Origin of the sequence: Clostridium malenominatum (genome assembly GCF_039521365.1) — a bacterium.
GTDB classification, from domain to species: Bacteria; Bacillota; Clostridia; order Clostridiales; family Clostridiaceae; genus Clostridium_AW; species Clostridium_AW malenominatum.
In genome coordinates, this window is sequence record NZ_BAAACF010000003.1 from 346,028 (window position 1) to 510,266 (window position 164,239).

Here is a 164,239-nt window from a genome sequence, read left to right on the forward strand (position 1 = left end):
ACATAATCCTTAGGAAGATAAATATCTTCAAGGAAGGTTATTAAGTTTTCTAATTCTTTTTCAAATTCTTCTGCTATCCCTGATATATGAGAATCTACAACAGAATAAACCACATCTCTAATCATATCTTGTACTTGATCTTTTAAGTCTTCACCTGCAAGAACTTCTGATCTTTGTTTGTAAATTATTTCTCTTTGTTGATTTATTACATCATCGTATTGAATCAAAGTTTTTCTTATATCAAAGTTATTACCTTCAACCTTCTTTTGTGCATTTTCTATGGCACCGCTTACCATTTTACTTTCAATAGCTTCATCGTCTCCAAGTCCTAATTTTTCAACTACTCCCTTTAACTTATCTGAACCGAATATTCTCATTAAGTCATCTTCTAATGAAACGTAGAATCTTGATTCTCCAGGATCTCCTTGACGTCCTGAACGTCCTCTTAACTGGTTATCAATTCTCCTTGATTCATGTCTCTCGGTACCTATTATCTTAAGGCCTCCTACTTCTACAACACCTTCGCCTAGCTTAATATCCGTACCACGACCAGCCATATTAGTTGCTATAGTGACTGTTCCGTATTCACCAGCATGAGAAACTATCTCCGCTTCCTTTTCATGGTACTTAGCATTTAAAACCTGGTGCTTAACTCCCTTTTTCTTTAACATTTCAGATATAAGCTCTGATTTTTCTATACTTACTGTACCTACTAGCACTGGCTGACCCTTTTTATAAGTTTCTGCTATTTCTTCTACAATGGCTTTATATTTGCCTTTAGCTGTTTTATAAACTAAATCTGGTTGGTCTATTCTTACAACTGGTCTATGAGTTGGAATAACAATTACATCTAGACCATAGATTTCTCTAAATTCATTTTCTTCTGTTAGCGCAGTACCAGTCATACCTGATAATTTACTGAACATTCTAAAGTAATTTTGGTAGGTTATAGTTGCTAAAGTTTTAGATTCTCTTTCTACTTTAACTCCTTCTTTAGCTTCTATGGCTTGGTGAAGACCATCACTATATCTTCTACCTTCCATAACTCTACCTGTAAATTCGTCTACTATCATTATTTCGCCTTCTCTAACTATATAATCCTTATCAACCTTCATAGTATAGTTGGCTTTTAATGCTTGAACTACGTGATGCTGTATTTCCATGTTATCTGAATCTGCATAGTTTTCTACTTTAAAGAATTCCTCCGCTTTAACTATTCCATCATCTGTCAATATTACAGCATTAGCCTTTTCATCTACAGTAAAGTCTCTTTCTTTTAATAAAGATTTTGCAAAATAATCTGCCACTCTATAAAACTCTGTGGATTTTTCTCCTTGACCTGATATTATAAGAGGAGTTCTAGCTTCATCTATCAATATAGAGTCAACTTCGTCTACGATGGCAAAGTTTAGCCCTCTTTGTACTTTTTCTTCTTTGTATATAACCATATTGTCTCTTAAGTAGTCAAATCCAAACTCACTATTAGTTCCATAAGTAATATCACATCTATAAGCCTGCTGTCTTTCAGTTTGATCTAGCTCATGCAAAATAACGCCTACTCTAAGTCCTAGAAACTCATGAATTGGTCCCATAAGTTCTCTATCTCTCTTAGCCAAATAGTCGTTAACTGTAACAATATGAACTCCCTTTTCGGAAAGGCCATTCAAATATGCAGGTAAGGTTGCAACTAATGTTTTACCTTCACCAGTTTTCATTTCAGCTATTCTTCCTTGATGAAGAACAATTCCTCCCATTAACTGCTCTCTGTAGTGCTTTAACCCTATGACTCTCCAGGCAGCTTCTCTTACAACGGCAAAAGCTTCAACTAAAATATCGTCCAAGGTCTCACCACTAGCTAGTCTTTCTCTAAATTCATTAGTTTTTGCTCTTAATTCTTCATCTGTAAGTCCCTGCATTTTTGAATCTAGAGCATCAATTTTATCTACTAATGGAATTATTCTTTTTATTTCTCTATCACTATATGTGCCAAATATCTTCTCAAATAACCTCATTTTTTTCATCCTCACTAATTTTATTTTCTAAAAATACTTATTCTTATAGATTATATCATTTAATTTATTTGGGTTCAACTTAATACATGGTTAATGCACAATTTGTTAAATAATATTTTACAATGTTAATAGATAAGCCTTATAATTAAAGTATAACAGTTTAGGAGTGGTTTTATGATATCTAAGTATAATAATTACCTTTTTATATTTGAGGATATTCTATGTAGCTCGCCACAAAAACAAGAAGAGTGGGTTAAATTTATAAATAAAATTCCTGTCCACAGAAGGTATTTCTTCACATTAAATCCGGACTTTAGCAGAAAAACTCTCTCTAACATGATTAAGAACCTTAATATAAACTATGATTTTAACAATGTTTTAACACCATCTTATCTCATGCTAAGTTACTGCAAAACCCTCTACACTAACTTAACTATATACCCTATAAGTACTACTATGGATTTTCATGACTTTTATATAAGTAATATCAAAATAGATTTTGCAAATCCTAATTTAATTATTGTAAACACAAGTAATATGTCTAAGGAATATTTAAATGCCTTAAGTCATTTTAATAATATACCAATAATTTTTTCATCGATTCTTTGTACTAATAGATTCGATAAATGCGTAATGTGCAATGAAAATTGCAACTTAAGATATATAAAATCTTCATATAGAACTAGATTAATAATACCTGATTCCCCTCCAAGTTATGATGTTACATATTTATTTAAAAAGTTTAATATAGACCCTAAGGAAACAGTGCTTGTAACTTGCAAAATTAGAAATGACTATTTACAATGCGAGAAAGCCGGCTGCCAAATGGTTCTTGTTTTAAATGAAAAATACTCAAAGGAGGATTACATAGATTCCTCCTTTGATATAAATTTAGTAGTAGATAACCTTAATAATTTGTCGTATTTTTTAAATTTAAAAGAGGAGATTTAAATCTCCTCTTTCTGTATATGTTTCATTCTATGTTAATTATTCAAAATCTTGTTCAATAAGACCGTAGTTTCCGTCTTTTCTTTTATAGATTACATTAACTTCTCCACTTTCTGCATTTTCATATACAAAGAAGTTATGTCCTAAAAGTTCCATTTGAAGTACTGCTTCTTCATCTGACATAGGTTTCATTGGGAACTTCTTAGTTTTAACTATTTTAGGTTCATTTATATTTTTAATATCATCATCTGGAATTGATTGAAATCTCAATGAATCTCCATATAACCTTTTTTGTAATTTAGTTTTTTGCTTTCTTATTTGTCTCTCAAGCTTATCTAAAACTAAATCTAATGAAGCATACATGTCGTCTGTTGACTCTTCTCCTCTTAATATAACTCCATTAAAAGGAATTGTTACTTCTATTCTTTGAGTATTTTTTTGTACACTTAATGTAGCATGGGCTTCTACATTTGGATTAAAATATTTTTCGAGTTTCTCTAACTTCTTCTCTACTATATTTCTTAATGCGTTTGTAATCTCAATATTTTTACCAGTCACTGTAATTTTCATACTTCCAGCCCCTCTCTACTCTAAAATTTATAAAGTAATGTTTATTGTGTTACTATAATTTTAATATGATTTGAGTTAAATTACAAGTTAAATTATCAAAATCTTTAAAAAAATAGAGTTCTTATCTACATAAGAACTCTACATTTTAAGTTAGTTGACCTGATTTTTTCCCCCACACCCGCCTGCTGGAGCTTTTGCTACTCGGAATTAACCTCTCACTACTTACCCTCTCGTATATAATCTCAACGGCAGGACTTACCTCTAAGCCGCACCATGCTCATTAAACATTTTATTTAACTTACGTGGATCGTTTCGCCTGCGACTGGCATCGATTTTCAATCACAAACCTAACTTAACATAACTATTATACATTACTTTTGGCAACAGTCAATATATTTATTTCCTTTGCTCCATTTTTCATTAACTCTTTTCCACAATTATAGGCAGTAGCACCTGTTGTAATTACATCATCTATTATTATTATTTTCCTATTCTTAATTTTAATTCCTTCATTTAACTTAAAGGAATCATCAACATTACTCCATCTTTCACTTCCATTTAATCCAATCTGATCTAAAGTTTCCTTGCACTTGTATAGAGTGTTAACCACAGGGATATTTAATTCTCTTCCAACAACCTTTGCTAAATATTCACTTTGATTATATCCTCTTTTTTTATAGGATTTACTACTCATAGGCACAAAGGTTAATATAGGAGACTCTATATTAATGTGTAAAATTTTTTCTTTTAACAGTTCTCCTAAAGCTCTTCCACACTGAAAATCTCTACTATATTTAAATCTTTTAATCATTCCAACCATAGCATTTGAATAAACTCCTACACTATATCCTTTAAAACTATATTCCTCTCCACTTATTACAAAGACTTCATTAATGGAGTCGATTTTATTCCTACATGCAAGACAAAGAGAAGTTTTCTCTACAACTTTTTCACACAAAGGGCATTGTTCTTCTTCACTAAAAAGTACAGAGAGTACATTATCAAATATATCTTTTAAATATTTAATAATCCCATCTCCCAAGCTTCCTTATTGAAATTTCTTATAATATTTTTTGCCCTATCCATATGTTCTGTTTCTTCATTGGCTACAAATATAATTTCTTTGCTTTTCATATTATTTATGGCTTCTTCACCACAAAGATATGCAAGCTTTCTATAATCAAACAAACTATTATTTGCAAAAAATATCATCTCATTGACTTCTCTTCCCCTGTAAACTCCTCTTAATTTTTCCTTTAAATCATTTGTTACTAATATACCTTTATTGTATTTATTGAAGGTTAATAAAGGCTTTTCATCCCTTTCACTCTTATAGTAGGAAATTATATTATTCGCTAGACCTTTGCAATACTTGCTTATATAATTACAAACATTGGTTACACTTTCTTCATCAGGAACATATATTACCACTCTCTTTTCCAGCTTAAGCCACCATTTTAAATATTCATAAATAGTATAGGGTATATCTGTATTTAAATCTATTTTAGTAGTTATTACTCTAGGTTCTACCAATGGCAATGCACTTTCCATAACAGGAAGATTTATTTCTCTTTTCTTATTGAAAATTCCTTCTATGGAATAGGAAATTAATTTCCCATTATCCGAAGAACATTTAGCCATTATATCAATAATTTCATACTTGTTATATATAGGTAAGCTTCGTATATCATCATAAATTACCAAATCATACTTATTTCTTAATCTTAAAGCATTTTCACAATTACACACTATTAAATTTTTATTAATTTCTATAGCTGCATTTCTTAAATAACCATAGTTTCTTGGTATAGCTCTTCTTTTTAAATTTCTAAATAAATCAATACTCTCTTCTTTTTCATTGGTTATATATAAAACTTTTTTATTTAAGCTTAAAAAGTTCGCTATTGCCTTAGTTAGAACAAAAGAAGAATTGTTAGGAACAGTTACAATATTTAAAAACTGTTCTCCTGAAAATACCCAATTTGAAATTTGTTCAACTATTCCTTCTCTTTCTGAATAAGACTTAGGAATTTTATTTATAAACATACGTTATACACTCCAATATATTTAAGTTTTAATCTACGGCATTCATGATGTTTTCTATTCTCCATTTTAATAAGGAATATCTTTCAAAACTTTTATTATTATCAATCATGAACTTTATAGACTTTAAAGACCCTACTATTACAACTAAACTTTTTGCACGAGTTATACCTGTATATAGTAAATTTCTATTCATAAGCAATGGCGGCCCCATAAAAGCTGGAACTACCACCACCGGGAACTCACTACCCTGGCTTTTATGTATGGTTATAGCATAAGCTAATTCTAATTCATCTAAATACATGCTTTCATATATAACTTTTCTTTCTTCATCAAAAATTACTGTAATGACATCTTTTTCTTCGTCTATATCTTCTATATAGCCCATATCTCCGTTAAATATACCTATTCCTTCATTTTCCCCAAATCCAGCTATTCTTTTCCACTTTAATGAATAGTTATTTTTTATTTGCATAACTTTGTCGCCCACTCTAAATAACATTTCTCTAAATTCTTTTTCTTTCTTATTAGGCGACTTAGGATTTAATACCTGTTGAAGTTTTTCATTTAAATTGTCTACCCCTAAAACTCCTTTTCTCATAGGAGTTAATATTTGAATATGTTTTAGTTTATCCCAACTTTTATTAAAGGTTGGAAGTCTCTTATCTATAAGTCCTACTATGGTGTCTAGAATTACTGTTCCCTCTTCACCATTTATAAAATAGAAGTCCTTATCCTTTTCATTTAGTACTGGCATTTCACCATTATTAATTTTATGAGCATTAAGGGTTATCATACTTTTCGAGGATTGCCTGAATATATCTTTCAATTTTACTACCTTTACACAATTACTTTCAATTAAATCTCTTAAAACATTACCAGGACCTACAGAGGGAAGCTGGTCTACATCTCCCACTATTATGAGTCTTGTACCTAGTGATATGGCCTTTAATAAATTGTGCATTAGTAGTATATCTATCATAGAGGCTTCATCTACAATTATAACGTCACACTGCAAGGGAGACTCCTCTGTTTTTGTAAAAAGCTCCTCTTCTTCACTCATACCCATCTCCAATAATCTATGTATGGTTTTGGCTTCCTTTCCTGTAGCTTCACTCATTCTTTTTGCAGCTCTTCCTGTAGGTGCTGCCATAAAAACTGTCATACCATACTTTTCAAATATTTGGCTTATACAATTTATTATAGTAGTTTTTCCTGTACCTGGCCCCCCTGTAATTATCTCTATCCCACTTATTAAAGCTCCTTTTATAGCTTCCTTCTGAGAGGGTGCAAATTTAATTTGATTATCTTTTTCAAATTTATTAATTTCATCATCCACATCTATTTCTAGTTTATTAAAGTTACACAAAGAAAGTGTAAGAATTTTTTTTGTTACACCTAACTCACAATAAAAATAGGGTATGGTAAAAACATATTGTTCTCCATTACATTCTTCTATTTTAATCTTACCTTCATAAGCATTATATATTAAGCTTTCTTTTATGTGTTCCTCAGCAACTCCAAGAATTTCTATGGCTTCTTTTACAAGTCTATTATATGGCATACAGGTATTACCTAAACCACAAAACTGATTTATAATATATTTTATTCCAGAGCTAATTCTAAAAGGAGAGTTTAATTCTATCCCTAAATTACGAGCAATCTTATCAGAAGTTTTAAAGCCAAAGCCAGCTATATCTTCTGTTAAAATATATGGATTTTCCTTAACTATTCTTATAGAATCATTTTTGTATTTCTTATATATTTTTAAACATTGATTAGTGGTTACTCCGTAATTTTGGAAGAACATCATTACATTTTTTAGCTCTCTTTGTTTATTAAAGGATTCCTGGATAGTAGCTATTTTTTTATCTCCTATGCCTTCTATTTCTTTTAACCTTTCAATATTATTTTCTAAAACATTAAAGGTTTCCTCTCCAAAAATTTCTACCATTTTTTTCGCAGTTACAGGTCCTATGCCAGATATTACTCCTGAAGCTAGATATCTTTCTATACCCTTTGTTGTATTTGGCAAGCTTTCCTCACTAATGTCAACTTTAAATTGCTCCCCAAATTGAGGGTGAGTGACCCATTCCCCTATTAGATTTAATTCTTGGCCCTCAATTATATAGGGTATACATCCCGTAATGGTTATTAGTTTATTTTTTTCTTTTATCCTAGCTACCACATATCCATTTTCATCATTTTTAAAAACAATAGCTTCCACACTTCCCTGTATCTCTGCCATAAAACCTCTCCTAAATTGTTAATTTAATTTATATTATACCATATTATTTCCTTATACAAACAAAAGAGAGGTTATTTAAAACCCCTCCTTTTTTTCGTATATTTTATAAATATTTTTTTATTTCTTCAACTTTATCTAATCTTTCCCATGGAAGATCTAAATCTGTTCTTCCAAAGTGACCATATGCAGCAGTTTGCTTGTAAATAGGTTTTCTTAAATCTAAATAATTAATTATAGCCGCAGGTCTTAAATCAAATGTTTTGTTTATTATATCTACTATTTTATCATCTGATATTTTTCCTGTTTCAAAAGTATCTACAGCAATAGAAACTGGTCTTGCAACTCCTATAGCATAAGCTAATTGGATTTCTATTTTATCTGCCACTCCAGCGGCAACTAGATTTTTAGCTACCCATCTTGCTGCATAGGCTGCGGATCTATCAACCTTTGTAGGATCTTTTCCTGAGAAAGCTCCACCACCGTGTCTTCCATATCCTCCATAGGTATCAACTATTATTTTTCTTCCTGTTAAGCCAGCATCTCCTTGAGGTCCACCTACAACGAATCTTCCCGTTGGATTTATATAGTATTTTGTATTTTCGTCTAGGAGTTCTTGAGGAACCACTTCATTAACTACGTATTTTAGTATATCTTTTTCTATCTCTTCCCTAGTAACCTCTGGACTATGTTGGGTAGATACTACTATAGTGTCTATTCTAACTGGCTTTCCATCTTCATACTCTACCGTAACCTGAGTTTTTCCGTCTGGTCTTAAGTATGAAAGTGTACCATCTTTTCTAACTTCTGATAACTTTCTAGCAAGTTTGTGAGCAGTAGCTATTGGCATTGGCATATATTCCGGAGTTTCATTTGTAGCAAATCCAAACATCATACCTTGGTCTCCAGCACCTATAGCTTCTTCTACATCCTTTTCTCCTTTTTTAGATTCTAAGGATTCATTTACTCCCATGGCAATGTCTGGTGATTGTTCATTAATTGATGTTAATATAGCACAAGTATCACTATCGAAGCCATATTTAGCTCTTGTGTAACCTATGGATTCTATAGTTTCTCTAACAATTTTAGGAATGTCTACATAACAATTAGTTGTTATCTCTCCAACAACTAAAACCATCCCTGTAGTTACTGTAGTTTCACAAGCTACTCTTCCTTTAGGATCTTTTTCAAGTATAGCATCTAACACCGAGTCAGAAATCTGATCACATATCTTATCTGGATGCCCTTCTGTTACTGATTCTGAAGTAAACAATTTTCTCATCTTTTTACCCTCCAATTTAATTTTTATAAAAATAAAACCCCTTCGATAAGAAGAGGTAACAATGTTCCTTTTCTCTTATCTTGCAGATATTATCTGCTGGAATTGGCACCTTAGCATAATAGCTGGTTGCCGGGTTTCATAGGGCCCATTTCCCTCCACCTCTCTTGATAAGAGCTTTTTATTCTATTTTACTCTAAAAACTATAGCATAACCTCATTACCGTGTCAACGGGGAATTTTTTACTTAATCAAAATAAAAAAGACACTATCAACAGTGTCTTTTTTTGGTGGAAGTGGATGGATTCGAACCATCGAAGGTACTACCAACAGATTTACAGTCTGCCCCCTTTAGCCACTCGGGAACACTTCCATATATGGAGCTGGCAATAGGAATCGAACCTACAACCTGCTGATTACAAGTCAGCTGCTCTACCGTTGAGCCATGCCAGCATATTTAATAACTTAACAATCTAAAAATATTAATTAAAATTGGTGGAAGTGGATGGATTCGAACCATCGAAGGTACTACCAACAGATTTACAGTCTGCCCCCTTTAGCCACTCGGGAACACTTCCATTTGTGGAGCTGGCAATAGGAATCGAACCTACAACCTGCTGATTACAAGTCAGCTGCTCTACCGTTGAGCCATGCCAGCACATTTCATTATTAATATTCTTAATTTGTTAACAAGCAATAGTATACATTCTTATTTAATAAAATTCAACCTCGAAAACAGCCATTATGGGCAATGTAACGATTATTACTCTATATTACTCTTATTTCCTTCACATTTCTTCAAATTAATGCATTTAATATAATTATATTCTTTATTTGTTTATAACTTTATATTATAATGCTAGTAGAATATTCGAAAGCTGATAAGGAGATAACTATGCAAAAACTTCTAAGCAAATTAAGAAGAGCTGTAAATGATTTTAAATTAATAGAAAGTGGGGACAAAGTTGCAATAGGCTTATCTGGAGGTAAAGATAGTCTTACTTTACTACATTTGTTAAGTAGGTATAGAACTTTTTCTCCAGAACCCTTTGAATTAATTGTTATTACTATTGATCCTAAAACAGGTGCAGATTTCTCACCATTAGAAAAGTTATGCAATGAACTAAATGTTCCATTTTATTTGATAGAATCTAATATTAAAGAAATAGTTTTTGATATTAGAAAAGAAAAAAATCCTTGCTCTTTATGTGCTAATTTAAGAAGAGGAGTATTAAATGAAAAAGCAAAAGATCTAGGTTGCACTAAAATAGCCTTAGGTCATCATAAAAATGATGCTATAGAAACTCTATTGATGTCTATGTTCTATGAAGGCAGAATAAATAGTTTCTCACCTAAAACCTATTTAAGCAGAAAAGATATAACCGTCATAAGACCTATGGTGTATATAGATGAATTAGAAATTAAAAGCACTGCAGCAAAATATGAGTTTCCTATAATACACAATCCTTGTCCTGCAAATGGACTTACTAAAAGACAATACATGAAGGATTTAACCTATGCACTAGAGAAGGACATTCCCGGATTAAAAGACCATCTACTAGGAGCTTTGATGAACATAGAACAGCTAAATATTTGGGACAAAAGTAAGTTTTAGTTAATTATATTAATATTAAGCCACCCTCTCTCATATACATTATTAGGGAGGTGTGGCTATTTGAATATAATTCGAGCACATTATAAAGACCAGGCTTGTTTTTATAAGATAGGCAATTTTATATGCAATTATGTTGATGTTAATACAGTTATAGTATGTATAGGTACTGATAGATGTATAGGAGATAGCTTAGGTCCATTAGTAGGTACATTTTTAACCGAAAAGAATTTCCCTCTTCCTATATATGGAACAATCTCCGATCCTATACATGCTTTAAATATTGATAGGAAACTAACAGAAATTAAATATGCTCACCCTAATGCAAAGATTATTGCCATAGATGCCTGCCTAGGTCATGAGAATAATATAGGTGAAATACATGCAAGAGATTGTCCAATTCAACCTGGGAAAGGCGTTGGCAAAAAACTCCCTCCTGTAGGTGAATCCTCTATAATAGCAATCGTAGATTCTTCGGAAAATAATATATTTAGCAATACTAGAATAAGATTAGATTTTATATTCAAGCTAGCTAACGCAATAACACAAGCACTATTTCTTGGATATGAATCAAAAAAAGCAAAGAGTTAATCACTTTGCTTTTTGTTAATTCATTATTAATTCATTAAGTTTATATCATCGTTTGTCATACTTAAGTCTAGCTTATCCACAAAATCTAAAACCTTACCTGTACCTAAAGCCACACATGAAACTGCATCTTCTGCTACATAGACAGGAACCTTTGTAACTTCTTGTATGAGTTTATCAAGACCATTTAATAAAGCTCCCCCACCAGTCATTACAATACCTTTATCTGCTATATCAGCTGCTAGTTCAGGTGGAGTTTTTTCCAATACCGAATGTGTGCATTCTGCTATAGCATTTACTGGCTCACTTAAAGCCTCTCTCATCTCTTCAGAAGACACTGTTATATTTTTAGGAAGGCCCGTAACTAAATCTCTTCCTCTTATTTCCATACTTATTTCTTCATCTCTTTTATAAGCTGAGCCAATATTAATTTTTAAATCCTCTGCTGTTCTTTCTCCTATCATTAACTTATGTTTTTTCCTTATGTATCTTATTATAGCTTCATCAAACTTATCTCCAGCTATTTTTATAGAAGCTCTAACAACTATTCCTCCTAAGGATATAACAGCAATGTCTGTAGTTCCTCCTCCTATATCTATTACCATACTTCCACTAGCCTTTGTTATGTCAAGGCCTGACCCAATAGCCGCCGCTAAAGGCTCTTCAATTAGAAATACTTTTTTAGCTCCTGCATTTTTTGCAGCATCTATTACGGCTCTTTTTTCAACTCCTGTAGCTTCACAAGGAATACATACTACAACTCTTGGTGATACAATCTTTCTTTTTCCACACACTTTTCTTATAAAATACTTAAGCATTTTTTCTGTTAGATCATAGTCTGATATAACTCCATCTTTTAGTGGCCTTATTGCCACTATGTTACCTGGAGTTCTACCTATCATTTGCCTAGCTTCTTCCCCAACGGCTAAAACTTTATTTTTGCTTTTATCTATAGCCACCACTGAAGGATCCTTTAATACAACACCTTTTCCTTTTATGAACACTAACACTGTTGCAGTTCCTAAATCTATCCCCATATCTGTTCCAATATTGAAGAAAAACATCCCTATTATTCACTCCTACTCTTTCGTTATATTTTTATTGAATTATTCCTTATCAATACCATATAATTCAATTATAATAGGAATGTGTCTATCCTTCAATAGTCTTGTACTTCATTTTGGTAGCTTTTCCACCTCTTATATGTCTTTCAGATTTATTGTAATCCATTATAATTTTGGCTTCATTGGCAATTTCGGGATTTATTTTCGGTAATCTCTCAGTCATATCTTTATGAACTGTGCTTTTACTTACTCCAAATACCTTTGCTGTTTTTCTAATAGTAGCTTTTGAGCTTATTATATAATTTGCTACTTCCAATACTCTTTCCTCAATATAGTCCTTCAAAGTGCTGCCTCCTTAATCTTATCTATTTATAAATATGCTTTTACACAATCTTAAATTACATTTGGTAAGCCATTTCCTCATGTAAATGAGGAAAATGGCTAGTCTTTACCTTAATACTGTATGTATTTTGATGGATTTACGAATTCATTATTATTCATTACAGCAAAGTGCAAATGATCTCCGTAACTTTCATAGGATGCTCTTATAGTAGTTTTTCCTACACTTCCTATTTTAGTTCCTCTTTTTACATTTTGACCTTTGCTTATTGATACTTTTGAATCCAAGTTAGCATAAATGGTTTTTAGTCCATTTTGATGGTTTATAATAACTTGCACTCCATCTATGCTATCATTTTCAATACTTTCTACTTTACCTTCCATAACAGCCATTACTGGTTTGCCAACTTCGCATTTTATATCCATACCAAAGTTTGGTCTATAGCTATTAGTGGATTTCCAAAATACTGGCTCTTCAGAGTAAGCTCTTGCTAAAATTCCTTCTACCGGTTTTATAAACTTTGTGCTTACAGTTGTAGTAACTTCTGAAACTTTATCCTCTTCTGTTTTATTCTCAGTTACCTCAGCTCGATCTTTGTCATTTCTAACTTGAAGAGCATTATCAAAATCTTCATAAGGTTTTTCTGTAATTTCACCTATTTCTATTCCTGTATCATTTACAATATTAGGATCCTTAGATGATAAGTTCCCTTTTCCTGTATTCCTAGATACAAAAACTGCTACCGTAGCTAAAATGCATAGGCATAGGAATAATATTACATAAAACCCCTCCCTTTTAATAAAGTTTGAAAATCTTTTAGAGAATTTTTTATCCATATGAACACCTCCTTTTTGTAGTTTGTCCAGTACATAGTAAAAAATACATATTTTATATAAATTTATTTCTATTTATTTCTATATTTTTTTACTTATTTTGACTTAAAAGAAAAGAAGCTGTCGACTAATGTTTAGTTGACAGCTTATTTTCTATAATTCCGTGTATTTTCCTATTTGAACACCTTTATAATAGTGACTTATTATATATTTATAGTCCTTCCCATTTTTCCCCAAAGAATTTGCTCCCCATTGACTCATTCCTACCCCATGCCCATATCCCTTACATATTATCTCTACAGTGTTTCCATTAAAAACAAAACTAAAATTAGTAGAGTTCAGTCCCATAATACTTCTAAATTTTGTTCCAGTTATTGTGGTTTTGCCTATTTGTAATTCCTTTACTCCGCCTGCTGAAGTTCTATTTTTTATTTTAATATTATTTTTCAAATTACTAGAAGAGGTAATTGAGTTGGGGTAATAGCTATTAATCATCTTAACAAAGTTAGCATTAGTATATCTTAAACTTGATGTAAACTTTGGGGCAACTTCTTCTCCAGTGCTTTCTACGCTTTGCAAATAAGGAACCGATTGGGAAAACACCTCTTCTGAGCTTTCAGTTTTTCCACCACTTACAGCAAAGTAATATATATCCTTAGCTATACTGTTGTTATATACAATTACTTCTTCTTTTGTTTTTAAAACAGCCTCTTCAATTTTACTCCAATACTCATTTCCTTTACTTTCAGGCCATGCCTTAAATCTATCTTCCTTAGATATATAGGCTTGACAATGTACTGTATCACAGATATCACCTTCATTAATTTGTCCACATCCATTTCCTCCAACAGACTCCATATGGGCTAAGGCATAAGTTCTCGCTGCTACCGCTTGAGCCTTTAAAGCTTCAATGTTAAATTCTGCCGGCATTTCCGCTGCCACTACTCCTTTAATATATTCTTCTATGTCCATTTCTTCTATGGTTTTAGTTTTTGTTCTGTATACCCTTATTTTTAGCTTATCTCTTGTTTTTAAAGTTATTTCTTGCTCCTTTACTTCAAACTCTTTTATAGCTGAAGCTTTATTACCTTCCCTTAGCATAAAATATGAAAATATAGTAGTGAAGGTAATAAATAAAAAAACCGTTATTAATAACGTGCATAAATAAAAAAATGTATTATTTTTTTTCATAGAGGTTTTCTCCTTTTTAAGCTTAAGTTATTTCTTTATAAATATATGAGAAAACCTTTTTTATTATTACACTCTATATATTTCCGCCCCTAGAGCTTTTAGCTTTTCTTCTATGGCTACATAACCTCTATCCACATGATAAATTTCCATAACCTCTGTAACTCCTTCAGCTGCTAGACCACAAAGTATTAATGCAGCCCCAGCTCTTAAATCCGTAGCTTTTACCTGGCATCCTGTAAGTTTATCTGTACCTTCTATTACAGCACTTCTACCATCAATTTTGATGTTTGCTCCCATTCTCTTCATTTCTGGTGCATGCATAAATCTATTTTCAAATATGGTTTCTGTTATAACACTGGTACCATTAACAGAAGCAAGCAGTGCCATCATTTGAGATTGCATATCTGTTGGAAACCCTGGATAAGGCATAGTTTTTATATCCACTGGTTTTAACTCTCTTCTTCCATCTAATATTAAAACATCCTTTTCAACCTCAATTACTACTCCCATCTCCGTAAGCTTTGCAATTACGGGTTTTAAATGTTCCTCATTAACTCCTATAATTTTAATTCTACTTTTAGTTATTGCACCTGCTACCATAAAAGTACCTGCTTCTATTCTGTCATATATAGGTTTATGAGTTACACCATTTAATTCTTTTACCCCAGTTATCTTTATCTTCCCTGTACCAGCTCCAGTTATCTTAGCTCCCATTTTGTTTAGATAATTAGCTAAATCTTCAATTTCAGGCTCCTCTGCTGCATTTTCAATTATAGTTTCACCTTCTGCCATAGTAGCTGCCATAATTATATTTTCAGTAGCACCCACAGAAGGGAAATCCAGATATATATTGCTTCCTATAAGTTTCTCTGCTCTAGCTTCAACATATCCATATCCTAGTTTTATCTCTGCCCCTAGTGCAGTAAATCCTTTTAAATGCAAATCTATAGGCCTTGTTCCAATGTTACATCCTCCTGGAAGAGATATTCTAACTCTTCCAAACCGAGCAAGCATGGGTCCCATAATTAAAAAAGATGCTCTTAATTTTTTTACTAAATCGCAGGAAGGTTCAATGCTCGATATTCCAGAAGATTTTATAGCTATTCTATTGCTTTCTTTGTCTATATTAACCTCTGCGGAAATAGACCTTAACACATCACTTATTACAAAAACATCTTCTAACATGGGAGCATTTTCTATAATACATTCCCCATTCCCTAATATACTAGCTGCTATAATGGGTAAAACAGAATTTTTAGCTGAACATATTTTAACTTCTCCACTTAAGGTTTTTCCACCCTTTACTACAATCTTATCCATCATTATCCTCCATTACAAATTTCTAATAAGAAGTAAGTATTTCTGGCGTTCCAATAATAATATAATTACCAGAGTAGTAATTACATAACGCATAATTTAAATCTATAAGTTTTCCTCCTATTGTAATAGGATTAAATTTCTTACTGTACGCAATCGTACTATATCCATTGTCGATTTTTATAGAATTTATATTTTCTGCATCTTCTCTCTTCAACAGAGCCTTTATTTTACGATTTACATCCTTTAAATTATCCTCATAAATTTTAGCCTTTATATACTTAAAATAACTTGTACCTCTATTATCTATGGCCTCACTAATTTCTATTTCCATATCATCCAAATCATAATTACTTGTTTCTTTTATAAAATCTATGGTTATTACATTATATTTTTCATAGTTAGTACTTTGAATATATCCTTTTATATTTCCGCTATTGAATTCTACTCCATAAATTTTCTTATTCTCTCTAACATTTGTATAATTATATTTATCAATTTTTAATTTTTTTAATATATCATGAATTTGCTTTTTGTCATCTTCATAAGTTATAAAATTTGTTTTAACTCCACACTCCTGTATGTCTCCTTTAGCTTCCTGAACAATATCTTGTAAAAGAAGTCCCGAGCCTGTTGCCTTAGGCTTATCCACATTTAAAATTAAAAAAACTAAGCATATAACGCTTATTATTAACATAAATCTCTTACTTTTCATATATTACGCTAAGATATAGCTTCCCCCCTATAATTTAATCCATTTTTTCCCTTTAAATTAAATTATAGACACATCTGATTTTTTTATTCACTAAATATATTATCAATATATAATATTTTGGCAAAAATGTTACAAACTATAACACTATAATTTTCTTAAAATAAAAAAGGCAGATAGTTTTCTAGAAAGAAAACTATCTTCCTTTTTTATTATTTACTATATATTATCTTTCAACGATAAGAGCTGTTCCCATTCCTCCACCTATACAAAGAGTAGCTAATCCCTTCTTAGCGTCTCTTTTATTCATTTCATGAAGAAGTGTAACTAGTATTCTTGCACCTGATGCTCCTATTGGATGTCCAAGAGCTATAGCTCCACCATTTACGTTAACTTTTTCCATATCAAATTTCAAATCTTTTCCTACTGCTAAACTCTGAGAAGCAAAAGCTTCATTAGCTTCTATTAAGTCAATATCTTCAATAGTTAAGTTAGCTTTTTCTAAAGCTATCTTTGTTGAATGGAATGGTCCGTATCCCATTATTGAAGGTTCTAATCCTGCTGAACCATAAGAAGTAATTTTTGCTAATGGTGTTATTCCTAATTCTTTAGCCTTGTCAGCGCTCATTATAACTAGTGCCGCCGCACCATCATTGATACCTGATGCGTTACCCGCTGTAACTGTTCCATCCTTCTTGAATGCTGGCTTTAATTTAGTTAAACTTTCTATAGTTGTTCCGAACTTTGGATACTCATCTGTATCAAAAGCTACTGGTTCTCCCTTTCTTTGAGGGATCATTACTGGAACTATTTCGTCTTTAAATTTTCCTTCTTTTATAGCTTTTTCAGCCTTTTGTTGAGAAGCTGCTGCGAAAGCATCCTGCTCTTCTCTAGTCAATCCCCATTGTTCAGCAATATTTTCAGCTGTTATTCCCATGTGATAGTTATTGAAAGCATCCCATAAACCATCGTTTATCATGGTATCAACCATTTGTCCATTACCCATTCTTTGTCCCCATCTAGCTGTTTGTAATATGTATGGTGCCTTTGACATACTTTCCATTCCACCAGCAACTATTACGTCAGCATCTCCAGCTTTTATCATTTGGCAAGCTAAACTAACAGCTCTTAATCCTGAACCACAAACTTTATTTAAAGTAAATGCTGGAACTTCGTTTGGTAATCCTGCCTTTATAACAGCTTGTCTTGCAACGTTTTGTCCAAGTCCCGCCTGCAAAACGTTACCCATTATAACTTCTTGAACTTGTTCACCTTTGATTCCTGCTCTGTTTATAGCTTCTTTTATAACTGTAGCTCCTAAATCTGCTGCAGCAACATCCTTTAATCCTCCACCAAAGGCTCCTATTGCTGTTCTAACCGCACTTGCAATTACTACTTCTCTCATTAATAAACCCTCCTATTATTATAATTATAAATTTTTCATACTAAATAACTGATTATTTTGTCAACAATTTAATTATAAACCTATTCTGTTATTTTATCAATATAAAGTTGTTAAAAAAAACACAAAGTTTATACTATATTATAATCTTCTGGTCTATTCTTCTCGAAACCATAGTAATACAAGATACTTTCAGCTATTCTAATAGAAGCATTCCCATCTCCATAAGGGTTTATGGCCTTACTCATTTTTTCATATTTCAAAAAATCCCTAATTAAACCATTTGTTTCTGTTAATATATCTTCAATCTTTGTTCCGACAATTTTCACCGTTCCAGCATTTACTGCCTCTTGTCTTTCAGTCACATCTCTTAGAAGAATCACAGGTTTTCCTAAGTGAGGTGCTTCCTCTTGCAGTCCACCGGAATCCGTCATAACTAAGTAACATTTATTCATTAGATTATGGGTTTCTTTTGTATCTAAAGGAGGAAGAATGTGTATTCTATCTAAATTTCCTAAATGCTTTATAACCACATCTTTTACCAATGGATTTAAATGTGCTAAATAAACCACTTCTACATCTTCGTTGGTTGCTACAATTTCTTTTAATGCTATACATATATTTTCTATGCCCTTACCCCAATTTTCTCTTCTATGGGCTGTAACCATTATAATCTTTTTATTATTATAATCTATTTCATTTAATAATGAATTTTGAAACACATAATTTTTTTCTACAGTAAAATTCATAGCATCAATTACAGTATTACCAGTTACAAAAATATCTTTTTCCGCTACACCTTCTCTTAATAAATTTTCTTTAGAAGTAGTAGTTGGTGCAAAATGCAGATCTGCAATAGAACCTGTTAATTTTCTATTCATCTCTTCTGGAAATGGAAAATACTTATCAAAGGTTCTTAGTCCTGCTTCTACATGACCCACTTTAATTTTATTATAAAAAGCAGCTAATGCACCTGCAAAAGTCGTTGTAGTATCTCCATGAACCAATATTAAGTTAGGCTTTTCTTTATCGAATATATCCTTTAATCCTTCTAATACCCTGGTGGTAATACCAGTAAGACTTTGTTTGTCCTTCATTATATTTAAATCATAATCAGGAATTATATGAAATAAATCTAAAACTTGATCTAACATTTCCCTATGCTGCGCTGTAACACATACCTTATTTTCGATTTCACTTATATTTTCTAACTCCTTAACTAAAGGAGCCATCTTTATCGCTTCAGGTCTAGTACCAAATATAGTAATAACCTTAATTTTATTCATAACTCTACCTCCACAATTTATTGGCAGTTATTCTTTATGCTTGAAAAAACCATATTTCCAAGCAATTATAACAAGCATAGACATTACTATAGCTAATAAAAAATAAGAGCTTTGACTGCTTACTTGCATGGCTAAAATTGCAAAACTTCCTAGTATTGCGCTTATTAAGTACATTATTATAACAGCTTGCCTCTGAGTTAAACCCATGTCTAGCAATCTATGGTGTAAGTGGCCCTTATCCGCTTCCATTATAGGTTTTCCATTTATCTTTCTTCTAATCATAGCAAATAAAGTATCGTATATAGGTAGACCCAGTGCTAAGATTGGTACCGAAATAGCAAAGGCAGCTGCAGATTTAATTGCCCCTTCAATGGATATTGAGGCTAATAAAAATCCAAGTAGTTGAGCCCCTGTATCTCCCATAAATATAGATGCCGGATTAAAATTATACGGAAGAAAACCTAATATCGCTCCGCATAGAGCTATAGTTAAGTAAGCAGCTTCAAATCTAGTTTTAATAGTAAATAATGTTATTATAAATAAAGTAAAGCAAGATATTAAAGCTACCCCTGCTGCCAATCCATCCAATCCATCTATTAAGTTTATGGAATTTGTGACTCCAACCACCCATAGTATAGTTAATGGTATGGATAAGTAACCCAAGTCTAACCATTGAGCAACCCCTGGGAAGGGATTTGTAATTAATGAGATTTTAACTCCATATACAATCAATATTCCAGCTGATGATAACTGAAACAAAAGTTTTACCAAAGGTTTTATTTCATATTTATCGTCTAAAAATCCACCTATCAAAATAATTGTTGCTCCTATTATTATTCCCTTTTGCGCCCTAGTTAAAGGACCTACTTTTAGTAAAACCGAAATAATAAAGGACATGTATATAGCTAATCCCCCCAATAGAGGCGTAGGTTTTTTATGTATTCTCCTCTTATCTTTAGGTATATCTATAACATTCAATTTATATGCAAGTTTTTTAACTAATGGTGTAAATAAAAACGATAATATAGTAGAAAAAATAGCTACTGTAAATAAATTTTTCATATTTTACCTCTCTAATCAATAAGGGCTAAATATTTATTAGTATCCGAATGTATCAGATAGTGAATCATCATTGTCAATCCATTCCTGCACTTTAATAACTCTATAATCTTTTTCAGTATCTCTAATTATTACAAACTCTATTCCTGAATTTATAATTAATCTTTTACACATAATGCATGAGTTAGCGTCTTTGACCAATTCTCCTGTATTGGCATCTTTACCTACAAGATACAAGGTACCCCCTATCATATCTTTTCTAGATGCACTTATTATAGCATTCGCCTCGGAATGTACTGATCTGCATAGCTCATATTGAGTTCCTCTAGGTACCTTTAATTGTTCTCTTCTGCAAAATCCTAAATCATTACAATTTTTTCTACCTCTAGGTGCCCCAGTATACCCTGTAGAAATAATTTCGTCATTTTTCACTATAGCACATCCATAATTTCTTCTCAAACAAGTGCCTCTTTCAAGAACTGTTTCAGCTATATCAAGATAATAATTATGTTTATCTCTTCTTTCCATTTTACATCCCCTCGTACAATATATCATTTACTATTATAGGTCAAAAAAACAAAGCTGGCAATGTGCCAGCTTTATTTTTTACTTAGTTCCAAATAATCTATCTCCTGCGTCTCCAAGACCTGGAACTATATATCCTTTTTCATTTAATTTTTCATCTATTTCTGCTATATAAATATCTACATCTGGGTGAGCCTCTTGAACAGCCTTTATTCCTTCAGGAGCAGCAATTAAGCACATAAGTCTTATGTATTTAGCTCCTTTAGCTTTTAAAAGAGTTATAGCATCTACAGCCGAACCTCCTGTAGCTAGCATTGGATCAGTAACTATAACATCTCTTTCTCCAATGTCTTGTGGAAGCTTGCAGAAATATTCCACAGGTTTTAAAGTTTCTTCATCTCTATATAGTCCTATGTGTCCTACCTTTGCTGCTGGTATCATGCTTAACATTCCATCTACCATTCCAAGACCAGCTCTTAATATAGGAACTATTGCTACCTTCTTTCCTGCTAGCATTTTGCATTTTGCAGTGCAGATTGGAGTTTCTATTTCAACTTCTTCTAGCTCTAAATCCCTTGTTACCTCATAAGCCATAAGCATAGCTACTTCTTCAACTAATTCTCTAAATTCCTTTGACCCAGTGTTTTTATCTCTTATAAAACTTAATTTATGTAGTATTAAAGGATGTCCTATTTGTGTTACTTTGCTCATATTAATTCCTCCTAAAATTTATTTATTATATTTTTTCTCAATTTGTGATATTTTATCGACTCTTCTTGCATGTCTTCCGCCCTCATATTTTGCTCCCAAAAAAGCATCCACTATATCAAGGGCTAAACCTAAGCCTACAACTCTTTGACCTAGAGCTAATATATTTGCATCATTATGTTCTCTACATGAATGTGCACTAAAAGTATCTCCACAAAGAGCAGCTCTTACTCCCGGAACTTTATTTGCAGCAATGCTTATTCCTATACCTGTACCGCAAATTAATATACCAAAGTCAAATCTTTTACTAACTACTTCTTCTGCTACTAACAATCCGTAGTCAGAGTAGTCACAAGAATCCTCTGATAGAGTACCAAAATCTCTAACTTCAATACCCTTTTTCTCCAAATGTTTAATAATTTCCTTTTTTAAAGGTAAACCTGCATGGTCACTTCCTAATGCAATTTTCATTGCTACACCTCCATAATTTAATAATTAATTACGCAAAAAAGGAAGATTAAGCATTCTACCGAATACCCTTATCTTCCTCTAATTTATTTAATAGTAATAAAATACTATTTTTAAGCTCTTTGAATGTATTATTATAAACGTCAATGTTGCCGCCATACGGGTCAATTATATCCCCTTCTATGCCGACATAGCTGTTTAATGAAAATACTTTCTCCTTATACTCAGGAAATTTATGAATTATTAATTCTCTCATGTATGAAGTCATAGTTAATATTAAATCAGAGTCATTAATTAATTCTTCTGTTAATTTAACTGCATATCTATCTTTTATATCTATTCCAAACTCATCCTTAACTATTAAAGCAGAATTTAAAGAGGTTTTACTATAAGGTATTGCAGCTAAACCTGCTGAAAATGCTATATGAAAACTTTCATTTTTTAATGAATTAAAGATGACTTCAGCCATACAACTTCTACAAGTATTTCCTGTACATAAAAACAGTATTTTCATAAGCACCTCCATAAAATTTTTATAACTATCGTTAAAGATTTTAGCTTATTACATATGATATGTCAACCATTATTATAAGAATAATTATACATTAATTATATTGTATCCTGATGATTTTTTTAATCTATTCATAATTGCAATACCTATACCTTTTTCTTCAAAGCATTCTGAAAATATTTCATGTACCCCTTTGTCATCAAAAACTCTCAAAGTTTCAAATAGGTTTTTCCCCAAAGTTTTCATATCCTTTATACTTCCTAAGGATATAACTAAAGCATCTTTATATAGATCTTTAGTTTCTTCTGTAGCAATTACCCCTATCATCTTATTTTCTTTTTTATATTCCTCAACCATACTATTTATCTTTTCTACTACCTTATCTCTCTGTCCTTGAATAATGTATAAAGGAGCTTTCGGCGCATAATGCCTATATTTCATCCCTGGAGCTTTAGGCTTAAAGGTTTCATCAATCTTTTTTAGTATTGCAGGGTCTATATAAATATTTTCATCTATTTCTTGTAACATCTCTAAAGTAACTCCACCAGGTCTGAGTACACAAGGAGGATATTCTGTACAATCTACAACTGTGGACTCTAAGCCAAAGTCACATTTCTCTCCTCCTATTATATAATCTACCTTACCAAAAAGATCTTCAATGCATCTTTCCATATCCGTTGGACTTGGTCTTCCAGAAATATTAGCCGATGGTGCCGCAATAGGAACTTTAGATTCCTCTATAAGCTTAGCTGCAATAATATTTGAAGGCATCCTTATTCCAACGCTATCCAGTCCAGCACTGGTTTCTAATGGAATCAATTCTGATTTTTTTAGTATTATAGTTAATGGTCCTGGCCAAAATTTTTCCATTAAACTCTTTGCTATTTCAGGTATTTCCTTTACCAACGGCTTAATACTCCCTACATCTGCTATATGAACAATTAGAGGATTATCTTGAGGTCTTCCCTTTGCCTTAAATATTTTTTTTACTGCCTCTCCATCTAAAGCATTAGCCCCCAAGCCATATACAGTTTCCGTTGGAAAAACTACTAATCCGCCTTCTCTTACAATTCTTCCGCACTCTATTAAAGTTTCTTCATCTAAATTTTGTTCATATAAATAAACAACCTTTGTATCCAAAATTACATCTCCCTTTAGTGTAAATAAATATTTTCAAGAACTATGTTTATAATAAAGAAATTATCACTAATCCAAAAATTATACCTCCTATCACACCTAAAGTACTTTCAGACTCCGGTATCATTTCTCCACAAACCACATAAAGCATTATACCTGAAGCAAAAGACAGACTTAATCCTAGCGCATTTGTAGATAGTTTGCCTATGTACGTTCCTATAAAAGTCCCTATGATCGTAGGAGTAGCTGTAGCTATAGTATATATTAGTATTTTAAATCTCTTCATTTTTGATGCTCTTAAAGGTGCTGCTATAGCTATACCTTCTGGTATGTCATGTATAGCAATTATTATACTCATTTTTATACCTAAGCTACTTCCCGCTGCAAATCCACAACCCATAATTACCCCTTCTGGAAAGTTGTGAATCATTAAACCTACAGCTGTAATTAAAGCCATCTTAATGTTTCTATCTACTTTTTTATCTTGTAGCCTATTATCTATCAAACTTACAAGTATAATACCACATAAACAAGTAATTGCTGTATTAATAAAACTCCAATTTTGCAGAGCCTCTGGAATTAAATCAAAAACCACTACAGCCAGCATAAGCCCTCCAGCAAAACCAATTAATATGCTTAATAGTTGCTTTGACGGATTTTTAATCCCCACTCCAATAAAAGCTCCTATAGCAGTGCCTAGAAGCGATATTATACTTCCTAGTATAATCAACAATATTAACTTATTCAATTTACCACCTTCTCAATTTTACTCTCTTTAGATAATATTGAAGGTGGTTTATAAATATTCTTAATTCACTTCATTTCTATATTCTTTAATTTTTTCTATAGTCTCATCCGTAAAATAGGCATATACACAATTTTTATAAATTACATCTAAAAGTTTATATTTTAAATATTTTCCTCTTTTTATAATAACATAAAAATAATCCTTTTCTGGATTTAAAATCTTCATTTTATTATAATAATGGGCTATATATCCATGGTTTTTTAAGAACTTTTCACTTATTGGAAACACCTTTTTATTTCTAAATTTAGCTGTAGCTATTATTACTACTGAAAAATCCTTTTCTTCCACATGTACTAACGCTACTTTATTGCAAATTATAGTTAAACTCTCTTTCTTTATGCCTGAAACTACCTTAATTTTATAACCCTCATCAAAGATTTTAAGGTTTTCATTATTTATTTTCCTAATAATAGCAATTATTATTAATGTTTCTATCAATGCCAAGTATACTATATAAAAAACATTTGTTTCTTTTGTAATCACTAATGCTATTGGCAAAGCAAAAAAAATAAAGCCCATTATTAGCAGAAATCTTTTATAAGATTTTTTTTGCTTTATAATGGCTTTATTTATATTCATGGCTTACCTCTTTCTTAATATTAGTTATTTCCTAACTTTTTCATTTTCTCTGCCTGGTCCGTAGTTATAAGAGCATCTAACATTTCATTTATATCTCCATCAAGGAAAGAATCTAATCTATAAAGAGTTAATCCTATTCTATGGTCTGTAACTCTTCCTTGAGGATAGTTGTAAGTTCTTATTCTCTCACTTCTATCTCCCGTACCAACCTGACTTTTTCTATCTTCTGCTATACCTGCAGTTCTTTCTGCCTGAGCAATATCAAACAGTCTTGACTTCAATACCTTCATTGCCTTCTCTTTATTTTTAAGCTGAGATTTTTCATCTTGGCAAGACACTACAAGTCCAGTAGGTAAGTGAGTAAGTCTAACTGCTGAGTCTGTGGTATTAACTGACTGACCACCATGTCCTGAGGATCTAAATACATCTACTCTAATATCATTTAGATTTATTTCAACATCAACATCTTCTACCTCAGGTAAAACCGCTACTGTAGAAGTAGATGTATGAATTCTTCCGCTAGATTCTGTATCTGGAACCCTTTGAACTCTATGAACTCCACTTTCATACTTTAATCTGCTATAAGCTCCCTTTCCTTTAATCATAAATACTACTTCTTTTAGTCCGCCAATATCTGTTTCATTAGAGCTTACAGGTTCTATTTTCCAACCAGTTCTTTCTGCGTATCTTGTATACATTCTGAAGAGATTAGCTGCAAATAACGCAGCTTCATCTCCCCCTGCTCCTCCTCTTATTTCAACAAAAACGTTCTTGTCATCGTTAGGATCTTTAGGAAGCATAAGTATCTTTAGCTCATTTTCTAAAGTCTCTTGTAGAGTTGTTAACTCTTTTATTTCCTCTTGAACCATTTCTTTAAGTTCTTTATCTAAGTCTTCTCTTAGCATTTCTTTGTCAGCTTCTAGGCTGTCCTGTGCTTTTTTATATTCTCTATATTTTACAACTATTTCTTCTAAGTCTGAATGCTCTTTACAAAGTCTTTGCCACTCTTTTTGATCTGCCATAACTGAAGGATCACTTATTTTTATGGACAACTCTTCATATTTACTTTCTATAAAATTAAGTCTATCTAACATATTTTCTCACTCCGTAATAATATTTTAACAACTATTTATTATAACATAAATTTTTTATATAAATCAACGAGTTTCTACTAAAGTTTTTTGCCTACAACCACTCTATCTAGCCCCGCTAAATCCTTTATACACTCTATTTCCTCAAAACCATCTTCCTCAAGCAAGCTCATTACTTCTTTTCCTTGATTATATCCAATTTCAAAGGCTATCATACCTTTACTATTTAATATATCCCTACTTTGAAAAACAATTTTTCTATAAAAGTCTAATCCGTCTTCCCCACCATGTAACGCCCTATGTGGCTCATAGTTTTTAACATCTTCCATAAGTTCTTTCATGTCTTCTTCACTAATATATGGAGGATTAGAAACTACAACATCATATTTTTTATTTTCATTTATTGCATAAGTTAGTAAATCACTTCTATATACTTTAACTCTCTCATGTAAATTGTGAAGCAATATATTCTTATAGGTTACTTCCAAGGGTATATCTTCGATATCGTAGCAATCAACAAGAGTATTCTCCTTATACTTTGCTAATGATATGCCGATGATACCACTGCCACAGCAAAGATCACATAAAGTCTCGTATTTATTTTTAGTTACTTCTTCAATAACTTTTTCCACTAAAATTTCTGTATCCGGCCTTGGAATTAACACTCCTTCTTTTATTAAAAAGTCTAAATTCATAAATTCACACTGCCCTAGAATATATTTTACAGGCATTTTATTCTTTCTTAAATTTACTAATTTAAAATATTCTTCTACTTCCTTTAAACTTATCTCTAGGTCTCTATTTAACATAATAAATAACTTATCCTTATTTATTACCTTTCCTAAAAGGAGTTGACAATCTAACCTATAGCTTGGTATATTTTCTTCCCTTAATATATTAAAGCCCTTAATTAAAAGTTCTCCAATAGTATTTTTAACCTTAGTCATCAACATCTATTCCTTCCGCTACTTTTAAGGATTTTATAGCAACTTCTAATTGAGATAAATCTGGTTCATTAGTAGTAATCTTTTGAAGTGCTAACCCTGGCATTGCCATAACTTTAGATAAATAACTTTCCCCTCTACCCATCCATTTTATTATTTCATAAGTTATTCCTGAAACTACTGGGAGAAGTAGTATCCTGTATAAAATTCTTTGAGTTAAACTTTGCCAACCAACAAGAGAAAATAACATTATGCTTACTATCATGACTAAAAACATAAAATTTGTTCCACATCTTGGGTGAAGTCTAGTGTATTTTTGAGCATTTTCTGGAGTTAATTCATCTCCACTTTCATAACAAAATATAGTTTTATGTTCTGCACCATGATATTGAAAAACTCTTTTAATATCTTCCATTTTGCTTATAAGAGTTATATATATTATAAATAGAGTTACCCTTATTATCCCTTCTATTATATTTAACATTACCGTATTTTCTATTCCAAATTTTTTAAATAAGTTAGCTACTACATTAGGTAAAGCAACAAATAAGGATATAGATATAATCATGGAAATTACAAATGAAAACCCCATTAAAACATCATTACTTTTATCCTTAAAAACTCCTTGAAACCACTTATCAAATTTTGATTCTTCCTCCTCCTCTTCAAAAAAGGAGGCGGAATAGTTTAAACTTTTCATACCTACTATCAAAGACTCTATCAAAGACACAAATCCTCTTATTATAGGAAGTCCTAATATTTTATTCCTTTTTGAATAAGGAATGAATTCCTCTTTAGTTACTACTATTTCTCCATCACTTTTTCTCACCGCAGTAGCTATGCCGGTTTTACCCCTCATCATTACCCCTTCTATAAGAGCCTGTCCACCAACATTGCAGTTTTTTCTCATTATCTCACCCCATCTTTTAATACTTCATGACATTTTCTACATCTTGCCTCATAAGACTCCATTGCTCCAACTAAAACTATTGGGTCGTCATATTTAGGGGGCTGTCCATTTATTAGCCTTTGAGTTCTAGTGGCAGGCCTTCCACATTTCATGCACACTGCTTGTATTTTATCTACAAACTCAGCTACAGACATAAGCTCTGGCATACTTCCAAAAGGTTCTCCTCTAAAATCCATATCTAAACCCGCACATATTACCCTCTTATGTTTATCCGCAAGAGCACATACGACTTTCACAATATTTTCATCGAAAAACTGTGCTTCATCGATGGCCACCACATCCGCATCTTCATGTATTAATTCTAATATCTGAGTAGAATTTCTAACAGGAATCGCCTCTTCCTTTTCTCCACAATGAGATACTACATCCTCTTTACTATATCTATTATCAATTTCTGGTTTAAACACTTGAACCTTTTGTTTTGCTATTTTTACTCTTCTAACTCTTCTTATAAGTTCCTCAGATTTCCCACTATACATAGGTCCTGCTATTACTTCAATCCATCCATGATTATCTGGTCCGTACATAAAATTAGCCCTCCTCTTAATTTATAAAACAAATTTATAAAACAACTATATTTTATCAGACCTAAAGAATATATTAAAGAGGTATAATTAAAATTTATTGACTCGTAGACTATGGCTATGTTATAATTTAGTAGTTAAAATTTCAGATATAGTGTAAAATTCGAAAGAGGTGAATAACAATGAGAGAAGGCATACATCCAAATTACCAAGAAGCGGTAGTTAAGTGTGCATGTGGAAATACTTTTACTACAGGTTCTACTAAAAATGAACTTAAAGTTGAAATATGCTCTAAATGCCACCCATTCTTCACTGGCAAACAGAACATAGTTGACGCTGCCGGAAGAGTAGAAAGATTTATGAGAAAGTTCAACATTGCTAAAGAACAAGAATAATATATCTTTTTTTGAATAAAAAGATAACCCGAATATTGATTTTTCAGTATTCGGGTTTATTTTTTTATTTGCCTTTTTCTTTAAAATCTAATTTACTTATAAGAGAAACAAACTCTTGATTATCCTTTGTCTTACATAACATATTTATTAATTGTTCTGTAACATTTTGCGTATTATTGTCATTATATAATACTTTTCTTATGTTAAATGCAGCTTCGTTCTCTATAGGAGAAAGTAATAAATCTTCTTTTCTCGTTCCAGATTTATAAATATCTATGGCTGGGAATATTCTTCTTTCTTGAAGTTTTCTATCTAAATGTACTTCCATATTTCCTGTACCTTTAAATTCTTCAAATATCATATCATCCATTCTACTACCTGTTTCAACTAGAGCAGTAGCAAGTATAGTTAAGCTTCCGCCTTCCTCAATATTTCTAGCCGCTCCGAAAAACTTTTTAGGCATAATTAGCGCTCCTGGATCAAGCCCTCCAGATAGAGTTCTTCCTGTAGGAGTTATTGTTAAATTATACGCTCTAGAGAGTCTAGTAATACTATCTAGCAATATTACTACATGTTGGCCCTGTTCTACCATTCTTTTAGCTCTTTCAAGAACCATGTACGCAACTTTAGTATGGTGATCTGGCTCTTCATCAAAGGTAGAGTAGATTACCTCTCCATTTATTGACCTTTGCATATCTGTTACTTCTTCAGGTCTTTCATCTATTAATAAAACTATTAATTTAACTTCTGGGTGATTGGATGAAACGCTCTGCGCTATCTTTTTAAGCAAGGTTGTTTTTCCTGCCTTTGGAGGGGCTACAATTATTCCTCTTTGACCCTTTCCGATAGGACATACTATATCCATTAATCTGGTTGACAAATCAGTACTAACGGTTTCTAGTCTTATTCTATTCTCAGGGTAAATTGGAGTTAATTTTTCGAAAGGTTTTCTTCTAACTGCCCTTTCAGGCTCTTCTCCGTTTACTCTCTCAACATACAGTAAGGCTTTAAATTTTTCTCCTTCTTTTGGAGTTCTAACCTTTCCTTCAACTTCGTCACCTGTTCTTAAATTGAATCTTCTTATTTGAGAAGGGGATACATATATATCATCTGGACCTGTTAAATAATTTTTACCTCTTAAAAAACCATAATTGTTAGTTTCAATTATTTCTAATACACCTTTTGCTGAATTAGATTCATTTATCATTTCAGCTAATCTTTCTTTTTTATCTTCAACTTTTTCACTTTCAACGTTTTGAGATTGATCCATCTTTTTATCTTTTTCTTCCTCTACAACATCATTTATTTCAGAAGATTTATTGACCTTAGGGCTGATTTTTTCCCTTAATATCATACCGTCTTTTTCTATGTACATAGGTGATACTTTCTTTATTTCTTCCATTAATTCAATCTTTTTAAATTTTGATATGTTTTTTATACCTAGCTCTTTTGCTAGCTCTTTCAATTCATTTAATGTCATATTTTCTAATTCGTTATTTGACAAAAATTGCACCTCCAATATTAAATTATAAACTCTATGTAAACAAAATTGGGAAAATCACAAGAAAAACTAGAAAGGATACATCGCTTTAATATTATACCTTATTTAAAAGTATTAATCTACATTTTTATATAACTTCTACCTATTATAGCCCATATATTTCCTTATTTAAATTATTATATTTCCATGTTTTATTACGGATTTCTATTCCATTTCCTATGTATAAAATAGGCATCCCTAATTTATCACAGCCACCTACAGCCACTGTTCCATTGATTAATTTCTTCAGCGAGAATTTATATCTATGATTATCTCCACAAATTGGACAAATTATACTTGTACTTATAAGTCCACCGTTAATTTCTACATCAAAAATCTCCCCAAATGACTCACAGCTTTGTTTTAGCCTAAACAAAGAGGTATTAGCTATATTGTATTTACTACTTTTATCTTTAATTGCAATACTCAAGTCAAAATTTAACATCATAAATACCACCCCTTTAAAGCTTTATTTCTTATCTTTAATAATTTCTATATTCCCTTACAAAATCCTTTATTAATATTGTTAAAAATAAAAATACATACCCCCTATAAGGGCATGCATTTTTACCTTACTTAATTTTTTCTATAATATTTTCCGCTTCAAAATACATATCTCTTATTCTTTTATTAAACATAATTTTTTCCTCTGCTCTTTTCATATCTTCTTTTATTTTAATATCATTTTGCATTTTAAAATCTTCTTCAAGTCTTTGTATATCTGCACAATTATACTTTTTTAAGAGAAGAAATAATAAATGTTTACAGTCTTCATCCTTTAATATTTTTATCAATTCATCTTTTTTTATACCTTTATATTCACATAGAAGTTCTATAATTATGTCATAATGAAGTTTATTAGTGAAATATTTCATAATATCATCTCCAAAACTTTATTTGTAATATTAACCAATAATCCTAATTTTAAACATAAAAGCACAATAGTTTTTACTATTGTGCTTTTATATTTATCTTTAATATAGTTTTTTGCGGCTTTTGCCCTGTAAAAGTAAGATTATATTTTATAACTACATCTCCACCTTCATCATCTACATTTATATTCAACTCTTTAGTCTCTATTTTTAATTCTAAAGGACCATAGGGTGTGTTATAAAGTACTATGTCATCTTTAGCTTTTTGGAACTCCATTTTTGCATTTGTAGTTCCCATTCTTATTAAAGAAAATTTATTATCCTTACAATTGATTTTGAAGGTAGTTGTAGTACCCTCCATACCTGATAATTCAGTTTCATCGTAAACTACATAATAGGAATTTTCTTTTTTATAAAAGCTACCAGGGGTAACTACCTCCACTATATCTTCTTTTTTATTTGACTGCATACTTGATACTGAAATAAGAGCAGTTTTTTTCAGAAAAATCACCTCCAACTAAGAATTTACTGTACTATGAATTTATTTATTTCCTCTTCTGTGGCTGGCACTGACTCTATAAAATTATCCTTTTCTCTATTAAAATATCCATAGTTAACTTTTAATATATCTTTTTCTCTACCTTTGCTATATCTGCCCGCAACCTTAGCTGCAAACTCAATGTCTTCTGCTTTAGGGTTTCCTATTACTATAATTGTAGAGCCATTAAAATTTGACACAGAAAATACTAAATCTTTTTCATCTAAGTATTTTGTAATTTCTTCTCCTTCTTCTTTAGTTCTGGTTGATATTATTTTTGCATTAGGAGATATTCTAAAATGTCTTCCATATCTTAAAAGTTCTAAATCTCTGTAAGTAGGTTCTGTAACATGGTCTAACAACTCTTTTAATCTTTTAGAGTAATTTGGTTCAGTAAGCTTGCAGCCCCCTGCTGGAGATGGGTATTCTTTAATTCCCCATTTTTCAGCTAATTCCATTTGAACTTTTCTTCCCCTTCCAGCTATATCTAATAACTCCTCTCTATTAACTAAGCCGTTGAGTTCCATAGCTGTAGGTAATAAATTCTTAGCACAAAGAGGTCTTAGTATTTTATCGCTAAAGCCCGAATGTTTTTTTACAATATCCAGTGCAGACCTATTTTGAGACATGGGTCTTTGATTAAGCACTTCTCCAGTTATAATGAACTCTGCTTCTAATTCTTCTAAAAGTTTCCCACTATAGTTCATCATTAAACTATGGCAATCTATACATGGATTCATATTTTTTCCATAACCGAATTTTGGCTCTCTTACAATTTGAAAATGCTCTTTGGAAAAGTCTACAACCTTTAATGGTATATCTATTTGTTTAGCCATTTTTTTAGCACTTTCTTCATTAAAAAAGTAAGATTTAAAACATATTCCAATTACTTCTATTCCTTGTTCCTTAATTAATTTTGCTGCTAAAATACTATCTAGTCCGCCTGATATCATTGCCAAAGCTCTTGTCATTTTTTCTCTCCCTTTATTTTTTAGTATGTTTCTCTTTCTATTCCTAAAGATATTAATTCATCTATAAGTTCAGAATAACTCTTACCTGATGCATTCCATAGCTTTGGATACATGCTTATTTGAGTAAATCCCGGTATAGTGTTTACTTCATTAAAGTAAAACTCTCCTGTATCCTTATCCATTAAAAAGTCTACCCTGGATAGTCCTTCACAATCAAGAAGAGTATAAATTTTTAATGCTAAGTCCTTAACTTCCTCTAGTTGCTTATCATTTAGATCTGCTGGGATTAATAATCTAGAGTTTTCATTATTATATTTAGCTTCAAAGTCATAAAACTCTTTAGCTGGTACAATTTCCCCTGGAACTGCAGCCTTTGGTTCTCTATTTCCAAGTACCGCAACTTCAACTTCTCTTGCATTTATAGCCTTTTCCACCAAAATTCTTTTATCGTGCTTAAAGGCTTCCAATAATCCATCTTCCAACTCTTTTCTATTGTGAGCCTTTGTAATTCCCACAGAAGAACCACTATTAGCTGGTTTAATAAATACATCATAACCTAGCTTTTTTTCTATTTCATTAATGATACATTGCTTATTGTCGTCATATCCATATTTATTTACTACTACATAATCCGCTTGCTTAATCTGAAATCTTTCAAGAAGATATTTTGTATAAACCTTATCCATACATAATGCTGATGATAAAACTCCTGGTCCTACGAAGGGTAATTTTAATAACTTACACAATCCCTGCATTGTTCCATCTTCACCATACATTCCATGCATTACAGGAAAAACCGCTTGGACTTCTTTATTAAATAACAAGTTTTGTCCATTAGGAATTTTATTTTCCACGTCCTTTTCCCATTCACCTGTCTTTATATTATTAATGTTTCCTTTGTAGTGAAACCATTGTCCTTCTCTTGTAATCCCTATAGGGAAAACTTCATACTTATCATAGTCAATATTATTTAACACTGAAGTGGCTGAAACTATTGAAACCTCATGTTCAGTAGATTGTCCACCAAAGATAATTGCTACTTTTTTCTTCATTTTTACCGCTCCTTATTTAATAAATTTGTTATTAATATTGTATCTATTGATAGTGAACTTTACAACTACTTAAATAATATTAATAACATCAATGGCCAGAATTTTAATGAATTCCAGCCATTAAAATACCATAAATCATAATATTACATTGTTAATTGACCATTTGGAGTGTTTATTATTTGTATTATTCTTTGTTCATATCCAGTATTAGCATTTATGTACACTATAAAATCCTCTTCATTATAGGTTCCTGCAAATTCGTAACAGAGTACCTCTTTATTTGTTTCCGTAGGAACTAAAGCCAATCTGGCAGAATTAATATTTAATTTTTTTCCTACTCTTTTCTTTGCAGCTTCTTCTGATATTTTAGGTTCTCCTAGCTTTCTATTTTTTATATGGGATACTAAAAACTTTTCGGATTCTATCCCCGTTATACTTCCATCATCTAAAGCTACCTTTAATTTAATTTGATCTGGATACATTACTATATCATTTTCTTTATATATATAACTTATTATACTAGTACTACCATAGTTTAGCGCATACATAGGTATCATATTTTCATATCCTATATTCTTTAAGTATTTTTCTCCTATTTCTATAGCTTTTTCTCTAGATATTTTACCTTCTGACAGATTTTTATTGTCTAATAGGTAAATTACCTTTCCACCATGCTTACTAATTTCACAAATAACCTTACTATTGTCTCCTCTACCTTTTATAGTAGCTTCATAAGAGTAAGACGGTATTTTAGTATTCCCTTCTCTATTAATAAGTTTTATGTTCCCTACTCTATCTTCTCCTAGAATTTTTCTTGCTATCTTTTCTCCTTCTTCTGAGGATATTTCTTTTTCTTCATTTATTCTAGGTTTGATTTCCACTATATTATCCGAAAAAGGTCCATCGTATATTAATGCGGGATATTGAGCTACCTGCTTTTGAATACCCTTAAATTTTTCTGTTAATAATTCAGGATTATCCCTAGCTAATACACCACTTACTCTTTTCCTTATTTCTCCCCATTTAACTCTTCCTTGATTTATTTCATCTGCCACAGCACTCAGACTATCTTCTAATTGAAAAGAACGGTTTTTAAGCTCCTCTATATTTTTATAATCCTTTTCTTCTAAAGACTTTCCTTCTGAAGCAGCTCTTCCTAAACTATAACAAAAGTCTCCTACTTGAGATAAAAATTTACTAGAATTTTCTACAGTTTCGTGAGCAATAGGCAGCGAATTAAGTTTATCATCGGCTATACTAGCGTGTCTAAATATTTCTTCAAACACTATTATACTTTGTTCTCTAGATCCAACAATAGCAGCTTTGCTTAAATTTACCCTTATATTTTGAACCGAACTAATTAACTCATACATATTTTTACTGTATTCTGCTTGTAAATAGTTTCTATAATCCGTTCTTTCTAAAGTCATAAGGATAGCAAAGGTTGAGGAAAATACTACTATTAAACTTACAACAATAGTATATATAATTCTTTTTTTGCTCATCTTCATTTATAATCCCTCCAATACTATTCTTTGGTTATTATCTGTTATATTTTGACTATTTATTCATAATTAAATAAAATGCTGTTATTAGAAAAATATAATGTGGGCATAATATTTAATAAATTCTTAAGCTTATACAACTTATATTATTAAGAAAAATAGTGTAAAATGTTTATATAATGAGTTTTCCTAGAGAAATTATACAATTTTATTTTATGAAAGGGGAAACGATTTCCATGAAAGTTATAATTTTTTCAGTATCTGCCGGGGCCGGCCATGCCAAAGCTGCCGAAGCAGTTAAAAACCATATTGAATTTAATAATCCTAATTCAGAAGTGATAATAATTGATACTTTAAAATATATTAATCCTATTATTGATAAGGTAGTTATTGGTGGTTATTTAAAATCATTGAAAATAAGTCCTGCTATCTTCGGAAAACTATATGATTATACAGAAACAGACTATGGATTAGCTTTAATCAGTGCAAAGCTTAATGAAATTATGACCTTTAAGCTTATACCTTTAATCCATGATTTTGATCCCGATATTATGATAGCTACCCATCCATTTCCAACAGAAATGCTATCTATATTAAAGACTAAGCATAAAACAGAAGTACCTATTGTATCAATACTTACAGACTATGCTCCTCATAGCTTTTGGATTCATCCAAGTATAGATGCCTATGTAGTTTCTACCGCCGATATGATAGAAGATATCTGTGTGAAAGGTATTCCTAAAGACAGTATTTATGACTTAGGCATACCCACTAATAGGGATTTCCTCATTAAATATAATAAAAGAGACACTTTGGGTGAAATGGGATTATCGCCCCATGTGAAAACCTTATTAATTATGGGTGGAAGTCTAGGTCTTGGAAAAATAGAAGAGGTTTACGAAGACCTTCTTAAAGTAAATAATGAACTACAAATAATTGTGGTTACGGGAAATAATAAAAAACTTTATAACGATTTAATTAAGTATCATAATATTAAAATAGGAAATAAGAAAACACATATTATAGGTTTTACAAATAAAGTAAATAAATACATGCAAGCTTCTGACCTATTATTGACAAAGCCCGGTGGGCTTACTATTACAGAAGCTTTAATATGTAATTTACCTATGGCTCTTTTCTCTCCTATTCCTGGTCAAGAAGAGAAAAATGCTGAATTTTTACTAAAGAACAACTTAGCTGTTTATTTAAAAGAAAATCAAATAACTTCTATTATAGAAGATTTATTAAGAGAAGAAAAATATCTTGAGGAAATGAAAAAAAATACTATAAAATTCTCAAAACCATATGCTGGGCAAAATCTTTATATCCTTTTAGATGAACTGGTTAAAAAAAATGAATTCAAAGAATTGTCCATAATGTAGCAAGCCACCCTCATTCTAGAGAGTGGCTTTTCCTATTTCTTTATTATCTTTTTAATTATTTCTAAGCCTTTAAACTTTATTTCGATCTCATTATTTTCCTCATCATTTAAAAACTGATTCATTACATCATTAGTTTTTTCAATATCTACTTCCCCTTTTGTGATATCAATAAAGCATAATGGTGGAAACATAACACACCACCAATTTTGTCCCTTCCCCTCACCAATAATTATTTTGTAAGCTTCATATTTCCCTTGAGGTAACGTAACACTGCCATAGGTTTTAATTGGGAAATTATCTTGTACCAATTTGACTTCTACATTATAATTATATCCATTTTTTGTGATAACCTCTTGCGATAACCTCTTTATATTTTCGCTGTTCTCTCTTAGTATATTTCGTGATTCATATATATTTTTGCTTAATTTTAATTTAGGATATATGTATTCTAAAACCTCATCTCTCACCTTTAGCTTCAGATTTTGATCTTCTGAAAAATCACTGTTTGCAATTACATGAAATCTTATAACCTTGCTATATATATCCCCTTTAGCACTTGTCCACAAATCTTTACCAAAAAACAAACCTAAACTTAAAAAAAATATAGTAATAATAACAATAAGCTTTTTCATAAATATCCCCCTAACTTCTATGAACTTATTAGATATTATTACCATTTTTTTATATGTTATACATTTATTTTACTTTGAAACTCCTATTCTTCTTATATGACATTTTATATCAACTTTCACTACAGAATTTACAAAAGCCTCTTCCCAGTTATCTTTAATTTTATTCCAAACCTTCGGGTGATATCTTTGTACATAGTTACTAAGCCCAAATACATCTACTCCATATTTCCCTTGAATCATTTTTACCGTAGTTTCCATTTCTTCCTTTAAAGCCTTATTAAAATTATTTTCTATTTCTTCTAAAACATTTTCAGAATATATTTCTTCTTTAAGATAATAACCTTTTATCTCTCCTTCTAAATTTATATCTATATTGAAAATTAATTTATTATCCTCTCCTGTAACTTTAATTTTTCTTTCCATGCCATCTATTTCAAAATCTATAGGGTGACCGTCTTTATATATTACCTTTTTTCCTCCCTTTAATTTACCTCTTACCATCTTCACATTTGAAGTTTCTGTAGGAGATAATGTTCCTTTAAATTCATAATTTTTAATTATACCAGAGCCTAGTAATTGTAAACCCTTATTACCCTCTTCTTTACTTAATAAAGGCATTATTGCATTGCCAGTTTCACTAAGATTTTGAAGAAATTCATTCAGATCTAGAGGAATTATACTACTGTTTCTATCACTATTTTCTACTAAACCACTTATATAACCTTGAATGTTTTTTTCAGTTAAGGTTTTATTTTTTATATAGTCTTCAACTTTCCCTTCTGCTATTACAACTAATGTATTTCTATTTACTGCTGGCTGCCTTTGCAAATAATCTAGCACTTCTTTAGCCACATCTGGATAGGCAAAGAGACCTGTGCCAAACAATATTAATTTGGAGTGACCAAAGCTAATTTCCCTACTACTCCTAGAAGTGGCTTTACTAAAAGCATCTTCCATGGAATAGGCATCTACATTTATACTTTTATCCTCCGCAACCCCACCCTTTTCTGGACTCAACTGACTTATATCAGGAAAAGCATAAGTAATATTTAATACCTTCATGTTATTATCTGTAAACGGCTCATCAGGTTTTAGTTTTTTTAAATCCTTTACCTTACTTATCTCTTCTCCTGCGTCAATCCCGAGAGTTAATACAAAACTTCTTCTATCTATTTCTACCTTATCCCAACAACCTGATAATAAACAAATTACTAATAATATTGGAATTAGTTTTTTTATATTTTTTATATTCATACTTTGCCTCCTCCTTTAGCAGAAGATATTAAAAAGGCAATTATTATTATTACGACATTCGCAATAAAAAATATAGGGGTAACCGTTCTTGAAAGAGTATATATTTCTGAGACGTTGTTAGGATATAGAGCTATTAGATAAATAAAAGGAATTAAAATAGTTGAGGATAGTTTTACATCTCTAAAATCCATAACCTTTCTTATCATATCCGATGCAAAATAATAGTGATTTGTGAAGGTGGTAAAATAAAATAATATCCAAATACTCATCATTATACCTTCCCATCTCTCTACGAAAGATCCGGGTATATCTATAGACTTTACCATAGTTACAGTTGGCCATAATAAAATTTTTGTTTGCTCTACACCAAAAACTCCTATAGCTAATATAAAGGTTATTATGTAAAAACCTATTACAAAGATTATTCCTTTAATAGTTATCTTTAGAATGTTATCCTTTTTTCTTACAAAAGGTAATACTAGCAATAATATTTCGAATCCCACATACCTGTTCATACCTACAGTAATACCTTTAAAATAGTTTTCAATTGGCTCATTAAATATAGGCAGCAAGTTACCAAAGTCAACCTTATATATAGCAAATATAAATATGAAAAACACAGGAATAAACATAATCCAAAAACTTATTTCATTTAATTTGATTAAGTTTTCTATCTCCCCTCTTACAATATAAGTACCCACTAATATTGTTACAACAAATATAAATTCTGTTGGAGTTTTTTCTAGTAAATATGCCTTAACTTCTTCTGTAAAAATTCTTAGCCCTAGAGCTACAAAATAAATAGAATATAGGGCAAAAAATATAGATATTATTCTTCCAAATATTTTCCCAAAACTATTTACAAATATCTCATAGATATGCTTATAACCATTATTCTTTATCATACTACTTAAGGCATATACAAATAAAATAGCAATAATCCCACTAATAATTACAGCTACCCAGCCTTCTGTCCCTAAAACTCTGGCTAGCTCACTAGGGTACGAGAAGACATTTACTCCTAGTATAGTTACTACTAAGGTAGAAAATAAACCATAGCTAGATATAAAACTTTTGTCATTCATTTTACTCACCTCTCTTTTTATTCCTGTCTTACTCTATCTTTTGTATCCATATATTCTGGTCTTTCTTTCATAAATTTTAAGGGAAATCTTATTATCATATCTTTAAAATCACCTTTTTTAGGATTGGAAAATGGCGCTAAATAAGATACTCCAAAACTCTTAAGTCTAATAAGATGTGCCAGCACTATTAATAAACAAAGCATTATACCATAAAGCCCCATTATGGATGAACAAATTATCAGTATAAATCTTATTATCCTAAAAGCTGACGTTACTTGATAACTTGGAGTAGTAAAACTTGTTATTGTAGTAATGGATACTATTATTATCATTATTGGACTTACTATTCCTGCGCTTACTGCCGCCTGCCCTATAATTAATCCACCTACTATACCTATAGTTGATCCTATAGGCTTAGGTAATCTGACTACTGATTCAGTAAGGAGAGCCATGCTTATTTCCATAATTATAGCTTCTATAAAAGCCGGAAATGGGACTCCTTCTCTAGAAGCAGCAATAAAATATGCTAGTTTAGTTGGAATGATAGCTGGATGAAAGGAAGTAACAGCTACATACAAACTAGGTAGTACTATTGATAAGATTATGGAAATAAATCTTATTAATCTAAATACAGAACCATACATCCATCTTTGATAGTAATCATCTGGACTTTGAAATAGATTCGGTAACGTAGTAGGAACTATTATGACAAAAGGGGAGTTATCTACTAGAATAGCAACTCTACCTTCATAAAGAGCTGCAGCTACCACATCCGGTCTTTCAGTACTTTGCGTTTGAGGAAATAATGACCACTTATCGTCTTCTATTAACTGTTCTACATATCCACTATCTAAAATTGCATCTATGTTAATGTGATCTATTCTTTTTAATACTTCATTCACTATGCTATCTTGGGCTATATCTTCTATGTACATTAAAACCACATCACTTTTGGATCTTTTTCCTACAACCTTAGGTATCACCTTTAATCTAGTATCTCTTATTCTTCTTCTAACTAAAGCTGTATTAAATCTAACGGTTTCTGTAAATCCATCTCTACTTCCTCTCACCACCGTTTCACCAGAAGGTTCTGACACTCCTCTTGCTGGCCAGAAACGAGATGCAATAACGTAACAAATATCTAGTCCATTAATTAAAAAAAGCGTATCCCCGGATAGTACAGCGTCTATTGCCTCACTTAACTTTTCTACCTCTCTTAAGTCTGATACTGTTAGCAACTTATCTTTGATATCTTCAATATCTAACTCTCTCTTATGTAGCATTAAACTTTCTAGTACAAAGTTATTTAAAAGAGTTCTATCTCCCATACCGTCTACGTAAACAAGCAAACCCTTTGTTTTATCTATATAAAATTCTCTGAAAACAATGTCGGAAGTTCCTTTAAAAAGCTCTTTTAAATATTTTAAGTTTTCATCTACCTTATCTGATACCATATCTCTTACTATTTCCTTCATTTCTTCACCCCTATTCTTATGATTTTAATAGGAAAACTGAGCTACTATATATAAAATCAAAGTTATGGAAAATAACATAATTCCTATAGTTTTTATTTGCCTAGAAGTCTTGAACTTATTAGCTTTTTTAAAACTTTTGCTATCAATAAAAACAGCTACAAAAGCTTGAAAGGTCACAAGCATTAACAAATACTTATCAAAAAGCTCTATTATATCCATAAAATTATCCCCCTAACTTTTTATAATCTTATTTATTTTTTACATATAATTATTAATTATTCATTGTAGGTATGTGAAATAAAAATAAAAAAGAAGAGAGCGGAGCTTTTTACACTCTTTTCTCTTCTTTTAAGTATATGAGTTAAATAGTTTTAGTAATATACACTTGGCTATATTTGTTCTTCATATAATCATAGCAAGCTTTAGCAAGTTCATCTTCTTTAAAAAATCCAAATATAGTTGGTCCACTCCCACTCATTAGTACGCCTATGCTTCCAAGGTTTTTCATTTCTTCTTTTATATTAATCAAAACGGGATATTTCTCCAAAGTAACTCTTTCCAATACATTCACCATACTATTACACAATGACTCTAATTCATTATTATTTATATACTCTACTATTTGCTTTGTTTCAGGTCTTTCTTTTAAAACCTTCTTATCAACTTCTTCATAAACTTCTTTTGTAGAAACTCCAAAGTTTGGTTTCACTAAAACTAATCTATGATTAGAAAAATTATTTAAGGGAGTTATTATTTCTCCTATGCCTTCGCATAGGGCTGTTCCTCCGTATATAAAGAATGGAACATCCGCTCCAAGTTTTTCCCCTAGAACTGCTAAATCTTCATTAGAAACTTCAGGCTTGAATAAATCCCTCATCATTTTTAATACTGCAGCTCCATCGCTACTTCCTCCCCCTAAGCCAGCCTCAGAAGGAACATTTTTTTCTATGTGTATTTCTATTCCCTTATTTATTTTATACTTTTCCATAAAAATCTCTGCAGCCTTATAAGCTAAATTTCTTCTGTCTGTAGGAATCCTCTTATCGCTACAATAGACTTTTATACCACTTTCCTTTTCTTTTATTTCTATCTCATCATATAAATCTATGCACTGCATTATCATACTTAACAAATGATATCCATTTTCCTTTACCCCTAAAACGTCTAGTGATAAATTTACTTTAGCATATGCCTTACATTTCATGGTTAAAATCCTCCTCTAAAAAAGCTATACAATATTATTGTATAGCTTTTTTTATTAATAGCAAAGGAAAAGTTAACTATGCTAGCGCTTCTCCAGATTTATTAAGTTCTTTCATTTCCTCTTTAACTATCTTAAGTAAAGGTTCGTAGTTTTCAAAGAATATTATAATCAGATCTCCTTTTTTAGATTCTTTTATAGCTTTCTTTAAAGCTTCTATTTCATCTAATGTAATGTTTATATTTTTCTCTTCAAATCCACTATTTAATACTCCTTTAGTAAGTAAGGAAGCCACTTCCCCTTCTTTTCTATTTCTTTTGTCTATATCCTCTTTTATATAAATTTGATCAAAATTTTCTCCTGAAATATTACCTAGCCTAATTATATCTTCATTTTTTCTATCTCCAGGAACTCCTATAATACCTATTAATCTCTTATAATCAAGTTTCTTTACCCCTTCCATAACAGCCTTATAGCCTTCCACATTGTGTGCGTAATCTATTACAACAGTAATATCTTTTAATTTATACAAATTAAATCTTCCTGGATTATGAATTTCATCAAGATAAAAGTTTTGCATTCCTTTTCTTATTATTGCATAATCTATTCCAAGGCTTATTAAAGCCGCACAAGCTGCCATGGCATTTTCTATATTGTATGTAAGTCTTCCCTCTAGAGTAATTTTTATATCCTTAACTTTTATTATAGGAAATACATTTCCATCCTTTTCAACATATATAAAATCATTATGCAAATATATACCATATCCTCCCTGTTCCATATGTTTTGTTAAAGCCTTATTACTTTTATCCTTAGAATATAAAATAATATTACTCTTTATCCTATCTAATAAAGTTAAGCTCACATCATTATCTGCATTTATTATAGAGTATCCTTCATCCTTTACAGCTTCCACTATCAAAGATTTAACGAAGGCTAATTCTTCTATGGTTTCTATACCATCTATACCTAGATGGTCAGAGGTTATATTAGTTATTATTCCTACATCAGCTAAATCATAAGCAAGCCCCTTTTTAATAATTCCTCCCCTTGCAGTCTCTAATACTGCAACCTCTACTTCTTTATTGGTTAATACCGTCATTGCACTATTGTAACCCGTAGTGTCACCAGTCTCTATACAGTGATTTCCAATATATATACCACCTGTTGTAGTAAGTCCAGTTTTATATCCACCTAAAGATAATACATATGATATTAATCTTGCCGTAGTGGTCTTTCCATTAGTTCCTGTTACAGATATTATAGGTATTTGCTTTTGAGTATCTTTAAATAACATATCTACTATAGCACCACCAACATTTCTACTTTTTCCTTCATAAGGATGTTCATGCATTCTAATACCTGGGGCAGCATTTACTTCTATTATTGCCCCATCTATAGGTTTGGATATATCTGTACAGCAAATATCTATTCCACATACATCTAACCCTATTGTTCTTGCAACTCTTTTACAAATCTCAATGTTTTCTTTACATATTACATCTGTAAAATCAATTGCAATTCCTCCAGTAGATAAATTGGCATTTTCTCTTAAAACTACCTTTTCGCCTTTTTTCGGTATAGAATTTAATGAATAGCAATTCTTTGAAATATAATTAATTAATTCTTCATTTATTTTTAACTTGGTTAAAGGTTTTTCATGACCTTCTCCTCTTCTACTGTCTTTATTTAGTTCATTTATCAGCTGAAGAATACTACTACTTCCATCTCCTATAATGTATGGTGGAACTCTTTGAGATACAGCCACTACTTCATAATCTACTACACAAACTCTGAAATCTTTTCCTTTAATATACTCTTCCATTATTACATCTTTATAATTTTTTAGTATAGTATTATAGGCTTGGATTAATTCTTTCTCATTTCTTAAATTTACGCAAACTCCTTTACCTTGGTTGCCAAATCTAGGTTTTAGCACCAGGGGATAGCCTATTCTTTCAGCTTCTATCAATAATTGAACAGGATTCAAAATTTCTACCCCTTCTGCTACAGGTAAACACTGATTATATAGCAATTCTTTTGTAAGCAATTTATCACAAGCTATGTCAATACCTATTCCACTTGTATTTCCACTGATAGTGGCTTCAATCATTTTAGACGTACTTCCATATCCTAACTGAAGTATACTTCCATCACCCATCCTTAAAAAGGGTATATTCTTTTTTCTAGCTTCCCTTACTATTGCTAGTGTACTCGGTCCCATTTGCTCTCTCTTTAGTGTGTCTTTAAGCTTATTTATACACTCATCTATATTTATTTCTTTTCCGCTGATCAATGAATTTATTATCATTACAGCTGTTTTACCTGTTTCTATAGAGGTTCTTTTATATTCTCCTTCATATATTATGTAATACAAATCATCCTTAATTTCTCGAGCTTTTCCATAAGCACCTTTTAATCCTATCATATTTTGCAAACCGATACATATATGCTCACAAATGTGTGCTAAATAGGTCCCTTCAATTAATCTTTTAACAAAACCCATTTCTTCTTCGATTCCACATTCATGTTGCTTTAAGATAGGCAATAATTGGACCAACTTATCATTAAATCCTTTAATATCCTTACTAGGTATATCCTTAAAACCTTCTAAATCTACTTCCATCTTTACACAAGGCCTATGACAATATATATTTCTTCCACTGTAATACTTATATCTTAAAATCTTCATTTTTTAAGGTATCCTCCTACTTAAATCAAATTTATCATCCTTCTTTAATACATGCATCTTTATACCGTATATTGATAGAATTTCATCTTGATTTTGCTCAGAAACATTTGTATATGTAATATTGCTTCCATCTATAACATATACTGCACCAGAACCAATCACTCTAAACTGAGCCTCTCTATTAACTACTATTGCAGTATCTTCATCAATACCAATGCCAATACTTTGGGGATTCTCCGCAATTCCTACAAGAAGCCTTCCTATTCTTCCTCTTTGAGCAAAATGCTGATCAATTATTACTCCTCTAATAAGCCCAAGTCCTGGGGCCATTTTCAAAGTACACTTTTTAGGGGATTCATCATTAGGCCCTGAAACAATCATTGTATCGCTCATTACTGATGCTCCAGCCGAAGTTCCTACAAAAGTACAGCCTTCATCATATCTTCTAAGCATAGTCTTATAAAGTTCTGTCCCTCCCAGCAAGCTCGTTATTCTTAATTGATCTCCTCCTGTGAAAAATATAATAGATGCTTTATTAATAGCTTCTATATTTTTCTGTTCAAAGGCATCCTTCCTTTCTCTTACATTGAGTATAGATATATTCTTTACACCTAAGTCACTAAAAATATTATTATACTCAGAACCCTTTTTTTCTGGGCTTTCTGATGCAACTGTAGCTATTATCAACTCTTCTTCTTCTTTATTAATTTGACTACATACTTCTTTTAATATGCTTTTATCTCCATTTTTATCTTCTGCTCCACCGATTATTATTAAATTACCCTTTATTTTTTCCGCCACAAAAAGCACTCCTTTGTTCTAAGTATTCTATATTTTTTCCAACTTTATGAGGATTATACACTTAAAAAGAAAAGAGAATAAAATTAAAGCCTGTAGTTACTCATTAACTACAGGCTTTAATTTTATAAATATGCTCTTCCAGGTATTATTAACTTTTGACCTGGTTTTATATAATCAATATTTTCAATATTATTGATTTTAACTAAGGTTTCCACTGTTGTAAAATATCTCTTAGCTATTTTCCACAATGTATCTCCTGGCTGCACTATATATATAGTTACGCTGGCTTTCTTTTCTGGTAATTTCCCTTCTACTTGAGATATATCTACTAAAAATTCCTTAGGCATCATATAGCTGGTCATTGCATAAATCTTAACTAATGCCTTAAGAACTATACCTCCAGCCTCTACATCGGCTTCAATATTCTCCAAAAATGCCTTAGCAGTACTATGCATATGAATCTTACATCCTGGAATCTCTACTGGACACGAGAAAGGCATCTCCTCTGATACACTACATATATATTTTTCCTCGTCCTTTGTTTTATAAATTATATCTGCATTTAAAACTCCTTCAACTATAACTTTATCCTCAACTATTCTTTTATCAGTTATGCAAACTCTACCAGAACACATTACCACTTCTAATGGCTTAGGTCCTTCTATTTCAACATCACCCTTAACTACAGTTTCTGTTGTAGTTTGACCATGAATTACATTTAAGTTATAATTATTCTTTTTAATGTCCATAAATGCTGATGGAGAGTATATATCTTCTATCATATCCATATCTTCTTTATGAGTTACTTTCGAATCGGTTTTAACTAAAGCTTCTACTTCAACATTTCTGTTTTCCCCATCTTCATCTTCTCTAATATTCATCTGCATAGAATCCACTTTAAACTCAGTGTAGTTATCCATCATAGAGTTTAAGTTGTCAATTTCTAATTCTTTAGTCATGGGAACTTCTTCGGTAATCATTACTATATCTTTTGTATCTTTACCTCTATAAAGTAAGTTAATTAGTATAGAGGCTTCTATAGACATCCTATTTTCAAGAATTCTTACTTCTCTTTTACGTATTTTCAAATCACACTTTAACACATTTCCGATTTCTGGTTTGTCTGCTGGAATTTTAATATTACAATTTGCAATCATGTCGGAGCCGTAATTTCCTATAACTTTATCCACCTGCATTGGATTTTTAAGCATTTGAGCATCAGAAGAGTTCTCTACATCCTTTATTATTTCAAAATTATAGTTTTTATAAACGTCTGCTTTTAATTTTATTATACCTTCAATCCCTATCTTTCTTTCATGAATTATATTACAATCCATATGTTCAACATAGCACTCACATTGGCAGTTCATTTTATGTTCTGCTCCAGGCATATCAATGTAGTTTGAAAACTTACCTACATAAGTAATGCTATGGACTCCTACACCATTCTCCTCCTTAGCTAAGTAAATAATGTTATATTCTACTTGTCCATCTAGATAGACCTTGTCTTTCATAGCTTCTCTACCAACAATGAAAGGCTTGGATTCTATGCACAATATTTCTGTTATATCCGGATGTGTATCCGGTATTACGTACTCTGCCTTAACAACTGTGTCAGCGGAATTCTCTCCCAAAAGCTGTTCACATTCTATATTCTCTCTAATAAGCTCCATACTCATACTCCTTTCCCCTCCTATATAAACCTACTATTTATTTATATAACTTAAATTAAGAAAATATGATTAAACTTTAAATATTTATTTGTAAAATTTTTAAGCTATAAATACCCTGTTTGTATAGGTTTACAAAGGGAATATTTTGTTGACATATACATTTTTTTGTCGTATTATAAAAATGGTTGTTAACCATATAACCTCTCATAAATTCTCAATACCCTTTTATACCATAGTTGAAAGATGGCGGTTACCATCTTTCTTTTTAGTTGCTTTGCTTTTTAGATTTTAATTAAATAATTATAAAAATAAAAAAATCCCTTTAAGGGATTTTTTGCGTTAACTAAAACATTTAGAAACTATTTATTTAAAAAACTATCAACTGCAAACACAGAAAAGCAGTACAAATAAGGTACTGCCTTTATTACGCATAAACTAATTGAACTGTCTTTGTTAGTACATCAGAATAACTATATGTCACTGTCCTTTGGGTGTCGCTCTCTAGTCTGATGACAAATATACTGGGGTAAGTCTTTTCTATTACTCCCTTATTTACAAGGGTTTTTCTTCTTCCCCCATTTGCTTTAAGAGTTACAGGTTCTCCAACATGGCGTTCTATATCTCTTCTAATAGCAGCCAATACATTTCCTCTTTCCATACTAAACACCCTCTTTCCACATCTTATATTATATATCATGATATATATTAAGTCAAGTAAACCTAATATTTTATATCTAAATTTACAATTTGTCAACATTTATATTAAGGATTTTATAAATAAATTTAAAGCTTTACATCGATTAATTATCGATTTCCTCTCATAAGTTATTATTACCTATAATCTTCATAATTATTCAAGATTACTAATAAAACTGGAAATGCAAAAATTGCGATGCAATTTTAAAAGTTTATTAGTTTTTTAGTTATTTAGTTTAGGTGGAAATTCCTTTATGGAATTTATTCATTAACTAATTAACTATTTAACTAAAAAACTAGGTAAAATCGCCTCGCAACTTTCTACGTATATTGAGATTTTGGGAATCCTTCTCTATATTTTCCTCTTGTTTGAAGCCCTCCTATTCCCTTTGCGCCACTTATTGTATTTTGAAGAGCATCTTTTATGGATACTACTTTTTCAATATTAGTGTAAGCTATACTTTCACATATGAATACAGGATCTAAGCAATGAATAAGTACTCTACTTGGAGAACTGGCAAAGTTAGCACCAGCATCTAATATAGCTTCATAATGTGATTGGCAGGCCCCTGCAAATATAACTAAGTTATCATACCCTGGTTCATAATTTCTAAGCTCTGTAACTGCTTCTATAAAGTATTTTGAATTTCTATAGTTATTTAAATCCATAAAATCTTTAATATCTTTAACCACCCCATCATGTCCAGTTATAACCACAATATCTGGTTTAACAAGTTTCACCATTTCTACTATTTCTTTAGGTTGGTCACTTTCTTTAATTACTTTCCCTACCGCATCTAGATTTAATTGCTTATAAACCTTTAAACATACATCTAAATATTCTGCATCTCCATCCACGTGAAGTATTTTCCCTGGTCTTCCAAAGGATAGGTCTTTTTTTTCTTTTACAGCTACTGATCTATTTAAATTTCTTAAATCTATAGCTGTCCTATTTAATAATATTTTTTTTATTGATGTATTTACTTTTCTATTAAATATTTGTTCATAATCGCTACAAGTATCCTTATCTACTCTTTCCAAATCCTCTCCTAAGGAATCTGCAATAATTCTTAAGTTAATTCCCTTTAACACATAAATACTTCCACTATCACTTTCTTTAATATCTATTATCCTAAAAGTAATATCCTTGTCATAGGATTTTCTTACTACAATATCTCCTACCTGCATAAAATCCTCTCCAATAATCAAAACTTATGTTACATAATATGAGAGCATATTAATTTCCGTGCAAAAATTAAGGCATGCCTTACATTTTAGTAATGCATGCCTTAGGAACTATTCTTTTTGATCATACATATTTTTAAACTTCTCAATAAATTCCATATATTTATCCTGCTCAGCTACTAATTCCTCCATTTTATTACTAAAGGTTTTAGATGGCCAGTTTACTTCATTATAGTAATATCTATTGGATAATCTCCAAAACCTTTGAGGAAATAATAAAAATGCAAATAAAACCCTGTATTCGCAGCTTTGAAGTGGGTAAATCTTATTATAAGAATCTAGGATAAGATTTGCATATTCTATGTCCCAGTCCACCCTTTTTAGTACTTTAATCATAAAAGAGGATATGTCATAAGTTCTTATTTCTCTTTTACAATAATCAAAGTCTATAACATTCACATCATTTTCATTAGTTATAATTATGTTATGATAGGTATAATCATGGTGGCAAAAGCTTTTTTCTTCCTCAGCTATTCTGCATAGCTCATTGTATTTTGAATCTTTTAGCACACTAACGGCTCTTTTCCCTATATTTTTATAGAACTGTAAATGTTTAAGATAGTTCATATCAAAGCTTCCCTTATTACTCCTCTTTCTGCACATATCTCTCATTTTATCTAAAGCTTTTATCCTCTTTTCCATTAAGTTAGGCCATCTTCCTAAGTCTGATTTTAATTTACTATTCTCAGGGGGTTCATATCCTATCGATGCAATATGAAGCTTGGCTAGATTTTCTGCTGCAATTATTAAATCATCCTTATTTCTAAAATCCGCTTCTCTCCCATCAATCCATTCAGATAGAGTATAAATATCCTCATTTACTATAGCATAAGGATGTCCATCACTATTTAAGAAATATCTATCTATATGAGGAAAATCATTGGCTATTAAATGCTCCTTAGCTCCATAGACAAATAATAATTTTTGAATTCCATAATTTATTCTTTTTAAACATCTTGGACCCTTATTTGTTTTTAGTAAATAGACACCCTTATTAGGTTTTAAGCTTTCGATCTTAATATCAAATTGTCTTTCTATTTCAAATTCTCTCATCATAGTAATCACCTCCTTATAATTTATATGTAATTAATTATAATTTTAGAAGATATGTTATTATATTCTTATTTCATTAACACTTTTTCATATTAACTAATATAATAAATTATGATTAGTTTATGAAAGGGATAATCCTCATGAAGATAGGAATAGACGGAAGGGCCGCCAACTGGTATAGAGGTACTGGCATCGGTACCTATACTTATCAGTTAATTAATTATATTAATAAAATAGATTCCGTAAATGATTATACGGTTTTTTTGCCTCACCATTGCAGTAGCAATATTGACTTTAAATCTAATTTTTCTATTGAAGAAATCACTGAAAATTTAGAAGAAAACTTTTGGGATGAGGTTAATATCCCCAATATATTAAAGGGTAAAGACATTGAATTATACCACGTCCCTCAAAACGGAATAGGTTTGCCTTTAGATAAAAAATGCTCCTTTGTAATAACACTCCATGATGTAATACCTTATAAAATGCCTGAAACTTCTAGCGCAAGGTACTTAAAGCTTTTTAGCGAAGTCCTCCCAAAGATAGTCCAAATGTGCGATGGAATAATAACTGTATCTAATTATTCCAAAATGGATATTTTGGAGACCTTTAATTTTCCAAAGGAAAAGATCTATGTTACCCACTTAGCAAGCGAAGATATATATGTTCCTTTAGATAAAAAGCTTTCCAAAGCCTTTATGAAAAAACAATATTCTATAGAGGAGGATTATATACTTTATGTAGGAGGATTTAGTCCAAGAAAAAATATACTAGGACTTATTGAAGCCTTTAGTAATTTATTAGATATATATAAAAAGGATATAAAGCTAGTAATTGCAGGGAAACAAGGGTTATCTTATCCCTTATACCAAAAGCGGTGTGAAGACCTAGAAGTAGGGGATAAGGTAATATTTCCTGGATTCATACCTTTAGACCATATGCCAACTTTATACAATGCCTCAGAATTATTTGTTTATCCTTCTTTTTATGAAGGTTTTGGTTTACCTCCAGCAGAAGCTATGGCTTGTGGTGTACCTGTTATAGCATCAAATTCCACTTCAATTCCTGAAGTAACAGGCGATGCTGCACTTTTGATAAATCCTCAGGATGTAGATGAACTTTGCAACTCTATGTATGATGTACTTAAAAATAAGGAACTAGCTGAAGATTTATCTTTAAAAGGGCTAATTAGAACTTCAGAGCTAAATTGGCATAATACAGCTAAAAACACCTTAATAGCCTATAATAAAATAATTAATTCATAAAATAAAAGCTGCCCTACTCTAGGACAGCTTTTGTTTATAACAAGCCTTCAAATTCTTTTAAAAATTCTATTCTAAACTCTTCAATTTCTGTTTTCTTCTTTAATTTATTTATGAAAGACTCCTCAGTCCAATCCTTTCTTCTTGTATAATAATCTCTACTTATACTATAAAAATCTTGTGGAAAAGTTAATACCCCGTAAAGCACTGCCATTTCTCTGCTATCTATTTCATTGATTTGTCCATATTCCTTTAAAATTATTTTCCCCTGTTCTATGTCATATGCAGAGCTTTTTAATACCTTATTCATAAAATTACATATATCATGAACCTTTAAATCCACTATAGAGTAGTCAAAATCTATAAAATAGGCTTCATTATTTTTTAATATTATATTATGATAAGCCAAGTCATGATGGCATAGAGCTATTTTATTTTTATCTTCGCAAAGTTTATAATAAGGGGATGCTTCTAATAAATTAATGCTTTTTTTAACCTCTTCTATATAGTGTTCTACCCTACATAAGAAAATTTCATTAAATTCCCCTTCGCCCTCATTAATTTCAGCTATATTTTTAAAGACCTCAATCTCCTTTAAACACCTGTAAAATTTATTTATCATTTGCCCTAGTTTAAATCTACTTTTTAAATGTCTATCAAAACCTGTAGACGCAACATGTAGTTCTGCTAACCCCTTTGTCATAGCAATAAGATCTAAGGGATTAGAATAATCACTTTCTCTTCCTTCAATTATATCTATCATGCAATACATTTCGTCTTGCCATAAAGCATATATGTTTCCATCTACTGTTCTAACAAAATTCATAACTCTATTGAACTTATCTCTTATATAACTTAGTCCTTCATGAATGAATAATAAGTCTTCTTTCCCATAATCCACCTTCTTAAGTATTTTATCTCCTTTGCTTGTACTTACTATAAAAATACTTCTTAATGGATATATATCATAAACTTCTAAATCAAATCTATTAAAAAGTTCTATATCTAAATCATATTTAACTAAATCATTAACATTTCTATATACTTCTCTCATAGCCACCCCCACTATAACAGAGTCATGGAGTCTTGAACAATAGCCTTTTGTAACTTTAGCAAATACTCATCCTCTGTAAACTCTCCTTTTCTTAATCTATAATTATTACATTGCTTTGTCACTTCATAAGGAAACGATAGACAAGCTATTATAAATCGATAACTATTATCCTCCAAGTTTTCTAATTCACAAAAATATCTAGTAAGCTCTTTAAAATTTACGTCTAATCCCTTTTTCTTATATTTATATAATAGGTTATAACAATCTATTTCTACCATATTACAGCTAGCTTTTTTAGCTGATTTTATTTTTATATTCTCTCCGCTAACTAAATTACTGAAATCAACATTACCCAAACATATTTCTTTATTTTTCATGCTTCTTAATATTAAATCATAATAATTATTATCATATATAGTTTTTATTACCTCCTCACCCCTATTTACATATTCATCACCTTTATAAAGAACTATTTCTTCAAATATGTGAGAAGGCCCATTTTCTTTAAATCTAACAATGTCTCTTTTAAGCTTTTTTATATTTACTTTATAGTTTTCTACTATTCTACCTGCTCTACTATCTAATCTTTCCTTTACACCTATAGTGCTTCCCTTAACTTTTTCATGAAACTCACTAATCAATTTAAGTTGTTCCTTTAGCATTTCTTCCGTTATTTTCTTGCTTTTTAGATCAAAATTAATTTCTTGAACCACTTCTATACCTTTGGATATTAAATATTGTTCAAAGGTATTAACAATTTTCATAAATCTACCTCCAGCATAAATTAATACCTAATATTTTTAAATTCCTTAACAAAGTCTTCTCTTAAGTCCTTATCCTCACAAACTTTATTTAACTTGTTTAGAAAAACTTCTTCTTCCCATGGCTGCTTCTCAATGTAATATTGTATACCTAATTGCCAAAAGGCCTGAGGAAATCCTATGAAAGCAGCCATAATACTTATATCTTTCTGGGTTATAGAGTTTATTAAACTATAATTATTTAATATATAATTAGCATTACCTATATCCCATTTCCCGTTTTTCATAGTTCTAATAATCAAGCTTGATAAATCATGCAAGTGACTATCTAAAATACAATAATCAAAATCTATTATATTTATTTCATTCTCTTCATCTATTAAAACATTATGATGGGCATAATCATGATGACAAAATCCTTTACTCCCTATTTCTTTTTTCATCTTACAGAAATAATTACTATTATATAAATCCTCTATAGATTTATTAATTCTTCCTATTTCCTCTTCTATGTGTTTTTCATATAAAATATCAAAATAACTTTTCTTATCTTTCTTTTCTATAATATTTTTGAAATCTATTATATCTCTTTTTTTATTGGAAAAATTCTCGAACCATTTGAACCATCCTATTCTAGGCTTCATACTTTCACTTAATCTAAACCCCCTACTTTTTACATGAAGCTCCCCTAATTTTTTTGCGGCTAATTTAAGTTCAAATGGATTATCATAATTGCAGGCTCTTGACTCTATCCACGGAGTTAAATATGCGCAGCTATTGGGTAGCATAATATAATCCTTACCTTTAGTGGTTTCTATAATTTTAGGTATGCTTTTAAATCCGTTGTTTTGAAGATGTTTAATAGCAGACAATATAAAGAAAAAATGGTTGAATTCATACTTAATTATCTTTAAACAATACTTATCTTTATTCACCATTACCCTATAAACATTTTTCACCTTTTCTATGTCCCAAGGCTCTAATGAATACTCTTCTTCAATTTTTTTCTTGATTTGTTCTTCTACCAAGTTTTCTCCTCCCCGAAATTACTTATAATTGTATTATATGTAAAATTTCCTTTGTATGTGCTAAATGACACCTTTTTCAACTATATATAATATTAATAATATATAACCTTTTATAACTGCCCTGTTACCTTAAGGAGGGATTTAAATGAAAATTGCCATTGACGCTAGGGGAATTAATTTTTACAAGGGGACTGGAATTGGAACATATACAGAAAATTTATTACAAAATTTATTAAACATTGATGAGAAAAATTTTTATCATCTCTATTGGTGGGGTGAAAATTATACACAATTTAAAAAAGATAACTCAAAGATAACTCTCACATCCAAAAGAAGTAAGAGCTTCTTTGAAGATTATTATTTTCCACAGAATATATCTCAAGAAGAAATAGATTTATACCATGTGCCTCAAAATGGCATAGGTTTGAATCAAGACTTGTCATGTAAAAAGATTATTACTATACACGATTTAATTCCATATATAATGCCTGAAACTGTAGGGAAAGGATATTTAAATAAGTTTTTAAAAGAAATACCCCCATTAATTGATAACTGTCATAGTATATTAACGGTTTCTCAGTGGTCAAAAAACGATATAATCAAATTTTTCCCTAAATTTGATCCAGATAAGATTTTTGTAACTCCATTAGCTGCCGATATTAAATATAGACCAATGGATAAAGAGAAGTGTAATTTTATTCTTAAAAAATTTTATAACATCACCAAACCATTTATATTATACATTGGGGGCTTCAGTCCCAGAAAAAATGTTCACTCACTGATTGCTGCTTTTTCCAAGCTATACAATAAGCTTCCAATAGAATATGAACTTGTCATTGTTGGTGCAAATAAAGATAGTGGTCAATCACTACTTAATATGAGCAATAATACAAAAGCAAGGGATAATATTGTTTTTACAGGTTTTGTGCCCGAGGGTCATCTCCCGTTATTATATAATGGGTGTGATTTATTTGTATATCCATCACTGTATGAAGGTTTTGGACTTCCACCTTTAGAAGCTATGAGTTGTGGGACTCCAGTTATATCCTCAAACCTCTCTTCCATTCCTGAGGTAGTTGGAGATGGAGGTATTTTAATAAATCCCTATGACGAAAAAGGCTTAGAAGATATAATGGAAAAAATTCTTTCAGATATGGATTACCAAAATTCCATTAAGGAAAAAGCAATACTAAGATCCTCTTTATTTTCTTGGGAAAAAACTGCATTAAAGACCCTAGAAGCCTATAATAAAACTTTTGAAGATTCATAAAAAGCTTCTCATTTTCCCATGAGAAGCTTTTCTGCATTTGCTGCTAAAATCCACAATTTAGCATTATTATAGTATTCTACTTTTTTATTTAAGTCACTCCACTTGAGAGAGTTCACATTAGAAGAGAATATACCTTTCCCCAATAATAGCTGTTGTTGTATTTTTTCATTAGCTATTATATACTCTAAAAAAGTTAAAACAGCATCTTTATTTGAACTATCTCTAGATATAAAAATGCTATGGCCTTCTAAAAGAACTTCTCTATTGCCACCAATTTCAAAAGCAGGCACCTTTGTCAATGTCCATTTACCTTTCATTTCTGGTAGACTGTTCATTATTTCATGTAATAATTCCATGCTTACCATAGTAGCTATAACTCTCTCTTTTTTAATTCCCTCTATTAAATCTTCTCGAGATATCATATTTTCTTTTTTCAAAAGCTCTTTAGTGAGAGTAACTTTTTTAATTTTATCCGAGGATAAGCTACTGTTTTCTGAAAAATAGTTATTGCTCCCAGCCACTTGACTTAGCATTACATGATAAATATCATTGTCCTTTTCTTCCCACATAAATTTATAATCTTTATTCAAACTCTTATTTAATTCCTTACATTTACTTATAAACTCTTGCCAGGTTCTTATATTTTCACTTTTTATTTTACCTTTTTCAAATATATCTTTTCTATATATCATAAAATACGGCTTTTTATCTAAGGGTAATCCATAAATCCCCTGGTCAAGTGCAAATTTTTTTATATCTTCTTTATAATAACTATCCTTATAAGGCTCTAGAATGGATGAAATATCCCAAAGCTCATCTGAATATTCCTTTACTATATAGGGAGAATATTTAGTGTCCATTATTATAATATCATTTCTATTTTCCCCCCTAGCATTTAATATTTCTTCCGTATTATCATAAAAATCTTCTTCAACTTTAATATTAAAAGAAACGCTAGGGAAAACACCTGTAAACTCCTTAGCAAATGTCTTTATATAATATTCTTTTTCCTTCTCTACAATAATATTTACTTGCCCTCTTAGTCTTTTGTTAAATCCATTTTGTGGAGTTTTACTATTGCAAGAAAATAATACTAAACAAAATGCTAACATAATTAGGAAAAATCCTCTTGAACTTTTTCTTCTCATTCATCTCACCTTTAAATTATAAATTTAAAGTCTATTAATCATACTAGCACTATAGCCTGCTCCAAAACCGTTGTCTATGTTTACTACAGTAACTCCTGAGGCACAGCTATTTAGCATGGATAAAAGAGCTGCCAAGCCATTAAAATTAGCTCCATATCCTACACTGGTAGGTACAGCTATTACTGGTTTATCTACCAGTCCTCCAACTACACTAGCCAGCGCTCCTTCCATACCTGCTACTACAATTATAACCTTAGCTCCTCTTATTATATCCAATTTATCAAATAATCTATGTATGCCAGCCACTCCAACGTCATAAATTCTTTCTACTTTGTTTCCAAAAGTCTCTGCCGTTATGGCCGCTTCTTCACAAACAGAAATATCTGAAGTGCCTGCAGCAACTACAGCAATATAGCTATCACTATATTGAGGCCTTTTCTGCATTATCCTTATAATCTTAGCTTCCTTATGATACTCTGCATCCTTGCAAAATTCTTTTACTTCCTTATACATTTCTTCTGTAGCCCTAGTTGCCAATATATTGTTTTCTTTAGTAAGCATAAATTTAATTATTTCTCTTACTTGCTCTATGGTTTTTCCTCCACAATATATTATCTCAGGATATCCTACTCTAAGTTCTCTATGATTATCAATTTTAGCAAAGCCTAAATCTTTAAAGGGAAGGTCCTTTAATGCTTTTACTCCTTCTTCAAAGGAGATTTCTTCTTTTTTTACCTTAGTTAGTAATTCCCTTATTTCTTGTTCACTCATTCTTTTCTCCACCCTTTACCATTATATCCATGCTTCCACTTCTGTATCCCTCTAGATCTAGAGTCACATAATTATATCCTAAGGCTTTTAGTTCTAATACCACCTTATCTAGTAAATTGTTTTCAAGCAATCTTATCATTTGACTTTTATACATTTCTATTCTTGCAGTATATCCATAACTTCTTACCCTAGCCCCTATAAATCCTAGTTCATGTAAGTAATTTTCACTTTTTTCAACTCTATCTAGCTCTTTAAAAGATATTTCTTCACCATAAGGAATTCTAGATAAAAGACAAGCATATGAAGGTTTATCCCAAGTATTTAAGTTTAAATCCTTAGAATATTTTCTAATCTCTTCTTTTGTGAAACCTAACTCCTTAAGAGGGCTTTTAATTTCAAGTTCCTCTAACGCCTTAAGCCCAGGCCTATATTCTTTCGTATCATCAAAATTAGTTCCATCTAATACATGCTTGGCGCCTCTATCTTTAGCAAAATCTTTTATATGCTTAAATATTTCTTTTTTGCATATATAACATCTATCTTTAGGATTAAACCTAATTTCTTCTATTAAAGGCATTTCTAAAAAGTAATGTTCTATAGAAGTATCTTTTATCATTTCTTCAACTTCTTTTATTTCTCTTAGAGGAATATAAGGAGCCTTTACAGTTATAGCAATTACGTTATCCTCCAATGCTTCTTTGCATGCTTTTAGTAAAAAAGTACTATCTACTCCTCCTGAGAAAGCAATAGCAACTTTCCCTAAGTTCTTTAAATATTTAATTAGCTTTTCATATTTACTTTCCATTTTGCCCCTCCGAAATATTATTATATATTTCTCTAAATGGTAGACCTTCTCTTTCAGCAATTTCCTTAACATCTTCATATTCGGGTTTAGATTTTATTTTTTCACCCTTTAAATATGAATTTTTAATTCTTACTTGTCCATATTTTGTATTCACATATTCTATATTTCTTCTTAAATATTGCCTTTGAACTTTATATTTTCTAAAGCCTAATGTAGTAGTCTCCTTTAATATTAAATCTTTTATCTCTTCTTCCTTTGAAGTAGCGTAAAGAACAGACAAATTTACGCCAGGTCTTCCCTTTTTCATTATTATTGGGGTTAAAAACACTTCTATGGCCCCCACTTTAAAGAGTCCTTCCATTACGTATGGATAAATCTCCGGATTCATATCATCCATATTGCATTCCAACATATATAACTCTTCATAGCTTTCAACTTCTCCAAGAAAAACCCTTAAAACATTAGGTATATCTCCCTTGTCTTTATGACCTATTCCATAGGCAGTTTTATGAATATTAATATTTAAATCTTCTCTAAATTCAGAAGCAAAAGTAGCTAATATCGCAGCTCCTGTAGGAGTAGTAGCCTCAAAAGGAATGTTTCCTTTTTTAATTGGTATTCCCTTTAATATTTCTAAAGTTGCAGGTGCTGGTACTGGAAAAGTTCCATGGGCACAATTAACAAAACCCTTACCCACTTCTATTGGAGAGGAAATCACTTTGTCTACTTTTAAAAAGTCGTAGCATATAGCAGCTCCTACAATATCTACAATAGAATCTACGGCACCTACTTCATGAAAATGAACTTCTTCTATTGTTTTGCCATGAATTTTACTCTCTGCTTTAGCTATTTTATTAAACATATCCATGCTAAGCTTTTTAACCTTAGGACTTAATTCACTACTATATATAATCTCCTCTATATCCATTAAGTTTCTATGCTCATGATGGTGATGATGGTCATGGCCAGGAGCGTCATCATGGTCGTGGTGGTGATGCTCCTCTAAAATCACATTAACCTTAGTTCCCGTTATTCCCTTTCTTTCATCACGAGTGATTTCTATATGGTAGCCATGTAAGTGCATTTTATTTAATTCATCTAATAAATATTTTTCATCCACTCCTAAGTCTATCATAGCTCCTAAATTCATATCCCCACTAATTCCTGAAAAACAATCATAATACAACACGATCATTAATTTCACCAACCCTTTCTATTTTTTAGATACATATTTATTATCCTTTATGTAAAATCTCCATAAATAATCCTTTGCCTCTTCTGCGTAGTCTATTCCAATACGCTTTGCAGTAACAATATTAAAGCTTTCTTTTTCTCCTTCTTCTATATAAATTGTATCACCTAATAAATCTAGAGCATTAAATTCTCTCCCAATGCCCATAGCTGAACATAACTTTGATGGGCCATTAGTAATATTTATTTTCTCTTTATTAGTTAAATCATCGTAGCTTTTCTTAAATCTTCTGAAGCTCATCTCATTGAAGCCAGCTAAAGGTTCTACACCTCTAATTAATACTGCCTGAGGTATACCCTCTTCCCTAGTTACCACATTCATACAATAATAAAGTCCATAAATAAAGTATACATAAGAAAATCCTGGTTTTCCATACATAATCTCAGTTCTTTTAGTTCTTCTGTTATTATAGGAATGTGCTGCTTTATCCATAGGTCCCATATACGCCTCTACTTCTACTATTTTACCTTTACACACAGCGTTATCATACTTAACTACTAACACTTTGCCTAATAATTCCTCTGCCACCATAGTACTATTTCTATTATAAAATTCTCTATTTAGCTTCATTCTTTTTATCCTTTCACTTTTAGAATTATTATGCCTTTGTATCATATTAATTATTTAGCTATTATTGCAGGTTGCTTCTTACTAATATTATAGTTATCTTTTTCAATAATCCAAAATAAAAATAAAGTATGAATGATAACTTCTTACACTTATCATTCATACTTTACTTATATTATTTATTTCATTATGATGAATTTTTCTACTTCTTTGCCATACGGTAATGAAGTTTGGGCTCCTTTTTTAGTAGCAGTTAAAGCTCCTACTGCATTGGCATACCTTAAAGCATCCTTTATATCTTTATTTTGGCACAAAGCTACAGCTAAAGCCCCATTAAAAGAATCTCCCGCTGCAGTTGTATCTACGGCATTAATTTTGAAACTATCCACTACATGGGTACCTTCCTCCCCTAAGTAATAGCATCCCTTCTCTCCTAACGTAACTATTACATTTTTAGCTCCTCTGCCTAAAAGTTCCTTTACTCCTAACTCTATATTTTCAATACTTGTAAGTTCTTGTAATTCTGTTTCATTAGGAGTTATATAGTCTATATACTGATATATTTCTTGTGGCAATTCTTTTGCCGGTGCTGGGTTTAAAATAACTCTCTTATTATACTTTTTAGCTACCTTAGCAGAATAAACTACAGCATCCATAGGTATTTCTAACTGCAAAACTACTATATCACTTTTCTTTATCAATTCTTCGGAATCTTCTATCCACTTATTATCTATTTCAAAATTTGCACCTGAGTAAACTACTATAGTATTATCTCCATTTTTATCTACAGTTATTATAGCGTTACCTGTAGGTACATCTACAGTATTTATGCGGCTAACATCTATGCCTTCCCTTGCTAAGCTATCTTTCAGCCTACCACCTATTGCATCCTTGCCTACAGCCCCAATCATAGATACATTTGCACCTAATCGTCTAGCTCCTACTGCTTGATTAGCTCCCTTACCTCCAGCACTATCCTCAAAGGAATTTGCATGAAGAGTTTCTCCCTTTTTAGGAAGTTTCTCTACAGTAGAAACATAATCTATATTAATACTACCTATAACTAAAATTTCCAATAAACTCACCTCTTTTTGATACAGAATCCCTTATGATTAAATCAGTATCTAAAATTACTTCTTTCTCCTTAAGTTCTTCTTCATCAATTAATTTCATTAACAATTCTACAGCTTTAACTCCCATTTCATATGTTGGTTGGGATATAGTAGTCAGCTTTGGAAAAGTTACCTTTGTTAAAAATATATTGTCATATCCTGTCACTGAAATCTCTCTAGGAACTTCAATCTTTTTACTATTTAAAACTTCTAAAGCTCCTATTGCCATTAAATCATTTTCACATACTACTGCTGTAAACTTATTACTACATTCTAAAAGCTCACCCATACACTTTATGCCACCAGTAACCTTATAGTCTCCGTGTTTTATAAACTCTTCTTTTATTGGTATTCCGTAATTTTTTAAAGCTTCTATATACCCATTTAATCTGCCATAATTACAAGCTACTCCTTTTTTACCAGATATATAAGCTATTTCAGTATGGCCGTTTTGCAAAAGATATTCTACCATCTTAAGCATACCCTTTTTACCATCCGTTGCAACAAATGGAATATTATCTACCTTTATATTTCTATCCATTGATACAAATGGAATTTTATATTTATAAAATAAATTAATATTTTCACCTTTATTTTCCAAGGTACTGGTATAAATTACTCCATCTACGCACTTTTCTTTTAATATTTGTATATAGGTTTTTTCTTTTTCCTCATTATCATCTGTATTACAAAGAATAATATTATATCCATACTGATTGGCAGCGTCTTCAACTCCCCTAACTATACCAGGGAAGAAAGGGTTATTTATATCAGGCAATACAAGCCCTATTATATTAGTCTTTTTAGTAACTAATCCCCTAGCTATGCTACTGGGTATATAGTTATGCTTTCTCATTATATTTAAAATCTTTTCTCTGGTTTCTATGCCAACACCATCTTCTTTGTTGTTTATAACCCTAGACACTGTGGCAATGGATACATTAGCCTCCTTGGCTATATCCTTAATAGTTATACCCATTATTTTTCTCCCTTGCAGGCCTTTCTCGTAGCTTCTACTGTCCATTTTGATAGTTCACTTATTTTTAAATTCTTCATACTTCTAACATAAGTTATTAAATCATCACCAATAGGCTCATACCACTTTTTATCAATTCCTTTTAATCCATGAATTATTCCATATATGGTGGCAATCTGAGCTGCATTACAATCTACATCCTGTCCAGCCATAGATATTATATTCATTGTCTTATCAAAATCATTTTCTCCAAAATATAAAGCCACTACTTCTGCAGCTGCATTTGGATATGCATGAATCCAATTGTACATCTTAAATTTTTCTTCACAAGGCTTCCACGCCTCTCTCCAACTATTGCTATTCTTACATTGGTTATAAGCAAAATCTATTACTGAATAATATTCTGAATCCTTTGGTATCATATCTATAGTTTTATCTAATATAGTTCTTACATCCTTCTCTACAAAAGCAAGAGATACTAAAACTGCATTAAATATTTCTCCAATTACACCATTATTATGATGAGAAATTACACCATCAATCCACGCAAGTCTTGCTGCTTCTTCTGGATTTCCTGGAGCAACCATACCACATATTGCCCCTCTCATTTGAGCTCCTATCCATTCGCGATAGTAGTTATTAAATTCTCCACTTAAAGGAGGGTATATTCCGCCCTTAATATTTTTCAATGCAATATCTTCTGCTGACCATCCTAAAGGAATAAGCCCAACCCATTCTTCAGCTATATCTTTTGAAGTTACATTGTAGCCCTTTTCGTCAAAAGCCTTTAAGAAAGCTAATTCATAAGTTATATCATCATTATATGTATTAGGCTTTCTAACATAATATGTTACATCCCCAAAGGTTTTTTCAATGTTTTCCGTTGTATATCCTTCTATTGCAGTACCTAGTGCTCCAGCACAGATTTGAGCTATCCATCCTGCTAATATTTTTTCTTCAAAGTCTTCTCCCAAGATATCTCCCTTATCATATTTATAAAAATTCACTGAATTTTTATATTCATCCCAATTTGAGTATATCTTATATTGCCAATATGGTGATTTCAAGTCCTTTTCAGCGTTATTTAATTCATAATAAACTCTAGCAGTTATTTTGCTTAATTCTATTATGTTGTCTTCTTCTAAAGCCTTTAATCCAAGAGGGATCAATTCTTCAGCTTTTTCTACTCTAAGTCCCATATTTTCCATAGATTGAATTGCACCAATTATAACTCTTTCTGGGGCAAATGACCCTGGCACGTTACTTTTCCAAACCAATTTAGTCATTGTTTCTATGTATTTCTCAGCAAATTCTGCTCCTGTATCCCAAGTTTGCTCTTCAGCACTTAATACTACAGGCATAGCATTTTGCATTAATTCATGTTCCATTTCCCAAGCTTTTCTCATTATAATTCCTCCTTTAATATGAAACTTTATTTATACCTTTTCCTCTGTCCACAATCTTCTTTGAGACAGCTCCAATTTCACTCCAAATAAATTCATTTTTAAATAGAACTTCACCATTCTTTTTAATGAATTTACCTTCCACTATTGAGTGTATTATATTCTTGCTTTCAGCACTATAAATTATAGATGCCAGTGGATTATAGTTAGGATAAGTATTGGTCATATTTAAATCCCATATAAGTAAATCTGCATTAAATCCTTCTTTTAACTCTCCAGTATTAAAGTTCAATGCTTTATGACCTCTCATCAGTATTTCCCACATATGTTTTAATTTAAAGTCCTCTGCTCTATTCTCAAATTTCCCAATTAAAGCTAGAAACCTTAGTTGTTCTAAAGGATTCAAAGTGTTGGAGCTAGCAGCTCCATCTGTACCTATACATAGAGGAAGTTTATCATAATTATCCCAAACCTTGCCCTTACCCATACCTAATTTCATATAAGTTTTAGGACATATAGCAAAGTAGGACTTATCATTTATATATTTAAAATCCTCTTCTTCCACCCACAATCCATGAGCAATTATCAACGGTCTCTTAAATCCTCCTGCCTCGTACAGCATTTGAAAAGGCGTTTTACCATGCACATCTAAACTTTGAGATACCTGTTCCTCGGTTTCTGATACATGTATATGTATACCTACCTCCAATTCTTCTGCCCTTTTTATTATTTTTTCCAACCTATCTTGCGGGCATGTATACGGAGCATGGGGACCTATTCTTAACTTAAGCCTGCCACTTTCGTTTCTTCTTTTTTCTATAAGCTCTGATGCTTCATCTAATATATCTTCATAATTGTCTGCTAAACCAAATATGGTAGGTGCTATATCCCCCCTTATACCACTTTGTATAACTGCATCACATATTTTATCTGCAAATAAATAGTGATCAGCAAAGGCTGTAACACCGCTGTCTATCATTTCACTTATTCCTAGCAATGCTCCATAATATACGTCCATAGGGTTAAGCTTACTCTCATATGGAAATATTTCTGTATTAAACCAATCATTAATGTTTACATCTTCAGCCAATCCTTTTAGTATATTCATTGGTACATGGGTATGAAGATTTACAAAACCAGGAGTTACATAGTAATTTTTACAATCTACTACTTCTTTGGCACCCTCTTCATATTCCTCTGATATCTTATTTATTTTTCCATTTAATATATATATATTGCTTCCACTCTTCGTATTTCCCTTTTCATCGATAATATTACAATCTCTTAAAAGCATATCCCATTTATAAAAATCCTTAAACATAAACTTTCATCATCCCTTTAAACATTTCTATAAACTTTTCCCTATCTACTCCTAAGGCAACCTCAGCATTAGCTTTATTCTTAGTAACATTATAAATGTCTACCACTGTTTTTCCGTAAGTAAGTTCACCTTTTGTCTCTATAGTTACATAGTGATCTTCCTTGTAGATTATTGATGGGTCGATTACTGCTGCTACAGCTAAAGCATCATGCACAATAGCTCCATCCAAATTAAAATATTTGCAAACTCTCAAACAAGATTGAAATAGTTCTTTTACTACTTGTGAAACTCTATTATTTACATTTACTATTTCAGTTATTTCATTTTCATAAATACAAGACTTATGTGTGGCATCTAATCCTACCATGGTTATTGGAATTCCAGATTTAAATACTATGTCCGCGGCTTCTGCATCAACATATATATTAAATTCCGCTGCTGGCGTAGTATTACCTATATAGCAAGCTCCACCCATCATGGTTATCTTTTCTACTTTGTCCTTTAAATCAGGGTATTTAATCAAGGCCATTGCTACATTCGTAAGTGGTCCTAATGTTATAATATTTAGTTTTCCTTCCTGTTTAACAGCTTCGTCGTACATAACATCCCAAGCGCTTTTTTCTTGTAACTTTATATTACTCTCAGGTAAAACTACAGAAGCTAATCCTGATTCTCCATGGACCCATTCTGCTGTCTCTAACTTTCTAAGTATAGGGCCCTCTGCCCCCTTTGAAACTATTGTATTTTTACCTATATAATCTACTAAATCCAAAGCATTTTTAGTAGTTTTACATAAAGGAATATTCCCACCTACTGAGGTAATCGCCTTTATATCTAGCTTGTCTGATGAAAATGCCAAAAATAAGGCTATAGCATCATCCACTCCTGGATCTGTATCTATAATTACAGGTATTTTCAAATCAAATTACCTCCTTAGTTATAATATTGCATAGCTTCTACTAACATATCTACAAATCTTTTTCTGTCAATATCAAAAGCTACATCTACATTCTTCTCTTTCTTTAAAACATCATAATAGTCTACTACTGTAGCTCCTAATGTATGCTCACCCTTAGTTTCAATATCAACATGAAGCTTTGTCGTCGTAATTACTGATGGATCAATTACCCAAGCTACTGCACAAGGATCATGTAGTGGACTTCCATCAAAGCCCATTTGCACATGGAACTTTGCAAAGAAATCTAAAAGTTCTGCAACCATTACAGCTACCTTTCCACCTAAATCCCTTATTCTATCAATGTCTTCTTGATATATTAAAGCTTTATGAGTAACATCTAATCCACACATTGTTATTGGAATTCCTGACTTAAACACTATGTCCGCCGCTTCTGGATCCACTAATATGTTAAACTCTGCTGCTGGTGTCCAGTTGCCCCCAAAGCATGCTCCTCCCATTAATGAAATTCTTTCTATCTTTCCTTTTAGCTCTGGATAACATAAAAAGAACTTTGCAATGTTGGTAAGGGCTCCTGTAGGAATTAAAGTAACCTTTTCTTCACTTTCTCTCACTGTTTTTGCCATTAGTTCTAACGCCGATAAATTAGAAGCTTTTAGAGTAGGTTCTGGAAGCTCTGGCCCATCAAGTCCACTATCCCCATGAACCTCTGGTGCTATTATGAGGTCTCTCATAATAGGCTTATCATCTCCTTTAGCTACTGGTACATCTATTTCTGCAAAGCTTAGAACTTTCAACGCATTATTTAAGGTTTTTTCTTGGGTTTGATTTCCTGCTACTATAGTTACAGCTTTTACATCTAATCTAGGACTTGCAAAAGCTAGTAAAAGAGCTATGGCATCATCATGACCTGGATCGCAATCTATTATAACTGGTATACGCATAATTACTTCCTCCTAATTTTCTTAGTTTTGTTAGATTGTTGTATTGAGTATATAACTAAACCTAATATAGTAGTTAAATAAGGTACCATTTGAACAAATTCTGCTGGCACTCTTAAGGATTGCATTACATTGGAAAGGGCATCTGCAAATCCAAATATCAAAGCAGCTACGAAGGTTCCAAGTGGTGTTCCTCTACCCATGGCTTCTGCTGCAAGAGCTATAAATCCTCTTCCTGCAGTCATATCTCTTGAAAACCATGAAACATAACCCATGGACATATACGCTCCCCCTAGTGCTGCAAATATACCACTTAGTACCAATGCTAGATATTGAACTTTTTTTACACTTATACCTACAGAGTCTGCTGCATTAGCATTTTCCCCAACGGCTCTGATTTTAAGTCCCAGTGGAGTTCTATATAAAAAGAAATGTACTATCACCACTGATATCAATGATAAGTATGTTAGGATATTATGTCCTGATAAAATCTGTCCTAAAACAGGTATTTTATTTAATAATGGTATAGTTACTTCTGGTGCAACCATACTCTTTAGAGAAACTGAAATTCCTTTATCTTTAGCTGCTAAAAACAATAAGAAAATAGTTCCTCCACTAGCTAACAGGTTTAAGGCTATACCTGTTAAGATAATATCTGATTTCAAGTTAAGAGAGAAATATGCTAGTACTAACGAAAGTAAAATTCCAACTATTACTGCACATAATATTCCAACCAATGCACTTTGACTAAAAGCACTAGTCACTACCCCTGCTAATGCAGCTGAAAGCATTATACCTTCCAATCCTATATTTATAACTCCAGCTTTATCTGAAATTAATGCTGCTAAAGATGCAAAAAGTATAGGAGTGGTAACTCTTAATATTGCGTATCCGAAATTTGCTGTAAATATTATTGAAAAAAGTCCTTCCATTCTACTTTCCCTCCTTAACAGCTAACTTTTCCTGAGAATCCTTAACAATTCTTTGATGTTTCCACTTTGCTAAGAATCTATTTGCTGCTATAAGCATGATTATAATTGCTTGAATAACGGATATTACTTCACTTGGCACATCTGTCATTCTTGCCATAATATCTGCACCAACCCTTAAATAAGCCAAAAATATAGCTCCTATTGGCACAAATAAAGGATTGTTTCTTGCTAGTATTGCTACAATTATTCCATCAAAACCGTATCCAGGTAAACTTTGCCACTGAAATCTTTGATACATTCCTAATATTTCAGTAGCTCCACCTAATCCAGCTATGAATCCACCTAAAACTTGGGAATATATAATTACTCTTCCAGTATTAATTCCAGAATATCTTGCAAAGTTCTCGTTTAACCCAGTCATTCTTAATGCATATCCCCATTTTGACCTATACATAAATAAATAAGTCAAAATTATAGATAATATAGCTACAAAAACTCCAAGATGAATTCTTGTTCCTGGAACAATTTTTTTAAACATTGCTGTTTCTTCAAAAATAAATGAAGCCATCATTCCTGCATTTGGGTCTCTTAATATATTATTAATCACATAAATTCCTAGGTACAAAAACACATAATTTAGCATTAGAGACGAAACTAACTCATTTGCATTCCACTTTGTTTTTAATATACCTGGTATGAATCCTGCTATAGCTCCAATTAATCCTCCAAATAATATTGCTACAATTGGATGTATTCCCATAGGTAGCATTACTTTAACAGCAATATATGAAGCTGCTACTCCTCCTATGAAAAAAGCTCCTTCGCTTATCATATTAAATTGTTTTGCTTGAAACATTACACATACTGATAAACCTGCAAAAATAAAAGGGATTGACATTTCAATCATATTTCCAAAACGTCTAATAGACGAAAATGGTCCCGTTAAAAATGTTGTCAATGCATTTAAAGGCTGTTTGCTTATCCCTAAAATAATTAAAAAGGCTAATGACATTGCCAATAAAATAGCTACAAAAGTTCTTATTATTTCAAATTGTGTTTCTATCTTTTTACTACTCATTCATAGCCCTCCTTATCTCTTCAGGAGATTGTTTGTTTATTCCCAACATATAAGTTCCTAGCTCTTCTTCTGTAACGCTAGAGCTATCCTTAAAATATGCTACAATTTCTCCACCATACATTACCATAAGACTATCGCTTAATTCCATTACTTCATTTAAATCTGCCGATACTAATAATACACCTATTTCATTATCTCTTAATTCTACTAACTTTTTATGAATAAATTCAGTAGCGCCTACATCTATTCCTCTAGTTGGTTGATTAGCAATTATAAGCTTTGGAGAAGATGAAAATTCTCTTGCTACAACAACTTTTTGTATATTCCCGCCAGATAACATTTTTACTGGTTGACTAGGACTATCACATTTTACTTTGTAAGAACTTATAAGCTCTTTAACCATGGAATGTATTTTTCCCATATTCATTAGTCCACTTTTATTAAAATCTTTACTATTAAATCTATCTGAAATAATATTTTCTTCAATGCTTGCCTCTCCAGCTACTCCATAAGTCATTCTATCTTCTGATATATGAGAGGTTCCTAAATCTCTTATCTGTTTTATATTTAAATTTTTTATATCATTATTATCAATTAAAATCTCGCCATTATGATATTTTTGTAAGCCCGTAATTAATTCGATAAGTTCTCTTTGTCCATTACCTTCTACACCGGCTATACCAAGTATTTCTCCTTTTCTAACAGAGAAATTTATATCCTTTAATATGTCTTTTCCTGTATCATCTACATGATTTATATTTGTTACTTTTAAAACTGTCTCTTTAGGCTTACTAGGTCCTTTCTCTACTTTTAAAATTACATCGCGACCTACCATAAGTCTAGAAATATCCTCTTGAGATACCTTTTTTACATCATAAACTCCTACGCTTTTTCCACTTCTTAAAATTGTTATTCTGTCACATATTTCTTTTATTTCTTTTAATTTATGGGAAATAAATATAATAGTATGTCCTTTGTCTTTCAAAGTTACTAGTTCAGTAAATAATTCCTTTGTTTCCTGGGGAGTTAACACAGCTGTAGGCTCGTCCAGTATTAATATCTCTGCTCCTCTAAGTAGTGCTTTAAGTATTTCCACCTTTTGTTTTATTCCAACAGGCAAATCTGCCACCTTTGCTCTAGGGTCTACTATTAGATTGTACTTATGAGATATTTCCTCAGTAATTTTTATAGCTTTATCAAAATCAATAAAACCATTCTTCTTTGGCTCTATTCCTAAAACCATATTTTCTGCTACAGTAAGTGAAGGAACAAGCATAAAATGCTGATGCACCATACCAATCCCACTTTTAATTGCTATATTGGGTGAGTCAATTTTTATCTTTTGTCCCTTTAAGTAAATATCTCCTTCTTCAGGAGCCTCAAGTCCAAATAGTATTTTCATTAAAGTACTTTTACCTGCTCCATTTTCCCCCATAAGCGCATGTATTTCTCCTGCTTTAACAGAAAAATTTATATTCTTATTGGCTACCATTCCATTAGGATATACTTTGGTTATGTTATCCATCTTTAAAATTTCTCCTGACAAATCCTTCACCTCTACTCATATGATTTTACTAATTAAATTATATGCACTGGGTTTAGCCAGTGCATATTCATGTATTAAGGTTTTACTGCATTTCTTATTTCATTAAGAACTTTTGTATCCATTCCAATAGCTGAATCAACCTTTATTTCTCCAGCAACTATCTTCTTTGAAAGCTCTTCTACAAACTTTCTCATATCTTCTGGAACATTCTTATTGTAGTACTCATTTATAGCTAGTCCAACAGCATCTTCTTTTATTCCTAAAGCCTCAGCTGTTCCCCATGGTAATTTTCCTTGTGTGTGAAGTTCTATTGCTCTTACTAAAGAGTTATCAACTCTTTTTAAAACTGAGCTCATAATTAAATTTGCTTTTTCTTCATCATCTTTAAATAATAAAGCTTGGTCGGAGTCAACACCAATAGCATATTTCTTTTCTATTTTAGCTGCATCTAATGCACCTAAACCTGCTTGAGAAGCAACTGGGAATACTAAATCTACCTTCTGGTTAAATTGAGCTAAAGCCATTTCTTTACCCTTTGCGCTATTGAAGAAATCTCCAATATAAGATATAGCTACTTTCATTTGTGGGTCCACATGCTGAGCACCTTTTATATATCCTATAAGAAAATCGTTTATTACAGGTATATCTGCCCCACCAACAAAACCAATAACTTTTTCTTTGTTAGCTAACTTCATGTTTGAAGCAGTTATTTTTGTTGCTAAAGCTCCTGCTAAGAAAGATCCTTCATTTTGCTTATAATTTATTGAGTATACATTTTTGAAATCTCCTTTTGAATAATCTACAGAAGAGTCAAATAATATGTATTTTTTATCTGGGTGCTGAGGTGCAACTTTTTGTAAATATTCTTGCATCTGCCATGTTCCAACAATTATTATATCCCAATTCTCTTCAGATACGTCTGCCAATGTTGGTTCCCATTTTGTTTGATCTGGCCCAATTTCTATTACTTTTGTCTCAGCTTTAAATTTTTCCTTGATTTGATTTAAACCCTCATTTGCTGAGTCGAAAAAGGATTTATCACCTAAGTTACCATTAAGCAGTAATACAATTTTTAATGCTTTGTCCTTTCCATCATCCTTAGGAGTTTGTCCACCAGAGTCTTTACTTCCACATCCAGTTAGTGTTAATGTTATAAACATTAATACACTTAGCATTAAAGATAATACTTTTTTCATTTTTACCCCTCCATTTTAATAAAACGTTTTAGTAAAACGTTTACTTAGTGTTTATATTAATTATAAAAGCTTTCTCTAAACATTTCAACAACATTTTTTTACATAATACAAAATATTAAAAGGTATATGAATATATTCACATACCTTTTAATATTTTTATATATATTTATCTAATTCACCATCATCTTTTAACTCTGCTACTAAATGCTTAATTTCCTGATCCTTATTTTTGTCCATAACAAGCAATACATCTCCAGCATCTACTATGATTAAATCTTTCACCCCAAAACCAATTACTAATTTTTCTCCACCAAACACAATGCAATTGTCACATTCCTCCATAAAAGCATTTCCTGTTACATTATTTCCTCGGAAATTTTTTAAAAACCTAGATAACGACATAAAGTTTCCAATATCATCCCAAGCAAACTCACATTTTATCACATATGCCTTTCTTGTCTTTTGCATTATTCCAAAGTCTACGGAAATACCTTCTATTAGATTATACTCTTCCCTCGTTGTGTCATCTTCTTTCTCAGTTCCTAAGTTAGCATATATATTCATCATACTTCTATACATTTTAGGTAAATACTTTTCCATTTCTCTTAAATATACATCTGCTCTCCATACAAACATCCCACTGTTCCAAAGATAGGTTCCTTTCGCTATTAGATCCTTAGCCACTTCTAAATTAGGCTTTTCTACAAATCTTTCAACTCTATAGGCTGCAATTTCTCCCGTAATTCTCTCTCCAGTTTGTATATATCCATATCCTGTCTCTGGTCTTGAAGGAGGAACCCCTATGGTAATAAGCCCTCTTCTTCTTTCTACCGTTTCAACAGCTTGAGTAATTGTATCTAAAAATGCCTTTTCACCTTCTATATAGTGATCGGACGGAAGTACTACCATCACGGCATCCTTATCTTTCTTTAATAGCTTAATAGCTGATAGCCCTATACAGGTTGCAGTTTCTTTATTTGAAGGTTCAACAAAAATATTGTCCTTATTAATTTCTGGAAGTTCCTCTGATATCTTATCTAAATACTTCTCGTTAGTAACAACAAAAATGTTTTCCTTGCTGACTAAAGGCTTTATTCTATCAACAGTATTTCTTAAAAAACTCTTATTATTAATTATTTTAAGGAATTGTTTAGGATTCTTGTCCCTTGATAACGGATATAATCTTGTACCCTTACCGCCTGCAAGTATCAACGCATATAACAAAAACACCACTCCGTTTTATTGTTCATAAATATATATTATGAACAATAAAAGGAAGTGGTGAATCAAAACAACAATTTTCTCAAAAAAGTGAATATAATTGCTAAAATTCCAAAATCCGAATCTGCGTAACAAGTTCTCATTAATCCAATGTGAGGCCTTAATAGAGGTAGCAAGAATATAGGAATAACGGTTATAATTATTCCATGCACAAAGGCAGATAAAAGCGCCCCTTTTCTTTTTCCAACTACATACCCGAAAATACCTGCTAATCCTCCCGAAAATAAATGAGTCGTTACAGGTGGCACAACTACGGGACTTTTGATTTTTATCTGAACCATTAGTGTAACTATTCCTCCAACTAAGCTAGTAACAAACCCTAGCATAACGATTTCTGGATTATAGGTAAAAAATACTGCACTATCCATGGCTGGTTTTGCGTCCTTAATTATTTTCTCTCCTATACCTTTAAATGCAAATAATATCTCGTCTGTCATCATTCTTACACCTAATATGATTAAATAAAAAGCTACGGTAAAGTTAATGCTATACTTAAAGGCTATATATAACTTATTGGTTTCCCCAGTAAAATCATATAAAAAACCATTTTCTATATTTATAATGGCTAACAGATATATAAAGAACATACTTATTGCCATTAAAACACTACTATCTCTCATAAAAGAAGATTTTTTCTTCTCTTTCTTCTCTTCCTTAGAATTTTTAAATATTAAGGAGGTCATTCCTCCTATTAAGCAAGCAACGCTTCCAAAATGAGCTAGTCCAATATCCTCTCTACCCGTTATTTTCTTTATAAAAGGTGCGGTTATAAAGGGAAGAAAACTCATAAAAAAACCTAGATAAATTCCTGATAATATTATTAGTGAATAAGTTGGTTTATCATTTATAAGTAATGCCAACATACCAGACATATATAAAATATAATATCCATTAATAAAAATGTACTTTAAAGGCGTAAGTTTAGCTATTATAATATTTATTACCATAGCAATTATCATTATAAATAATGCATTTTTACCATAGCTATATCCAACAATACTAATCATAGTCTCATTGCTAGGAATTATATCAAATACATGAAGGGATCTCCTAATTGTTAAGCTCAGTACTCCTAAAGTGCTAATAGCTAAATTAGAACCAAAAACTATTATGTTATACCCCATAATCGCCTTAACAATAGACACTAGCAGATTGTTTATTTCTTTTTTCTGCATTAAGATGCCTATGGTAATTACAAATACTAAAACTACATCCGTTTTCATCAGTATATCTAACTTTTCCATAGCTAAAATCCTTTACTTTTAATATAATTAGTTAACTTGCTATTAAGCTCTTCTTCATCTAATAAGTCTTCTAACTCTATTTTCTCTATGCTTTTCCTATTAACATTAAAATTTATATCTTCAGAGCATATATATAAATCAGGCTCATAAAATTCTGCTGTGGTTATATCAGATCTAATAACATTATATTTGACATCCTTGTTCTTAAAGTACTTTCTAACGTTAGACTCAATTATAAAACTACTTCCTAATCCTAAACTACACAGAACCACTATGTTAAGCATTCTATTCCCTCCTTATATTCCAGTAGAAGTGAAATTAATTCTTCACTACTTTTACATTGGAGTAACCTTTTAAAATTGCTTCTATTAGTTACAAATCCCGTTATTTCTTCTAATGCTTTAAGATGTTCTTTATTGTTTCTTGTGGCAAAACATATTAATAAGCTTACAGGGTCATGTTTTTTATGGCCAAACTTTATTGGATTCTTAAGAGTTACTATAGAAAATCCCGTTTTATATACGCCCTCTTCTGACTTAGCATGAGGTAAGGCTATTCCTTGAGAAATAACAATATATGGCCCATTTTTCCCTTTCCTCTCATGACAATTTATTAAGCTATTTAGGTAATTACCGCTTATATATCCTGCATTTTGAAGAAGCTCTCCTGCAAATCTTATACCTTCCTCTGGCGTTTCAACACTTACATTAGCCTTTACTAAATCTTTGCTTAAAAAGTCCCACAGATGTAAGTCTTCCTCTTCATATTCTCCTTGAATATACTTTTCTAAATCCTTTTCTAATTCTTCTTTATTGTTTATAGTACAATAGCTCTCTATTATTTTCACAATGTCATGAATGTTTACTTTTTCCCCCCTTACCTTAGGAGTAAAAATTTTAGATAATTGTTCTCTATCTTCTTTATTGATAAGAGGATTAACCACTATAACTGGTGAAGTAGATTCCTTTACAGCAACCGTACTAATTACGTAATCGATATCAAAAATATTTCTCGAAATAAATTGATTATATGAAATTATATCTACAATTTCTATATCTTCATAATAATTCTTCAACCTACTTGCTAAAAGCTTTGAAGTCCCAACTCCTGTGGAACAAACTACAATAACTCTTTTTTTAGAAGCATATCCCTTATTCATTTTTTCAATAGCTGCTACAAAATGAAGACATATATAAGATATTTCATCACTACTTAAAACCACATTGAATTCCTTATTTATTATTTCGCTAGCTTTAGATGTAATGTTATAAAACCTTGGGTAAGAATTTTTTATATCATCTCTAAAGCAGTTTTTTATCTCTATATTATATTTTGCTCTGTTTATGGCAGGCATAAGATGAACAAAAAGTCCATTTGTTATTTCTTCTTTATTATTTAAGTTTACTCTTCCTTCTTTCTGGAATAAGTCTAACATATTATCTATACAATGTATAAGTCTATCCCTTTCCATTAAGTTGGAAAATATGTCATCTTCTAAAAATTTAGCAGGATTGGCCCCTAAAAAATGCATTGTAATCCAAATTACTTCTGTTTTAGGAATGGTTATATTGTATCTTTTAGACATTTCATCACAATACTTCTTTCCCTCATCATATTCAAAGGTTTCAGAAATATAATCCATCTTCTCATATTCAATATCAACAATAAAGTCTTGCTGTATTCTTTTAATCATTATACAGGTATTCATTATAATGTTATAGAAAGAAATATCTGATACTTCTATGTTTCTATCCTCCATAAATTCCATAAGCAGTTCCCAAATCTGCTTTATATCTATGCCATAAAAATAATTCCATATCATTAAGTCATAAATACTTTCAGGATGAAGTAATCCTTGAATTTTTGAATAGTCATAGCTCTCATATATAATGTCATATATAGTTCTTCTTTTCTCTAGTTCTTTCCCTACTATATATATTCCTTTATTTCTTTTTCTTATTAACTCAATATTTCTATCCCTAAGATACGACTCAGCCTCATCTAAGTATTTTGAAACAGTTATTCTGCTTACGCCTATAAAATTTGCAATTTCTTGAAGAGTTCTTGAATAATGACTTTTTAAAAGATACAATATGAGCCTATTCTTATTGCTAAAGCCTAGGTAGTTTTTATATATGGATTCCTTATTAGCTAAAAGGTCTATTTGACTTTTCGTTAAAGATACCTTTATACCTAAGCCATACTTTCTTTCTATTATAGGCATATTGTTTCTTTTTAAAATATAATCAATATTATCTATAGCATATCTTATAGTTCTTTCACTTATATTTATCATTTCTGAAATTTCTTTTATAGATATGAATTTTTCTGCCTCTACCAGACTTTGCAATATTTTATATTCTATATCTTTAATCATATTAATCACCTACTATAAACATTATATAAAATAGAGGATGGCAATACCATCCTCTATTTTATATTAAGTGTAAACTATTTTCATTTATATAAAGGAATACATCTTCTCCTTCACTGTATACCTTCTTGTTGGTTGGGTTATAATCTGTTAGTTTAATCTCTTCTTCACCATATTTTAGTACATAATCTTGATATGCTCCCATAAATACGGAAGTCTTAACTTTAACCTTAATACCTTCATCTTCTCTTAAAGATAATGCTTCTGGCCTTATAACTACCTTTACCTTGTCATTTACATTAAAATCTTTTCTCTTCTTAGCTTTAAAAATTTGATCAAATAATTCTATAGCCACATATCTATCACCAACTTCTTTAACTACAGAGGTAAACATATTAGCCACACCAATAAAATCAGCAACAAATTCTGTAGCTGGCTTATTATATATTTCCTGTGGACTACCTACTTGTTCAATTATTCCCTTGTTCATAATTATTACTCTGTCAGACATACTCATGGCTTCTGCTTGGTCATGCGTAACATATACACTTGTTATACCAATTTGCTTTTGTATTCTTCTAATTTCAGTCCTCATATAAACTCTAAGTTTAGCATCTAGATTGGATAATGGTTCATCAAATAACAACACAGAAGGTTCCATAACCAAAGCTCTCGCAAGAGCTACCCTTTGCTGCTGTCCCCCTGATAATTGATTTGGAGCCCTATTTTCTAGACCCTCTAAATTAACTAATGCTAAAATATTCTTTACTTTTTCTTCTATTGCCTTTGGGGGCAATTTTTTTATTTTTAATCCGTAAGCTACGTTTTCAAATATATTTAAATGAGGAAATAAAGCATAGCTTTGAAATACCATAGCTGTATCTCTTTTGTCTGGAGTTAAACTATTAACCATCTCTTCTCCAATATATATGTCCCCTTCTGATGGAACTTCAAAGCCTGCTATCATCCTTAAAGTTGTTGTTTTGCCACATCCTGAAGGTCCTAGTAACGTTACAAATTCTCCTGGATTTATATCTATAGAGATATTATCTACAGCTGTAAAAGTTTTTCCTCCTGGTGTTTTATAAATCTTAGTTATATCTTTTAATTTAACAAATTTTGATTTCATTATAACTACCTCCTAAACATCTCTAGTTGAAGTTCTTATTCCTATTTTGCTTAATAAGAAGTTCATAACCCCTACTACTATCATAACTATAATTATCAATAAAGTAGAATAAGCTGTGGCAACACCTATTCTTCCAACATCCACCTGAGACATAATTGCAACGGTGAGTAAATTGTATTTCGCTGACACTAAGAATATTACAGCACTTACAGCAGTCATACTTCTTACAAAGCTATAAACAAGTCCGCTAAAGAAAGCATCTTTTATAAGAGGAATAGTAACAGATGTAAATACCTTCATAGAATTTGCACCTAAATCTTGAGCCGCTTCTTCTATTCCTGGGTCAATTTGTTGAAGTGAAGCTACACCGGATCTTATCCCAACAGGCATGCTTCTAAATACAAATGCTATAATGATTATAATTGAGGTTCCAGTTAAAATTATAGGCTGCTTATTATAGGCTAAAATATATCCCATACCAATAACCGTACCAGGAACTGCCATGGATAGCATGGAAGTAAACTCCACGGCACCTCTTCCAAAAAATTTTCTTCTTACTACCAAGAAGGCAACTATCATTCCTAAAATTCCTGTAATAGGCATAGATATTAAAGAAAGAATTGTGGTATCTAATATAGGTTTTATGCCTAAGTTTTTAATGTATTCATAGTGCTTTAAGGTTGGTGTATAATCTATTCCCCATAACTTAACAAAAGAACCAAATGGTATTAATATATATAGAACCAGTATAAATGCACAAAGAAGATAGCAAATAGTTTCCACTGGAACTACTATGCTCTTTTCAGTTATATAATCCCTTTGTCTTGATGGTTTTCCAGTAACGGTTACATAAGATTTATTTCCAACCCAGTATTTTTGAAGTACAAACATAAAGATAGAAATACTTAATAATACCGTAGCCAACGCAGTACCGCCTTTAAGGTCATAATTACCCATAGCTTGCATATAGGTTTGAGCTGCTAATGTATTAAAATTACCCCCTATTACCATAGCATTTCCAAAGTCAGCAACGCTTTGAATAAATACCAATAAAAATGCATTTGCTATTCCTGGTTTTAATAGAGGTAGTATTATAGTTTTAAATATGTGAGACCTTGATGCTCCCATATTTCTTGCTGCTTCCTCATAGGATGGATCTATTTGCTTTAATAATCCTGCTAAAGTTAGGTAAGCTACGGGGAAAAAGGTTAATATTTGAACTACTGCCAGTCCCCAGAATCCATAAACATTAGCCTCCTTAATACCTAATAGAGTGTGAGTTACAAAACCTCTTTGTCCAAAAAGCATTATAAAGGACATAGCTAGCGCAAAGGGAGGAGATACTATTGGAAGTATGGCTAATAATCCAAAGACTTTTCTAAGTTTTAAGTTGATGTAAGCATCTGCATATGCAAATAAAAATCCAATAATAGTACATATAATTCCTACAAAGCCACCTAAAATCAAAGTATTTCCTAATACCTCTTTAGTGTCTGGTTGTTTGAGAACCTGTGTATAATATTGTAAAGTAAAAGCTCCATCATTATTTACAAAGCTTTCTTTTAAAACTTCATATAAAGGCAATACTATAAAAACCGCTAGGGATATCATAACGAATATAATAGTAGTTAATAATATAGGATCTCTAAAAATCTTTTTTGCATCGTCTATTTCAGTTTTAAATCTACCTTTCACGTAATCACCTCTAAATTTTTTATTAAAAGCCCATCTTTATAAGATGGGCTTTTTTAACTATTACTTTATTGCGTTATTCCATTTTTCAATTAATTCATTTTTGTGGCTTCCTGCCCAATCAAGATCATAATTTATTAATTTAGTATCATTTAATTCTTGAGCCTGTTGTGGTGGTTTAGCATTTGGATTAGTTAAGTATTGATATGAACCAACTGTTTGTCCTAACTCCTGAGCTTCCTTTGTTAAACACCAATCAACAAACATCTTAGCTGCTTCTTGATCTGGTCCACCCTTTACTATACCTACTGCTCCTATTTCATAGCCTGTACCTTCTTTTGGAGCAGAAATAACTATATCCTTCATTCCTTCTTCTCTATATTTTATAGCATCATGTAAGAAAGTTATTCCCACTGTAGCTTCACCTTGACCTACCATTCTTCCTGGTGCTGTTCCTGACTTCTGATAAGACTTTATTTGACCATGTAATTTTTTCATATAATCTAGGCCTTTTTCTTCTCCCATTACTTGAACAACTGTAGCTAAGAAAGTGTAAGCTGTTCCTGATGAACCTGGATTTGCTGTAACTATTTGTCCCTTAAGCTCTGGTTTTAATAAATCTTCATAACTTTGAGGTGTTTCTATCCCTTTTTCTTGTAATAATTTCTTATTTGCAACAATTCCTAAATATCCTTTATAAATGCCTGTCCAATATCCTTCTTTATCTTTAAATTGCTCTGGAATATCTTTAGCATTTGGTGAAACATACTGTTCAAGTAAGCCTTCCTTTGAAGCTTGAATAAATCCATCCGCTGGACCTCCAAACCAAATAGAAGCAATTGGCTTTTCTTTTTCAGCTTTTATTCTACCCATTATTTCCCCTGAACTCATTCTAACTGCATCAACCTTTATTCCTGTTTCTTTTTGGAATTGATTAACCGCAGCCACCATATGGTCTTCCATTAATCCAGAATATATTGTAAGTTTTTCAGGTTTTTTAGCTGCTTCTTTAGGTTCTGTCTTAGCGCCACAACCTGCAAGCATAGTTAATGATATTGTTGAAGCTAATGCTATTCCTAATAACTTTTTAATATTAAACATTTTGACCCCTCCTTTAATATACACCTATATCTTACCACAGTTTTATATAGCTATTATTTCATCTTTTGAAAAGTAATTTTGCAAAAATTATGCTTATTTAAACAACTTTTAGTTCTTTGGGGTCTTGTTCACAAATTAATGCCACAGGGTTTAATAAAGAAAATACTTTCTTACCAAATTCCTCTGGCCTTCTATAAAAACTCACATCTCTTACTTGAAGCACTTTCCATCCTAAAGTTTTTAATTTACTCTTAGCTTCGTAGGCTTCATCCAAATCGTCAATGCATATTATTGCTATCTTACTTTGATTACTTTCTAGAACAAAATCAATTTTAAATTCTCCTATATTGACATTGGCTAAAGGCTCAAGTCCTTTATCTTCTAATATTTTATGCACATCCCTTTGAAGGTCTGAATAGAATACATATTGCAAATTATTCTTCCTCATTTGAGCTTTGCTATAGTTATAGCAATAGTTTAACAATGAGAATCTTACACAGTCCATATTTAAAGTTTCAGGCTCTACGGAATGATATACCCATAATTGATTTTTAGCCCTTGTGGCTGCTACATTAAATCTTCGTACATCCGATTCCTTTGTTAAGGAGGCGAATTTCATATTGCCAGCCACTACCATAGATAAAAATATTACATCTCTCTCGTCTCCTTGAAATGAATAAGCATCTCCACATATTATTCTTCTTTTAATTATTTCTTCTTCTCCAACCTTGATCCTCAATCTTTCTTGGATATACTGAGCCTGGTTTTCTCCTAGAAGAGAAATAACTCCCATAGTCATACCTCTATAAGCTTTATCCTTACAAAGATTATATATCTTCTCTACTATAGCCTCTGCTTCTCCTACATTTATACCTTTCTTATCATCTCTTTCTCCATTCTCTATTTTAATTGGATTAATGGCAGGATATAACCTCCCCTGTTTGTGAGCATATCTTAATGGGATTATTTGACCTGAATAACATAATTTATTACTAAATTCTATTATTTCAGGCACACACCTAAAATGTTCCTTAAGTAATATTCTACTAGGAAATACTCTTAACGCAGTATCGTAGAGACTTGTTTGTAAATCATACCATTCTTTATTTGGTACATCTTTTAAATATAGATTTATTAATCTGTTAACATTTTCTTGATCTACTCCAACTCCTTCTGGGCTTATTTGCTTATCATCGCCTACTACAATAGCTCTCTTTCCTCTCATGAGAGCAGAGAGTGCAAATATATTACTTTGACTACTTTCATCCACAATAACTACATCAAATTGCTTTCCTGTTACATCTATATTTTCAATGACTTTGTTTAATGGCATAATCCATACAGGCACTACATCCTTACAGTTTTCTATTTCCTCTTGAGCAAGTCTTATATAATCACCTACATATTTTCCCTTTCCTTTCCCTATTCTCTTGACCGCTTGCAACCAAGAAAATAAGCTCCTCTTCTCTCTTTCTGATATTTTAGATATTTGATTATACCAAGCTCTCTTACATATAATTTCTCTTATTATCTCTCTTTCTTTAGATTTTTCATTTTCTAAATGGTTCTCTAGATCATCTCTATTAGGTTCTTCCAAATGCTCTAACATGGTACTCCATTTTTTCCATCTCCAAGCCCTGTTCCAATTATTTAAGTTTTCCATATTTCCATTAATCATTTTACTATATAATTTGGGTAAAACTTCTCTTAGACTGTATAAAATAGAATCCACATCTTCTAGAGTGGCTTTAACACCTTTTAATTTTTCTATTTGAATGTACGCTTTTCTTAACTTGTTTATGTCAAGCTCCTCTAATGCATATAATAAACTACTAAATTCTTTATGATTGCTAATCATAGTTTTTATTAGATTTAATCTAACGGTTAACTCCCTTAAATCATATATTTCTTTTATGTAATTCAGACAATCTTTTAAATGAGTAAAAGTATCCTCTCTATACCAATTTAAATTGTAGGGATATTTTATATTATCTAATGAATTGCTTACTTCTAGCCTTATATTTTCATTCCAATTGATAATAATGTTTACACACTCCATATATTGTTCTAATTCAATTAAAGCATTGTGCAGCTCTTCACCTATTTGAAGGTGATTATAATTCTTAAAGGTATTATTCCAAAGGCTTCTCATAGTATTTTCTATGGTTTTTTCTTCTATGTATAAATTAATTAACATGGACTGTTCTAAATTTTCTAAAGGATTGCCATCTATAAAGCAGTTTTCTAAAAAATATTTACAATCCTTATGAATCATACTAAATAATTTTGATATTTTCCCTCTCTTACTTAATTCATTATATATTTTCCCGTGGCAAGCCTTAAGATTATGAAGGCTCACATCCTTTGGAAGGGAAATACTATAATTATTTAATCCCTTTCTAATTGAGTTTAATCTTTTTATATAACCTTTCCATTTAAGAGATAAATTTAATATGGAATCTTTCATATAATAACTGCTATGGTAAGTTTCTAGTATATCTCCTAATCCCACATTATTTATTTTTTGAAATTCATTCAAACTATTATTTAAACACTCTATTGCCTTGTTATAATTAAATCCTTTATCAAAATATATATTATAGTTTTTTAGTTTGTTTATATTTTTTTCATATACATCTTTTAACCCTTTATACCGTATTATTAAGCCATACAATTCATCATATTCTGGTATTTCATCTATTAAGTTTATAACATTATTTAACTCCTTTAAGTTTCCTCCTTCTATTTTTTTCATGCATTCTTTTATTTTTTCAAATTCATCACTAGAAATAGGAGATCTACTGTCTATTCTTATGGAATCTTCAATCCATGAGTATTCCTTTTCATTCTCCTTCACCCATTTAGCAATAGTAACTAAAGTGTATTCCTGTCCGTGATAATTTATAATTTCTTTTTCTCTTTCTTCTAATTTTTTTAATTCATTAAATAGATTATCCATCTTCGTTCTACAATTACTTAGATCTTTTTCTAATATGAATATATCTTCATACAAAACTCTGGGATTTGTGGATAAATTTTCTGTTATAAATCTTACAGACTCCTCTAATTTTTGCATTTCCTTCGAATCATTTCCTAATAAACTTATGCATAAAGGTCTTATTTCCTCTGGTATTTTATCCTTTAAAACCTTTAACGCCCCTCCTCTTTCGCTAGTAATTAACACTCTCTTTCCTCGAGCTAAAAAGTGGCATATTAGGTTTGCAATAGTGTGGCTCTTTCCCGTTCCTGGGGGACCTTGAACAACTACTCCAAAGTTTTTACTAAGTAGTCTAACCACTTCTCTTTGCTCTTCATTAGCAAGTAATGGAAATAATATATCCTTTTCCTCTTCCATCCAGTCTTCATTTTCCTCCAGGTTTTCTTCCACTAAAGCTCTTAAAGGCTTTGGAATATCCATACCCCTATCTATTCCTTTTATTATATTTTTAATATCCTCTTTCCATAAATTCATATTCTCCTTTCTTACTATAATAACTGGCTCTTGTATTATAGAAGGATTACTTCCTATTTTGTACTCTTTACTTCCGCAAATATAATTGCTCTCTTCATTCTTATTAATTTTCCTCTCATTTATATAATTTAATATTAAATTGTAATAATCCTTTTTTGAACTTGCTATATTTTTCAAATCTAAATCTAATCCCTGTAAAAATTGAATTTCTAAATTATTAGAATAAGTCTTTAGGTAAAATTTATCCTCCAAAGGATTAAAGTCCAATTCTACTGATTTGGTAAAAATGGGGTGTATAATTTTTTCCCCATCCACCATCCATGTGAACAACTCACTTCCATAAACAATTTCATAGGATTCATTATTTTTTTGCATATCTTCATAAAGATTAAATAAATAGTCGTACGTCTTTTTAGATTTTTTACTTATTGTTATACATTCATCTGTATTATTATCTGCTACATCATTTATCCAAACTACCTGGTGGTATTCTTTAATATTTTTTATTATTTTTTCATTTATTCCTTTTAAAGTTAAAAGATAATTAAATATACTTTTAACTTTATTTCGAGTTTCCATAATTCATCCCCCCAATGGTAACAACATATATGTATATTACTTTTATGTTAAATTATACCATTACACTTATGTCATTTCAAAAACTTTATTGTACAATAAAGTTTTTGAAATGACATAATATAACATACCTAAATAAAAAAACACAGATATAATCTGTGTTTTTTTATTTATAAGCTTTTTATTTACTATTTTTTACATGAATCTCTTTCAATCAACTTATGATTTAATACATAATGTTCTTTACCTAAGGGTTGCTTGTTAATTATTTTTATTAGCATTCTCATACCTACTGATCCCATATCATACATAGGTTGAGATATGGTTGTAAGCTTAGGATAGAATATTGATGATGAATATATATTGTCAAAGCCAATAACATCTATATCTTCAGGCACTCTTATTCCTTTATCTCTTAATAAATTGATTACTCCCATAGCTATTTCGTCACTAGCACAGAAAATCCCATCTATAGATGAATTATCTATAACTTTTTCCATAGCAGCATATCCGTCCTTAGCTTTAATTCCAGAAAAGGAAATTAAAGATTGATCAACTTCTAAATTCATTTCTAGCAACGCTTTTTTATATCCCTTATATCTTAGGGAAGTAGCATTTACATTGTTATCATTTGGTCCTACATAAGCAATTTTTTTATTTCCCTTTTCTATTAAATATTTTGTAGCCTCATAGGCTGCTTTTAAATTATCTACGGTAACACTTGGAAAACTCTTTTCTTCATCTATGGTTTCTGTAAGTACTGTTGGTATCTCTAACTCTCTTATCAAGTCAATAATATCCTTTTGAAGAGAATTACTCATGTATAAAACACCATCTACCATTTTTTCTTTGAGAACCTTTAAATATTCCATTTCTTTTTCAATATCTAAATCTGTATTGCAAAGAATTATATTGTAGTCGTATATATTAGCTACATCTTCAGCACCTCTAACTATCTCTGGATAAAACTGACTGGATATATCTGGTATTATAATTCCTATAGTGCTAGTCTTTTGTGTTTTAAGACTTCTAGCAACAATATTAGGTCTATATCCTAATTTTTTAATTGCAACTAAAACTTTTTCCTTAGTTTCTTCGTTTACTACATCTATATCATTTAGAACCCTCGATACCGTTGCAATTGATACTCCTGCCTCTTTTGCCACGTCCTTAATTGATGCTGCCATATTATCAACTCCTAATAAGGTATTTTTTACATAGCTACTTTCACATAGATTTTAAAATCTTCTCCATTGATTTTACAGTCTGTATATTCCTTTTCTTCATTATAATATATCTCTGCACTAAGAGTTTCTTTTTTAATATAATCTTCAAATTTACGTACAACAGCTTCCAACATTTCATTTCCCGCTACATATAAATTTATTTTGTCCGCAACTTGGAATCCGCTATCCTTTCTCATATTTTGAATTTTACTTAACAATTCTCTTAAATGCCCTTCTTCTTTTAGCTCTTCAGTTAAAGTAGTATCTAAAACCACTCCTGTAGTTCCTTCCCCTGCAAAAGCAAATCCTTCAAGCCCCTGCATTGTAACTAATAGGTTTTCACTGTTAAGCTCTATTTCTACCTCTCCTGCATTGATAGCTACAATACCTCCAGTTTGAATCTTTTGAGCAAGTTCCATTTGGTTCATAGCTCCTAATTCTTTTCTTATTACAGGTATAAACTTTCCATAGGCCTTTCCTAGTACTGGAAGATTTGGTTTTATGTCAAAGTTAACATATTTAGATAAATCTGCTCCAAATACTACATCTTTTATATTAAGTTCATCTTTTATAATGTCTCCATAGTATTCTGGTAAAGATTTAGAGCTTACAAGCATTTGTGATAATGGCTGCCTGTTCTTTATATTTGCAGTATTTCTAGCGCTTCTTCCAAGCTTAACCATCTTATAGGCCTCTTCCATTTCTCTCTCTAATTCTTTATCCATTAAGTTTTCATCATATTTTGGCCACTTACATAAGTGTATGCTTTCTTCAGCATCATTATTTAATGACTTAACTAAATTTTCGTATATTTCTTCTGTTATAAAAGGAACAAAAGGTGCAGCCACTAAACATACAGTAGTTAATACTCTATATAAAGTCACATAAGCTCCTATCTTATCATCTGTTAATGTTTCACTCCAGAACCTAGCTCTATTTCTTCTTACATACCAATTAGATAGCTCATCTACAAACTCTTCAATAGCAAGTGCTGCTGGAGTTATTCTATAAGCATCCATGTGTTCTTCCACTTCTTTAATTAAAGTGTTAAGTTTTGAAGTTATCCATTTATCCATTACATTTTCGCTTACAAAACCTTCATATTCTAATGGATTAAACTTATCTAAATCAGCATATAGCACGTAGAAGGAATAAACATTCCATAATGTACTCATAAACTTTCTTTGAGTTTCTTCAACGTCTTGAACAGAAAATCTAGTTGGTAACCAAGGTGCACTTGCTGTATAAAAATGCCATCTACAAGCATCTGCTCCCATATTGTCTAGTATTTCAAATGGATCTACAACATTTCCTTTGTGCTTTGACATTTTTAATCCATGTCTATCTAGCACGTGGCCTAACACAAGACAGTTTTGGTATGATGTAGTATCAAATAATGCTGTTGAAATTGCAAGTAATGAGTAAAACCACCCTCTTGTTTGATCCACAGCTTCTGATATAAATTGTGCTGGGAAGTTCTTTTCAAATACTTCCTTATTTTCAAAGGGATAATGATACTGTGCAAATGGCATTGCACCTGAATCAAACCAACAGTCAATAACTTCATGAACTCTTGTCATCTCTTTATTACAATGAGGACATGTTAACTTCACGTTATCTATAAATGGCTTGTGTAATTCTATATCTTCTGGAACATTAATTCCCTTTTCATTTAATTCACTTATACTTCCTATGCACTCTCTATGACCGCAACCGCATTCCCATATTGGAAGAGGTGTTCCCCAATACCTATCTCTTGAAACGGCCCAATCTATAAGGTTTTCTAAAAACTTACCAAACCTTCCCGTTCTTACATTATCTGGATACCAATTAATTTTATTATTATTTTCTATCAATTTATCTTTTAAAGATGTCATTCTAACAAACCAACTATCTTTTGGATAGTATAGTAACGGTGTATCACATCTCCAGCAATGAGGATAGGAGTGAGTAAATCTTTCTGATTTATATAACTTTCCACTTTCCTTTAAGCATTCAATTATTTTTGGGTCTGCTTTTTTTACAAAAATTCCTGCCCATGGCTCTACACAATCAATAAATTTCCCTTCCCCATCAACTAGGTTCATAAAAGGCAGATTATGCTTTTTGCAAACAACACTATCATCTTCACCATAAGCTGGTGCTAAGTGAACTACTCCTGTACCATCACTTAGTGTAACGAAATCACCATGAACTACATAGAAGGCTTTTTCTTCAGGTGTGTAGAAATTAAATAGTTGCTCGTATTCAAGTCCTAAGATTTCTTCTCCCTTAAATTCCTTAACAACTTCATATTCTCCCTCTAACACTTTAAGAAGATCCTTTGCCAATATCAAATGCTCTTCATTATTAATCACTTCTACATAAGTGAAGTTTTTGTTTATTCCTAAAGCTACGTTGCTTGGTAATGTCCAAGGAGTTGTTGTCCACGCTAGTATATACTTGTTGTCTTCTCCTCTAACTCTAAATTTAACAAAAGCTGTTCCTTCGTTTACATCTTTGTATCCCTGTGCCACTTCATGGGAAGATAGGCTAGTTCCGCATCTTGGGCAATAAGGCATAACTTTATGTCCTTTATACAGCAAATCTTTATCCCACATTTGTTTTAATGCCCACCATACTGATTCTATATAGTTATTATGGTAGGTAACATAAGGATTATCCATGTCTACCCAGAAAGCTAGTTTTTCTGACATGTCTTTCCACATATTAGAATAAGTAAATACAGAGTCCTTACATTCACCTATAAATTTTTCGACTCCATAATTTTCAATTTCCTGTTTACCTGAAATTCCTAACTTCTTTTCAATTTCAAGTTCTACTGGAAGACCATGAGTATCCCACCCTGCTTTTCTTAATACTCTATATCCCCTCATTACTTTATACCTTGGTACTAAGTCTTTTATAACTCTTGTCAACACGTGACCTACGTGTGGCTTTCCATTAGCAGTTGGTGGTCCATCATAGAAAGTAAAAAATTCTCCTTCTTTGTTTAAGTCGAAGTTCTTTTCTACTATTTTATTATCTGTCCACTTGTTCAATGTATCTCTTTCCATTTGCACAAAGCTTCTACTGTTATCTATTTTCTTATACATCTGAGAATCCCTCCTATTATATTAATTCTTGTCATAACTCATGTATTGTAAACAAATTATTTTACCAAAACAAAAAACTTCGCCCTTAATAGGACGAAGTTATAATTCCGCTATACCACCTATGGTAAATAAATTTCAAGCACACATATACTCTAGCCTTTAACGCAGGACTACGGACAAACCTACTATAACTTCAGTTCCCAACTCCAAGGTGATTTTCCTTAAAACTTAACCTGTGGATTTTCACCAAACACCACTCTCTTTCAAGCCAGGGATTTAAGTACTTTTCCTCTTCATAGCCTTTAATATCAATTATCCTTTATTATATTATAATAATTTTTTATTGTCAATTTATTTTACACAGATTCCTACAATCCTAAAGACTTTAATATACCGCTTGCAATCCCCTCCGCTGCTTTCTTTTGGAAGTTAGGATCCTTTAGGTTTTTCTCTCCATTAGGATTGCTTATAAATTCTAATTCTACTAAAACTGCTGGTGGATCTGTATATTTTAATACATAGAATCCTGCCGGTTTAATCTTTCTATCCACTGTTCCTAGCTTGCTTATTAATTGACTTTGAATATTCTGTGCCAATGCTTTACCTGCTACACTTTCACTATCATAATAAGTTTCTGTTCCATTGGCTGTTGGATTGTTTTTTATGGAGTTGCAGTGAATGGACACATAGTAATTTGCATTTACACTATTCGCTATTTCAGTTCTTTTTTTCAAGTCCTCTTTCTCATTTGACGGCCAAGAAACATTGTCACTTGTCCTAGTATAAACTACTTTTACCCCATTCTTTAAAAGTATATTTCCTACTTCTATACCTACTGGTAAAGCCACATCCTTTTCTCTAAGTCCATTAGCTCCTATGGCTCCTGGGTCATATCCTCCGTGGCCTGGGTCAATTACAACTACAAATCTGCTATCACCCTTCATGGTTACTAGTAAAGTTAAATAAACTTTTCCCTTGTAACCTGCTACTGTTCCTATATAACTATAGGTTCCTGCTTTCGTTGTATCTACAGAAGTATTATCCCAAGTTACTGGAGCCTCTATAACATCTCCTCCATTTGTCATAGCCTTTATCTTTTCAGGAAGATCATATAAGTCTCCTTCTGCTACTGTTGATATTATATCTTCTACTGAAACTAATCTACTTTCATTGCCACTAAGGTCTTCTGTTTCTTTAAACTTTATTATTCCTCCCGCTATAGATTCAGCAAACTTATCTTGCATTTCAGGGCTACTAATTATTAATTCTTCTTGAGGATTATTTAAAAAACCTACAAAAAGCTTTGCAATAGGAATGTTTACAGCGCTTCCTTCAACAAAGTTACTAGTTTTAACTCCCCTACTTTTCATATCTACAGTAGTTTCAACTTTTTGCTGAATATTCTCTGCTAGAGTTTGACCTAGAGCATCTCCTGTTAAATAATATGTTTCAACTCCCGTAGCTTCATTATTGCCAGCTATATTTGTATGTACGCTTACTGCAAAATAATTATAATCTTCATTATTAATTATACTAAAACGTGAAGTCATGTCATCCTTACTCCAAGTTATACTATCATCTGTTCTAGTATAAATAACTTTAATTCCGCTTCTTTCTAATATAGCTCCCGCTTTTAATACTATGTTTAAAGCTATATCCTTTTCCATGTTGCCATTAGGACCTGTAATTCCAATATCACTGCCGCCATGACCTGCGTCTAGCACTACAGCAAATTCCTTGTTTGTTACTTCTTCACTTTTAATTGTAAACTTCATCCTAGCAGGACTCCCCAAAGATTTCCCAGAAGTCTTTTTCACATTTTCAGTTATTATTAAATAATAACTTTTCCCTTTTTCATACTTTCCCCCATTTTTAACCGATACCGTCACTCCCTTAAGATCTGAGGAAAGTACAACATCTACAGGAATGGTTTGTCCATTTTCATTTGTTACATAAATATTATTATTTATAGTAGCTTTGTCCAATTCATTATTGAATCTAATTGTCCAAACCTTGTTCTCCTCTACACTTTGCTTAGAACTCCAATCTTGAAAGTTAGAACTAGCCTTAACAGAGTTTATTCCCCCTAATTTTACCACCATAAATAATAGCATTGTGATTATAAAAGCTACCTTAAACCCTTTTCTCAAAAAACCACCCCTCTTTGTAATATCATCTGTTAATACGATTAATTCTTAAGTTTGTTACACATATATCTATTATAATATAAATTTCTATAATTTTCATTCTAATCTATAGTATATTTTAAAATATTATTATACTTCTTCCCTTGAATTAATAAATAAATCATGTTAAATAATGGAATAACATATAGATAAAATGAGTAAATAATTGCCTTAGGTCCAACCCCTAAGGTAGCTAATGGCACAAGGAGTGCAATATTCCATGGTATAAAAGAAGATATTACTATAGCTGTGTTTTCTAAATCCGAGGCTAATTCATATTTGTCTATACCATTCTTTTCATAAGCGTCCTTTAAAAGCATATGAGTAAGTATTACCGCAAGGGTTTGACTACATCCAAAGGCTGCGGTGAAAAAACTTGTCACAATAGCAGCAAAAAATAAACCGCTTCTAGTTTTGGCCTTATCTATAAATTTATCTATATATTTTAGCATACTGGTTTCCTCAAAAATCCCTGCAAAGGCTGAAGATATAAATACAACTAAAGAACTCTTTAGCATAGATACAACCCCTCCACCCTTAATAATATTTTTTAAAGGATTGTCTCCTTCCATTGAATATCCTAAAAACACATATTTAAAAGAACTTATAAATCCATTATCTTGAACTAAAGCACTTATAAACAATGCTACAATTATGCTAATCAAAATAGAAGTTTTAACATTAACTTTTAAAAAAGATAGTACTAAAATTACAATAGCTGGAACAAGAGCTACGATTCCTATTTGGAAAGAATTACTTATATCTGCTATAATACTACTTTGTGTAGCACTTAGTGGATATTTATTTGATAAAATAGTGTAAATGATTATTGAAAGAATAAAAGGTACCATTGATGTCTTGAACATTTTCTTTATATTTGTATAAAGTTCTGTATCTGTTAAAGTAGCAACTAAATTAGCACTAGATGACATAGGAGAACACCTATCTCCAAAATAAATTCCTGCTATTATAGCTCCTGATGTAGCTACTAAGTTTGCTCCTCCCCCTCTAGCCACTACAATCAGTGCAATACCTGCAGTACTAACAGTTCCAAAAGATGTTCCTATAAGAAAAGATACTAAAGAGCTGATTAAAAAAGCTGATAATATAAATAAATTAGGCTTTAAAAATTTCATGCCATAATAAACCATTGCTGGCACAGTTCCCGACGCCATCCATATACCTGTAATTCCACCTATTAATACAAATATCTTGATTACTATAAAAGCCTTTTTACCGCCTTTATAGGCCATAGCTAGTAATTCTCTAATTTTAAAGCCTTTTCTCATGCCTACAATAATAAATAAAATTATTCCTAAGGTAAGAGGATACCCTATATATATTCCCTTATATACTCCAAAAAGTAACATTACAAAGGTAACTATAAATGCAAAAGCTACATCCAATAAAAACACCTACCTCTTCTTCATTTCTATTAAGAACTTATTATGCACTTCCCTTAATGCCACTATTAGCGCCTTTTGCGCTGTTCCAAAAAATCTATTATTTATCTCATTAATCATTTCATCTAATTCTTTTACTATACTGTACCCTATAAGCATAGATTTAATAAAATCTGTGGTCATACTGCTAATAGCATTAGAGGTTACATCTATTATTTCTCCTGTGTCTTTATTTATTATCATCCCCAAGAAAAAGCCATTGTACATCACCGTTATTGGGTCTGTGCTATTTGCTCTAGATACTCCTGTAATATATATGGTATTTTTTTCATACTTCATGTGATACCACTCCTCATAAAATTTAACTATTACACTGTTCCTAATTAAATTATACAACAATTTTAATAAAATATGGGCAGTAATTTAATTATATCAAAAATTCAGACTGTTAATTTTAATATTAACAGTCTGAATTTTCAACCTTTAATTATTAATCATTATATTGTATTATCGCCTCTGGCAATTCTAAATTTAACATGTCCATAATTACATGATATTTTTCTTCATCTCCCGAGGTATAAACCTTAAATATCTTCCCCTTTTCTTCTTTTATTAAATCTTTTTCTTCTAAATAATTTTTAATAGCATCTGCTTGTTGGAAGGCAGGATTTATGAAGTTTATTTCTGGATAACATTCCTCAAATATATCTTTTACTATAGGGTAGTGAGTACATCCAAGTATTACTGTGTCCACTTTTTCACTTTCCAAAATACTATCAATGTGGATTTTTACTATATCCTTTACCTCTGCCCTATCTATTTTTCCGCTATCTACAATAGCAGCAAGCTCTCCAGAGCCTTTTCCATAGACCTTAATATCTCCAAGCATTTTATCATAATATCCACTATTTACAGTAAAATTAGTAGCTATAAGTCCAACTTTTTCCTTCCTTAACGTATTTTTAATGTTGTCCACAACTGGATCAATAACCTTTATTATTTTAACATCATAGTCTCCACTTATCTGATCTATGATTGTAGAAATTGTATTGCATGCCACTCCGATAACCTTTACATTTTGAGTGATTAAAAACTCAATCATTCTTCTTGTAAGACTTACAATTTCTTCTTCACTTTTATTTCCATAAGGTACATTTTTATTATCACCAAAATATAATATATTTTCCTTTGGCAACAATAGTTGAAGTTCTTTTACCGTGGTAAGTCCTCCTACCCCTGAATCTAGTACTCCTATTGGACTATTTTTTGTCATCATAATAAATTACCTCCCCCAAAAAATTAAAGCCGGTTCTCCCCTAGAGGAGAAAACCGGCTTCATTATATTTTTATATACAAAATTTACATACATGTCTTGCATACTAACATAACGAACGGTGTATATTAAATTGATTTTTCTAAAAATATTCTATCAAATCCTCTTTCAGTTGTCAATATTTTTGGAATATTTATTATATGTTATAATTATATGTACATACTACTATTGAAAGGAGAGGAAAAAAATGATTATTACGTGGCTCGGTCATTCTTCTTTTTTACTTGAGGATTCTAATGGCTTTAAAATTTTAACAGATCCCTTTGATACCTCTATAGGTTATGAAGTTTTTAAGGGGGAAGTGGATGTGGTAACCATAAGTCACGGACATTTCGACCATAATTATAAAGCTAATATTAATTCAGAAAAAACTAGAATAATAGAAGATGTTGGTTCTTTTAGTGTAGAAAGTGTACGGATAAACGGAACACACTCTTTTCATGATAATGCTCAAGGAACAAAAAGAGGAAATAATATAATTTACACCATTGAAATGGAAGGCTTAAAACTTTGCCATTTAGGTGATTTGGGTCATATTTTATCTCAGGATCAATTGAATCAAATTGGAAATGTAGACATTTTACTTATACCTATAGGTGGAAACTATACTATAAACGCAAAAGAAGCTTATAAATTAACCAACATTATAAAAAGCAATATTGTTATCCCTATGCACTATAAAACTCCAGACTTATCCTTTCCTCTAGACGGATTAGAATACTTTATAAAATATATGAAAAAAGCTGAAGGAATAAAGGGAACTTCCTTCTCTATATCTAAGGAGGATATAGAGAATTTTGATGAAGATTTAATAATCTTAGACTACAAATAAAAAGCCTTAGTTTTGCGGCTATACAGCAAAACTAAGGTTTCTCATTTCTTAATTATGTTCAATGTGTGTTAAACCAGCATTAAAAATTTCACCTATGTGCTCATCATCCAAGGAATAAAATACAATTTTCCCCTCTTTTCTAAACTTAACCAATCTAGCACTCTTTAAAATTCTAAGTTGATGGGAAATGGAAGACTGACTCATTCCAAGCACCTCTGCAATATCACAAACACATAATTCTCTTTTGGAAAGGGCATATATTATTTTTATCCTAGTATAGTCCCCTAACACTTTAAATAAATCTGATAATTTAGTAAAAACTTCATTATGGAGCATATTGCTCTTTACACAATTTACACAATCATTATGTATATCGCAACAACTACACACTTCAATTTCTTCAAGACTTTTCATTTTCCCACCACCTTTTAATGTATGCTACTACTATATATTCTCAAATAACATTACTTCTTGAGATAATATACTAGCTTTGACATCTATTATTCTTTGGTTACTAGAACCTTTATATTTCAAGTTTTCTGAAGCCTTATCTTCTTCGAATTTTCCATCTACTAGAACATCAATATTATTTAGTAAATCTCTCCACCCTTTAAATTTATCCAAATAATCAATTATATATTCATAAGTATACCCTGTGTAACACCATACATCAAGACCTTCATTTTTAATAAATCTAGCCAACTTCCCTAGATTTTCTGCCTGTTCAAAAGGTTCTCCTCCCGAGAGAGTAACTCCTCTTATCACTGGTACATTGTTTTTTATTCTATCTAAAATATGTACTATAGGCACTTCTTCTCCATATCCAAAATCTTGCATAGCCTTATTATGGCAACCAATACAATTATGATTACATCCTGCTACAAATAAAACCGCTCTAATTCCTGGCCCATTAGACAAGGAATTATCTAAAAATCCTGCCACTTGAAGTTTCGTCACATTACTCACCTGCATTATAAAAATTAACTCCGCTAGTGTGTGAGATTCTATCTGTTCTCTCTGCAACTTTTCCACTTCCAAATCTTTCGTCAAGACTTAAGTACCCTGTTACTCTTGAAATACCTTGTATATTTATACTTCCGCACTTATGACACTTACATTCATTGCTATTCAAATAAGTACCACAATCTTTACAATATTTAATATGAAAATTTATACCCATATAATTTATATTAGTACTATTATAAGCATAATTCAATATATCCATTATATTATCTTCATTAGGATAGTTGTCTAATTCTATATACGTTATATGTCCACCATTACAGATTTTATGGTATGGTGCTTCTATATTAATCTTTTCTTTTATAGATATAGGATAGCATACTGGCACATGAAAGCCATTAGTATAGTAGTCCTTATCTGTAACTCCTTTTATTTTACCAAAAACCTTTTGATCTTGAAGTATAAACCTTCCGCTTAATCCCTCTGCTGGAGTAGCATAACAGGACCAATTTAACTTTGTTTCTTCAAGAGCTTTGTCTGTAAAGTTTCTAATGTATTGTATTATGTTTAATCCAAGTTCTCTAGCATCTTCTGATTCTCCATGATGCTTTCCTATAAGTGCCTTTAATGTTTCTGCAAGACCAATAAATCCAATAGTCCAAGTGCCTTGTTTTAATATAGGCTCTATATTATCCTCTAAAGTAAGATTTTCTGAACCCTTCATAAGTCCTTGACCTGCAACAAAAGGCAAATCCTTTACCTTCAATTTTTTTAGCACATCATATCTATGAAGCAAAGATTCCTTAGCCATGTTTAATCTATTATCAAGTAAGCTAAAGAACTTATCTAAATCTCCCTTAGCCAATATTCCCAATCTTGGAAGATTAATTGTTGTTGGTGCAATATTACCTCTTCCCTTTACATCAGGTTCTCCGTTTATATTATTTTGAACCCTAGTCCTGCAACCCATTGTAGCTGGCATATATCCCTTTTCATAGTATTCTAAGTTAAAGTCTGAATCTATATTCATAAATGTTGGATTCATTCTCTTACTTGCAACTCTACAAGCTAATTTAAATAAATAATAGTATGGATCTGATGGTTTTTTATTCATTCCATCCTTTACTCTAAAAATTATATTTGGGAAAACTGGCTGCTCACCTTTCCCTAAACCTTTTTCATATTCCATTAAAAATATTTCACATACTAAAGCTGCATCTTCAGATTGTGGTATTCCTATATTAATAGAGCTAAATGGCACCTGAGAACCAGCTCTTGAATGCATTGTATTTAAGTTATATACTATACCTTGCATAGCTTGGCTAATGCTTTTTCTTAACCTTTTTTCTACTAACTGCTCTATCATAGATTCCTCTAAGCCAACTTCTCTATATTCTCTTCTAATGTCAACTCTAGTTGGTTCAATAAATATAGCCATGTCATTATCAAAATCTGGATGAGATTGTCCACCAAACATATCATTTTGAGTAGACTGAAGCAATATACAGGATAATTCACAAGCTGATTCTATTCTTTTAGGCGGTCTAATATAACCATATCCCGTATTAAATCCTCTCAATAAAACTTCTTTAGTTGGTATATGTAAACAATTTGTTGTTAAATTATAGCTATCTAAATCATGATAATATATGTCTCCATTTTCATGAGCTTTTGCTAAATGCTTAGGCATCATTGCTAAGTTATGCCACTTGTTTGATTCACTAGCTATTCTTAATAGCTTTGATGAAAAATTATTCCCAACATTAGCATTATCTCTATCTGTCTCTACACCAATGCCTTCTATAGCTTTCATTAAATCTGATTTTATTTCTCTAATCTTTGTTCTTTCTTTTCTATAGTTAGCATAAATTGCGCCTATTTCTTTATATCCATTTTGAACTAAAGTTACTTCTACTAAATTTTGAATTTCTTCTACAGATATTTCTTCACTATTTATATCTTCTAATCTCTTAATAATTTTTTGAGTTATATCTATAAATTCACTTTCTTTTAAGTTATAAGCAATCTCTTCTGACGCTCCTTTTATGGCGCTAGTTATCTTTGTGCTATCAAAAGAAACTTTTCTCCCATCCCTTTTAACTACATGTAGCATGACTAATTCCCCCTACCTACTATATATTGTGTTTGTACTGTGTCATTATACTATGCCAAAAAATATTTAGCAATTTTAAAATTAACTATATTGTAATGATATATTCATTTACTACCCACTTCCTTTATATATTTCCTTATATTATATAGATTGGCAATTTGCTTTTATATTTTATCGTATAACTTTAATTATAATTTAAGTACTATTAAATAAATTAAAAATCTGGTAAAATATATATAATAATTTCTATAGGGGTGGATAGTATGAAGAAACTCATATATTTAATTATCTCAATATTTTTACTTTTAGGATGCAGCAAACCTTCACAAGCGGTAAATGAATTTAAGCAAGATCAAGTTAAACAAAAAGAGCCTAAGCAAGAGGAAAAATTCTTTTCTCCTTATACCGGTGAAGAAATTGATAAAAACACTTATTCTAAAATTCCTTTTATGGCTATTATAGAAAACTCAAAATTATCTAGACCTCATTCAGGACTAATTCATGCAGATATAGTTTATGAAACCATGGCAGAAGGTGGAATCTCCAGATTTATTGCTCTTTATCATAAAAATGATTCCTCTAAAATAGGACCTATTAGAAGCGCACGACCATATTTTTTAGATATATCTATAGAAAATAATCTTCCCTTTGCCCATTGTGGATATAGCGAGGAAGCAAAGCAACGTATACAAAAGGAAAATCTTCCTAGTTTAAATGAATTTACCTATGAAAAATATTATTGGCGTGATAATAGCAGGCAGTATGAACATAGCCTTTATACTTCTTCTAATTTAAGAGAATTAATTAAAGACAAAAATTTAGTTAGTTCCCCTAGAAGTTCTCTTAAGTTCGATAAATTATTTTGGGAAAATAACGGTAATAACGCTACAGAAGTTTCATTAAAAATAAACACGTATTATACCACTTCTTATGTTTTTGAAAATAATGCATATACAAAATACATGGATGGAGAAAAATGCATAGATAATGAAGAAAATCTACCTGTGGAAATAGATAATATTATTATCCAACTTACAGATATTTCATTGCAAAATGATGGCATCCACATAGACGTAAATCTTATAGGAGAAGGCGATTGTTATATTATAAGCAACGGTAAATATGTCAAAGGTAAATGGGTTAAAAAATCCCTTACTTCCCCTACAGTATTTTTAGATAGCAATAATGTAGAAATTCCCATGAATCCTGGAAACACATGGTGGAATATTTTTGACCATAGAATAACTATTAGATTTGAGTAATTACTATTTCATTAGGCGTTGAACCAAACAAAAGGATATTCACCACATCTATATAATGCAGTGGAATATCCTTTTATTTTTATACATTTCTCTATCAGCTCTTGCTAAAATTTCATCTACAGTAATACCTTGCTCTGAGTTAACACAATATATTCCATAACTAAAATCTAAACCTAAATTACCAAACTTTATTTTTTGTATTTCATTTTGTATGATATTTATTTTTTCCTGAGATTTTTCCATTGAACAATTTTTCAATAAAATTACAAATTCATCTCCTGATATTCTAGCACAAATATCTTGTCCAACCTTTTCTTTAATTACTTTAGAAAACTCTATTAACGCACAATCTCCAACACTATGGCCGTAAGTATCATTTATTAGTTTAAAATCATTTATATCTATAGATATAACACATAATGTGGCGTTGTTTTCCTTCATGTTCACAACTTCTTTTTCAAATAGATATCTAAAATATCTTCTATTAATTAATCCTGTGAGTTCATCATGATTAGCTATAACTTTTAATTTATTTTGTACGTAATTATTTTTTATTACTAACTCTAAATCTCTTTTTATGTAATCCATAAACATTCTATCTTCTTCAGTAAATACTTTATTACTATTAGTGCTATCAATATTTATTAATCCTATTAACTCATCATCAATATATATCGGAGAACTTATAGTACAAGCCATATCTAGTGCATTGTTTAATTGTAACTGTTGATTTTTATCTTCCCCTAATGTTTTTTTATCAAATTTTGATGGATTTTTTATTATCACACTTTCCTTAGAGCTTCTATTACTAATAAAAATCTCTTCTTTAGAAAAGCATATATTTTTCAATGCTTCGGAATATCCAACGAGTGTTTTAAAATGAAATTTACCATCTTCCTCTAATAACAATATACTGCCCTTAGATGCATTAGAAATTAGCTTTATAGAAGTGCCCAAGACTATATTATATAGTTGCTCTTCATCTTCTGTATGTACAATTTTATAAGCAATTTCATATAGAGATTCCTTAATTTTTTGCAATTTTTGTACATGAGATCTCATCTTACTTATTTTAATAAATTGCAGGCATGTAGTAATTAGAAGTATTAATAAAAACAAATCTTTTAATAACCTTTGCATATCATCCTCCACAGTAATACAGCTTAATGTATTCTTTATATTTAATATTAATAAATTACCATGATATTGTAAATAATATTTTATGAATATATTTTATGAAAGGATGATTCGAATGGTAGGAAGAGTTATTGATATGAATAACACAGCAGTATTTGTAAGCTTTGAAAATGGTTTAACTATAGATGTAAATAAGTTTACTCTGCCTTCTAATGTGAAGATAGGAGATACTGTAAGAATTGATACCGAAGCTCCAAAAATGACTAACGATAAACTAGTAGACTTCTTTTAAGACATAAAAATAGGAGGTTTTTCCTCCTATTTTTTATTAACCTTCTACAAAAATAGCATTAGTTGGGCAACTACTTTCAGCTTCCTTGGCTGCATCTTCTGAATCTGTTGGAACTTCATCCACTATAGCTACAGCTTTTCCGTCATCCTCCATTTCAAAAACATCTGGAGCAATTCCTGGACATAATCCACATCCTATACAAGTATCTTTATCTACATGTGCTTTCATAAATATAACCTCCTTAATCAATAAGATTATGATTTTAGTTTTACCTAATAGTAATTTATTTATAACATACTATTTATGGCAATTAAAGTGCCTAATCCAAAATTTACATAAAATTTTTAAAGTTTGTTATTAATTCATTATAACCATTGTTTTCCATAACATACTTTTCTGCTTCTCCCTTTTCTAAACTATCTACCAAATCCAAATTTATTGGCATCTCCGCTAGAAGAGGTATTCCTAGATACTCAGCATGTTCCTTTGCAGACTTTTTGCTAAATACTTTAATTTTTTCTCCACAATCCCCACATTGTACATAGGACATATTTTCTACTACTCCTATTATCTTAACTCCTAGCTTTTCAGCCATTATAATTACTTTTTTTACAATCATAGAAACCATGTCTTGTGGGGTGGAAACTACAACCATTCCTGTAACTGGTATACTTTGCATTATAGTTAGAGCAATGTCACCAGTTCCTGGTGGCATGTCAATAAGCAAATAATCCAATTCCTCCCACACAGTATCTGTATACATTTGAGTGAGTACTCCAGTTATTACAGGTCCTCTCCATATAACCGGTTCCTCTTCTTTTTCTGTAAGTAAGTTTAAAGATATAACTTTTATTCCTTCATATGTTTGAACTGGTATAAACTTAACCTCTTCGCTATTTTCTACAGCATGTATCTCTGCTCTTTTTTCATTTATTCCAAAAAACCTAGGCATAGATGGCCCTGTTATATCTCCGTCTAAAACCCCTACTTTATAGCCAGCCTTGCTTAACTCAGTAGCTAATATTCCTGTAACTGTAGATTTACCTACTCCACCCTTACCACTTATTACTCCGATTATATTCTTTATTTTACCATACTTTGGCAAAATCTTAGAACATCCTTTTTCTTTACTACTACATGTTGATTTACTTGCGCAGCTATTACAATCGCTCATTAAAATTCCTCCCTTTTCCTCTTGTTATTCATATCTTAAGGCTTCTATAGGATCTAATTTAGCGGCTTTTCTAGCAGGATATATTCCAAAAAAAATACCTACTGCTGAAGAGAAAAAAATCACTCCTAATATAACCTCAATAGATACTGAAGGGGTTATATTAGCAAAAATCCCTATTATTTCTCCACCAATTATACCTAAAATCATACCTATTATACCACCAATCAACGATATTATTAAAGATTCTGTCAAAAATTGCATTAAAATTACCTTAGTTGTAGCACCGATAGCTTTTCTTATTCCTATCTCTCTAGTCCTTTCTGTAACAGAAACTAACATTATGTTCATAACTCCGATTCCTCCAACTAAAAGAGAAATAGCTGCCACCGCTCCTATAAAAGCAGTGAATATGTTTAAAACCTTATTTATCTCTTCCATCTGCTTCAATACGCTATCTATCTTATATATTTCTTTACTTTTATTATTATGTCTATTTTCTAGTACACTTTTAGCGCCATTCCCCGCACTTTCCACATCATTTTTTCCAACAGCCATAATATTTAAAGTATCTATATTAAAATCATTGGGATACAATATTTTTAAAAAAGTATCTGGTGTATAAATAAACGTGGGCATATTAGTTTCTGAAGGGTCTATAAAAGGACTAGTAAAGCCTTTAATTACTCCTATTATTACTGCAGTTTTTATAGAACTTTTAGCCCCAACTTTTACGGTCTCTCCTACTACATCTATATACCCAAATAAACTTTTTGCAGAATGTTCATCAATTACTATAACTCCTTTGCCTTCATTATACTCTCTTTCATTGAAAAACCTGCCATAAATTACTTCTTCATTAGATATGTATACTAAGTTACTGTTGCCTCCAGTAATTAAAGCCCTTCTACTTTTTTTATCAGAACTTACTACTCCATTTCTTTGAATTGAAGGAGACACATATTTAACTTTTTCCACTCTGCTTTCTATTGCTTTAATATCATCATAGCTTATATAGTCACCATTAGATGCCTTAGATGCGTTTACCTTTAGAATTACAGTTGAGGATCCTATTTTCTCAAATTCTCCTGTTATTTCATTTTGAGCACCACTACCCAAAGATATTATTGTAATTACAGAACTTATTCCTATAATTATTCCAAGCATAGTTAAAAAGGATCTTAACTTATTGCTTCTTATACTATCTATGGCTATCTTAAAATTTTCTATCAACCTCATGAAAATCTCCCCTCCTGCTTTCAACCTTTCCATCGCTAACTATTTTCCCATCTTTCACCTTTACTATTCTTTTTCCATATTGGGCGATTTCTAATTCATGAGTAACCATTATTATAGTTGCCCCTTCTTCATTTAATCCTCTAAATATAGTCATTATATCCAACGAAGACTTTGAATCTAAATTTCCCGTAGGCTCGTCAGCCATTATAACTGAAGGTTTATTTACTATGGCTCTAGCAATAGCAACTCTTTGCCTTTGTCCTCCTGATATTTCATTAGGTTTGTGATGTATTCTATTGGTTAGTCCAACCTTGTCTAGAGCCTCTAATGCTTTATCTCTTCTTTCTTTTTTAGAAACTCCGCTATAAATCATTGGTAACTCTACATTCTCTAACACATTCATTCTTGGCAATAAATTAAAAGATTGAAATACAAAACCTACTTCTTTATTTCTAATATAAGCTAATTCATCATCAGATAAATTTGAAACATCCTTATTATTTAATATGTAACTACCACTATCTGGTCTATCTAAACACCCCAATATATTCATCAAGGTTGATTTCCCTGATCCCGAAGGCCCCATTATAGCTGTAAACTCCTTTTTATCAATGTTAATATTTACATTATCTAAAGCTAGAAAATCGTAATCTCCCATATTATATTTTTTTGTTAGATTTTTTATCTCTATCATTTATACAATTCACCTTAGCTTTCCTTCACAACTGTTTCATTTGTAATATTGCTGCTAGGATTTAATATTACCTTTTCTCCTAAACTTACACCTTCTAATATTTCTATTTCTGTATCCGATTGAAAACCTACTTTAACTTCTCTCTCTACAGCTTTCCCTTCCTTAAATATATAAACCATGTTTTTACCACCTTTTTCACTTCTTATACATTCCGCTGGTATCTTCAACGCCTTATCAACTTTTCCAGTAAGAATGTCTATATCTACATCAAAATCAATTTTTAAATCATCCACCTTCTCCAATATATCTATTGATGCATCTAAAGTTTTATCTCCTCCTAATGGTGAAGTTACCTTTTTTGCCGCAGGTTCAATCATAGATACCTTACCACTATAATTTTTTTGTATTCCTCTTATTATAACTTCTTGACCTACTTTTACTTTATTAATATCATATTTTCCTAAGGAAATTATTACTTTTAAATCTTGGACATCTTCAACGACAATTGTTGGCGTCATTCCATTTACAATAGCTCCCTCTCCACCATTAATTGCCGTTACTACTCCATCCATGTCAGCTATTATTTTATCTTTTGTCTCTTCTTTCTTTTTTCTCAAAGAATCTAAGGAAATTTTAGCCAGAGTAACAGAGTTTTGTGATTGTTTAATCTTTTCATCAGATATATTTTGTATGTTTTCCCTTTGAGTTTTTAAAGCTTGTAATTCTGGCAATGTATTTGGATTAATATTATTTTCCAACTCCTTAATTTTGTTATCCAAATCCCTAATCTTTTCTCCTATTTTGTTCTTTTGATTAATCAAGTCTCTATTTTGTAGTAATGCATTTTCATATTGTATTTCCCCTTGTTTTATGCTTTCATCCATACTAGGAATCTCAAGTTCAATCAAAACATCACCTTTCTTTACTTTATCTCCAACTTTTACATATATTCTTTTAATTTTGCTCTGAGTACCAAAATACTCTTTATACTTCTTCGACTTAATAGTTCCTGTAATGGATAAATAAGACCTTATTTCCCCTTCCTTTGCCATAGCAGTCTTTACTAAACTAGGTTTTTTCTCTACTCTTCTTATATACAAAAAAGATAATAATAACATTATTAATCCTACGGGAATTACCCATATTAAACTCTTTTTTTTCATGTCTTCACCATTCCTTAAAATAAATTTAAATATTAGCTTTAAGATATCTATATATATTATTGACAATTTTTGATTATTTATTTTAAAAAACACCCTACCATAGTGACATAAGTACACCATTATAGTACAATTAACCTATAATTATAATTAATGGGAGGGATTTATAAATGAGTATGTTTTGTTATCAATGTCAAGAAACTGCCGGCGGAAAAGGTTGTAGCGCAAGAATAGGTGTTTGCGGAAAAACAGACTATGTATCAAATCTTCAAGACTTATTAGTTTACGTTTTAAAAGGCGTGGCAGAATATAATCTACAGGCAAGAAAAGCCCATCTTAATGAGCCTATGACAGATTACCTAATATTAGACTCACTATTCTCAACCATAACAAATGCAAATTTCCACGATGAAGCTATCACTAATAGAATTGAAAGAGCTTTGAAAGAAAGAGAAGCAATAAAAAATAGATTAGTAGAAGCTAATAAGTTAGAAGATAAAGATTATAAAGATTTTGCAACCTGGCATGGAGAAAGAGATGAATTTAAAGCAAAATCTGAAGAAAAAGTAGTTGGTGTTTTAAGTACAGAAAACGAAGACCTAAGAAGTTTAAAAAGCCTTGTAATTCTTGGATTAAAAGGTATGGCAGCCTATGCTGAACATGCACATAATTTAGGATATCATAAAACTGAAATTGTTGAATTTATGGAAAAGGCATTATTGGCGACTGAAGATGAAACTTTAAATATACATGAATTAGTATCTCTTGTACTAGAAACCGGTGATTTTGGGGTTCAAACTATGGCATTGCTTGATGAGGCAAACACCTCTACATATGGAAATCCTGAAATAACAGAAGTTAACATAGGAGTTAGAAATAATCCTGCTATTTTAGTAAGTGGACACGACCTTAAAGATTTTGAAGAGCTATTAGAGCAGACAAAGGGTACAGGAGTGGATGTATATACACACTCAGAAATGCTTCCTGCAAATTATTATCCAGCATTTAAAAAATATGACCACTTTGTGGGAAACTATGGCAATGCATGGTGGAAACAAAAAGAAGAGTTTGAAAGCTTTAATGGCCCCGTTCTCTTTACTACAAATTGCATAGTACCACCTTTAGCAAGTTACGCTGACAGAATTTATACTACAGGTTCTGCAGGTTATCCTGGCTTCAAACACATTCCGAATAGAGAAAATGGACATGCTAAAGACTTTTCAGAAATAATTGACCACGCTAAAAAATGTCCTTCTCCTAAAGAAATTGAAACCGGAACAATTATTGGTGGATTTGCGCATAACCAAGTACTTGCTCTTGCTGATAAAGTAGTAGATGCAGTTAAATCTGGAGCTATTAAAAGATTCTTTGTTATGGGCGGCTGCGATGGAAGAATGAAGAGCAGAGATTATTATACTAATTTTGCAAAATCGCTTCCACAGGATACAATTATTTTAACTGCAGGTTGCGCCAAATACAGATATAATAAACTCTCCCTTGGAGATATAGCTGGAATACCAAGAGTGCTTGATGCTGGACAATGCAACGACTCTTATTCCTTAGCAGTAATTGCATTAAAACTAAAAGAAGTTTTTGAACTAGACGACGTAAATGATTTACCAATTTCATATAACATTGCTTGGTATGAACAAAAGGCCGTTATAGTTCTTCTTGCACTCTTATCACTAGGAGTTAAAAACATTCACTTAGGACCTACTCTGCCAGCATTCTTATCCCCTAATATTACTAAAGTTCTTGTTGAAAACTTTGGTATAGGCGCAATAACAAATGTAGAAAATGATATAAATCTGTTCTTATCATAAACATTAAAATGAGTTCACAGATGTCTACATCTATGAACTCATTTTATTTTCTCTTAACTTTAAAATTTATCCGGTTTTTCCGTTGTAATACTTAAGCTCCAGTCAGTATTCTTATACTCCCCGACTATATAATATTTTAATTCTTTTTTATCAACCTTATCATTAAAAGTTATTATAGATTTATATAAAGTTCTTCTATATCCTTGAGTTTTTACCGTCATTATAATATCTTGCTTAGCTAAATCCTCCTCAATCAAAGTAATTCCCTCATATTTATTTGATAGTTTACTTTTTAAATCCTCTAAATCCGTAGATAATATAAATTTACCTACATCAATATCATCTTTTAGATTGACACCTAAGGTTTTTTCTCCCTTGTTATTCTTCACATATTCATTCAATGTTTTTAAAATAGAACTATAGTATATATCCGTAAAATCCTTAGGTACTCGTATATTCCAAAAACTTTTTATTATGTCATTATCAATTCTTTTAGATACTATATATATCTTATCATCACTATATAGGTTTCCCCCGTTTTTCTTATCTAACCCTGCTACGTATTGAAATTTATGAACTTTATCATGAGATTCATGTATTTCAAATATGTAATCTGGTTTTAAAATAGACTTTTCTTTGGCTTCCTTAGCTGTAGATAAGATTTTATATAATTCTTCTATTGCACTTTGATCCGTCACTACAAATCTATAGCCCTTATCTCTTGTATTTTGTATTACAATTTTATCTATTTTCTTTCCTCTTATATACTCAAAATCATTATTCTTAAATCCCAAACTAACTTTTATAGAGTCTAACTTAGCGCAGCCTCCCAGTAGGGTTGATATTACTAACAATATAATTATAAAAGTTTTTTTAAACAAATAATTCCACTCCTTAAAACCGTTTATCCTTTGTTACTTTAATAATAATTATAACATATATTTTATTAAGATAAATTATGTTTGAAAGTTTGAATTATTGTTTTAAATACAGTAGGCATATTTTCTTTAAAGTTATCTTCTAAAACAAAAAATGAAAATCTTATGAGTTTATCATCATTTTTCTTAAAATATTCATAGCTTTTATATTTAACACCATAACTGTTTTCAATAATATATTCTATAAAATACCATTCATCTTTACCTATTTTTATAGGTTGTAATTTATAGTCCAGTATAGTGTTTTGCTCTTTAGATACTTTTTCACTCTTTTTCAGAAAGTTTATTAAATCTTCCTTAAGATTCCACACCTGAACAAATCCATGTATTTTCAAATCCTTAGATTGAAAATTATTATGATATATTACTTCCTCTCCCGGAAATTTTTCCTCCTTTGTAACCCATTCTTCGGGCAAATGATAGGTGGCTTCACCTTTCATAATTACGTACTCCTTTAAAGAATTAATATTATTTTGCATAAGAGATGTATAATTAATTTCATCCTTAAAGAATTTTTGCATTCCAAACATAGTAAACATAAGTCCAATAATTATTATTGATACTCCTAGCCTTCTTTTATTTATTAAAATAACTTTCATGTACCCACTCCCTTATTAATGTCCTATTAAAATATATGAAAGTTTTAATAAAATTATTAATAAAATAGGTATGCTAACACGCATACCTATTTTACTGGAATTAGTATAGTTGAAGTTTTAAAATCATAGAACATTAACCAGTATCCCTCACACTTTCTTGACTTTGATGGTACCCAGGTTACAAAGCCGGTTTTGCCTCCATAGGGCTGGTGTAATTTAGATTTACTGCCTGGTATGCCATATATTAAGCATTTCATTTTGCCTTCTTTATCATACTTATAACCTACTAAGTAATATTTATGAGCCATAATATAATTATGGTAATTTATCATTGGGGAATATATTACTGAATATTTATTCCAATGCATAGGGCAATTCATAGAATTTATATCTTTGGATGGTATCCTATACCAAACACAATTTTTTATTTCATCAATTTCGTCCTTCATTTCTTCATAATCCTTAGCTAGTTCATTAAAAAATTTCCCCACCTTGCATTTTGGACGTTTTTCATCTTTATTCCTTGTATATACATCATTTTCCACTGATTCCTGAGCTTCTAGTTCTTGTTGTTCTTCCCGCACTTGCTCCAATTCTTCAACTTCTAACATATCTTCTCTTGCATCATCAACTTCTACTATATCTTCTACTATATTTTCTACTATATCTTTTCTTGAATCGTATATTTCTTCTATTTCTTCTATTTCTTCAACTTCTTCTATCTTTACCCTTTGTTCTACGGATTCCTCATACTTGTCAAAAATACTTATTGGAGTAACTTCTTCCTTAACTTCTTCTTCTTCTCTGCTTTTAGGTTCAATTATTATATAATCTCTCCATTTAGGAATATCTGAGGTTAAAAATCCACTTAAAACTGGCTTTATATTAGTATCTATCATCCTTACCACTGAAGCTCCAGATATACTATCTACATCTACTCCAGTATCTCCTATATTATCCGAAGTATATTCGTAGGAAACATCCGCTCTTCCAAAATCATCTATGTTCAATTCTCCCATTTTAATTAATTTATTTGTATCTTTTTTACCAAGCACTAATATCATGTAATAAGGAGCGGCTTCCCTTTTTAAATTTTGTACATAATAAGAAATCTTACATTTATTACTTTTTACTTCAAGTTTAACATAACCCGTAGGCAATTTATCAGAAGCTATGGCATAACCTTTTTCATCTTCATTCAATATAATAAAATATCTACTATAATTCTTTTTTTGTGCCAAAATAATGTACCTCCATATATTTTATTCATTATAATATATGTGACACATTTCAAAAAGTGAACAAGATTTTACATTATAGTAAATCTTTTATAGAATTTGCTAGATTTCCAAACTCTTCTATTGACAAAGTCTCCCCTCTTCTTTTATTGTCGATATTTGAATTTTCGAAAGCTTTTTCTATTATGTTCTTATCAAATCCTAAACTTTTTAATCCATTCCAAAGGGTTTTTCTCCTCATATTAAAAGATGCTCTAATAATTTTAAAAAACAATTCCTCATCTTTTACTTCAACCCTTGGTTTATCCAGTTTATCTAATCTAACAACTATAGAATCCACCTTTGGCTTTGGTATGAACGAGGATGGCGATACTTTTCTTATAGTTCTTACATCGCAATAATATTGAACTAATAAAGAAAGAGAACCATAGTCCTTGTTATTTGGCTCTGCCGCTATTCTTTCTCCTACCTCTTTTTGTATCATTATTGTTAAAGACTTAAATTTATATTTTCCTTTAAGCAACGAAGCTATAATTGGAGTAGTCACATAATATGGTAGATTCGCAACTAACTTTACTGGATCTTCATCTTTTAATAATTCCTCAAAATCTACTTTTAAAACATCTTTATTAATGATTTCAAAATTGTCATATTCCTTTAATTCTTCCTGTAATATAGGAATTAGATCCGAGTCTAATTCTATAGCTAAAACCTTTTTAGCTTTTTTTAACAACTCCTTAGTTAAAGTCCCCACTCCTGGTCCAATTTCTATTACAAAATCTTCATTGGCAACTTCAGCTCCTGCCACTATGTCTCTAAGAACACTATCATCTATTAAGAAATTTTGTCCTAAGCTTTTTGTAAATTTAAATCCATATTTATTTACAATATCTTTAGTATTATTTTCCATAAAAATTCTCCTTATCCATTTTCTCTAGAGCTTTTAAAAACTCTTCTTTTGTAATGCCATAGTTATTTAATCTAGTCAAAATTTGATTAGCATTTCCATAACCTATTCTTAAAATCTTGCCTAGTTTTTGTCTTTTTTCTTTAGAATCTTCTTTTCCACTAAGGCCACAATATATTATATCTGCCATAGTGAAGGTCTCTACTTTATTTTTTAATTGGCACTTTGCCTCTTTTAATGCATTTATTATTGCTTCTGGTGAGGCATTTTCTACCCCTATATCTCCATCTTTTAATCCCTCTGATTTAGAGATGTAAGCATGTTTTACATCAGGTATCCTCTTAGATATTATCTTTCTAATCTTTTCTCCAGCAAAATCTGGATCAGTTAGTACTATAACGCCTTGTCTTTTATGCGCTTCTTTTATTCTTTCTATAATTCTTGCATTTATACCAAAACCACCTACTGCTATTACTTCCGCGTCTACTGCTCTTTTAACTGCAGTAATATCATCTCTTCCCTCTACTACAATTACTTCTTTTATCACTTTATCATCTCCAATACCAAAAAAACAGGAGCCTTTGGCTCCTTTTTTTATTTAAGTATATACACGTTTACCCACTTTACTCCCCAATTATATACCAGGTTGTTGTTATCAAAATAAACATCTATTTTATTTCCTTTGATAGCTCCACCGGTATCCTCTGCTATTGCATACCCGTATCCATCTACGTAAACTTTTGTTCCTAGGGGAATAACTCTAGGGTCAACTGCTATGGTGCTATACCCACCAGTATTTCTTCTCGCTTTTGTTCCTGTAGCTGTTATCCCAAAATAAGGGTGACCAGGGCTCTTGCCTGTTGATGCGTAATCTGAAGTATACGCTGTAGCTCTCATTTTAACTACATTGGAATAACGTATATTCACTCCACGAGATGGGGTATAGGTACCTAATGTACCCATAGCAATAATTTTTTCCACTGGCTTTTTAGTAACCACTTCACTAACTATCTTTCTGGAAATTTCTTTTCCATTTTCATAAACTACTCTAGTAGTAATAACTTTTTCTCCAGTTTTACCTTCTTGAATGGTTTTTTTATTTCCTTGCTGTAAATTACTATCTCTTTTAGTAACGGTAGCATAATCAAGAGTTTTAACTTCTTTTAATTCTTTAGTTTCTACTCTAGTTATAGCTACTTTTAAACCATCCTGAAGTGGCTCCTCTTTAGATGGACTTACCCTATCTAGGTCATTCAACTGTATTCCTTCTGCTGTGAGCATGGTTTCAATATCATCTTCGGCAGATTCAATAGTTAACGTTTCTCCATCTACATCCAGTTCAACCTTTACGGCTTTTTTTACATATATTTTATCTTTATCTTTTACATTGCTGTCTAACCTAGGTGTAATTTTATCCTTTGGTCCTACTTCTATTTTATTGGCGATTAAGGCTCCATTTAAGTTACTTCTAAAAGTAACTATCTTATTTTCTTTACCATCGATGTAAACATATAGAGTTTTTTTAGTGCTGTTTATTGTTATAGCACTAATCATAATTATTAACATAGTAATAAAAACTGCCTTAGGACCATTGGAAAAATGTTTTTTAATAGATTCTTTAATTTTTTCCACCACAAATACCTCCCTTTGGCAAAACGTAAGACATTTGAAGATTATATCCTCTAAACGTGGTTTTGTCAAATTCTTCTTATATTGACTGTCTAAATGCATCAATATGCATAACTTTATAAAAAAAATATTATTGCTGTTTTTTTGTGGACAGTCTCTTTAAAGGTGGAATTTATTGCTGTTTAGTTTATTATATTATATGCCAAATATTCTAGTTTTAATCATTTTCTACGGAAATATTATCCTTTTTTAGAGATACAAAGCTATTTTACACCATTATTTTATTTTTAGCAACTCCTTTGTATTTGAAATAGTGTGATTACTTAGAGTATCTATAGCTATCCCTCTGTTATTTGCAATTTCTTCCAGTACATAGTTAATATACTCAGATCTATTTCTTTTTCCTCTAAATGGAGTAGGCGCCATGTAAGGGCAGTCTGTTTCAACCAATATTCTATCTATGGGTACATCTTTGGCTACTTCTATTATTTTTCTTGCGTTTTTAAAAGTAACCACTCCAGTAAAGCCTATATAATACCCTAATTTTATACACTCTCTTGAAAATTCAACACTTCCCGAAAAGCAATGTATAACCCCTTTCACCTTAGGAAACATTTTTAATATCTCTAGAGTATCTGCGTGAGCGTCTCTATTATGAATAATTACAGGTAAATTAAGCTCATCAGCTAGCTGCATTTGTTTTACAAATGCAACCCTTTGAATTTCTCTTGGTGGATTTTCTTCGTAGTAATAATCAAGTCCAATTTCTCCTATTGCTCTAACCTTTTCATATTTAGCCAGCTCTCTTAATTCCTCTATTACTCCTTCATCTACAATATCTGCATATTCTGGATGTATTCCCACTGCTGCATAAAAGATATCATTTTCTTTGGCTAACCTAACTGAATCTCTAGCTCCTTGTAAGGATGACCCGCAGTTTAGTACACCTATTACATTACTCTCTTTCAATTCCCTTAGTATTTCTTCTCTATCTTCATCAAAACTTTCATCGTCATAATGTGCATGAGAATCAAATATAAACATGTTTTTTCCTCCTATGTATATCTGTTTTAGTTGTATTATAATACTATAAGTTCATATTCCTCTTTACCAATGCCTAGCTTAACTCCATGATCCAATCCTGTTTTCCAATTAGTATTGCTGTGAATACGACTAAACTTATCGTCACCTTGATGGTAACACTTATCTTCTAAAATAGTATTTTTCATCATTGGTGCCTTATTTACTAGATTTACGCAAGCCATATCTAGGGCAATTGGGTCAAAGGATGCAGCTATACCTATATCAGGTACTATTGCAGTGTCGTTACTATCCCAGCAATCACAATTCGGTGACACATTCATAATAAAGCTTACATGAAAATGTGGCTTATCTTTTATTACTGCGTAGGTATACTCTGCAATTTTTTCATTTGCAGTATCTGCCGATTCATTCCATACTACCTGGGCAGCGTTGAACTGACAAACAGCCACACATTGACCACAGCCTATACATTTTTCATAATTTATTTCCGCTTTTCTATTCTCATCATAGGATATGGCATCCTGAGAGCAACTTTTTATGCAGTAACCACAGCTTACACATCTCTTTTTAACTATTTTTGGTTGAGACGCGGAATGCATTTCTAATTTTCCACCTCTTGAGCCTGCTCCCATACCTAAATTTTTAATAGCACCACCAAATCCAGTCATCTCATGTCCTTTAAAGTGATTCATAGAAATAATAATATCTGCATCTGCTATGGCAGTGCCAATTTTCGCAATTTTACAGTGCAAACCATTTTCCACTTCAATTTCCCTATAATCCGTTCCCTTTAGTCCATCAGCAATTATTATCTGACATCCTAAAGTTAAAGGATTAAATCCATTCTCCATGGCAGCATCTAAATGATCCAATGCATTGTCTCTTCTTCCCTTATAAAGAGTATTTGCATCTGTTAAAAATGGCTTACCACCCAACTCCTTCACAATGTCAACAATTCTTCTAGCGTAATTTGGCCTAATGTAAGCTAAGTTTCCTGGCTCACCAAAATGAATTTTTATTGCCACAAATTTATTTTTAAAATCAATATTTTCAATACCCGCTTTTTTTACCAATTTCTCTAATTTATCAAGTAAATTAAGCCCTGGTCTAGTTCTTAAATCCGTAAAATAAACCTTTGATTTCTCCATATGAAACACCTCTCTTCATTTATATGAATATTTTAACATAAGCAATTTCATATATCAAAAATAAAAGAGGAAAGATATACCGACATAGTATTTATCGGTGCTCCTTCCTCTTTATCTATAAAAGCATTTTACTAAATTAATTATATTTAGAATACTTCTTTTTCTTAAAAACGGAACGAAGAAGTACAATCCATCCCCAGGAAATTGATAAAGCTGGAAACGTAGCTGTAATCGCCGCTTCTATAGGAGATATATGTGAAAATTTCAATGGTGTAAAAAATATTATAAATGTAATTACCAACATAATAAATAATGTAATTCGCTCACTCATTTCATATGGCGGTGTTAAAAATATTTTTCCAATATCTATTTTCACCTTCATAGTTTATGCCAACCTCCCAATCCTTTCTTCAACTAATTCAATAATTCTCCCTGAATGTATTAAATTCTTCAGTGTATTAATATGCGGATATAGATATATATCTTCTTCCATAACTGGTACAGTAAGGGCAATTTCATCTAAAACAGCCTTCGTAACACTGCTAGGTAAAAGATTTTCTTCTACAAATTGATGTGCTTGAAACACTGATAAAAGCTCTATTGCCAAAACATACTCCAGCTTTTCCGCAATCTGTGTTGATTTTTTGCATGCATTATATCCCATTGCCACATAATCTTCTTGATTTCCACAAGTTGGTATACCATCTACTGTAGCTGGATGTGATAATATCTTCATATCGTTTATCAATCCCGCTTGTGTATATTGTGGTATCATCAAACCAGAGTTAAGTCCTGGCTTTTTTATAAGAAACCAAGGATATTCAGAAATATTTCCATCTATCATTCTATTATTTCTACGCTCTGACATTTTAGCAATAAGAGTAGCTGCAATACAAGCTGAATCCATTTCAATGCCTACATAGGAAGAATCTGCATTACATCCAGAAATTGCTTGTCCATCTTCTCCTTCAGGCCATATTATTGGATTATCGCAGCAAGAGTTTATTTCTATTTCAATAACCTTTAAAGCATCTTTAAGGGTATTTTTAGCTGCTCCATGTAACTGAGGTATACATCTTATAGATAAAGCATCTTGTAGACGATAACTTTCAAAATGCTTTGCTATTTTAGAATCCCCTAATATTTTTCTTACATTTTTAGCTGTATTGCTCTGCTCCTCATGAGGACGAACGCTCATTAACTCATTACCAAAAGCTTTAGTGGTTCCCTTAAGGACTTCTAAGGTCATTGCTCCAATTATATCTGCTGCTTTTGATGATTTTATCATGTCATACAATGCTAATGCTCCAAGTGCAGTAACGCTTGTGGTTCCGGAAACAAGTATTAATCCTTCCTTTGCAGAAAGTACAGTTGGTTCTAAATTGCAAGCTTTTAGTGCTTCCTTACCCGACATTAGTTCTCCATTAACATATGCTTTTCCTTCACCTATCAATACTAGGGCTATATGTGCTTCTGGTGAAAGATATCCTACAGAGCCTTCTCTTGGTGCAAATGGAGTGATTCCTCTATTTAAAAACTCTTTATACATTTCCATAGTCTCAACTCGCGCTCCAGAATAACCTTGTCCTACATTTTGTAATACCATCATCATAGTAGCGCGTACCTGCTCAATGGATAAAGGTTCCCCAACAGATGTAGAATGAGATAAAATTATATTTCTTTGCAATTTTGCAGTATCCTCTGCCGATATAATTTCTGTGCAAAGAGCGCCAAATCCTGTAGTAATTCCATACATTATACGTTCTTCTTCAATCCACTTTTCCACTAGATTTCTTGATTTTCTTACTCTATAATAGTAGTCTTTAGAAAACTCTACCCTTGCGCCAAAACGAGCAACTGCGATTAAATCTTCTATACTTATTTTATCTCCTAGAACAACTTCTTTTATTTCGTTAGCATATTTTCTTTCCGACAAAATTATTCCCTCCCATGTTGAAAAATTATTCCTCTATTTTGTCAATAAAAAACATTTTAATAGTAGATACTATTTGTAATACAAATATAAAAAGCACCATAAAGCCACCTGATGCGGCAAGATATTTAACACCATCAACACCTTGTGCACCCCCACCATAAGCAACCATAAAGAATGATATTGCACCAATTGAAATTCCCCAAAGCATCTTTTGCCAGTTAGCAGGCTCTTCATCATGATCAATATTTTTAGTGCATATAGATGCAATAGTAGTAGTCATTGCATCTGCTGTAGTAGCAAAAGAAATGATCAGTGTTAACATAACAATTGGTATTAATATACCTGACAGTGGCATATGTTTTAGGAATGTCCACAATCCAGCTACTGCTCCGCTCTCTTTTATTGTTGAAACTAAGTCTAACACTCCCGTCTGCTGCCAATTTAGTGCTGTAACTCCCCAAACCGCAAACCAAACAAGTCCAAAGGTTGATGGAAGTATCCAGTTAATTATCATGTATTCACGAATTGTTCTACCATAGGATATTACAGCTAAGAATATGCCCATCAATGGTGCGTAAGCTATCCATATAGCCCAGTCATATAATGTCCACCACATAACTAATGCTTCTCCCCCTATATCAATAGGGTCAAGTCCCCAATTCCAGAAATTTTGGAACCAATACGCTAATCCTGCTGTAGAAATTCTACATATATATAATGTAGGGCCAACTATGAAAAGAAATACTAAAAGTACATAGAATATCTTGGAATTGAAATTTGCTAACCACTTAATACCTTTATCAACTCCTAAAGACGATGCAATGGTAAATGTAGCTGTTACAACAATTGCAAGTACTAACCACATCATTATACTTTGCTTAATTCCATAAGAAATTTCTATTCCAGAACCAACAAGCGCAAGTCCAGCTCCTAAAGAAGAAGCTAATCCCAAAGCTATAGCTAAAAGTGATAATGTGTCAATTATATTTGCCCAAATACCCTTCGTTACTTTTTCGCCGAATAAGGGTATTAAAGTAGCTGTTACAGACAACGGTTTTTTTCTATTAAAGTACATATATGCAACTGCTAATCCACATATTGAGTACATTGCATAAGGTATAAATGACCAGTTATAAAAACAACGGGCAATAGCATAAATTATAGCTGTTGAAGTGCCCGGTTGCACACCCGTTTGAGCCATCTCACCATAAATATTACCAAAATAAATTATAGGTTCATTAACGCCATAGGTGATTAATCCAGTAGCTACTCCCCCTGTAAGAGCCATAGCAAACCAGGTTAGAAATGGGAACTTAGGCTTAGCATCTGCTCCTCCGAAGCGTATTTTACCAAATTTAGAGAAAGTGATAGTACCAGCAAGGATAAGTACTATTATTGATATAATTTGATATAACCAGCCGAAGCTTCTAAGAGACCATGTGAAAGTATTCATAGCAGCTTTAGTTAATAATTCATTATTAACTATTCCTAATATGGCTGCACCTCCTACCACGATAAAAGATGGCCAAAATACTCCTTTACGCACTTCTTTTCCATGACTTTCTTTAATTATTGGGTCTTTTTTCAACATATAACTGCCTCCTTATAATTTAGATTAATTTCACTTATCTTTAGAGCAATATTCATGCCATAGAATATAAAAACCACTTTTATACTAAAATTTCTGAAAAATCATAGTTTTCAATTATGTTTTTTATATAATTGAGTTTGTTTGTATGTTCATATGCAAATATCTTTGCATATGAGTAAATTAATTCCTTAAATCCAATAAAAAAAGGCGCCCTTTTTTGGGCACCACCGCAAATTTTTTTGCTCTCCTAAATTTCCAATTTCTTTATTTTATGTTGTAGATTTTGTCTGCTCATACCTAATTCCCTTGCACTTTTTGTTATATTTCCCTCATGTAATCGAAGAGCCTCTTTTATAATTTCTTTTTCCATTCTTCTAATTCTTTCTTCCAAAGTTTCATTATTTATCTTTGGATAATTAACTTCACTTTTAATTGGTCGAATATAATCTGGAAGATCTTCTATATCTATAATTTCTTTATTACTTCCTATTTTATTAAATGCATACTCAATTGTATTTTCAAGTTCTCTTATATTCCCTGGCCAATCATAGGTAATTAATACATCTAAAGTTTCCTTATTTATAGATATTGGTTTTTCTCCATATTGCTTATATAATTTATTTAAAAAATGTTGTGTTAAAAGTAATATATCGTCTTTTCTCTCTTCCAATCTTGGAATATCTATCTTAATTGTAGAAATTCTATAATAAAAGTCCTTGCGAAATTGTTGTTTTTCCATAAGTTCAGAAATCTCTTCGTTTGATGCAGTAATTATTCTAACATCACACTTAATGTATTTATTGCCTCCAACTCTTTGGAACCTTTTCTCCTGCAATACTCTTAAGAGCTTGGCTTGCATATCCATACTAATAGAATTAATTTCATCTAAGAAAAGAGTCCCTCCCTCTGCCATCTCAAAAAAACCTTGCTTAGCGATGCTTCCTGTAAAAGCTCCTTTTTCTGTTCCAAAAAACATGCTTTCAAAAAGATTACTTGGTATAGCACTGCAATTTACATCAATGAAGGGTTTATGTCTTCTATGACTAAAAGAATGTATACTTTGAGCCACAAGTTCCTTGCCCGTTCCTGTAGCCCCAGTAATTAAAATACTAGAATTCGTTAAGGATACTTTTTTAGCAAAATGTATAACCTCTTTCATTTTATCTGATGAATGTATAATGTCTTCAAAAGTATATAATTCATCTTGATGAACAGGTCTTTCATCTTTTATATATGCCTCTAAATTTGATGAACGATTCTCAATTTTTTTTAATACGGACAAATCACTTTCAAAAACAACAGCACCGTATAAATTACCATATAATTTTATGGGATATCCAGTATTAATAGTAGTTAGTGTCTTACCCGTCTTCATTTTAAAACGATCACAACGATTATTAACTATTTCTTTTGTTCTTAATACAGTTAAAACTGTACTATACCCTTCCTTTATGTCATAGATATCCAAGAGATGCTTGCCTTTAAAATCCTCTTTATTATAATTTTGTAAATTCTCACTAGCAGGATTTGAATTTATAAAATATCCATTTCTATCATAAATTTGAATTCCTTCTGATATGAAGCTAACAATTTGTTGATAAAATTCAAGTAATACCGATTCCTCACTTAAATATAATGTTATACCTTCCATATCGTTTATCCACTGATATTTATAGAATTTATCTTTCACCTCTACTATTCCACCTTTTGGATTAATAGAAGTTCCCAGTGCATAATCAATTTTTTCTCCTATGTTCATACACCAACTATTATCTAATATTAAGTTATTATTTTCACTCATAGAGAATACTTCTTTTAATCGAAACTCATCATCAATTTTAAATATATAATTAATTATAGACATCCTACCACCCACCTTATTTAAATTTTTATATAAAAAAACCACATCTAATTACCCTAAATGTAGCTTCTATTCTTAAATAAAGTATACGTCTTTTCATAACAGTATTATATAACATAAATTTTACTATTATAGATATCTATGCGGAGATTCCTCTAAGGAAATCTCCACATTATCTATTATCTATATAAATCTATCTAACAATACTTCCTGTTGGTAACTCTTCTGGTATACTTACTGCAAACAACTTGCTGTCGTCATCTGTTGATGCTGCCAAAATCATTCCCTGGGAGATTTCTCCTCTTAGCTTTGCAGGTTTTAAATTAGCTACAAGGACTACATATTTTCCTATAAGATCTTCTGGTTTGTAGTATTGTGCAATACCAGATATTACTTGTCTTTCTTCCCCTGCTAAATCCACTTTAAGTTTTAATAGTTTTTTAGCACCTTTAACAGGCTCACAAGCTAATACCTTTACCATTCTTAAATCTACTTTTTCAAAATCCTCTATAGTTATTTCTTCTTTTAGTGGTTGCATCTTAGGAGCCGTTTCCTTTATCTGCTCTTCTTTTAATTTATTTAATTCTTCAATCTTTGCATCCATGTCTATTCTTGGGAATATGGACTCTCCCTTTATAACCTTAGTTCCAGCCCTTGTTCCATCAAAGGATGCTACGCTTTCCCATGTGGTAGCTTCTATATTTAATTGATGATTAATTTTCAGACTAGTTTCAGGTAAAAATGCTGAAATCAATACCGATACTATTCGTAAAGTTTCCGATAAATTATATAGCACTGTTCCCAATCTTTCTTTTTTATCTTCATCTTTTGCTAGTATCCAAGGAGTAGTTTCATCTATATATTTATTAGCTCTTCCAATTAAAGTCCATACCTCGTCTAAAGCCTCTGGTATTCTTAACTTTTCTATATGAGCTTCAACCTTTTTATGAGCATCTATTGCCATTGTTATTAAGCTATCATCTATGCCTTCTTTGCAAGTTGGCGCTGGAATTACTCCATTAAAATATTTTTCTATCATAGCTGTAGTTCTGGACAAAAGATTTCCTAAATCATTTGCTAAATCCGAATTAATTTTTTGTATAAATAATTCATTGTTAAATAATCCGTCAGAACCAAAAGGTATTTCTCTTAAAAGAAAATATCTTACTGCATCTGCTCCAAAATGATTTACAAGAACCACTGGATCCACTACATTACCCTTAGATTTTGACATTTTACCTCCATCTACTAATAACCATCCATGTCCAAATACCTGTTTAGGAAGTTCTACTCCTAGAGCCATTAACATAATTGGCCAATAAATAGTGTGGAATCTTAAAATATCTTTTCCCACAAGATGTACATCTGCTGGCCAATATTTTTTTAACAGTTCTTCACTTCCACTATTATATCCTAGTGCAGTTATATAGTTTGCCAATGCATCTATCCAAACATATATTACATGTTTTTCATCAAAGCTTACAGGTATTCCCCAGGTAAAGGAAGTTCTTGATATACATAAATCCTGTAATCCTGGCTTTAAGAAGTTGTTAATCATTTCATTTTTTCTTGATTCTGGTTGAATAAAATGAGGATTTGCTTCTATATGTTCTATAAGCCTATCCGCATATTTAGACATTTTAAAGAAATAAGCCTCTTCCTTAGCCTTTTCAACAGGTCTTCCACAATCTGCACATTTCCCATCTATTAATTGAGTCTCTGTCCAGAAAGATTCACAAGGAGTACAATACCATCCTTCATATTCACTTTTATATATATCACCTTGGTCATATAATTGTTTAAATATTTTTTGAACAGCATCTATATGATAGTCGTCAGTAGTTCTTATAAATTTATCATAGCTTATGTTCATTATCTTCCATAAGTCTTTTATTCCGGCTACGATTTCATCTACATATTCCTTTGGAGACACGCTCTTAGCTTCTGCTAATCTCTGAATCTTTTGTCCATGTTCATCTGTTCCTGTTAAAAACATTACATCATATCCTGTTAGTCTTTTAAATCTAGCCATTGCATCCGCTGCCACTGTGGTATAGGTATTTCCTATATGTAGATTAGCTGACGGATAATAAATAGGGGTAGTAATATAATAAGTTTTCTTTTCCATAAAAATATCCTCCTTAAGATATAATATTATAAATAACAAAAGCCTCTATACAGTATTTCTGTATAGAGGCGCAATTTACGCGTTACCACTCTAATTTATTCTATCCTCACAGATAGAATCTTAATAAGTGACTTAATAATCACCTTGCAATATAACGGTTGCTACCGTGCCTACCCTAATATTAATTTCAAGTAGCCTAGTCAAGGGCCATGTTCATAAACTTCTATGTTACTGGCTTTCACCTCTCCAGCTCTCTTTAAACACTTTCATTTACTACTCTTCCTATCATCCCATTTAGTATAATTATAATATAGGAATATCTATTGTCAACTACTTTATTTTTTCTATTATGTCACTAATTCCATTTATATATTCAACAAGCTTTTCTTTTTCTTCTAAAGACAGGTTACTAATTTTCTCTCCTACACGCTCTAACTTTTTTTCAATTTCATTTTCTAAAAAATCTAATCCCTTTGAAGTTAGGCTATAAAAGGTATTTCTTCTATCTTTAGAATCCGCTTCCCTTATTACTATATCTTCCTCAACCATTTTATTCAGCATAATACATAAGCTTGAACTGGATACATGTATGTTATTACTTAAATCTTTTAATGTAGTCTTTTTTAATTCCTTTAAGTTTATTAAAGTTCTAAATTGCTGTTCTGTTAAGTTTGGGTCGTCATATCTACTTACATTAGCCCTCCCAAACCTTTTTAGTTTTATAAGAAAATTTATAAGTTCTTTAGAAATTTCTCTATCATCCATATTTTTCTCCCTACTACATTTCTGTAGCTTCTCTTAAATTATTAACTGTAACCGCCTTACTTTTCCATTTACCTTTAAGAAAATAACCGAAGGTTAGTATGGCACCCATAGTCCAAGCAACAGGGGTTCCCCACCACAGTCCATCGGAACCTATTTTACTTGACAATATATAAGCAATAGGTAGTCTTATAAACCAAAGGGTAAGTATAGATATAAACATAGGAATTAAAGTATCCCCAGCTCCCCTTATTACTCCACTAGTTATAAACATAAAAGATATAACTGTATAAAATGAAGGTATTATCACTAAGTATCTTACTCCCACCTTTATAACCTCAGGATCAGTATTAAACATCGCTAATAACGGCCTTCTAAATAATATAACAATAATAGTAACACCCAAAGAAATTACAGTTGACATAAGCAAAGTAGCTTTATATCCATTTTTCACTCTTTCTGGCTTATTTGCCCCTAAATTTTGACCTACAAAGGCAGATATGGCCGCTCCAAAATTCATTATGGGCATAGATGAAAAGGAATCTATTTTAGATGCCGCAGTATATGCTGCTACGGTATCAGTCCCGTAGGAATTAACCATACCTTGTAACCCCATCATTCCAAGTGAAAATAACATTTGCTGAACTCCTGATGGGAGTCCAATTTTCAAGCTCTTTTTAAATATTTCCTTATCAAACTTCATAGTTTTAATATTAAATTTTAATATATCATGGTTTTTATTCAAATAATATATACCAAATGCAAAGGAACAAGCTTGTGCTATTATTGTGGCCCATGCTGCTCCCGCTACTCCCCAGTGAAATACTAATATAAATACTAAATCCAATACTATGTTTATCACTGTAGATATAATTAAGAAATATAAAGGAGTTTTGGAGTCTCCAAGGCCTCTTAATATAGCACTTATAGAATTATATCCAAACATACCGAATATACCTATAAAGGTTATGTTAAGATAAATTTGTGCATTCTTTATCATTTCCTGTGGAGTTCCTAAAATTCTTAATATAGAACCACTAAATACTATTCCTACAATAGTTACAATTAATGAAGAAACAAACAGTATTATATAGGTAGTATCTATAGTCTTTTTTAACTTTTTCATATCTTTAGCCCCATAATACTGAGCTATAAGAATTGTAGAACCCATGGTAATGCCCATTATTAATGAAGCTAGTAAAAATATTATGGGAAAGCTAACCCCTACTGCTCCTAATGCTTCTTTTCCTAAAGTTCTCCCTACAATAATACTATCTACAGTATTGTATAGCTGCTGAAATACATTTCCTATAAGCATTGGCAAAGTAAAGTAAAAAATTAACTTGCCCTCATTACCCTTAGTTAAGTCACTCATAAATTCACCTCTTTGATTTTACATTAAAATGATTTTAATATAAAACTATTTTATACTAAAACTATTTCTTAGTCAATATTGCCTATCTGTACGAAAATAATGTATTATATATATGTACTTATTTTATGAATTGGAGGGATTGGTCATTTTAAATAAAAAAATAATAAAAGAAGTTTTGCATTTAGCCTTACCTGCTGTAGGCGAAATGATACTTTATATGATGATTTGGGTTTTTGATACTATGATGGTAGGCCAATATGGTGGACAAATTGCAGTTAGTACTGTAGGGCTTAGTTCTGAAATATTATATACTTTATTAAATGTCTTTATTGCTTATGGAATATCTGTAGGAACTGTTTCATTAATATCTAGGAGACTCGGCGGTAACGAAAAAGACTTTGCAGAGGAATATGCTACTTTAGGTTTGCTTCTTGGAGGTATATTTTCTTTTCTAATATCTTCTACCACTTTCTTTGCATCACCTATAATTTTAAAATATGCGGGAGCTAAAGGAGATGTACTAAAATATGGAATAATGTATATGAAAATAGTTTCCGTTGGAATGTTTTTTCATATGCTCATGAACGTTTTAAATTCTATACTCCGAGGTGGTAAAAATACTAAAACTCCTCTACTAGCATCTGTAATTATTAACATTATAAATTTATTTCTAGATTGGGTTTTAATATTTGGTAAACTCGGTTTCCCAGAATGGGGAATTAGAGGTGCTGCTATAGCTACTGCCATAGCTCACTTTTCTGGGTTTGTTTTTATAGTAATTTATACAGCTAAACACTCTCAAATAAAGCCAAGGTTTAAATATATAAATAACTTTTCATTTAAAAGATGTAGGGAGCTTATAAAGTTATCTATGCCTTCTTCTTTTCAAGAAGCTGCCTTTAGCGTTATAAAGCTTTTAGGTTCAGTTATGATAATGAACTTAGGGGAGGTATCCTTTGCTGCCAATCAAATTACTACGGCCATTGAATCTGTTTCCTTCATGCCTGGTAATGGCTTCGCAGTAGCTACTACTACTTTAGTAGGTCATAAAGTTGGCGAAAAGAAATATAAGGAAGCCAAGGAATATGTAAAAACTAGTACTACCTTAGGAGTTCTATTAATGACTTTCTGTGGAGTAATGTTTTTAATTTTCCCTAAATTTCTTATATCTCTCTTTATAAATAAAAATGAATTAGATGTAATAAGCCTTGGAGCTACTTGTCTTATGATAGCCGCAGTTGAACAACCCTTCATGGGAATTCACATGATATTAACTGGAGCTTTTAGTGGAGCTGGAGATACAAAAACTCCTTTTATAGTATCCTTTATATCAAATTGGCTCATAAGACTTCCCTTGATGGTTTACTTCATTCATATACTAAAAGTATCTGTAATCTGGGTTTGGTGGATTACAGGAGTACAATGGATCATTCAAGGTGTGGTTATGTATATAATATATAGAAGAAAATTTCATAATTGACATAGGTATTTTGTTTTGATATTATTAGGGTAATTGAATAATGCTCGTTGTATTAAGCTCCGCCGGGGGTTAATACTATTGTTACGAGATGGTTTTGCATAAGTAGGCTTGAATGTGCATCAAGCCTACTTTTTATTTTTTTATTTCATATATTAAGGAGGAAAGATTATGAATACTGCTTACGAAAGTATTAACAAAAATCAAAAAAGTCTTTTAAATTTATTTTCATCCTATGCTATTCCAGGTATCGCTGGTCTTCTTTTTAATTCTTTATACATTTTAGTTGACGGATTATTTGTAGCAAGACTTTTAGGAAGAGAAGCTTTAGCTGCTGTAACTGTAGGAGTCCCTGTAGTGGAAATATTACTTGCTATAAGTATGCTTGTCTCTGTAGGTGCTGGAGTACTTATTTCTAATAGTAATGGTGCCGGAAACACTAAAGAAGGGAGAAGAATTTTTAATCTCTCCTTTAGATTATTAGTGTTAATTGGTATTTTAATTGCAGTATTATCGTTGATATTTATATATCCTTTATCAAAGTTGCTAGGAGCTACTCCTGATATCATGGAATTAGTAGTAGAATACTTAACCTATTTTTTTGCATTTTGCCCTGCTTTTATGCTCAGTTACGGTATGTCTACATGGCTTAGAAATGATTCGAAACCAACTCTTGTAATGATTGCACAGATTATTGGCGCTTTATCTAACGTATTTTTAGATTGGTATCTCATGGCAATACTTAATATGGGTCTTGCTGGTGCTGCTTTAGCAACTGGCCTTGGTCCTGTATTCAGTATACTTATAATGTCCCCTCACTTTTTGAAGAAAAGAGGAAATCTATATCTTGAAAAGGTGATATTTGACTTTAAAACTGTACTATTAACTTTTAAAAAAGGAATACCATCTTTTATGATGGAATTCGCTCTCGGTTTAACTACCCTTTGTTGCAATATAGCCATAGGAATACACATGGGTGCATTAGGTTTTGCAGCTTATGGAATTGTAGGATATGTAGCTTTAATAGTACTATCAATATTTTTAGGTATGGCTGAAGGATCACAACCTTTAATAAGCTTCTTCCATGGAGCTAATGAAGATCTTAAAATCAAAGAAATTATAAAAATAAGTTTAATAATTTCTACAATTGTTGGTATTACTACCTATTTTCTTTTATATAATTTCGGGAATTATCCAGTATCTATATTCGCAGGTAAAGATATTGACCTTATTAATGCTTCTACAACTGCCATTATTTATTATTTCCCAGCTTTATTTATTTCTGGTATCAATATTGTTATAGCTTCTGGTTTACAATCAATAGGCTCTTGGAAGGAATCTGTAGCTGTTTCTCTATGCAGAAGCTTAATTCTATTACTACCATTATTATTTGTTTTACCTTCATTTTGGGGAAATATTGGAGTGTGGTTATCAGTACCTATTGCAGAAGTGTTAACTGTATTAGTTGCATACTTTTTGTGGAAGAAATCCCTTTAGTCCTAATATAGAAAAGTAATGCAATAACTTTTAAAGTTTTTATAGTACTCTATACAGCTAAACACCCTCAAATAAAGACTAGACTACCCCATGCTGGATAGTCTAGTCTTTATTCTTAAAATCTCATTTAATATATTTGTATTTATAGTAGAATATATAACTTTATAGCAGAATTTAAAGTGATACAACTTCCTTCATATCATCTGGAGTAGATTCCTTCAGTGTCTCATTTTTTAAACTCTTATTTAGCCAAATAGCCATTATAATAGTTTCTATAAAAGCCAATCCATCCGCTGCCGCTTGACAGAATATTACTCCTTCTAATCCCATAAATTTCGGCAGCAAATACATTAAAGGTATATAAAATATTCCCTGTCTAGAAACAGACAATATAAATGCTCCTAATGCCTTACCCAAAGCTTGATATAACACTGCGTAAGTATTTATATATCCAAAAAGCGGGAACAACAAACTTGCTGCTCTAAAAGCCTTTACCCCTATATCTATAACTTCTCTGTCTCTCGTAAATGCAAGCATACATTCTTCTGCGAAAACTATAAATAAGATAGATACAACAATAGCAGATATGGTACTCCATTTAATAGATATTTTAATAGCTTCTTTTAGTCTAGTAAAGTTTTTAGCTCCATAACTATATCCTGCAACAGGTTGGAATCCTTGGCCAATTCCAAACACTATATAAAATCCTATAGACATAACTCTAAATACTATACCCATGGCAGCTACTGCTTCATCTCCGTAAGGTTTTGCTCCTAAATTCATAAAACCTAAAGCAAAACTTGCTAATACTTGAGTTACAAAAATAGGAATACCTATCTTAAGTATTTCAAAAAACATATTAAAAGTTGGTTTTAAAAACTTAATCCCTAATTTTATATAGCTTTTCTTAGAATAATAATATCTTAAAAGAAAAACAAAGGATATTAACTGTGATATTACCGTAGCAACTGCGGCACCTCTTATACCCATACTAAATTTAAACATGAATATAGGATCTAGTATTATGTTTATAGCACCTCCTATACAGGTAGATATCATACTATATTTTGAATTTCCCTCTGCTCTAATAGTATTACTCATTATTGCTGTTCCAATGGTAAAAACCGATCCTAATACTATTGTATATCCATATTCTCTAGCATAAGGCATTATAGTTTGTGTTGCTCCATACATCAATAAAAATTCGTCTAAAAATATTATAGCAATTACAGTAAAAATTAAGCTAAATGCGCACCCAATTATTATTGTAGATGTTAGTGCTCTATCAGCTTCCCCTTTTCTCTTTTCTCCCAACAATCTTGATAGATAAGAAGCGCCTCCTGCACCAAACATAACCCCAATAGCTCCAATAAACATAAATAGGGGATATACTATAGATACGGCAGCAATAGCACTAGTATTGTTCAGCATGCCAACAAACATGGTATCCACTATGTTGTAAATGGCATTAATTAACATAGCTATTATTGCAGGTACTGACAATTTTAAAAGCACCTTTGATATACTCTCTTTCTCCATCATTTCTGCTGTAGATATTACTTTTTTCATATTCTTCTTGCCTAATGAAAGCCTAGAAAAGCTTAGACACTCCTCCCTTCATATTTTAAATCTTAATTTTTTAATTTTATGATTATAGCGCTAGGCTTTGATTTTAGTTTACAGATTATAAAATTAATAACCCTTGATAATATACCACGTTCTTTTCTTCTTGACAAATACAATTAAATATTCAATATTCCCATAAAAATCATACATGCTATACAACTTTTAAGATTTTATTAAGATTTTATTCCAATTCATTTAACAAAGTTTCTATAAATCTTTGGTATAATTGATAAATACATAAAATTAATGCGAGGTAAGTGATGCTATGAGAAAACTAAAAAGATTATTTAGAGCACTATTTTTTATAATATTTATAGTGGCTATATTCAAAGTTGTAAATGATTTAAATCTAAAAAAAGATGTCATTCCTAAATCTGCTATGAGAATATATATCAAAGCTTCCGATGAAATAAGTGAAAATAAGCTTCAAGTAAATTGGAAATATGTAGCTGCATTAGATTCAATTCGTATAAACAATGACTTTTCAAAGGCAACTATAGAAGATGCAAAAAAAATAGCTGCTAAATTTTTAGAAACAAACACTTCAGAAAACAAATTTAAAAATTCTAAATACAAATTATTGACCTTTGACGAAGTTATAAATAAATTTTCCTATACTGATAAGGAAAAACAAAAGGTTTATAAGTTTTTAGAAGTGATAAATGATAAGTATTTAGTAGAAGTGAATGATGAAAAAAAAGACTTTATAAATGAATTAACTCCTATAGCCATATCCATCTATAAAGAATATAGTATTCTTCCTTCTATATTGATTGGACAAGCTATTATAGAATCTAATTGGGGTAATTCCACTCTTTCTGCTGAACATAATAATTTATTTGGAATAAAATCCACTAAATCATGGAAAGGCAAAGTTGTAGATATGAAAACTTCTGAAAACTATAATGATACTATAGTTGCTACTTTTAGAGCATATGACTCTAAAAAAGACTCCTTAGACGATTATGCACAATTTCTTAAAAACAATAAGAGATATAAAGAAAATGGAGTTTTCAATGCTACTGACTACATAAATCAAGCTAAAGCAATTGATAAAGCAGGATATAGTACAAAAAAAGATGAAACTGGGAAAAATATGTATGCAGATCTTCTTACACAGATTATAAAAGAATATAATTTACAACTTATAGACTGTAAATTTCAACAAGAATCTTTTTAAATATAATATCTAAAAAATTACATAAAAACATAGCCCAACGCTATATTTTTACTTCTTTTCTTCAGTTTTGATTAGAGAATGGGCTGTGTTTTTTCTTTAATTATCATTCTGTTATTACAGCAGCTAGCTTCCAGTCATTTTCCATCAAGTACACAAAATCATATTGAATTCGTCTAAGTTCTTTAGTATCTTTTTGCTTTATAATTATTAAAAAATCCTAAAACTTTTTTCTTCGCAGTCTAATAATCCCTCCCACAACTAATGCGGTTCCTAGAATTATTTGCATAAGATGGTGTGATACCGTAACAATATTAAAATTGTTTACTATGTTATATATTGTTGGAATTAAAATTATACATCCTAAAATTATAAGTATTTTAGGCGACCTTAGTAAGTTTTTTGTAGCTAGATTAACTCTTCCTGTTCCTATATAATAACCAGGATTAAATGCATTCTTTTGATATTCCCTTATTTCTTTTAACTGTTCTTCAAAGGCATTAATTTTATTGTTATTTTTCTTATTCCTCATAACTACCCCCCTTAATTTACCATATATAAGTATTATTACATATTTTGAGTGTTCTATCTAGTTTAATCACGAGCGGATAAATAAAAAATCCCGTGGAATTTCTTTAATATAAAATTCTACGGGATTTTTGTACATATTTGCTATCTGTTCTTTGTTATATATTATATAATAAAGAACTTTGTAATTTTTCAATCTTCCATTTGTTCAAAAAGTTTATCCAAATTCCTCTTTAAATATATGTAAAATAATAAGCTTATTGTAAAATATAATATCACTATAAAACCAACCACTGTTGGCCCATTTAATCTAAAAGCACTTATGGTCTTTATAGTTATAAATGCCATAGCTATACTTATTCCCATACCTATAACTACATTCAGATTTTGTTTTACAGCCTTTTGTTCACTATCCCAATTAAGCTTTGGAAAGTTTAAGTCTATTACTATTCCTATAATAGAAGACAGAACTATTCCAAATACGCTAATTGCTAAGGATAATAAAATTATTTTGACTCCTAAGCCCAATACAACTCCTAATACTCCTAACACTAATATTACTCCTATAAAACTAAATACCATGGAGGATAAAATTTTACTCATAACTATGGTCATGTAGCTTATTGGAATATATTTATTAAAGTAAACATTCTTACCTTCTCTAGATATAGAAGAAGATGCTATTCCGTTAGCAGAAGCTATAAATAGTGACGCTGCTGCTACCCATCCAAGAATTACTCCTAAGTTATCGCTGTTAGCTAAAATATCAGATATCATAGGCATAGCCTCTCTAGCCTCCGGTTGCAATATCATTGGAAATATCAAAAATATTGGCCATAGAAAGTTTGTTGCAACACAATTTAAGAAAAATATAGGAGTTCTTACTAGCATTTTTATTTCTTTCATTGTGTAGCTTATTAAAGGTGACTTACTAATAAGTATTTTTGATAATTCATGAGCTTTGTATTTTTTTCTTTTTGATTGAGATTGAGTTAATCCTACTACACCTTTAAAATAAACCTTTTCTCCTAAGTATAAAAATAAAATATAAAGGAGTATATTAATACCTAAAAACAACATAAAATAAAGAAATCCCTTAGAACTAAAAGAGTTTGCTAGTGCCATAGAAGAAAACTTTGCTGTGGGAAATATATTAGATATTACATTTATATATGAGTTATCTCCGCTCATTATAATTTTCTGAATATCTACATTGTTTCTTCCTGTGAGCTTTTGCACTCCTAAATTAAAGCCAATAGCTATAAATATAGAAATAAATCCAGATATCACCTTAAACCTATCTTTATTTTTAGCTATATTAGTAAACCTCATAATAATTATAACTATTACAGAAGAAACAATTAATGGAACTATAGGAGTAATTAAAAATATTACAATAGCGTAAATATAATATAATATTCCTCCCCCACTTTTTATGCCATATTGTATGAATATAGGAAGTAAAAACATTACTTCTATTATATACTCATATATTACAGTTACAGTAAACTTCCCACTTAATATAAGAGAAGGTTTTAAGGGTAGGGGAAGCAAGTATTCTATATCGCTGGCAAAGTAAAATACATTTACAACATATAACACTCCAAAGACCATAATAGACAAAGATGTTAATGCTAAAGCTAAGGCCAGTATAGTGCCTTGTTGATCCATTCCTGCCAATGCATCATATAAATGCCCGGTAATTTTACCTACAGAAAACATAAAGGGTATTAAGGCTAATAAAATAATCCCATATAAAGCTATTGTTTTATAACGCTTTTTGCTACTAGTAAGGTTTTCATTAGATGTTTTTAGTAATACTTTTACTAAAGAAATATACTTATTCATTTTCTGTTAAATCTAAGAATATCCTTTCTAAAGATTCATTTTCCTTAAAATGATTCCTTATTTCTTCAAGCGTTCCACAAAACAATACCTTACCCTTATTTATTATAGCCACTCTATCACATAACTTTTCTGCTACCTCTAGTACGTGAGTGGAAAAGAAAACTACATTCCCTCTATCTGCATGTTCCCTCATCATTTCCTTTAAAATATATGAAGACTTTGGGTCTAGTCCTGTCATTGGTTCATCTAAAATCCATACGGATGGATTATGTATCAGCGCCCCCATAAGAATTATTTTTTGCCTCATACCATGAGAATAACTTTGTATTTGATCACCTAGAGCTGATTCCAAATCAAATTTTTTGCTTAATTCCTCTATTTTTATTTTTCTATCCTCTTTAGATACTTCATATATATCTGCCATAAAATTTAAGTATTCTATACCCTTAAGCTTTAAAAACATATCCGGGCTATCTGGTACAAAGCCAAATTGCTTTTTAGCTTTTAGGGGGTTCTCCTTAACGTCTATGTCATTGATCTTTATAGAACCGCTATCCGAATGTAAAATCCCAGTTATCATTTTTATTGTAGTGGTTTTTCCTGCTCCATTGGGTCCTAAGAATCCAAAAATCTCCCCATTTTCTATTCTTAGATTTATATTGTCTACTGCCTTATTAGTATCATTATAAGATTTATTCACGTTAATAAGCTCTATCATATACTTTTCCTTTCTTTATAAACTATAGTATTAATTAAATATTACCATATTTATTCATACTATAACATTAATTCCAAAGCTTTTAATAAAAAATTAATGTTACTACAATTACAGATACTATTGTGGCCGTAACATCCGCAAGAATAGCCGCCCATAAGGTATGTCTTATCTTCTTTATTCCCACGGCACCAAAATAAACGGTAAGCGTATAGAATATAGTTTCTGTAGAACCCATTATTACTGAGGAGATTCTTCCAATATAACTATCCGCTCCATAATTAGTAATCACGTCAGTAAATACTCCTAGTGCTCCACTCCCTGATAATGGCTTTATAAGAACCAATGGCACTACTTCCCCAGGCAGTCCTATAAACTTAACTACAGGGTTTACAAAACCTATTAAATAATCTAAAACTTTAGATTCTCTAAGTACTGTTACTCCAAGTATCATGGCAAGTAGATAAGGAAATATCCTCACACAAATGCTCATGCCTTCCTTTGCTCCCTCTATGAAGCATTCGTAAACCTTAACTCCTTTTATCACTCCATAGGTAACAATTAATAAAATTATTATGGGTATAACTAAATTAGACATATTTGTAGCCCCTCCATTAAAAATGATTTTCTAGTACTTTGCAACAAACTACTCCCACAATGGCTGCACAGGTTGTAGCAATTATAGCCGGCAATATAATTTCTCCAGGATTTTTAGACCCTGCCGCTGCTCTTATAGAAATTACCGTAGTGGGAACTAGTTGTATGCATGCCGCATTTAATACTAAAAACAGTGCCATATCATCACTGGCTGTATCTTTTTTTCTATTAATTCGTTGCAAATTTTCCATAGTTTTTATTCCAAAGGGGGTAGCCGCATTAGATAGGCCCATCATGTTTGCAGTTATATTCATAACCATTGATCCCAATGATGCATCGTCCTTTCCGCCTTCTTTTAATAAAAGCTTTAGTATAGGTTTTAAGATTAACGCTAGTTTATCTGTCAACCCACTTTTTTGAGCAATCTTCATAACACCACACCATAGGCACATTACCCCTAACAGCTTTATAATGAGTTCCACCGTTGAATTAGTAGAGGCAAGTATTGCCTGAGAAATAATATCTCCCCTACCTGTAACAATTCCCACCAAAATCCCTACACTTACAATTCCAAACCAAATATAATTTATCATTGCTACCTCCTACACTTTATTGATATAAATACCTACTTAATATATATGTAAATTAAAGCCTTTGTATTGCAATTAATTTTTAATAGTGCTACCATGTATAATGTGAAACTAGTTAATTTGGAGGTCAAACATGACGATAAAAGATGTAATGAAATTTATTGAAAGTGAATATAACATAATTAACAATACTCCTTGCGAAATGTGCGGAGGAGAGCTTGTAGCAGATTATTCCAACGTAGATTTAATAGATGATATCCCCCACGATATTTGTTTTTGTATATGTTCCCATTGTGGACATGAGAAAATATTTGAATTTTATGCACCCTTTATAGATGAAATTCAAAAAAGAAAAAAAAGAAAACGTACTTTGAATTAAAACATAAAAGGGAGTTGATTATTAGCAATCAACTCCCTTTAAGTTTTTATTCCTTATAAACTGGAAAGTCAAATATTAAAGTAGGATTTTTACACTGATCCATTATCTCTTTAATTTTAACTACCTGTTTGTATGCCCAACCAATATCTGTAGCATATTGATAAGTTCCTGGGCTTGAAGGATTCCATTTCATTTTATATAAAGTATCTCTTTTTTCTGTAGGGTTATTTATGTATTTTTCTGCAATGTATTTTGCTCCTCCAATAATGGCTTCTTCTACTGTAAACCATTTTTGTTCATAAGCATATTCTGATCCGAACTTATTAGGGTCTGAATCTACTGCTTTTATACCATAGGTATTGTATACTAATTTTTTCCCTTCCTTACCATTTACTTCAATTCCAGTAGCAAGCTGCGATTTTCCATTATATGTTTCTAAAAGAGCATGAGCCACTAAGTAAGCAGGATTTATATTATTTTCTTTTGCTCCTTGTAAGAAGGCTTGTCCTTTTCCTTCTAATACACCTCTACCTTTAAGCATTCCATTTAAATCCTCTTCTGTAATGCTATCATCTATATAGCTTAATTTTAAGAACATGTACTTTCCATATTCATCTGTGTAGTTAAGTGGATTTAAATAATATTTTATTTGATTAGCACTAGCTCCTACAAAAGCTGTAGGTCCCTCATCCGTTACTGAAACTTTAGTATCATTTTGTTTACTTAAAACTTCATTGAAAGTATACTTTAAGTTAAAATCAGTGAACATAGACTTATCTATAGAGTTTACACATCTTAAATAGTCAATATAATAATTATCATAATCTGTATTTTCGTCTACATGTGCTCCCTCTGCATTATCTCTTTTAACGTATATTAATATTTTATATTTTTGTGCAGTTTCTCCAGCTTCAAATAATTTATCTGTGGTTATTTTTCCATCTTCTGCACTAGTATAACCCTTTGTTATTTCTTCATAAGCTTCATATCTATCAAATTGATAAGTATATTTACTCTTAAATATTCTATACTTCACATTATCTGACGAGGATTTTAAATAAAAGGTTTGATTTTGATCTGGTAATATTGGCTCATATTCCATCTTAGCTTGTGTAATGTTAGGTACGTTTTCATAAGTTGAGCTATCTGTATATTTACCTGTAGTTACAAACTTCATTCTTTTGGGAGTTGTAAAAGTTTTTCCTCCAGCAGATTGTATCCCTGTACCAAAATTTACATAATATGCACTCCCTGGCAAGTATCCTTCTGTTTGCGGAATAACCACTACTGTACTACTTGTTTCTCCCATACATATAGTTGCTTTAACTTTATTTCCTTTGGAATCTGTAACTGTTATATTCTGCTCATTTACAGTATCTTTATTTAAGCCTGTGTTAAAAGAGATTGTCCATTTTTTATCCGTAGCTACGTTTGTCTTATTTTCTAACTCCGTAATATTTTCAGCGGATACTACATTTGGTGTTGCAGCAACCATTGCAATAAAAAAAGTAACTACCATTTTTTTAATTAGTTTCATATTATACCCCCTGATTCTAAAATTACTATATATACTTATTATATATAAGATTTGGTATTTTTTCTATGGGAAATAAACGAATATGCTATAATTAGTATATTATATATGTGAGGTTAAAAAAATGAAAAAGAAAATATTAATCATAGAAGATGAGAAAAAGTTATCAGAAATAATGACACTATATTTAAAAAATGAAGGATATGAAGTTTTTAGAGCCATGGATGGAGATGAGGGAGAAGATTTCATAGAAAGCGAAGTCTTTGATCTTATTATATTAGATGTTATGATGCCTAAAAAGGATGGCTGGTCACTACTTAAAAAGATAAAATCCACCTATAACACTCCTGTAATACTTACTACAGCTAGGGGGGAGGAAGAGGACCGAGTTTTTGGTCTAGAGCTTGGGGCTGATGATTATATGGTAAAACCCTTAAGCATGAGAGAATTGGTTCTTAGAGTAAATTTAAGAATAAATACCTCTGTTAATAAAGCCAATACCTTAAGCTTTAAAAATCTAAACATAGACGAAGAAAAAAGAGAAGTTATAGAAAATAATATCTCTATCGCTTTAACTCCAAAGGAGTTTGATTTATTATTATTTCTATGTAAAAACCCTTCTCAAGTATTTAAAAGAACTCAACTATTAGATAAGGTGTGGGGGTATGATTTTGCTGGTGATACTCGAACAGTGGATACCCACATTAAGAACTTAAGAGAAAAAATTAATTTTTGTAATGACAACATAAAAACCGTTTGGGGAGTTGGCTACAAATTAGAAATATAAAAATTTTGGAGGATTAACTTATGGGTAAAATAACCAAAAAACTAATTAAAAATTTCTTGATTATAATGATAGTAATAATAGTACTTTCCTCATTTATAAGTTCGTTCTTTCTTTCGAAATTTTATATGGAAAATCAATTTACTCAGCTAAAAATTAAATGTGAAAATGTTTATGACTCAATAAAAGATGGAACTCCTTACAGAAATATTGATGCTAATGGAATATTAATCACAAAAGACTCTGCATATTCTATAGGCAGAAGTCGAATGGCTCTAATGAGTTTTCTTCATAATAATGATATAAACTCTATAAAAGACAAAGGTACCTTTAATCATCCTATGGGAGAAAAATATCTTTATTCTAGGCTAGATACAGATATAGGAATCATTGTAATTTTTGAAAATACAAAGCTTACTTCTGATTATTTAAGAGTAATTAACATAGTACTATCTACTGTATTTTTAATGGGCTTAGCAGTTTTTATACCTTTTATACTTATATTTGGCAAAAACTTTACTCGTCCTATTTTGAAGCTTCAAAAGGCTTCTTACGATATCTCTAAAGGTAACTTTAAAGCTGACATGACTATAGAAACTGGAGATGAAATAGAAGAATTATCCCTTAGTTTAAAAAACATGACAAAAAGACTAGAGGAAAAATATTCACTCCAAAGGGACTTCATAGCTAATGTATCCCATGACTTTAAAACTCCATTAAGTATAATTAGAAATTATAGTGAAGCTATTAAAGATGGGTTAGTTCCTTTAGATGAGGTAAAGGAATATTCTAAGGATATAATAGAAGAGGTAGATAAGCTTAATAATTTAGTTATGGATATTTTAGAGCTTTCAAAGCTTCAGGAAAATAAATTTAATTTAAAGTTGGAGAACTTCAATCTTTATAACTTTTTAAACTCCTCCGTAAATAAGTTTAAAAATGAAGTTATAGATTTCAATTTTAATATTTCAAAAGATATTTTAGTGTATGGAGATAAGGCAGCCCTCGAAAGGGTGATAAATAATTTTATTGATAATGCTATAAAGTTTAGCCCAAATTCTTCAAAGATAGAGCTCTATGTAAAATGTAATAATGATGATATAATTATAACGGTAAAAGATAACGGTATTGGTATTGAAGATAAGATGATAGATGAAATATGGAATAGATATTACAAACACTCACAAAGCGGCGGAATGGGTTTAGGTCTACCTATTTGTAGTGAAATTTTAAAACTTCATAATTTCCGTTATGGAGCAAACAGTAAACCTGGATTAGGCTCGGAATTTTATTTTATAATATCTAAGGATTATTATTCAAAGTGAGGTTTTGCAACTAATGAATGAAGGTATAAGAATTAACAAGTTTATTAGCGAAAAAGGGATTTGCTCTAGAAGAGAAGCAGATAAATTGATTGACATGGGTAAGGTAACTATAAATGGCGCACTAGCTATTACTGGGTCAAAGGTTTTTCCTGAAGACGAGGTTAAGCTAAATGGAAAAGTTATTAGCAAAAAGCCTAAAGCTGTATATATAGCTCTTAATAAACCTGTAGGTATAGTTTGTACTACAGATAAAAAAGAAAAAAATAATATAGTTAACTTCATAAATTATCCTGAAAGAATATTTCATATAGGACGATTAGATAAAGATTCTGAAGGATTAATTTTCTTAACAAATGATGGAGACATAGTAAATAAAATTTTAAGAGCTGGAAATAATCATGAAAAAGAATATATAGTAACTGTTGATAAACCGATAACAAAAGATTTTCTCAATAAAATGTCTTATGGTGTAGAAATTCTTGATACTGTAACTAAACCTTGTAAAATATATAAGGAAGGTAAATATGTGTTTAGGATAATATTAACTCAAGGATTAAATAGACAAATAAGAAGAATGTGCGAAGCCTTAGGTTTTACTGTTAAGAAGTTAATGCGCATTAGAATTATGAACATTACCCTTGATAATCTATCTATAGGAAAGTGGAGATATTTAACTAAGGATGAACTAGATATTATATTTAAACTCATTGAAGGTTCTTCTAAAACAGAAGAAGCCTCAGTTATGAAATAAAGGATGCCCTTTCAAAAGGGCATCCTTTATTTCATATGGATCCTATGATATTACTTATGTGCAATTACTTCAATTTCAACTAAAGCTCCCTTTGGAAGTTTAGCTACCTGTACACAAGAACGTGCTGGGTAAGTTTTTCCAAAGTATGATGCATACACTTCATTTACTTTTGGGAAATCATTCATATCTGTAATAAATACTGTACTTTTTATTACATTATCAAAGTTTAAATCCTGTGAAGCTAATATATTTTTTATATTAGTCATGGACTGATGAGTTTGAGCAACAATTGGATCTTCTCCTGTTACTATTTCCCCTGTAGCTGGATCCACTGGTATTTGTCCTGATAAAAACACTAATTCTCCAAAAACTATACCTTGTGAATATGGTCCTATAGCCTTTGGTGCTAATTCTGTTGAAATAACTTTTTTCATTTTGTATTCCTCCCTTAATTAATCCTTTTTATTTAAATATCTATAAATAGTATTTTCTGATGCCTTTAATTGTCTTGCTACCTCCGTTACAGCTCCTTTGAGTAAAAATACTCCCTTTTCATTTAGCTTATGAACTATATCCATCTTCTCCTCTGGTGACATTCTTTCAGGAGGTATATCTGCCTCAGACACAGTATTTTCTATTATCGCCATAACCAATTCCTCTATGGTTCTTGTAAAATTCTCCGATATTTCAGCTTTTGGGTAAGTTTCCCTAGACTTATCCTCCGGTGAACAAATGTCTGATATAAAATTATCTATTATTTCCTTTACTCCTAGCATTTTAGTTACATTTATATTTATACAAAACATTCCTATTATCTTATTTTCTGTATTTCTTATAAAGAAAGTGGAGGCTTTTAATATTTTCCCATCTTTGGTTCTTCCTGAATACTTTGTTACATACTGCTTATCATTGTACTTATTTTCTTTTAATATTTCTAACCCAAAATCTGTTATAGGGTCTCCTATTTTTCTTCCGCTAATACTATTATTCCTTATAGCTACTATGGAATTATCAGCATTAGTTAAATCATACAAAACTACTTCGCAATCTGCTCCAAATATTTCCCCTATAAAATCTACCAAGGGCATAAACAATTCTAAACTATTTCCTATCATAATTATTCTCTCCGTATTTGTTATTTATTTTATATATTACTACTTTTATAACAAAGTTACTACTAACTATTATTATTCTATATATTTAATTAAATTCCTACCACAATTTAAAACTTTTATATATTATTTATTCAATTAATCGCTTAAAAGTTAGGTAATTTAAATGGGAAAATCACTAAAGCTTTATCAAATTGTGTTAAAGCCTTAGTGATTTTTATATTACCTTTAAAAACTATATCCCCATATAATCTTTGCTTTAACTTTAACCAATACCTCCATAGAATATACCAAAGATATAAACTATGATTGTAAGTCCGCAGAATACATACTTTGCCATTGGCTCAAACCAAGAGCCTATTTCCTTATCACAGCCTAATTGTGCCTGTTCTTTTGCAAATTTTGATCCACAAACCCAGAAGAACATAATTCCAGCAAGAAGTGCTCCTAAAGGAATAACATAAATGGATACTATATCCATCCAAGTACCAAGCTTACCTCCGTCTTCAAGTATTATCCCTGCAGCTGCTCCAATTAATGCAACGATTGCAACTGAAGTTTTTCTCGAAAACTTAAATCTATCTTGCAATGCCTCTATTGGAGTTTCAAATAAATTAACTAAAGATGTAACTCCTGCAAATAAAACAGCTATAAAAAAGATAATTGCAAACAATTGACCCGCTGGCATTTGTTTAAATACACTTGGCATTGTAATAAACATAAGTGGTGGGCCTGCTGCTGGATCCATTTTAAAAGCAAATACTGATGGTATAACTACAAGTGCTGCAAGCATCGCTGCACAGGTATCAAAAAAAGCTACATACTTTGCGCTTTCCACTATATTTTCAGATTTCTTTAAATAGCTTCCATATACTACAGTTCCAGAACCTGCTAATGAAAGAGAGAAGAATGCTTGTCCTAGAGCGTAAACCCAAGTCTTGGGATCTCCAAGAAACTCCCATTTAGGAATAAACAAATACTTATATCCTTCCATAGCTCCTGGTAGCGTTGCTACACGAACTGCAAGAATTAAAAATAATATATAGAAAGCAGGCATCATAACCTTATTAAGTTTTTCTATTCCATTTGAAACACCAGCTATCATAACAGCAAAGGTTAAAGCTAGTCCTAGCATATGCCAATTAAGACTTCCCATCTTTCCTGCAATGGCGCCAAAATATGCCCCGCTATCTGGAGCTTTTATCACGGAACCAGTAATAGATCCTACTGTGAATTTAAGTATCCAACCCACAACTACCGCATAACCTATAGCAATTCCAAAAGAACCTGCAACTGGAATAAGTCCGATAAGGTCTCCATGCTTCTTTCCTCTTCTTTCTAATGCTTTTTTGAAAGCTCCAAGTGGGCCTGTTCCCATGGCACGACCGAAAGCCATCTCCCCAATAACCCCTGTAAATCCAATAACTATTACCATTATAAAATATGGTATTAAAAATGCAGCCCCCCCAAATTGTCCTACACGATAAGGAAACAACCAAATATTACCCATACCTACTGCCGAACCAATACATGCTAAAATAAATCCAACTTTTGAATCAAAGGTATCACGATTAATCTCATTGTCCAATTTTGCGTAAACGGTTTCTTGTTTACTATTCCCCATAATTTCACCCCTTATATTATGTAGTCATGATATTCCATAGAATATTGACCCATCTCTTTGCCAGTTTATTTAAGTCATATCAAGCAAGCTTTTATAAGATATGAGTATCGGTTGTTTATTATGCCCTATTTCAGTAAATTAATCCACCTCCTTATTACTAGTTAGTTATATAATTAAAATATTACCCGTAAAATATAAGCTTAGTATTCTACGGGTAAATTTTTTCCTATTTTACTGGTTCAAGGCTAGCTTGGAAGTGACGAAGAATCGGTGGCTCCCATGTAATTCTATAGCCTTTAACAGTATTAGCTCTTTCCTTAATTGCAATAAGGGCATCTGCCATAATATCAATATGTGCTTGAGTATATACACGACGTGGAATTGCAAGTCTTGTAAACTCAAAGTCTGCATGAAGTTGTTCTCCAGTATCAGGGTCATTACCTAGCATATATGATCCAATATCACATGTACGAATTCCTGCTTCTTTATAAAGTTCTATTGCCAAGGCTTGTCCTGGAAACTCATTGTATGGAATATGTGGGAACATAGCTTTTGCATCTACAAAGACTCCATGTCCACCTACTGGTGACTGATAAGCTATACCTGCTTTATCAAGACGTCCTGCAAGATATTCCATCTGTCCTATTCTATATCTTAAATAATTTTCATCAATTCCTTCATATAAGCCAATTGCCAAACTCTCAAGGTCACGACCTGAAAGTCCCCCATAAGTAGTGAATCCTTCAAATGAAATTGTACGACCCTTACACAATTGAAATAATTTTCCGTCATTTTTAATTCCAATTAATCCACCCATGTTTACAATGCTATCTTTCTTAGCACTCATTGTAAACATATCTGCATAGCTAAATACTTCTTTAATAATTTCCTTTATAGACTTATTTTCATATCCAGGTTCACGCTGTTTTATAAAATAAGCATTTTCTGCATAACGTGCTGCATCTATACAAAATTTAATATTATATTTCTTACAAATTTCAGAAGTCTCTCTTATGTTTTGAACAGATACAGGCTGTCCTCCTGCTGAGTTATTTGTTATAGTCATAATAACAAGTTTAACTTTATCTGGTCCATATTTATTTATTAATTCTTCAAGCTTTACAATATCCATATTTCCCTTAAATGGCGCTCTTACTGTTGGATCTGCCGCTTCAGCAACAACACAATCAATTGCTCTCGCACCTGAAAGTTCAACATGGGCTCTTGTTGTATCAAAGTGCATATTAGAAATGGAATATTGTCCTTCACCCATTAATAATCCGAAGAGAACTTTTTCTGCTGCACGACCTTGATGTACAGGTTGAATATATTCATATCCAAATATATCTTGAGCTGCTTCAACTAATTTAAAGTAACTTGTTCCTCCTGCATAGGCTTCGTCACCTCTCATTACGCCAGCCCATTGCTCTTGACTCATTGCGTTTGTTCCACTATCCGTTAATAAATCAATATATACATCTTCGCCTTTAAGACTAAACATATTATATTTTGCCTCGGCAATTTTCATTTCTCTTTCTTCACGGCTAAGCATTTTAATTGTTTCAACCATCTTAATTCTAAATGGTTCTGGTACGTATCTGATGTCCATATTAAACCCTCCATTTTTAAATTTTATTTTTATCTATTCTAGAATAGATAAATTATTAGATAATTTTTAATACTTTTACTATTCTCAATTTTAATTATACATCTGATAATAATTTTTTTCAATAATAAAAAAATATTTTTACAGAAATAATTTTACATCGTTCCAATTTGTAAAATTATCCAACAAGTGTTATAATTTATAGGAATTCTAAAAGAATTTTTTACAGGGAGGATTATTGATGGATATTATTTTATCCTTTATTCTTTGTTTTATATTTTTAATAGTTAGTGTATATAAAAAGATTTACATACTGTATCCTCTTATATGCTGCTTGCTCATATTTGTAGTACTTTCTTTAAAAAAGGGATTTACATTAAAAAATATTTATACCATGTGTATTAACGGGGTTAAAAAGACTTCTTCTGTTGTAATTACTTTTTTATTAATAGGATCTATAATAGGTATATGGATGGCTTCTGCTACAGTACCTGCTATAGTTTATTACAGCATAAATTTTATAAGTCCAAATTTATTTATTCTTTCATGCTTTTTAATCTGCTGCATTGTTTCGTTTCTTATAGGCACATCTTCTGGTACTACCGGAACAGCAGGTATTGCTCTTATGGCTATAGCTAGAAGCGGAGGAATTAATCCTCTAATTGCTGCTGGTGCTATTATTTCTGGAATTTATTTTGGCGATAGATGCTCACCAGTTTCATCAGGCGCACACTTAATAGTACAATTAACCGAAACAGATATTCATACAAATACAAAGAATATGTTTAAGACATCCTTAATTCCTTTCTCTGTAACTGTATTAATTTATACTATTATTTCTTATAATCACCCTCTTAAAATTACATCAATAAACATCCTTATGGAAATAGAAAGCTTCTTTACATTAAACTACATAGTTCTTATTCCTGCAGCTTTAATTATTTTTTTATCTCTTTCAAGAATAAATATGCGAATCACTATGATGATTAGTATCCTATCTTCTTTTTTAATTTCTGTATTTATGCAGAAAAACTCTTTTATAGAATCTCTTAAATATATAATATTTGGATTTAATAAAATAAACCATGGACAGCTTAGTAATATATTTCATGGTGGGGGAATAACTTCTATTCTAAGATTATGTTTAGTTATATTAATCTCCTCAGCCATGGCAGGAATTTTTAATGAAACGGATATGTTAAAAAACTTTACTAGTTTAATTTATAAAGCTAAAAGTAGAAGTGAGTTATTTTTAGGGACTATACTCACTAGCATATTAACTTCAGCTTTTGGTTGTAACCAAGTACTGGCAATAGTTCTTACTGATATGTTTGTAAAGGATGGATACAATTTTAGAAATATAAATAAATATGACCTGGCTACGGATTTAGAGAACACTTCTGTTCTTATAGCTCCTCTTATACCTTGGAATACTGCATTATTTTTATCTACATCTATTTTAGGTGTTGATTATAAAGCAGCACTCTATGCTTTTTATTTATATCTAGTTCCTTTAATCAACTTAGTTTTTCTTTTTATAAAGGACAAGTTTATTTTATATAATAAAGTTTACTATAATAACAAAGAGCTTTGAGTGACACTCAAAGCTTTCTAATTTTAAATTTTATTTAATAGACAAATACTCTGGGCTGAAATCCCTTCCCCTATTCCCGTAAAACCTAATCCCTCCTCTGTAGTAGCTTTTACATTAATCATATCTAACTCTATATCTAAAGTACTACTTATAATTTCCCTCATTTTTTCAATATGTGGAGCCATCTTAGGGTTTTGAGCTATTATAGTGGAATCAATATTTACTATACTATATCCCTCTCTTTCCACTATTTTTTTAACTTCCTTTAAAAGCTTAACACTATTTATATCTTTAAATGAACTATCTTTATCTGGGAAATATTTCCCTATATCTCCTAAGGCAGCTGCTCCCAATATGCTGTCCATTATAGCATGTAACAATACATCTGCATCCGAGTGTCCCAAAAGACCCTTCTCATGGGGGATTTCCACCCCTCCTATTATAAGTTTTCTTTCTTCTACTAATTTATGTACATCATATCCTATTCCTATTCTCAACTTAATCTCTCCTCTTTGAAATTTTCAATATTAGTATACATCAACAAATACTAAAAGTCACAGAATATAATGACTTTGTTCACTGATTTTTCTGTACAAAGATGGGAAATATACCAGTTGGTGTCTTCGCCCCTAGAGACTTTGATCAAAGTATTTCTCAGGAAATAATTCCCAACGTCGATGTAATCTATGATAATGCTAGTCAACAATCAACCATGCCTCAGTCTATAATAAATTCATATTATCTTTATTATGAGGTTATATTTAGAACTAAAAAAGCTCTTAAAATTAATTATAATTTTGATTACCTATCATATAATAAATTAGCAATACTAATTTAGAGGTATTTTATGATAGATGATGAAACAACTATAGATAATCTCGATGATTATATAGCCCAACTAACTTTAAAACTTCAAAATATTAATATCCTTAGAGAAGAATTAATAAAACTAGAGTTAAATCCAAGGGGAAGAATATATTTTAATAATGACATAAACCCTTTGCTAACTACTTTATATCAGTTAAGCGCAACCTCTGCGGCCTTAGCTACATCCGCGAGCCTTTTATCCACATCTATAGTTGTTCACTCTAAAGATTCAAAGATCAAAGATACTATATATCTAATTTATCGTATTAATGATCAATGTGAGGATATATATAAAGAATTGAATACTAAAATAAAGGAGTTGTTGAAAATAGTCTCTTGCTAATTCACCAACTCTTTTTATTTTTTGAATAATATTTTTAAGGGTGGCTAGAATGTGAAATAGATTAAATTATAATTATAAGGAGAATTTTTATGAAAGTTGGTATACCTAGAAGTTTATTATTCTATAGATATCATCCCTTTGTTACTACTTTTTTTAATGAGTTAGGAGCTGAAATTGTACTCTCACCCGAGACAAATAAAGAAATACTTAATTTAGGTACAAAAACTTCTGTAGACGAAGCATGTTTGCCTATAAAAGTATTTCATGGTCATGTGCTATATTTAAAAAATAAATGTGATATAATTCTTATTCCCAGAATAATGCAATTGAATAAAAATGAATATATATGCCCTAAGTTTTGTGGATTACCCGAAATGGTAATTAATAATGTGGGAGGAATTAAAAGAGCTATTTCTTATCCTATTTATGCTTATTCATCTAAGTCTTTGAGTCCATGGGTTATAAAAACCGGATTATTATTTACTAAGAATTATTTCAAGATTCTAAAAGCTTACAGATGTGCTATAGAAGCTCAAAAAAATTTTATCTCTGGTATACATAATAGAGACTATAAAATAAAGATAGCTTTAGTAGGACATCCTTATAATATATATGACAACTTTACAAATATGAACTTGGTAGATAAACTGAATAACCTTGGCGTAGGCGTAATTACAGAGGAGTTTATAGATGAAGTTACTATAAGTAATCAAATAAAATCCTTATATAAAAAACCCTTTTGGACCTTTACTAAAAATTCCTATGGATTTTCAACATATATAGTAAATAACGATAGAATAAGAGGCATTATATATATCTCTTCTTTTGCTTGTGGAATAGATTCCGTAACAATAGAACTCATTAAAAGCAAACTAAAGGATTTTCCTCTTTTAGTTTTAAAAATTGATGAACATACAGGCGAAGCAGGATTAAATACAAGACTTGAAGCTTTTGTCGATATGCTCCAAAGGAGGTGCGGATAGATATGATGATAACTTTTCCTCACTTAGGTAATTCATCTATTGCAATTAAATCAATTTTAGACGAACTAGATTTAGATTATATACTTCCTCCTATAAGTAATAAAACCTCTTTAGAAATAGGCTTTCGAGAATTTATACGCAGATTTACTAAAATCACTTCCAAAAGCCCTAAGAGTATAAAACAAAAGTTTATCGCATTAAAAAATGCTTATAAGATTATAACGCTTATAGATAATATAGAGCAAAAATTAAGATTATTATCTGGCTACGAAGTAATTAAGGGGGAATGTAGCTCTCTTTTAAATAAGTGTAAAGTAAATGTTTTAAAAAGCAATACTATTCATGAAATGTTATCTACTCTTTATAAATATAATGATTTAATTTATAAAATAAAAATAGATAAATCAAAAACTCCTTTAAAAATAGCTATAATAGGAGAAATATACACTATATTAGAGCCCTTTTCTAACCTCTATATAGAAGATAAACTAATGAAATACGGCGCTTCCACCAAAAGATATCTTTATCCTAGTTGGTGGCTTAATAATATGATTTTATCACCAATTAAATTGAACTCATTAGATATAAAGAAACTATCTAGTCCATATCTTTCTTATTCCATAGGAGGTTTTGCACGAGAATGCATAGGCGAGGCTATACTAGCAAAAAAACAAGGATTCCATGGTGCTATTCAAGTACTTCCCATGGGTTGTATGCCAGAAATCGTTTCAAAATCCATATTAACTAGTATATCCAAGAACGAAAATTTCCCAATAATGACTTTAGTTGTAGATGAACTCACAGGTGAAGAGGGCTTTAATACCAGGATTGAAGCCTTTTTAGACCTTTTAGAAAGGAGAGAGTTTTCATCTCAAAGTTTTGATAGATATACGATACTATAACAACTTAAAAGGAAACTACTCTTTAGCAGTTTCCTTTCTTTAATTAAGGTTATTTACATTAGGATATGTTTTTCCTATATACTATCACATTTTTAGGTGTGGGAGATTTTTTATTAAAACTAAAGATTTTCTTAAGTACTTTCTTTATCTTAAATATAATATCTTTACCTTCTCTACCTTTGTTTCGACCTTTAGAAAAATCAACATAAATTATATTATCTCTCATTTTAATCACACCCTTTATAATATTTTCCTTAAATTAATAATATCATAAAATATAAGATTTGTTAAGAAAATTCTCAATATTCTCCCATTAAAAAAGGCACCTACGAATAGGTGCATGTCAATAAAATATAAATGGGCTTTAAGTTACGCTTAGTACATTATATTTAGCTACCCCACTTTTTGCTACAAATTATTAATAATTTATAAAAAGTACACAGAATATATGTTTGTCCACATATTATCAACAATTCTGTGGATAATGTTAGCATATTTTAAATATTTAAAAAGAACTTTTGCAATATTTCTTTTCAAATTATGGTAACTCCCTTATAATATATATAAATCCTTAAAAATCAACATAGATTTCACAAGTTATTCACAGGCCAATTGTGGATAATGTGTGTAATTTAGATTTATTTTTATAAGTTCAGTCCTCCAAAGCTTTGGAAACTAAAGCTTTAAAGTAAATTATACATTAAGGAGAGAAAAAAATGTTATCAACAAAACCTTTTAAAATGAATTTAATTCTTTTTTTCTTTATATTTCTCATGATTTCTACCGGTTGCTTAAAAACTAATAATATGGAGACTTCTACTTACACTAACAATAATGCACAAGTTATATATAATAATACACAGGTTATCAACAAAGAACTTCAGGATTCTACACTAAAGGTGGAAAAACCTTTAATATACAACGACAAAGGTATCCCAGTTCTTATGTATCATTCAATAAACTATGAAAAAGGCAATGAATTAATGGTTCCTAAAGAAAACTTTAGAGAACAGATGAATTACTTAAAAGATAATGGATATACAACTCTTACTTTAAATGAACTATACAATTTTTTTCTTAATAACAAACCTGTTCCTGAAAAATCTGTAGTTATAACCTTCGATGATGGATATAAAGACAATTACACTAACGCTTATCCTATTTTAAAAGAATTCAATTTTAAAGCAGTGGTTTTTGTAATTACTAACAATATGAACAATCATAAAAACTTTATAACTTCAGAACAAGCTCTAGAATTAGATAATAACGGTATTGAAATTCAAAGCCACACAGTTAATCACGAGAGATTATCTACCTTAGATTATAATAGTCAACTAAAAACTCTTAAAGAATCTAAGAGGTTTTTGGAAAATTTATTACACAGAGAAGTTTCATACATCGCATATCCCTATGGAGCCTTTAATAATAGTACTATAAAAGCTGCAGAAGAAGCAGGATACAAAATGGCCTTTACCACCGCTGGAACTTGGTCAGATAAATCAGATGGCTTATATACACTAGATAGAGTATACATTAGCTCAAAATTTGATATGAATGAATTTCATAGAAGATTAACTAACAGAAATTATAAACAAAAAAATTGACATACTAATATATATAATACTATAATAAACTTAAATACCCCTAAGGGGTAGTAAAGGAGGATTATATATGAATGTTTCATTTGATGCTAATACTAAAGAAGCGTTAATTAAAGCTCTTGAAGATAATCAAAAATCTGCTGTAAGAATATTATTAAAAGGTCATTCTTGAGCAGGCCCATATTTTTCAGTTGTTCTGGACGAACAACTAAATGACGATGAATCAGTAATTGTAGAAGGTATAAAATTTGTAGCTAAAAAAGATATTACTCATTTATTACAAGATGCACAAATTCGCTACAAAAAAGGCTTATTTAGAGGTAGCTTTAATGTTTACTCCTTTGGTAGCGGGGCAACCTGTCGAAAATAATTTCAATATTATCAATTTAATTAAAAGAAAAAAGTATGCAAAATACATACTTTTTTCTTTTAATTGGTTTTTGCAAGTTTCATTTCTTTTGTTATATTTAACTTATCAACATAATTTGAAACTTTGTCCACACTTTTAGTGGATAACCTTATACTAAACACATATTGATTGCGTTGGATTATATATATAAATTAACATTATCCACAGAAATGCTGTTGATAACTTTTTTACTTTGCTGTGGAATAGTTTGAAATATAATCTTGCATATTCTGCAATTTACTTTGCAATTTTATTACTTTTTATACCATTTTTCTATAATCTTCTAGAAATTTTTCTATTCCCATGTCGGTTAATGGATGTTTCAACATTTGCTCTAATACCTTAAATGGTATTGTCGCTATATCTGATCCTGCTTTAGCGCATTCTAGCACATGCATAGGAGTTCTTATGCTAGCAGAAATTACTTCTGTATTTATTCCATATATATTAAATATCTCCATAATGTCTTTCACTATTTGAAGCCCACCATTACCTATATCATCCACTCTTCCTAAAAATGGACTAACATATGTTGCTCCTGCTTTTGCTGCCATCAAAGCCTGTTGTGCCGAAAAAATCAATGTAACATTTGTATGTATACCTTTTTTACTTAGCTCATTAACAGCCTTTATTCCTTCTTCACACATAGGAATTTTCACCACTATGTTTTTATGTAGTTTAGATAATTCTATGCCCTCTTTAACCATTTGTGAAGATTCTAGGCTAATAACTTCTGCACTTATAGGCCCATCTACTATGGAACATATTTCTTCAATGACCTCTTTTAAATCTCTTCCCTCTTTAGCAATTAAACTAGGATTAGTAGTTACTCCATTCAAAATTCCCCAAGAAGCAGCTCTCTTAATTTCATCAACATTAGCAGTATCAATAAAGATTTTCATTTTAAGCACCTCACCTTTAATTTAAATTATAGAATTATTATATCACAACAAGTTTTACTTTTATACTTGCATTTATTCCAATAATATCCACGCACAACTCGACATTTTTTCCATCTCCTTACTTTTATTTATATTAAATTTTTGTCATAAGTTTATTATATCTATTATTTAAATAATTCTTTTTAAATGAAGCTTGTCCATTGATAATACTAACTTTATATCTATAGTAAAAATATGTATTTTGTTATTTGAAATCTATTGACATTTGAATTAAATGGTAGTATAGTAACATTAGGTAAGATTTTATAAGAATTTTGTAGTTTTATAAAATAATTTACAAAGGTTTTAAGTGAATACATTTTGTATAATTATGTTACTATTTGGTGAATTTTGAACCAAATCATAAGGAGGAATTGTAAATGAAATCAACAGGAGTTGTAAGAAGAGTAGATGAACTTGGTAGAATAGTAATACCTATAGAATTAAGAAGGACGCTTGATATTGCAGAAAAGGATGCTTTAGAAATTTACGTAGATGGCGAACAAATCATATTAAAAAAATATGAGCCAGCTTGTATTTTCTGTGGTGATGCAAGAGACGTTATTAACTATAAAGGAAAAAATATCTGCAAAAATTGCTTGCAAGAATTAAAAGCAGATTAATATATTTTCACTCTATCCCCCCCACATGAGTCATCATGTGGGTCTTTTTTATAATGAAAAGGAGCTTTAACCTTTAAGTTAAAACTCCTTAATTTCCTATCTCACTCTTCTTGCGCCACTATAATCGCTTCTAGTTAATGGTGATATCTTTATAACATCTCCTGTTCTCGGTGCATGTATATAAGCATTATTTCCTACATAAATACCCACGTGATGAGCAGGATATCCAAAGAAAACTAAATCTCCCGGTTGAAGATCTCCCCTAGCTATAGGTGTACCAAAATTCTGTTGGTCTTGTGAAACTCTTGGTATAGTTACTCCAAAATGATTAAATACATATCTTGTAAATCCTGAACAATCAAAAGTTTTAGGACCATTTCCTCCCCATTGATAAGGTGTACCTAAAAAGTTTGAAGCATAGGCTACAATACTATTTGAAGATATGGGTGATGACCCCCTAGATGGAGTGTATTTTGGTGTATTGTTTCTAATAGCATTAATCTCCGCCTTGGCAGCATCTATTATTCTTTGAGATTCTTTTATATTTGATGAATACATTCTTTCTTGTCTATTTAATTCCGCTAATAGCTTGTCCTGCACTGACTTTTTGGAATCTATATCCGCTAACTTCTTTTCATTATCTGCTTTAAGCGCTAATAATTTATCATTTTCAATTCTCAACACTTCTTTTTTCTTTTCAATAGCTAATTTTTTTTCATTAAGCTCTGCTATTATTTTCTTGTCTAATTCCATTATCTTTTTTATTGAATCAGCCCTTGATATAAAATCACTTATTCCTTCTGATTCTAAAAGCATTTCAAGATAGCTTCCTACTCCACTTATATACATTGCCCTAACTCTTTTGTCAAAAAGCTCTTGCTCTGCTACAATATCTTTTTCTGCCTGCTCTATTTCTTTCTCTACTATCTTTATTTCTTTTTCAGTATCTGATATCTTCTTTTTTGTATCGTCAATTTTCCTTAATAATCCTTCTATTTCATTATCTAATTTTGATAGTTCCACTTCTATATCTTCTTGCTTATTTTGAACATCTTGTAAAGACTTTCTATTTTCTTCTATTTTTTGTTGCTGATTTTTAATTTTATCAGTCAACGGTTCTGCTAAAACTGGTGCACTTAATGTACCCACTAAGACACAAGCCGTTATAACAGATACTAATTTTTTATTCACTAAGACACCCCCCATAAATCTAACGAATTAAATTTTGTTACTCTTTTGTCACTATTTTATATTATAACATTATTATACATAAAACCTCAATGGAAAAAACATCTAATTTAAGGTATATTAATGGAAAACTTGTATACCTCAGATTTTGATAGTTTTCTATCTCTTGCCGTGTTTTTAATAGCTTCTTTTTTGCTAAGACCCTCATTAATATATCTAGTTATATGCTCTTCTATAGTTAAGTCTTCCCATTTCTCTTTTTCTTCTTTTTCTATTTCTACTACGCTTTTTCCTTCTAATACTAGTACATACTCCCCTTTTGGCGAATTATTTCTATAATGTTCTATACTATAAGTAATAGGTTCTCTTCTTATTTCTTCATGAAGCTTTGTAATTTCCCTACATAAAGATATTCTACGGTCTCCTAGTTTTTCCTTCAAAAATTCTAAAGTATTTATTAATCTATGAGGTGATTCATAAAATATTAGTGTTTCTTTTCTTTCTTTTATATCCTCGATTAGCTCTTTTCTCTCCTTATTCCCTCTAGGTATAAATCCTAAAAACATGAACCTAGATGTGTCCATTCCAGAGTAAATCAACGCAGTTATGGATGCTGTGGGTCCTGGCAAAACCTCAAATTCTATATCATTTTCTATGCATTTCATAATAATTACACTTCCAGGGTCTGATATTCCTGGCATTCCTGCATCGCTAACCAAGGCTATATTCTTTCCTTCTCTTAGTATTTGGATTAAATTGATGCTCTTTCCCTGTTCATTATGTTGATGGTAGCTAATTAACTGCTTTTTTATGTTATAATGATTAGTTAATTTCAAAGTTTGCCTTGTGTCTTCTGCTGCTATCATATCTACAGAGTTTAATACTTCTAAAGCTCTTAGTGTAATATCCTTCAAGTTACCTATAGGGGTTGGTACAATATATAACTTGCCATTATTCATTATCATCATCCCTTTTATAATATATTCTATTCATATCTTCTGTATATTGTCCATTTTCATCATATACATACAATGCAGTATCCCATTTTAAAAATTTACCACCATTTTTCTGCCCTTCAATTAATATTAAATTAGCCCTCTTCTTTATAGATGGATGAACTATCTTTATTAGCTTAGGTTCAATATTATAACTTCTCATTTCACATATAATATCTGCTATTCTTTCAGGCCTATGAACCATGTAAAATCTTCCCTTATCCTTTAACAATATACTGGCTGCTTCCACAACATCCTTTAAAGTGCAACATATTTCATGTCTCGCTATAGAATTTCTATCATCTAAATTTATTAAACCACTATCTTTTAACTTATAGGGTGGATTAACCGTTACTACATCAACTTTTCCCAAAGTTTTTATTAAATCTTTATCCTTTAAGTCTCCATTTACAAAATAAGCCTTATCATTTACATTATTATATCTGGCTGTTCTATTAGCCATTTCTACCATTTCATCTTGTATCTCCACTCCTGTTATTTTACTAATAGAGTTTTTAGCCATAATGACAAAAGGTATTATTCCTGTACCGCTACATAGATCCACCACTTCATCCCTTTTCTTTAACTTAGCAAAGTTAGCCAATAATACTGCATCCATTCCAAATCTAAATCCCTCTTTTTTCTGTATTACCGAAAATCCATTTATCTGCAAATCCTCTAATGTTTCATCTTCTCTTATAATATCTAATCTATCCATAGCTCTTTCCTTTCTTTAAACGTTAAAAAAAAGAAACAAATAAAACTTATTTGTTCCATAAAAACCTTTATTATAATTTATAGTTTAATATGATTTCTCCTGATTTTATATTATCACTTATATTATATTCTATTTCCTTTACTTCATCAATATTAGTGATGATAATAGGGGTTATTAAAGAATATCCCTTTTCAATAATAAGCTTTCTATCTATTTTAATTACTGGATCTCCCGCTTGCAAAAAATCTCCTTCTTTAGCTAGAGGGGAAAAGCCTTCACCTTCTAATCCTACAGTATCAATTCCTATATGTACTAAAATTTCTATTCCATTGTCCAAAACCATCCCAAAAGCATGCTTTGTCTTAAAAATTAAACTAAGCCTACCCTGTGCCGGAGCAACTACTAAATCATTTATTGGCTCTATAGCTACCCCTTCCCCTAATAACTTACTTGAAAATACTTTGTCTTTTACAATGGATAAATCTAAAACCTTTCCATCCATAGGAGCAACTAGAGTGTAAGTTTTTCTAAAAAGATTAAACATATTACCCTCCTGAAATATAATGGTTATAAAAAAGACCACTTAATTAAGTGGTCTTTTTACTATTCAGCGCTAATTGCTCCTACTGGACAAACATTGGCACAGTTTCCACAATCAATACATGAATCAGCATCGATATCGAACTGACTATCTCCTTGGCTAATTGCGTTAACTGGGCATTCTGAAGCACATGCTGCACAGCTTATACAAGTATCTGCTATTTTATATGCCATTGTACATACACCTCCTATTAAAATCTTGGACAAGTTATTACGACTTATATTTTACCACGTTTACTTAAATTTTAAAAGTCATATTTATAAAATAGTGTACCCTAAATTCTCTATAGATTCCATTATCTGCTCTAAGGATACGAAATAATCATCATATACTACACTTACTTCCCCTTTTTCAGAATTAATTTGACAAGCTATTATACCTTCATTATTAGATATTGCATTTCTAACTCTACTAATATCAGTTGTATTTTTCATATTAAATACCTTTATAACAGATTTCATAGCTTCCTCCTAGTTTTCTTTAAATAATTCCTTAATCATAACTGCATCTTCTTCATCAACTTCAATTTTTATGTCATCATCAGTTATTGTGCCTTCATATGATCCTGAAATTAAGGTTAATTCTTCAATAGGTACTTCTTGAATAAATTCCTCTCCGTTTAATGGCTTTATTTTAACTTTAACGCTTTCCTTAACTGCACTATTATATATAACTTCTCCATCTCCATAACTACTGCTTATAATAGAGCCAACTCTTGGCAATCTTTTTCTTATATCTTCATAAGTATCTTGTTCAAAATTTAAACAACACATAAGACGTCCACAAATACCTGAAATTTTAGTTGGGTTTAAAGATAGGTTTTGCTCTTTGGCCATTTTTATAGACACGGGAGCAAAGTCTCCCAGATATGTAGAACAGCACATAGCTCTTCCACAAGGACCAAGTCCTCCTACCATTTTTGCTTCATCTCTTACACCAATTTGCCTAAGCTCAATTCTTGTTCTAAATATTGCCGCTAAATCTTTTACAAGCTCTCTAAAGTCTACTCTTCCATCGGCAGTAAAATAAAATATAACCTTATTGTTATCAAAAGTATATTCTACATCTATAAGCTTCATCTGTAGATTATGCTGTTGTATTTTTTCTAAACATACATTAAAAGCTTCTTCTTCTCTATTCTTATTATCATAGTGTCTTTTATCATCTTCTTCTGTAGAAACCCTTATAACGCTTTTTAACGGAGCAACTATATCATTATCATTTACTTCCTTAGGTCCTATGACACATTGTCCGAATTCCACACCTCTAACAGTCTCAACTATAACATTATTACCTTTATTTATTTCTAAGTCTCCTGGAGAAAAATAATATATCTTTCCAGCCTTTTTAAATCTAACTCCTACCACTTTTACCATATTGTTTTTATACCTCCTGCATCTTCAGCAACATTGTGTCAAAAACTAAAGATGTATTTACATTGCTCTCTAATTTTTCTCTAGTATTCTTTATTATTTCCATAATATCACCCAGTTGAGTAAAAGAAAATATTTCTGATAATCTCTTAATATCCTCTATTTTATCAATATTAATTATTAAAGAATTCTTACCTGTCTCTTTATATATCATAACATCTCGAATATAGGAAAGAAACCAAGTTAAAGTTTCCTTCCACATACCTTTATGCTTAGTAAAATTTTCTTCAAACTTTAGTATATCTAAATCACGATTTCTTAGGTTAGCCAAAATATATAATACATTGTCTCTTACCTCTTTTAGCGTTGAATTTTTTATATATTCTTCTGCTTTGCCTGGGACACAATCACTGATTATAGATATCATATTTACTTCATCTTCGCTCAAATCAGAATACTTTTCAGTTAAAAATTTGTGCATTTCTTCTTTGCTTAAGTGGTTAAGCTTATATATTTGACACCTGGATTTAATTGTATCTAATATATTTTCAGTCTCTTCACAGAGCATTATCATAAAAACTCCTTTAGGTGGTTCCTCTAGAGTTTTTAAAAATGAGTTTTGAGCCTGAGCCGTCATAAGCTCAGCATTGTAAATAATTATTACTTTTTTATCTCCTTCAAAAGGCTTATTATTTATCTCTTCAATAACGCCTCTTATTTCATCTACACCAATGGATTTTTTGTTTTTACCTACTTTGCATTCTATAATATCAACGTATTCTTTATTTTCCTCTTTACCTAGTAGCAAACAGGCTGTTGCTTTAGCAATTAAACTTTTTCCTATACCATCTTCCCCACATATGAGATATGCATGGGCAAACCTACCGCTACTTATAGACTTAACTATTTGATTTTTAATATGAGTATGACCGATTATGCCATCCAATGGTTAATCCTCCATTATATTTTAACAAATTTATCTACATCTATTACAAATATAGTAGCTCCCCCTACCTTTACTTCTATAGGGTAAGGAACATATACCCCAGTAGATCCTGCCACTGGTGAAGGTGCTGTCATAATTTGATTTCTAGTTTTACATACCTCTTCAATTTGCCCTATTACCTCATCTATCTTATCCTCTTCTACTCCTATCATAAGTGTAGTGTTACCTGATTTTAAAAATCCACCTGTAGTTGCCAGTTTTGTAACTCTAAAGTTCTTTTCTGTCAACAAATCTATTAAATCATTTGCGTCATCATCTTGAACAACTGCAATTATAAGTTTCATAAAACACAACCTCCTAATAATAATATACATTTATATTTTATCATAAATTAAAAGCTTTTAGTTACTGCATTATATATTTCTTCATGTATTTCATCAATAGTCTTAATTTTTTTATCTTTTATACAATCAATTTTATACCAATTATACTTATTGGCAATTTCGCAAGCATTATTATAGGAGTAAGTTAAATACTCTTCATCCTTTTCATGTATATCTTTTTCTTTTTCCCCAGTAAATTTATTATTTCTATTCATCATTAATTCTCTACTATATTGAGGAGGCATATCTAAAAAAATTACTTTATGTGGTATAGGAAGTCCCATTAATTTAAATTCTAATTCCCATAGCCAATCCAAGTATTTATGCTTTTCTTCTTTATCTGTTATTTTAGCTCCTTGATGAACCATATTTGAAGTAGTATATCTATCAGCAAGTATTATTCCTCCGCTATTATAAAAGCTTTCCCATTCTTTCTTATAGGATGCATATCTATCTACTGCATAAAAAGTAGACGCAGCATATGGATTTACATCCTCTGCTTTATCTCCGAATTCACCCTTTAAATACATCTTTATTAAAGCCGAAGAATCACTATTATAATTGGGATATTCTATCTTCATAGTATTATATTTTTCTTTGATTAATCTTTCATAAAGTTTTTTAGTTTGAGTAGCTTTCCCGCTACCATCACAAGCTTCCAATACAATTAACTTTCCCTTTTCCATATCATAACCTCTTCCATGTTAGTTATTTGTAATTACAATTATCTCATCTTCATGTAGTCCTATAATATCCAATCCTTGTTTTTTATAATATTTTATCATATTTATTACTTCTTTATCTATTACTTCTCCCATCATAATTAACGGAACCCCTGGTGGATAAGGAGTTATATTTTCTCCGCATATTTGCCCTTCCCCCTGCCACAACTTTATTTTTTTCTTCTTCATATTTAGAGCTTCATGTGGGGAAATAGCTCCTTTAGGAGATGTATATTTTATTAAATCTACGTTATCACCTTTAAATCTTTCTAAATTACATTCCATCAAAACTTTATAAAGGTATTCAAATTCTTCTTCTTTATTAAAAGGTGAAAATATCAGCACCACATTAAAAGTATCACTCATTTCACACTGTATCTTATTTTCCCTTAGATAATCTAAAAATAGATTTGAATTATATCCTTTTTCTAAATTGATTATGTATCTTGAAGTATCTAAATTATAATTTTTATATCTTTTTCTTACATAACTTTCATCTAAAATTCTTATTCCTTTTATTTCATTAATTTTAGCTCTATATTTTTCTATGATTTCTAGTAGCCTACTGTAGCTTTCTTCCCCAAACTCACTTAAATAATACCTAGCGTAATCCATGGAACATAAAAATAAATAAGAGGGACTTGTACTAGAAAAAGAGCTAAAGTAAAAGTCTACCTTTTCTATATCTTCTTCTCTATTAACATGTAAAAATGCCGTTTGTGTAAAACTTGGTAAAGTTTTATGAGAACTTACTACAACCATATCAGCTCCTAAGTTTACTGCACTTTTAGGTAGCTTAGAGTTTATACCAAAATGAGCTCCATGAGCAGAATCTATTAAAATCTTCATATTATTATCTTTGGCTTCCTTTATAATTGCTTCTAGAGGACAACAAACACCATAGTAGTTTGGATAGGTTATTATTATTCCCTTTGCATCTTTATTTTGTTGTAAACACTGAAAAAAATGCTCCATATCTACGGAAAAAGGAGCATTAACTTCAGTATCTATTATATTTTCAACAAAAATTGGCCTTAACTTTCTCATTATAATACCATTAAATATGGATCTATGGCAATTTCTATCTACTATAACCTTGTCTCCTTCCTCAAAGGAAGAAAAAATCATTATCATATTGCCACTAGTGCTTCCATTCACTAAGAAATACGACTTTTTACTACCATATAGACTGGCTAAAAGATCCTCAGATTCTTTTATTATACCTTCAGCTTTATGAAGATTATCAACACCATTAACTTCGGTGATATCAAAATAAATCAATTTATCTATAAATTCTCGTCCTTCTATAGTAGCAAAAAAACCTTCTCCTCTTTTATGGCCTGGCATTGTAAAGTTTATATTTTTTTCATTAACGTATTTTAAAACCCCTTCTATAAGTGGTAGTTTTGACACCTATTATCCTCTCCTCTTATCATTGGATAAGTTAAATACTTTTTTATACAATTTTTATAATATAGATAAAAGTCTGTATCCATTCTCACATTTATTATTTTATCTTCACAATTTGAGCATATAGCTTTTCCATTTACTATTATACCACGGTTTAGAGGCTTACCACATATAATGCAGCATTGTCTTTTCATAAACTTCCTCCTTAAAATTTCTACAGCTAAATTTTTGCCTCTTACTATATATTTTATTCAATATGTTATATAAAATTATTTTCCTATATAAATATAAAATTTAAACTTTGGTTATAATAATAAAAACTTTGATATGGAGATGGTAAGATGAAGCAGGAAATTATAACTTCTTTAAGTTTACTTGATAAAGAGATATTTAATATCTCAAAATATATATATGACAATCCTGAGAAAAGTTTTCATGAATATAAGTGTTCTAATTATTTAATTAATATACTAAAAAAATACAATTTTAATGTAATAGAGAACTTTATTAATATGCCTACAGCATTTTATGCCCAGTACGGTAATTCTCATCCTAAGATATGCTTTGTTTGCGAATACGATTCGGCTGATGGATTGGGACATATTACTGGTCATAACTTAATATCTTCAATATCCATAGGAGCCGCTTTATCCCTTATAAAAGCTATAGATAAGATAGGTGGCTCCATTATCGTTATTGGATGCCCTGGCGAATCCATAGGAAGCTCAAAAGTTACCATGGCTAAGCAAGGAGTATTTAAGGATATAGATGTTGTTTTAATGGCTCATCCCGATACTATAACAGCAGAAAGCGGAAGTTCTTCTGCATTAATTCCATTAGAAATAAAATATACAAGCGAAAACGGAGTAAGCTTTAGGCCTATATCCTCTTATTCCGCCCTAGACGCTGGTCTCCTTACATTTAATACAATAAATGCATTATCTAAAGGATTTGACTCCACTACCTCTATAAATGGGATTATAGTTAATGGAGGAACATCTCCTTCTCTACTTCCTTCATCCTGGACAGGAAGATTTTATATACGCGGTGCTCATATGGGTTATATTGAGCAAATTGAAAAAAAAGTTCGTGAATTAGTTAAATTTATTTCTAGCTTCTTAGAAGTTTATGGTGAAGTTTCTCTATATGAATTACCTTATGAAGAACTTATAACTAATAGTACTTTATCTAGAATTTTTTCCCATAATTTGAAGGAGAGTGGATTAATTCAAATAGCTCCTCCTAAACATACTTTATCCTCTCTTAGTTTAGGTAGTGTTAGCCATATAGTACCCTCTATACATCCCTATATATCTATTATAGAAGATGATTCTATAAAATATTCTTCAGCTGAATTTGCTATGGCTACTATTTCACAATTCGCTCATGAAAAAGTTTTAAAGACTGCTCAGGCTTTAGCAGTTACTGCCTTAGATTTAATAAATAAAGAAACATTATTAAATGAAGTAAAATTAGAATTTAATAAAAATATAAAGAAAGAATAGTCTTTAACAAGCTATTCTTTCTTTATTAAAAATGATTTTTTCTACTAAATCTTCACTAGGTTCAAAATAAAACATTCGAAGTTTATTTCCTTCTCTATATAGACAAAAATAAGGCTTCAAGTTAAAAACAGAACATGTATATTTTTTGGTATTAAATATATTCTTTTGAGGAACTAATAGATTTTCTTGTCCAACATTTTGAATATCTCTTAACTTTATATTTTCTACTACTCTATCTTCTTTAGCGTTAATTTTATGAATTATAAACTCATCTGCTATTATAGAGTAAGTATATTTAACTCTACAACACTTAATTTCATAAAACAAAGTAAAAACTATTAAAGTAGTAGTAGTTACAACCGCTATTGTTTGAAATTCATCCATAATCTCTCTGCCATATAAAGATAATATTAAGATAGAAAATATCTTTAATATAGAAGATAGCTTACTTCTTATTATTGTTTCTTTGTACATATTTCCCATTATAAATTGACCTCCAAAAATATATGCCACAATAAATTGATAACATAGAGATTATACTAGGGTTTCAACATTTTATCCATAGCACTTCTCATTTATAATCAGTCTATAAAAGTGTTTATTCATCGCCAAACAGTATGGTGCAATAAAAGCTTCATCTTTTCTCATTATCTCTATCATTTTTGCTAGTTTTCGCCCTTATTAAAATTTTTATGAAACAAATTTTAATGTACACATATTACTTGTATGATATATAATATAAGTGTTAATTATTGAGAAGGAGGAAATTTATGATATCTATATATAAAACAATAGAATCTTCTAATGGATACACACTAGAAAAAGTAGAAAATATAGAACCTGGATGCTGGATTAACGTAGTGGCTCCCTCTCATCAAGAGTTACTATTTATTTCAAAAAAAACTAATGTTCCTATGGAATTGCTGAGAGCTTCATTAGACGATGAAGAAACTTCTAGAATAGATATGGATGAAGATAATAATATTCTACTTCTATTAGATATACCATTTACAGAAATGGAGGATAACTCTTTAACCTATGACACTTACCCTATTTCTTTAATACATACTGAAGATTTACTTATAACTATTTGTTTAAAAAACAGTAAAATTTTATTAGACTTTACAGATGGTAAAGTGAAGTCATTTTTCACTTTTAAGCGCTCTAGATTTATACTTCAAATACTTCATAGAATTGCAAGCTATTACTTAATTTATTTAAGACAAATTGATAAGAAAAGTGTCATGGTAGAGAAAAGACTACATAAATCCATGAAAAATAAGGAATTAATTCAGCTTCTTTCCTTAGAAAAATCATTAGTTTATTTTTCTACATCTTTAAAATCAAATGAAATAACTTTAGAAAAGATGCTAAAACTAGAAATAATGCAGAAATATCCTGAAGATCAAAATATTTTAGAAGATGTTATTATAGAAAATAAACAAGCAATCGAAATGGCTAATATTTATAGCAATATACTAAGTGGAACTATGGATGCCTTTGCATCAGTAATTTCAAATAATTTGAATATAGTTATGAAATTTTTAGCTTCTGTTACTATTATAATGTCCATACCTAATATGATTTCTGGAATGTTTGGTATGAATGTAAATGCAATACCATTTTCTGATTCACCTTTTGGCTTTTGGATAGTACTAGGCTTAATTGTAGGTACATCTGTGCTTACCACTATAATCTTAAATAAGAAAGATATGTTTTAATTAAATATTTAAATAAAAACTAAAGCACCCAATCAAAGATTGAGTGCTTTCATTTTGGAGGCGCCACCCAGATTTGAACTGGGGATAAAGGTTTTGCAGACCTCTGCCTTACCACTTGGCTATAGCGCCATTTAAAATACTTATTAAGTATATCATTAAAATATTGTCTTGTCAATAAGATTTTAATGATATATTTTTCTATAGTTCTTTAACTATTTCTCCCAAAACTTCACCTATACTTTCATTTATGATTAAATATGCATTACCATCATAAGAAGTTGAAGACTTATTTATAAGTATTAATTTCTTTCCCTTATAATAATGAATTAAATTAGCTGCAGGATATACTACTAAGGATGTTCCTCCTACTATTAGTACATCAGCATTTTCTATATAATAAATGGCTTGATTTATTACATCATTTTTCAAAGGTTCTTCATAGAGAACAACATCAGGTTTTACAACTCCACTACACTCCTCACACCTTGGAACTTCTTCCTTAGTATTTAATATATAGTTTAGGTCGTAAAATTCCTTACATTCTATACAATAGTTTCTATGAACACTGCCATGTAGCTCTAAGACTTTAGTTGAACCAGCTTTCTGATGAAGCCCATCAATATTCTGTGTTATCACAGCTTTTAACTTTCCCATTTCTTCTAATTTAGCTAGAGCATAATGAGCTGCATTAGGATTAGCATCTTTATATATCATTTTATTTTTGTAAAAATCATAAAAATCCTCTGTATTTTTTATAAAAAAAGTATGACTTAACATAATCTCTGGTGGATAAGAATAATTATTTTTTGCTTCATATAAACCTTTCTCTGATCTAAAATCTGGTATATTACTTTCTGTTGAAACTCCAGCTCCTCCAAAAAAAACAATATTTGAACTACTTTTTATAATGTCTTTAAGTTTTTCTTTTTTATTCATAAAATTTAACCACCTTATTTTTTAATTTATATGAACATTTTACTTTAATTTTATCATATACCATATAAGGAAATAAACCAAGAACATAAAAAAGCAGAAGATATATCTTCTGCTTTTTTATATTAACCTGGCGACGACCTACTTTCCCACAAGGCTGCCCTTGTAGTATCATCGGCGCTATGAAGCTT

At 31.0% G+C, this 164,239-nt stretch carries 156 protein-coding genes, 5 tRNA genes, 1 riboswitch and 2 other annotated features (1 of these 164 only partly in view); of the genes, 27 read left to right on the plus strand and 134 right to left on the minus strand.

Features of this window, described 5'->3' with window-relative positions:
- A protein-coding gene (gene secA, locus ABDZ69_RS13495; RefSeq protein WP_343770412.1) for a preprotein translocase subunit SecA crosses the window boundary here: on the minus strand, positions 1 to 2,012 show its 5' portion. The gene continues 496 nt to the left of window position 1, outside the view; 2,012 of the gene's 2,508 nt are visible here — the first part of the coding sequence; it begins with the start codon at positions 2,010 to 2,012; its stop codon lies beyond the left edge, outside the window.
- Between the two features lie 174 nt (positions 2,013 to 2,186).
- Between secA and ABDZ69_RS13500 the strand changes: the two genes are divergently transcribed.
- A complete protein-coding gene (locus ABDZ69_RS13500; RefSeq protein WP_343770413.1) occupies positions 2,187 to 2,963 on the plus strand; it encodes an HAD hydrolase-like protein in 777 nt (258 codons plus the stop codon).
- A 36-nt stretch (positions 2,964 to 2,999) separates the two neighbouring features.
- On the opposite strand, the gene hpf is transcribed toward ABDZ69_RS13500, so the two are convergent.
- From hpf to ABDZ69_RS13545, 9 genes are all read right to left on the minus strand, one after another.
- A complete protein-coding gene (gene hpf / locus ABDZ69_RS13505; RefSeq protein WP_343770414.1) occupies positions 3,000 to 3,530 on the minus strand; it encodes a ribosome hibernation-promoting factor, HPF/YfiA family in 531 nt (176 codons plus the stop codon).
- Between the two features lie 364 nt (positions 3,531 to 3,894).
- Positions 3,895 to 4,572: a ComF family protein gene (locus ABDZ69_RS13510; protein ID WP_343770415.1), complete on the minus strand. Its 678-nt coding sequence runs from the start codon at positions 4,570 to 4,572 to the stop codon at positions 3,895 to 3,897.
- Complete coding sequence (locus ABDZ69_RS13515; protein ID WP_343770417.1) at positions 4,545 to 5,576, minus strand: hypothetical protein; 1,032 nt, start codon at positions 5,574 to 5,576, stop codon at positions 4,545 to 4,547. Before ABDZ69_RS13515 ends, ABDZ69_RS13510 begins: the two co-directional genes overlap by 28 nt.
- Before the next feature lie 28 nt (positions 5,577 to 5,604).
- The gene (recD2, locus tag ABDZ69_RS13520) at positions 5,605 to 7,821 is read right to left on the minus strand and encodes an SF1B family DNA helicase RecD2 (RefSeq protein WP_343770418.1); all 2,217 of its coding nucleotides are present in this window, start codon (positions 7,819 to 7,821) and stop codon (positions 5,605 to 5,607) included.
- A gap of 103 nt (positions 7,822 to 7,924) precedes the next feature.
- Positions 7,925 to 9,100, minus strand: coding sequence for a methionine adenosyltransferase (metK, locus tag ABDZ69_RS13525; protein ID WP_343770419.1), 1,176 nt, complete (start codon positions 9,098 to 9,100; stop codon positions 7,925 to 7,927).
- A gap of 72 nt (positions 9,101 to 9,172) precedes the next feature.
- Positions 9,173 to 9,274: riboswitch (SAM riboswitch) on the minus strand.
- A gap of 110 nt (positions 9,275 to 9,384) precedes the next feature.
- Positions 9,385 to 9,469, minus strand: a tRNA-Tyr gene (locus ABDZ69_RS13530).
- A gap of 5 nt (positions 9,470 to 9,474) precedes the next feature.
- Positions 9,475 to 9,549, minus strand: a tRNA-Thr gene (locus ABDZ69_RS13535).
- A 40-nt stretch (positions 9,550 to 9,589) separates the two neighbouring features.
- Positions 9,590 to 9,674, minus strand: a tRNA-Tyr gene (locus tag ABDZ69_RS13540).
- Positions 9,675 to 9,679: 5 nt separating this feature from the next.
- Positions 9,680 to 9,754: transfer RNA gene (locus ABDZ69_RS13545), tRNA-Thr, on the minus strand.
- A 237-nt stretch (positions 9,755 to 9,991) separates the two neighbouring features.
- Here ABDZ69_RS13545 and ABDZ69_RS13550 point away from each other — a divergent pair.
- A complete protein-coding gene (locus ABDZ69_RS13550; RefSeq protein ID WP_343770420.1) occupies positions 9,992 to 10,711 on the plus strand; it encodes a tRNA 2-thiocytidine biosynthesis TtcA family protein in 720 nt (239 codons plus the stop codon).
- Positions 10,712 to 10,771: 60 nt separating this feature from the next.
- On the plus strand, positions 10,772 to 11,299 hold the full coding sequence (gene yyaC, locus ABDZ69_RS13555; protein ID WP_343770421.1) for a spore protease YyaC: 528 nt from the start codon (positions 10,772 to 10,774) through the stop codon (positions 11,297 to 11,299).
- A gap of 26 nt (positions 11,300 to 11,325) precedes the next feature.
- On the opposite strand, the gene mreB is transcribed toward yyaC, so the two are convergent.
- The 20 genes from mreB to ABDZ69_RS13655 all read right to left on the minus strand — a co-directional run bounded on the left by mreB (position 11,326) and on the right by ABDZ69_RS13655 (position 28,768).
- Positions 11,326 to 12,360, minus strand: a complete 1,035-nt coding sequence (gene mreB / locus ABDZ69_RS13560; protein ID WP_343770422.1) for a rod shape-determining protein — start codon at positions 12,358 to 12,360, stop codon at positions 11,326 to 11,328.
- An 88-nt stretch (positions 12,361 to 12,448) separates the two neighbouring features.
- Positions 12,449 to 12,703, minus strand: coding sequence for a sporulation transcriptional regulator SpoIIID (gene spoIIID / locus ABDZ69_RS13565; protein ID WP_343770424.1), 255 nt, complete (start codon positions 12,701 to 12,703; stop codon positions 12,449 to 12,451).
- Between the two features lie 110 nt (positions 12,704 to 12,813).
- The gene (locus tag ABDZ69_RS13570; RefSeq protein WP_343770426.1) at positions 12,814 to 13,536 is read right to left on the minus strand and encodes a peptidoglycan DD-metalloendopeptidase family protein; all 723 of its coding nucleotides are present in this window, start codon (positions 13,534 to 13,536) and stop codon (positions 12,814 to 12,816) included.
- A 150-nt stretch (positions 13,537 to 13,686) separates the two neighbouring features.
- The gene (gene spoIID, locus ABDZ69_RS13575) at positions 13,687 to 14,724 is read right to left on the minus strand and encodes a stage II sporulation protein D (RefSeq protein WP_343770427.1); all 1,038 of its coding nucleotides are present in this window, start codon (positions 14,722 to 14,724) and stop codon (positions 13,687 to 13,689) included.
- A 66-nt stretch (positions 14,725 to 14,790) separates the two neighbouring features.
- Positions 14,791 to 16,044 (minus strand): UDP-N-acetylglucosamine 1-carboxyvinyltransferase, encoded by a 1,254-nt coding sequence (murA, locus tag ABDZ69_RS13580; RefSeq protein WP_343770430.1) that lies wholly within the window; start codon positions 16,042 to 16,044, stop codon positions 14,791 to 14,793.
- 22 nt (positions 16,045 to 16,066) lie between these two features.
- Positions 16,067 to 16,756 (minus strand): YwmB family TATA-box binding protein, encoded by a 690-nt coding sequence (locus tag ABDZ69_RS13585; protein ID WP_343770432.1) that lies wholly within the window; start codon positions 16,754 to 16,756, stop codon positions 16,067 to 16,069.
- Positions 16,757 to 16,979: 223 nt separating this feature from the next.
- Positions 16,980 to 18,158, minus strand: coding sequence for an acetyl-CoA C-acetyltransferase (locus ABDZ69_RS13590; RefSeq protein WP_343770434.1), 1,179 nt, complete (start codon positions 18,156 to 18,158; stop codon positions 16,980 to 16,982).
- Between the two features lie 128 nt (positions 18,159 to 18,286).
- The gene (wecB, locus tag ABDZ69_RS13595) at positions 18,287 to 19,441 is read right to left on the minus strand and encodes a non-hydrolyzing UDP-N-acetylglucosamine 2-epimerase (RefSeq protein ID WP_343770436.1); all 1,155 of its coding nucleotides are present in this window, start codon (positions 19,439 to 19,441) and stop codon (positions 18,287 to 18,289) included.
- Between the two features lie 27 nt (positions 19,442 to 19,468).
- Positions 19,469 to 20,503, minus strand: coding sequence for a glycosyltransferase family 4 protein (locus ABDZ69_RS13600; RefSeq protein WP_343770437.1), 1,035 nt, complete (start codon positions 20,501 to 20,503; stop codon positions 19,469 to 19,471).
- A 36-nt stretch (positions 20,504 to 20,539) separates the two neighbouring features.
- Positions 20,540 to 21,028, minus strand: coding sequence for a deoxycytidylate deaminase (locus tag ABDZ69_RS13605; protein ID WP_343770439.1), 489 nt, complete (start codon positions 21,026 to 21,028; stop codon positions 20,540 to 20,542).
- A gap of 78 nt (positions 21,029 to 21,106) precedes the next feature.
- Positions 21,107 to 21,736, minus strand: coding sequence for a uracil phosphoribosyltransferase (gene upp, locus ABDZ69_RS13610; protein WP_343770441.1), 630 nt, complete (start codon positions 21,734 to 21,736; stop codon positions 21,107 to 21,109).
- An 18-nt stretch (positions 21,737 to 21,754) separates the two neighbouring features.
- Positions 21,755 to 22,204 carry a ribose 5-phosphate isomerase B gene (gene rpiB, locus ABDZ69_RS13615; protein WP_343770443.1) on the minus strand — a complete coding sequence of 150 codons (450 nt, stop codon included), beginning with the start codon at positions 22,202 to 22,204 and terminating at the stop codon, positions 21,755 to 21,757.
- Positions 22,205 to 22,259: 55 nt separating this feature from the next.
- Complete coding sequence (locus tag ABDZ69_RS13620; RefSeq protein WP_343770444.1) at positions 22,260 to 22,715, minus strand: low molecular weight protein arginine phosphatase; 456 nt, start codon at positions 22,713 to 22,715, stop codon at positions 22,260 to 22,262.
- Positions 22,716 to 22,799: 84 nt separating this feature from the next.
- The gene (locus ABDZ69_RS13625) at positions 22,800 to 23,852 is read right to left on the minus strand and encodes an L-threonylcarbamoyladenylate synthase (protein WP_343770446.1); all 1,053 of its coding nucleotides are present in this window, start codon (positions 23,850 to 23,852) and stop codon (positions 22,800 to 22,802) included.
- A gap of 46 nt (positions 23,853 to 23,898) precedes the next feature.
- The gene (locus tag ABDZ69_RS13630; protein ID WP_343770448.1) at positions 23,899 to 24,597 is read right to left on the minus strand and encodes a ZIP family metal transporter; all 699 of its coding nucleotides are present in this window, start codon (positions 24,595 to 24,597) and stop codon (positions 23,899 to 23,901) included.
- Positions 24,598 to 24,657: 60 nt separating this feature from the next.
- Complete coding sequence (locus ABDZ69_RS13635) at positions 24,658 to 25,236, minus strand: hypothetical protein (RefSeq protein ID WP_343770449.1); 579 nt, start codon at positions 25,234 to 25,236, stop codon at positions 24,658 to 24,660.
- Positions 25,237 to 25,256: 20 nt separating this feature from the next.
- A complete protein-coding gene (prfA, locus tag ABDZ69_RS13640) occupies positions 25,257 to 26,330 on the minus strand; it encodes a peptide chain release factor 1 (protein ID WP_343770450.1) in 1,074 nt (357 codons plus the stop codon).
- A gap of 77 nt (positions 26,331 to 26,407) precedes the next feature.
- Positions 26,408 to 27,274, minus strand: coding sequence for a peptide chain release factor N(5)-glutamine methyltransferase (gene prmC / locus ABDZ69_RS13645; RefSeq protein ID WP_343770686.1), 867 nt, complete (start codon positions 27,272 to 27,274; stop codon positions 26,408 to 26,410).
- The gene (locus ABDZ69_RS13650; protein WP_343770452.1) at positions 27,267 to 28,181 is read right to left on the minus strand and encodes a DUF1385 domain-containing protein; all 915 of its coding nucleotides are present in this window, start codon (positions 28,179 to 28,181) and stop codon (positions 27,267 to 27,269) included. The genes prmC and ABDZ69_RS13650 overlap by 8 nt, the downstream gene beginning before the upstream one ends.
- Entirely contained in the window at positions 28,181 to 28,768 is a 588-nt protein-coding gene (locus ABDZ69_RS13655) for a thymidine kinase (protein WP_343770454.1), read from the minus strand. The genes ABDZ69_RS13650 and ABDZ69_RS13655 overlap by 1 nt, the downstream gene beginning before the upstream one ends.
- A 179-nt stretch (positions 28,769 to 28,947) precedes the next feature.
- Here ABDZ69_RS13655 and rpmE point away from each other — a divergent pair, with 179 nt between their 5' ends.
- Entirely contained in the window at positions 28,948 to 29,160 is a 213-nt protein-coding gene (gene rpmE, locus ABDZ69_RS13660) for a 50S ribosomal protein L31 (protein WP_343770456.1), read from the plus strand.
- A gap of 64 nt (positions 29,161 to 29,224) precedes the next feature.
- Here the strand turns inward: rpmE and rho are convergent, their stop codons facing one another.
- The 7 genes from rho to ypeB form a co-directional block, all read right to left on the minus strand.
- Positions 29,225 to 30,640 carry a transcription termination factor Rho gene (rho, locus tag ABDZ69_RS13665; protein WP_425544657.1) on the minus strand — a complete coding sequence of 472 codons (1,416 nt, stop codon included), beginning with the start codon at positions 30,638 to 30,640 and terminating at the stop codon, positions 29,225 to 29,227.
- A 166-nt stretch (positions 30,641 to 30,806) separates the two neighbouring features.
- A complete protein-coding gene (locus ABDZ69_RS13670; protein ID WP_343770458.1) occupies positions 30,807 to 31,148 on the minus strand; it encodes a hypothetical protein in 342 nt (113 codons plus the stop codon).
- A gap of 124 nt (positions 31,149 to 31,272) precedes the next feature.
- Positions 31,273 to 31,575 (minus strand): ribose-5-phosphate isomerase, encoded by a 303-nt coding sequence (locus tag ABDZ69_RS13675; RefSeq protein WP_343770459.1) that lies wholly within the window; start codon positions 31,573 to 31,575, stop codon positions 31,273 to 31,275.
- Between the two features lie 76 nt (positions 31,576 to 31,651).
- On the minus strand, positions 31,652 to 32,074 hold the full coding sequence (locus tag ABDZ69_RS13680) for a YwiB family protein (RefSeq protein WP_425544658.1): 423 nt from the start codon (positions 32,072 to 32,074) through the stop codon (positions 31,652 to 31,654).
- Positions 32,075 to 32,097: 23 nt separating this feature from the next.
- Complete coding sequence (locus ABDZ69_RS13685) at positions 32,098 to 33,081, minus strand: tRNA 4-thiouridine(8) synthase ThiI (protein WP_343770461.1); 984 nt, start codon at positions 33,079 to 33,081, stop codon at positions 32,098 to 32,100.
- 20 nt (positions 33,082 to 33,101) lie between these two features.
- Positions 33,102 to 34,133, minus strand: coding sequence for a D-alanine--D-alanine ligase family protein (locus tag ABDZ69_RS13690; protein WP_343770463.1), 1,032 nt, complete (start codon positions 34,131 to 34,133; stop codon positions 33,102 to 33,104).
- A 143-nt stretch (positions 34,134 to 34,276) separates the two neighbouring features.
- Positions 34,277 to 35,644, minus strand: a complete 1,368-nt coding sequence (gene ypeB, locus ABDZ69_RS13695; RefSeq protein ID WP_343770464.1) for a germination protein YpeB — start codon at positions 35,642 to 35,644, stop codon at positions 34,277 to 34,279.
- A 230-nt stretch (positions 35,645 to 35,874) separates the two neighbouring features.
- On the opposite strand from ypeB, the gene ABDZ69_RS13700 reads away from it, so the two are divergent.
- Positions 35,875 to 37,020, plus strand: a complete 1,146-nt coding sequence (locus tag ABDZ69_RS13700) for an MGDG synthase family glycosyltransferase (protein WP_343770465.1) — start codon at positions 35,875 to 35,877, stop codon at positions 37,018 to 37,020.
- Between the two features lie 32 nt (positions 37,021 to 37,052).
- On the opposite strand, the gene spoIIR is transcribed toward ABDZ69_RS13700, so the two are convergent.
- The 12 genes from spoIIR to ABDZ69_RS13760 form a co-directional block, all read right to left on the minus strand.
- Positions 37,053 to 37,652 (minus strand): stage II sporulation protein R, encoded by a 600-nt coding sequence (spoIIR, locus tag ABDZ69_RS13705; protein ID WP_343770467.1) that lies wholly within the window; start codon positions 37,650 to 37,652, stop codon positions 37,053 to 37,055.
- Positions 37,653 to 37,721: 69 nt separating this feature from the next.
- Positions 37,722 to 38,906 carry a Ger(x)C family spore germination protein gene (locus tag ABDZ69_RS13710; RefSeq protein ID WP_343770469.1) on the minus strand — a complete coding sequence of 395 codons (1,185 nt, stop codon included), beginning with the start codon at positions 38,904 to 38,906 and terminating at the stop codon, positions 37,722 to 37,724.
- Complete coding sequence (locus tag ABDZ69_RS13715) at positions 38,903 to 39,991, minus strand: GerAB/ArcD/ProY family transporter (protein ID WP_343770471.1); 1,089 nt, start codon at positions 39,989 to 39,991, stop codon at positions 38,903 to 38,905. The genes ABDZ69_RS13710 and ABDZ69_RS13715 overlap by 4 nt, the downstream gene beginning before the upstream one ends.
- Positions 39,992 to 40,008: 17 nt before the next feature.
- Positions 40,009 to 41,466, minus strand: a complete 1,458-nt coding sequence (locus tag ABDZ69_RS13720; RefSeq protein ID WP_343770473.1) for a spore germination protein — start codon at positions 41,464 to 41,466, stop codon at positions 40,009 to 40,011.
- A 24-nt stretch (positions 41,467 to 41,490) separates the two neighbouring features.
- Positions 41,491 to 41,685 (minus strand): CLC_0170 family protein, encoded by a 195-nt coding sequence (locus ABDZ69_RS13725; RefSeq protein WP_343770475.1) that lies wholly within the window; start codon positions 41,683 to 41,685, stop codon positions 41,491 to 41,493.
- 142 nt (positions 41,686 to 41,827) lie between these two features.
- On the minus strand, positions 41,828 to 42,670 hold the full coding sequence (ispE, locus tag ABDZ69_RS13730; protein ID WP_343770477.1) for a 4-(cytidine 5'-diphospho)-2-C-methyl-D-erythritol kinase: 843 nt from the start codon (positions 42,668 to 42,670) through the stop codon (positions 41,828 to 41,830).
- A 76-nt stretch (positions 42,671 to 42,746) separates the two neighbouring features.
- Positions 42,747 to 45,359, minus strand: coding sequence for a cyanophycin synthetase (cphA, locus tag ABDZ69_RS13735; RefSeq protein WP_343770479.1), 2,613 nt, complete (start codon positions 45,357 to 45,359; stop codon positions 42,747 to 42,749).
- A gap of 3 nt (positions 45,360 to 45,362) precedes the next feature.
- Positions 45,363 to 46,160 carry a cyanophycinase gene (locus ABDZ69_RS13740; RefSeq protein ID WP_343770481.1) on the minus strand — a complete coding sequence of 266 codons (798 nt, stop codon included), beginning with the start codon at positions 46,158 to 46,160 and terminating at the stop codon, positions 45,363 to 45,365.
- Positions 46,161 to 46,282: 122 nt separating this feature from the next.
- A complete protein-coding gene (locus ABDZ69_RS13745) occupies positions 46,283 to 47,839 on the minus strand; it encodes a DUF3794 and LysM peptidoglycan-binding domain-containing protein (RefSeq protein WP_343770482.1) in 1,557 nt (518 codons plus the stop codon).
- A gap of 418 nt (positions 47,840 to 48,257) precedes the next feature.
- On the minus strand, positions 48,258 to 48,491 hold the full coding sequence (locus tag ABDZ69_RS13750) for a Veg family protein (RefSeq protein ID WP_343770484.1): 234 nt from the start codon (positions 48,489 to 48,491) through the stop codon (positions 48,258 to 48,260).
- Positions 48,492 to 48,850: 359 nt separating this feature from the next.
- A complete protein-coding gene (yabG, locus tag ABDZ69_RS13755; RefSeq protein WP_343770486.1) occupies positions 48,851 to 49,717 on the minus strand; it encodes a sporulation peptidase YabG in 867 nt (288 codons plus the stop codon).
- A 108-nt stretch (positions 49,718 to 49,825) separates the two neighbouring features.
- A complete protein-coding gene (locus ABDZ69_RS13760) occupies positions 49,826 to 50,830 on the minus strand; it encodes a CotS family spore coat protein (RefSeq protein ID WP_343770487.1) in 1,005 nt (334 codons plus the stop codon).
- A gap of 137 nt (positions 50,831 to 50,967) precedes the next feature.
- On the opposite strand from ABDZ69_RS13760, the gene ABDZ69_RS13765 reads away from it, so the two are divergent.
- The gene (locus tag ABDZ69_RS13765) at positions 50,968 to 52,092 is read left to right on the plus strand and encodes a glycosyltransferase family 4 protein (RefSeq protein WP_343770489.1); all 1,125 of its coding nucleotides are present in this window, start codon (positions 50,968 to 50,970) and stop codon (positions 52,090 to 52,092) included.
- Positions 52,093 to 52,126: 34 nt separating this feature from the next.
- On the opposite strand, the gene ABDZ69_RS13770 is transcribed toward ABDZ69_RS13765, so the two are convergent.
- From ABDZ69_RS13770 to ABDZ69_RS13780, 3 genes are read right to left on the minus strand one after another with little or no spacing between them, the layout of a single operon-like run.
- Entirely contained in the window at positions 52,127 to 53,143 is a 1,017-nt protein-coding gene (locus ABDZ69_RS13770) for a CotS family spore coat protein (RefSeq protein WP_343770491.1), read from the minus strand.
- Between the two features lie 11 nt (positions 53,144 to 53,154).
- Complete coding sequence (locus ABDZ69_RS13775) at positions 53,155 to 53,907, minus strand: spore coat protein (RefSeq protein ID WP_343770493.1); 753 nt, start codon at positions 53,905 to 53,907, stop codon at positions 53,155 to 53,157.
- Between the two features lie 20 nt (positions 53,908 to 53,927).
- Entirely contained in the window at positions 53,928 to 54,932 is a 1,005-nt protein-coding gene (locus tag ABDZ69_RS13780; protein ID WP_343770494.1) for a CotS family spore coat protein, read from the minus strand.
- A gap of 145 nt (positions 54,933 to 55,077) precedes the next feature.
- Between ABDZ69_RS13780 and ABDZ69_RS13785 the strand changes: the two genes are divergently transcribed.
- Complete coding sequence (locus tag ABDZ69_RS13785) at positions 55,078 to 56,202, plus strand: glycosyltransferase family 4 protein (protein WP_343770496.1); 1,125 nt, start codon at positions 55,078 to 55,080, stop codon at positions 56,200 to 56,202.
- A gap of 8 nt (positions 56,203 to 56,210) precedes the next feature.
- On the opposite strand, the gene ABDZ69_RS13790 is transcribed toward ABDZ69_RS13785, so the two are convergent.
- The 29 genes from ABDZ69_RS13790 to murI form a co-directional block, all read right to left on the minus strand.
- On the minus strand, positions 56,211 to 57,350 hold the full coding sequence (locus ABDZ69_RS13790; protein WP_343770497.1) for an ABC transporter substrate-binding protein: 1,140 nt from the start codon (positions 57,348 to 57,350) through the stop codon (positions 56,211 to 56,213).
- Positions 57,351 to 57,374: 24 nt separating this feature from the next.
- Positions 57,375 to 58,121: a nickel pincer cofactor biosynthesis protein LarB gene (gene larB / locus ABDZ69_RS13795; RefSeq protein WP_343770499.1), complete on the minus strand. Its 747-nt coding sequence runs from the start codon at positions 58,119 to 58,121 to the stop codon at positions 57,375 to 57,377.
- On the minus strand, positions 58,114 to 58,926 hold the full coding sequence (gene larE / locus ABDZ69_RS13800; protein ID WP_343770500.1) for an ATP-dependent sacrificial sulfur transferase LarE: 813 nt from the start codon (positions 58,924 to 58,926) through the stop codon (positions 58,114 to 58,116). The genes larB and larE overlap by 8 nt, the downstream gene beginning before the upstream one ends.
- The gene (gene larC / locus ABDZ69_RS13805) at positions 58,916 to 60,121 is read right to left on the minus strand and encodes a nickel pincer cofactor biosynthesis protein LarC (protein ID WP_343770690.1); all 1,206 of its coding nucleotides are present in this window, start codon (positions 60,119 to 60,121) and stop codon (positions 58,916 to 58,918) included. Before larC ends, larE begins: the two co-directional genes overlap by 11 nt.
- 18 nt (positions 60,122 to 60,139) lie before the next feature.
- Positions 60,140 to 60,748, minus strand: a complete 609-nt coding sequence (locus ABDZ69_RS13810; RefSeq protein ID WP_343770692.1) for a DNA-3-methyladenine glycosylase — start codon at positions 60,746 to 60,748, stop codon at positions 60,140 to 60,142.
- 176 nt (positions 60,749 to 60,924) lie between these two features.
- Positions 60,925 to 61,821, minus strand: a complete 897-nt coding sequence (gene rbsK, locus ABDZ69_RS13815) for a ribokinase (protein ID WP_343770501.1) — start codon at positions 61,819 to 61,821, stop codon at positions 60,925 to 60,927.
- On the minus strand, positions 61,799 to 62,836 hold the full coding sequence (locus ABDZ69_RS13820; protein ID WP_343770502.1) for a LacI family DNA-binding transcriptional regulator: 1,038 nt from the start codon (positions 62,834 to 62,836) through the stop codon (positions 61,799 to 61,801). Before ABDZ69_RS13820 ends, rbsK begins: the two co-directional genes overlap by 23 nt.
- The gene (locus ABDZ69_RS13825) at positions 62,836 to 64,239 is read right to left on the minus strand and encodes an ADP-ribosylglycohydrolase family protein (protein WP_343770504.1); all 1,404 of its coding nucleotides are present in this window, start codon (positions 64,237 to 64,239) and stop codon (positions 62,836 to 62,838) included. The genes ABDZ69_RS13820 and ABDZ69_RS13825 overlap by 1 nt, the downstream gene beginning before the upstream one ends.
- Before the next feature lie 13 nt (positions 64,240 to 64,252).
- Entirely contained in the window at positions 64,253 to 65,557 is a 1,305-nt protein-coding gene (locus ABDZ69_RS13830) for an amidohydrolase family protein (protein ID WP_343770506.1), read from the minus strand.
- Entirely contained in the window at positions 65,550 to 66,476 is a 927-nt protein-coding gene (locus ABDZ69_RS13835; RefSeq protein WP_343770508.1) for a nucleoside hydrolase, read from the minus strand. The genes ABDZ69_RS13830 and ABDZ69_RS13835 overlap by 8 nt, the downstream gene beginning before the upstream one ends.
- A 14-nt stretch (positions 66,477 to 66,490) precedes the next feature.
- Positions 66,491 to 67,417: a pyrimidine-specific ribonucleoside hydrolase RihA gene (gene rihA, locus ABDZ69_RS13840; protein ID WP_343770510.1), complete on the minus strand. Its 927-nt coding sequence runs from the start codon at positions 67,415 to 67,417 to the stop codon at positions 66,491 to 66,493.
- Between the two features lie 2 nt (positions 67,418 to 67,419).
- Complete coding sequence (locus tag ABDZ69_RS13845; protein WP_343770512.1) at positions 67,420 to 68,346, minus strand: ABC transporter permease; 927 nt, start codon at positions 68,344 to 68,346, stop codon at positions 67,420 to 67,422.
- 1 nt (position 68,347) lies between these two features.
- Positions 68,348 to 69,424 (minus strand): ABC transporter permease, encoded by a 1,077-nt coding sequence (locus ABDZ69_RS13850; protein WP_343770514.1) that lies wholly within the window; start codon positions 69,422 to 69,424, stop codon positions 68,348 to 68,350.
- The gene (locus ABDZ69_RS13855; RefSeq protein WP_343770516.1) at positions 69,417 to 70,979 is read right to left on the minus strand and encodes an ABC transporter ATP-binding protein; all 1,563 of its coding nucleotides are present in this window, start codon (positions 70,977 to 70,979) and stop codon (positions 69,417 to 69,419) included. Before ABDZ69_RS13855 ends, ABDZ69_RS13850 begins: the two co-directional genes overlap by 8 nt.
- A 65-nt stretch (positions 70,980 to 71,044) precedes the next feature.
- Entirely contained in the window at positions 71,045 to 72,166 is a 1,122-nt protein-coding gene (locus ABDZ69_RS13860; RefSeq protein WP_343770518.1) for a BMP family ABC transporter substrate-binding protein, read from the minus strand.
- 156 nt (positions 72,167 to 72,322) lie between these two features.
- On the minus strand, positions 72,323 to 73,390 hold the full coding sequence (locus ABDZ69_RS13865; RefSeq protein ID WP_343770520.1) for a mannose-1-phosphate guanylyltransferase: 1,068 nt from the start codon (positions 73,388 to 73,390) through the stop codon (positions 72,323 to 72,325).
- Between the two features lie 62 nt (positions 73,391 to 73,452).
- Positions 73,453 to 74,691, minus strand: coding sequence for a PTS transporter subunit IIC (locus ABDZ69_RS13870; RefSeq protein ID WP_343770522.1), 1,239 nt, complete (start codon positions 74,689 to 74,691; stop codon positions 73,453 to 73,455).
- A 2-nt stretch (positions 74,692 to 74,693) separates the two neighbouring features.
- A complete protein-coding gene (locus tag ABDZ69_RS13875) occupies positions 74,694 to 74,975 on the minus strand; it encodes an MtlR transcriptional regulator (RefSeq protein ID WP_343770524.1) in 282 nt (93 codons plus the stop codon).
- Positions 74,963 to 77,068 (minus strand): BglG family transcription antiterminator, encoded by a 2,106-nt coding sequence (locus tag ABDZ69_RS13880; protein WP_343770526.1) that lies wholly within the window; start codon positions 77,066 to 77,068, stop codon positions 74,963 to 74,965. The genes ABDZ69_RS13875 and ABDZ69_RS13880 overlap by 13 nt, the downstream gene beginning before the upstream one ends.
- Positions 77,069 to 77,126: 58 nt before the next feature.
- On the minus strand, positions 77,127 to 78,194 hold the full coding sequence (locus tag ABDZ69_RS13885) for an ABC transporter ATP-binding protein (RefSeq protein WP_343770528.1): 1,068 nt from the start codon (positions 78,192 to 78,194) through the stop codon (positions 77,127 to 77,129).
- A gap of 12 nt (positions 78,195 to 78,206) precedes the next feature.
- A complete protein-coding gene (locus tag ABDZ69_RS13890; RefSeq protein WP_343770530.1) occupies positions 78,207 to 79,889 on the minus strand; it encodes an ABC transporter permease in 1,683 nt (560 codons plus the stop codon).
- Between the two features lie 60 nt (positions 79,890 to 79,949).
- Entirely contained in the window at positions 79,950 to 80,987 is a 1,038-nt protein-coding gene (locus ABDZ69_RS13895) for an ABC transporter substrate-binding protein (protein ID WP_343770533.1), read from the minus strand.
- Between the two features lie 97 nt (positions 80,988 to 81,084).
- Entirely contained in the window at positions 81,085 to 85,038 is a 3,954-nt protein-coding gene (locus ABDZ69_RS13900; RefSeq protein WP_343770535.1) for an AAA domain-containing protein, read from the minus strand.
- A gap of 185 nt (positions 85,039 to 85,223) precedes the next feature.
- Positions 85,224 to 86,222 carry a LacI family DNA-binding transcriptional regulator gene (locus ABDZ69_RS13905; RefSeq protein WP_343770537.1) on the minus strand — a complete coding sequence of 333 codons (999 nt, stop codon included), beginning with the start codon at positions 86,220 to 86,222 and terminating at the stop codon, positions 85,224 to 85,226.
- 26 nt (positions 86,223 to 86,248) lie between these two features.
- Positions 86,249 to 89,356 carry an isoleucine--tRNA ligase gene (ileS, locus tag ABDZ69_RS13910; RefSeq protein ID WP_343770539.1) on the minus strand — a complete coding sequence of 1,036 codons (3,108 nt, stop codon included), beginning with the start codon at positions 89,354 to 89,356 and terminating at the stop codon, positions 86,249 to 86,251.
- 86 nt (positions 89,357 to 89,442) lie between these two features.
- Positions 89,443 to 89,662: a binding site (T-box leader), on the minus strand.
- A gap of 62 nt (positions 89,663 to 89,724) precedes the next feature.
- A complete protein-coding gene (locus ABDZ69_RS13915) occupies positions 89,725 to 91,506 on the minus strand; it encodes an N-acetylmuramoyl-L-alanine amidase (RefSeq protein WP_343770540.1) in 1,782 nt (593 codons plus the stop codon).
- 98 nt (positions 91,507 to 91,604) lie between these two features.
- Positions 91,605 to 92,957: a Na+/H+ antiporter NhaC family protein gene (locus tag ABDZ69_RS13920; protein ID WP_343770541.1), complete on the minus strand. Its 1,353-nt coding sequence runs from the start codon at positions 92,955 to 92,957 to the stop codon at positions 91,605 to 91,607.
- Complete coding sequence (locus ABDZ69_RS13925) at positions 92,958 to 93,284, minus strand: DUF3870 domain-containing protein (protein ID WP_343770543.1); 327 nt, start codon at positions 93,282 to 93,284, stop codon at positions 92,958 to 92,960. It abuts the gene before it with no gap.
- Positions 93,285 to 93,435: 151 nt separating this feature from the next.
- Positions 93,436 to 94,221, minus strand: a complete 786-nt coding sequence (murI, locus tag ABDZ69_RS13930) for a glutamate racemase (RefSeq protein ID WP_343770545.1) — start codon at positions 94,219 to 94,221, stop codon at positions 93,436 to 93,438.
- A 244-nt stretch (positions 94,222 to 94,465) separates the two neighbouring features.
- Here murI and ABDZ69_RS13935 point away from each other — a divergent pair, with 244 nt between their 5' ends.
- Positions 94,466 to 95,110 carry an MBL fold metallo-hydrolase gene (locus ABDZ69_RS13935; protein WP_343770546.1) on the plus strand — a complete coding sequence of 215 codons (645 nt, stop codon included), beginning with the start codon at positions 94,466 to 94,468 and terminating at the stop codon, positions 95,108 to 95,110.
- A gap of 48 nt (positions 95,111 to 95,158) precedes the next feature.
- Here ABDZ69_RS13935 and ABDZ69_RS13940 read toward each other — a convergent pair whose 3' ends face one another.
- The 3 genes from ABDZ69_RS13940 to ABDZ69_RS13950 are packed head-to-tail and all read right to left on the minus strand — an operon-like array spanning position 95,159 to position 98,186.
- On the minus strand, positions 95,159 to 95,524 hold the full coding sequence (locus ABDZ69_RS13940; RefSeq protein WP_343770548.1) for an ArsR/SmtB family transcription factor: 366 nt from the start codon (positions 95,522 to 95,524) through the stop codon (positions 95,159 to 95,161).
- 30 nt (positions 95,525 to 95,554) lie between these two features.
- On the minus strand, positions 95,555 to 96,067 hold the full coding sequence (gene nrdG / locus ABDZ69_RS13945) for an anaerobic ribonucleoside-triphosphate reductase activating protein (RefSeq protein WP_343770550.1): 513 nt from the start codon (positions 96,065 to 96,067) through the stop codon (positions 95,555 to 95,557).
- Between the two features lies 1 nt (position 96,068).
- Positions 96,069 to 98,186 (minus strand): anaerobic ribonucleoside triphosphate reductase, encoded by a 2,118-nt coding sequence (locus ABDZ69_RS13950; RefSeq protein ID WP_343770552.1) that lies wholly within the window; start codon positions 98,184 to 98,186, stop codon positions 96,069 to 96,071.
- Between the two features lie 263 nt (positions 98,187 to 98,449).
- Here ABDZ69_RS13950 and ABDZ69_RS13955 point away from each other — a divergent pair, with 263 nt between their 5' ends.
- Complete coding sequence (locus tag ABDZ69_RS13955; protein WP_343770554.1) at positions 98,450 to 99,448, plus strand: DUF3048 domain-containing protein; 999 nt, start codon at positions 98,450 to 98,452, stop codon at positions 99,446 to 99,448.
- Positions 99,449 to 99,496: 48 nt separating this feature from the next.
- Here the strand turns inward: ABDZ69_RS13955 and ABDZ69_RS13960 are convergent, their stop codons facing one another.
- Positions 99,497 to 100,588: a sensor domain-containing diguanylate cyclase gene (locus tag ABDZ69_RS13960; protein ID WP_343770556.1), complete on the minus strand. Its 1,092-nt coding sequence runs from the start codon at positions 100,586 to 100,588 to the stop codon at positions 99,497 to 99,499.
- A 112-nt stretch (positions 100,589 to 100,700) separates the two neighbouring features.
- On the opposite strand from ABDZ69_RS13960, the gene ABDZ69_RS13965 reads away from it, so the two are divergent.
- On the plus strand, positions 100,701 to 100,877 hold the full coding sequence (locus tag ABDZ69_RS13965; protein ID WP_343770558.1) for a hypothetical protein: 177 nt from the start codon (positions 100,701 to 100,703) through the stop codon (positions 100,875 to 100,877).
- 36 nt (positions 100,878 to 100,913) lie between these two features.
- On the opposite strand, the gene ABDZ69_RS13970 is transcribed toward ABDZ69_RS13965, so the two are convergent.
- The 5 genes from ABDZ69_RS13970 to ABDZ69_RS13990 form a co-directional block, all read right to left on the minus strand.
- A complete protein-coding gene (locus tag ABDZ69_RS13970) occupies positions 100,914 to 101,105 on the minus strand; it encodes a ferredoxin (protein WP_343770560.1) in 192 nt (63 codons plus the stop codon).
- 103 nt (positions 101,106 to 101,208) lie between these two features.
- Entirely contained in the window at positions 101,209 to 102,051 is an 843-nt protein-coding gene (locus ABDZ69_RS13975; RefSeq protein ID WP_343770562.1) for an Mrp/NBP35 family ATP-binding protein, read from the minus strand.
- A 24-nt stretch (positions 102,052 to 102,075) separates the two neighbouring features.
- Positions 102,076 to 103,287, minus strand: a complete 1,212-nt coding sequence (locus ABDZ69_RS13980) for an ABC transporter permease (RefSeq protein WP_343770564.1) — start codon at positions 103,285 to 103,287, stop codon at positions 102,076 to 102,078.
- Positions 103,265 to 103,981 carry an ABC transporter ATP-binding protein gene (locus ABDZ69_RS13985; RefSeq protein WP_343770566.1) on the minus strand — a complete coding sequence of 239 codons (717 nt, stop codon included), beginning with the start codon at positions 103,979 to 103,981 and terminating at the stop codon, positions 103,265 to 103,267. The genes ABDZ69_RS13980 and ABDZ69_RS13985 overlap by 23 nt, the downstream gene beginning before the upstream one ends.
- Positions 103,982 to 103,995: 14 nt before the next feature.
- Complete coding sequence (locus tag ABDZ69_RS13990; RefSeq protein ID WP_343770568.1) at positions 103,996 to 105,144, minus strand: efflux RND transporter periplasmic adaptor subunit; 1,149 nt, start codon at positions 105,142 to 105,144, stop codon at positions 103,996 to 103,998.
- Between the two features lie 167 nt (positions 105,145 to 105,311).
- On the opposite strand from ABDZ69_RS13990, the gene hcp reads away from it, so the two are divergent.
- Positions 105,312 to 106,964: a hydroxylamine reductase gene (gene hcp, locus ABDZ69_RS13995; RefSeq protein WP_343770570.1), complete on the plus strand. Its 1,653-nt coding sequence runs from the start codon at positions 105,312 to 105,314 to the stop codon at positions 106,962 to 106,964.
- Positions 106,965 to 107,023: 59 nt separating this feature from the next.
- On the opposite strand, the gene ABDZ69_RS14000 is transcribed toward hcp, so the two are convergent.
- From ABDZ69_RS14000 to ABDZ69_RS14070, 15 genes are all read right to left on the minus strand, one after another.
- Complete coding sequence (locus tag ABDZ69_RS14000) at positions 107,024 to 107,845, minus strand: YhfM domain-containing protein (RefSeq protein WP_343770572.1); 822 nt, start codon at positions 107,843 to 107,845, stop codon at positions 107,024 to 107,026.
- A gap of 65 nt (positions 107,846 to 107,910) precedes the next feature.
- Complete coding sequence (locus ABDZ69_RS14005; RefSeq protein ID WP_343770574.1) at positions 107,911 to 108,501, minus strand: hypothetical protein; 591 nt, start codon at positions 108,499 to 108,501, stop codon at positions 107,911 to 107,913.
- Positions 108,502 to 108,587: 86 nt separating this feature from the next.
- The gene (locus ABDZ69_RS14010) at positions 108,588 to 109,742 is read right to left on the minus strand and encodes a DUF7922 domain-containing protein (protein ID WP_343770576.1); all 1,155 of its coding nucleotides are present in this window, start codon (positions 109,740 to 109,742) and stop codon (positions 108,588 to 108,590) included.
- Between the two features lie 73 nt (positions 109,743 to 109,815).
- Positions 109,816 to 110,649, minus strand: a complete 834-nt coding sequence (rsmA, locus tag ABDZ69_RS14015; RefSeq protein ID WP_343770578.1) for a 16S rRNA (adenine(1518)-N(6)/adenine(1519)-N(6))-dimethyltransferase RsmA — start codon at positions 110,647 to 110,649, stop codon at positions 109,816 to 109,818.
- Entirely contained in the window at positions 110,639 to 111,193 is a 555-nt protein-coding gene (gene rnmV / locus ABDZ69_RS14020) for a ribonuclease M5 (protein ID WP_343770579.1), read from the minus strand. Before rnmV ends, rsmA begins: the two co-directional genes overlap by 11 nt.
- A gap of 47 nt (positions 111,194 to 111,240) precedes the next feature.
- A complete protein-coding gene (locus tag ABDZ69_RS14025; RefSeq protein WP_343770581.1) occupies positions 111,241 to 112,281 on the minus strand; it encodes a resuscitation-promoting factor in 1,041 nt (346 codons plus the stop codon).
- Between the two features lie 270 nt (positions 112,282 to 112,551).
- A complete protein-coding gene (locus tag ABDZ69_RS14030; RefSeq protein WP_343770583.1) occupies positions 112,552 to 113,319 on the minus strand; it encodes a TatD family hydrolase in 768 nt (255 codons plus the stop codon).
- A gap of 35 nt (positions 113,320 to 113,354) precedes the next feature.
- Positions 113,355 to 114,467 carry a DUF362 domain-containing protein gene (locus ABDZ69_RS14035; protein WP_343770585.1) on the minus strand — a complete coding sequence of 371 codons (1,113 nt, stop codon included), beginning with the start codon at positions 114,465 to 114,467 and terminating at the stop codon, positions 113,355 to 113,357.
- A 136-nt stretch (positions 114,468 to 114,603) separates the two neighbouring features.
- Positions 114,604 to 114,849 carry a hypothetical protein gene (locus ABDZ69_RS14040; protein ID WP_343770587.1) on the minus strand — a complete coding sequence of 82 codons (246 nt, stop codon included), beginning with the start codon at positions 114,847 to 114,849 and terminating at the stop codon, positions 114,604 to 114,606.
- 3 nt (positions 114,850 to 114,852) lie between these two features.
- Positions 114,853 to 116,403, minus strand: a complete 1,551-nt coding sequence (locus tag ABDZ69_RS14045) for an HAL/PAL/TAL family ammonia-lyase (RefSeq protein ID WP_343770589.1) — start codon at positions 116,401 to 116,403, stop codon at positions 114,853 to 114,855.
- 25 nt (positions 116,404 to 116,428) lie between these two features.
- The gene (locus ABDZ69_RS14050; RefSeq protein WP_343770591.1) at positions 116,429 to 117,994 is read right to left on the minus strand and encodes a BCCT family transporter; all 1,566 of its coding nucleotides are present in this window, start codon (positions 117,992 to 117,994) and stop codon (positions 116,429 to 116,431) included.
- 247 nt (positions 117,995 to 118,241) lie between these two features.
- Positions 118,242 to 119,858, minus strand: coding sequence for a sigma-54 interaction domain-containing protein (locus ABDZ69_RS14055; protein WP_343770593.1), 1,617 nt, complete (start codon positions 119,856 to 119,858; stop codon positions 118,242 to 118,244).
- 190 nt (positions 119,859 to 120,048) lie between these two features.
- Positions 120,049 to 121,983, minus strand: coding sequence for a methionine--tRNA ligase (metG, locus tag ABDZ69_RS14060; protein ID WP_343770594.1), 1,935 nt, complete (start codon positions 121,981 to 121,983; stop codon positions 120,049 to 120,051).
- 61 nt (positions 121,984 to 122,044) lie between these two features.
- Positions 122,045 to 122,281 (minus strand) — a binding site (T-box leader).
- A 32-nt stretch (positions 122,282 to 122,313) separates the two neighbouring features.
- On the minus strand, positions 122,314 to 122,748 hold the full coding sequence (locus ABDZ69_RS14065; RefSeq protein ID WP_343770595.1) for a MarR family winged helix-turn-helix transcriptional regulator: 435 nt from the start codon (positions 122,746 to 122,748) through the stop codon (positions 122,314 to 122,316).
- Between the two features lie 13 nt (positions 122,749 to 122,761).
- Complete coding sequence (locus ABDZ69_RS14070; RefSeq protein ID WP_343770597.1) at positions 122,762 to 124,120, minus strand: MATE family efflux transporter; 1,359 nt, start codon at positions 124,118 to 124,120, stop codon at positions 122,762 to 122,764.
- Between the two features lie 145 nt (positions 124,121 to 124,265).
- Here ABDZ69_RS14070 and ABDZ69_RS14075 point away from each other — a divergent pair, with 145 nt between their 5' ends.
- Both ABDZ69_RS14075 and ABDZ69_RS14080 read left to right on the plus strand, forming a co-directional pair.
- On the plus strand, positions 124,266 to 125,600 hold the full coding sequence (locus ABDZ69_RS14075) for an MATE family efflux transporter (RefSeq protein ID WP_343770694.1): 1,335 nt from the start codon (positions 124,266 to 124,268) through the stop codon (positions 125,598 to 125,600).
- 168 nt (positions 125,601 to 125,768) lie between these two features.
- Positions 125,769 to 127,094, plus strand: coding sequence for an MATE family efflux transporter (locus ABDZ69_RS14080; RefSeq protein ID WP_343770599.1), 1,326 nt, complete (start codon positions 125,769 to 125,771; stop codon positions 127,092 to 127,094).
- Positions 127,095 to 127,268: 174 nt separating this feature from the next.
- On the opposite strand, the gene ABDZ69_RS14085 is transcribed toward ABDZ69_RS14080, so the two are convergent.
- Positions 127,269 to 128,663, minus strand: coding sequence for an MATE family efflux transporter (locus ABDZ69_RS14085; RefSeq protein ID WP_343770600.1), 1,395 nt, complete (start codon positions 128,661 to 128,663; stop codon positions 127,269 to 127,271).
- 322 nt (positions 128,664 to 128,985) lie between these two features.
- On the opposite strand from ABDZ69_RS14085, the gene ABDZ69_RS14090 reads away from it, so the two are divergent.
- Positions 128,986 to 129,900: a glycoside hydrolase family 73 protein gene (locus ABDZ69_RS14090; RefSeq protein WP_343770601.1), complete on the plus strand. Its 915-nt coding sequence runs from the start codon at positions 128,986 to 128,988 to the stop codon at positions 129,898 to 129,900.
- Between the two features lie 217 nt (positions 129,901 to 130,117).
- On the opposite strand, the gene ABDZ69_RS14095 is transcribed toward ABDZ69_RS14090, so the two are convergent.
- The 5 genes from ABDZ69_RS14095 to ABDZ69_RS14115 all read right to left on the minus strand — a co-directional run bounded on the left by ABDZ69_RS14095 (position 130,118) and on the right by ABDZ69_RS14115 (position 134,178).
- Positions 130,118 to 130,429 (minus strand): hypothetical protein, encoded by a 312-nt coding sequence (locus ABDZ69_RS14095; RefSeq protein ID WP_343770602.1) that lies wholly within the window; start codon positions 130,427 to 130,429, stop codon positions 130,118 to 130,120.
- A gap of 188 nt (positions 130,430 to 130,617) precedes the next feature.
- Complete coding sequence (locus tag ABDZ69_RS14100) at positions 130,618 to 132,273, minus strand: putative ABC transporter permease subunit (protein ID WP_343770604.1); 1,656 nt, start codon at positions 132,271 to 132,273, stop codon at positions 130,618 to 130,620.
- The gene (locus ABDZ69_RS14105; protein ID WP_343770606.1) at positions 132,266 to 132,991 is read right to left on the minus strand and encodes an ABC transporter ATP-binding protein; all 726 of its coding nucleotides are present in this window, start codon (positions 132,989 to 132,991) and stop codon (positions 132,266 to 132,268) included. The genes ABDZ69_RS14100 and ABDZ69_RS14105 overlap by 8 nt, the downstream gene beginning before the upstream one ends.
- A gap of 82 nt (positions 132,992 to 133,073) precedes the next feature.
- A complete protein-coding gene (locus ABDZ69_RS14110) occupies positions 133,074 to 133,586 on the minus strand; it encodes a spore maturation protein (RefSeq protein ID WP_343770608.1) in 513 nt (170 codons plus the stop codon).
- Between the two features lie 16 nt (positions 133,587 to 133,602).
- The gene (locus tag ABDZ69_RS14115; protein WP_343770609.1) at positions 133,603 to 134,178 is read right to left on the minus strand and encodes a nucleoside recognition domain-containing protein; all 576 of its coding nucleotides are present in this window, start codon (positions 134,176 to 134,178) and stop codon (positions 133,603 to 133,605) included.
- 130 nt (positions 134,179 to 134,308) lie between these two features.
- Here ABDZ69_RS14115 and ABDZ69_RS14120 point away from each other — a divergent pair, with 130 nt between their 5' ends.
- Positions 134,309 to 134,554, plus strand: coding sequence for a metal-binding protein (locus ABDZ69_RS14120; protein WP_343770610.1), 246 nt, complete (start codon positions 134,309 to 134,311; stop codon positions 134,552 to 134,554).
- Between the two features lie 46 nt (positions 134,555 to 134,600).
- Here the strand turns inward: ABDZ69_RS14120 and ABDZ69_RS14125 are convergent, their stop codons facing one another.
- Positions 134,601 to 136,091 carry a glucosaminidase domain-containing protein gene (locus tag ABDZ69_RS14125; RefSeq protein ID WP_343770611.1) on the minus strand — a complete coding sequence of 497 codons (1,491 nt, stop codon included), beginning with the start codon at positions 136,089 to 136,091 and terminating at the stop codon, positions 134,601 to 134,603.
- Positions 136,092 to 136,212: 121 nt separating this feature from the next.
- Between ABDZ69_RS14125 and ABDZ69_RS14130 the strand changes: the two genes are divergently transcribed.
- Genes ABDZ69_RS14130 through rluF form a run of 3 tightly spaced genes read left to right on the plus strand, consistent with a single transcriptional unit; the run spans position 136,213 to position 138,948 of the window.
- Complete coding sequence (locus ABDZ69_RS14130) at positions 136,213 to 136,875, plus strand: response regulator transcription factor (protein ID WP_343770612.1); 663 nt, start codon at positions 136,213 to 136,215, stop codon at positions 136,873 to 136,875.
- 20 nt (positions 136,876 to 136,895) lie between these two features.
- Positions 136,896 to 138,197: a sensor histidine kinase gene (locus ABDZ69_RS14135; protein WP_343770613.1), complete on the plus strand. Its 1,302-nt coding sequence runs from the start codon at positions 136,896 to 136,898 to the stop codon at positions 138,195 to 138,197.
- A gap of 13 nt (positions 138,198 to 138,210) precedes the next feature.
- Positions 138,211 to 138,948 (plus strand): 23S rRNA pseudouridine(2604) synthase RluF, encoded by a 738-nt coding sequence (rluF, locus tag ABDZ69_RS14140; protein ID WP_343770615.1) that lies wholly within the window; start codon positions 138,211 to 138,213, stop codon positions 138,946 to 138,948.
- 50 nt (positions 138,949 to 138,998) lie between these two features.
- Here rluF and ABDZ69_RS14145 read toward each other — a convergent pair whose 3' ends face one another.
- The 4 genes from ABDZ69_RS14145 to ABDZ69_RS14160 all read right to left on the minus strand — a co-directional run bounded on the left by ABDZ69_RS14145 (position 138,999) and on the right by ABDZ69_RS14160 (position 143,293).
- On the minus strand, positions 138,999 to 139,382 hold the full coding sequence (locus ABDZ69_RS14145; RefSeq protein ID WP_343770617.1) for a RidA family protein: 384 nt from the start codon (positions 139,380 to 139,382) through the stop codon (positions 138,999 to 139,001).
- An 18-nt stretch (positions 139,383 to 139,400) separates the two neighbouring features.
- Positions 139,401 to 140,063: a helix-turn-helix transcriptional regulator gene (locus tag ABDZ69_RS14150; RefSeq protein ID WP_343770618.1), complete on the minus strand. Its 663-nt coding sequence runs from the start codon at positions 140,061 to 140,063 to the stop codon at positions 139,401 to 139,403.
- Between the two features lie 262 nt (positions 140,064 to 140,325).
- A complete protein-coding gene (locus tag ABDZ69_RS14155; protein WP_343770619.1) occupies positions 140,326 to 141,684 on the minus strand; it encodes a sodium-dependent transporter in 1,359 nt (452 codons plus the stop codon).
- A 226-nt stretch (positions 141,685 to 141,910) separates the two neighbouring features.
- Positions 141,911 to 143,293 (minus strand): tryptophanase, encoded by a 1,383-nt coding sequence (locus ABDZ69_RS14160; protein WP_343770620.1) that lies wholly within the window; start codon positions 143,291 to 143,293, stop codon positions 141,911 to 141,913.
- A 238-nt stretch (positions 143,294 to 143,531) separates the two neighbouring features.
- Here ABDZ69_RS14160 and ABDZ69_RS14165 point away from each other — a divergent pair, with 238 nt between their 5' ends.
- On the plus strand, positions 143,532 to 144,884 hold the full coding sequence (locus tag ABDZ69_RS14165) for a Na+/H+ antiporter NhaC family protein (RefSeq protein ID WP_343770622.1): 1,353 nt from the start codon (positions 143,532 to 143,534) through the stop codon (positions 144,882 to 144,884).
- Between the two features lie 23 nt (positions 144,885 to 144,907).
- Here the strand turns inward: ABDZ69_RS14165 and ispF are convergent, their stop codons facing one another.
- A complete protein-coding gene (gene ispF, locus ABDZ69_RS14170) occupies positions 144,908 to 145,381 on the minus strand; it encodes a 2-C-methyl-D-erythritol 2,4-cyclodiphosphate synthase (RefSeq protein ID WP_343770624.1) in 474 nt (157 codons plus the stop codon).
- 101 nt (positions 145,382 to 145,482) lie between these two features.
- Between ispF and ABDZ69_RS14175 the strand changes: the two genes are divergently transcribed.
- The 5 genes from ABDZ69_RS14175 (at position 145,483) to ABDZ69_RS14195 (ending at position 149,583) form a co-directional block, all read left to right on the plus strand.
- A complete protein-coding gene (locus ABDZ69_RS14175; RefSeq protein ID WP_343770626.1) occupies positions 145,483 to 145,722 on the plus strand; it encodes a hypothetical protein in 240 nt (79 codons plus the stop codon).
- Between the two features lie 9 nt (positions 145,723 to 145,731).
- Positions 145,732 to 146,094: a hypothetical protein gene (locus ABDZ69_RS14180; protein ID WP_343770628.1), complete on the plus strand. Its 363-nt coding sequence runs from the start codon at positions 145,732 to 145,734 to the stop codon at positions 146,092 to 146,094.
- An 89-nt stretch (positions 146,095 to 146,183) separates the two neighbouring features.
- Complete coding sequence (locus ABDZ69_RS14185) at positions 146,184 to 147,077, plus strand: acyl-CoA dehydratase activase-related protein (RefSeq protein ID WP_343770629.1); 894 nt, start codon at positions 146,184 to 146,186, stop codon at positions 147,075 to 147,077.
- A gap of 2 nt (positions 147,078 to 147,079) precedes the next feature.
- On the plus strand, positions 147,080 to 147,979 hold the full coding sequence (locus tag ABDZ69_RS14190; RefSeq protein WP_343770631.1) for a 2-hydroxyglutaryl-CoA dehydratase: 900 nt from the start codon (positions 147,080 to 147,082) through the stop codon (positions 147,977 to 147,979).
- A 716-nt stretch (positions 147,980 to 148,695) separates the two neighbouring features.
- Positions 148,696 to 149,583, plus strand: a complete 888-nt coding sequence (locus ABDZ69_RS14195) for a polysaccharide deacetylase family protein (RefSeq protein ID WP_343770632.1) — start codon at positions 148,696 to 148,698, stop codon at positions 149,581 to 149,583.
- A 666-nt stretch (positions 149,584 to 150,249) separates the two neighbouring features.
- Here the strand turns inward: ABDZ69_RS14195 and fsa are convergent.
- Positions 150,250 to 150,891, minus strand: a complete 642-nt coding sequence (fsa, locus tag ABDZ69_RS14200; RefSeq protein WP_343770633.1) for a fructose-6-phosphate aldolase — start codon at positions 150,889 to 150,891, stop codon at positions 150,250 to 150,252.
- A gap of 419 nt (positions 150,892 to 151,310) precedes the next feature.
- On the opposite strand from fsa, the gene ABDZ69_RS14205 reads away from it, so the two are divergent.
- Entirely contained in the window at positions 151,311 to 151,553 is a 243-nt protein-coding gene (locus ABDZ69_RS14205) for an AbrB/MazE/SpoVT family DNA-binding domain-containing protein (protein WP_343770635.1), read from the plus strand.
- Between the two features lie 96 nt (positions 151,554 to 151,649).
- Here ABDZ69_RS14205 and ABDZ69_RS14210 read toward each other — a convergent pair whose 3' ends face one another.
- From ABDZ69_RS14210 to ABDZ69_RS14265, 12 genes are all read right to left on the minus strand, one after another.
- Positions 151,650 to 152,744: a C40 family peptidase gene (locus ABDZ69_RS14210; RefSeq protein ID WP_343770636.1), complete on the minus strand. Its 1,095-nt coding sequence runs from the start codon at positions 152,742 to 152,744 to the stop codon at positions 151,650 to 151,652.
- Between the two features lie 107 nt (positions 152,745 to 152,851).
- Positions 152,852 to 153,700 carry a 16S rRNA (cytidine(1402)-2'-O)-methyltransferase gene (gene rsmI, locus ABDZ69_RS14215; RefSeq protein ID WP_425544655.1) on the minus strand — a complete coding sequence of 283 codons (849 nt, stop codon included), beginning with the start codon at positions 153,698 to 153,700 and terminating at the stop codon, positions 152,852 to 152,854.
- On the minus strand, positions 153,693 to 154,454 hold the full coding sequence (locus ABDZ69_RS14220; RefSeq protein WP_343770640.1) for a tRNA1(Val) (adenine(37)-N6)-methyltransferase: 762 nt from the start codon (positions 154,452 to 154,454) through the stop codon (positions 153,693 to 153,695). Before ABDZ69_RS14220 ends, rsmI begins: the two co-directional genes overlap by 8 nt.
- 70 nt (positions 154,455 to 154,524) lie before the next feature.
- Positions 154,525 to 154,998: a PTS sugar transporter subunit IIA gene (locus ABDZ69_RS14225; RefSeq protein ID WP_343770643.1), complete on the minus strand. Its 474-nt coding sequence runs from the start codon at positions 154,996 to 154,998 to the stop codon at positions 154,525 to 154,527.
- 59 nt (positions 154,999 to 155,057) lie between these two features.
- Positions 155,058 to 155,228, minus strand: a complete 171-nt coding sequence (locus ABDZ69_RS14230) for a DUF362 domain-containing protein (RefSeq protein ID WP_343770644.1) — start codon at positions 155,226 to 155,228, stop codon at positions 155,058 to 155,060.
- Between the two features lie 84 nt (positions 155,229 to 155,312).
- Entirely contained in the window at positions 155,313 to 155,516 is a 204-nt protein-coding gene (locus ABDZ69_RS14235; protein ID WP_343770646.1) for a heavy-metal-associated domain-containing protein, read from the minus strand.
- A gap of 9 nt (positions 155,517 to 155,525) precedes the next feature.
- Positions 155,526 to 156,431 (minus strand): PSP1 domain-containing protein, encoded by a 906-nt coding sequence (locus tag ABDZ69_RS14240; protein ID WP_343770648.1) that lies wholly within the window; start codon positions 156,429 to 156,431, stop codon positions 155,526 to 155,528.
- 7 nt (positions 156,432 to 156,438) lie between these two features.
- The gene (locus ABDZ69_RS14245; protein ID WP_343770650.1) at positions 156,439 to 157,374 is read right to left on the minus strand and encodes a DNA polymerase III subunit delta'; all 936 of its coding nucleotides are present in this window, start codon (positions 157,372 to 157,374) and stop codon (positions 156,439 to 156,441) included.
- 14 nt (positions 157,375 to 157,388) lie between these two features.
- Positions 157,389 to 157,718: a cyclic-di-AMP receptor gene (locus ABDZ69_RS14250; protein WP_343770651.1), complete on the minus strand. Its 330-nt coding sequence runs from the start codon at positions 157,716 to 157,718 to the stop codon at positions 157,389 to 157,391.
- A 47-nt stretch (positions 157,719 to 157,765) separates the two neighbouring features.
- Positions 157,766 to 158,443: a dTMP kinase gene (locus ABDZ69_RS14255; protein WP_343770652.1), complete on the minus strand. Its 678-nt coding sequence runs from the start codon at positions 158,441 to 158,443 to the stop codon at positions 157,766 to 157,768.
- A gap of 18 nt (positions 158,444 to 158,461) precedes the next feature.
- On the minus strand, positions 158,462 to 159,892 hold the full coding sequence (locus ABDZ69_RS14260; protein ID WP_343770653.1) for an aminotransferase class I/II-fold pyridoxal phosphate-dependent enzyme: 1,431 nt from the start codon (positions 159,890 to 159,892) through the stop codon (positions 158,462 to 158,464).
- Positions 159,871 to 160,083, minus strand: a complete 213-nt coding sequence (locus ABDZ69_RS14265; RefSeq protein ID WP_343770654.1) for a sigma factor G inhibitor Gin — start codon at positions 160,081 to 160,083, stop codon at positions 159,871 to 159,873. The genes ABDZ69_RS14260 and ABDZ69_RS14265 overlap by 22 nt, the downstream gene beginning before the upstream one ends.
- Positions 160,084 to 160,230: 147 nt before the next feature.
- Between ABDZ69_RS14265 and ABDZ69_RS14270 the strand changes: the two genes are divergently transcribed.
- A complete protein-coding gene (locus ABDZ69_RS14270) occupies positions 160,231 to 161,394 on the plus strand; it encodes a zinc-binding metallopeptidase family protein (RefSeq protein WP_343770656.1) in 1,164 nt (387 codons plus the stop codon).
- A 3-nt stretch (positions 161,395 to 161,397) separates the two neighbouring features.
- Here ABDZ69_RS14270 and ABDZ69_RS14275 read toward each other — a convergent pair whose 3' ends face one another.
- Entirely contained in the window at positions 161,398 to 161,877 is a 480-nt protein-coding gene (locus ABDZ69_RS14275; protein ID WP_343770657.1) for a hypothetical protein, read from the minus strand.
- A gap of 287 nt (positions 161,878 to 162,164) precedes the next feature.
- Between ABDZ69_RS14275 and ABDZ69_RS14280 the strand changes: the two genes are divergently transcribed.
- Positions 162,165 to 163,115, plus strand: a complete 951-nt coding sequence (locus ABDZ69_RS14280) for a magnesium transporter CorA family protein (protein WP_343770659.1) — start codon at positions 162,165 to 162,167, stop codon at positions 163,113 to 163,115.
- Positions 163,116 to 163,170: 55 nt separating this feature from the next.
- Here ABDZ69_RS14280 and ABDZ69_RS14285 read toward each other — a convergent pair.
- From ABDZ69_RS14285 to ABDZ69_RS14295, 3 genes are all read right to left on the minus strand, one after another.
- Positions 163,171 to 163,244, minus strand: a tRNA-Cys gene (locus ABDZ69_RS14285).
- Positions 163,245 to 163,313: 69 nt separating this feature from the next.
- A complete protein-coding gene (locus ABDZ69_RS14290) occupies positions 163,314 to 164,051 on the minus strand; it encodes an NAD-dependent protein deacylase (RefSeq protein WP_343770661.1) in 738 nt (245 codons plus the stop codon).
- Positions 164,044 to 164,239: hypothetical protein (locus ABDZ69_RS14295; RefSeq protein WP_343770662.1), on the minus strand; the 196-nt coding region annotated here is incomplete at its 5' end. The genes ABDZ69_RS14290 and ABDZ69_RS14295, both read right to left, overlap by 8 nt.

Bases quoted from the DNA above. Each gene is read 5' to 3' on its own strand.
- ABDZ69_RS13500 (WP_343770413.1), top strand. From the start codon at position 2,187: ATGATATCTAAGTATAATAATTACCTTTTTATATTTGAGGATATTCTA.
- hpf (WP_343770414.1), bottom strand. From the start codon at position 3,530: ATGAAAATTACAGTGACTGGTAAAAATATTGAGATTACAAACGCATTA.
- ABDZ69_RS13515 (WP_343770417.1), bottom strand. From the start codon at position 5,576: ATGTTTATAAATAAAATTCCTAAGTCTTATTCAGAAAGAGAAGGAATA.
- recD2 (WP_343770418.1), bottom strand. From the start codon at position 7,821: ATGGCAGAGATACAGGGAAGTGTGGAAGCTATTGTTTTTAAAAATGAT.
- metK (WP_343770419.1), bottom strand. From the start codon at position 9,100: ATGAGAAAATTGTTTACTTCAGAATCAGTAACAGAAGGGCATCCAGAT.
- ABDZ69_RS13550 (WP_343770420.1), top strand. From the start codon at position 9,992: ATGCAAAAACTTCTAAGCAAATTAAGAAGAGCTGTAAATGATTTTAAA.
- mreB (WP_343770422.1), bottom strand. From the start codon at position 12,360: ATGTTTTTCTTCAATATTGGAACAGATATGGGGATAGATTTAGGAACT.
- ABDZ69_RS13570 (WP_343770426.1), bottom strand. From the start codon at position 13,536: ATGGATAAAAAATTCTCTAAAAGATTTTCAAACTTTATTAAAAGGGAG.
- spoIID (WP_343770427.1), bottom strand. From the start codon at position 14,724: ATGAAAAAAAATAATACATTTTTTTATTTATGCACGTTATTAATAACG.
- murA (WP_343770430.1), bottom strand. From the start codon at position 16,044: ATGGATAAGATTGTAGTAAAGGGTGGAAAAACCTTAAGTGGAGAAGTT.
- ABDZ69_RS13585 (WP_343770432.1), bottom strand. From the start codon at position 16,756: ATGAAAAGTAAGAGATTTATGTTAATAATAAGCGTTATATGCTTAGTT.
- ABDZ69_RS13590 (WP_343770434.1), bottom strand. From the start codon at position 18,158: ATGAGAGAAGTAGTAATTGCAAGTGCGGTTAGAACAGCAATAGGAGCC.
- wecB (WP_343770436.1), bottom strand. From the start codon at position 19,441: ATGAATAAAATTAAGGTTATTACTATATTTGGTACTAGACCTGAAGCG.
- ABDZ69_RS13600 (WP_343770437.1), bottom strand. From the start codon at position 20,503: ATGAAAAATTTATTTACAGTAGCTATTTTTTCTACTATATTATCGTTT.
- ABDZ69_RS13605 (WP_343770439.1), bottom strand. From the start codon at position 21,028: ATGGAAAGAAGAGATAAACATAATTATTATCTTGATATAGCTGAAACA.
- upp (WP_343770441.1), bottom strand. From the start codon at position 21,736: ATGAGCAAAGTAACACAAATAGGACATCCTTTAATACTACATAAATTA.
- rpiB (WP_343770443.1), bottom strand. From the start codon at position 22,204: ATGAAAATTGCATTAGGAAGTGACCATGCAGGTTTACCTTTAAAAAAG.
- ABDZ69_RS13620 (WP_343770444.1), bottom strand. From the start codon at position 22,715: ATGAAAATACTGTTTTTATGTACAGGAAATACTTGTAGAAGTTGTATG.
- ABDZ69_RS13635 (WP_343770449.1), bottom strand. From the start codon at position 25,236: ATGAATATAAATAAAGCCATTATAAAGCAAAAAAAATCTTATAAAAGA.
- prfA (WP_343770450.1), bottom strand. From the start codon at position 26,330: ATGTTAGATAGACTTAATTTTATAGAAAGTAAATATGAAGAGTTGTCC.
- prmC (WP_343770686.1), bottom strand. From the start codon at position 27,274: ATGACTAAGGTTAAAAATACTATTGGAGAACTTTTAATTAAGGGCTTT.
- ABDZ69_RS13650 (WP_343770452.1), bottom strand. From the start codon at position 28,181: ATGAGAAAAAACTGCAATGTTGGTGGACAGGCTCTTATAGAAGGGGTA.
- ABDZ69_RS13655 (WP_343770454.1), bottom strand. From the start codon at position 28,768: ATGTACGGACCAGATAATCATGGATGGATTGAAGTAATAGCAGGACCT.
- rpmE (WP_343770456.1), top strand. From the start codon at position 28,948: ATGAGAGAAGGCATACATCCAAATTACCAAGAAGCGGTAGTTAAGTGT.
- rho (WP_425544657.1), bottom strand. From the start codon at position 30,640: ATGACATTAAATGAATTGAAAGAGCTAGCAAAAGAGCTAGGTATAAAA.
- ABDZ69_RS13670 (WP_343770458.1), bottom strand. From the start codon at position 31,148: ATGATGTTAAATTTTGACTTGAGTATTGCAATTAAAGATAAAAGTAGT.
- ABDZ69_RS13675 (WP_343770459.1), bottom strand. From the start codon at position 31,575: ATGAAATATTTCACTAATAAACTTCATTATGACATAATTATAGAACTT.
- ABDZ69_RS13685 (WP_343770461.1), bottom strand. From the start codon at position 33,081: ATGACAAGAGCTTTGGCAATGATATCAGGCGGACTAGATAGTATTTTA.
- ABDZ69_RS13690 (WP_343770463.1), bottom strand. From the start codon at position 34,133: ATGAAGAAAAAAGTAGCAATTATCTTTGGTGGACAATCTACTGAACAT.
- ypeB (WP_343770464.1), bottom strand. From the start codon at position 35,644: ATGAAGATGAGCAAAAAAAGAATTATATATACTATTGTTGTAAGTTTA.
- ABDZ69_RS13700 (WP_343770465.1), top strand. From the start codon at position 35,875: ATGAAAGTTATAATTTTTTCAGTATCTGCCGGGGCCGGCCATGCCAAA.
- spoIIR (WP_343770467.1), bottom strand. From the start codon at position 37,652: ATGAAAAAGCTTATTGTTATTATTACTATATTTTTTTTAAGTTTAGGT.
- ABDZ69_RS13710 (WP_343770469.1), bottom strand. From the start codon at position 38,906: ATGAATATAAAAAATATAAAAAAACTAATTCCAATATTATTAGTAATT.
- ABDZ69_RS13715 (WP_343770471.1), bottom strand. From the start codon at position 39,991: ATGAATGACAAAAGTTTTATATCTAGCTATGGTTTATTTTCTACCTTA.
- ABDZ69_RS13720 (WP_343770473.1), bottom strand. From the start codon at position 41,466: ATGAAGGAAATAGTAAGAGATATGGTATCAGATAAGGTAGATGAAAAC.
- ABDZ69_RS13725 (WP_343770475.1), bottom strand. From the start codon at position 41,685: ATGGATATAATAGAGCTTTTTGATAAGTATTTGTTAATGCTTGTGACC.
- ispE (WP_343770477.1), bottom strand. From the start codon at position 42,670: ATGAAATGTAAGGCATATGCTAAAGTAAATTTATCACTAGACGTTTTA.
- cphA (WP_343770479.1), bottom strand. From the start codon at position 45,359: ATGAAGATTTTAAGATATAAGTATTACAGTGGAAGAAATATATATTGT.
- ABDZ69_RS13745 (WP_343770482.1), bottom strand. From the start codon at position 47,839: ATGAGTATGGAGCTTATTAGAGAGAATATAGAATGTGAACAGCTTTTG.
- ABDZ69_RS13750 (WP_343770484.1), bottom strand. From the start codon at position 48,491: ATGGAAAGAGGAAATGTATTGGCTGCTATTAGAAGAGATATAGAACGC.
- yabG (WP_343770486.1), bottom strand. From the start codon at position 49,717: ATGCAGGTAGGAGATATTGTAGTAAGAAAATCCTATGACAAGGATATT.
- ABDZ69_RS13760 (WP_343770487.1), bottom strand. From the start codon at position 50,830: ATGATGAGAGAATTTGAAATAGAAAGACAATTTGATATTAAGATCGAA.
- ABDZ69_RS13765 (WP_343770489.1), top strand. From the start codon at position 50,968: ATGAAGATAGGAATAGACGGAAGGGCCGCCAACTGGTATAGAGGTACT.
- ABDZ69_RS13770 (WP_343770491.1), bottom strand. From the start codon at position 53,143: ATGAGAGAAGTATATAGAAATGTTAATGATTTAGTTAAATATGATTTA.
- ABDZ69_RS13775 (WP_343770493.1), bottom strand. From the start codon at position 53,907: ATGAAAATTGTTAATACCTTTGAACAATATTTAATATCCAAAGGTATA.
- ABDZ69_RS13785 (WP_343770496.1), top strand. From the start codon at position 55,078: ATGAAAATTGCCATTGACGCTAGGGGAATTAATTTTTACAAGGGGACT.
- ABDZ69_RS13790 (WP_343770497.1), bottom strand. From the start codon at position 57,350: ATGAGAAGAAAAAGTTCAAGAGGATTTTTCCTAATTATGTTAGCATTT.
- larB (WP_343770499.1), bottom strand. From the start codon at position 58,121: ATGAGTGAACAAGAAATAAGGGAATTACTAACTAAGGTAAAAAAAGAA.
- larE (WP_343770500.1), bottom strand. From the start codon at position 58,926: ATGGAAAGTAAATATGAAAAGCTAATTAAATATTTAAAGAACTTAGGG.
- larC (WP_343770690.1), bottom strand. From the start codon at position 60,121: ATGATCGTGTTGTATTATGATTGTTTTTCAGGAATTAGTGGGGATATG.
- ABDZ69_RS13810 (WP_343770692.1), bottom strand. From the start codon at position 60,748: ATGAAGCTAAATAGAGAATTTTATAATAGAAATAGTACTATGGTGGCA.
- ABDZ69_RS13820 (WP_343770502.1), bottom strand. From the start codon at position 62,836: ATGGGTATAACTATTAAGGATATAGCCAAGGAGGCTAATGTATCCATT.
- ABDZ69_RS13825 (WP_343770504.1), bottom strand. From the start codon at position 64,239: ATGAGAAAAGCTTGGGAAATGGAACATGAATTAATGCAAAATGCTATG.
- ABDZ69_RS13830 (WP_343770506.1), bottom strand. From the start codon at position 65,557: ATGTTTAAGGATTTTTATAAATGGGATATGCTTTTAAGAGATTGTAAT.
- rihA (WP_343770510.1), bottom strand. From the start codon at position 67,417: ATGCGTATACCAGTTATAATAGATTGCGATCCAGGTCATGATGATGCC.
- ABDZ69_RS13845 (WP_343770512.1), bottom strand. From the start codon at position 68,346: ATGGAAGGACTTTTTTCAATAATATTTACAGCAAATTTCGGATACGCA.
- ABDZ69_RS13850 (WP_343770514.1), bottom strand. From the start codon at position 69,424: ATGAGTAGTAAAAAGATAGAAACACAATTTGAAATAATAAGAACTTTT.
- ABDZ69_RS13860 (WP_343770518.1), bottom strand. From the start codon at position 72,166: ATGAAAAAAGTATTATCTTTAATGCTAAGTGTATTAATGTTTATAACA.
- ABDZ69_RS13870 (WP_343770522.1), bottom strand. From the start codon at position 74,691: ATGGAAAAGTTAGATATACTGATGAAAACGGATGTAGTTTTAGTATTT.
- ABDZ69_RS13875 (WP_343770524.1), bottom strand. From the start codon at position 74,975: ATGCTTAACATAGTGGTTCTGTGTAGTTTAGGATTAGGAAGTAGTTTT.
- ABDZ69_RS13880 (WP_343770526.1), bottom strand. From the start codon at position 77,068: ATGATTAAAGATATAGAATATAAAATATTGCAAAGTCTGGTAGAGGCA.
- ABDZ69_RS13885 (WP_343770528.1), bottom strand. From the start codon at position 78,194: ATGAAATCAAAATTTGTTAAATTAAAAGATATAACTAAGATTTATAAA.
- ABDZ69_RS13895 (WP_343770533.1), bottom strand. From the start codon at position 80,987: ATGTTTAATATTAAAAAGTTATTAGGAATAGCATTAGCTTCAACAATA.
- ABDZ69_RS13900 (WP_343770535.1), bottom strand. From the start codon at position 85,038: ATGGAAACTCGAAATAAAGTTAAAAGTATATTTAATTATCTTTTAACT.
- ABDZ69_RS13905 (WP_343770537.1), bottom strand. From the start codon at position 86,222: ATGGCAGCATCAATTAAGGACGTGGCAAAAGAGGCAGGAGTATCAATT.
- ileS (WP_343770539.1), bottom strand. From the start codon at position 89,356: ATGTATAAGAAAATAGATAACAGTAGAAGCTTTGTGCAAATGGAAAGA.
- ABDZ69_RS13925 (WP_343770543.1), bottom strand. From the start codon at position 93,284: ATGAAGTATGAAAAAAATACCATATATATTACAGGAGTATCTAGAGCA.
- murI (WP_343770545.1), bottom strand. From the start codon at position 94,221: ATGATGACAAAAAATAGTCCAATAGGAGTACTAGATTCAGGGGTAGGA.
- ABDZ69_RS13935 (WP_343770546.1), top strand. From the start codon at position 94,466: ATGATTATTACGTGGCTCGGTCATTCTTCTTTTTTACTTGAGGATTCT.
- ABDZ69_RS13940 (WP_343770548.1), bottom strand. From the start codon at position 95,524: ATGAAAAGTCTTGAAGAAATTGAAGTGTGTAGTTGTTGCGATATACAT.
- ABDZ69_RS13950 (WP_343770552.1), bottom strand. From the start codon at position 98,186: ATGCTACATGTAGTTAAAAGGGATGGGAGAAAAGTTTCTTTTGATAGC.
- ABDZ69_RS13955 (WP_343770554.1), top strand. From the start codon at position 98,450: ATGAAGAAACTCATATATTTAATTATCTCAATATTTTTACTTTTAGGA.
- ABDZ69_RS13960 (WP_343770556.1), bottom strand. From the start codon at position 100,588: ATGCAAAGGTTATTAAAAGATTTGTTTTTATTAATACTTCTAATTACT.
- ABDZ69_RS13965 (WP_343770558.1), top strand. From the start codon at position 100,701: ATGGTAGGAAGAGTTATTGATATGAATAACACAGCAGTATTTGTAAGC.
- ABDZ69_RS13970 (WP_343770560.1), bottom strand. From the start codon at position 101,105: ATGAAAGCACATGTAGATAAAGATACTTGTATAGGATGTGGATTATGT.
- ABDZ69_RS13975 (WP_343770562.1), bottom strand. From the start codon at position 102,051: ATGAGCGATTGTAATAGCTGCGCAAGTAAATCAACATGTAGTAGTAAA.
- ABDZ69_RS13980 (WP_343770564.1), bottom strand. From the start codon at position 103,287: ATGAGGTTGATAGAAAATTTTAAGATAGCCATAGATAGTATAAGAAGC.
- ABDZ69_RS13985 (WP_343770566.1), bottom strand. From the start codon at position 103,981: ATGATAGAGATAAAAAATCTAACAAAAAAATATAATATGGGAGATTAC.
- ABDZ69_RS13990 (WP_343770568.1), bottom strand. From the start codon at position 105,144: ATGAAAAAAAAGAGTTTAATATGGGTAATTCCCGTAGGATTAATAATG.
- hcp (WP_343770570.1), top strand. From the start codon at position 105,312: ATGAGTATGTTTTGTTATCAATGTCAAGAAACTGCCGGCGGAAAAGGT.
- ABDZ69_RS14005 (WP_343770574.1), bottom strand. From the start codon at position 108,501: ATGAAAGTTATTTTAATAAATAAAAGAAGGCTAGGAGTATCAATAATA.
- rsmA (WP_343770578.1), bottom strand. From the start codon at position 110,649: ATGGAAAATAATACTAAAGATATTGTAAATAAATATGGATTTAAATTT.
- ABDZ69_RS14030 (WP_343770583.1), bottom strand. From the start codon at position 113,319: ATGTTTATATTTGATTCTCATGCACATTATGACGATGAAAGTTTTGAT.
- ABDZ69_RS14035 (WP_343770585.1), bottom strand. From the start codon at position 114,467: ATGGAGAAATCAAAGGTTTATTTTACGGATTTAAGAACTAGACCAGGG.
- ABDZ69_RS14040 (WP_343770587.1), bottom strand. From the start codon at position 114,849: ATGAAGGTGAAAATAGATATTGGAAAAATATTTTTAACACCGCCATAT.
- ABDZ69_RS14050 (WP_343770591.1), bottom strand. From the start codon at position 117,994: ATGTTGAAAAAAGACCCAATAATTAAAGAAAGTCATGGAAAAGAAGTG.
- ABDZ69_RS14055 (WP_343770593.1), bottom strand. From the start codon at position 119,858: ATGTCTATAATTAATTATATATTTAAAATTGATGATGAGTTTCGATTA.
- metG (WP_343770594.1), bottom strand. From the start codon at position 121,983: ATGGAAAAGAAAACTTATTATATTACTACCCCTATTTATTATCCGTCA.
- ABDZ69_RS14065 (WP_343770595.1), bottom strand. From the start codon at position 122,748: ATGGATGATAGAGAAATTTCTAAAGAACTTATAAATTTTCTTATAAAA.
- ABDZ69_RS14070 (WP_343770597.1), bottom strand. From the start codon at position 124,120: ATGAGTGACTTAACTAAGGGTAATGAGGGCAAGTTAATTTTTTACTTT.
- ABDZ69_RS14080 (WP_343770599.1), top strand. From the start codon at position 125,769: ATGAATACTGCTTACGAAAGTATTAACAAAAATCAAAAAAGTCTTTTA.
- ABDZ69_RS14085 (WP_343770600.1), bottom strand. From the start codon at position 128,663: ATGAAAAAAGTAATATCTACAGCAGAAATGATGGAGAAAGAGAGTATA.
- ABDZ69_RS14090 (WP_343770601.1), top strand. From the start codon at position 128,986: ATGAGAAAACTAAAAAGATTATTTAGAGCACTATTTTTTATAATATTT.
- ABDZ69_RS14095 (WP_343770602.1), bottom strand. From the start codon at position 130,429: ATGAGGAATAAGAAAAATAACAATAAAATTAATGCCTTTGAAGAACAG.
- ABDZ69_RS14100 (WP_343770604.1), bottom strand. From the start codon at position 132,273: ATGAATAAGTATATTTCTTTAGTAAAAGTATTACTAAAAACATCTAAT.
- ABDZ69_RS14105 (WP_343770606.1), bottom strand. From the start codon at position 132,991: ATGATAGAGCTTATTAACGTGAATAAATCTTATAATGATACTAATAAG.
- ABDZ69_RS14110 (WP_343770608.1), bottom strand. From the start codon at position 133,586: ATGTCTAATTTAGTTATACCCATAATAATTTTATTAATTGTTACCTAT.
- ABDZ69_RS14115 (WP_343770609.1), bottom strand. From the start codon at position 134,178: ATGATAAATTATATTTGGTTTGGAATTGTAAGTGTAGGGATTTTGGTG.
- ABDZ69_RS14120 (WP_343770610.1), top strand. From the start codon at position 134,309: ATGACGATAAAAGATGTAATGAAATTTATTGAAAGTGAATATAACATA.
- ABDZ69_RS14125 (WP_343770611.1), bottom strand. From the start codon at position 136,091: ATGAAACTAATTAAAAAAATGGTAGTTACTTTTTTTATTGCAATGGTT.
- ABDZ69_RS14130 (WP_343770612.1), top strand. From the start codon at position 136,213: ATGAAAAAGAAAATATTAATCATAGAAGATGAGAAAAAGTTATCAGAA.
- ABDZ69_RS14135 (WP_343770613.1), top strand. From the start codon at position 136,896: ATGGGTAAAATAACCAAAAAACTAATTAAAAATTTCTTGATTATAATG.
- rluF (WP_343770615.1), top strand. From the start codon at position 138,211: ATGAATGAAGGTATAAGAATTAACAAGTTTATTAGCGAAAAAGGGATT.
- ABDZ69_RS14145 (WP_343770617.1), bottom strand. From the start codon at position 139,382: ATGAAAAAAGTTATTTCAACAGAATTAGCACCAAAGGCTATAGGACCA.
- ABDZ69_RS14150 (WP_343770618.1), bottom strand. From the start codon at position 140,063: ATGATAGGAAATAGTTTAGAATTGTTTATGCCCTTGGTAGATTTTATA.
- ABDZ69_RS14155 (WP_343770619.1), bottom strand. From the start codon at position 141,684: ATGGGGAATAGTAAACAAGAAACCGTTTACGCAAAATTGGACAATGAG.
- ABDZ69_RS14160 (WP_343770620.1), bottom strand. From the start codon at position 143,293: ATGGACATCAGATACGTACCAGAACCATTTAGAATTAAGATGGTTGAA.
- ABDZ69_RS14165 (WP_343770622.1), top strand. From the start codon at position 143,532: ATGGATATTATTTTATCCTTTATTCTTTGTTTTATATTTTTAATAGTT.
- ABDZ69_RS14175 (WP_343770626.1), top strand. From the start codon at position 145,483: ATGGGAAATATACCAGTTGGTGTCTTCGCCCCTAGAGACTTTGATCAA.
- ABDZ69_RS14180 (WP_343770628.1), top strand. From the start codon at position 145,732: ATGATAGATGATGAAACAACTATAGATAATCTCGATGATTATATAGCC.
- ABDZ69_RS14185 (WP_343770629.1), top strand. From the start codon at position 146,184: ATGAAAGTTGGTATACCTAGAAGTTTATTATTCTATAGATATCATCCC.
- ABDZ69_RS14190 (WP_343770631.1), top strand. From the start codon at position 147,080: ATGATGATAACTTTTCCTCACTTAGGTAATTCATCTATTGCAATTAAA.
- ABDZ69_RS14195 (WP_343770632.1), top strand. From the start codon at position 148,696: ATGTTATCAACAAAACCTTTTAAAATGAATTTAATTCTTTTTTTCTTT.
- fsa (WP_343770633.1), bottom strand. From the start codon at position 150,891: ATGAAAATCTTTATTGATACTGCTAATGTTGATGAAATTAAGAGAGCT.
- ABDZ69_RS14205 (WP_343770635.1), top strand. From the start codon at position 151,311: ATGAAATCAACAGGAGTTGTAAGAAGAGTAGATGAACTTGGTAGAATA.
- rsmI (WP_425544655.1), bottom strand. From the start codon at position 153,700: ATGAATAATGGCAAGTTATATATTGTACCAACCCCTATAGGTAACTTG.
- ABDZ69_RS14220 (WP_343770640.1), bottom strand. From the start codon at position 154,454: ATGGATAGATTAGATATTATAAGAGAAGATGAAACATTAGAGGATTTG.
- ABDZ69_RS14225 (WP_343770643.1), bottom strand. From the start codon at position 154,998: ATGTTTAATCTTTTTAGAAAAACTTACACTCTAGTTGCTCCTATGGAT.
- ABDZ69_RS14230 (WP_343770644.1), bottom strand. From the start codon at position 155,228: ATGGCATATAAAATAGCAGATACTTGTATAAGCTGTGCAGCATGTGCT.
- ABDZ69_RS14235 (WP_343770646.1), bottom strand. From the start codon at position 155,516: ATGAAATCTGTTATAAAGGTATTTAATATGAAAAATACAACTGATATT.
- ABDZ69_RS14240 (WP_343770648.1), bottom strand. From the start codon at position 156,431: ATGGTAAAAGTGGTAGGAGTTAGATTTAAAAAGGCTGGAAAGATATAT.
- ABDZ69_RS14250 (WP_343770651.1), bottom strand. From the start codon at position 157,718: ATGAAACTTATAATTGCAGTTGTTCAAGATGATGACGCAAATGATTTA.
- ABDZ69_RS14255 (WP_343770652.1), bottom strand. From the start codon at position 158,443: ATGGAAAAGGGAAAGTTAATTGTATTGGAAGCTTGTGATGGTAGCGGG.
- ABDZ69_RS14265 (WP_343770654.1), bottom strand. From the start codon at position 160,083: ATGAAAAGACAATGCTGCATTATATGTGGTAAGCCTCTAAACCGTGGT.
- ABDZ69_RS14270 (WP_343770656.1), top strand. From the start codon at position 160,231: ATGAAGCAGGAAATTATAACTTCTTTAAGTTTACTTGATAAAGAGATA.
- ABDZ69_RS14275 (WP_343770657.1), bottom strand. From the start codon at position 161,877: ATGGGAAATATGTACAAAGAAACAATAATAAGAAGTAAGCTATCTTCT.
- ABDZ69_RS14280 (WP_343770659.1), top strand. From the start codon at position 162,165: ATGATATCTATATATAAAACAATAGAATCTTCTAATGGATACACACTA.
- ABDZ69_RS14290 (WP_343770661.1), bottom strand. From the start codon at position 164,051: ATGAATAAAAAAGAAAAACTTAAAGACATTATAAAAAGTAGTTCAAAT.